Annotated in this window: 197 protein-coding genes, 7 tRNA genes and 7 pseudogenes (2 of these 211 cut by a window edge); 71 read left to right on the plus strand and 140 right to left on the minus strand. The window is 70.4% G+C overall.

Annotation, left to right across the window (positions count from 1 at the left end):
• Positions 1-299, plus strand: partial view of a TauD/TfdA dioxygenase family protein gene (locus ACIRD8_RS18355; RefSeq protein ID WP_403992182.1) — the final stretch only. Its footprint begins 637 nt before the window's first position; only the last 299 of its 936 coding nucleotides appear in the window; its start codon lies beyond the left edge, outside the window; it ends in the stop codon at positions 297-299.
• Between the two features lie 31 nt (positions 300-330).
• On the opposite strand, the gene ACIRD8_RS18360 is transcribed toward ACIRD8_RS18355, so the two are convergent.
• Positions 331-1,764 (minus strand): RsmB/NOP family class I SAM-dependent RNA methyltransferase, encoded by a 1,434-nt coding sequence (locus ACIRD8_RS18360; protein WP_403992185.1) that lies wholly within the window; start codon positions 1,762-1,764, stop codon positions 331-333.
• Positions 1,765-1,843: 79 nt separating this feature from the next.
• Positions 1,844-2,776, minus strand: a complete 933-nt coding sequence (fmt, locus tag ACIRD8_RS18365; protein WP_403992188.1) for a methionyl-tRNA formyltransferase — start codon at positions 2,774-2,776, stop codon at positions 1,844-1,846.
• Between the two features lie 252 nt (positions 2,777-3,028).
• Here fmt and ACIRD8_RS18370 point away from each other — a divergent pair, with 252 nt between their 5' ends.
• Positions 3,029-3,538 carry a hypothetical protein gene (locus tag ACIRD8_RS18370; protein WP_403992191.1) on the plus strand — a complete coding sequence of 170 codons (510 nt, stop codon included), beginning with the start codon at positions 3,029-3,031 and terminating at the stop codon, positions 3,536-3,538.
• 52 nt (positions 3,539-3,590) lie between these two features.
• Here the strand turns inward: ACIRD8_RS18370 and ACIRD8_RS18375 are convergent, their stop codons facing one another.
• The 14 genes from ACIRD8_RS18375 to pyrR all read right to left on the minus strand — a co-directional run bounded on the left by ACIRD8_RS18375 (position 3,591) and on the right by pyrR (position 20,297).
• Positions 3,591-5,735 carry a primosomal protein N' gene (locus ACIRD8_RS18375; RefSeq protein ID WP_403992194.1) on the minus strand — a complete coding sequence of 715 codons (2,145 nt, stop codon included), beginning with the start codon at positions 5,733-5,735 and terminating at the stop codon, positions 3,591-3,593.
• A 122-nt stretch (positions 5,736-5,857) separates the two neighbouring features.
• A complete protein-coding gene (metK, locus tag ACIRD8_RS18380; RefSeq protein WP_403992197.1) occupies positions 5,858-7,066 on the minus strand; it encodes a methionine adenosyltransferase in 1,209 nt (402 codons plus the stop codon).
• A 240-nt stretch (positions 7,067-7,306) separates the two neighbouring features.
• Positions 7,307-8,509: a bifunctional phosphopantothenoylcysteine decarboxylase/phosphopantothenate--cysteine ligase CoaBC gene (gene coaBC / locus ACIRD8_RS18385; protein ID WP_403992200.1), complete on the minus strand. Its 1,203-nt coding sequence runs from the start codon at positions 8,507-8,509 to the stop codon at positions 7,307-7,309.
• A gap of 172 nt (positions 8,510-8,681) precedes the next feature.
• Complete coding sequence (gene rpoZ / locus ACIRD8_RS18390) at positions 8,682-8,954, minus strand: DNA-directed RNA polymerase subunit omega (protein WP_003970369.1); 273 nt, start codon at positions 8,952-8,954, stop codon at positions 8,682-8,684.
• Positions 8,955-9,053: 99 nt separating this feature from the next.
• Entirely contained in the window at positions 9,054-9,671 is a 618-nt protein-coding gene (gene gmk, locus ACIRD8_RS18395) for a guanylate kinase (protein ID WP_403992203.1), read from the minus strand.
• A 38-nt stretch (positions 9,672-9,709) separates the two neighbouring features.
• Positions 9,710-10,033, minus strand: a complete 324-nt coding sequence (locus ACIRD8_RS18400; RefSeq protein ID WP_018524251.1) for an integration host factor — start codon at positions 10,031-10,033, stop codon at positions 9,710-9,712.
• Positions 10,034-10,276: 243 nt separating this feature from the next.
• Entirely contained in the window at positions 10,277-11,116 is an 840-nt protein-coding gene (gene pyrF, locus ACIRD8_RS18405; protein ID WP_403992207.1) for an orotidine-5'-phosphate decarboxylase, read from the minus strand.
• Entirely contained in the window at positions 11,113-12,222 is a 1,110-nt protein-coding gene (locus ACIRD8_RS18410; protein WP_403992210.1) for a quinone-dependent dihydroorotate dehydrogenase, read from the minus strand. Before ACIRD8_RS18410 ends, pyrF begins: the two co-directional genes overlap by 4 nt.
• A gap of 55 nt (positions 12,223-12,277) precedes the next feature.
• Positions 12,278-15,586 carry a carbamoyl-phosphate synthase large subunit gene (carB, locus tag ACIRD8_RS18415; protein WP_403992213.1) on the minus strand — a complete coding sequence of 1,103 codons (3,309 nt, stop codon included), beginning with the start codon at positions 15,584-15,586 and terminating at the stop codon, positions 12,278-12,280.
• Positions 15,579-16,721: a glutamine-hydrolyzing carbamoyl-phosphate synthase small subunit gene (gene carA, locus ACIRD8_RS18420; protein WP_403992216.1), complete on the minus strand. Its 1,143-nt coding sequence runs from the start codon at positions 16,719-16,721 to the stop codon at positions 15,579-15,581. Before carA ends, carB begins: the two co-directional genes overlap by 8 nt.
• Positions 16,718-17,320, minus strand: a complete 603-nt coding sequence (locus ACIRD8_RS18425; protein ID WP_403992219.1) for a hypothetical protein — start codon at positions 17,318-17,320, stop codon at positions 16,718-16,720. Before ACIRD8_RS18425 ends, carA begins: the two co-directional genes overlap by 4 nt.
• Positions 17,317-18,603 carry a dihydroorotase gene (locus ACIRD8_RS18430; protein ID WP_403992222.1) on the minus strand — a complete coding sequence of 429 codons (1,287 nt, stop codon included), beginning with the start codon at positions 18,601-18,603 and terminating at the stop codon, positions 17,317-17,319. The genes ACIRD8_RS18425 and ACIRD8_RS18430 overlap by 4 nt, the downstream gene beginning before the upstream one ends.
• Positions 18,604-18,605: 2 nt before the next feature.
• Positions 18,606-19,622 (minus strand): aspartate carbamoyltransferase catalytic subunit, encoded by a 1,017-nt coding sequence (locus ACIRD8_RS18435; protein ID WP_403992224.1) that lies wholly within the window; start codon positions 19,620-19,622, stop codon positions 18,606-18,608.
• 90 nt (positions 19,623-19,712) lie between these two features.
• The gene (gene pyrR / locus ACIRD8_RS18440; protein ID WP_403992227.1) at positions 19,713-20,297 is read right to left on the minus strand and encodes a bifunctional pyr operon transcriptional regulator/uracil phosphoribosyltransferase PyrR; all 585 of its coding nucleotides are present in this window, start codon (positions 20,295-20,297) and stop codon (positions 19,713-19,715) included.
• Positions 20,298-20,518: 221 nt separating this feature from the next.
• Here pyrR and bldD point away from each other — a divergent pair, with 221 nt between their 5' ends.
• Positions 20,519-21,019 (plus strand): transcriptional regulator BldD, encoded by a 501-nt coding sequence (gene bldD / locus ACIRD8_RS18445; RefSeq protein WP_014157378.1) that lies wholly within the window; start codon positions 20,519-20,521, stop codon positions 21,017-21,019.
• Positions 21,020-21,170: 151 nt separating this feature from the next.
• Here the strand turns inward: bldD and nusB are convergent, their stop codons facing one another.
• The 13 genes from nusB to ACIRD8_RS18510 all read right to left on the minus strand — a co-directional run bounded on the left by nusB (position 21,171) and on the right by ACIRD8_RS18510 (position 34,365).
• The gene (gene nusB / locus ACIRD8_RS18450; protein ID WP_073751719.1) at positions 21,171-21,602 is read right to left on the minus strand and encodes a transcription antitermination factor NusB; all 432 of its coding nucleotides are present in this window, start codon (positions 21,600-21,602) and stop codon (positions 21,171-21,173) included.
• A 2-nt stretch (positions 21,603-21,604) separates the two neighbouring features.
• On the minus strand, positions 21,605-22,171 hold the full coding sequence (efp, locus tag ACIRD8_RS18455) for an elongation factor P (RefSeq protein WP_014044814.1): 567 nt from the start codon (positions 22,169-22,171) through the stop codon (positions 21,605-21,607).
• A 74-nt stretch (positions 22,172-22,245) separates the two neighbouring features.
• Positions 22,246-23,352 carry a M24 family metallopeptidase gene (locus tag ACIRD8_RS18460; protein ID WP_403992230.1) on the minus strand — a complete coding sequence of 369 codons (1,107 nt, stop codon included), beginning with the start codon at positions 23,350-23,352 and terminating at the stop codon, positions 22,246-22,248.
• Positions 23,353-23,421: 69 nt separating this feature from the next.
• Positions 23,422-24,237: a Pro-rich N-terminal domain-containing protein gene (locus ACIRD8_RS18465; RefSeq protein ID WP_403992233.1), complete on the minus strand. Its 816-nt coding sequence runs from the start codon at positions 24,235-24,237 to the stop codon at positions 23,422-23,424.
• Positions 24,238-24,357: 120 nt separating this feature from the next.
• On the minus strand, positions 24,358-24,801 hold the full coding sequence (gene aroQ / locus ACIRD8_RS18470) for a type II 3-dehydroquinate dehydratase (RefSeq protein ID WP_099176866.1): 444 nt from the start codon (positions 24,799-24,801) through the stop codon (positions 24,358-24,360).
• Positions 24,798-26,444, minus strand: a complete 1,647-nt coding sequence (aroB, locus tag ACIRD8_RS18475) for a 3-dehydroquinate synthase (RefSeq protein WP_403992236.1) — start codon at positions 26,442-26,444, stop codon at positions 24,798-24,800. Before aroB ends, aroQ begins: the two co-directional genes overlap by 4 nt.
• Positions 26,441-27,625, minus strand: coding sequence for a chorismate synthase (gene aroC / locus ACIRD8_RS18480; RefSeq protein WP_403992239.1), 1,185 nt, complete (start codon positions 27,623-27,625; stop codon positions 26,441-26,443). Before aroC ends, aroB begins: the two co-directional genes overlap by 4 nt.
• Positions 27,626-27,773: 148 nt before the next feature.
• The gene (locus ACIRD8_RS18485) at positions 27,774-28,613 is read right to left on the minus strand and encodes a shikimate dehydrogenase (protein WP_403992242.1); all 840 of its coding nucleotides are present in this window, start codon (positions 28,611-28,613) and stop codon (positions 27,774-27,776) included.
• Positions 28,603-30,360 (minus strand): endolytic transglycosylase MltG, encoded by a 1,758-nt coding sequence (mltG, locus tag ACIRD8_RS18490; protein ID WP_403992245.1) that lies wholly within the window; start codon positions 30,358-30,360, stop codon positions 28,603-28,605. The genes ACIRD8_RS18485 and mltG overlap by 11 nt, the downstream gene beginning before the upstream one ends.
• A 100-nt stretch (positions 30,361-30,460) precedes the next feature.
• Positions 30,461-30,934 carry a Holliday junction resolvase RuvX gene (gene ruvX, locus ACIRD8_RS18495; RefSeq protein ID WP_403992824.1) on the minus strand — a complete coding sequence of 158 codons (474 nt, stop codon included), beginning with the start codon at positions 30,932-30,934 and terminating at the stop codon, positions 30,461-30,463.
• An 8-nt stretch (positions 30,935-30,942) separates the two neighbouring features.
• Positions 30,943-33,612: an alanine--tRNA ligase gene (gene alaS / locus ACIRD8_RS18500; protein WP_403992248.1), complete on the minus strand. Its 2,670-nt coding sequence runs from the start codon at positions 33,610-33,612 to the stop codon at positions 30,943-30,945.
• Positions 33,612-33,908, minus strand: coding sequence for a DUF6167 family protein (locus ACIRD8_RS18505; RefSeq protein ID WP_403992251.1), 297 nt, complete (start codon positions 33,906-33,908; stop codon positions 33,612-33,614). Before ACIRD8_RS18505 ends, alaS begins: the two co-directional genes overlap by 1 nt.
• Before the next feature lie 7 nt (positions 33,909-33,915).
• A complete protein-coding gene (locus ACIRD8_RS18510; protein ID WP_403992254.1) occupies positions 33,916-34,365 on the minus strand; it encodes a DUF948 domain-containing protein in 450 nt (149 codons plus the stop codon).
• 239 nt (positions 34,366-34,604) lie between these two features.
• Here ACIRD8_RS18510 and ACIRD8_RS18515 point away from each other — a divergent pair, with 239 nt between their 5' ends.
• Positions 34,605-36,824 carry an ATP-binding protein gene (locus ACIRD8_RS18515; RefSeq protein WP_403992257.1) on the plus strand — a complete coding sequence of 740 codons (2,220 nt, stop codon included), beginning with the start codon at positions 34,605-34,607 and terminating at the stop codon, positions 36,822-36,824.
• Positions 36,825-36,838: 14 nt separating this feature from the next.
• On the opposite strand, the gene rpsD is transcribed toward ACIRD8_RS18515, so the two are convergent.
• Positions 36,839-37,453, minus strand: coding sequence for a 30S ribosomal protein S4 (gene rpsD, locus ACIRD8_RS18520; protein ID WP_099176856.1), 615 nt, complete (start codon positions 37,451-37,453; stop codon positions 36,839-36,841).
• A gap of 188 nt (positions 37,454-37,641) precedes the next feature.
• On the opposite strand from rpsD, the gene ACIRD8_RS18525 reads away from it, so the two are divergent.
• Positions 37,642-38,343: a DUF2470 domain-containing protein gene (locus ACIRD8_RS18525; RefSeq protein WP_403992260.1), complete on the plus strand. Its 702-nt coding sequence runs from the start codon at positions 37,642-37,644 to the stop codon at positions 38,341-38,343.
• A 22-nt stretch (positions 38,344-38,365) separates the two neighbouring features.
• Here the strand turns inward: ACIRD8_RS18525 and ACIRD8_RS18530 are convergent, their stop codons facing one another.
• From ACIRD8_RS18530 to ACIRD8_RS18545, 4 genes are all read right to left on the minus strand, one after another.
• Positions 38,366-39,736 carry a replication-associated recombination protein A gene (locus ACIRD8_RS18530; RefSeq protein WP_403992263.1) on the minus strand — a complete coding sequence of 457 codons (1,371 nt, stop codon included), beginning with the start codon at positions 39,734-39,736 and terminating at the stop codon, positions 38,366-38,368.
• 41 nt (positions 39,737-39,777) lie between these two features.
• The gene (locus tag ACIRD8_RS18535; protein WP_360364458.1) at positions 39,778-40,413 is read right to left on the minus strand and encodes a vitamin K epoxide reductase family protein; all 636 of its coding nucleotides are present in this window, start codon (positions 40,411-40,413) and stop codon (positions 39,778-39,780) included.
• 352 nt (positions 40,414-40,765) lie between these two features.
• Positions 40,766-42,028, minus strand: a complete 1,263-nt coding sequence (gene hisS, locus ACIRD8_RS18540; RefSeq protein WP_403992267.1) for a histidine--tRNA ligase — start codon at positions 42,026-42,028, stop codon at positions 40,766-40,768.
• Between the two features lie 15 nt (positions 42,029-42,043).
• Positions 42,044-42,730, minus strand: coding sequence for an MBL fold metallo-hydrolase (locus ACIRD8_RS18545; protein WP_403992270.1), 687 nt, complete (start codon positions 42,728-42,730; stop codon positions 42,044-42,046).
• Positions 42,731-42,878: 148 nt separating this feature from the next.
• On the opposite strand from ACIRD8_RS18545, the gene ACIRD8_RS18550 reads away from it, so the two are divergent.
• Both ACIRD8_RS18550 and ACIRD8_RS18555 read left to right on the plus strand, forming a co-directional pair.
• On the plus strand, positions 42,879-43,676 hold the full coding sequence (locus ACIRD8_RS18550) for a peptidylprolyl isomerase (RefSeq protein WP_403992273.1): 798 nt from the start codon (positions 42,879-42,881) through the stop codon (positions 43,674-43,676).
• A gap of 189 nt (positions 43,677-43,865) precedes the next feature.
• Complete coding sequence (locus ACIRD8_RS18555) at positions 43,866-45,095, plus strand: DUF349 domain-containing protein (protein ID WP_403992276.1); 1,230 nt, start codon at positions 43,866-43,868, stop codon at positions 45,093-45,095.
• Between the two features lie 136 nt (positions 45,096-45,231).
• Here ACIRD8_RS18555 and ACIRD8_RS18560 read toward each other — a convergent pair whose 3' ends face one another.
• The 15 genes from ACIRD8_RS18560 to pgsA all read right to left on the minus strand — a co-directional run bounded on the left by ACIRD8_RS18560 (position 45,232) and on the right by pgsA (position 60,649).
• Positions 45,232-47,940, minus strand: coding sequence for a RelA/SpoT family protein (locus tag ACIRD8_RS18560; RefSeq protein WP_403992279.1), 2,709 nt, complete (start codon positions 47,938-47,940; stop codon positions 45,232-45,234).
• A 168-nt stretch (positions 47,941-48,108) separates the two neighbouring features.
• Positions 48,109-48,666 carry an adenine phosphoribosyltransferase gene (locus ACIRD8_RS18565; protein WP_403992282.1) on the minus strand — a complete coding sequence of 186 codons (558 nt, stop codon included), beginning with the start codon at positions 48,664-48,666 and terminating at the stop codon, positions 48,109-48,111.
• Positions 48,663-49,790 carry a protein translocase subunit SecF gene (gene secF, locus ACIRD8_RS18570; RefSeq protein ID WP_403992285.1) on the minus strand — a complete coding sequence of 376 codons (1,128 nt, stop codon included), beginning with the start codon at positions 49,788-49,790 and terminating at the stop codon, positions 48,663-48,665. Before secF ends, ACIRD8_RS18565 begins: the two co-directional genes overlap by 4 nt.
• A gap of 1 nt (position 49,791) precedes the next feature.
• On the minus strand, positions 49,792-51,555 hold the full coding sequence (gene secD, locus ACIRD8_RS18575; RefSeq protein ID WP_403992288.1) for a protein translocase subunit SecD: 1,764 nt from the start codon (positions 51,553-51,555) through the stop codon (positions 49,792-49,794).
• A gap of 147 nt (positions 51,556-51,702) precedes the next feature.
• Positions 51,703-52,206: a preprotein translocase subunit YajC gene (yajC, locus tag ACIRD8_RS18580; protein WP_403992291.1), complete on the minus strand. Its 504-nt coding sequence runs from the start codon at positions 52,204-52,206 to the stop codon at positions 51,703-51,705.
• Positions 52,207-52,374: 168 nt separating this feature from the next.
• Positions 52,375-53,460 carry a Holliday junction branch migration DNA helicase RuvB gene (gene ruvB, locus ACIRD8_RS18585; RefSeq protein WP_403992294.1) on the minus strand — a complete coding sequence of 362 codons (1,086 nt, stop codon included), beginning with the start codon at positions 53,458-53,460 and terminating at the stop codon, positions 52,375-52,377.
• 81 nt (positions 53,461-53,541) lie between these two features.
• Positions 53,542-54,168: a Holliday junction branch migration protein RuvA gene (ruvA, locus tag ACIRD8_RS18590; RefSeq protein WP_403992297.1), complete on the minus strand. Its 627-nt coding sequence runs from the start codon at positions 54,166-54,168 to the stop codon at positions 53,542-53,544.
• On the minus strand, positions 54,165-54,698 hold the full coding sequence (gene ruvC / locus ACIRD8_RS18595; RefSeq protein ID WP_403992300.1) for a crossover junction endodeoxyribonuclease RuvC: 534 nt from the start codon (positions 54,696-54,698) through the stop codon (positions 54,165-54,167). The genes ruvA and ruvC overlap by 4 nt, the downstream gene beginning before the upstream one ends.
• 121 nt (positions 54,699-54,819) lie before the next feature.
• On the minus strand, positions 54,820-55,572 hold the full coding sequence (locus ACIRD8_RS18600; RefSeq protein ID WP_031097698.1) for a YebC/PmpR family DNA-binding transcriptional regulator: 753 nt from the start codon (positions 55,570-55,572) through the stop codon (positions 54,820-54,822).
• 61 nt (positions 55,573-55,633) lie between these two features.
• A complete protein-coding gene (gene pdxT, locus ACIRD8_RS18605; protein WP_403992304.1) occupies positions 55,634-56,227 on the minus strand; it encodes a pyridoxal 5'-phosphate synthase glutaminase subunit PdxT in 594 nt (197 codons plus the stop codon).
• Positions 56,228-56,233: 6 nt separating this feature from the next.
• Complete coding sequence (gene pdxS / locus ACIRD8_RS18610) at positions 56,234-57,154, minus strand: pyridoxal 5'-phosphate synthase lyase subunit PdxS (protein WP_031097695.1); 921 nt, start codon at positions 57,152-57,154, stop codon at positions 56,234-56,236.
• Between the two features lie 137 nt (positions 57,155-57,291).
• Complete coding sequence (locus ACIRD8_RS18615; protein ID WP_403992306.1) at positions 57,292-57,837, minus strand: hypothetical protein; 546 nt, start codon at positions 57,835-57,837, stop codon at positions 57,292-57,294.
• Positions 57,838-57,900: 63 nt separating this feature from the next.
• Positions 57,901-59,061, minus strand: a complete 1,161-nt coding sequence (locus ACIRD8_RS18620) for a glycosyltransferase family 4 protein (RefSeq protein ID WP_403992309.1) — start codon at positions 59,059-59,061, stop codon at positions 57,901-57,903.
• Positions 59,058-59,981, minus strand: a complete 924-nt coding sequence (locus ACIRD8_RS18625; RefSeq protein ID WP_403992312.1) for a phosphatidylinositol mannoside acyltransferase — start codon at positions 59,979-59,981, stop codon at positions 59,058-59,060. Before ACIRD8_RS18625 ends, ACIRD8_RS18620 begins: the two co-directional genes overlap by 4 nt.
• Complete coding sequence (gene pgsA / locus ACIRD8_RS18630) at positions 59,978-60,649, minus strand: phosphatidylinositol phosphate synthase (RefSeq protein ID WP_403992315.1); 672 nt, start codon at positions 60,647-60,649, stop codon at positions 59,978-59,980. The genes ACIRD8_RS18625 and pgsA overlap by 4 nt, the downstream gene beginning before the upstream one ends.
• Before the next feature lie 265 nt (positions 60,650-60,914).
• Between pgsA and ACIRD8_RS18635 the strand changes: the two genes are divergently transcribed.
• Both ACIRD8_RS18635 and ACIRD8_RS18640 read left to right on the plus strand, forming a co-directional pair.
• Positions 60,915-63,140 carry an elongation factor G-like protein EF-G2 gene (locus ACIRD8_RS18635; RefSeq protein WP_403992318.1) on the plus strand — a complete coding sequence of 742 codons (2,226 nt, stop codon included), beginning with the start codon at positions 60,915-60,917 and terminating at the stop codon, positions 63,138-63,140.
• A gap of 157 nt (positions 63,141-63,297) precedes the next feature.
• Positions 63,298-64,968 (plus strand): hypothetical protein, encoded by a 1,671-nt coding sequence (locus ACIRD8_RS18640; RefSeq protein WP_403992321.1) that lies wholly within the window; start codon positions 63,298-63,300, stop codon positions 64,966-64,968.
• 24 nt (positions 64,969-64,992) lie between these two features.
• Here ACIRD8_RS18640 and ACIRD8_RS18645 read toward each other — a convergent pair whose 3' ends face one another.
• Positions 64,993-65,565 carry an HIT family protein gene (locus ACIRD8_RS18645; RefSeq protein WP_403992324.1) on the minus strand — a complete coding sequence of 191 codons (573 nt, stop codon included), beginning with the start codon at positions 65,563-65,565 and terminating at the stop codon, positions 64,993-64,995.
• A gap of 66 nt (positions 65,566-65,631) precedes the next feature.
• Between ACIRD8_RS18645 and ACIRD8_RS18650 the strand changes: the two genes are divergently transcribed.
• Positions 65,632-66,309 (plus strand): potassium channel family protein, encoded by a 678-nt coding sequence (locus ACIRD8_RS18650; protein WP_403992326.1) that lies wholly within the window; start codon positions 65,632-65,634, stop codon positions 66,307-66,309.
• A 99-nt stretch (positions 66,310-66,408) separates the two neighbouring features.
• On the opposite strand, the gene thrS is transcribed toward ACIRD8_RS18650, so the two are convergent.
• From thrS to ACIRD8_RS18665, 3 genes are all read right to left on the minus strand, one after another.
• Positions 66,409-68,385 carry a threonine--tRNA ligase gene (gene thrS / locus ACIRD8_RS18655; protein WP_403992329.1) on the minus strand — a complete coding sequence of 659 codons (1,977 nt, stop codon included), beginning with the start codon at positions 68,383-68,385 and terminating at the stop codon, positions 66,409-66,411.
• A gap of 112 nt (positions 68,386-68,497) precedes the next feature.
• Positions 68,498-69,739, minus strand: a complete 1,242-nt coding sequence (locus ACIRD8_RS18660) for a hypothetical protein (RefSeq protein ID WP_403992332.1) — start codon at positions 69,737-69,739, stop codon at positions 68,498-68,500.
• Positions 69,739-70,338, minus strand: a complete 600-nt coding sequence (locus tag ACIRD8_RS18665) for a DUF4365 domain-containing protein (protein WP_403992335.1) — start codon at positions 70,336-70,338, stop codon at positions 69,739-69,741. Before ACIRD8_RS18665 ends, ACIRD8_RS18660 begins: the two co-directional genes overlap by 1 nt.
• A 194-nt stretch (positions 70,339-70,532) precedes the next feature.
• Between ACIRD8_RS18665 and ACIRD8_RS18670 the strand changes: the two genes are divergently transcribed.
• Positions 70,533-71,258, plus strand: coding sequence for a 3'-5' exonuclease (locus tag ACIRD8_RS18670; protein ID WP_403992338.1), 726 nt, complete (start codon positions 70,533-70,535; stop codon positions 71,256-71,258).
• A gap of 61 nt (positions 71,259-71,319) precedes the next feature.
• Here the strand turns inward: ACIRD8_RS18670 and ACIRD8_RS18675 are convergent.
• A tRNA-Val gene (locus ACIRD8_RS18675) sits at positions 71,320-71,391 on the minus strand.
• A gap of 114 nt (positions 71,392-71,505) precedes the next feature.
• On the opposite strand from ACIRD8_RS18675, the gene ACIRD8_RS18680 reads away from it, so the two are divergent.
• Positions 71,506-73,917: an SCO7613 C-terminal domain-containing membrane protein gene (locus tag ACIRD8_RS18680; RefSeq protein WP_403992341.1), complete on the plus strand. Its 2,412-nt coding sequence runs from the start codon at positions 71,506-71,508 to the stop codon at positions 73,915-73,917.
• A gap of 10 nt (positions 73,918-73,927) precedes the next feature.
• Here ACIRD8_RS18680 and ACIRD8_RS18685 read toward each other — a convergent pair whose 3' ends face one another.
• The 7 genes from ACIRD8_RS18685 to ACIRD8_RS18715 all read right to left on the minus strand — a co-directional run bounded on the left by ACIRD8_RS18685 (position 73,928) and on the right by ACIRD8_RS18715 (position 81,271).
• Complete coding sequence (locus ACIRD8_RS18685) at positions 73,928-76,675, minus strand: Tat pathway signal sequence domain protein (protein WP_403992344.1); 2,748 nt, start codon at positions 76,673-76,675, stop codon at positions 73,928-73,930.
• A 54-nt stretch (positions 76,676-76,729) separates the two neighbouring features.
• Complete coding sequence (locus tag ACIRD8_RS18690; RefSeq protein WP_403992828.1) at positions 76,730-77,278, minus strand: hypothetical protein; 549 nt, start codon at positions 77,276-77,278, stop codon at positions 76,730-76,732.
• 46 nt (positions 77,279-77,324) lie between these two features.
• Complete coding sequence (locus ACIRD8_RS18695; protein ID WP_403992347.1) at positions 77,325-78,185, minus strand: carbohydrate ABC transporter permease; 861 nt, start codon at positions 78,183-78,185, stop codon at positions 77,325-77,327.
• Positions 78,182-79,174 carry a carbohydrate ABC transporter permease gene (locus ACIRD8_RS18700; RefSeq protein ID WP_403992832.1) on the minus strand — a complete coding sequence of 331 codons (993 nt, stop codon included), beginning with the start codon at positions 79,172-79,174 and terminating at the stop codon, positions 78,182-78,184. The genes ACIRD8_RS18695 and ACIRD8_RS18700 overlap by 4 nt, the downstream gene beginning before the upstream one ends.
• A 10-nt stretch (positions 79,175-79,184) precedes the next feature.
• Positions 79,185-80,471, minus strand: coding sequence for an ABC transporter substrate-binding protein (locus tag ACIRD8_RS18705; RefSeq protein WP_403992350.1), 1,287 nt, complete (start codon positions 80,469-80,471; stop codon positions 79,185-79,187).
• A gap of 209 nt (positions 80,472-80,680) precedes the next feature.
• Positions 80,681-80,752: transfer RNA gene (locus ACIRD8_RS18710), tRNA-Val, on the minus strand.
• Between the two features lie 63 nt (positions 80,753-80,815).
• On the minus strand, positions 80,816-81,271 hold the full coding sequence (locus tag ACIRD8_RS18715) for a TIGR02611 family protein (protein ID WP_403992353.1): 456 nt from the start codon (positions 81,269-81,271) through the stop codon (positions 80,816-80,818).
• A 190-nt stretch (positions 81,272-81,461) separates the two neighbouring features.
• Here ACIRD8_RS18715 and ACIRD8_RS18720 point away from each other — a divergent pair, with 190 nt between their 5' ends.
• A complete protein-coding gene (locus tag ACIRD8_RS18720; protein ID WP_003959770.1) occupies positions 81,462-81,875 on the plus strand; it encodes an SsgA family sporulation/cell division regulator in 414 nt (137 codons plus the stop codon).
• A gap of 396 nt (positions 81,876-82,271) precedes the next feature.
• Entirely contained in the window at positions 82,272-82,829 is a 558-nt protein-coding gene (locus tag ACIRD8_RS18725; RefSeq protein ID WP_403992354.1) for a CGNR zinc finger domain-containing protein, read from the plus strand.
• Between the two features lie 102 nt (positions 82,830-82,931).
• On the opposite strand, the gene ACIRD8_RS18730 is transcribed toward ACIRD8_RS18725, so the two are convergent.
• The 3 genes from ACIRD8_RS18730 to ACIRD8_RS18740 form a co-directional block, all read right to left on the minus strand.
• Complete coding sequence (locus ACIRD8_RS18730) at positions 82,932-83,087, minus strand: hypothetical protein (protein WP_164493806.1); 156 nt, start codon at positions 83,085-83,087, stop codon at positions 82,932-82,934.
• A gap of 169 nt (positions 83,088-83,256) precedes the next feature.
• Positions 83,257-84,276, minus strand: coding sequence for a LacI family DNA-binding transcriptional regulator (locus ACIRD8_RS18735; RefSeq protein ID WP_403992357.1), 1,020 nt, complete (start codon positions 84,274-84,276; stop codon positions 83,257-83,259).
• 275 nt (positions 84,277-84,551) lie between these two features.
• Entirely contained in the window at positions 84,552-85,025 is a 474-nt protein-coding gene (locus tag ACIRD8_RS18740; protein WP_403992360.1) for a hypothetical protein, read from the minus strand.
• A 154-nt stretch (positions 85,026-85,179) separates the two neighbouring features.
• Here ACIRD8_RS18740 and ACIRD8_RS18745 point away from each other — a divergent pair, with 154 nt between their 5' ends.
• Complete coding sequence (locus ACIRD8_RS18745) at positions 85,180-85,695, plus strand: DsbA family protein (RefSeq protein ID WP_403992363.1); 516 nt, start codon at positions 85,180-85,182, stop codon at positions 85,693-85,695.
• A 16-nt stretch (positions 85,696-85,711) separates the two neighbouring features.
• Here ACIRD8_RS18745 and ACIRD8_RS18750 read toward each other — a convergent pair whose 3' ends face one another.
• From ACIRD8_RS18750 to ACIRD8_RS18760, 3 genes are all read right to left on the minus strand, one after another.
• The gene (locus ACIRD8_RS18750; protein WP_403992366.1) at positions 85,712-86,548 is read right to left on the minus strand and encodes a GNAT family N-acetyltransferase; all 837 of its coding nucleotides are present in this window, start codon (positions 86,546-86,548) and stop codon (positions 85,712-85,714) included.
• Positions 86,549-86,626: 78 nt separating this feature from the next.
• Positions 86,627-87,448 (minus strand): aminotransferase class IV, encoded by an 822-nt coding sequence (locus tag ACIRD8_RS18755; protein ID WP_403992369.1) that lies wholly within the window; start codon positions 87,446-87,448, stop codon positions 86,627-86,629.
• Positions 87,445-88,497, minus strand: a complete 1,053-nt coding sequence (locus ACIRD8_RS18760) for a chorismate-binding protein (RefSeq protein WP_403992372.1) — start codon at positions 88,495-88,497, stop codon at positions 87,445-87,447. The genes ACIRD8_RS18755 and ACIRD8_RS18760 overlap by 4 nt, the downstream gene beginning before the upstream one ends.
• A gap of 145 nt (positions 88,498-88,642) precedes the next feature.
• Here ACIRD8_RS18760 and ACIRD8_RS18765 point away from each other — a divergent pair.
• The 5 genes from ACIRD8_RS18765 to ACIRD8_RS18785 all read left to right on the plus strand — a co-directional run bounded on the left by ACIRD8_RS18765 (position 88,643) and on the right by ACIRD8_RS18785 (position 89,088).
• Positions 88,643-88,715: transfer RNA gene (locus ACIRD8_RS18765), tRNA-Gly, on the plus strand.
• A gap of 37 nt (positions 88,716-88,752) precedes the next feature.
• Positions 88,753-88,826: transfer RNA gene (locus tag ACIRD8_RS18770), tRNA-Cys, on the plus strand.
• A 1-nt stretch (position 88,827) separates the two neighbouring features.
• Positions 88,828-88,899, plus strand: a tRNA-Val gene (locus ACIRD8_RS18775).
• 19 nt (positions 88,900-88,918) lie between these two features.
• A tRNA-Val gene (locus ACIRD8_RS18780) sits at positions 88,919-88,990 on the plus strand.
• Between the two features lie 23 nt (positions 88,991-89,013).
• Positions 89,014-89,088 (plus strand) — tRNA-Val (locus tag ACIRD8_RS18785).
• A 151-nt stretch (positions 89,089-89,239) separates the two neighbouring features.
• Here ACIRD8_RS18785 and ACIRD8_RS18790 read toward each other — a convergent pair.
• The 7 genes from ACIRD8_RS18790 to ACIRD8_RS18820 form a co-directional block, all read right to left on the minus strand.
• Positions 89,240-90,589, minus strand: coding sequence for an OFA family MFS transporter (locus ACIRD8_RS18790; protein WP_403992375.1), 1,350 nt, complete (start codon positions 90,587-90,589; stop codon positions 89,240-89,242).
• A gap of 129 nt (positions 90,590-90,718) precedes the next feature.
• Positions 90,719-91,027, minus strand: coding sequence for a zf-TFIIB domain-containing protein (locus tag ACIRD8_RS18795; protein WP_403992378.1), 309 nt, complete (start codon positions 91,025-91,027; stop codon positions 90,719-90,721).
• 64 nt (positions 91,028-91,091) lie between these two features.
• Positions 91,092-92,060 carry a phosphotransferase family protein gene (locus tag ACIRD8_RS18800; protein WP_403992381.1) on the minus strand — a complete coding sequence of 323 codons (969 nt, stop codon included), beginning with the start codon at positions 92,058-92,060 and terminating at the stop codon, positions 91,092-91,094.
• Between the two features lie 280 nt (positions 92,061-92,340).
• A complete protein-coding gene (locus ACIRD8_RS18805) occupies positions 92,341-92,547 on the minus strand; it encodes a hypothetical protein (protein WP_403992384.1) in 207 nt (68 codons plus the stop codon).
• A gap of 240 nt (positions 92,548-92,787) precedes the next feature.
• Entirely contained in the window at positions 92,788-94,656 is a 1,869-nt protein-coding gene (locus ACIRD8_RS18810; RefSeq protein ID WP_403992386.1) for an OPT/YSL family transporter, read from the minus strand.
• Positions 94,577-95,374 (minus strand): IclR family transcriptional regulator, encoded by a 798-nt coding sequence (locus ACIRD8_RS18815; RefSeq protein WP_403992389.1) that lies wholly within the window; start codon positions 95,372-95,374, stop codon positions 94,577-94,579. The genes ACIRD8_RS18810 and ACIRD8_RS18815 overlap by 80 nt, the downstream gene beginning before the upstream one ends.
• 256 nt (positions 95,375-95,630) lie before the next feature.
• Positions 95,631-95,882 (minus strand): hypothetical protein, encoded by a 252-nt coding sequence (locus ACIRD8_RS18820; RefSeq protein ID WP_403992392.1) that lies wholly within the window; start codon positions 95,880-95,882, stop codon positions 95,631-95,633.
• Positions 95,883-96,087: 205 nt separating this feature from the next.
• Here ACIRD8_RS18820 and ACIRD8_RS18825 point away from each other — a divergent pair, with 205 nt between their 5' ends.
• Complete coding sequence (locus ACIRD8_RS18825; protein WP_403992395.1) at positions 96,088-97,434, plus strand: protein kinase; 1,347 nt, start codon at positions 96,088-96,090, stop codon at positions 97,432-97,434.
• On the opposite strand, the gene ACIRD8_RS18830 is transcribed toward ACIRD8_RS18825, so the two are convergent.
• The 8 genes from ACIRD8_RS18830 to ACIRD8_RS18865 form a co-directional block, all read right to left on the minus strand.
• Positions 97,413-98,231, minus strand: coding sequence for a TrmH family RNA methyltransferase (locus ACIRD8_RS18830; RefSeq protein ID WP_403992398.1), 819 nt, complete (start codon positions 98,229-98,231; stop codon positions 97,413-97,415). The two genes, ACIRD8_RS18825 and ACIRD8_RS18830, sit on opposite strands and share 22 nt — an antisense overlap.
• 96 nt (positions 98,232-98,327) lie before the next feature.
• The gene (gene cobA / locus ACIRD8_RS18835) at positions 98,328-99,581 is read right to left on the minus strand and encodes a uroporphyrinogen-III C-methyltransferase (RefSeq protein WP_403992401.1); all 1,254 of its coding nucleotides are present in this window, start codon (positions 99,579-99,581) and stop codon (positions 98,328-98,330) included.
• A gap of 263 nt (positions 99,582-99,844) precedes the next feature.
• Entirely contained in the window at positions 99,845-103,120 is a 3,276-nt protein-coding gene (gene cobT, locus ACIRD8_RS18840; protein ID WP_403992404.1) for a nicotinate-nucleotide--dimethylbenzimidazole phosphoribosyltransferase, read from the minus strand.
• A 332-nt stretch (positions 103,121-103,452) separates the two neighbouring features.
• Entirely contained in the window at positions 103,453-104,667 is a 1,215-nt protein-coding gene (gene cbiE, locus ACIRD8_RS18845) for a precorrin-6y C5,15-methyltransferase (decarboxylating) subunit CbiE (RefSeq protein ID WP_403992407.1), read from the minus strand.
• Between the two features lie 120 nt (positions 104,668-104,787).
• The gene (locus ACIRD8_RS18850) at positions 104,788-105,426 is read right to left on the minus strand and encodes a GNAT family N-acetyltransferase (RefSeq protein WP_403992409.1); all 639 of its coding nucleotides are present in this window, start codon (positions 105,424-105,426) and stop codon (positions 104,788-104,790) included.
• Between the two features lie 142 nt (positions 105,427-105,568).
• On the minus strand, positions 105,569-106,435 hold the full coding sequence (locus tag ACIRD8_RS18855) for a MetQ/NlpA family ABC transporter substrate-binding protein (RefSeq protein WP_403992412.1): 867 nt from the start codon (positions 106,433-106,435) through the stop codon (positions 105,569-105,571).
• Between the two features lie 67 nt (positions 106,436-106,502).
• Entirely contained in the window at positions 106,503-107,174 is a 672-nt protein-coding gene (locus ACIRD8_RS18860) for a methionine ABC transporter permease (protein WP_403992415.1), read from the minus strand.
• The gene (locus ACIRD8_RS18865) at positions 107,171-108,241 is read right to left on the minus strand and encodes a methionine ABC transporter ATP-binding protein (protein WP_403992418.1); all 1,071 of its coding nucleotides are present in this window, start codon (positions 108,239-108,241) and stop codon (positions 107,171-107,173) included. The genes ACIRD8_RS18860 and ACIRD8_RS18865 overlap by 4 nt, the downstream gene beginning before the upstream one ends.
• A gap of 585 nt (positions 108,242-108,826) precedes the next feature.
• On the opposite strand from ACIRD8_RS18865, the gene ACIRD8_RS18870 reads away from it, so the two are divergent.
• Positions 108,827-109,186 (plus strand): hypothetical protein, encoded by a 360-nt coding sequence (locus tag ACIRD8_RS18870; protein WP_403992421.1) that lies wholly within the window; start codon positions 108,827-108,829, stop codon positions 109,184-109,186.
• Between the two features lie 2 nt (positions 109,187-109,188).
• Positions 109,189-109,650 carry a hypothetical protein gene (locus ACIRD8_RS18875; RefSeq protein WP_403992424.1) on the plus strand — a complete coding sequence of 154 codons (462 nt, stop codon included), beginning with the start codon at positions 109,189-109,191 and terminating at the stop codon, positions 109,648-109,650.
• 42 nt (positions 109,651-109,692) lie between these two features.
• On the opposite strand, the gene ACIRD8_RS18880 is transcribed toward ACIRD8_RS18875, so the two are convergent.
• The 3 genes from ACIRD8_RS18880 to ACIRD8_RS18890 all read right to left on the minus strand — a co-directional run bounded on the left by ACIRD8_RS18880 (position 109,693) and on the right by ACIRD8_RS18890 (position 112,070).
• Positions 109,693-110,196 carry a GNAT family N-acetyltransferase gene (locus ACIRD8_RS18880; RefSeq protein WP_403992426.1) on the minus strand — a complete coding sequence of 168 codons (504 nt, stop codon included), beginning with the start codon at positions 110,194-110,196 and terminating at the stop codon, positions 109,693-109,695.
• A gap of 37 nt (positions 110,197-110,233) precedes the next feature.
• The gene (locus ACIRD8_RS18885; protein ID WP_403992429.1) at positions 110,234-110,803 is read right to left on the minus strand and encodes a sigma-70 family RNA polymerase sigma factor; all 570 of its coding nucleotides are present in this window, start codon (positions 110,801-110,803) and stop codon (positions 110,234-110,236) included.
• 94 nt (positions 110,804-110,897) lie between these two features.
• Positions 110,898-112,070 (minus strand): glycerophosphodiester phosphodiesterase, encoded by a 1,173-nt coding sequence (locus ACIRD8_RS18890; RefSeq protein ID WP_403992432.1) that lies wholly within the window; start codon positions 112,068-112,070, stop codon positions 110,898-110,900.
• A gap of 232 nt (positions 112,071-112,302) precedes the next feature.
• Here ACIRD8_RS18890 and ACIRD8_RS18895 point away from each other — a divergent pair, with 232 nt between their 5' ends.
• Positions 112,303-112,974 (plus strand): lysophospholipid acyltransferase family protein, encoded by a 672-nt coding sequence (locus ACIRD8_RS18895; RefSeq protein ID WP_403992435.1) that lies wholly within the window; start codon positions 112,303-112,305, stop codon positions 112,972-112,974.
• Positions 112,975-113,110: 136 nt separating this feature from the next.
• On the opposite strand, the gene ACIRD8_RS18900 is transcribed toward ACIRD8_RS18895, so the two are convergent.
• Both ACIRD8_RS18900 and ACIRD8_RS18905 read right to left on the minus strand, forming a co-directional pair.
• A complete protein-coding gene (locus ACIRD8_RS18900; protein WP_403992438.1) occupies positions 113,111-114,658 on the minus strand; it encodes an MFS transporter in 1,548 nt (515 codons plus the stop codon).
• Positions 114,655-115,206: a TetR/AcrR family transcriptional regulator gene (locus ACIRD8_RS18905; RefSeq protein WP_403992441.1), complete on the minus strand. Its 552-nt coding sequence runs from the start codon at positions 115,204-115,206 to the stop codon at positions 114,655-114,657. The genes ACIRD8_RS18900 and ACIRD8_RS18905 overlap by 4 nt, the downstream gene beginning before the upstream one ends.
• Positions 115,207-115,315: 109 nt before the next feature.
• Here ACIRD8_RS18905 and ACIRD8_RS18910 point away from each other — a divergent pair, with 109 nt between their 5' ends.
• Positions 115,316-115,816, plus strand: a complete 501-nt coding sequence (locus tag ACIRD8_RS18910) for a hypothetical protein (RefSeq protein ID WP_403992444.1) — start codon at positions 115,316-115,318, stop codon at positions 115,814-115,816.
• Positions 115,817-115,831: 15 nt separating this feature from the next.
• On the opposite strand, the gene ACIRD8_RS18915 is transcribed toward ACIRD8_RS18910, so the two are convergent.
• Positions 115,832-116,797 carry an aldo/keto reductase gene (locus ACIRD8_RS18915; RefSeq protein ID WP_403992447.1) on the minus strand — a complete coding sequence of 322 codons (966 nt, stop codon included), beginning with the start codon at positions 116,795-116,797 and terminating at the stop codon, positions 115,832-115,834.
• Between the two features lie 64 nt (positions 116,798-116,861).
• Positions 116,862-118,295 (minus strand): argininosuccinate lyase, encoded by a 1,434-nt coding sequence (gene argH / locus ACIRD8_RS18920; RefSeq protein WP_403992449.1) that lies wholly within the window; start codon positions 118,293-118,295, stop codon positions 116,862-116,864.
• 232 nt (positions 118,296-118,527) lie between these two features.
• Here argH (ACIRD8_RS18920) and ACIRD8_RS18925 point away from each other — a divergent pair, with 232 nt between their 5' ends.
• Both ACIRD8_RS18925 and ACIRD8_RS18930 read left to right on the plus strand, forming a co-directional pair.
• Entirely contained in the window at positions 118,528-119,127 is a 600-nt protein-coding gene (locus ACIRD8_RS18925) for a pyridoxamine 5'-phosphate oxidase family protein (RefSeq protein WP_403992452.1), read from the plus strand.
• Positions 119,128-119,191: 64 nt separating this feature from the next.
• A complete protein-coding gene (locus ACIRD8_RS18930) occupies positions 119,192-119,893 on the plus strand; it encodes a L,D-transpeptidase (protein WP_403992455.1) in 702 nt (233 codons plus the stop codon).
• On the opposite strand, the gene ACIRD8_RS18935 is transcribed toward ACIRD8_RS18930, so the two are convergent.
• The 5 genes from ACIRD8_RS18935 to argC form a co-directional block, all read right to left on the minus strand.
• A complete protein-coding gene (locus tag ACIRD8_RS18935) occupies positions 119,887-120,432 on the minus strand; it encodes an arginine repressor (RefSeq protein WP_099176785.1) in 546 nt (181 codons plus the stop codon). The genes ACIRD8_RS18930 and ACIRD8_RS18935 overlap by 7 nt on opposite strands.
• Positions 120,433-120,442: 10 nt before the next feature.
• Positions 120,443-121,642 carry an acetylornithine transaminase gene (locus ACIRD8_RS18940; protein ID WP_403992458.1) on the minus strand — a complete coding sequence of 400 codons (1,200 nt, stop codon included), beginning with the start codon at positions 121,640-121,642 and terminating at the stop codon, positions 120,443-120,445.
• Positions 121,639-122,565, minus strand: a complete 927-nt coding sequence (gene argB, locus ACIRD8_RS18945; RefSeq protein ID WP_124279674.1) for an acetylglutamate kinase — start codon at positions 122,563-122,565, stop codon at positions 121,639-121,641. Before argB ends, ACIRD8_RS18940 begins: the two co-directional genes overlap by 4 nt.
• The gene (argJ, locus tag ACIRD8_RS18950) at positions 122,562-123,716 is read right to left on the minus strand and encodes a bifunctional glutamate N-acetyltransferase/amino-acid acetyltransferase ArgJ (protein ID WP_403992461.1); all 1,155 of its coding nucleotides are present in this window, start codon (positions 123,714-123,716) and stop codon (positions 122,562-122,564) included. The genes argB and argJ overlap by 4 nt, the downstream gene beginning before the upstream one ends.
• A gap of 88 nt (positions 123,717-123,804) precedes the next feature.
• On the minus strand, positions 123,805-124,833 hold the full coding sequence (argC, locus tag ACIRD8_RS18955) for an N-acetyl-gamma-glutamyl-phosphate reductase (protein WP_403992464.1): 1,029 nt from the start codon (positions 124,831-124,833) through the stop codon (positions 123,805-123,807).
• A 142-nt stretch (positions 124,834-124,975) separates the two neighbouring features.
• Between argC and ACIRD8_RS18960 the strand changes: the two genes are divergently transcribed.
• Both ACIRD8_RS18960 and ACIRD8_RS18965 read left to right on the plus strand, forming a co-directional pair.
• A complete protein-coding gene (locus ACIRD8_RS18960; protein WP_403992467.1) occupies positions 124,976-126,397 on the plus strand; it encodes a hypothetical protein in 1,422 nt (473 codons plus the stop codon).
• Between the two features lie 139 nt (positions 126,398-126,536).
• The gene (locus tag ACIRD8_RS18965; protein WP_403992470.1) at positions 126,537-127,169 is read left to right on the plus strand and encodes an SRPBCC family protein; all 633 of its coding nucleotides are present in this window, start codon (positions 126,537-126,539) and stop codon (positions 127,167-127,169) included.
• 96 nt (positions 127,170-127,265) lie between these two features.
• Here the strand turns inward: ACIRD8_RS18965 and ACIRD8_RS18970 are convergent, their stop codons facing one another.
• Positions 127,266-127,685, minus strand: a complete 420-nt coding sequence (locus tag ACIRD8_RS18970) for a DUF5997 family protein (RefSeq protein ID WP_403992473.1) — start codon at positions 127,683-127,685, stop codon at positions 127,266-127,268.
• A 37-nt stretch (positions 127,686-127,722) separates the two neighbouring features.
• Between ACIRD8_RS18970 and ACIRD8_RS18975 the strand changes: the two genes are divergently transcribed.
• The 5 genes from ACIRD8_RS18975 to ACIRD8_RS18995 all read left to right on the plus strand — a co-directional run bounded on the left by ACIRD8_RS18975 (position 127,723) and on the right by ACIRD8_RS18995 (position 132,733).
• Entirely contained in the window at positions 127,723-128,499 is a 777-nt protein-coding gene (locus ACIRD8_RS18975) for a LysR family substrate-binding domain-containing protein (RefSeq protein ID WP_403992476.1), read from the plus strand.
• A gap of 141 nt (positions 128,500-128,640) precedes the next feature.
• Entirely contained in the window at positions 128,641-129,600 is a 960-nt protein-coding gene (locus ACIRD8_RS18980) for an alpha/beta hydrolase (protein WP_403992479.1), read from the plus strand.
• Complete coding sequence (locus ACIRD8_RS18985) at positions 129,593-130,777, plus strand: acyltransferase (protein WP_403992482.1); 1,185 nt, start codon at positions 129,593-129,595, stop codon at positions 130,775-130,777. Before ACIRD8_RS18980 ends, ACIRD8_RS18985 begins: the two co-directional genes overlap by 8 nt.
• Positions 130,770-132,068 (plus strand): sensor histidine kinase, encoded by a 1,299-nt coding sequence (locus tag ACIRD8_RS18990; protein ID WP_403992485.1) that lies wholly within the window; start codon positions 130,770-130,772, stop codon positions 132,066-132,068. The genes ACIRD8_RS18985 and ACIRD8_RS18990 overlap by 8 nt, the downstream gene beginning before the upstream one ends.
• Positions 132,065-132,733: a response regulator gene (locus tag ACIRD8_RS18995; protein WP_403992487.1), complete on the plus strand. Its 669-nt coding sequence runs from the start codon at positions 132,065-132,067 to the stop codon at positions 132,731-132,733. Before ACIRD8_RS18990 ends, ACIRD8_RS18995 begins: the two co-directional genes overlap by 4 nt.
• Here the strand turns inward: ACIRD8_RS18995 and ACIRD8_RS19000 are convergent.
• The 4 genes from ACIRD8_RS19000 to ACIRD8_RS19015 all read right to left on the minus strand — a co-directional run bounded on the left by ACIRD8_RS19000 (position 132,727) and on the right by ACIRD8_RS19015 (position 136,524).
• The gene (locus ACIRD8_RS19000; RefSeq protein WP_403992490.1) at positions 132,727-133,890 is read right to left on the minus strand and encodes a serine hydrolase domain-containing protein; all 1,164 of its coding nucleotides are present in this window, start codon (positions 133,888-133,890) and stop codon (positions 132,727-132,729) included. The two genes, ACIRD8_RS18995 and ACIRD8_RS19000, sit on opposite strands and share 7 nt — an antisense overlap.
• Positions 133,891-133,984: 94 nt before the next feature.
• Positions 133,985-134,560: a histidine phosphatase family protein gene (locus tag ACIRD8_RS19005; protein WP_403992493.1), complete on the minus strand. Its 576-nt coding sequence runs from the start codon at positions 134,558-134,560 to the stop codon at positions 133,985-133,987.
• A 69-nt stretch (positions 134,561-134,629) separates the two neighbouring features.
• On the minus strand, positions 134,630-135,067 hold the full coding sequence (locus tag ACIRD8_RS19010) for a GNAT family N-acetyltransferase (RefSeq protein WP_403992496.1): 438 nt from the start codon (positions 135,065-135,067) through the stop codon (positions 134,630-134,632).
• Positions 135,064-136,524 carry a PLP-dependent aminotransferase family protein gene (locus ACIRD8_RS19015; protein WP_403992499.1) on the minus strand — a complete coding sequence of 487 codons (1,461 nt, stop codon included), beginning with the start codon at positions 136,522-136,524 and terminating at the stop codon, positions 135,064-135,066. The genes ACIRD8_RS19010 and ACIRD8_RS19015 overlap by 4 nt, the downstream gene beginning before the upstream one ends.
• Here ACIRD8_RS19015 and ACIRD8_RS19020 point away from each other — a divergent pair.
• Both ACIRD8_RS19020 and ACIRD8_RS19025 read left to right on the plus strand, forming a co-directional pair.
• Positions 136,523-137,494: a DMT family transporter gene (locus ACIRD8_RS19020; protein ID WP_403992502.1), complete on the plus strand. Its 972-nt coding sequence runs from the start codon at positions 136,523-136,525 to the stop codon at positions 137,492-137,494. The two genes, ACIRD8_RS19015 and ACIRD8_RS19020, sit on opposite strands and share 2 nt — an antisense overlap.
• A gap of 42 nt (positions 137,495-137,536) precedes the next feature.
• Positions 137,537-137,740, plus strand: a complete 204-nt coding sequence (locus ACIRD8_RS19025) for a DUF1918 domain-containing protein (protein WP_403992505.1) — start codon at positions 137,537-137,539, stop codon at positions 137,738-137,740.
• Between the two features lie 56 nt (positions 137,741-137,796).
• Here ACIRD8_RS19025 and ACIRD8_RS19030 read toward each other — a convergent pair whose 3' ends face one another.
• A complete protein-coding gene (locus ACIRD8_RS19030) occupies positions 137,797-139,053 on the minus strand; it encodes a glycoside hydrolase family 10 protein (protein WP_403992508.1) in 1,257 nt (418 codons plus the stop codon).
• Positions 139,054-139,249: 196 nt separating this feature from the next.
• On the opposite strand from ACIRD8_RS19030, the gene ACIRD8_RS19035 reads away from it, so the two are divergent.
• The 11 genes and pseudogenes from ACIRD8_RS19035 to ACIRD8_RS19085 all read left to right on the plus strand — a co-directional run bounded on the left by ACIRD8_RS19035 (position 139,250) and on the right by ACIRD8_RS19085 (position 157,319).
• On the plus strand, positions 139,250-140,110 hold the full coding sequence (locus ACIRD8_RS19035) for a 3-hydroxybutyryl-CoA dehydrogenase (RefSeq protein ID WP_403992510.1): 861 nt from the start codon (positions 139,250-139,252) through the stop codon (positions 140,108-140,110).
• Positions 140,111-140,733: 623 nt separating this feature from the next.
• The gene (locus ACIRD8_RS19040; protein ID WP_399475083.1) at positions 140,734-141,672 is read left to right on the plus strand and encodes a restriction endonuclease; all 939 of its coding nucleotides are present in this window, start codon (positions 140,734-140,736) and stop codon (positions 141,670-141,672) included.
• Positions 141,673-141,918: 246 nt separating this feature from the next.
• A complete protein-coding gene (locus ACIRD8_RS19045; RefSeq protein WP_403992513.1) occupies positions 141,919-143,106 on the plus strand; it encodes a serine/threonine-protein kinase in 1,188 nt (395 codons plus the stop codon).
• 569 nt (positions 143,107-143,675) lie between these two features.
• Positions 143,676-145,076, plus strand: a pseudogene (locus ACIRD8_RS19050) (SNF2-related protein); the annotation flags it as partial.
• Between the two features lie 650 nt (positions 145,077-145,726).
• Positions 145,727-150,265 (plus strand): condensation domain-containing protein, encoded by a 4,539-nt coding sequence (locus tag ACIRD8_RS19055; RefSeq protein ID WP_403992516.1) that lies wholly within the window; start codon positions 145,727-145,729, stop codon positions 150,263-150,265.
• Positions 150,262-151,302 carry a cysteine synthase family protein gene (locus ACIRD8_RS19060; protein WP_403992519.1) on the plus strand — a complete coding sequence of 347 codons (1,041 nt, stop codon included), beginning with the start codon at positions 150,262-150,264 and terminating at the stop codon, positions 151,300-151,302. Before ACIRD8_RS19055 ends, ACIRD8_RS19060 begins: the two co-directional genes overlap by 4 nt.
• Positions 151,299-154,022, plus strand: coding sequence for an argininosuccinate lyase (argH, locus tag ACIRD8_RS19065; protein WP_403992522.1), 2,724 nt, complete (start codon positions 151,299-151,301; stop codon positions 154,020-154,022). Before ACIRD8_RS19060 ends, argH (ACIRD8_RS19065) begins: the two co-directional genes overlap by 4 nt.
• Before the next feature lie 101 nt (positions 154,023-154,123).
• Entirely contained in the window at positions 154,124-154,858 is a 735-nt protein-coding gene (locus ACIRD8_RS19070) for a lysostaphin resistance A-like protein (protein WP_403992525.1), read from the plus strand.
• A 198-nt stretch (positions 154,859-155,056) separates the two neighbouring features.
• Entirely contained in the window at positions 155,057-155,815 is a 759-nt protein-coding gene (locus ACIRD8_RS19075; RefSeq protein ID WP_403992528.1) for a thioesterase II family protein, read from the plus strand.
• 21 nt (positions 155,816-155,836) lie between these two features.
• Positions 155,837-156,601, plus strand: a complete 765-nt coding sequence (locus ACIRD8_RS19080) for an ABC transporter ATP-binding protein (protein WP_403992531.1) — start codon at positions 155,837-155,839, stop codon at positions 156,599-156,601.
• Positions 156,582-157,319, plus strand: coding sequence for an ABC transporter permease (locus ACIRD8_RS19085; protein WP_403992534.1), 738 nt, complete (start codon positions 156,582-156,584; stop codon positions 157,317-157,319). Before ACIRD8_RS19080 ends, ACIRD8_RS19085 begins: the two co-directional genes overlap by 20 nt.
• Positions 157,320-157,416: 97 nt before the next feature.
• Here the strand turns inward: ACIRD8_RS19085 and ACIRD8_RS19090 are convergent, their stop codons facing one another.
• On the minus strand, positions 157,417-157,782 hold the full coding sequence (locus ACIRD8_RS19090; RefSeq protein WP_403992537.1) for a hypothetical protein: 366 nt from the start codon (positions 157,780-157,782) through the stop codon (positions 157,417-157,419).
• Between the two features lie 565 nt (positions 157,783-158,347).
• Here ACIRD8_RS19090 and ACIRD8_RS19095 point away from each other — a divergent pair.
• From ACIRD8_RS19095 to ACIRD8_RS19105, 3 genes and pseudogenes are all read left to right on the plus strand, one after another.
• Positions 158,348-158,788 carry a hypothetical protein gene (locus ACIRD8_RS19095; protein ID WP_403992540.1) on the plus strand — a complete coding sequence of 147 codons (441 nt, stop codon included), beginning with the start codon at positions 158,348-158,350 and terminating at the stop codon, positions 158,786-158,788.
• Positions 158,789-158,935: 147 nt separating this feature from the next.
• Entirely contained in the window at positions 158,936-159,478 is a 543-nt protein-coding gene (locus tag ACIRD8_RS19100) for a hypothetical protein (protein WP_403992543.1), read from the plus strand.
• A gap of 175 nt (positions 159,479-159,653) precedes the next feature.
• Positions 159,654-160,492, plus strand: a pseudogene (locus ACIRD8_RS19105) (hypothetical protein).
• Here ACIRD8_RS19105 and ACIRD8_RS19110 read toward each other — a convergent pair.
• From ACIRD8_RS19110 to ACIRD8_RS19165, 12 genes and pseudogenes are all read right to left on the minus strand, one after another.
• Positions 160,489-161,289 carry an aldo/keto reductase gene (locus ACIRD8_RS19110; RefSeq protein ID WP_403992546.1) on the minus strand — a complete coding sequence of 267 codons (801 nt, stop codon included), beginning with the start codon at positions 161,287-161,289 and terminating at the stop codon, positions 160,489-160,491. The pseudogene ACIRD8_RS19105 and the gene ACIRD8_RS19110 overlap by 4 nt on opposite strands.
• Positions 161,199-162,408: pseudogene (locus tag ACIRD8_RS19115) on the minus strand (JmjC domain-containing protein). Before ACIRD8_RS19115 ends, ACIRD8_RS19110 begins: the two are co-directional and overlap by 91 nt.
• Before the next feature lie 9 nt (positions 162,409-162,417).
• Positions 162,418-162,591 carry a hypothetical protein gene (locus ACIRD8_RS19120; protein WP_403992549.1) on the minus strand — a complete coding sequence of 58 codons (174 nt, stop codon included), beginning with the start codon at positions 162,589-162,591 and terminating at the stop codon, positions 162,418-162,420.
• A gap of 361 nt (positions 162,592-162,952) precedes the next feature.
• Positions 162,953-163,354, minus strand: a complete 402-nt coding sequence (locus ACIRD8_RS19125) for a hypothetical protein (RefSeq protein ID WP_403992552.1) — start codon at positions 163,352-163,354, stop codon at positions 162,953-162,955.
• Positions 163,355-163,459: 105 nt separating this feature from the next.
• Positions 163,460-165,223, minus strand: coding sequence for a relaxase/mobilization nuclease domain-containing protein (locus ACIRD8_RS19130; protein ID WP_403992555.1), 1,764 nt, complete (start codon positions 165,221-165,223; stop codon positions 163,460-163,462).
• Positions 165,223-165,888, minus strand: coding sequence for a plasmid mobilization protein (locus ACIRD8_RS19135; protein WP_403992557.1), 666 nt, complete (start codon positions 165,886-165,888; stop codon positions 165,223-165,225). Before ACIRD8_RS19135 ends, ACIRD8_RS19130 begins: the two co-directional genes overlap by 1 nt.
• Positions 165,885-166,109 carry a hypothetical protein gene (locus tag ACIRD8_RS19140; protein ID WP_403992560.1) on the minus strand — a complete coding sequence of 75 codons (225 nt, stop codon included), beginning with the start codon at positions 166,107-166,109 and terminating at the stop codon, positions 165,885-165,887. The genes ACIRD8_RS19135 and ACIRD8_RS19140 overlap by 4 nt, the downstream gene beginning before the upstream one ends.
• Positions 166,110-166,198: 89 nt before the next feature.
• A complete protein-coding gene (locus ACIRD8_RS19145) occupies positions 166,199-167,266 on the minus strand; it encodes a DUF2637 domain-containing protein (protein WP_403992563.1) in 1,068 nt (355 codons plus the stop codon).
• Complete coding sequence (locus ACIRD8_RS19150; protein ID WP_403992566.1) at positions 167,263-167,829, minus strand: WhiB family transcriptional regulator; 567 nt, start codon at positions 167,827-167,829, stop codon at positions 167,263-167,265. Before ACIRD8_RS19150 ends, ACIRD8_RS19145 begins: the two co-directional genes overlap by 4 nt.
• 116 nt (positions 167,830-167,945) lie before the next feature.
• Positions 167,946-168,653 carry an ATP-binding protein gene (locus ACIRD8_RS19155; RefSeq protein WP_129856963.1) on the minus strand — a complete coding sequence of 236 codons (708 nt, stop codon included), beginning with the start codon at positions 168,651-168,653 and terminating at the stop codon, positions 167,946-167,948.
• The gene (locus ACIRD8_RS19160) at positions 168,653-169,672 is read right to left on the minus strand and encodes a hypothetical protein (RefSeq protein WP_403992569.1); all 1,020 of its coding nucleotides are present in this window, start codon (positions 169,670-169,672) and stop codon (positions 168,653-168,655) included. Before ACIRD8_RS19160 ends, ACIRD8_RS19155 begins: the two co-directional genes overlap by 1 nt.
• Before the next feature lies 1 nt (position 169,673).
• Positions 169,674-169,922: a transcriptional regulator gene (locus ACIRD8_RS19165; RefSeq protein WP_347359804.1), complete on the minus strand. Its 249-nt coding sequence runs from the start codon at positions 169,920-169,922 to the stop codon at positions 169,674-169,676.
• Positions 169,923-170,439: 517 nt separating this feature from the next.
• Between ACIRD8_RS19165 and ACIRD8_RS19170 the strand changes: the two genes are divergently transcribed.
• Positions 170,440-170,886 carry a Secondary metabolite protein gene (locus ACIRD8_RS19170; protein WP_299534052.1) on the plus strand — a complete coding sequence of 149 codons (447 nt, stop codon included), beginning with the start codon at positions 170,440-170,442 and terminating at the stop codon, positions 170,884-170,886.
• Positions 170,887-170,928: 42 nt separating this feature from the next.
• Here ACIRD8_RS19170 and ACIRD8_RS19175 read toward each other — a convergent pair whose 3' ends face one another.
• The gene (locus ACIRD8_RS19175; RefSeq protein ID WP_403992573.1) at positions 170,929-171,771 is read right to left on the minus strand and encodes a helix-turn-helix domain-containing protein; all 843 of its coding nucleotides are present in this window, start codon (positions 171,769-171,771) and stop codon (positions 170,929-170,931) included.
• A 343-nt stretch (positions 171,772-172,114) separates the two neighbouring features.
• Here ACIRD8_RS19175 and ACIRD8_RS19180 point away from each other — a divergent pair, with 343 nt between their 5' ends.
• The 5 genes from ACIRD8_RS19180 (at position 172,115) to ACIRD8_RS19200 (ending at position 176,132) form a co-directional block, all read left to right on the plus strand.
• The gene (locus tag ACIRD8_RS19180; protein ID WP_403992576.1) at positions 172,115-172,657 is read left to right on the plus strand and encodes a regulator component; all 543 of its coding nucleotides are present in this window, start codon (positions 172,115-172,117) and stop codon (positions 172,655-172,657) included.
• Positions 172,658-172,677: 20 nt separating this feature from the next.
• Positions 172,678-173,814 carry an MAB_1171c family putative transporter gene (locus ACIRD8_RS19185; protein ID WP_403992579.1) on the plus strand — a complete coding sequence of 379 codons (1,137 nt, stop codon included), beginning with the start codon at positions 172,678-172,680 and terminating at the stop codon, positions 173,812-173,814.
• A 19-nt stretch (positions 173,815-173,833) separates the two neighbouring features.
• The gene (locus ACIRD8_RS19190) at positions 173,834-175,015 is read left to right on the plus strand and encodes a cytochrome P450 (RefSeq protein WP_403992582.1); all 1,182 of its coding nucleotides are present in this window, start codon (positions 173,834-173,836) and stop codon (positions 175,013-175,015) included.
• A gap of 66 nt (positions 175,016-175,081) precedes the next feature.
• The gene (locus ACIRD8_RS19195; protein WP_403992585.1) at positions 175,082-175,621 is read left to right on the plus strand and encodes a winged helix-turn-helix domain-containing protein; all 540 of its coding nucleotides are present in this window, start codon (positions 175,082-175,084) and stop codon (positions 175,619-175,621) included.
• 112 nt (positions 175,622-175,733) lie between these two features.
• Complete coding sequence (locus ACIRD8_RS19200) at positions 175,734-176,132, plus strand: transposase (protein WP_403992588.1); 399 nt, start codon at positions 175,734-175,736, stop codon at positions 176,130-176,132.
• A 3-nt stretch (positions 176,133-176,135) separates the two neighbouring features.
• Here ACIRD8_RS19200 and ACIRD8_RS19205 read toward each other — a convergent pair whose 3' ends face one another.
• From ACIRD8_RS19205 to ACIRD8_RS19275, 15 genes are all read right to left on the minus strand, one after another.
• Entirely contained in the window at positions 176,136-176,630 is a 495-nt protein-coding gene (locus ACIRD8_RS19205) for a hypothetical protein (protein WP_403992591.1), read from the minus strand.
• A gap of 248 nt (positions 176,631-176,878) precedes the next feature.
• Positions 176,879-177,124 carry a DUF2283 domain-containing protein gene (locus tag ACIRD8_RS19210; RefSeq protein ID WP_403992594.1) on the minus strand — a complete coding sequence of 82 codons (246 nt, stop codon included), beginning with the start codon at positions 177,122-177,124 and terminating at the stop codon, positions 176,879-176,881.
• Positions 177,125-177,126: 2 nt separating this feature from the next.
• Positions 177,127-184,089, minus strand: coding sequence for a polymorphic toxin-type HINT domain-containing protein (locus ACIRD8_RS19215; protein ID WP_403992596.1), 6,963 nt, complete (start codon positions 184,087-184,089; stop codon positions 177,127-177,129).
• 120 nt (positions 184,090-184,209) lie between these two features.
• Entirely contained in the window at positions 184,210-187,848 is a 3,639-nt protein-coding gene (locus tag ACIRD8_RS19220; protein WP_403992599.1) for a LamG domain-containing protein, read from the minus strand.
• A 1,076-nt stretch (positions 187,849-188,924) separates the two neighbouring features.
• A complete protein-coding gene (locus ACIRD8_RS19225; protein WP_403992602.1) occupies positions 188,925-189,782 on the minus strand; it encodes a class I SAM-dependent methyltransferase in 858 nt (285 codons plus the stop codon).
• A gap of 24 nt (positions 189,783-189,806) precedes the next feature.
• The gene (locus tag ACIRD8_RS19230) at positions 189,807-190,316 is read right to left on the minus strand and encodes a topology modulation protein (RefSeq protein WP_403992605.1); all 510 of its coding nucleotides are present in this window, start codon (positions 190,314-190,316) and stop codon (positions 189,807-189,809) included.
• 187 nt (positions 190,317-190,503) lie between these two features.
• Positions 190,504-191,640, minus strand: a complete 1,137-nt coding sequence (locus ACIRD8_RS19235) for a hypothetical protein (protein WP_403992608.1) — start codon at positions 191,638-191,640, stop codon at positions 190,504-190,506.
• 90 nt (positions 191,641-191,730) lie between these two features.
• Complete coding sequence (fxlM, locus tag ACIRD8_RS19240) at positions 191,731-193,800, minus strand: methyltransferase, FxLD system (RefSeq protein ID WP_403992611.1); 2,070 nt, start codon at positions 193,798-193,800, stop codon at positions 191,731-191,733.
• A gap of 21 nt (positions 193,801-193,821) precedes the next feature.
• Positions 193,822-195,087, minus strand: a complete 1,266-nt coding sequence (locus ACIRD8_RS19245; protein WP_403992614.1) for a lanthionine synthetase C family protein — start codon at positions 195,085-195,087, stop codon at positions 193,822-193,824.
• On the minus strand, positions 195,084-198,179 hold the full coding sequence (locus ACIRD8_RS19250; protein ID WP_403992617.1) for a lantibiotic dehydratase: 3,096 nt from the start codon (positions 198,177-198,179) through the stop codon (positions 195,084-195,086). The genes ACIRD8_RS19245 and ACIRD8_RS19250 overlap by 4 nt, the downstream gene beginning before the upstream one ends.
• A gap of 109 nt (positions 198,180-198,288) precedes the next feature.
• Positions 198,289-198,468 (minus strand): FxLD family lanthipeptide, encoded by a 180-nt coding sequence (locus tag ACIRD8_RS19255; RefSeq protein WP_028444064.1) that lies wholly within the window; start codon positions 198,466-198,468, stop codon positions 198,289-198,291.
• Positions 198,469-198,656: 188 nt separating this feature from the next.
• Positions 198,657-199,310: a hypothetical protein gene (locus tag ACIRD8_RS19260; protein WP_403992620.1), complete on the minus strand. Its 654-nt coding sequence runs from the start codon at positions 199,308-199,310 to the stop codon at positions 198,657-198,659.
• Complete coding sequence (locus ACIRD8_RS19265) at positions 199,307-199,510, minus strand: DUF5999 family protein (RefSeq protein WP_403992623.1); 204 nt, start codon at positions 199,508-199,510, stop codon at positions 199,307-199,309. The genes ACIRD8_RS19260 and ACIRD8_RS19265 overlap by 4 nt, the downstream gene beginning before the upstream one ends.
• Before the next feature lie 44 nt (positions 199,511-199,554).
• Positions 199,555-199,782: a DUF6302 family protein gene (locus ACIRD8_RS19270; RefSeq protein ID WP_403992626.1), complete on the minus strand. Its 228-nt coding sequence runs from the start codon at positions 199,780-199,782 to the stop codon at positions 199,555-199,557.
• Positions 199,783-200,016: 234 nt separating this feature from the next.
• Positions 200,017-200,598, minus strand: coding sequence for a hypothetical protein (locus ACIRD8_RS19275; protein ID WP_403992629.1), 582 nt, complete (start codon positions 200,596-200,598; stop codon positions 200,017-200,019).
• 317 nt (positions 200,599-200,915) lie between these two features.
• Between ACIRD8_RS19275 and ACIRD8_RS19280 the strand changes: the two are divergent.
• The 4 genes and pseudogenes from ACIRD8_RS19280 to ACIRD8_RS19295 form a co-directional block, all read left to right on the plus strand.
• Positions 200,916-201,134, plus strand: a pseudogene (locus ACIRD8_RS19280) (helix-turn-helix domain-containing protein); the annotation flags it as partial.
• Positions 201,135-201,269: 135 nt separating this feature from the next.
• Entirely contained in the window at positions 201,270-202,343 is a 1,074-nt protein-coding gene (locus ACIRD8_RS19285) for a DNA-binding protein (protein ID WP_403992861.1), read from the plus strand.
• A gap of 29 nt (positions 202,344-202,372) precedes the next feature.
• Positions 202,373-203,559, plus strand: a pseudogene (locus ACIRD8_RS19290) (dihydrofolate reductase family protein).
• A gap of 80 nt (positions 203,560-203,639) precedes the next feature.
• Positions 203,640-203,834 (plus strand): annotated as a pseudogene (locus ACIRD8_RS19295) (transposase family protein); the annotation flags it as partial.
• Positions 203,835-204,018: 184 nt separating this feature from the next.
• On the opposite strand, the gene ACIRD8_RS19300 reads toward ACIRD8_RS19295, so the two are convergent.
• Positions 204,019-206,598: a DUF262 domain-containing protein gene (locus ACIRD8_RS19300; protein ID WP_403992632.1), complete on the minus strand. Its 2,580-nt coding sequence runs from the start codon at positions 206,596-206,598 to the stop codon at positions 204,019-204,021.
• Between the two features lie 882 nt (positions 206,599-207,480).
• On the opposite strand from ACIRD8_RS19300, the gene ACIRD8_RS19305 reads away from it, so the two are divergent.
• From ACIRD8_RS19305 to ACIRD8_RS19350, 10 genes and pseudogenes are all read left to right on the plus strand, one after another.
• The gene (locus ACIRD8_RS19305) at positions 207,481-208,479 is read left to right on the plus strand and encodes a hypothetical protein (RefSeq protein WP_403992635.1); all 999 of its coding nucleotides are present in this window, start codon (positions 207,481-207,483) and stop codon (positions 208,477-208,479) included.
• A gap of 233 nt (positions 208,480-208,712) precedes the next feature.
• Positions 208,713-209,093, plus strand: coding sequence for a hypothetical protein (locus ACIRD8_RS19310; protein ID WP_403992638.1), 381 nt, complete (start codon positions 208,713-208,715; stop codon positions 209,091-209,093).
• A complete protein-coding gene (locus tag ACIRD8_RS19315) occupies positions 209,087-210,364 on the plus strand; it encodes a HesA/MoeB/ThiF family protein (protein ID WP_403992641.1) in 1,278 nt (425 codons plus the stop codon). The genes ACIRD8_RS19310 and ACIRD8_RS19315 overlap by 7 nt, the downstream gene beginning before the upstream one ends.
• Positions 210,340-210,846, plus strand: coding sequence for a Mov34/MPN/PAD-1 family protein (locus ACIRD8_RS19320; RefSeq protein WP_403992644.1), 507 nt, complete (start codon positions 210,340-210,342; stop codon positions 210,844-210,846). Before ACIRD8_RS19315 ends, ACIRD8_RS19320 begins: the two co-directional genes overlap by 25 nt.
• Positions 210,847-210,907: 61 nt before the next feature.
• Positions 210,908-212,383 carry an SAVED domain-containing protein gene (locus ACIRD8_RS19325; protein ID WP_403992647.1) on the plus strand — a complete coding sequence of 492 codons (1,476 nt, stop codon included), beginning with the start codon at positions 210,908-210,910 and terminating at the stop codon, positions 212,381-212,383.
• Between the two features lie 513 nt (positions 212,384-212,896).
• The gene (locus tag ACIRD8_RS19330; RefSeq protein ID WP_403992650.1) at positions 212,897-213,157 is read left to right on the plus strand and encodes a helix-turn-helix transcriptional regulator; all 261 of its coding nucleotides are present in this window, start codon (positions 212,897-212,899) and stop codon (positions 213,155-213,157) included.
• 139 nt (positions 213,158-213,296) lie between these two features.
• On the plus strand, positions 213,297-214,568 hold the full coding sequence (locus ACIRD8_RS19335; protein WP_403992653.1) for a tyrosine-type recombinase/integrase: 1,272 nt from the start codon (positions 213,297-213,299) through the stop codon (positions 214,566-214,568).
• Between the two features lie 89 nt (positions 214,569-214,657).
• Positions 214,658-214,780: pseudogene (locus ACIRD8_RS19340) on the plus strand (3-hydroxyacyl-CoA dehydrogenase family protein); the annotation flags it as partial.
• Positions 214,781-214,852: 72 nt separating this feature from the next.
• Positions 214,853-215,299, plus strand: coding sequence for a hypothetical protein (locus ACIRD8_RS19345; RefSeq protein ID WP_403992656.1), 447 nt, complete (start codon positions 214,853-214,855; stop codon positions 215,297-215,299).
• 136 nt (positions 215,300-215,435) lie between these two features.
• Positions 215,436-216,614, plus strand: coding sequence for a cytochrome P450 (locus ACIRD8_RS19350; RefSeq protein WP_403992659.1), 1,179 nt, complete (start codon positions 215,436-215,438; stop codon positions 216,612-216,614).
• A 146-nt stretch (positions 216,615-216,760) separates the two neighbouring features.
• Here ACIRD8_RS19350 and ACIRD8_RS19355 read toward each other — a convergent pair whose 3' ends face one another.
• The 9 genes from ACIRD8_RS19355 to infC all read right to left on the minus strand — a co-directional run bounded on the left by ACIRD8_RS19355 (position 216,761) and on the right by infC (position 226,783).
• Positions 216,761-217,291: an NUDIX domain-containing protein gene (locus ACIRD8_RS19355; protein ID WP_403992662.1), complete on the minus strand. Its 531-nt coding sequence runs from the start codon at positions 217,289-217,291 to the stop codon at positions 216,761-216,763.
• Positions 217,292-217,378: 87 nt separating this feature from the next.
• Complete coding sequence (locus ACIRD8_RS19360) at positions 217,379-218,719, minus strand: transcriptional regulator (protein ID WP_403992665.1); 1,341 nt, start codon at positions 218,717-218,719, stop codon at positions 217,379-217,381.
• Between the two features lie 556 nt (positions 218,720-219,275).
• Positions 219,276-221,786, minus strand: a complete 2,511-nt coding sequence (gene pheT, locus ACIRD8_RS19365; protein ID WP_403992668.1) for a phenylalanine--tRNA ligase subunit beta — start codon at positions 221,784-221,786, stop codon at positions 219,276-219,278.
• Positions 221,786-222,913: a phenylalanine--tRNA ligase subunit alpha gene (gene pheS, locus ACIRD8_RS19370; protein ID WP_124279656.1), complete on the minus strand. Its 1,128-nt coding sequence runs from the start codon at positions 222,911-222,913 to the stop codon at positions 221,786-221,788. The genes pheT and pheS overlap by 1 nt, the downstream gene beginning before the upstream one ends.
• 114 nt (positions 222,914-223,027) lie before the next feature.
• On the minus strand, positions 223,028-224,182 hold the full coding sequence (locus ACIRD8_RS19375; protein ID WP_403992671.1) for an ATP-binding protein: 1,155 nt from the start codon (positions 224,180-224,182) through the stop codon (positions 223,028-223,030).
• Positions 224,183-224,313: 131 nt separating this feature from the next.
• Positions 224,314-225,147, minus strand: coding sequence for a TrmH family RNA methyltransferase (locus ACIRD8_RS19380; protein ID WP_403992674.1), 834 nt, complete (start codon positions 225,145-225,147; stop codon positions 224,314-224,316).
• 160 nt (positions 225,148-225,307) lie between these two features.
• Positions 225,308-225,691 (minus strand): 50S ribosomal protein L20, encoded by a 384-nt coding sequence (gene rplT, locus ACIRD8_RS19385; protein WP_003970214.1) that lies wholly within the window; start codon positions 225,689-225,691, stop codon positions 225,308-225,310.
• A 114-nt stretch (positions 225,692-225,805) separates the two neighbouring features.
• Positions 225,806-226,000, minus strand: a complete 195-nt coding sequence (gene rpmI / locus ACIRD8_RS19390) for a 50S ribosomal protein L35 (RefSeq protein ID WP_099176763.1) — start codon at positions 225,998-226,000, stop codon at positions 225,806-225,808.
• Positions 226,001-226,120: 120 nt separating this feature from the next.
• Positions 226,121-226,783: a translation initiation factor IF-3 gene (gene infC, locus ACIRD8_RS19395; protein WP_099176762.1), complete on the minus strand. Its 663-nt coding sequence runs from the start codon at positions 226,781-226,783 to the stop codon at positions 226,121-226,123.
• 389 nt (positions 226,784-227,172) lie between these two features.
• Between infC and ACIRD8_RS19400 the strand changes: the two genes are divergently transcribed.
• Complete coding sequence (locus ACIRD8_RS19400; RefSeq protein WP_362889221.1) at positions 227,173-227,538, plus strand: DUF1844 domain-containing protein; 366 nt, start codon at positions 227,173-227,175, stop codon at positions 227,536-227,538.
• Between the two features lie 56 nt (positions 227,539-227,594).
• Here ACIRD8_RS19400 and ACIRD8_RS19405 read toward each other — a convergent pair whose 3' ends face one another.
• Positions 227,595-228,322 carry the 3' portion of an SseB family protein gene (locus ACIRD8_RS19405; RefSeq protein WP_403992678.1) on the minus strand. It continues 49 nt past the right edge of the window, so only the last 728 of its 777 coding nucleotides appear in the window; its start codon lies off the right edge, out of view; the stop codon is at positions 227,595-227,597.

Below are 228,322 nucleotides of genomic sequence, written 5' to 3' on the forward strand. Positions count from 1 at the left end.
TCCCGCCGGTCGAGCACCCGGTGGTGCGGACGCACCCCGCCACCGGACGCCGGATGCTCTTCGTCAACACCTCGTTCACCACCCGGATCGTGGGCTGGGACCAGGAGGAGAGCGACCGTATGCTGCGCCTGCTGTTCCAGCAGGCGCACGTGCCCGAGTACCAGGTGCGTTTCACCTGGCGCGCGGGGGACGTCGCGTTCTGGGACAACCGGGCGACACAGCACTACGCGGTGAACGACTACGCCCCGCACCGCAGGGTGGCCGAGCGGGTCGCCGTCGCGGGTGACCGCCCGTACTGACGGACGGCCACGCGCGTGCTGCGGCGCCGGGTCAGCCCGTGCGGCGCAGCAGGGCCAGGTACATGGCGTCGGTGCCGTGCAGGTGCGGCCAGAGCTGGATGTCGGGCCCGTCGCCCAGCGCGGGGACCCCGGGCAGGAGCGGGCGGGCGTCGACCCACTCGGCCTCGAACGGTTCCCCGCCGCGCCCCTTGAGCACGTCCTCGACGACGACCCTGGTCTCCGCGAGGTGCGGCGAGCAGGTCGCGTAACCGACGACCCCGCCGACCCGTACGGCCTTCAACGCCTCGCGCAGCAGGCCGCGTTGCAGGGGGGCGAAGCCCTCCAGGTCCTCCGCGCGGCGCCGCCAGCGGGACTCCGGACGCCGGCGCAGCGCACCGAGTCCGGAGCAGGGCACGTCCATGAGCACCCGGTCGAAGGAACCGGGCCGCCACGGCGGCCGGGTGCCGTCGGCGGTGATCACCTGGTACGGCCCCGGGTTGCCGGCCAGCGTGCGCTCGACGAGCCGGGCGCGGTGCGGCTGCTTCTCCGCGGCGAGCAGGGTCGCGCCGCGTCCGGCGGCGAGCGCGGCCAGCAGCGCGGCCTTGCCGCCCGGGCCGGCACAGCCGTCCAGCCACCGGGTGTCGCCGCCCTCGACCGGGGCGTTGGCGAGCGCGGCGGCGACGAGCTGGCTGCCCTCGTCCTGCACACCGGCGCTGCCGTCCCGTACGGCGGCCAGCGCACCGGGCTCGCCGCCCTCGGCCATCCGTACGGCATAGGGCGACCAGCGGCCGGGGAGGCCGCTCTCCTCGCCGAGGGCGTCCAGCAGCTCCTCGGTGGTGGAGCGTCCGGGGCGGGCCGCCAGCGTCACCTCGGGCCGCTCGTTGTCGGCCTCCAGCAGGTCCTCGATCCCGGCGCGCCCGCCGCCCAGGGCGTCCCAGAGGGCGGAGACGATCCAGCGGGGGTGCGAGTGCACGACGGAGAGGTGTTCCTCGGCGTCGTCCTCGTACGCCGGTGCGACCCGCTCCACCCAGCCGTCGAGGTCGTGCGCGGTGACCTTGCGCAGCACCGCGTTGACGAACTTGGCGCGGCCCTCGCCGAGCACCACCCGGGCCAGCTCCACACTGGCGGAGACGGCCGCGTGGGTCGGGATGCGGGTGCCGAGCAGCTGGTGGACGCCCATGTTGAGCACGTCGAGCACCGGCGGGTCGACCTCGCGCAGCGGCCGGTCGATGCAGGCGGCGACGATCGCGTCGTAGGTGCCCTGGCGGCGCAGCGTCCCGTAGACCAGCTCGGTCGCCAGCGCCGCGTCCCTGCCCTCGAAGTCGCCCTTGGCGCGTGCCTTCTTCAGCAGCGGGGGGAGGACGAGGTTGGCGTAGGCGTCGCGCTCGTCGACGGCCCTGAGCACCTCGAAGGCGAGGAACCGGACCGGGTCCTTCTTGGGACGCCGGTGCGGTGTGGCGGGACGGCGACGCTGCTGGTCGTTCACGTGAAAGGTGCTCCGCTGATGGTGAGGGGACGAACCCGTCCAGCGTACGTCGCCGGGGCCCGCCCCCTGCCCCGAGGCCTCAGAGCCCCAGCAGCTCTCCGTGGACGATGCGGACGCCACGGGCCCAGTCCGCGGCCCTCATCGGCTTCTTGCCCTGCGGCTGGACCCAGAGGAGCTCCACGGCGTGCGAGCCGGTCCCCACGTACACGTTGTTCTTGCCCGCGGACAGCTCGCCCGGGGCGAGCTCGGTACGGTCCAGGACGGGCACGGCCTGGACCAGCTTGAGGCGTTCCCCGCGGAAGAGGGTCCACGCCCCCGGGGCGGGGGTGCAGCCGCGCACCACTCGGTCGACCCGGAGGGCGGGATCCGACCACCGCACCTGGGCGTCCTCGACGGTGATCTTGGGGGCGAGGGTGACGCCCTCGGCGGGCTGCGGGACGGCGTGCAGGGTGCCGTCCTCGATGCCGTCCATGGTCGCCGCGAGCAGCCCGGCGCCCGCGAAGGCGAGCCGGGTGAGCAGATCACCGCTGGTGTCGGTGGGCCGGACCTCCTCGGTCAGGACGCCGTAGACCGGTCCCGAGTCCAGCCCTTCCTCGATCAGGAAGGTGGAGGCCCCGGTCACCTCGTCGCCGGCCATGACCGAGTGCTGCACGGGGGCGGCCCCGCGCCAGGCGGGCAGGAGCGAGAAGTGCAGGTTGACCCAGCCCCTGGCCGGCACGTCCAGCGCGCTCTTGGGCAGCAGCGCCCCGTAGGCGACGACGGGGCAGCAGTCCGGTGCGATCTCCCGCAGCCGCGCCAGGAAGTCCTCGTCACGCGGCCTGGTGGGCTTGAGCACCTCGATGCCCGCCTCCTCGGCGCGTTCGGCCACGGGGCTGGCGACGAGCCGGCGCCCCCGCCCGGCCGGTGCGTCGGGGCGGGTCACCACGGCGGCCACCTCGTGGCGGTCGGAGGCGATCAGGGCGTCCAGAGCGGGAACGGCGACCTCGGGGGTGCCTGCGAAGACGAGCTTCATGGGTGGCGGACTGCCTCTCGGGCCGGAACGTACGTGGCGAGCAGCACACCAGTCTAGGGTCTTCCGTCCGCGTCGCCCCGCGAGCCCGTGGCCGGGGGGCGTACGCGTATTCCGGGCGCCCCGCGCATACGCACATACGCCCCTGTTGCGTGACCACATGGCCGGGTGACGCGTTGGTCAAGTGAGATTGACCGAAGTGGGCCGCCGCCGCGCGGTCCGATCCCTTTCAACGCCGGTTCGAGAGGCTTGTTCATGGCCGACCACGCAACCCACGACGCCCAAGCGCGTGCCAGTCTGCACCTGTTGGTGCGGGACATCGAGCGGGTCCGGCGCCAGGTGGACGCGCTGCGCACCCTCACCGCGCAGCTGGGCAACGTCTACCGTCCGCGCCGCTCCGGCCCGTCCGCCGGCTTCGTCGTCTACGGCAGGGCGCCGGCCCCGACAGTCCGGCTCGCCCAGGAGCTGCGGGACAGCGTCGAGACGCTGGTCACCGCGGCGGTGGACTTCGACCGCTCGCTGGGCTTCTCGTGGGACGCCGTGGGCTCCGCGCTCGGGGTCACCAAGCAGGCGGTGCACCGCCGCTACGGCGCACGCCGCGCGACCCCGCAGCCGGGACCGGCGGAGGCGGCTCCCGAGAACGTGAACCGTGCGGTGACCTCGGCCCCGGGCTCCTCCGCGCTGCCGGCCGTACCCGCAGCCCGCTCCATGCCGCCGCAGTCCTCGGAGCGACCCGGCGCCTTCCCCGGCCCGCGCAACGGCTGACGGACGCCCGGCGGCGGGCCCGAGCGGCCGTGTCGCCCCGCGCCCGGCCGCGTCAGCCGATGTCCGGGGGATCGATCCTGATCCGTACGGGCTCTCCGGCGCCCCGGGCCGTCCGCGCCGCCTGTGCCGCCTTCAGGGCGGCCGCCAGCGCAGCTCCTCGCCCCGGCGGGACCCTGACCAGCGCCCGCTCCCATGTCTCACCGGGCGGTGCGTCCCCTTGTCGGCGGGGCCTGCCCGGAGTGGCTCCCGGCACCGGCACCGGGCCGAGCACCTCCGCCTCGGGCGGCAGCTCCGCACCGGCGAGAAAGGCGGCCAGGGCCTCCGGCGGGCCGGTGACCGAGGCCATCCGGGACACCGGCGGGAAGCCGAGCTCGGCGCGTTCCGCGAGTTCGCGGCGGGCGTGGCCGACGGGGTCCCAGCGGACCAGGGCCTGAACGGGCCGTAGGGTCGGCTCGGCCACGATCACCACGGTGCCGCCCTCCGGCTGCCCCCGCACCAGTGCGGCGGCGGCCGTCCAGCGGCGCAGCGCCTCCTCGCCGGCCCGCAGGTCGGGGCGGCCGACCATCGCCCAGCCGTCCAGCAGCAGCGCCGCCGCGTAACCGCCCTCGGCCACCGGCTCCGCGCCGGGAGTGCTGACGACGAGCGCGGGCTGGTCCGGCACGGAGTCCAGCACATGGTCCCGCCCCGACGTCCGCACCGGGACGGCGGGAAACGCCCGCCCCAGCTCCTCCGCGGTCCTGCGGGCGCCGACGATCTGCGCCCGCAGCCGGACGCCGCCGCAGGCCGGGCAGCTCCACGCCGGCTCGGCCCGCCCGCACCAGGCGCAGTCGAGGTCCTGCTGGTCCGGTGCCTGGAGCGGTCCCGCGCAGTGCCGGCACCGCGCGGGTTCACGGCAGCGCTCGCAGGCCAGCCGGGGCGCGTAACCCCGGCGGGGCACCTGGACGAGCACGGGGCCGGTGCGCAGTCCGTCCCGGACTGTCTGCCAGGCCAGGCTGGGCAGCCGGGCCGAGCGGGCCGCGCCGTCCCGCGCGAGCTCCCCGTCGCCGACCGTACGCACGAGGGGGGCCGCGATCCGCAGCTGGTCCCGCTCCGCCCGCAGCGGCAGGGCCCAGCCACTCTCGACCAGCTGGGCGGCTTCCACCGTGCAGCTCGTGCCGCCGAGCAGGAACGCGCTGCGGCCGTGCGCCGCCCGCAGCTCCAGGACCTCCCTGACGTGCGGGAAGGGGGCGTTGTCGTCGCTGTGGCTGGAGTCCCCGTCGTCCCAGAGGGCCACCAGGCCCAGATCGGCGACCGGGGCGAACATCGCGGCCCTGGTCCCGACCACCGCGCGCACGGAGCCGCGCCGGACCGCCAGCCACTGCCGGTAGCGCTTCTCCGGACCGGAGTCGGCCGTCAGCAGCGCATGGCGCCCCTCCCCCAGCACCGCCGTGAGCGCGGCGTCGACCCGCCCGGCGCTCCGCCCGTCCGGTACGACGACGAGCGCGCCCCGGCCCGAGGCCAGGGTCGCGGCCATGGCGCGGGCGATCTCCTCGGGCCAGTGCGGTCCGGGCAGCGCCGTCCACACGGCCCGGGGTGCCCCGCCCTCGGCCAGGGCGCGCAGGAAGCCGGGCCCCTGGGCGTACCGCTCCCAGGTCCCGGGTGCGGGGGCGGGCGGCGGTGGCAGCGGCTCGGGCGAGGGCTTGCCCTCGGCGCGGCCGTTCCTCGGCGGCACGGCCAGCTGCAGTACATCGGCGAGGCTGCCGGCGTACCGGTCGGCGACGGCCCGCGAGAGCTCCAGCAGCTCCGGGCCGAGCACCGGCTCGGGCGAGACGACATAGGCGAGGGCCGCCAGGGCTCCCTGGTAGTCCGAGGAGGCCCGCCGCTCGATCAGGAAGCCGTCGATCAGGCCGCCGCCCTCGCGCCGCCCACCACGGACCTGACGCCCTCCGGCCCCGAACCGCACCCGGACCCGGACGCCGGGCTGCGCCTCGGCGTCGAGCTCCTCGGGGACGGCGTAGTCGAAGTACTGGTCGAGGTGGAGCGCGCCCTTGTTCACCAGGACACGGGCGACCGGCAGCTCCTCGGCGAGCGCGGCGCCCCGCCAGGTCCGGGGCTTGGCACGCGGCACCTTCGCCCGGCGCACCGACTCCCGGATGAGCGCAAGCTGCTCCGGTGCCCCGGACCCGGGCTCGTCGGACCGCTCGTCGTCGCTGCTCACAGCCACATTCCTACCAGACGCCACTGACATGCCCCGGGGGCCGGGAAGGACCGCACACGCCGGGGCCCGGACACCTCGTCGTACGGTGTCCGGGCCCCGGCGTGAAGCACGAGCAAGCGGTGCTAGATCCCCGCCGCCGCGCGCAGCGCGTCCACGCGGTCGGTGCGCTCCCAGGTGAAGTCGGGGAGCTCACGGCCGAAGTGGCCGTACGCCGCGGTCTGGGCGTAGATCGGGCGGAGCAGGTCGAGGTCGCGGATGATCGCGGCCGGACGGAGGTCGAAGACCTCGCCGATCGCGTTCTCGATCTTCTCCGTGTCGACGGCGGCGGTGCCGAACGTCTCGACGAAGAGCCCCACCGGCTCGGCCTTGCCGATCGCGTAGGCGACCTGGACCTCGCAGCGGGTGGCGAGCCCGGCGGCCACCACGTTCTTGGCGACCCAGCGCATGGCGTAGGCGGCCGAGCGGTCGACCTTGGACGGGTCCTTGCCGGAGAAGGCACCGCCGCCGTGGCGGGCCATGCCGCCGTAGGTGTCGATGATGATCTTGCGTCCGGTGAGGCCGGCGTCGCCCATCGGGCCGCCGATCTCGAAGCGTCCGGTCGGGTTGACCAGCAGGCGGTAGCCCTCGGTGTCCAGCTTGATGCCGTCCTCGATGAGCTGGTTCAGCACGTGCTCGACGACGAACTCACGGATGTCGGGCGCGAGCAGCGAGTCCAGGTCGATGTCGGAGGCGTGCTGCGAGGAGACGACGACCGTGTCGAGGCGGACGGCCTTGTCGCCGTCGTACTCGATGGTGACCTGGGTCTTGCCGTCGGGGCGCAGGTACGGGATGGTGCCGTTCTTGCGGACCTCGGAGAGCCGGCGCGAGAGCCGGTGCGCGAGGTAGATCGGCAGGGGCATCAGCTCGGGCGTCTCGTCGCAGGCGTAGCCGAACATCAGCCCCTGGTCGCCGGCGCCCTGCTTGTCGAGCTCGTCCTCATCGCCCTCGACCCGCTTCTCGTACGCGGTGTCGACACCCTGGGCGATGTCCGGGGACTGCGCCCCGATGGACACCGAGACGCCGCAGGAGGCTCCGTCGAAGCCCTTCTTGGAGGAGTCGTAGCCGATCTCCAGCACCTTGTTGCGCACGAGGTTGGGGATGTCGGCGTAGGCCTTGGTCGTGACCTCACCCGCGACATGCACCAGACCGGTGGTGATCAAGGTCTCGACGGCGACGCGCGAGGAGGGGTCCTCGCGCAGGAGGGCGTCGAGAATCGTGTCGCTGATCTGGTCAGCGATCTTGTCGGGGTGGCCCTCGGTAACGGACTCCGAGGTGAAGAGACGGCGGGACACATCGCTCCCTGGGGTTGCAGCGGCTGCTGGCTGATCATTGATGGAACTCCGGGAGCTGCGCCCGGCACATTCCGTCCAACAGTTTATCGGTCGGTTCCGGTGATCGGGGCACGTGTCTCGCCCCTTGGGAGGTCTGTGACCTGCGGCACTGTTGACGGCGGTACGACAATCACTCCTTCCGGGTATGAGATATGGCCCGATGTCATGAGTTCCTCCCCGCCGGAACGGGGTTCTCGCAATCTAGCCGAAGCGCGCCGCCACCAGGTCCCACACCGTGTCGGCGAGTGCTTCCTTGGGCCCGTACGGCACAGGGGTCTCGCCACCGTCGGACCCGAGCACGACGGCTTCGTTCTCCTCGGACCCGAAGGTCTTGCGCTCCCCCACCTCGTTCACGACGAGGAGATCACAGCCCTTGCGGCGGAGCTTCTCGCGGCCGTTGGCGAGGACGTCGTCGGTCTCGGCGGCGAATCCGACGACGAGCTGCCCCTCCCGGGCCCGGTCCGAGGCGACCTCGGCGAGGATGTCGGGGTTGCGGACGAGCGTGATGGGGGCCGGCTCCTGGCCGTCCTTCTTCTTGATCTTCCCCGTCGCGTACGCGGCGGGCCGGAAGTCGGCGACCGCCGCGGCCATCACCACGACGTCGGCGTCGGCCGCCGCCTTCAGCACGGCCTCGCGCAGCTGTACGGCGGTCCCGGCGCGCACGACGTCCGCGCCCGCGGGGTCGGGGAGGCCCGTGTTGGCCTCGATCAGCGTGACCCGGGCGCCGCGGGCGACGGCGGTGCGGGCCAGCGCGTAGCCCTGCTTGCCGGAGGAGCGGTTGCCCAGGTAGCGGACCGGGTCCAGCGGTTCGCGGGTGCCGCCCGCGCTGATCACCACGTGCCGCCCCGCGAGGTCGGGGGCGCCGGGGCCCCGGGTCAGGACGCGGCGGCAGACCTCGAAGATCTCCCCCGGGTCGGGCAGCCGGCCCTTGCCGGTGTCCACACCGGTGAGCCTGCCGACGGCGGGCTCGATGACGACGGCGCCGCGACGGCGCAGGGTGGCGACGTTCTCCTGGGTGGCGGGGTGCTCCCACATCTCGGTGTGCATCGCGGGTGCGAAGACGACCGGACAGCGTGCGGTGAGCAGGGTGTTGGTGAGGAGGTCGTCGGCGAGGCCGTGGGCGGCCTTGGCGAGCATGTCGGCGGTGGCCGGGGCGACCACGACGAGGTCGGCGCCCTGGCCGATGCGGACGTGCGGCACCTCGTGCACGCTGTCCCAGACCTCGGTCGACACGGGGTTCCCGGAGAGGGCCGACCAGGTGGCCGCCCCGACGAAGTTCAGCGACGCGTCGGTCGGGACGACCCGTACGTCGTGGCCGGACTCGGTCAGCCTGCGCAGCAGCTCGCACGCCTTGTACGCGGCGATGCCTCCGCTGACCCCCAGGACGACCTTGGGCTTCTCCACTGCGTCTCCCCGCACTCGTGTCCCTGCGCACTCGCGTGCGGCTCATGACGTACGCCCTCCATGCTGCCTCACCGTCCGGGACGCGGTCCGGCGGGTCCGGTGCCGGACACACCGCAGGCCCGGCGGAAACGACCGCCGGGCCTGGGGTGAAGGTGCGTTTCGTGCCGCCTGCTTACTGCGCGGGGCCCTCGATGGCCTCGGAGGTCAGCAGGCCCGCGTTGATCTCGCGGAGCGCGATCGAGAGCGGCTTCTCGTGCACGTGGGTGTCGACGAGCGGACCGACGTACTCGAGGAGGCCTTCGCCGAGCTGCGAGTAGTACGCGTTGATCTGACGCGCCCGCTTGGCGGCGTAGATCACAAGGCTGTACTTCGAGTCGGTGGCCTCGAGGAGCTCATCAATCGGCGGGTTGATGATGCCCTCGGGCGTGGTGATGGAAGAGGACACTCTCTGCCTTCCGAAGGGGATAGAGATCAAAGAGATCTTTGATCGTGCTGGTTCCGCAGTGGTGATGCTCTGCGTCCGTGGAGCGGTCGGGACCTGAGGTCAGTCGTCGGTACCACGGAGGCCGGAAGCCTGCAGCATCAACGTTAGCAGCTCGCGTGCCACGTCCTCGACCGAGGTGTTGACGAGGGTCGTGTCGAACTCGGCCTCGGCGGCCAGCTCGACCTTCGCCGCCGCGAGGCGGCGCTCGATCACCTCCTGCGACTCCGTCCCGCGGCCGGTGAGCCGGCGCACCAGCTCGTCCCAGCCGGGCGGGGCCAGGAAGACGAGCTGGGCCTCGGGCATCGACTGGCGGACCAGCCGGGCGCCCTGGAGGTCGATCTCCAGCAGCACCGGCTCACCCGCCTCGAGGCGGTCGAGCACGGCCCTGCGGGGTGTGCCGTACCGGTTGCCGGCGAACTCGGCCCACTCCAGCAGCTCGCCGTTGGCGATCAGCTTGTCGAACTCCTCGTTGTCCACGAAGAAGTAGTGCACACCGTTGCGCTCCCCGGGGCGCGGCTTGCGTGTCGTGGCCGACACGGAGAGCCAGACCTCGGGGTGAACCGTGCGCATATGAGCGACGACCGTGCTCTTGCCGACCCCTGAGGGGCCGGAGAGCACGGTCAGCCGCGGACGTACGTCCGGGGGTACGGGGGACGTCCCCCGGGATGTTGCAGCCATGGGGCGATTATCCAGGTTCTCAGGAGTGCCTGAGAACGTCAGGCGGCGCTGCCGCCGAACTCACGCTCCAAGGATGCGATCTGGTTGGAGCCAAGACCCCGGACCCGGCGGCTCTCGGAGATGCCGAGACGCTCCATGATCTGCTTGGCGCGGACCTTGCCCACGCCCGGCAGGGACTCGAGAAGGGCGGAGACCTTCATCTTGCCGATGACGTCGTTCTCCTGGCCCGACTTGATGACCTCATGGAGGGAGGCGCCGGAGTGCTTGAGTCGATTCTTGACCTCGGCCCGCTCCCGGCGAGCCGCGGCGGCCTTTTCGAGCGCGGCTGCGCGCTGTTCAGGGGTAAGGGGCGGAAGAGCCACGCCTACGTCACCTCGGATGTCGATCTGTCGGATACGGACCGGTGAGGAACTGGTAGCCCCACACCTGGTGAGCAACGAACAACGTGTACTCGTTGGCTCTCGACGGAGACTAGCGGGCATGGCCGCCTGAGTCAGCGAGAACAGACGAAAAGTCCTGGTCAGCATGAGCCGACCCGGACATTCCGCTCATAACAACCCGGAATTTTGGTCAGGATTCCGTCAACAGGCAGTTACGTGGCATGGTCAGCTTTCCGGGACGGCCGTACGGACCTCGTCCGCGAACCGTCCGGCGGCTTCGCGCAGCCCTGACGCGTCCGGTCCGTGGCGCAGCACGCCCCTGCTCACGCTGGGCACGACATTGCGCACCGCGGCGCCGAAGACGCGGGGAAGATCCGCCGGCGTCGCGCCCTGGGCGCCGATGCCGGGGGCGAGCAGCGGACCGTTGACCGACAGGTCCACGCCGGCGTCCCCGAGCGTGGCACCGACCACCGCGCCGACGGAGCCGAGCGGCGTCACGCCCGCGTTCTCGGCGGCCATGTGGTCGAGCATCACCTGGGCCAGCGGCCGTCCGTCCGCCGCGGTGGCGCGCTGGACCTCCGCGCCCTCCGGGTTGGAGGTGAGGGCGAGCACGAAGACGCCCGCTCCGGAGACCGCGGCGGCGTCGAGCGCGGGCCGCAGCGAGCCGAAGCCGAGGTAGGGCGAGACGGTGACCGCGTCGGAGAAGAGCGGCGAGTCCTTGTCGAGGTAGGTGGCCGCGTAGGCCTCCATCGTGGAGCCGATGTCGCCGCGCTTGGCGTCCATCAGCACGAGGGCACCGGCCGCGCGGGCCTCCTCCACGGCCTTCTCCAGGACTGCGATGCCGCGGGATCCGAAGCGCTCGAAGAACGCGGACTGCGGCTTCAGGACGGCGACCCGGTCGGCCAGCGCCTCGACGACCGTACGTGTGAAGCGCTCCAGTCCGGCGACGTCGTCGTTCAGACCCCAGGAGGTGAGCAGGGAGGCGTGCGGGTCGATGCCGACGCAGAGCGGCCCGCGGGTGTCCATGGCGTGGCGCAGGCGCGCGCCGAAGGGTTCAAGGGTCACTGCATGACCTTCCGTGTCTCGGCGCCGACGGCCTCGGCGAGGGTGGCGTACGGGGATGCTGCCAGGCGGGCCGCCAGGCCCTTGTGGATCGCGCGGGCGTAGAACGGGCCCTCGTAGATGAAAGCGCTGTAGCCCTGGACGAGCGTGGCACCGGCCAGGATGCGCTGCCAGGCGTCCTCGGCGTTCTCGATGCCCCCGACGCCCACCAGGGTGATCCGGGTCCCCACACGGGCGTACAGGCGGCTCAGGACCTCCAGGGAGCGCTCCTTGAGGGGTGCTCCGGAGAGTCCCCCGGTCTCCTTGACCAGGGACACGTCGGACCTCAGGCCCAGGCCGTCGCGGGCGATGGTGGTGTTGGTGGCGATGATGCCGTCCAGACCGAGCTCAACGGCGAGGTCGGCGACCGCGTCGACGTCCTCGTCCGCGAGGTCCGGGGCGATCTTGACGAGCAGCGGGACCCGCCGGGTGGTGACGGTGCGGTCGGCGGCCTCGCGTACGGCGGTGAGCAGCGGACGGAGCGACTCGGTGGCCTGGAGGTTGCGCAGGCCGGGTGTGTTGGGCGAGGAGACGTTCACGACTAGGTAGTCGGCGTGGGCGGCGAGCCGCTCGGTGGACTTCACGTAGTCGGCGGCGGCCTCGGCCTCCGGCACGACCTTGGTCTTGCCGATGTTGACGCCGACCGTTGTCCGGAAGACGGGGTTACGGGCGGCGAGGCGCTCGGCGACGGCCGCGGAGCCCTCGTTGTTGAAGCCCATGCGGTTGATGAGCGCCCGGTCCTCGACGAGGCGGAACAGCCGCTTCTTCGGGTTGCCGGGCTGCGGCTCGCCGGTGACCGTGCCGATCTCGATGTGGTCGAAGCCGAGCATGGACATGCCGTCGATGGCGACGGCGTTCTTGTCGAAGCCGGCGGCGAGCCCGAAGGGACCGTGCATCCGCAGGCCGAGCGCCTCGGTGCGCAGCTCCTCGTGGCGGGGGGCGAGCGCGGCAGCGACGAAGGTGCGCAGCACGGGGATCCGGGCGGCGAGGCGGATCCACCGGAACGCGGCGTGGTGGGCCTGCTCGGGGTCCATCCGCTTGAAGACCAGCTGGAAGAAGAGTTTGTACATCACGGTGTCCTCATGAAGAGGGGGACACCGTTTCCGGTGTCCCCCTGCTGGGCTGCTAGTCGCGGGCCGCGATCAGATGTTCCGCGTGTTCCTGGAGGGAACGTACGCCGACGCCTCCGTGGTTGAGCGCGTCGATGCCCTGGACGGCGGCGGCGAGCGCCTGGACCGTCGTGAGGCACGGCACGGACCTGGCCACGGCCGCGGTGCGGATCTCGTAGCCGTCGAGCCGGCCGCCCGTTCCGTACGGCGTGTTGACGATGAGGTCGACCTCGCCGTCGTGGATCAGCTGGACGATGGTCTTCTCGCCGTTCGGGCCCTCGCCCTCGGAGAGCTTGCGCACGACCGTGGCGTTGATGCCGTTGCGCTTGAGGACCTCGGCGGTGCCGGAGGTGGCCATCAGCTCGAAGCCGTGGGCGACCAGCTCGCGTGCCGGGAAGATCATCGTGCGCTTGTCGCGGTTGGCGACCGAGATGAAGGCACGGCCCTTGGTGGGCAGCGGTCCGTAGGCGCCGGCCTGCGACTTGGCGTAAGCCGTGCCGAAGACGGAGTCGATGCCCATGACCTCACCGGTGGAGCGCATCTCCGGGCCGAGGACCGTGTCGACTCCGCGGCCCTGGATGTCGCGGAAGCGCGACCAGGGCATGACGGCCTCCTTGACGGAGATCGGCGCGTCCAGCGGCAGGGTGCCGCCGTCGCCGGTCTTCGGCAGCAGGCCCTCCTCGCGCAGCTCGGCGACGGTGGCGCCGAGCGAGATGCGGGCTGCGGCCTTGGCGAGCGGGACCGCGGTCGCCTTCGAGGTGAAGGGGACGGTCCGCGAGGCGCGGGGGTTGGCCTCCAGGACGTACAGGATGTCGCCGGAGAGGGCGAACTGGATGTTGATCAGTCCGCGCACGCCTACGCCCTTGGCGATGCCCTCGGTGGAGGCCCGCAGCCGCTTGATGTCGTAGCCGCCGAGGGTGATCGGGGGCAGCGCGCAGGCGGAGTCGCCGGAGTGGATGCCGGCCTCCTCGATGTGCTCCATGACGCCGCCGAGGTAGAGCTCGGTGCCGTCGTAGAGCGCGTCGACGTCGATCTCGATGGCGTCGTCGAGGAAGCGGTCGACCAGGACCGGCCGGGTGGGGCTGATCTCGGTGGACTCCTCGATGTACGAGGAGAGCCGGGTCTCGTCGTAGACGATCTCCATGCCGCGGCCACCGAGCACGTACGACGGGCGTACGAGGACGGGGTAGCCGATCTCGTCGGCGATGGCCTTGGCCTCGGCGAAGGTGGTGGCGGTGCCGTGCTTCGGGGCCGGCAGACCGGCCTCGGCGAGCACCCGGCCGAACGCGCCGCGGTCCTCGGCGGCGTGGATGGCCTCCGGGGAGGTGCCCACGACCGGGACGCCGTTGTCCTTGAGCGCCTGCGACAGGCCGAGCGGGGTCTGGCCGCCGAGCTGGACGATGACACCGGCGATCGGGCCCGCGAGCGACTCGGCGTGCACGATCTCCAGGACGTCCTCCAGCGTGAGCGGCTCGAAGTAGAGCCGGTCGGAGGTGTCGTAGTCCGTGGAGACGGTCTCCGGGTTGCAGTTGACCATCACGGTCTCGTAGCCCGCGTCGCTCAGGGCGAACGAGGCGTGGACGCAGGAGTAGTCGAACTCGATGCCCTGGCCGATGCGGTTCGGACCGGAGCCGAGGATGATCACCGCGGGCTTGGTGCGCGGCGCGACCTCGCTCTCCTCGTCGTAGGAGGAGTAGAAGTACGGCGTCCTCGCGGCGAACTCGGCGGCGCAGGTGTCGACCGTCTTGTAGACCGGGCGGATACCGAGGGCGTGCCGGACCTCGCGCACGACGTCCTCGCGCAGCCCGCGGATCTCACCGATCTGCGCGTCGGAGAAGCCGTGCCGCTTGGCCTCGGCGAGCAGCTCGGTTTCCAGGCGCTCGGCGGCGGCCAGCTCGTCGGCGATCTCCTTGATCAGGAAGAGCTGGTCGACGAACCAGGGATCGATCTTCGTGGAGTCGAAGACCTCCTCCTGGGTGGCACCGGCGCGGATCGCCTGCATCACGGTGTTGATGCGGCCGTCGGTGGGGCGGACGGCCTCGGCGAGCAGCTCGGCCTTGTCGCCGGGCTCCCCGGTGAAGGCGAACTGCGAGCCCTTCTTCTCCAGGGAGCGCAGGGCCTTCTGCAGGGCCTCGGTGAAGTTGCGGCCGATCGCCATGGCCTCGCCCACCGACTTCATGGTGGTGGTGAGGGTGGAGTCCGCGGACGGGAACTTCTCGAAGGCGAAGCGCGGGGCCTTGACCACGACGTAGTCGAGGGACGGCTCGAAGGAGGCCGGCGTCTTCTCGGTGATGTCGTTGGGGATCTCGTCGAGCGTGTAGCCGACGGCCAGCTTGGCGGCGATCTTGGCGATCGGGAAGCCGGTGGCCTTCGAGGCCAGCGCCGAGGAGCGGGAGACGCGCGGGTTCATCTCGATCACGATGATCCGGCCGTCGACCGGGTCGATGGCGAACTGGATGTTGCAGCCGCCGGTGTCGACGCCGACCTCGCGGATGATCGCGATGCCGATGTCACGCAGCCGCTGGTACTCACGGTCGGTGAGCGTCATCGAGGGGGCGACGGTGATCGAGTCACCGGTGTGGACGCCCATCGGGTCGAAGTTCTCGATGGAGCAGACGACCACGACGTTGTCGTTCTTGTCGCGCATCAGCTCCAGCTCGTACTCCTTCCAGCCGAGGATGGACTCCTCCAGGAGCACCTCGGTGGTCGGCGAGAGCGTGAGGCCCTGTCCGGCGATGCGGCGCAGCTCCTCCTCGTCGTGGGCGAAGCCGGAGCCGGCGCCGCCCATGGTGAAGGAGGGGCGGACGACCACGGGGTAGCCGCCGAGGGTGTCGACGCCCCCGATGACGTCGTCCATGGTGTGGCAGATGACGGAGCGGGCGGACTCGCCGTAACCGATCTTCGCCTTGACGGCTTCGACGACGCCCTTGAAGAGGTCGCGGTCCTCGCCCTTGTTGATGGCCTCGACGTTGGCGCCGATGAGCTCGACGCCGTACTTCTCCAGCACACCGTTGTCGTGCATGGAGATGGCGGTGTTGAGCGCGGTCTGGCCGCCCAGGGTCGGGAGCAGCGCGTCGGGGCGCTCCTTGGCGATGATCTTCTCGACGAACTCGGGGGTGATCGGCTCGACGTACGTGGCGTCGGCGATCTCCGGGTCGGTCATGATCGTCGCCGGGTTGGAGTTCACCAGGATGACGCGCAGGCCCTCGGCCTTGAGCACGCGGCAGGCCTGGGTGCCGGAGTAGTCGAACTCGGCGGCCTGCCCGATGACGATCGGACCGGAGCCGATGACCAGGACGGACTGGATATCGGAGCGCTTAGGCACGCTGGCCCTCCATCAGGGATACGAAGCGGTCGAAGAGGTACGCGGCGTCGTGCGGGCCCGCGGCTGCTTCGGGGTGGTACTGGACGCTGAAGGCCGGCTGGTCGAGCAGCTGCAGCCCTTCGACGACCTGGTCGTTCAGGCATACGTGGGAGACCTCGGCGCGGCCGAAGGCCGTGTCGGAGACCTTGTCGAGCGGGGCGTCGACAGCGAAGCCGTGGTTGTGCGCGGTGACCTCGACCTTGCCGGTCGTACGGTCCTGCACGGGCTGGTTGATGCCGCGGTGGCCGTACTTCAGCTTGTAGGTGCCGAAGCCGAGGGCGCGGCCCAGGATCTGGTTGCCGAAGCAGATGCCGAAGAGCGGGGTCTTCCGCTCCAGGACGCCCTGCATCAGGGAGACGGGGTGCTCGGCGGTGGACGGGTCGCCGGGGCCGTTGGAGAAGAAGACGCCGTCGGGCTCGACGGCGTACACCTCGTCGAGGGTGGCGGTGGCCGGCAGGACGTGCACCTCGATGCCGCGCTCGGCCATGCGGTGCGGGGTCATGCCCTTGATGCCGAGGTCGATCGCCGCCACGGTGAACTTCTTGGTGCCGACGGCGGGGACGACGTACGCCTCCTTGGTGGCGACCTCGGCCGCGAGGTCGGCGCCCTTCATCTCGGGGGCCTGGCGCACCTTGGCGAGGAGCACGCCCTCGTCCTCGATGGCGTTCCCGGAGAAGATACCGACGCGCATGGCGCCGCGCTCCCGCAGGTGGCGGGTGAGCGCACGGGTGTCGATGCCGCTGATGCCGACGACGCCCTGGCTGGTGAGCTCCTCGTCCAGCGTCCGGCGGGAGCGCCAGTTGGAGGGGGTCCGGGCGGGGTCGCGCACGACGTAGCCGGAGACCCAGATCCGCTTGGACTCGGGGTCCTCGTCGTTCACGCCGGTGTTGCCGACGTGCGGGGCGGTCATGACGACGACCTGGCGGTGGTACGAGGGGTCGGTCAGCGTCTCCTGGTAACCGGTCATGCCGGTGGAGAACACCGCCTCGCCGAAGGTCTCCCCCACGGCCCCGTAGGCGCGGCCGCGGAAGGAGCGGCCGTCCTCCAGGACGAGTACGGCGGGAGCTTTTCCGGCTCCCCGGGTGGAGATCGTCATCGTGCGGTGCCTTCCGTCGTGCTGGTGAGGTTCTTGCCGGCTGCGCCGGTGAGGTGGTCGACGGCGTCGACCCAGGCCTGGTGCTCGGCCGCGTGGTCGGAGCGGAAGCCGGAGTCGATCAGCCGGTCGCCGTGCGCCCAGGTGATGACCAGCAGGCCGCCCTCGGGCAGGACCTTGCCGGCGAGCGCCTTGTCGAGCCGGGCCCCGCGCAGTGCGGCGGCCGGTACGAAGAAGTCGGCGGCTCCGGGGCGTACGACGTCGAGGCCCTGCTCGGTGAGGGTCATCTCGACCCTGCTGCGGGTGCCGAGGCCGTGCGCCACGATCCGGTCGAGCCACTGTCCGGCGGTCGTCGAGGCGTGGTAGCGGCCGGTCAGTGTGAGGAGCTTCTCACCGTCCGCGAAGCCTTCGGGGGTGGTCGCGAGCTCGGGCAGGCCGGACTGCAAACTCCCCCGCCACTTCCATCCCTGGCGCATCAGCCAGTAGACGAACGCGATGAAGACGACCAGTCCGAGGACCCAGCTGATGCGGGCGGACCAGTCCGTCACTTCGGCCGACTTCTCTTCGGCGGCCAGCTGGTACAGGCGGTTGAGTGATGTCACGCGAGCTTCCCGTCGACGACCGTGGCACGGCCCCGCAGGAAGGTGTGGGTCACTCGGCCGGGCAGCTCGCGACCCTCGTACGGAGTGTTGCGGCTGCGGGAGGCGAAGCCCGCGGGGTCCACAGCTCCACGGTATGCCGGATCGACCAGGGTGAGGTTGGCGGGCTCACCCGCCGAGACGGGCCGGCCGTGTCCTTCGAGCCTGCCGATGGCCGCGGGGCGGACCGACATGCGGTCGGCGACGCCCGCCCAGTCGAGGAGCCCGGTGTCCACCATCGTCTGCTGGACCACGGAGAGCGCGGTCTCCAGGCCCACCATGCCCATGGCGGCGGCGGCCCACTCGCAGTCCTTGTCCTCGTGCGGGTGCGGGGCGTGGTCGGTGGCCACGCAGTCGATGGTGCCGTCGGCGAGCGCCTCGCGCAGGGCCATGACGTCGGCCTCGGTGCGCAGCGGCGGGTTCACCTTGTAGACCGGGTTGTAGGTCCGTACGAGTTCGTCGGTGAGCAGCAGGTGGTGCGGGGTGACCTCGGCGGTGACGTTCCAGCCCTTGGACTTGGCCCAGCGGACGATCTCCACGGAGCCGGCGGTCGACAGGTGGCAGATGTGCACCCGGGAGCCGACGTGGGCGGCGAGGAGGACGTCGCGGGCGATGATCGACTCCTCGGCGACGGCGGGCCAGCCGCCGAGACCGAGCTCGGCCGAGACGATGCCCTCGTTCATCTGGGCGCCCTCGGTGAGGCGGGGCTCCTGGGCGTGCTGGGCGACGACGCCGTCGAAGGCCTTCACGTACTCCAGGGCGCGGCGCATGATGACGGCGTCGTCGACGCACTTGCCGTCGTCGGAGAAGACCTTCACCCCGGCGGCGGAGTCGTGCATGGCGCCGAGCTCGGCGAGCTGCTTGCCCTCCAGGCCGACGGTGACGGCGCCGACGGGCTGCACGTCGCAGTAGCCGGACTCCTTGCCGAGCCGCCAGACCTGCTCGACGACGCCGGCGGTGTCGGCGACGGGGAAGGTGTTGGCCATGGCGTGGACGGCGGTGAAGCCGCCGACCGCGGCCGCCTTGGTGCCGGTGAGGACGGTCTCGGAGTCCTCGCGGCCGGGCTCGCGCAGGTGGGTGTGCAGGTCGACGAGGCCGGGCAGCAGGATCTGCCCCGCCGCCTCGATCACGGTGGCGTCGCCGGCCTCGATGCCGGTGCCGGTCTCCACGATCGTCTCGCCGTCGATGAGGACGTCCTGCGGCTCGCCGCCGAGGACCTTCGCACCGCGGATCAGGATCTTGCTCATGGTTACTTGTTCTCCTCGGTACGGGCGGAGGCGGACGGCAGGGCGGTCTCGGAACCGCCCAGCAGCAGGTACAGGACGGCCATGCGGGTGGAGACGCCGTTCGCGACCTGTTCGACGGCGGTGCAGCGGTCGGAGTCCGCGACCTCGGCCGTGATCTCCATGCCGCGGACCATCGGGCCGGGGTGCATCACGATGGCGTGCTCCGGCATCTTGGCCATGCGCTCACCGTCCAGGCCGTAGCGGCGGGAGTACTCGCGCTCGGTCGGGAAGTAGGCGGCGTTCATCCGCTCGCGCTGCACACGCAGCATCATGACCGCGTCGGACTTCGGCAGCACGTCGTCGAGGCGGTAGCTGACGTCGCAGGGCCACTGCTCGACGCCCACGGGCACCAGGGTGGGCGGGGCCACCAGGGTGACGTGCGCACCGAGCGTGTGCAGCAGGTGCACGTTGGAGCGGGCCACGCGGCTGTGCAGGATGTCGCCGACGACCGTGATCCGGCGGCCTTCGAGGTCACGGCCGATCCCCTCGTCGGGCCCGACCAGCCTGCGGCGCATCGTGAACGCGTCCAGCAGGGCCTGGGTGGGGTGCTCGTGCGTGCCGTCGCCGGCGTTGACGACGGCGCTGTCGATCCAGCCCGAGGTCGCGAGGCGGTACGGGGCTCCGGAGGCGCCGTGCCGGATGACGACGGCGTCGGCGCCCATGGCCTCCAGGGTCAGGGCGGTGTCCTTGAGCGACTCGCCCTTGGAGACGGACGAGCCCTTCGCGGAGAAGTTGATGACGTCGGCGGAGAGGCGCTTGGCGGCGGCCTCGAACGAGATCCGCGTCCGGGTCGAGTCCTCGAAGAAAAGGTTGACGACCGTTCGTCCACGCAGGGTGGGAAGCTTCTTGATCGGCCGGTCGGCGACCCTGGCCATCTCCTCGGCGGTGTCGAGGATCAGGACGGCGTCGTCGCGGGTGAGGTCTGCGGCCGAGATGAGGTGACGGGGGGTCCGGGGGTTGTCCCCGGGAGGGCGCAGCATCTGGGAGTCTCCGTGAAGGGTGGAGGGATCAGGCAGGCGGGCGTGCGGAAGCAGCCGTGCGGCCGGTGGGGCGCACGGGACGGGACTCGGCTACTGCTCGCCTGCCGGGACGGTCTGCTTGACACCGAGCAGCACGGCGTCGCGGCCGTCCTCCTCGGCGAGCTGGACCTTGACCGTCTCCCGCAGCGACGTGGGGAGGTTCTTGCCGACGTAGTCGGCCCGGATCGGGAGTTCGCGGTGGCCCCGGTCGACGAGGACCGCGAGCTGTACGGCACGGGGCCGGCCGATGTCGCCGAGCGCGTCGAGCGCGGCGCGGATCGTGCGCCCGGAGAAGAGCACGTCGTCGACGAGCACGACGAGGCGCCCTTCGATGCCCTCACCGGGGATCTCCGTGCGTGCGAGGGCACGCGCGGGGCGCATCCGCAGATCGTCGCGGTACATCGTGATGTCGAGTGACCCGACCGGCGTCTTCCGGCCGGTGATCTCTTCGAGCTTTCCGGCGAGCCGACGGGCGAGGAAGACCCCGCGTGTCGGGATGCCGAGCAGCACCACGTCGTCGGCGCCCCTGGCGCGTTCGACGATCTCGTGGGCGATCCGGGTCAGTACCCGGGCGATGTCGGGAGCCTCGAGAACGGGGCGTGCCGCATTGCCGGTGTCGTCATGCTGTGCGTCCATAAGAAACGGACCTCCTTCTCCGCCTCACTGGACGGACGTTAAAGGACGTCGAAATTGCGTCATCCACGTTACCAGGGCTTGTGCGAGGCTCTGGACCCGCCCCCGGGAGGCCGCAGTCCGGACCTCTCGGCTTGACGCAGCCAAGTAACGCTGCGTAACCTCACAGTGAGTTACCAGCCACGCGGCCCAGCCGCAGAATGTCCCAGCGTCCGGGGAGCCTTATGTCCAGCGAATACGCAAAGCAGCTCGGGGCCAAGCTCCGCGCCATCCGCACCCAGCAGGGCCTCTCCCTCCACGGCGTGGAGGAGAAGTCGCAGGGCCGCTGGAAGGCCGTCGTGGTCGGTTCCTACGAGCGCGGCGACCGCGCCGTGACCGTTCAGCGCCTTGCCGAGCTGGCCGACTTCTACGGCGTCCCGGTGCAGGAGCTCCTGCCCGGCACGACCCCCGGCGGTGCCGCCGAGCCGCCGCCGAAGCTCGTCCTCGACCTCGAGCGCCTGGCCCACGTTCCGCCGGAGAAGGCCGGACCGCTGCAGCGTTACGCCGCGACGATCCAGAGCCAGCGCGGCGACTACAACGGCAAGGTGCTCTCCATCCGCCAGGACGACCTGCGCACCCTGGCCGTGATCTACGACCAGTCGCCGTCCGTGCTCACGGAGCAGCTGATCAGCTGGGGCGTGCTGGACGCCGACGCGCGTCGCGCGGTCGCCCACGACGAGGGCTGACCGGCCCGCCCGGACAACGTGACGCCGGACCGGCGGGGCCCTCGGGCTCTGCCGGTCCGGCGTTTTCCGTGTCCCGGCCGGGCAGGTACGCCGAAGGGCCCACGGTCGCGCGCGACCGTGGGCCCTTCGTTCGGCTCGATGCCGCCGGGGGCTACTGCTCCCGGCGGAGATTCGGCTTGAGGTCCTTGAACCGGGCCAGCAGGCCGTTCACGAAGGTCGGGGAGTCGTCCGTGGAGAACTCCTTGGCGAGCTGGACCGCCTCGTCGATCACCACGGCGTCCGGCGTCGAGTCCATCCAGATCAGCTCGTACGCCCCGAGCCGCAGGATGCTCCGGTCGACGACCGGCATGCGGTCGATCTCCCAGTCCACGGCGTAGGTGACGATGAGGTCGTCGATGCGGTCCGCGTACTGCGCGTACCCCTCGACCAGCTCCATCGTGAATTCACCGACCGGCGGCTGACGGTCGTCGGTCCGCGAGAGCCGTACCCAGTCCGCGAGGACCGTCTGCACGGACTCACCGCGCTGGTCGGCCTCGAAAAGGATCTGGAAGGCGCGCTTGCGGGCCTTGTTCCGGGCAGCCACGGTTAGCTGTTCACCCGGCCGAGGTAGTCGCCCGTACGGGTGTCGACCTTGATCTTCTCGCCGGTGGTGATGAAGAGCGGGACACCGATCTCGTAACCGGTCTCCAGGGTGGCGGGCTTGGAGCCACCGGTGGAGCGGTCGCCCTGGACGCCCGGGTCGGTGTGCTGGATGGTCAGCTCGACCGCGGCGGGCAGCTCGACGTAGAGCACCTCGCCCTCGTGCTGGGCGACGGAGGCGGTGAAGCCCTCGATCAGGAAGTTGGCGGCATCGCCGACGGCCTTGCGGTCGACCATCAGCTGGTCGTACGTGTCCATGTCCATGAAGACGAAGTACTCGCCGTCCATGTACGAGAACTGCATGTCGCGGCGGTCGATGGTGGCCGTTTCGACCTTCACGCCGGCGTTGAACGTCTTGTCGACGACCTTGCCGGAGAGCACGTTCTTGAGCTTGGTGCGCACGAAGGCGGGGCCCTTGCCGGGCTTGACGTGCTGGAACTCGACGACGGACCAGAGCTGGCCTCCGTCGAGCTTGAGCACCAGGCCGTTCTTGAGGTCGTTCGTGGAAGCCACGGTTGCGGAATCTCCTGGACTGAAGCTGGTGGACGACAAAGGATGCGCGCCGGAGCCCTCCGTGAGGAGTTCCCCTAGAGCGCGAGCAGCTCCTTGGTCGTAATGGTGAGTAGCTCGGGTCCGCCGTCCGCCTCGGGGCGCACGACGAGCGTGTCATCGATCCGGACACCGCCCCGGCCCGGGAGGTGGACCCCCGGTTCGACGGTGACCGGCACGCAAGCGTCCAGTTTACCCATGGCTGCCGGTGCCAACTGCGGGTCCTCGTCGATTTCGAGTCCCACCCCGTGCCCGGTGCTGGGCTGGAGGCAGTCCGAGTGACCCGCCGAGTCCAGGAGATGGCGGGCCGCGCGGTCCACGTCACCGTAGGCGGCACCGGGTACGAGAGCCTCCCGTCCGGCCCTCTGAGCGGCGAAAACAAGGTCGTAGAGCTCGATCTGCCAGTCCGCGGGGCTGGTCCCGATGACGAAGGTCCGGCCGATCTCGCAGCGGTAGCCGCGGTAGTTCGCCCCCAGGCAGACGGAGAGGAAATCACCTTCCTCGACCCTGCGGTCGGTGGGCCGGTGGCGGCCGAGACCGGAGTGGGGGCCCGTGCCCACGGAGGTGGCGAAGGCCGGGCCGTCGGCACCGTGGTCCACCAGCCGGCGCTCCAGCTCCAGTGCGAGATGGCGTTCGGTGCGGCCCACCAGGATGGATTCGAGGAGCTCCCCGAGCGCCTGGTCGGTGATCTCGGCGGCGATCCGCAGACAGGCGATCTCCTCCTCGTCCTTCACCAGACGCAGCTGCTCCACCGTGGTGCCGAGGTCGCCCAGGCGCAGGCGTGGGGCGACGGAACTCATGGCGCGGTGGCGGGCGACCGTCAGGTCGTGCTCCTCGACCGACAGGGAGTCGACGCCCAGGCCGCCGACTAGACCGGCGGCCGCGACGACCGGGTCGCTGTCGGCATCGGGCAGGACGGTCAGCCGCAGCGCCTCGTCGGGGCGCCCGTGGGCGGGATCCCCGGTCGGCGCGCGGGGGCTGAGCAGGACGTCCTCGCCGGGGCCGAGCAGCAGCACGGCGCCGGGTGGGGCCCCGCCCGCTAGATAGCGGACGTTGGCGGGGCGGGAGACCAGGGCGGCCGCGGATCCGGCGGCGGCGTACCGGTCACGCAGCAGCCCGCGTCGGACGGCGTACACCTCTGACATGTTTCCGAGCCTACGAGCGCGCGCCCGGCCCCGCCCGGTCAGCGCACCCGACCGGGAACCGCGCGGCCGCTACCAGGCGGGCGGGCTGGCTATGGAGCGCGCCAGGACGTCGTCGAGGACCCGGGCGGTCGTCTCGACGTCGTAGGTGGAGTTGTCGATGATCGGCAGGCCGGAGCCGTACCAGCCGGCCATGCGGCCGTGGATCCGGGCGACCTCCTCGTCGGAGAGCCTGCGGTTCCCGCTGCGTGCCGCGTTGCGCTCCAGGACGACCTCCAGGCCGGGCAGGAGGACCACGGGCAGCAGTCCGGGGCCCACATGGCGCTTCCAGCCGCCCAGGCCGACAACGGGCCGGTCGGGGAAGACGGCGTCGTCGAGGATGCAGGAGATGCCGTTGGCCAGGAAGTTACGGGCGGCGAAGCCGCAGGTGCGCCTGGCCAGGCGGTACTGCGCTTCGGAGTGGTCGTTCCAGCCGGCCTGCGGGTCGGCGAAGCCGGAGCAGACCCACTCGCGGACGTCGTCCAGGGAGACGTGCGCGGTGGGGACCCGGCGGCGGCCCGCCCAGAGCTTGGCGACCGTCGTCTTGCCGGCTCCGGCGGGCCCGATCAGCAGCACGGCCAGGGTCGCGGCGCCGGTGCCCGGCTCCGCGGGCGGCGCGGGCAGCGGGACGGGCCCGCCGGGCGGCAGCTGGATGTGCCCGGTGGTCTCCCGGGAGGGCGGAACGGGGGCGTGCTGGGGCGCGGGCGCCTGGGGCTGCGTCCCCGGTGCCATGGGAGGGGGCGGCGGCCCCGCTTGTCCGGGGTGGCCTGAGTGCTGGGCCTGGTGCGTCCACGGCCCGTTACCGGGACCCTGGGGCGGCGGCAGCGGGGCCCCCACTGCGTGCTGCATCCGGTGCCACTCCGTCTCGTACAGGCAACTGGCGCTGGTCGACGGCAACCGTACCTCCCCCGGCCGCCACGCTGTGAACGGGCGGGGGAGGCACGAAGTGCCCGGTGTCAGCTCCGCGTGTCAGTCCGTCAGTTCGTCGGCCAGGGCCCGCAGGGCGAGCCGGTAGGAGCCGATCCCGAAGCCTGCCACGGTCCCGGTGGCCACCGGGGCGACCACCGAGGTGTGGCGGAATTCCTCCCGTGCGTACGGATTCGAGATGTGCACCTCGATGAGCGGGGCGGTGCGCTGGGCTGCCGCATCGCGCATTCCGTACGAATAGTGCGTGAACGCACCGGGGTTGAGAACGACCGGAATCGAACCGTCCGCCGCCTCGTGGAGCCAGCGGATCAGCTCGCCCTCGTCGTTGGTCTCCCGGACGTCGACGTCGAAGCCGAGTTCCTTGCCGAGGGCCTGGCAGGTGTCGACCAGACCGGCGTAGGACGTCGCCCCGTACACGTCGGGCTCCCGGGAGCCGAGGCGTCCGAGGTTCGGGCCGTTGAGCACGAGGACCCTGCGGGTCGTCACGCCGAGACCTCCCCGTAGGCGGCGAGCAGGACGGACGGGTCGGGGCCCTCCAGCACGGTGGGCTTGCCGATGCCGTCCAGGACGATGAAGCGCAGCAGGTCGCCGCGGGACTTCTTGTCGACCTTCATGTTCTCCAGGAGCTTGGGCCACTGGTCACCGCGGTAGGTGAGCGGCAGCCCGACGGACTCCAGGACGGCGCGGTGCCGGTCGGCGGTGGCGTCGTCGAGGCGTCCGGCGAGCCGGCCCAGCTCGGCGGCGAAGACCATGCCGACCGAGACGGCCGCGCCGTGGCGCCACTTGTAGCGCTCGTTCTTCTCGATGGCGTGGGCCAGGGTGTGGCCGTAGTTGAGGATCTCCCTCAGGCCGGACTCCTTGAGGTCGCTGGAGACGACCTCCGCCTTGACCCGGATGGCGCGCTCGATCAGCTCGGCGGTGTGCGGTCCGGCGGGCGTACGGGCGCCCTGGGGGTCGGCCTCGACCAGGTCCAGGATCACCGGGTCGGCGATGAAGCCGGCCTTGATGATCTCGGCCATGCCGGAGACGTAGTCGTTGACCGGCAGCGAGTCCAGCGCGGCAAGGTCGCAGAGCACCCCGGCCGGCGGGTGGAAGGCGCCCACGAGGTTCTTGCCCTCGGCGGTGTTGATGCCGGTCTTGCCGCCGACCGCCGCGTCGACCATGCCGAGCACGGTCGTCGGTACGGCGATCCAGCGGACCCCGCGCAGCCAGGAAGCGGCGACGAAGCCGGCGACGTCGGTGGTGGCGCCGCCCCCGACGCCGACGATGACGTCGGTGCGGGTGAAGCCCGTCTGGCCCAGCGCCTTCCAGCAGTAGGCGGCGACCTCGACGGTCTTGGCCTCCTCGGCGTTCGGCAGCTGGATCGCGATGGCCTCGTAGCCCTGGGCGGCGAGGTCTGCGCGAACCGCCTCGCCGGTCCCGGCGAGCGCCTCGGGGTGCAGGACGGCGACCCGCTTGACGCGGTCGCCGATGAGGTTCGGCAGTTCGCCGAGCAGCTGGCGGCCGACGAGCACCTCGTACGGGTCGGTGCCTGCCGTGCCGGCGATCTGGATGCGCGTGGTGCCCTGCTCGGTCATCGTTGAGTTCTCCTGGTCGGACGGTACGGGCCCGCCTGTACGTTCCGGCAGTTCCAGTGCCTCGATGATCGCCTGGGCGACCTCTTCGGGGGCGCGTTCGTCGGTGGCGACGGTGACGGCGGCCACCTCTTCGTAGAGGGGGCGCCTGGCGTCCATGAGCTCGCGCCACTGCCGCCGCGGGTTGACGGCGAGGAGGGGGCGGGCGGTGTTCAGCCCGACCCTGCGGACGGCCTCGTCCACGTCCATGGAGAGATAGACGACCGGGCGGCCCCCGAGCAGGGCACGGGTCTCCGCGTCGAGGACGGCGCCGCCGCCGAGGGCGAGGACACCGGTGTGCTGGGCGATCGCGTCGCGCACCGCCTGCCGTTCCAGAGCGCGGAACCGCTCCTCGCCGTCGTCGAAGAAGATCTCCGAGATCGCCTTGCCCGCGGTGGCGACGACGTCCGCGTCGGTGTCGCGGTAGGCGGTGCCCAGCCGGTCGGCGAGCAGTTCACCCACCGTGGACTTGCCCACCCCCATGGGGCCGACCAGGACGATCAGCGGGCCGCTCACCGGATCTGGAGGTGGGCGAGGTACGACTGCACGTTGCGGTGGGTCTCGGCGACGCTGTCCCCGCCGAACTTCTCCGCAACCGCGTCAGCCAGCACCAGCGCGACCATCGCCTCGGCGACGATCCCGGCGGCCGGGACGGCGCACACGTCGGAACGCTGGTGGTGGGCCTTGGCCGCCTCGCCGGTCACGACGTCGACCGTGGCGAGCGCGCGGGGCACGGTGGCGATGGGCTTCATCGCGGCGCGGACCCGGAGCAGCTCACCGGTGGTCAGCCCGCCCTCGGTGCCGCCGGAACGGCCGGAGGTGCGCCTGATCCCTTCGGCGGTGGCCACGATCTCGTCGTGCGCCTTGGAGCCGGGCACCCGGGCGAGGTCGAAGCCGTCGCCGACCTCGACGCCCTTGATGGCCTGGATGCCCATCAGCGCGGCGGCGAGGCGGGCGTCGAGCCTGCGGTCCCAGTGGACGTGGGAGCCGAGGCCGACGGGGACGCCGTAGGCGAGCACCTCGACGACTCCCCCGAGGGTGTCGCCGTCCTTGTGGGCCTGGTCGATCTCCGCGACCATCTCCTTCGACGCGTCGGCGTCGAGGCAGCGCACGGGGTCGGCGTCGAGCCGCTCGACGTCGGAGGGCTTGGGGTAGACGCCGTAGGGCGCCTTGGCCGCAGCCAGCTCCACGACGTGGGAGACGATCTCGATGCCCGCGGTCTCCTTGAGGTAGGAGCGGGCGACGGCGCCGAGGGCGACACGGGCCGCGGTCTCCCGGGCGCTGGCGCGCTCCAGGACCGGCCGGGCCTCGTCGAAGCCGTACTTCTGCATCCCGGCCAGGTCGGCGTGGCCGGGCCTGGGGCGGGTCAGCGGGGCGTTACGGGCCTGTGCGGCCAGCACGTCGGGGTCGACCGGGTCGGCCGACATGACCTGCTCCCACTTGGGCCACTCGGTGTTGCCCACCATGACGGCGACGGGCGAGCCCATGGTCAGGCCGTGCCGGACGCCGCCGAGGAAGGTGACCTCGTCCCGCTCGAACTTCATCCGGGCGCCGCGCCCGTAACCGAGCCGTCGCCTGGCGAGCGCGTCCGCCACCATCTCCGTGGTGACGGGGATACCGGCGGGAAGACCCTCCAGCGTCGCCACCAGTGCGGGGCCGTGCGACTCTCCGGCGGTCAGCCAGCGCAACCTGCTCAACGGTGCTCCTCATGCTCGCGCCTGTAACTGCAACGGCGCGACCGGGTGCGCGGCCCTGGCCCGCCGCCCCCGATCCTCCCACGACCGGAAGCGCCCCCCTGCCGCCGGTCCAGCAGACGGACGGTCGTGGGGCTGTTTCCGGGCGGGTCTACCGGCGTTCCCGTGCCGCGAGGGCCTGCTCGCCCGCCGCGCGCATGACCGCGAGGGGCGCGTCGCGTCCGGTCATCTGCTCGACCTGGAGACCTGCCTGGTGGACGAGGAGGTCGAGGCCTCCGACGACCGGCCCCCCGGCCGCAGACCAGCGTGAGGCCAGGGGCGTCGGCCAGGGCTCGTACAGCACGTCGAAGAGCGTGCCGGGGGTGGCGGGGACGGCGTCCGCGAGGGCGTCCGTGGTGCCGGCCGGTGTCGTGGCGATCACCAGGGGCGCGTTCAGTCCCTCGGCGGCCGTGGCCCAGTCGGCGGTCCGCACGTCGACGCCGAGGCGCTCGCCCCAGCCGCGCATCTCGTCGGCCCGGGCCTCGCTGCGCACGTAGGCGGTGACCGGGCCCGTACAGATCACGGAGAGCGCGGCCAGCGCCGAGGACGCCGTGGCGCCGGCGCCCAGGACGGCGGCGGACTCGGCCTTCTCGACCCCGCGTTCGTGCAGGGCGGCGACCATGCCGGGGATGTCGGTGTTGTCGCCGACGCGTCGGCCGTCCTCGGTGAAGACCACGGTGTTGACGGCCTCGACCGACGCCGCCGTGTCGCTGATGCCGTCCAGCAGCGGGATGATCGCGCGCTTGAGCGGCATGGTCAGCGAGAGCCCCGCCCAGGACCGGTCCAGCCCCTCGACGAAGCCGGGCAGCGCCGCCTCGTCGACGTCGAAGCGGTCGTACGACCAGTTCTCCAGGCCGAGCTCCGCGTATGCGGCGCGGTGCAGGGCCGGGGAGAGGGAGTGGGCGATGGGCGAGCCGAGGACTGCGGCCCGGCGGGCCTCATTACCGGGCATCGAACTTGTCCTTGAGTTTCAGGAAGTCGTCATAGGTCTTGGCGAACTCGGTCTTGTGCTGCCCGTCGGTGGCCACGAAGTAGAGCCATCCGTCCGCGGTCGGATTCAGCGCGGCGGCCAGTGCGTCGGTGCCGGGGTTGCCGATGGGACCGGGCGTGAGGCCCCGCTGGGTGTACGTGTTGTACGGATCCTTGTTCTTTTGGATCTCGTCCACCCGGATGTCGATCTCGCTCTGCTTCTTGAGATAATTGAACGTCGAGTCGAACTGAAGCAGCTGATTCGTCTCGGTATTCGTGGGCTTGAGACGGTTGTAGATGACTTCGCTCATCTTCCGGAAGTCATCGTGTGTCTTACCCTCCGCCTGGACGAGGCTCGCGACGGTCAGCACCTGCCAAGGGCCGTCGAGGTCGTACTTCTTGGCAGTCGCTTCCAGGTCGAGTTTTCGGTACTCGGCGTTGGCCCGGCTGACCATCTTCTTCAGAGCGACCTCGGGTTTCGTTCCCTTGGCGACCGAATAGGTGGCGGGATAGAGGAAGCCCTCCAGCGGATCCTTTATGGCCGGATCATTGTCCGCCCAGTCAGGCAGACCGAGGCTCCCCGCATTCTTCTCCGCGACCCCCTCGGTCGTCCCGGCCTTGAGGTCCAGCCTTTTGTCGAGCGCCTCGTACACAGCGGCGTTGCGCATGCCGGGGGGGACGACCAGGCCGTTCTGGCTCTTCGGGTCGAGCATCAGGCCCATGGCGCTCTCGCCGGACATCTCCTTCTTCAGGATGTACACGCCGGCCTGGATGGACTTCCCTTTGTATTTCCCGTTCTGGGCCGAGATGAAGGCGTCGACCGACTTCACGACGCCGGCTTTCTTCAGGGTGTTCGCGATCTCGTACCCGAGGGCACCCTCGGGGATCTCCACCTCCACCGAGCCCGTGCCGTCGCCCGCGTAGTCGGGCGCCTCGCCGAACTGGCTCTGGTAGTACGAGTAGCCGAAGTAGGCCACCCCACCGAGACCACCGACGAGGACCGCCGCGACACCCAGGCAGGCGCAGCCGTTGCGGCTCTTCTTCTTGCCCTTGCCACGGCGCTCGCCGCCGCCCCTGCGGGACTCACGCGGGTCGTCGTCGTACTCGTCCTCCTCGTCCCGGGGACGGGAGCGGGAGTCACGGTCGCCGGCCGGTGCGTCGGCACCCGTGAAGAAGGGATGCGTCTCCTCCTCCGGCACCTCCGGGTCCCAGTCCGGGCTCTGCCGCTGCATGGGCTCCTCGCGGCGCCCCGGAGGCTGCGGCGGGGGGTAGGCCTCGGGGGTGCCGTAGGGGTCGGCCTGCTCGCCGTAGCCGGGGTTGTTGTCGTACCGGGGCTGCTGGGCCCCGTACGGCATCGCCGCCTGCTGGCCGGTGTCCCAGCCGCCGTCGTACTGCGGCTGCTGGTGGGGCTGCTGGGCGTAAGGATCCTGCTGGCCGTACGGGTCCTGCTGGGCGTGCTGCGGCTGCTGGGCGTAGGGGTCCTGCTGGGCATACGGGTCCTGCGGCGCTCCGTACGGCTGCTGCTGGTGCTGCTGCTGGTACGGGTCCTGCTGGTACGCGTCCTGCTGGTAGCCCTGCTGGGCGTACGGGTCCTGCTGGTAGGGCTGCTGCTGGCCTTCGTACTGGCCCTGGCCGTGGGCGGCCTGCCGGCCTGCCCATCCCTGGTCCCCGTACAAGGGGTCCTCGGGATGCCACGGTTCGGAGCCGGGGCCCCGGCCATACTCAGTCATCGATCCCCTTGAGCCGCGAGACGACGCTCCGTCTCTTCGCTTTGCTGTGCGGTGTCTGTTCGAACACCGGCGCATCGCGCGGAACGTTACCGTATCGCGATCAGACAACCACTTCGACGCCCTCGCCCGGGGGAGCGCCTGACGCCCGTTCGGACTCCAGAGCGTTCTGGAGGATCACCACAGCGGCAGCCTGGTCGATGACAGACCGGCCCTTCTTGGACTTCACGCCCGAAGCGCGCAGCCCCTGAGTGGCCGTCACTGTGGTCATCCTCTCGTCCAGAAGACGTACAGGAATCGGTGCGATGGCGCGGGCGAGCACCTGCGCGAAGGCGCGGACCTTCGCGGCCGCCGGGCCCTCGCCGCCGCCCAGCGAACGGGGCAGGCCGACGATGACCTCGATCGGCTCGTACTCCTCGACGATCAGGCCGAGCCGCCGGTGGGCGGCCGGGACGTCGCGTCCCGGCACGGTCTCCACCGGCGTGGCCAGGATCCCGTCGGGGTCGCACGAGGCGACCCCGATCCGGGCGTCGCCGACGTCGATGGCGAGTCGGCGTCCACGGCGCATCTGCGACATGTCCGGCGTCACGCCGTCTCGGTGACGAGGCGTTCGACAGCGGCGACGGCGTCACCGATGGCGTCCGGGTTCTGGCCGCCGCCCTGGGCGACGTCCGGCTTGCCGCCGCCACCGCCACCGAGGGTCTTGGCGGCGGCGCGCACCAGCTCACCGGCCTTGAGGCCGCGCTCGCGGGCCGCCTCGTTGGTGGCGATGACCGTCAGCGGGCGGCCGTTGGCCGTGGTGAACAGGGCCACGACGGCCGGCCGGCCGCCCTGGATGCGCCCGCGCACGTCGAGGACCAGCTTGCGCAGGTCGTCGGCCGAGGTGCCGTCCGGGACCTGCCCGGTGACCAGGGCCACGCCGCGTACGTCCTTGGCCGACTCCACGAGCCCGGCGGCGGCCTGGAGGACCTTCTCCGCGCGGAACTTCTCGATCTCCTTCTCGGCGTCCTTCAGCTTGCCGAGCATGCCGGAGATCTTGTCGGGGAGCTCCTCGGGGCGGCCCTTGAGCAGCTCCTGGAGCTGGGCGACGACCGTGTGCTCCTTGGCGAGGAAGTTGTACGCGTCCACACCGACCAGGGCCTCGATACGGCGTACGCCCGAACCGATGGAGGACTCGCCGAGCAGCTTCACCAGGCCCAGCTGGGAGGTGTTGTGCACGTGCGTTCCGCCGCACAGCTCCTTGGAGAAGTCGCCGATGGTGACGACCCGGACCCGCTCGCCGTACTTCTCGCCGAACTCCGCGATGGCGCCCTGCTTCTTGGCGTCGTCGATGGACATGACCTCGGCCTGGACGTCGAGCTCCCGCGAGAGGACCTCGTTGATCTTCTGCTCGACGTCGGTGAGGACCGTGCCGGGTACGGCGGCGGGCGAGCCGAAGTCGAAGCGGAAGCGCCCGGGCGAGTTCTCCGAACCGGCCTGGGCGGCCGTCGGGCCGAGCGCGTCGCGCAGCGCCTGGTGCGTGAGGTGCGTGGCGCTGTGGGCGCGGGCGATGGCGCGGCGGCGGGTGTTGTCGATGGCGGCGTAGGCGGAGGCGCCGACCGTCACCTCGCCGACCTGGACCGAGCCCTTGTGGACCGAGACGCCCGGGACGGGCTGCTGCACGTCGCGGACCTGGATGACGGCACCGCTGTCGAGCCTGATCCGGCCCTGGTCGGCGAGCTGGCCGCCGCCCTCGGCATAGAAGGGGGTGCGGTCGAGGACGACCTCGACCTCGTCGCCCTCGGTGGCGGCGGGCGAGGGCACGCCGTCGACGAGCAGGCCGACGATCTTCGACTCGCCCTCGGTGCTGGCGTAGCCGGTGAACTCGGTGACGCCGGAGTTGTCGGCGACCTCGCGGTAGGCGGACAGGTCGGCGTGCCCGGTCTTCTTGGCCTTGGCGTCGGCCTTGGCGCGCTCCCGCTGCTCCTTCATCAGGCGGCGGAAGCCGTCCTCGTCGACGGAGAGGCCCTGTTCGGCGGCCATCTCCAGCGTGAGGTCGATCGGGAAGCCCCAGGTGTCGTGGAGCAGGAACGCCTTGTCGCCGGCGAGGACCTTGCCGCCGGCGGCCTTGGTCTCGGTGACGGCGGTGTCGAGGATGTTCGTGCCGCCCTTGAGGGCCTTGAGGAAGGCGGCTTCCTCGGCGAGGGCGACGGTCTCGATGCGCTTGCGGTCGGTGATCAGCTCCGGGTACTGCTGCCCCATGGTGTCGACGACGACGTCGACGAGCTCACGGACGACCGGGCCGGTGGCGCCCATGAGCCGCATGTTGCGGATGGCGCGGCGCATGATGCGGCGCAGGACGTAGCCACGGCCCTCGTTGCCGGGGGTGACTCCGTCGCCGATGAGCATCACCGACGTACGGATGTGGTCGGCGACGACCCGGAGGGAGACGTCGGAGCCCTGCTCGGCGCCGTAGCGCACGCCGGTGAGCTCGGTGGCCTTGTCCATGACGACGCGCAGGGTGTCGGTCTCGTACATGTTCTGTACGCCCTGCAGGATCATGGCGAGGCGTTCGAGGCCGAGGCCCGTGTCGATGTTCTGCGACGGCAGGTCACCGAGGATCGGGAAGTCCTCCTTGCCGTCGCCGGCACCCCGCTCGTACTGCATGAAGACGAGGTTCCAGATCTCCACGTACCGCTCGTCGTTGACGGCGGGGCCGCCCTCGACGCCGAACTCCGGGCCGCGGTCGTAGTTGATCTCGGAACACGGGCCGCAGGGGCCGGGGACGCCCATGGACCAGAAGTTGTCCTTCTTGCCCAGGCGCTGGATGCGCTCGGCCGGGACGCCGATCTTCTCGCGCCAGATCTGCTCGGCCTCGTCGTCGTCCAGGTAGACGGTGATCCAGAGGCGCTCCGGGTCGAGGCCGAAGCCGCCGTCCGCGACGGAGTCGGTGAGGGCCTCCCAGGCGAACTGGATGGCCCCTTCCTTGAAGTAGTCGCCGAAGGAGAAGTTGCCGCACATCTGGAAGAACGTGCCGTGCCGGGTGGTCTTGCCGACCTCTTCGATGTCCGGCGTACGCACGCACTTCTGCACGCTGGTGACGCGCGGGGCGGGCGGCTTGACCTCGCCGAGGAAGTAGGGCTTGAAGGGAACCATGCCCGCGGGGACCAGCAGCAGAGTCGGGTCGTCCGCGATGAGCGACGCCGAAGGCACGACGGTGTGACCGCGCTCCTCGAAGAAGCTCAGCCAGCGGCGGCGAATTTCAGCCGACTCCATTAGTGGTCCTCATTCCGGTTGTTCGAGTTGTAGGGGAGTGATCGGTAGGTGACGAGTTCGGGGTCGTCGGCCGCCTCGATGCCGAGCGCCCCGCCCAGTTCGGCCTCGCGCCTGACCATGCCCTCACGGACGTCGAGGGCGAAGTCCTTCAGCTTGTGACCTGCCTCGATCGCCTTGTCGGCGGCCTGCGCCGCGAGGCTCTCGGGGGTCAGCTGCCGGATCTTACGGTTGACCTTGGTGGTGGCCCAGACACCGGCGGCTGCGCCGGCGGTGAACCAGAACGTACGGCGGAACATCGCTGGTTCAGTCCTTCTGTCCACGGGAGCTGCGGCCGTTCCGCTTCCTGTCGCGGGCGGACGGCACGGTACGGCCGACGATCACGGTGCGGCGGGAGGCCCGACGGGCCGGTTCCGGCTCCGCGGCGGTGCGGCGGCCGATCGCCTGCCGCACCCCGTAGCCGAACGCGGCCACCTTCACGAGCGGGCCGCCGAACGTCGACGCGACGGTGGTGGAGAGCGCGGAGGCGTTGGAGGTGACCTCCTGGACGTCGCTCGCGATCGCGTCGACCTTGTCCAGCTGGGTCTGCGCGGAGCGCAGCGTGGCGGAGGCGTCGGCAAGCAGCGGAACCGCCTGCTCCGTCACGTCCGCCACCAGGGCGGTGGTCGCCCTGAGCGTCTGGGCCAGTCTCACCAGTACCACGGCGAGGAAGGAAACCAGGATCGCCCAGAAGACAGCCACCAGGATGCCGGCCACCTCTCCACCGGACACAGTGCACCGCTCTCTGCTCGTCGCCCGCATCGGCCGGAACCTCTCCCGGCCGGTATCTGCCTGTCACGGCTCGGCCGGTGCGTGCTGCCACCACTGCCGATCGTCGTTCCCCGAGCCTATCGCGCCGGGCGTCGCACCCCGTACCGCATTACGGGCGGGCGGTGCGGGTCCCGGGGGCGGGGAGATTGTACGGAGAGCTTATGTGCCAGTACTCTGCGTGTTTCATGCGACGCCCTCAGCGCCCCTCCCCCACGCCCGACGACGCGGAGTCCGCCCCCGTGCGCGGAAATCTCCCGGCGGAGCTGAACACCTTCGTGGGACGCGACGACGAACTGGCCGAAATCGAGCCTCTCCTGCGGGAGTCGAGGCTCGTCACCGTGGCCGGGGTGGCCGGGGTCGGCAAGACCCGCTTCGTGTCCAGAGTGGCCGCCCTGATGGAGAAACGGTACTGCGACGGTGTCTGGATCGCCGAGTTGTCGGCCGCCCAGGACCCGGAGCTGCTCGAACACGCGCTGGTGGACGCCCTGGGTCTCACCGACCACACGGGCAGGCCACCACGCGCCGTCCTGGTCGAGCACTGCGCGGGGCGCCGGCTCCTGCTCGTGATCGACGGCTTCGAGCACCTCGCCGACGCGTGCGCAGGACTCGTACGGGAGCTGCTCCGCCGGGCGCCCCGCCTCCAGGTTCTGGCCGCCGGGCGCCGCCCCCTGCGGGTCGACGGCGAACTCACGTACCCACTGCTGCCGATGAACGACGACGACGCGATGGAACTCTTCGCCCGGCGCGCCGCCGCGGTGCGCCCCGGTTTCCGGCTGACGGACGCCGACCGTGGGACCGCGAGGGAGCTCTGCCGCCGCCTCGACGGCATCCCGCTGGCCCTGGAGCTGGCCGCGGGGCGGCTGCGGGCCCTGACGATGGAGCAGGTGCTGCACCGTCTCGACGACCGTTTCCGGCTGCTGACCGGGGGCAGCCCGAGCGCCCTCCCCCGCCACCAGACGCTGCGTACGGCCATCGGCTGGAGCCATGAGCTGTGCGCCCCCGAGCAGCGGCTGCTGTGGGCGCGGCTCTCGGTGTTCGCCGGGCAGTTCGACCTGGAGGCCGTCGAGTACATCTGCAGCGGCGACGGTCTGCCGGCCGACTCCGTACTGGACGTGCTGGACGAACTGCTGGCCCAGTCCGTGGTGCTGCGCGAGGACTCGGCCGTCGGCAGCCGCTACAGGTTGCTGGACACCGTGCGGGAGTACGGCGCCGAGTGGCTGCGGGCGGCCGGGGACGCCGAGCGGCTGCGCCGCAGGCACCGGGACTGGTATCTGGGGCTCGCCACGTGGTGCGAGCTGGACTGGTTCAGCCCCAGGCAGGCGGAGGCCGCCGCCCGGGTGGACAGCGAACTGCCCAATCTCCGCCGTGCGATGGAGTGCTCGATGGAGAGTCCGGACGAGGTCCATCTCGCCCAGTACCTGGCGGGCACGCTCTGGTTCTACTGGGTGGGCTGCGGGCGGCTCTCGGAGGGGCGCCACTGGCTGGACCACGTCCTGGAGGCGGAGTCCCCCTACGACCACTCACGGCTGAAGGCCCTGTGGGTGCTCGGATACGTCTCCGTGCTGCAGGGGGATCCGGTCGGCGCGGTGTCGGCCCTGCAGGAGTGCCGCGAGGAGGGCGAGCGCTCGGGGGACGCCACCGCCGTGGCCTACGCCGTGCACCGCACGGGCTGCCTCTCGATCGTCACGGACGACCCGGTCCGCGCGGAGGAGCTGCTGCGCGAGGCGCTCGCGCGCTACCGGGAGACGGGCGAGCTGAACAGCAATGTGCTGATGGCCCAGGTCGAACTGGGCATGGCCGTGGCGTTCCGCGGGGACCTCGACGAGGCCGCGGCCATCTGCGACGAGGTCCGCGAGATCTGTGAGGACCACGGCGAGCGGTGGGCTCTGGCCTACGCGCTGTACGTCCTGGGCTTCGCCGCGCTGCGGTCCGGGGAGAGCGGGCGGGCGCGCCGGATGCTCGGGGAGTCCCTGTCCATCGCGCACGCCTTCCACGATCTGCTGGGTACGGCGCTCTCGCTGGAGCTGCTGGCCCTCATCACGGCGGTGGAGGGCGAGCCCGCGGAGGCGGCGGTGCTCCAGGGTGCGGCGGACCGGATCTGGCCCTCGGTGGGGCTGCCGCTGTTCGGCTCCGTGCACTACGGGAAGCCGCGGGCCGAGTGCGAGGAGCGGGCGAGGGCGGAGCTCGGCGACGCGCGGTACGACGCCGAACGGCGCTCGGGCCGCCGGCTGGACGCGAGGGCGGCGGTGGCACGGGCGCTCAGGGACGGCGCCGGTGACACCAGGACGGCCCCGGAGAGCGACGGTACGGTCCCGGAGGGCATGCCCGGGGCGGATCCGGCCGGGGGAACGCGAAGGCCCGCCGCCTCCCGTACGACAGGGAGGGGCGGGCCCGAGCTCGGTTGAGAGCTACGCCTGGATCAGCGGGCGTAGTACTCGACGACGAGCTGCTCGTCGCAGATGACCGGGATTTCCTTGCGGTTCGGGTCACGGTCCAGGCGGAAGGCCAGGGCCTTCAGGTTCACCTGGAGGTAGCGCGGGGTCTCGCCGTCCGTGTCGTAGCCACCCTCACGGGCGACCTGGAAGGGGACCTTGGCGCGGCTGCGCTCGCGGACCTGCACGACGTCGTCGGGGCGCACGCGGAAGGACGGCTTGTCGACCTTGCCACCGTTGACCTCGATGTGGCCGTGGACGACCATCTGACGGGCCTGGTAGATGGTGCGGGCGATGCCCGAACGCAGGACCAGGGCGTCGAGACGGCGCTCGAGCTCGACGACCAGCGCCTCGCCCGTCTTGCCCTCGGCCTTACGGGCGCGGTCGTAGGCGCGCGCCATCTGGCGCTCGCTGATGTCGTACTGCGCACGCAGACGCTGCTTCTCGAGCAGACGGACCTTGTAGTCCGAGTTCTGCTTGCGACCACGGCCGTGCTCGCCCGGCGGGTAGGGGCGGGCTTCGAAGTACTTGACAGCCTTCGGCGTCAGGGCGATGCCGAGGGCACGCGACTTCTTGACCTTGGGACGCGACTGGTTAGGCACGTTCTCCAGACCTCCGTTGTAGGTTAGGTTAGGCTTACCTTACTCAAGGAGATCGCATGTCTCGCCCTGGGAACACCACACACGTCACGGACAGCACAGACAGCGGCAGCACACCAGAAGGTGCTGCTACGACGGAAGGCCGATCTGATCGTGGTCAGCCGCGTCCCAGCGGGCTTGAAAACACTCGGATGCCGTCAGCAGCCGAGCGCACACGAACTCTCGTACAGAGTACCTGCTCCGCGGTGCTGCTCGTACCGGGGCTGTCGGTCATCCACCCGGACCAGCTGATGCCCGACTCCAGGAGCATCGGTCCCGAGGGGGATCTGTTCCTCGGCTTCCCCGTGGACTCCCCGGTCGTACGGGCCGCGACGCGCGCCCAGGGCGACGAGCTGACCGCCGTGCTGGAGATCACGGATGTCGCTCCGGTCTCCGTCCCGCACCGCATCCGCGGCCGCGCCCGGATCGCCGGCTGGCTCACCGCCGTGCCGGGGCTCGCGCAGCCCGGCCGGATGATGCTCCGGCTGGAGACCGGGGAGGCGTCGGTCGACGACCTGTGGGGGTTCGAGGAGGTGGAGCCGGAGGCCTTCCGGGACGCCGTCGCCGACCCGCTCGTCACGCACGAGGCCGAGCTGCTCCAGCATCTGCACGCCGCCCACGGCGAGCAGATGGCCACCCTCTCCGCACTGCTCGGCGACCGGTCCGAGTGCGGCTGCGAGGATCACGGGCTCGACGCCGTCCCGGTGGCGCTCGACCGCTTCGGCCTGCGGGTGCGGTTCGTCGAGAACCGGGGTGCCTGCTTCGACGCCCGGTTCGAGTTCCCCGACCCCGTACGCGACATCACCGAGCTGCGCCGCGCGATGCACACCCTCTTCGAGGCGGCCGCCTGCTGAGCGGCGGGCGTCACCGGGCCTCCTAGGACGCCGGGCCGCCCTGCTCCCCGCGGCCGAGCCGCTCACGGACCCGGTCCGCCACATCGGCGTACCGCGCCTCCGCGCCGTACCGCGTGGGTTCGTAGTAACGCCTGCCGCGGACGGCTTCCGGGGCGTACTCCTGGGCGGCGATGCCGCCGGGCACGTCGTGCGGATAGACATAGCCCTGGGCGTGGCCCAGCTTGGCCGCGCCCTTGTAGTGGCCGTCGCGCAGATGGGCCGGGACCGGGCCGGCGAGGCCCCGGCGCACGTCTTCCTGCGCGGCGGAGATCGCCAGTGTCGCCGCGTTGGACTTGGGGGCGAGCGCCAGCGCGATCGTGGCGTGGCTGAGAGTGAGCGCCGCCTCGGGGAAACCGATCATGGCCACGGCCTGCGCCGCCGCCACCGCCGTGGGCAGCGCCGTCGGATCGGCGAGCCCGATGTCCTCACTGGCGGAGATCATCAGCCGCCGGGCGATGAAGCGCGGGTCCTCCCCCGCCTCGATCATCCGGGCCAGGTAGTGCAGGGCGGCGTCCACGTCGGACCCGCGGATCGACTTGATCAGGGCGCTCGCCACGTCGTAGTGCTGGTCGCCGTCGCGGTCGTACTTCACGGCGGCGCGGTCGACGGTCTCCTCGAGCGTCTCCAGCGTGATCTCCGGCTCGTGCTTGGCGAGGGCCGCTCCCGCGGCCGCCTCCAGCGCGGTCAGCGCCCGCCGGGCGTCGCCGCCGGCGATCCGCAGCAGGTGCGCCTCGGCCGCCTCGGGCAGCGTGACCGCACCGCCCAGGCCGCGCTCGTCGGTGAGGGCCCGACGCAGGAGCGCGCGCAGGTCCTCGTCGGTCAGCGGCTCCAGGGTGAGGAGCAGGGAGCGCGAGAGCAGCGGGGAGATGATCGAGAAGTACGGATTCTCCGTGGTGGCCGCGATCAGCGTGACCCAGCGGTTCTCCACGGCGGGGAGCAGCGAGTCCTGCTGGGCCTTGGAGAAGCGGTGGATCTCGTCGAGGAAGAGGACGGTCTCCTTGCCGAAGCCGCCGGTGGCACGGCGGGCGCCCTCGATGACGGCCCGGACCTCCTTGACGCCCGCGGTGATCGCGGAGAGCTCGACGAAGCGCTTGTTGGTGGCCTTGCTGACCACGTACGCCAGGGTCGTCTTCCCGGTGCCGGGCGGGCCCCAGAGGATCACCGACGAGGGGCCCGCGGGCCCTCCGCTCCCCTCACCGACGAGGCGGCGCAGCGGCGAGCCCTGCTTGAGCAGATGCTGTTGGCCGACGACCTCGTCCAGCGTACGAGGACGCATCCGGACAGCGAGGGGGCTGCTGGACGGGTCCTTCTCCTGGCGGTCTTCGGCTGCTGCGGTAAAGAGGTCGGGCTCCACGTCCAGAAGCCTATGTCACCCCACTGACAGGGCCTCCGGCGTCAGCTGGTCCAGAAGTCCCACCAGCGGGTCAGGATCAGCATGCCGATGATCCCGATCCAGAGGACCGGCGGCACCCAGTGGAACTCGGTGAGGGTGTTCCGCAGCCAGGCGGGGGCGGGCAGGATGCCGTGCTTGATGTTGTGCGTGGTGACGTAGCAGAACATGAAGATCGTGGCGACCCAGGCCAGGCAGCACCAGAGGCAGAGCGAGTTGATGTTGTACAGCGACTGGTACTGGAGCCAGGTGCAGAAGCCGACGCCGAACAGGGTGCCCGCGTTGAGCCCCAGCCAGTACCAGGCGCGGAAGCGCGCACCGGCGAGGAGCGCCATGCCGATGCCGATGACCACCGAGTAGGTGGCGATGCCGAGCATCGGGTTGGGGAAGCCGAAGGCGGACGCCTGCTCGCTCTTCATGATGTTGCCGCACGCGACCACCGGGTTCAGGCTGCAGCCCGGGGTGAAGCTCGGGTCCTCCAGCAGCTTGAACTTGTCGATCGTGATCACCCAGGCGGCGAGCAGCCCGGCCGCGCCGGTGATCACCAGCAGCAGTGCGAGCGCGCGGCTCCCGCCGTAGGTCTTCACGCCGTTGTCCTCGTCCTGCCGGGAGGAGGGGTGGTCTACCGCTGCCATCGTCATATCGCCGTTTCCATCACTGAGTAGCCAGCCGGGCACGGGCCATTGTGCCGCACCGCCGACACGGCCATCCGTTCGATGAACATAAAGATGTGCTCGAAAGAGGGGCGGGAGAAGGGTCCTTCAGGGCCACCGGGGCCGCGACGGCGGCACGTACGTGTGCTCGGCGCCGGTCCGGCCGCCGCGGACCGCCGCGGGCGCTCCCGGATCGGCACCGCCCGGCAGGATGAATCGGCTCCCGCCGAGTTGACGGCACGGGGTCCTGCGCCTGCTCGCCTTCCGGTGGCACGGCCGGCGCCGAACGCACGTGTGCCCGCCCGGGCGGACCGGGCGGGCACCGCGGAGCGCGGGTGGGTCAGGCCAGCTTGGCCCGCACCGTGTCCACGAGGGCGTCGAGCGCGACCGGCTCCTGCTCGCCCGACTCCATGTCCTTGAGCTGGACCGCGCCCTCGGAGAGGTCACGCTCGCCGGCCACGATCGTGAATCGGGCGCCGGAGCGGTTCGCGCTCTTCATCGCGCCCTTGAGGCCCCGGCCGCCGAACGCGAAGTCCGTGGCGACCCCGGCCTTCCGCAACTCCGTGACCAGACCGAAGAGCACCCGCCGCGCCTCGTCGCCGAGCGGTACGGCGTACACGCTGGTGGTGGCGGGGACGTCGAGCTCGACGCCCTCCGCCTCCAGGGCGAGCACCGTACGGTCCACGCCGAGCGCCCAGCCGACGGACGGCAGTGCGGGGCCGCCGATCATCTCGGACAGCCCGTCGTACCGGCCGCCGCCGCCCACCGCGGACTGGGAGCCCAGACCGTCGTGGACGAACTCGAAGGTCGTGCGGGTGTAGTAGTCGAGGCCGCGGACCAGCTTCTCGTCGTCCTCGTACACCACACCGGCCGCCGTCAGCAGGTCGCGGACCTCCTCGTGGTACGCCTTGCAGGCGTCGCAGAGGAAGTCGCGCAGCATCGGGGCACCGGTCAGCTGCTTCTGGACGTCGGCCCGCTTGTCGTCGAGGACCCGGAGCGGGTTGATCTCGATGCGGCGGCGGGTGTCGTCGTCCAGGTCGAGGTCGCGCAGGAACGTCTGGAGCGCCTCCCGGTAGACGGGGCGGCACTCCTTGTCGCCCAGCGAGTTCAGCAGGATGCGGAACTGGCGGAGGCCGAGCGACCGGTAGGCCTGGTCGGCCAGGATGATCAACTCGGCGTCCAGCACCGGGTCCTCGGTGCCGATGGCCTCCGCGCCGACCTGCGAGAAGTGCCTGTAACGGCCCTTCTGCGGACGCTCGTAGCGGTAGTACGAACCGGAGTACCAGAGCTTGACGGGGAGGTTGCCGGCCTTGTGGAGGTTGGCCTCCAGGGCGGCGCGCAGCACGGACGCGGTGCCCTCGGGGCGCAGCGCGAGCTTGTCGCCGCCCTTGGTCTCGAAGGCGTACATCTCCTTGGACACGATGTCGGTGGACTCACCCACACCGCGCGCGAAGAGGGCGACGTCCTCGAAGCCGGGCGTCTCGACGTAGCCGTAGCCGGAGTTCTTCAGGGGCGCGGAGATCGCCTCGCGCACCGCGAGGTACTTCGCGGAGTCCGGCGGGATCAGGTCGTAGGTGCCCTTGGGGGCCTGGAAGGTGCTCACGGTGTTTCTCTCTCGTCACATTCCTCGGCGGGGCGCGGCCAGACCGTTCAGGTACGGGTTGGAGGCGCGCTCGCGGCCGATGGTCGTCTGGGGGCCGTGGCCGGACAGCACCACGGTCGAGTCGTCGAGCGGCAGGCACACGCGGGCCAGCGACTCGAGCAGCTCGGCGTGGTCGCCGCCGGGCAGGTCGGTGCGTCCGACGGAGCCGGCGAAGAGCAGGTCGCCCGAGAAGAGGACCTGCGGGACATCCGCGGCCTCGGGCATCCTGAACGTCACCGACCCCTTCGTATGGCCGGGCGCGTGCGCGACGCCGAACTCCAGGCCCGCCAGCTCCAGCCGGGCGCCGTCGGTCAGCTCCTTGACGTCGTCCGGCTCGCCGATGGTCAGCTCGCCCATGAGCGGCATCCCGATGGAGCGGCCGAGCGCCTTCTCCGGGTCGCTCATCATGAAGCGGTCCTCGGGGTGGATCCAGGCGGGGACGTCATGGGCGCCGCACACCGGGACGACCGAGGCGACGTGGTCGATGTGGCCGTGGGTGAGGACGACGGCGACGGGCTTCAGCCGATGCTTCTTCAGTGCGTCCTCGACGCCCTGGGCGGCCTGGTGGCCCGGGTCGATGATCACGCACTCCTCACCGGCGGCGGGGGCGACCAGGTAGCAATTGGTCCCCCAGGCCCCGGCGGGGAACCCGGCAATGAGCACGTTCGTCCTTAGTGTTCGTCCGACGAGGAGGGCCGCGGAGGAGGAATGCGGCCGTTCAGAGACTACCGGCGCTCCTCATTCCACAGCTAACCCATATACCGTACGGGCATTCCAGGACCGATCACACGACGTACAAGGAGACCATCCGGTGGTCAGCAGCGATCAGCGGCGGCGGCAGCTCGCCCGGGAGAAGTTCGAGCGGCAGCAGCAGCGCCGGGAGGAAGCGCGCCGGAGGACCAGGCGTCTCACGGTGATCATCGCGTCGTCGGTGGCCGTGGTGGCGGTCATCGGTGCGGGCGCGTACGTCTCGCTCGACGGCGACGACTCGAAGAGCTCGAAGAGTTCGACGGAGGCGGCCGCGAGCGCCGACCCGTCGGCATCGCCCTCGGAGAGCGAGAGCAAGGCTCCCGAGCCCGCGATGAAGATCGACAAGAAGGCGAAGTACACGATGTCGCTCAGCACGAGCCAGGGTGACATCGGCATCGCGATGGACGCGGCGAAGACCCCGCACACCACGAACTCCTTCAAGGCCCTCGCGGACAAGGGGTACTTCGACGACACGAAGTGCCACCGGCTTACCACGGAGGGTATTTTCGTCCTGCAGTGCGGTGACCCGAAGGGCGACGGCACGGGCGGCCCCGGCTACACCATCCCGGACGAGAATCTGACGGCGCTGGGCAAGGCGGGCGACGCCGGCTCGGTGACGTACCCGGCGGGCACCGTCGCGATGGCGAACACCGGCCAGCCGGGCACCGGCGGCAGCCAGTTCTTCCTGGTCTACAAGGACACCGAACTGCCGCCCAGCTACACGCCGTTCGGGACCATGGACGACGCGGGTCTGAAGGCGGTCAAGAAGGTCGCCGAGGCGGGCGTCGCCGGTGGGGCGGGCGACGGTGCTCCGAAGAAGGCCGTCACGGTCGAGAAGGTGACCGTCGACAAGGCCTGACGGTACGCACGGCCGCCCGGCGCGGGGTCCATGGACCGCACCGGAGAATTTCAGCCGCGCTGAGTGCGGACAGCCGGGTGGCCGGTCGCCTAGATTGGCGTTGTGCAGGGCGGGCGCGGCCCGCCCCAGGAAACTGTGGACGATGCACGGGGGGCGAACCCCCTCGATGCATCAGGTGGAGGAGGCGCTGTGAGCAGCGACCCGTGGGGCCGTGTCGACGAGACGGGCACCGTGTACGTGCGTACAGCCGAGGGCGAGCAGGTCGTCGGATCGTGGCAGGCCGGTTCCCCCGAGGAGGCTCTGGCCTATTTCGAGCGCAAGTACGAGGGCCTGGTGGTCGAGATCGGCCTGCTCGAGCGGCGGGTGAAGACCACCGACCTGTCGGCGAAGGACGCCACGGCGGCGATCGAGCACCTGCGCCAGCAGGTGGACGAACACCACGCCGTCGGCGATCTCGCCGCGCTCGGCAAGCGGCTGGACACGCTCGTCGCGACGGTCGACTCACGCCGTGAGGAGCGCAAGGTCCAGAAGGCGAAGCAGACCGACGAGGCCCGTCAGGCCAAGGAGGCGCTCGTCGTCGAGGCCGAGGAGCTGGCGCAGAGCGAGCAGTGGCGGTCGGCGGGCGAGCGTCTGAGGGCGCTCGTCGACACGTGGAAGGGGCTGCCCCGTCTGGACCGCAAGTCCGACGACGAGCTGTGGCACCGCTTCTCGCATGCCCGTTCCGCCTTCTCCAAGCGCCGTAAGGCCCACTTCGCGGCACTGGACGCCCAGCGCGAGGAGGCCCGCAAGGTCAAGGAGAGGCTGGTCGCCGAGGCCGAGTCGCTCTCCGGCTCGACCGACTGGGGTGCGACGGCCGCGCGTTACCGCGACCTGATGACCGAGTGGAAGGCCGCGGGCCGCGCCCAGCGCGAGTCCGAGGACGAGCTGTGGAACCGCTTCCGCGGGGCCCAGGACGTGTTCTTCGCGGCCCGGAGCGGCGTCTTCGCCGAGCGGGACGCGGAGCAGGGCGAGAACCTCAAGCTCAAGGAGGAGCTCGCCGCCGAGGCCGAGAAGCTGGTGCCGGTGAAGGACCTGAAGGCGGCCAGGGCCGCGTTCCGTTCCATCAACGAGCGCTGGGAGGCCATCGGCCACGTCCCGCGTGACGCCCGCCCGAAGGTCGAGGGCCGGGTGCAGGCGGTGGAGCGGGCGCTCCAGGAGGCCGAGGAGTCCGAGTGGCGCCGGACGAACCCTGAGGCGCGGGCACGCGCCGCGGGTCTGACCGGCCAGCTCCAGGCTGCCGTCGACAAGCTGCGCACGCAGATCGACACGGCACGCGCCTCGGGCAACAACGCCAGGGCCGACAAGCTCTCGCGCGAGCTGGAAGGCCGGCAGGCGCTGCTGGACCAGGCGCTGAAGGGCCTGGAGGAGTTCGGCGGCTGAGCCGGGTTTCCCGGTCCACGTGAGGGGCTCCCGTACGCGATGCGTACGGGAGCCCTTTTCGCGTGTGACGCGTCACCCCGTGCCGGCCGCCGGCGACCAGGGGCCGGAGCCCGGTCGCCGGCGGGGAGGGCTGTCCCTAAGGGCGTCGGGCCGAGGTGACGCGGTAGACGTCGTAGACGCCCTCCACGCCGCGTACGGCCTTCAGGACGTGTCCCAGGTGCTTGGGGTCGCCCATCTCGAAGGTGAAGCGCGAGGTGGCCACCCGGTCCCGGGAGGTCTGCACCGCGGCCGACAGGATGTTGACGTGCTGGTCGGACAGGACGCGGGTGACGTCCGAGAGCAGCCGCGAGCGGTCCAGCGCCTCGACCTGGATGGCGACGAGGAAGACCGAGGACTGGGTGGGCGCCCACTCGACGTCGAGGATCCGCTCGGGCTGCTGCGAGAGCGAGTCGACGTTGACGCAGTCCGCGCGGTGCACGGAGACCCCGCTGCCCCGGGTGACGAACCCGATGATCGGGTCGCCGGGTACGGGCGTACAACAGCGGGCCAGCTTGACCCAGACGTCCTCGACGCCCTTGACGACCACGCCCGGATCCGCCTTGGCCCGGCGCTTGCTGCGGCCGTGCGAGGGCGGCGAGCTCTCCGCCAGGTCCTCGTTGGCCGCGTCCTCGCCGCCGAGCGCCTGGACGAGCTTCTGCACGACACCGGCCGCCGCGACATGGCCCTCGCCGATCGCCGCGTACAGCGACGAGATGTCGGGGTAGCGCATCTCGTGGGCGAGGGTGACCAGGGAGTCGCCGGTCAGGATCCGCTGGATCGGCAGGTTCTGCTTGCGCATGGCCCGCGCGATGGCGTCCTTGCCCTGCTCGATCGCCTCGTCGCGCCGCTCCTTGGAGAACCAGGCGCGGATCTTGTTGCGCGCCCGGGGCGACTTGACGAACTGGAGCCAGTCCCGGGAGGGCCCGGCGCCGGCCGCCTTGGAGGTGAAGACCTCCACCAGGTCACCGTTGTCGAGCGTCGACTCCAGCGGTACGAGCCGCCCGTTGACCCGTGCCCCTATGGTCCGGTGGCCGACCTCCGTGTGGACGGCGTACGCGAAGTCGACCGGCGTCGCACCGGCGGGCAGCGCTATCACGTCGCCCTTCGGCGTGAAGACGAAGACCTCGTTGCGGGACAGGTCGAAGCGCAGGGACTCCAGGAACTCGCTGGGGTCCTCGGTCTCCTTCTGCCAGTCCAGGAGCTGGCGCAGCCACGCCATGTCGTTGACGGTGTCCTGGCCGCGTCCGCCGCCCGTGTTCTTCGGGATGTCGGTGCGGACCTTGGAGGCGCCCGCGACGGCTTCCTGCTTGTACTTCCAGTGCGCGGCGATGCCGTACTCCGCGCGGCGGTGCATGTCGAACGTACGGATCTGGAGTTCGACGGGCTTGCCGCTGGGACCGATCACCGTGGTGTGCAGCGACTGGTACATGTTGAACTTGGGCATCGCGATGTAGTCCTTGAACCGCCCGGGCACCGGATTCCACCGGGCGTGGACGGTGCCGAGCGCCGCGTAGCAGTCGCGGACGGTGTCGACGAGGACGCGGATGCCCACCAAGTCGTAGATCTCGGCGAAGTCGCGGCCCCGCACGATCATCTTCTGGTAGACGCTGTAGTAGTGCTTCGGCCGCCCGGTGACGGTGGCCTTGATCCGGGCGGCGCGCAGGTCGGCCTGGACCTCGTCGGTCACTATGGCGAGGTACTCGTCGCGCTTGGGCGCGCGCTCGGCGACGAGGCGGACGATCTCGTCGTACATCTTGGGGTAGAGGATCGCGAAGGCGAGGTCCTCCAGCTCCCACTTGATGGTGTTCATGCCGAGGCGGTGGGCCAGCGGCGCGTAGATCTCGAGGGTCTCGCGGGCCTTCTTCTCCTGCTTCTCCCGCTTGAGGTAGCGCATGGTGCGCATGTTGTGCAGCCGGTCGGCGAGCTTGATGACGAGGACCCTGGGGTCCTTGGCCATGGCGACGACCATCTTGCGTACGGTCTCGGCCTGGGCGGCCTCGCCGAACTTGACCTTGTCGAGCTTGGTGACCCCGTCGACGAGCAGCGCGACCTGGTCGCCGAAGTCCTTGCGGAGGGTGTCCAGGCCGTACTCGGTGTCCTCGACGGTGTCGTGGAGCAGCCCGGCCATCAGCGTCGCCGGGTCCATGCCGAGCTCGGCAAGGATCGTGGTGACCGCGAGGGGGTGCGTGATGTACGGGTCGCCGCTCTTGCGCTTCTGGCCGCGGTGCCAGCGCTCGGCGACCTGGTAGGCCTTCTCGATCTGGCGCAGGGTGGCGGACTCGATCTTCGGGTCGTTGCCGCGGACCGTACGCAGGAGGGGTTCGAGGACCGGGTTGTACGGGCTTGAGCGCTGCACGCCCAGACGGGCGAGGCGGGCCCTGACCCGGTTGGAGGAGCCACCGGAGCGCGAGGTCGGGGCCGGCGGGGTGGCGGCCGGACGGACCGGGGGCTTCGCTGCGTGATCCGGTGCCTTCGCCGCGGGAGCGGGAGCCGGTGCCTTCGCGGCGGGATCCGGTGCCGGGGGCTTCGGCGCCGTGGTGCCGGTGGCGGGCGCCGCCGGCTTCGTCCCGGAGGGCGGCGCGGCCTTCGTCCCGGGAGGGGGCGTCGGCTTCGTCCCCGGGGGCGGGGTCGGCTTCGCCGGTGCGGCGGGCGTCCGGTGGGCCGGTGCCTGGGCCGGGCCCTGCGTGTCCCCGCCCGCGGGTCCGGGCGTGCCCGCTCCGTCGGGCTGCGCCTTCCCGGGCGTGGCGGAGGCCGCCGCGGGCCTTTCGGGCTGCGGGGCGGCGACTGGCTGGGCCTCGTCTGGCAAGAGCGCTCCTCGTGCGGATCCGGGCTACCGGAAAGCCCATGGTATCGACCTCCGGGCAGGTCCTCGCCCGGGGAGTGTGGAACCCCTCACAACGCGGGACGGGTACCCGGATGTTCCCGGGTACCCGTCCTGTACGTCCCTACGCGCGCCGCGACGACGCGGTGCAGGTCAGAGGGTGATGAGCGCCTCCAGCGGGGCCTCGCGCAGCCCCGCCTCCAGCCGGGCGCGGCCGGCGAGGAAGCCGAGCTCCATGAGCACCGACACCCCCGCGACCTGGGCCCCGGCCCGCCGGATGAGCTCCAGCGAGGCCTCGGCGGTGCCGCCGGTGGCCAGGACGTCGTCGATGACCATGACGCGGTCGTCGGCGGACAGGTCCTCGGCGTGGATCTCGATCTCCGCCGTGCCGTACTCCAGCTCGTAGGACTGCCCCAGCGTGGCACCGGGCAGCTTCCCTGCCTTGCGCACGGGTACGAACCCGATCCCGGACCGGACCGCGACGGGCGCGGCCAGGATGAAGCCGCGCGCCTCCAGGCCGACGATCTTGGTGGCCCCGTGCCGTACGCACAGCTCCACGAAGAAGTCGGTGAGCGCGGTGAAGGCGACCGGGTCCGCGAGGAGCGGGGTGATGTCCTTGAACAGCACTCCGGGCTTCGGGTAGTCCGGTACGTCACGGATCCGGCTGAGCAGGAGCTCCCGGGTGGCGTCGGTGACGCTGAGGCTGGTCATCGACGGTTCCTCGGGGTCCGGCCGTGGCCTCCGGGCTGCCGGCGCTGACCGACGACGGCCCCGGCGGTCCGGGCGTCCTCATCGGACTCGTCCGACTCGTCGGGCTCGGGGGCCCGGTCGTCACGCTCGTCCTCGACGGACTCGCCCTTGGCCGCCGCGGCGGCGCGCTTGGCGAGGATCCGCTTCTTCAGTGCCTTTATCTGCGGCTCGCGTTCCTTGAGGTCGGCGACCAGCGGGGTGGCGATGAAGATCGAGGAGTACGCACCGGCCGCGAGACCGACGAAGAGCGACAGCGAGATGTCGTTCAGCATGCCCGCGCCGAGGACACCGCCACCGATGAACAGCAGACCGGCGACCGGCAGCAGCGCGACGACGGTGGTGTTGATGGAACGCACCAGCGTGCCGTTGATGGAACGGTTGGCGATCTCGCTGTAGGTCCAGCGGGTCTGCTTGGTGATCCCCTTCGTGCCCTCCTTGAGGCTGTCGAAGACGACGACCGTGTCGTAGAGGGAGTAACCCAGGATGGTCAGCAGACCGATCACGGTGCCGGGGGTGACCTCGAAGCCGACGAGGGCGTAGACGCCGACGGTGATGGTGATGTCGTGGATCAGCGCGACGAGCGCCGCGACCGCCATCCGCCACTCGAAGGCGATGGCCAGGTAGACCACCACGAGGACCATGAAGATCCCGAGGCCGGCCCAGGCCTTGTTGGCGATCTGCTCACCCCAGCTGGGGCCGACCAGGTCCGCGTTGATCTTCGCCTCGGGGACGCCGAGGTCCTCGGCCAGCTGGGCCTTGATCTGGTCGGCCTTCTGGGTGTCGACCTCGGTGATCTGGATGCGGAGTCCGCCGTTGCCGAGCTCCTGGACGATCGCCTCGTGGCCGGAGGCCGCGACCGCGTCCTCGTGGGCCTGGGTGACGGACACCTTGGCCTTGGTGTCGGTCGTGAAGACGGCACCGCCCTTGAACTCGATGCCCATGTTCAGGCCGCTGACCGCCAGGCCGAGGATGGCCGTGATGGTGATCAGGATCGAGACGCCGTACCAGATCTTGCGCTTGCCGATGAAGTCGTAACCGACCTCGCCACGGTAGAGCCGGGCGCCGAGATTGCCGAGTCGCGACATCTCACGCCTCCTTCGGGTGGTCGGTACGGGCGTTGACGCGGCGCGAGCGGCGCAGCGGCGGCTTGGCACCGAGCCGCTTCGGGTCCAGGCCGGACCACGGGTGACCGCTGGCGAAGAACTTGGTGCGGGCCATCAGCGTCATGACGGGCTTGGTGAAGAGGAACACGACGACGACGTCGAGCAGGGTCGTGAGACCGAGCGTGAACGCGAAGCCCTGGACCTTGCCGACGGTGACGAGGAAGAGCACGGCCGCCGCGAGGAACGACACGAAGTCGGACACGAGGATGGTGCGCCGGGCCCGGGGCCAGGCGCGCTCGACGGCCGGACGGAGCGTACGGCCCTCACGGATCTCGTCCCGGATGCGTTCGAAGTACACGATGAACGAGTCCGCCGTGATCCCGATCGCCACGATGGCTCCGCAGACGGCCGGGAGGTTCAGCGCGAAGCCGATGGCCGGGCCGAGGAGCGCCATGATCGTGTAGGTCAGGATGCCCGAGGCCAGGAGGCTCAGGAGCGCGATGAACGCCAGGCCGCGGTAGTAGGCCACCAGGTAGATGACGACCAGGGCCAGTCCGATGGCACCGGCGATGAGGCCGGCCTCCAGCTGCTCGCCGCCGAGGGCGGCGGTGACGGTGGTGACCGTGTCCTCGCTGAAGGACAGCGGGAGCGCACCGTACGAGAGGACGTTGGCCAGGTCCTCGGCGGACTGCTGGTTGAAGCTTCCGGAGATCTCGGCGCTGCCGCTGAGGGTCTCGTTCACCTGGGGTGCGGAGACGACCTCACCGTCGAGGGAGATCGCGAACTGGTTCTGCGGGGACTGCTGCGCCGACAGCTTCTTGGTGATCGTCTGGAACTTCTTGGAGCCCTTGTCGGTGAACTCCATGGAGACGAGCCAGATGCCGCGCTGCTGGTCGAACTGGGCCTTCGCGTCGTCGACGTCCGTACCGGAGACCTCGGCCGGGCCGAGGAGGTACTTGGCGTCGCCCTCGGAGCTGCACGCGACCGTGGGGTCCTCGGGCTTGACGCCGTCGCCGGCCTTGGCACGGGCGGCCGCGTCGGTGCAGTCCAGCGCGGTGAACTTCTTCTCGAGCGCCGCGGTGGCGGCGTCGGGCGTCTCGGTGGCCGCGGGGGCGTCCGAGGAGTCCGCTGCACCGGAGGTGCTGGCGGACGGGGTCGGCGTCGCGTCCTGCTTCAGGGCGTCGGTGACGGCGCGGCCCTGGGTGGTGGCGCTCGCCGAGGGCGTCGTCTTCGAATCGGAGGCCGTCTCCGGGTCGCTCGCCTTCGCACTGGGCGTGGCGCTCGGCTTCCCGGTACCGCTCGCGGAGGGGCTGGCGGAGCCTTCGGGGGTCGGCTGGCCGCCGGTGACCGTGAGGACGGGCCGGAAGTAGAGCTGCGCGGTGGTGCCGACCTGCTCCCGGGCCTGCTTCGAATTCGTCCCCTTGGGGATGTTGACGATGATGTTCGATGCGCCCTGGGTCTGAACCTCGGCCTCGGAGACACCCAGACCATTGACACGGCGTTCGATGATGCTGACCGCGGTGTTCATGTTGGTCTCGTTGATCGCGTCAGGCTTGCCGGGCTGGCTCTTCGCCTTGAGCGTGATCGATGTGCCGCCGGCCAGGTCGATGCCGAGCCGGGGCGTGGTGTGACCGGACAGGAACATCCCGCCGGTCAGGGCGACCATGGCGATCAGGATCAGTGCCAGGGCACGGCCCGGCCTGCCCTGTCCACCGGATGAACCCCGGCCTTTCTTCGGTGCTGCCACCTTTTCGTTTCTCCCTGTCCAACCGCCCCGCGCCGGGTACGCGCCCGAGCGGCCACGAAGTGTTGTGGGGACCCGCCCCCGCAGAAGACCGCACGGCCCGTGAGACGCCGGACACCTGTGGGTGTCCGGCGTCTCTGGGTCGTGGAACTACTTCGCGTCGCCCTCGCCGTCGGCCTTGGCGTCCTTGACCTCGGAGCCCTTGGCCTCGGAGGCCTTGACCTCGGCCTCCTCAGGTGCGGCGTCCTCGGCCTTCTTGCCCAGGTCGATCTTCGCGTCGTCGTCGGCCGCGTCGGCTTCCGTGGGCTCACCGGCGGTGAGCGAGGAGGCGTCGTCGGGCACGACCGTGCCCTCGGCGTCCAGCTCGTCGTCGTCGCCGTGGACGATGCGGTTGTACTCCGCGTCGTCCAGGACGGCGCCGATGGCGTTCTTCGCGTAGATGGCGTGGACGCCGGGCGCGACCTCGAGGAGAACCGTGTCGTCCTGAATCTCCTTGACGGTGGCGTACATGCCCCCGATCGTCCGGACGCCGGTACCGGGCTGCATGTCGTTGCGCATCTGCGCAGCCGCCTGCTGCTTCTTCTTGGCGGACCGGGTCATCAGGAACATGGCCCCGATGAGCACGATGAAGGGGAGGAGGGTCACGAGACTCACGGGACGGAACTTCCTTCGCACGACCACGCTGGAATCACGCGGCCTGGTCTACGGGGGTGGGTACACCGACCTGTACGGGCGGCATCGGCGGAGTCTAAGCGAGTCCGCATCATTGGAACAACGTCCAGCATGGCACCGTGGTTCCCCTGCTGGCCAACCCGTCCTGTGTCACGCCCCGAACAGGCCCTGTTGTCCCTTTACGCCGTGCTGCGGAGGCACGAGCCCGAGGTGCGCCCACGCCGCGGGTGTGGCGACCCTGCCCCGCGGGGTCCTCGCGAGCAGCCCTTCCCGTACGAGGAAGGGCTCGGCGACCTCCTCGACGGTCTCGCGCTCCTCCCCCACGGCGACGGCGAGGGTGGACAGGCCGACGGGTCCTCCGCCGAAGAGCTTCAGCAGGGCCCCGAGCACGGCGCGGTCCAGCCGGTCGAGTCCCCGGGCGTCGACCTCGTACACCCGGAGGGCCGCGGCGGCGATGTCCCGGTCGATCCGGCCCTCGGCCTTGACCTGGGCGTAGTCCCGGACACGGCGCAGCAGCCGGTTGGCGATACGGGGCGTGCCCCGGGAGCGTCCGGCGATCTCGGCGGCGCCCGCCGTGTCTATGGCCACGTCGAGCAGGCCGGCGGAGCGGTGGATGACCCGCTCCAGCTCGGTGGGGGCGTAGAACTCCATGTGACCGGTGAAGCCGAATCGGTCACGCAGCGGGGGCGGCAGGAGTCCTGCCCTGGTGGTGGCGCCGACGAGGGTGAACGGCGGCAGTTCCAGCGGGATGGCGGTGGCGCCCGGGCCCTTGCCGACGATGACGTCGACCCGGAAGTCCTCCATCGCCATGTAGAGCATCTCCTCGGCCGGCCGCGACATGCGGTGGATCTCGTCGAGGAAGAGGACCTCGCCCTCCTGGAGCGAGGACAGGATCGCGGCGAGATCACCGGCGTGCTGGATCGCGGGGCCGGAGGTGATCCGGATCGGCGCGCCCATCTCCGCCGCGATGATCATGGAGAGGGTGGTCTTGCCCAGGCCGGGAGCGCCGGAGAGCAGGACGTGGTCGGCCGTGGCGCCACGGGCGCGGGCGGCCTTGAGGACCAGGTCGAGCTGTTCCCGCACCTTCTCCTGGCCGACGAACTCGTGGAGGTCCTTCGGGCGCAGGGCGGCCTCGACCGCGGTGTCCTCGCCGTCCGCCCCGGCGTCCACCAGGCGGTCGTCCAGCCTCTCGTCCGTGAGGTCGCCGGTGTCGGGTCCGGTCTCGTCCCAGTTCATCTCGTCAGTCCCGCCTAGGGTGTTTCGGTGCCGGTCCGTGCGTGTTCCGGCCGGCGTACGGGGCGCGCGGGCGCCCCCGGGTCAGCGTGCGCGGTTGAGTGTCTGCAGGGCGGCACGCAGCAGCTGCGGCACGGGCGCCTGGCCGCCGCCTGCGATCGCGGCCTCGGCCTGCGGTGCCACGGCGGTCACGGCCTCGTCGGCCTCGCGGGTGGCGTAACCGAGGCCGATCAGGGCGGCCTGCAGCTGGTCGCGCCAGGAGCTGCTGACGGGGACGCCGATGCCCTGCTGCCCGATGTGCGCGCCGACCGGTTCGCCGAGCCGGTCCTTGAGTTCGAGGAGGAGCTTCTGGGCGCCCTTCTTGCCGATGCCGGACACGGCGGTGAGCGCCTTCTCGTCACCCGTGGCGACGGCGATGCGCAGGGCGTCCGGGCGGTGGGTGGCGAGCATGGCCTGGGCGAGCCGGGGGCCCACACCGCTGGCGGTCTGGAGCAGCTCGAAGACCTGCCGCTCGTCGTCGTCCGCGAAGCCGTAGAGGGTGAGCGAGTCCTCCCGGACGACCAGGGAGGTCGCGAGTCTGGCCTCCTTGCCGATCCGCAGTCCGGCGAGGGTGTCGGGCGTGCACTGGACGGCCATGCCGATGCCGCCGACCTCGATGACGGCCGTGGCCGGGGCGAGGGCGGCCACCGGGCCGGAGACGAAGGCGATCATGCGGTACGGCCTTTCAGCGTGCGGTGGGCGGCGACGGCCTGCTGCAGTCGGTTCTGCGCGGGCGCGCGCCAGATGTGGCAGATGGCGAGGGCGAGCGCGTCGGCGGCGTCGGCGGGCTTCGGCGGCGCGTCGAGCCGCAGCAGCCGGGTCACCATGGCCCCGACCTGTGCCTTGTCGGCGCGCCCCGATCCTGTGACGGCGGCCTTGACCTCGCTGGGGGTGTGCAGGGCGACCGGGATGCCACGGCGCGAGGCGCAGAGCATGGCGACGGCGCTGGCCTGGGCGGTGCCCATCACCGTACGGACGTTGTGCTGGGCGAACACCCGCTCCACCGCGACGCATTCGGGCCGGTGCTCGTCGAGCCACCGCTCGATGCCCTGCTCGATGGCGACGAGCCGGTGGCCGAGCTCCGCGTCGGAAGGGGTGCGCACGACGCCGACGCCGACCATCGTGAGCGGCCGGCCGGCGACTCCCTCGACGACTCCCACGCCGCACCGGGTCAGCCCCGGGTCCACGCCCAACACCCGCATGAATGGGCCCCCTCCGCCGCGCTCGGTCATCTGTTCCCGCAGGCTATCGGCTACCGCTGACAATGCGACGGGCCGACGGGGTGTGTCCCGTCGGCCCGCCGGTGTGCTGCGTCGCACCGCCTCAGGCGTCGACCTTCTCCATGACCTCGTCGGAGACGTCGAAGTTGGCGAAGACGTTCTGCACGTCGTCGCTGTCCTCCAGCGCGTCGATCAGCTTGAAGATCTTGCGCGCGCCCTCTTCCTCCAGCTCGACCTGCATGGTCGGGACGAAGTTGGCCTCGGCCGAGTCGTAGTCGATGCCGGCGTCCTGCAGCGCGGTGCGGACCGCGACCATGTCGGTGGCCTCGCTGAGCACCTCGAAGGTGTCACCGAGGTCGTTGACCTCCTCGGCACCGGCGTCCAGCACGGCCCCGAGCACATCGTCCTCGGACAGCTCGCCCTTGGGGACGATCACGACGCCCTTGCGGTTGAACAGGTACGAGACCGAACCCGGGTCGGCCATCGAACCGCCGTTGCGGGTCATGGCGACACGGACGTCCGAAGCGGCACGGTTGCGGTTGTCGGTGAGGCACTCGATGAGCACCGCGACACCGTTCGGTCCGTAGCCCTCGTACATGATCGTCTCGTAGTCGGCGCCACCGGCTTCGAGACCGGCACCGCGCTTGACCGCCGAGTCGATGTTCTTGTTCGGGACCGAGCTCTTCTTGGCCTTCTGGATGGCGTCGAAGAGGGTCGGGTTGCCGGACACGTCGGCACCGCCCGTGCGGGCCGCGACCTCGATGTTCTTGATCATCTTCGCGAAGAGCTTGCCGCGCTTGGCGTCGATCACGGCCTTCTTGTGCTTCGTCGTAGCCCATTTAGAGTGGCCGGACATCTGCCTTCTCCTTCGCGTCACCAAAATCGATCCGAACCCGAGAGATCCTACCGGGATCGAATCAGCCCACGGTGCGCACCATGTCGGTGAAGAGTGCGTGCACCCGGTGGTCCCCGGTCAGCTCGGGGTGGAAAGACGTGGCCAGGGCGTTTCCCTGGCGTACGGCCACGATATGCCCGCCGTGCACCGCGAGGACCTCCGCGCGGGCGCCGACCGACTCCACCCAGGGGGCCCGGATGAAGACGCCCTCGACGGGGCCACCGGGCACGCCGTCGACCTCGACGGCGGCCTCGAAGGACTCGTTCTGCCGCCCGAAAGCGTTACGGCGCACGATCATGTCGATGCCGCCGACCGTCTCCTGGCCGGAGCGGGGATCGAGGATCTTGTCGGCCAGCAGGATCATGCCGGCGCAGGTGCCGTAGACCGGCATCCCGGCGGCCACGCGCTCGCGCAGCGGTTCCAGCATGCCGAAGAGGACGGCCAGCTTGGACATCGTGGTGGACTCGCCGCCGGGGATGACGAGCCCGTCGACCTCGGCGAGCTCCTCGGGGCGCCGGACCGGCCTGGCCACGGCGTCCGCCGAGGCCAGGGCGATCAGGTGTTCCCGTACGTCGCCCTGGAGAGCCAGCACTCCGATGACAGGGGTGTCGGTCATCGGTGCTTACCAGCCGCGGTTGGCGTAGCGCTCGCCCTCGGGCAGCGTGTCGCAGTTGATGCCGACCATGGCCTCGCCGAGGTTGCGGGAGGCGTCCGCGATGATCTTCGGGTCGTCGTAGAAGGTGGTGGCCTTCACGATGGCGGCGGCGCGCTTGGCCGGGTCACCGGACTTGAAGATGCCGGAGCCGACGAAGACGCCCTCGGCGCCGAGCTGTCGCATCAGGGCCGCGTCCGCGGGGGTGGCCACGCCGCCGGCGGAGAACAGGACGACGGGCAGCCGGCCGAGCTCGGAGACCTCCTTGACCAGCTCGTACGGGGCTCGGAGCTCCTTGGCGGCGGCGTACAGCTCGTTGTTGTCGTAGCCGCGCAGCCGGGCGATCTCGTTCTTGATCTGACGCAGGTGGCGGACGGCCTCGACGACGTTGCCCGTGCCCGCCTCACCCTTCGAGCGGATCATCGCGGCACCCTCGGCGATGCGGCGCAGGGCCTCACCCAGGTTGGTCGCGCCACAGACGAAGGGGGTGGTGAAGGCGAACTTGTCGCTGTGGTTGACCTCGTCGGCCGGGGTGAGGACCTCGGACTCGTCGATGTAGTCGACGCCGAGGGACTGGAGCACCTGGGCCTCGACGAAGTGGCCGATGCGGGACTTGGCCATGACCGGGATGGAGACGGCCTCGATGATCTCCTCGATCATGTTGGGGTCCGACATCCGGGCCACGCCGCCGTCCTTACGGATGTCGGCCGGCACCCGCTCCAGCGCCATGACGGCCACGGCGCCCGCGTCCTCGGCGATCTTCGCCTGCTCGGCGTTGACGACGTCCATGATCACGCCGCCCTTGAGCTGCTCGGCCATGCCGCGCTTGACTCGGGCGGTGCCGGTGGCCGGGGTCTCGGCGGACTGCGGGGTGCTGGGAAGCGTGGACACGGATCGACCTCACTGGAGTGGAAAGACGCTGAACGGTGCAGCCCCGAGCAAACGCTCCGCAACCGGTCCACAGCAAGGGCCAATGAACACCCCGTGGACCGTTCCGTACGCCTCCGGCTCACCGGCCCGCCCCGCTCTCAGCTGCCGGGCCGGTCCGCCAGGGCCACCGGCGGCTCGTCGTCCATCTCGAACGCGAGCGGGAACGGGGCGTGCCCCGCGAGGCGGAACAGCCGCACCGTGCGGTGCCTGCGCAGCGCCCGGGCGGCGCGCACCGAGTCGTTGTGGAAGCGGCGGGCCATCGGTACGCGGCGTACGGCGGCGGCCAGCTCCTTCGCCGCGTCCTCGCCGCCCGGGAACTCCTTCACGGCCTCCACCTGCGCCGTCTCGCCGAACACGGCCCGCAGGGCGGTGCTCAGCTCGCTCTCGGCGACCTCGCGCTGCTCCTCCTCGGCCTGCCGCGCCGCGTGCGCCGCCTCGTAGAGCACGATCGAGGCGGCGGGGTCCAGGACCCCGGCCGTGGCCAGTTCCTGGGTGACCGAGGCGCGGCGCAGCAACTGGGCGTCGAGCGCCGCCCGGGCCGCGTCGATACGGGCATGGAGCCGGTCGAGCCTGCCGGCGGTCCAGCTGAGATACAGGCCGATCGCGAAGAGCGCGACGACGGTCCAGACGAGGATTTCGATCACGGGCGGCAAGGCTACCGTCGGCCGGCGTCACCCGGCCCCGCCGGTACGTCCCAGGGCCCCCGCTCAGTCCCTGGCGAGACCGAAGCGCGCGCGGAGCCCCGAGCGTTCGTCGGTGTCCACGGCCGCCGCCCCGTCCGTCACCGTCTCGTAGACCGCGAGGATGTCCGCGCCGACCGTCGTCCAGTCGAAGCGCCGCACATGCGCGCTGCCCCGTTCCCGCAGCCCCGCACGCCGGTCCGGGTCGCCGAGGAGCCGGATCGCGGCCGTGGCCAGCGCGTCCGCGTCCTCGTTGGCGAACAGGTCACCCGCGGCCCCCTGGTCGAGCACCTGAGCGAACGCGTCCAGGTCGCTGGCGAGGACGGGGGCTCCGGCCGACAGGGCCTCGACCAGGATGATGCCGAAGCTCTCGCCGCCGGTGTTCGGCGCGACGTACACATCGACGCTCCGCAGCAGCCTGGCCTTGTCCTCGTCGCTCACCATGCCGAGGAACTCGACGCGGGAGCGCATCTCCTCGGGCAGCGAGGCGACCGCCTCCTCCTCGTCCCCGCGCCCGGCGACCAGCAGCCGGGTCTCCGGGCGGGCGGCGAGGATCGTGGGGAGCGCCTTCATCAGGACGGGCAGTCCCTTGCGGGGCTCGTCGATGCGCCCTATGAAGCCGAGGGTGTCGCCCTGCCACTCGGCCTTCGGCTCGGCCCGGGCGAAGAAGTCCACGTCGACGCCGTTCGGGATGACCACCGCGTCCCCGCCGAGGTGCTCGACCAGGGTCCGCCGGGCGTACTCGCTGACCGCGATCCGCGCGCTGATCTTCTCCAGCGCCGGCTGGAGGATCGGGTACGCCGCGATCATGGCCCTGGAGCGGGGGTTGGACGTGTGGAAGGTGGCCACGATCGGCCCCTGCGCCGCCCAGCAGGTGAGCAGGCCCAGCGAGGGCGAGGTGGGCTCGTGGATGTGGATGACGTCGAAGGTGCCGTCGTTCAGCCAGCGCCGGACACGCGCCGCGGACAGGAACCCGAAGTTCAGCCGGGCGACCGAGCCGTTGTACGGCACGGGCACGGCCCGGCCCGCGGAGACGACGTACGGCGGGAGCGGCGTCTCGTCGTCGGCGGGCGCGAGGACCGAGACGTCGTGGCCGAGGCGGATCAGATGCTCGGCCAGGTCGCGGATGTGGAACTGCACCCCGCCCGGAACGTCCCAGGAGTACGGGCAGACGATGCCGATCTTCACGGAGCTTCCCCCTGGGGGTCCAGATCGGAGATCCAGAGCCGCTGCAGCATGTGCCAGTCCTCCGGATGCTCGGCGATCCCGGTGGCGAAGGCGTCGGCCAGCGCCTGTGTCATGGAGGACGTCTTCTCGGCGCGGGTACCTGACTCCGGTTCCACGACGGGCGGATGGACCTGGGCGCCCATCACGGGCGTGCCGTCGTACCAGAGGGTGACGGGCAGCAGCAGGGCACCGGTCTGCTGGGCCAGCAGGGCGGGACCCGCCGGCATGCGCGCGGTGTCGCCGAAGAAGTCCACCTCGACCCCGGAGGCCGACAGGTCGCGGTCGGCGACGAGGCAGACCAGCCCGCCGGCGCGCAGCCGCCGGGCCAGTGTCCCGAAGGCCGCTCCGCCGTTGTGCGGCAGGACCTCCATGCCCAGGCCCTGGCGGTAGGCCACGAACCGGTCGTAGAGGGTCTCGGGCTTGAGCCGCTCGGCAACCGTCGTGAACGGCACCTTCAGGTCCGTGGTGACCCAGGCGCCGGCCAGGTCCCAGTTGCCCAGGTGCGGCAGCGCCAGGACGACGCCCTGTCCCCTGTCCAGGCCCTCGGTGAGCCGGTGGGCGTCGCGTACGTCGATGGAGGCCTTGATCCGCTCCGGACTCCAGGTCGGCAGCCGGAAGGACTCCATCCAGTAGCGCATGTACGAGCGCATGCCGGCCTTCGACAGCTCGGCGAGGCGGGCGGCGTCCGCGTCGGGCACCACCCGGGCGAGATTCGACTCCAGCCGCAGCACGGACTTCCCGCGCCGCTTCCACACCTGGTCGGCCAGGGTGCGGAAGAGCGCGGCGGCGGCGGGCTCGGGAAGCGTCTTGACCGCGCCCCAGCCGAGGCCGTAGAGCCCGTCGGTCAGCCGCCCCTTCAGGTCGGATGCGGTACCGCTCACTGCGCGGACCCGCTCCCGCCCTGGGCGGCGGCCGCGGCGGCGTCGGCCTCGGCCGACTCCCTGCGTACGGTCACCACCCGCTGGACCAGCGTCACCAGGCTGCCCGCGGCGACGATCCACAGCGCGATCGGCAGCAGGACCTGGATGCCCGGCACCCCGAAGCCGTGCAGGCCCGCGAGGCCCGCCGCGACCAGGGAGATCACGAGCCGTTCGGCGCGCTCCACCAGTCCGTTCACCGCGACCGGCAGGCCGATCGACTCGCCCCGCGCCTTCGTGTAGGAGACCACCTGGCCGCTGGCCAGGCAGAAGATCGCGACCGCGCACAGCACGTTGTCGTCACCGCTGCCCGCGTACCAGAGGGCGAACCCGGCGAAGATCGCCCCGTCCGCGACCCGGTCGAGCGTCGAGTCCAGGAACGCGCCCCACCTGCTGGAGATCCCGGCCTGCCGGGCCATGTTGCCGTCGACGAGGTCCGAGAAGACGAAGACCGTGATCACGATCGTGCCCCAGAAGAACTCCCCCATCGGGAAGAAGACCAGCGCACCTGCCATCACTCCGGCCGTACCGACGAGTGTGACCGCGTCGGGGCTGACCCCGAGGCGGAGCAGCAGAGCGGCGAACGGTGTGAGGACACGCGTAAAAAATGCACGCGCGTACTTGTTCAGCATGGCCTTCCCGAGGTTCGGTGGGCGCCGCGGCCCCTTCGGCCACCGGCTGGCCCATCGTAGTCACCAGCCGTGCCGTGCAACGGCGGGGCACCCCGTCCCACCCGAAGGCCCTCTCCTTGTGCGACGTATGGACGGCTTCCGCCACGAGTGAAAAGCTCGAATGACCGCGGGCGTCGCCGAAGCCGCCGCGACGGCTCCGCCCTGCCCGTGCACCCACTCCCCCAGCTCTTGCGGCACTGCGCCAACCGATCGGGAGGCACGCATCATGGGCGACAGGACACATACGCACACCGGAGCCGCCGGCAGGGCAGCTACGGCCGACGGGCCCGCTTCCGTACGGAACGTGGTGCTGGTCGGCCACAGCGGCTCGGGCAAGACCACCCTGGTCGAGGCGCTCGCGCTGACGGCCGGGGCGCTGAACCGGGCCGGCCGGGTCGAGGACGGCGCGACCGTCTCCGACTTCGACGAGATCGAACAGCGCCGACGGCGTTCCGTACAGCTCTCGCTGGTCCCCGTCGAATGGGACGGCTACAAGATCAACCTGCTGGACACCCCCGGCTACGCGGACTTCGTCGGGGAGCTCAGGGCCGGTCTGCGCGCGGCGGACGCGGCCCTCTTCGTCGTCTCGGCCGCCCAGGAGCCCGATGCCGTGGCGGGCACCACCCGTGCGGTCTGGGAGGAGTGCGCGGCCGTCGGGATGCCACGGGCGATCGTCGTGACCCACCTGGACACCGCGCGTACGCCGTTCGACGAGATGACCAGGATCTGCGGCCGGATCTTCGGCCACGACGACCCCGACGCCGTGCTGCCGCTGTACCTGCCGGTGCAGGGGCCCGAGGGCCCGGACGGGCACGCTCCGCTCACCGGGCTCACCGGACTGCTCACCCGGCGGGTCCTCGACTACTCCTCGGGGGTACGGCAGGAGGTCCCGCCCGCGGGTGACCAGGAAGGACCGCTCCAGGAGGCCCGTAACCGGCTCATCGAGGGGATCATCGCCGAGAGCGAGGACGAGACCCTGATGGACCACTACCTCGGGGGCGGCGAGGTCGGGCTCACGACCCTGACCGACGACCTGGAGCGCGCGGTCGCGCGCGGCTCCTTCCACCCCGTCCTCACCGCCGCGCCCGCCGCCGACGGCGCCCGCCAGGGCATCGGCACCGTGGAACTCCTGGACCTGATAACCCGCGGCTTCCCCTCCCCCGGGGAACGGACGCTGCCCGCCGTCACCACCCCGGACGGCACCCCGCGCCCCGCGCCCGTCTGCGATCCGGCGGCGCCCCTGGTCGCCGAGGTCGTGAAGACGGCATCCGATCCCTACGTGGGACGGGTCTCCCTGGTCCGGGTCTTCTCCGGCACCCTGCGCCCCGACGACACGGTGCACGTGTGCGGCCACGGCCTCACCGAACCCGGGGGCGGCAGCCGCCCCTGCCACGAGGCCGACGTACGCGTCGGCGCACTCTCCGCGCCCTTCGGCAAGCAGCAGCGCCCCCTGGACAGCTGCATCGCCGGAGACCTGGCGAGCGTCTCCAAGCTCGGCGGGGCGGAGACCGGGGACACCCTCTCGGGCAACGGCGACCCGCTGCTGATGGAGCCCTGGACCATGCCCGACCCGCTGCTCCCGCTGGCGGTCCGCGCCCACAGCAAGGCAGACGAGGACAGGCTCTCCCAGGGCCTGGCCCGTCTGGTGGCCGAGGATCCCACGATGCGTCTGGAGCAGAACCAGGACACCCACCAGGTCGTCCTGTGGTGCATGGGCGAGGCGCACGCGGAGGTCGCGCTGGAGCGCCTGCGCAGCAGGTACGGCGTACAGGTCGACGCCGAGCCCCATCGCGTACCGCTGCGCGAGACGTTCGCCTCCCGGGCCCTGGGGCGGGGCCGGCACGTCAAGCAGTCCGGTGGTCACGGCCAGTACGCCATCTGCGAGATCGAGGTCGAGCCGCTGCCCCCCGGCGCGGGCGTCGAGTTCGTCGACAAGGTGGTCGGCGGCTCGGTGCCACGGCAGTTCATCGCCTCCGTGGAGAAGGGCGTACGCGCCCAGGCGGCTCGCGGTGTCGCGGCCGGGCACCCGCTCGTCGACGTACGCGTCACCCTGCTGGACGGGAAGTCGCACTCGGTGGACTCCTCCGACGCCGCCTTCCAGACCGCGGGCGCCCTGGCGCTCCGCGAGGCAGCGGCCGACACCCGCATCCAGCTCCTCGAACCGGTCGCGGAGGTCGGCGTCCTGGTTCCGGACGACTACGTCGGGGCCGTCATGAGCGATCTCGCGGTACGGCGCGGGCGGGTCGTCGGCACCGAACAGGAATCCGGTGAGCGCACGCTCGTACGGGCCGAGGTGCCGGAGATCGAGATCGGCAGGTACACCGTCGCCCTCCGCTCCCTGACGCACGGCACCGGACGGTTCGACAGGGCGTACGCCCGGCACGAACCGATGCCTCCCCAACTCGCCGAGCGCCTCCGCGAAACGCCGGAAAACGGCATGAATGGGAGCTAGTTGACTGGAAATGGTGCCTGTCACCGGCCCGCGGCCCCATCGTCCGGGCAGCCGCCGCGCCCGGGCGATACGCTGTGGCCCCAGCTCAGAAGGTGTGCGACGTACGGTAGTTGGGAACAGCCGCAGGAGCAGACCGTGCGGGCGAGTGGGGGCGACAGTGGCCAACGACGGATTCGATTTCTCTCCCGGAGCGCAGATCCCGCTCCAGGGCTCGGGAGGACAGGCGGTGGCGACCAACGCCCTCGCCTCCGCCGCGTACCGCGACAGCGATGCGACGGAGATCCTCAAGGCCAACAGCGAGTGGCACAAGTCCGAGGTGAAACCGGGCGAGTCCAAGCTGTTCAAGTCCGACTACTTCAAGCCGAATCTGGGCGAGGCCTTCGCCCGCGCCGTCCAGGAACGCATGCTCGGCGGCGACCGCAACGCACTCATCCAGTCCTTCGGCACCGACCCGCAGACCGTCGTCGAACACTGCCTCTCCGCGACCCGGCTGCGCAAGGCACGTGACACGAAGCTGACCCTGATCACCGCCGTCTTCGGCTTCGTCTTCCTGCCCGGCCTGGTCCTCTGGGTCCTCGCCTTCCGGCTGCGCGACTTCCTCAACAAGTCCAAGGACAAGTTCTTCCAGGCGCTGGGCGGCCTCCTGCTCGTCGTGCTCGGCGGGGCCGCCGCGTTCTTCCTGATCACCATGCCGCTCACCGGCCTCCCGGCCCTCTACCTGCGCGCCGCCGCCGTCGCCCCGCTGATCGGCTGGCTGCTCGCCAAACGGATCGCGGAAGCCTCGGTCAAGGACCTGCGCGCCCGCTGGGAAGGGCTCCTCTCCGGCGGCGGCGTCAGCGCGAAGATCCCCGAGGCCGTACCCAAGAACCCCAACGAGACGGCCCGCGAGGCCCTGCGCCAGGGCCTGGAGAAGCTCTCCGCCGAGCAGCAGTCCAACGCCGTCTTCTACGCGGGCCCCAAGGGCATCCTCGGCATGGGCACCCGCTGGGGCAGCTGGCAGCTCGCCGAGGAACTCACCCCGGAGGACCCCGCCAAGGAGATCCACCAGTTCCGGAGCTGGGACGTCGTGCGCGCCATCCACGACCAGCTGAAGATGCTGGAGCGCGGCCCCCTCAACACCGGCGGCTTCCCCACGCCCTCCGTCAAGCACTGGATCGTCTCCCCCGTCGGCGAGAACGCGGACTCCGTCTCCCGCCCGGAGGGCGAGGACGTCGCCACCTTCCAGATCAAGCCCCACGAGATACAGCGCATCTGCAACCACCAGCAGTTCGGCAGCGGCAACCGCCACTACCTGGGCGTCCAGTTCACCCTCTGGGACGGCCAGTTGGTGATCACGATGCTGATCACCGTCACCGTGCTCCACGAGACCCTGCGCATCGAGGTCACCGGCCACGCGCTCGGCCCCGTCCACGGGCTGTTCCTCACCAAGCCGGAGGCACCGACCAAGACGGTCAAGAAGGCGGTCAGGTTCTGGGAGACCCGCAAGGTGGCACTCCCCGTCGTCAAGGCGAGCGAGGTCGTCAGGCTCGCCCTGCGCGCCCCCTTCACCTGGTACCCGCCGCTCCTCGACTACCTGGGCGGCAAGATCGTCCTGCCCGAACCCTTCGGCCTGCGGCACGCCTGGGCGGCCAAGCCGTGGGGCCACCGCTTCATGGCGGACGACGCCATGCGCACGGCCACCCCGGTCCTGCGCGTCGTCCACTCCGCGACGATGCGGGTCCTCAAGGAGCACGGTGTCGACACCGAGCGCTTCGACAACCGCTCCATGATCCTCAGCGGCATGGTCCAGGACGCCGCCCCGAGGAAGGCCGACGTCTACGACGCGTGAGGCTTCCCCGGGCGGAAACCCGGCTCAGACGGACAGCGGCTCGGCCGGCCACACACCGGCCAGCATCGTCCGGGTGTCCCCCAGCAGCTGCGGAAGCACCTTCGTGTGCCCGACGACCGGCATGAAGTTGGTGTCCCCGCCCCAGCGCGGCACCACGTGCTGGTGGAGGTGCGCGGCGATCCCCGCACCGGCCTCGGCGCCCTGGTTCATACCGATGTTGAAACCGTGCGCCCCGGAGGCCGCCCGCAGCGCGACCATGGCCCGCTTCGTGAAGTCGGCCAGCTCGGCGGTCTCCGGACCGTCGAGCTCCGTGTAGTCGGCCACGTGCCGGTACGGCACCACCATCAGGTGCCCGCCGTTGTACGGGTACAGATTGAGCACGGCGTAGACCCGCTCGCCCCTGGCGACGATCAGGCCGTCCTCATCGGATTTCGACGGAATCTCGCAGAACGGACAGCCGTCCCCGGCCCCCGGGCCGGTCGGCTTGCTCTCACCTTGGATATAGGCCATCCGGTGGGGCGTCCACAGGCGCTGGAACGCGTCGGGCGTCCCCACTCCGATCTGCTGTTCCGGCTCACTCGTCATGCCCGTCAGCATATTGCGTGACCCCGGCCGCGCGTGTCGCCGGGGGCGACCCGGCCGGCCCACGGCGATGCTGGCGCCATGAGCGACCGCCCCACCGCCCCCGTACCGCCCCGGCTCGCGGAGTGGGAACGCCGTACGGAGATGCCGCTCCTCGTCGCGTCCCTGGCCTATCTCGCCGGCTACACGGTGCACGTCCTCATGCCACGCTCCACCGAACCCTGGCGCGACGTCGCCCTCGTCCTGGTGGGCGTCTCCTGGCTCCTCTTCGCCGTGGACTACGGCGTACGGCTCCACCTCAGCGGCCAGGGCCCGCGCTTCGTCCGCACCCACTGGCTGGACACCCTCACCCTCCTGCTGCCACCGCTGCGCCCGCTGCGGGTGGTCCAGCTCTACACCCGGCTCCAGCTGCACCAGGAGCAGCCCCGGCTCAGCCTGCACGCCCGGGTCATGGCCTATGCGGGCACGTCCGCGCTCCTGCTGGGCTACACCGCCTCGCTGGCCGTGTACCAGCAGGAGCGCGGCGACCCGGACTCCACGATCCGTACGTTCGGGGACTCGGTGTGGTGGGCCTGCGCGACGCTCACCACGGTGGGATACGGCGACGCGGTGCCGGTGACCCTGCTGGGGCGGGTGATCGCCGCGGGGCTGATGGCGTGCGGGCTGGCGCTGCTGGGGGCGGTGACGGGGTCGTTCTCGTCGTGGCTGGTGCAGGTCTTCTCCCGGCAGGACGAGAAGAGGCCCCCGGGGAGCAGGTAGCTCTCCGGGGGCCGGCCCCCGCTTGCGCGGGGAGTGGTCAAGCTCGTTGCCAAGCTTGCGGTGATCGCGCGGGTCACCCCCGCTTGCGCGGGGACCAGATCACACCTGCACGCGACGCTCCACCACATCAACGAGCTTGGCGATCGCCTCGTCACGGGCGATGCCGTTCTCCTGCGAGCCGTCGCGGTAGCGGAAGGACACCGTGCCCGCGTTCATGTCGTCGTCACCGACGATGATCATGAACGGGACCTTGGCCTTCTGGTGGTTGCGGATCTTCTTCTGCATCCGGTCCGATGAGGCGTCCACCTCGACCCGCAGCCCCTTCTTGCGCGCCTCGGCGGCGAACTCCTGGAGGTACGGGATGTGGGTGTCGCCGATCGGGATGCCGACCGCCTGGACCGGGGCCAGCCAGACCGGGAAGGCACCCGCGTAGTGCTCCAGGAGCACGGCGAAGAAGCGCTCGATGGAACCGAACAGGGCGCGGTGGATCATGACCGGGCGCTGCTTGGTGCCGTCCGGGCCGGTGTACTCCAGGTCGAAGCGCTCCGGCAGGTTGAAGTCGAGCTGCACGGTCGACATCTGCCACGTACGGCCGATGGCGTCCTTGCACTGCACCGAGATCTTCGGCCCGTAGAACGCGGCGCCGCCCGGGTCCGGGACCAGGGGCAGACCCTGCTTCTCGGCGACCTTCTGCAGGGTCTCCGTGGCCTCTTCCCATGCCTCGTCCGAACCGACGAACTTCTCCGGGTCCTTGGTGGACAGCTCCAGGTAGAAGTCGGTCAGGCCGTAGTCGCGGAGCAGGTTCAGGACGAAGGTGAGCGTCCGGTCGAGCTCCTCCGCCATCTGCTCCTTGGTGCAGTAGATGTGCGCGTCGTCCTGCGTGAAGCCCCGCGAGCGGGTCAGGCCGTGGACGACACCCGACTTCTCGTACCGGTACACCGTGCCGAACTCGAAGAGGCGCAGCGGCAGTTCACGGTAGGAGCGGCCGCGCGCGTCGAAGATCAGGTTGTGCATCGGGCAGTTCATCGGCTTGAGGTAGTAGTCCACCCCGTCGTCGAGCTGCATGGGCGGGTACATGCCGTCGGCGTACCAGTCCAGGTGGCCGGACTTCTCGAAGAGCTTGCCCTTGGTGGCGTGCGGCGAGTAGACGAACTCGTAGCCCTCCTCCTCGTGGCGGCGCCGCGAGTAGTCCTCCATCGCCCGGCGGATGACGCCGCCCCTGGGGTGGAAGACGGCGAGGCCGGGGCCGATCTCGTCGGGGAAGGAGAAGAGGTCCAATTCGGCACCCAGGCGGCGGTGGTCGCGCTTGGCGGCCTCCTCCAGGAACGTCAGGTGCGCCTTGAGCTCGTCCTTGGTGGGCCAGGCGGTGCCGTAGATGCGCTGGAGCATGGGGTTGCGCTCACTGCCGCGCCAGTACGCCGCGGCGTTACGCATCAGCTTGAACGCGGGGATGAACCGGGTGCTGGGGAGGTGCGGGCCGCGGCAGAGGTCCTTCCAGCACAGCTCGCCGGTCTTCGCGTCGAGGTTGTCGTAGATGGTCAGCTCGCCGCCGCCCACCTCGACGTCCGCGCCGTCGTCGGAGGACGCGGAGCCCTTGATGCCGATGAGCTCCAGCTTGTACGGCTCGTCGGCGAGCTCCTCGCGGGCTTCCTCGTCGGAGACCACACGGCGCGAGAACCTCTGGCCCCGCTTCTGGATCTCCTGCATCTTCTTCTCGATGGCCTTGAGGTCCTCGGGCGTGAACGGCTTCTCGACGTCGAAGTCGTAGTAGAAGCCGTCCTTGACCGGCGGGCCGATGCCCAGCTTGGCCTCGGGGTGCAGCTCCTGCACGGCCTGCGCCATCACATGCGCGGTGGAGTGCCGCAGGATGTTCAGGCCGTCCTCGGAGGAGATCTCGACGGGCTCGACGACCTCGCCGTCCCGGAGGGCGTACGCAAGGTCCCGCAGCTCGCCGTCGACCCGGGCGGCGACGACGGTGCGCTGCCCGGGGAAGAGCTCGGCGGCCGTCGTGCCCGTCGTCACCACGTGCTCTTCCCGCTCGGAATCGCGTTGGATGATCACACGGACGTCTGACACCGGTCTCTCCTGACTGAGGGGGTGCGTCGCTTTCCTCTGGCGCGCGCAAGAGGAATCGTACCGAGCCGGGGGCCCTCGACGCGAAAGGGATACCGCGGGGATGACCCGGGCGCTACTCCTCCTCCCCCGCGCAGGCCTCCTCGAAGAAGTCGACGTTCTCCTGGAGCGCCTTCATCAGCCGGTCCCGCTCCGCCTCGTCGACCTGTACGGGCGTGACCTGGGAGGCGCCGCCGAGCCGCCGGAAGCCGCCCCGGTTCTCCAGCCGCCCCTCGACCCGCAGAGGGAGTCCGACCAGGTGGGCGTGGCCCGCGATCCGGTAGGCCTCCTCGTCGAGCTCGATCCGTACGTGCGCGACCTCGGCCCCCGCGAGGACCCGCAGCCGTACGACGCCGGGGCCGCGCGGCCCGGAGCGGCGCAGCCGCACGACGGCTCCGGTGATCCGCACGGGCACGGCGGGCTCGTCCCGCAGGAAGCGGGCTCCTGCCAGGCGGAGCGCGGGCAGGTCGCCCGGGGAGAACTCGACGGGGTCGGGGGTCGCCGGGCACCCTTCGGGGGTTCCGGCGGCGGGGGCCCAGGCGAGCGTGATCCCTGCGCCCTCCGCTCCCCGGACGAGCGCGACAATCGCCTCGGTCAGTTCCCGGCTGACGCCGGCGGCGACCGCGGCGTCGAACGCCTCCATCCCGCCGGTGGCCCGCTGGTAGTCGACGGCCTCCCGGGCCGCGTGCAGGGCGGCGTAGAGCTGTACGGCGACGGCTCGTCCCTCGGTGACGGGGACGAACGCGGTGAGGCTCCGGCCGTCGGACGCGGGTCCGACGAGGGTGCCGTCCAGGGCGCTCCGGGCCTTCCTGCGGTGCCGGGCGCCGTGGTAGCCGGCCCGGCCGCGTACGGCGAGGGATCCGGCGAGGAGGATCTGTCGGGCCGCGGTGCGCAGCTGGTCGGCGCCGGTCCAGTCGGCGGCCCCCGAGGCGGCCTCGGGGACGTCGCGCCACCAGCGGATCTCGTCGCTGGGCACGGTGAGGGCGACCAGGATGTCGCGGGCCGAGGGGGCGGCGCTGCGGGTGAGCGCGGTGAGGGCCTCGGAGAGCAGCTCCTCGCCGTCGGGGAAGGCGGTGCTGTCCGGCACGAGCAGGCTGGTGCCGCCGGCGCCGGGGCCGGGCGGGGCCCAGCGGCTGTAGCGCCCGGGCGCGCCCCCGCGCCGGTGCCAGCCGTGCCTCCGCAGCAGGGCTCCGAGGACGGCGGGGTCCACGCGTGCCGGGTCGGGCCCCTGGCCGGGTTCCGGACCGTCGGCGTACGGGTGTGCGCGGCTGCCCGCCGGGACCGTTCCTCCGGTGGGGTCGTCCGTCGACCGGTGCATCAGGGTCTCCCTCCCGCCCCGACCCGGGCCATGATGTCGCAGAGCGCGCGGTCGTCGAAGATCCGCGAGGTCGGGATCCGCACGGTGGTCCGGTTCCGGCCTGTCACCGGGTGGCCGGCCAGGTTCGTCCAGTAGCAGCAGTGCCGCAGGTCCAGCCGGTCGTGGCCGGCCCGCAGCCAGTCGTCCTGGCTGCGGGGCACGAGCATCACGACCAGGATCTTGTGCACCGACACAGGGGTGCGTGCGAGCTTCACCAGATGGGCGTTGTCGAGGGTGAAGGAGAACGCGGAGCCGGGTGGGTGCGGGGGGATCTGGTAGGTGCATTTGAGCTGCACCTTGATGGTGACTTCGTCGTCGACGGTGTGGTCGGGGGCACCGTGGCTGACGTGCCAGTCGATGCCGTTGTCGGGAAAGGGCTGCGAGAGCGAGCAGCCCGCTGCGGCTGCCACCGCGTGGAGGTAGCCCACCTGGAGGGTCTCCATGCAGGCGGTGGTGGCGAGTGTGCCGCGCAGCGGTGGTGCGTTCCGCTGCTGCGGCGGCTTTCCCCCGTGGTCCTCGGTGCGGGCGGGACTCCCTGGGGTCGGCTGCGCGAGCGCCATGGCTCCGTGCCTTCCGGGCTGTGCCGACCGGTTGCCCGGTCTCCGCTGACGGGCTGGTCAACTTCCTTTCCCGTCACTTGTGTTGTCACCGCAGGAGGCGGGCCGTAAACGGCGTATCAGGCATAGGGTGCGGGTATCACCGAACCGGGCAGAGGAATCCCGTCATCTGCCGTGCAGGCGCGAGGAGTTCGGGGATGATGCATTGGTTCGAGGGGCCGCTGGCGGCTTTTGACACCGAGACAACAGGCGTGGACGTCGAGGAGGACCGGATCGTCTCGGCCGCCCTCGTCGTCCAGGACGCGGCGGGCGGACGGCTCCGCACCACCCGCTGGCTGGTCAATCCGGGGATTCCGGTGCCGCCCGGCGCCACCGAGATCCACGGTCTGACCGACGACCATCTGCAGCGCAACGGCCGGTGGCCCGCACCGGTCGTCGAGGAGATAGCCCGGGCGCTGGCGGAGCAGTGCGCGACGGGACGGCCGCTGGTCGTGATGAACGCGCCGTTCGATCTGACGCTGCTGGACCGGGAGCTGAGGCGCCACCGCGCGTCCTCCCTGGCCGGCTACCTGCGGAACAAGCCGCTGTGCGTGCTGGATCCGCGGGTGCTGGACAAGCACCTGGACCGCTATCGCAAGGGCCGTCGCACGCTGACGGATCTGTGCGAGCTGTACGGGGTCACGCTGGACGGCGCGCACGACGCGGCGGCCGACGCGGCGGCGTCGCTCGAACTGGTGCGGGCGGTGGGGCGGCGGTTCTCCGCCCGGCTGGAGCGGCTGTCACCGGCGGAGGTGCACTCGCTGCAGGCGGTGTGGCACGCGGCTCAGGCGCGCGGGCTGCAGGCCTGGTTCGAGAAGAGCGGGACGCCGGAGGCGGTGGATCCGGCGTGGCCGTTGCGTCCGGAGCTCCCCGCGGCGGCCTGACCGGCGCCGGGTACGCGAAAGCCGGCCCGTCGATGACACTGACGGACCGGCTTTTCCCGGGTGGGCGATACTGGTTTCGAACCAGTGACCTCTTCGGTGTGAACGAAGCGCTCTCCCACTGAGCTAATCGCCCGGGAACGGGTTGAACCATACAGGGCTCGGAGCCCTGGGTTCAAACTCCTACTCAGTGGCGGACTGAGTAGCCGTACGCATGCACGAGGGTGTGGCGGCCGACACACTCCCGTACATGAGACATCTGCCGCCGCCCGCCGAGGAATTGGCCCTCCTCGATCATGAACTGGCCCGGCTGGACGCCCGCCGGCTGCAGTTGCTGAACCGCCGCGCCTGGCTGCTGAGCGTGCTGCGTGCGCCGGCCGCTCCCTCCCCTCCTCCGCCGCCGCCTGCCTTCCGGCCGAACGTCCCTGCCGCCCCGTACACCCCGGTGGCGCCGGTGCACGGTACGCAGAATGTGCTGCTGGTCCTCGGTGGTCTGCTGCTGACGGTCGCGGCGATCGCGTTCACCCTGTTCAGCTGGGGCGAGATGGGCATCGCGGGCCGTTCGGCGGTGCTGGCCGTGGTGACGGCGGGTGCGCTGGTGGCGCCCGCGCTGCTGCTGGCCCGCAGGCTGCCCTCGACCGCGGAGGCGGTGGCCGCGCTGGCCCTGGTGCTGACGGTGCTGGACGCGGTCGCCCTGCACGCGGTCGCGGCTCCGGGGACGGACGGGCTCGCGTTCTCAGCGGTGGCGTCGGCGGTGCTGGCTGCGGTGTGGACCCTGTACGGGCTGCTCCTCGGCCGGCTGCGGGTGCCGCTGCCGGCGGCGGTGGTGGCGGGGCAACTGCCGCTGGTGCTGACCGCCTGGGCGGCGGGCGCGTCCGCGGCCGGCTTCGGCTGGGCGCTCCTGGTGACGGCGGCGGCGGATGTCGTGGTGGTGTCGTGGGGCCAGGGGCTCGCGGTGCGGGTCACGGCGGCTGTCGGGGCGTCGGCGACCGGGCTGATTGCGCTGCTGATCGGTCTGGATCTGTCCGTGTCGGCCGGTGGTGCGGTCGCGGCCGTGGGCCCGGGGGCGCTGCTGCTGGCGGGTGCGGGGGTGGCGCTGGCGGGGGCCTGGCGTGCCCCGAAGGAATGGGCCGTGGCGGCGGGAGCGGTGGCGGGTCTGGCCGCGGTGGCGGCGGTGGGCGGTGTGCTGCGTACGGGGCTGCCGTGGGACTGGTCGGTCGTGGTGTATCTGGTGTGCGGTCTCGCGCTGCTGCCGGTGCCGCGCCTAGGGGCCCCGCGGCCGGTGGGCCGGGGTGTGCTGGGGGCGTCCGCCGCGGTGACGGCGGGTGCGCTGGTGTGGGCGCTGCCCCTGGTGGCCGCCGCGGTGCTGGGGCCGGTGTCCGTCCTGGCGGATGTGTGGTCCGGGGCGCCGGAGGGGTTCCGGGGCGCGCTGGGGCAGTCGGTGCCCTCGGGGTCGGCCGCGTCCCCGGTGGTGCTCGCGGTGGTGGCGGGTCTTGCGGCCGCGCTCCATGTGAGGTGGCCGCGCTTGCTCCCGGAGAAGGGGTGGCGCGTCGCCGCGGCGGTCGGCGTCGTGGTTCTGGGCTGGGGTGCGGTGCCGGCGCTGCTCGCGGTGGCGGACGTGCCGTACGCGGCGGCCGTGGCCGTGGAACTGCTGCTGGTGGCGGGGCTGCTGGCGCTCGCCGTACGGCGGGGGCCGGACGGCGTCGCGCAGGCAGCGCTGGGGTGCGGGCTCGTGGGCGCGGTGAGCGTGGGGCTGCTCGCCCTGGCCGCCGAGCCGGCCACGTACGCGGTGTTCGGGGTCCTGCTGGTGCTGTTCGCGGGTGCGGCGGCCCGGCCGGGGTCGGTCGTGGTGCGGTCGGTCCTCGCCGTCGGGGCGGTGCTGTGCGCGATCGTGGTGGCTTCGGCGGCGGGGGCGTCGCTGGGGTGGAGCGCGCCGCAGTCGGCTCCGGTGGTGCTGGTCGTCCCGGCGGTGACGGTGCTGCTCGGGGCGCGGCTGAGGGGGGCCGCGGTGGCGGTGGCGCTGGAGGCCGCCGGGGCGTTCGGGGCGCTGGTCGCCGTGGCCCTCGCGGTGACGGACGCACCGTTCCTGGCGCTGGTTCTCGGTCTGAGCGGGGTGCTGGCCTCGGCGACGGCGCTGCGGCCGGAGCGCCGTCGGGCGGCGGGGTATCCGGCGGCGGCGCTGTTCGTGGCGGCGGCGTGGGTGCGGCTGGCGGCCTCGGGGGTGACGGCTCCCGAGGCGTACACGCTGCCGGTCTCGGTGGCCGCGTTCGCCGTGGGGTACCTGCGGAGCCGCAGGGACCCGGCGGCGTCCTCCTGGGTGGCGTACGGTCCGGCGCTCTCGATGACGATGGTGCCGAGCCTGGTGGTGGCGTGGACCGATGCCGGCTGGCTGCGGCCCCTGCTGCTGGGGGCGGCGGCGCTGGTGGTCACGCTGGTGGGTGCCCGTCTCCGGCTCCAGGCGCCATTGGTGCTGGGCGGTTCGGTCCTGGCCCTGGACGGCCTGCACGAGCTGGCCCCTCATGTGGTGCAGGTGCTCGACGCGCTGCCGCGCTGGGCGCCCCCGGCGCTCGCCGGGCTGCTGCTGCTCGCGGTCGGTGCGACCTACGAGCAGCGGCTGCGCGACGCGCGCCGGGTGCGGGAGAGCCTGGGCCGGATGCGCTGACCTTCGTGCGTCAGTTCGGCATCCGGTCCCCCACGAGGGCGAGGTTCTCGATGGCGGCGAGTCCGTAGAGCGCGGTGTCGTTGGTGTAGACCCAGTTGGCCTCGGTCCCGGGGACCGTGGTGACGGGGCCGGTCACCTCCTCGGTCTTCCAGGGGGCCGATTCCTTGTATCCGTCGCTGTTGTAGAACTTCTCCCAGGCGCGGGCGGCGAGCTTCTCGTCGCCCGCGCGGACCGCGGCGTAGGCGTCGAGCCGTGAGTGCCCCTGGAAGAGGATGAGGCTGCCGAAGTCGGAGCCGTAGCGCGCCTTCTGTTCGGCCTTGGTCGCGTTGAAGTACCGGCAGTAGTCGAGGTACGCCTCCTCGAACTTCGGTACGTCGCCGCCCACGAGGTCGATGAGCTCGGCGCACAGCTCGTTCAGGCCGAAGACCGCCGAGAGGTGCGAGACGCTGACGACGGGCTCGGTGGCGACGGCGAACTTTCCGGTGTCGAGGTCGTACAGGCCGCTGCCCTGGACGAATCCGTTGGGCTGGGCGGCGATGGTCTCCATCGTTCCGAGGACGCGGGCCCTGGCCTTCGCGGCCTGCGGGCCGCCCCGCTCCCATTCGGTGAGCCAGGCGGAGACCAGCCCGCTCCAGTCCGTTCCGAAGCCGATGGACAGGGCGTGCCGGTCCGGTGTGTAGGGCTCGGTACGGATCTTGCGGAGCGGGTCGAGGGCGAGGAAGGTCTCGTCGGAGTCGACGTTTGCGCGCATCAGGTCACCGACGCGTTCGTCGGCGGTGAGGAAGTAGTAGAAGCGCCGGTAGGTGGTGTTGGCGATGCGCTGCTGTTTGGCGCTGTCGGCGTAGTGCTGGATGCCGTGGCGGGTCCCGAGACCGGCCCACTCGCCGAGGTGGTAGACGTCGACCTCGCCGGTGTGGCGGGTCATGGCCTCGGCGAAGCGGAAGATGTCGGCGCGGCCGGAGCGCAGATAGGCGTACCAGAGCCAGAGGTCGGGTGACAGCTCGGAGTTGTCCCAGGCGTAGCCGCCGACGTCGTAGCGCCACTGGTGGCGGGCGGGGTCGTAGGAGTGCATGACGTCGCCGTAGTCCCAGAAGCCGTACCAGCGCCGCATCTCGACCTGGTCCTTGTAGTACGTGAAGAGGAAGTCGAGGTGGTCCTCGATCTTCGCCTTGGCCGGGGTCGAGCGGTCGACCGGGGAGAACAGTCCGCCGAAGACCTTCGCGGCGATCAGCTGGGAGGGCGGCGCGACGAGCTGGGGAAGGGTGCGGACGGCCTCGGTCTGCTGCGCGAGGGCGGTGGCGCCGGGGGTGGAGTCATGGGCCCAGAAGAGGAGTTCGCTGGTGCGCGCGATGCCGTAGGGGGTGCCGAAGCCGGGTTCGTAGTCCTCGTAGGTGATTTCGAGGCCTTGGAGCTGTTCGGCGTACGTGTCCTGGCCCAGGCCGTCGTGGTAGAAGCGCAGGTCCATGGGTTCGGCCTCGGGCGACCAGAGCCACACGGTGACCTCGGCGGCGTCGGTGTGGGCGTCGCGGATGTCCAGCTGGGCGGGGAACTTCTCCCAGAAGTCGCGCAGGCCGAAGGCGAGTCCGCCGCTCGCCCCTCCGACGTATCCGAAGCCGGAGGCGCGCCGGCCGCCGCCCGCCGCGATCCAGCCGTGGCCCTTCCCGGTGCGCTTGCGGAGGGAGAATCCGTCGGCGGAGAGCTGGCTGAGGGTGTAGTCGCCCCAGGTGGGGATGAGGTGGAGGCGGCTGGTGACGCGCTGGTCCCAGGTGGCGGGGTCGGGGAGCTTCGTGCCCTCGAACTGGGCCGCCTGGACCGCGGCGCCGGGGTCGCGGCGCAGTCCGGTGATGCCCTTGACGGCTTCCCGGAGCATGCCGGTGCCCTCGCCGCCGATGCGGATGTGCCGGTCGTAGGCCTCGTCCCGCATCGGGACGGTGAAGCGGACGCCGAGGCCGCGGATGAAGTCGCCGCTCGCCTTCCCGGGTTCCTGGGTGCCGTCGAAGGTGATGGTGTGCACCATGCGGAACGACTCGGCGCCGGCGTAGAAGTAGAGCCGGACGGAGAACGGCAGCCAGGACCGCTTCCCTCGGCGGTGCTTGCCCTCGATCCGGACGACGGCGCGCACCGGGCCGCTCTGTTCGACCTCGGTGGCGGTGACGGCGCTCTCGAACCGTTCGTATGTCTCACGCCCCTGGTCGCCGTCCTCGATCTCGCCCTGCCGGATCAGGACGAGCCGTCCGTTCTTGGCGATCTCGGTGGAGCCACGGGTGAGGGAGGTGATGAGGGAGGAGCCGGACTTCCCTATCCGGGCGGTGATGACGCCGGTGGAGACGCTGACGGTGGATCCGGTGTTCTTGACGCTGACCTTGTGGGCGGGAGCGGTGGGCCTGCCCGGGCCGAGGACGAACTTCTTCGCGCCCGCGGCCTCGGGGCCCACGGCGTGTGCGGTCCACTTCGCGGAACCGTCGGGCCAGGTGGCGGTCGTCCATGACTGCACGGGGACGTCCTTGCCGTCCTCCGTGGTCAGGGCGAACGTCTGGTCCTTGGTGTACCGCCCCTTGGGCCAGGGCACCCCGAGCGTGGAACCGGGGGCCGCGCCGAGGCCCCCGGACTCCAGCCAGGTCAGGGTGACGGGTTCGTCGGTGTGCTCGGCCACAGGGGCCGCCGACGCGGGGGTGGCGCCGAGGGGCCAGCTGAACTGTGCGGCCGCGCCGGCCGCTGCCGCGGCCTTCAGGAGCGTTCTCCGGGGCATCCTGGACATGGGTGTGCCTCTCTCCGTGCGGATTCGGGAAAAAAGGGGTCGAGCGGAAACGCGTCAGCGGGCGGGCCGGCGCGCCCGCACCGCGGTGGCCGCTGCGGCGACGGCCCCGACGACGGGGACGGCCAGCGGCAGCACCAGGGCGCCGGACAGCACGACGACGGCCATGCCGCAGACGAGCAGGAGGGAGCCGGCCGGGTCGCGGACCGTGTCCCGGCCGGCCTCGGCCAGGAGGGTGCGCCACCGGGCGCCTGGCTCCCAGCAGGAGGCCGCGCGGACCACCGCGACCAGGAGACCGATCATGGCGAGGATGCCGACGGCGCCCACGAAGCGCCCGCCGGGCAGCCCTGCGCCGGCTGCCGCCAGGTCGAGCAGGAGCAGTCCCGCGGCGGCCCATACGGACGCGCCGACGAGCCATCCGCCGCGGGCGGCGGCCCGGGCGTCGTCCGCGAACTCCCGCAGGCCGCCGTGCTCACCGGCGAGGTAGCGGCGCAGGTGCCGGGTACCCGCGGCGAAGGCCGCGGGGAAGGTGACCAGGGGCAGGGCGGCGACGGCGATCCACACGCCGACGAGCAGACATTCGGAGAACAGGGCGAAGCGGTTCATGAGGCGTGAACGCCTGGCCGGGGTGCGGGTCTTCGTCGCCACGGTGTCAGCCCTTCAGGCCCGAGGTGGCCATGCCGTCGATCAGGTACCGCTGGAACGCCACGAAGAAGGCCAGCACCGGGAGCAGGGACACCAGGGACATGGCGACCATGCCGCCGTAGTCCGCGACCGCGTCCTGGTCGATGAACATCTTCAGCCCCATGGAGACGGTGTACTTGTCCGGCTCGTTGAGGTACAGCAGGGGGCCCATGAAGTCGTTCCAGGCGTTGATGAACGTGAAGATCGCGCTGGTGACGAGCGCCGGCCGGCAGAGCGGCATCACGATGGACCAGTAGGTCCTCAGGTGCCCGCAGCCGTCCAGCCGCGCCGCCTCGTCGAGCTCCTTGGGCAGTCCGCGCATGAACTGCACCATCAGGAAGACGAAGAAGGCGTCGGTGGCCAGGTACTTGCCGATCAGCAGCGGGGTGAATGTGTTGATCAGCTCCAGCTTCTGGAACAGGACGTACTGCGGAATGATCAGTACGTGGTACGGCAGCAGGAGGGTGCCGATCATGATGGCGAACATGATGTTGCGGCCGGCGAACCGTACCTTCGCGAAGGCGTAGGCGGTCAGTGAGCAGGACAGCACCACGCCGATCACCGAGCCGACGGCTATGTAGGCCGAGTTCAGGAAGAACGTCGAGATCGGGATGTCGGCGATGCCCTCGGTGAGCCGGGCGTAGTTGTCGCCGATCGGGTCCGCGGGGAACAGGTCCAGGCCGCCGATGATGTCGGCGCTGGGCTTGAACGACGCCCCGATCGTCCAGACCACCGGGTAGAGGACCACGGCGAGGATGACGAGCGCACCGAGGTGCCAGGCGAGCGCGCCGGGTCCCCGGCGGCGTACGGCTGTTGTCAGGAGACTCATCGGCCGCCCTCCTCGTAGTGCACCCAGCGCTTCTGGGACCAGAACAGCACGGCGGTGACCAGGCCGACGGCGAGCAGCAGCAGCCATCCCATGGCCGAGGCGAAGCCCATGCGGCTGTTCACGAAGCCTTGTTCGTACAGGTAACAGGTGTAGACGAGCGTCGCGTCGGCGGGTCCGCAGCTGCCGTTGCTGACGATGTAGGCCGAGCCGAAGATCTGGAACGAGTGGATGGTCTCCAGCAGGACGTTGAAGAACAGCACCGGCGAGATCATCGGCAGGGTGATGTGGAAGAACCTGCGCCAGGGGCCGGCTCCGTCCACCTCGGCGGCCTCGTACAGCTCGCGCGGGACCTGCTTGAGGCCGGCCAGGAAGATGACCATCGGTGCGCCGAACTGCCAGACGGTGAGGGCGATCAGCGCGTAGATGATCATCGAGGGGTCGCCGATCCAGCCGCCGACCTCGACGCCGAACACCTTCTGCGTACGGTCGACGATCGCGTCGTCCGAGAAGAGCGCACGCCAGACGATGGCCGCCGAGACGCTCGCACCGATGAGGGACGGGGCGTAGAAGGCCGCCCGGTAGAACGACTGACCCCACCGCTTCTGGGCGAGCAGCATGGCGACGGCGAGTGCGGCCGCCAGCTTGATGGGGGTGCCGATCAGCACGTACCAGGAGGTGACCTTGACGGACTGGCGCCAGCGGGGGTCGGCGAACATGTCGGTGAAGTTCTGCAGGCCGATCCAGCGAGGCGCCTCGAACAGGTTGTACTCGGTGAACGACAGGTACAGCGAGAACACCATCGGCCCGGCGATCAGGAACAGGAAGCCCGCGATCCAGGGCGACATGAACAGATAGCCGGCCAGGTTCTCGCCCCGGCCCCGCCGCTCCGGGGCGACGGGTGGCGCGTTTCCTCCGGGACCGCTCCGCTCGGCGCCGGAGCGGTCGTCCCCGGCGGCGAGAACGCCCGGGGAGGTGTGGATGTGAGTCACCACGGTCCTCTCAGTTCGAGGCGAGGGCGGTCTTCGCCTCGGAGAAGAACTGCTTCACGGAGTCCTTCGGCGAGGTCTTGCCCAGGGACAGGTCGGCGCCGATGCGCAGGAAGGCCGCCTCGATGACGTCCGCGCCGGCGGGGTGCGGGGTGATGGGCTCCAGGACACCCGCGTCTGCGATCGCGGTCTCGTACGCGGCGATGGCCTTGCTGGGGGCGTCGGCCGGCTCGTAGGCCTCGAACTGCGCGGTGGTGGCGGGCACTCCGCGGTCGTAGCCCATGATCCGGGCGACCTCGGGGTCATGGGTCATGAAGCTGATGAAGGTGGCCACCTCGGCGGGGTGCTTGGTGCGCGCCGAACCGCTCAGCATCAGCGACCCAAGGTACTGGCCGGTCTTCTTGCCGTCGGTGCTCGGGATGGGCGCGAGGCCGTAGCTGCTCTTGCCCTCCGCGCTGTAGCGGACCGAGAAGTTGTCCCAGGTGAACTCGCCGGCGGACAGGCCCTTGGCGGTCGCGGAGGCGGGCTTGATCTGCTCGACCTTGCCGGGGTCGGCGTAGAGCCCTGCCTTGACCCGATCGAGGGCCTCGGTCCAGTACGGCAGCAGTTCGGCCTCGCCGAAGCCCATGCCGTCCTCCGTGAAGAAGGCCTTGCCGTTCTGGCGGAGGATCAGGTCGTAGAGGTACATCACACCGTGCGGCCCCGCGTCACCCGCGATCCCCTGCCCGCGCTTGATCTTCTCCAGGCCGGCGAGCCAGTCGTCCCAGGTCCAGCCGATCTCGGGCGCGATGCCGGCCTTCTCGTACACCTTCTCGTCGATGACCAGGGCCATCGAGTTGCTGCCGACCGGCACGCCGAGCAGCTTGCCGTCGATCTCGGCGAACTTCTCCAGCCCGGAGCGGAAGCCGCCGAGGTCGAGGTTGCCCTTCTCCACCTGGGGGCTGAGGTCGAGGAGGACGTTCTTCGCCTCGTACTTGCGCAGGAAGGTGACGGCGTTCTGGATGACGTCCGGGGGGTTGCCGCCGGCCGCCTGGGTGTTGAACTTCTTCCAGAAGTCCGCGTACTGCTGGAAGTCCGTCTTCACCTTGATCTTCGGGTGCTTCTTCTCGAAGAGGCCGACGCACTGCTGGATCTTCTTGGCACGGTCGTCCGCGCCCCACCACGAGTGCCGGATGGTGACCGGACCGCCGGAGCCGCTGCCGCCCGAGCCGCAGCCGGCCGCGGTCAGCCCGAGACCGGCCGCGGAGAGGCCGGCCAGCTTCAGCAGCTGCCGCCGGTCCATGCCGTTGTTACGAGACATAGCTCGCCCCCACCGTTCGCATTGAATCGTTTTAGAAAGCGCTTGCTGGGTCAAAGTAAGGAGCGACAGGGGGCGCGTCAACGGTTAGGACGAAATTTCGGCGGCCGGACGACAGGCCGAACAACCGCACGGGGCGGCGGCGACGGGGACCCATGGAAACGCCGATGGCCCGGAAGCTTCTCAGAAGCTTCCGGGCCATCGGTCCGGGGTGGGCGATACTGGGTTCGAACCAGTGACCTCTTCGGTGTGAACGAAGCGCTCTCCCACTGAGCTAATCGCCCCGGCGCACCGCAAACATTACCCCATGTCAGCGGCGCCGCGGGACCACCGGGGCCACGTCCGCGTCACTGCTCGATCTTCCACGGCATCACTATGCCGAACTTCCAGACGTAGATCCCGACGAGCACCGCGATGATCACGAGCCCCACCGTGGTGAGGATGATGTTGCGCCGCCGGACCTTGGGGTCGAGGGCCCGCTGGGCGGCTTCGGTGACCTTGCGCCGGGTCCAGCGCAGGACGAGCTGCGCCCAGACGAATTCGGTCGCCCAGATCGCCATGCCGCCGAAGATCACCAGCCACCCGGGACCGGGCAGCGGAAGCATCACGATGCCCGCCCCGACCACGGCGAGGCCGACGACGAAGATCCCGACCTGCCAGCTCAGGTGGAGCACCCTCGACCCCTTGATGAACCCGGGCGCCCGCGAGCCCAGCTCACGCTCCGCCGTACGTTCGTCCCCCGTGGCGGAACCGGCGGCCACCGTCGCGGCCACCTCTTTCCGCTCGTCACTCTCCGCGTTCATGAAGCCCAACCTACCGGAACCGCGATCGTCACCGGAATGGACGCATGACCCAAAGTTACACACCGCTGTGCGAGGGACCTGAAGCATCACAAATAGGTCAGAGGGGTTTACAACGGCACCGTAGGTGGCATGTCGATTTCGCCGACGTGCGAATCCCCGAGCGCACACTGAGCGAAAGGCCCTGGCGCTTATGAACACCACGGTCAGCTGCGAGCTGCACCTGCGCCTCGTTGTGTCGAGCGAGTCCTCACTGCCTGTACCCGCGGGCCTGCGGTATGACACGGCCGACCCCTATGCCGTGCACGCCACCTTCCACACCGGAGCGGAGGAGACGGTCGAATGGGTTTTCGCCCGTGACCTCCTTGCCGAGGGGCTGCACCGGCCCACCGGCACCGGAGACGTCCGCGTCTGGCCATCACGTAGTCACGGTCAAGGCGTCGTCTGCATCGCACTGAGCTCCCCGGAGGGCGAAGCCCTGCTGGAAGCCCCGGCGAGGGCCCTGGAGTCGTTCCTCAAAAGGACCGACGCCGCGGTCCCGCCCGGAACCGAGCATCGTCACTTCGACCTCGATACGGAGCTCTCACACATCCTGGCCGAGAGCTGAGCCAGGCCGAGAACTGCGGGACGCCGTCCGACTCGGGGAGACGGCGTCGCGCGGACAACCTCATAGGGCAGACACCGGCGCCGTCGCCGCGGAACCCACCGCGGCGGCGGCGCCGCTGCGCGCACGGGCCGAACCGGGCGGGGCGAACCGGGCGGGCCGGTCGCTCGAGGCCGACGTCGCCACACCCGCATCGTTCGCCCCACGCGCCTCACCTCTCCCGCCGACAGGGCCTCCTGGGCCATCAGGAGGCCCCGCACGCGTCGGCGGCACGTCCGGCCGGGAAAAGGGACCGGCCTCCCCCGCCGAGCCCACACCGGCCCCTGGGCGCCTTCGCCGAGCCAGTAGAGTCAGCCCGCATCGGCGGGCACCGGTCCGCCGGAGGCCAGGGAGCGAAGCGTGCTGATCCCACACGACACCCGGATCGCCCTCGAAACGGTGGTCGATCTGGTGAACACCGCACCGGAGAGCGGAGCGGACGACGGGCTCGCGGAGCTCACCGCGCTCTACGCCTTCGCGGAGCGCCACCACATCAGCGGCGTCGGAACCCTCGGCGACAAGGACCTGCGCGCCGTGCAGGACGTCCGGGGCCGGTTCGCCGAGATATTCGCCGCGCCCGACGCCCGCACCGCCGCGGACCTCGTCAACAGCCTGGTGGCCGCCGCCGGCACCACCCCGCAGCTCACCGACCACGACGGCTACGACTGGCACGTCCACTACTTCGCGCCGGACGCCTCCGTCGCGGACCACCTCGCGGCCGACTGCGGCATGGCCCTGGCCTTCATCGTCGTGGCGGGCGAGCAGGAACGGCTGCGGCGCTGCGAGGCCCCGGACTGCCGGGACGCCTTCGTCGACCTGTCGCGCAACCGCTCCCGCCGCTACTGCTCCAGCCGCACCTGCGGCAACAGGCTGCACGTCGCCGCGTACCGCGCCCGGCGCCGGGAAGCCGCGCGCTGACCGTCGGCGCACGCGCCGTGCGGCCGTCCTCCGGGACGGCGCCGGGGGCGGTGGGCATCCGGGCCCGGAAGCCGCTCACGAGGGAGAGAACCTGGCGGCCGCTCACAGCAGGAAGAGATCGTGCAGGGCGGCCATCAGCAGCAGGCCGCCGACCACGGTCAGGAAAATCATCAGCGGCGGCTGGGAAAGCGCGAAGAGGCAGCCACGCGGCTCTTCGGCGGGGGGTGCGGGGGCGTCGCCCCGGGATGTGTCCACCATCTCGTAGCGATCATGACCTAGAGCGAGCCCTGTTGGCGATCAACGAACCCTTTCGCAGGGTGAGTTCACCACTCCAGGATGAACGGATTCGCTCCCGCGCCCGAAGATCATCCACGCGTTCGCCCCGGGTGCCTCCGGCGCCCGGCGCTGCCGGGCGTCGGCCCCCTGATCAGCGTGGCGCGGCGCTGGAGGCCCGTACGACGAGTTCCGGCTGGAGCACCACGCTGCGGTGCCGGTGGGCGCCGTCCTCGTCGTCCGCCTCCTCCAGGAGGAGCTCCGCCGCCATCCTGCCCATCACCACGGCGGGCTGCCGTACCGAGGTGAGGGGCACGGCGGCGGCCGCGGCGAATTCGATGTCGTCGTAACCGACGATCGCGATGTCCTGCGGCACCCGCACACCGGCGGCGTACAGCGACTGCAGGACGCCGAGCGCCAGCAGGTCGTTGGCGCAGAACACGGCGGTCGGTCTGGGCACGAGGCCGAGCAGCCTGGCCCCGGCGTCGCGGCCCGCCGCCACGTCCAGGCGGTCGGAGGGAATCTCGACGAGCGCCTCGGGGCCGAGCCCTGCCTCGGCGAGCGCCGCGAGGGCGCCCTCACGGCGGTCCCTGATCTGGTGGAGGTCGCCGGGGCCGCTCACATAGGCGACGGAGCGGTGGCCCGCCGAGACGAGGTGCCCGACGGCCAGCATGCCGCCGCGCACGTCGTCCACGGAGACCGCGCAGGTGTCGGTGGTCGCCGCCACCCGGTCGACCAGCACGTAGGGAATGCGGTGGCGGGCGAAGGCTTCGAGGTTGCCGCCGGTGGCGTCGGCCGGGGTGACGAGCACCCCGCAGACCCGCTGCTCGGCGAAGAGCCCGAGGTATTCGGCCTCCTCCTCCGGGCTCTGGCCGCTGTTGCAGACCATGACCCCGAGACCGGCCTCCCGGGCCGCGCGCTCGGCGCCGCGTGCGACATCGACGAAGAACGGGTTGCCCATGTCGAGCACCAGCAGGGCCATGATGCGGCTGCGGCCCGCCCTGAGCTGCCGGGCCGATTCGCTGCGTACGTATCCGAGTTCCTCGATCGCCGCCAGGACACGGGCCCGGGTGTCGGGGAGCACCGCCTCGGGGCGGTTGATCACATTGGAGACCGTGCCCACGGAGACTCCGGCCTGCCGGGCCACGTCCTTGATCCCTGCCACACGCGCCACTTGCCCTGCCCCACTGATGCATCCGGCAACCGCGCGTCGGCGCCGGTCCTGGTCCACGGACGAACGTACGGCGTGGTCCGTCGCGCCGCCGGCCGGGCCGCGCCCGCCGATTGAATTGTTTCAATCCGCTCGGGACGCTAACCGCATCCACCGGATACCGTCAAGATCGGGGCGACGCGACCCGAATATACCGAGGCGTGCGATGCGTTCGGGCGCCCTCTGGACCGTAGCTCGCCATGAATCGATTCATGGCCTACGCGCGGCCGAGCGGCCGGTCAGATCCCGTGCTTCTTCAGGATGGCCTCGATGTCGCTGAAGTCGTCACCGGGCGCGGCAGCCTGCTGCTTCTTCTTCGCCCTGCCCTGCGTCTGCTTCTGCGTCTGCGCGGCCGTCGCCCCGGCGCCCGAGGTCAGTGACGGTGACGAGGCCGCCGGTGCGACCGCGGCGCCGCGCTCCGCGGACCTCGCGGCCCTGCGCTCCTTGCGGGTCGAGCCGCTCCGGCGCTCCACGGCGCGCGTGGTCATGAAAAGCAGCCACGCCACGGCCAGCAGCCCGAAGCCGATCCAGACGCTCGGCTTGAAGGCGATGTCCGACACCCACTCGACGACACCGGTCATGACCAGGCCGACGGGCACCAGCGAGTAGGCGGCGATCCGGGTCGCCGTGAGGAACCGCTTTCGGTACGCGGTGATCGCGGCGATGCCCAAACCGGCCGCAGACACCGCGGAACAGATGGTCTCGGCAAGCATCGGGGCCTCCAGCGATCGGGATACGTCCCTTCCATCCTGCACCGGTCACCGCCGCGGGGGCCACGGTGCGGGACCACATCAGGGACATTTCAGGGCCGCGGTCCTCCCCAGGTCCCGATTGGGACGCGCCGGTCCGGCCTGAAAGACTGATTCCATGAGCGAATCCCCCTCCGCCGCGCCGGTCGTCCTCGACGTCTGGTGCGAGCTCGAGTGCCCCGACTGCCACCAGGCCCTCTCCGACGTCCACGCCCTGCGCGCCCGCTACGGCGACCGGCTGGAGGTCCGGCTGCGCCACTTCCCGCTGGAGAAGCACAAGCACGCGTACGCGGCGGCGCAGGCGGCCGAGGAGGCCGTGGTGCAGGGCAAGGGATGGCCGTACATCGAGGCCGTGCTGGCGCGGACCGCCGACCTCGCCCGGGCCGGCGAGCCCCTGCTGATCGAGGTGGCGAACGAACTGGGCCTGGACGCCGAGGAGTTCGACACCGCCCTGATCGACGGCCGGCATCTGCTGATCGTGGACGCCGACCAGGCCGAGGGCAAGGCGATCGGCGTCACCGGGACCCCGACGTATGTGATCGGCGACGAGCGGCTGGACGGCGGCAAGAGCCAGGAAGGGCTGCGCGCCCGCATCGAGGAGATCGCCGACCGCCTGCTCGCCGCCGAGGGCTGACCGGCACCCGGGCCGGCTACAGCGCCTTGGCCAGGTTGTACTGCGTCACCTCGTAGCCGAGCGACTCGTACAGCCGCAGTGCGGGCGTGTTGGACGCGAAGACGTGCAGCCCGAGCAGGCCGAGGCCGGCGTCGAGCGTGATGTCCTCCGCGAGGTGCATCAGCGCCCGGCCGTAGCCGCGCCCCCGGTACTCCTCGTACACCTCCACGTCGAACACGTAGCCGAGGTCGTCGCCGTCCGGCTCCTCACGCCGTGCCACCCAGACGTGGCCGACGACGGCGCCGTCGTGGACGAGGACGTGGAAGTACATCCCACGGGTCGCCCTGCCGTCCGGCAGGGTGGTGGCGTGGTCGGTCTCGGTCTTGTGCCGGGCCTGCTCCTCCGGGACGCCCCGCTCCACCCACTCCCGCGTGTAGATCCCGACGCTGGCCGCCGCCCACTCGTCGTATTCCTGCTGCGTCATGCGGCGTCCCGTGACTCCGGCCGGCAGCGCGGGGGCGGTCCGCCGGAGGGTCTTCAGCATGTTCCGGCTGCGCTCGGTGTAGCCGAGCACGGCCCCCAGGGCCCGGGCGGCGTGGTTGTCCGCCGGGGCCACCAGGCGGACCTGGGTGCAGCCCCAGCCGCGCAGCACCTCCTCGGCGGCGAGCGCGGCGATGGTCCCCCGGCCCCGCCTGCGGTGCGCCTCCTCGACGGAGAGCGAGTGGAGTATGCCCGCGGTGGGCCCGAACGACGGGTCGGTGGAGATGCCGACGGCTCCCACGGGCCGCCCGTTGTCGCACACGTCGTACGTACGCGCCCGCGCGCCGTCGGCGCCTTGCTGGACCGGCCCGGCCGGCCGGATGGTCGTGGTCATCAGGGTGTTCTATCCGCTGGAGGCGGTTGAGTCACCCCTTTTACGGTTCCGGCTTCGGAGGCCGGGCGGGGAGGCCGCTCACGGATCGAGATCGTCCGCCGCGCGCTCGTCGAAGACCCGCATCGCCTTCGCCGTCACGGGCCCCGGGGCGCCGGGCAGCTCCCGCCCGTCGACGCGGTGGACGGCCTGGATGTCGCGGAGGGTGGAGGTCAGGAAGATCTCCTCGGCCCGTTCGAGCACGTCCAGCGGGAGGTCGGTCTCCTGCGCGCCCGTCCACTCCACGGCGAGGGCCCGGGTGATTCCGGCGAGGCATCCGGAGGTGACCGGGGGCGTGTGGATCCGGCCGTCGAGGACGACGAAGACATTGGAGCCGGTGCCCTCGCAGAGCTGCCCGACCGTGTTCGGGAAGAGCGCCTCCGAGGCGCCGTGCTCATGGGCGCGCGCCAGGGCGACGACGTTCTCGGCGTACGAGGTGGTCTTGAGGCCCGTCACCGCGCCGCGTTCGTTGCGCGTCCAGGGCACGGTGATCACGGCCGTGCTGTCGGGGCGGCGTGCCGTCCCGCCCAGGGCGACGACCAGGCTGGGGCCGGCGTCGCCACGGTCGGAGCCGAGGGACGCGAGGCCGCCGGTGAAGGTGATACGGAGCCGGCCGAGCTCCACGGGATTGGCCTCGACGACGGCGGCGACCGCGCGGCGGACCTCGTCGTGGTCGGGGTCGGTCAGGCCCAGACCCCTGGCCGAGCGCGTCAGCCGGTCGAGATGCCGGGTGAGCGCGAAGGGACGGCCGCCGGAGACCCGGACCGTCTCGAAGATGCCGTCCCCCACGGTCAGCCCGTGATCGAGCACGGACAGCCGGGCGTCATCGGCGTCACACAGTCCGCCGTTGACCCAAATCCTCATGACGCGGTCCTTCCTGTCTCCTCGTAGGCGCCCGACGCTACAGCGAGCAGCCGGAATGCCTTGAGCTCGGTCTCGGCCCACTCGCGCGCCGGGTCGGATCCCCAGGTGATGCCGGCTCCGGTACCGAAGCGCAGGAGAGGAGCGGTCCCGGTGCGGTCGATCCAGAAGGTCCGTATGCCGACCGCCAGCTCCGCGGTGCCCCGGTCGGCGTCCACCCAGCCGACCGCACCGCAGTAGGGGCCGCGGGGGGCCGTCTCCAGGTCTTCGATGATCCGCAGCGCGCTGGACTTGGGCGCGCCGGTGACGGACCCGGGCGGGAAGGCCGCGGTGAGCAGCTCGGGCCACCCGGCGCCGTCGGCGAGCCGACCGCGCACGGTGGAGACGAGGTGGACGAGTCCCGGGTGCTTCTCCACTGCGCAGAGGTCGGGGACGGTGACGCTGCCGGGTGCGCAGACCCGGCCGAGGTCGTTGCGGACGAGGTCCACGATCATCACGTTCTCCGCGTGGTCCTTCTCCAGCAGGTCGTCCTCGGTGCGGCCGGTGCCCTTGATCGGGCCGGACTCGACGGTACGGCCGTCTCGGGCGAGGAAGAGCTCGGGGGAGGCGGTGGCGATCTCCACGCCGTGCTCCGGGAGCCGGATCGTTCCCGCGTACGGGGCAGGGTTGCCGCGGGCGAGCAGGGCGGTGAGCGCGTCCACGTCCGCGCCGGGGTCGGCGAGCGGCGCGGAGAGGACCCTGCAGAGGTTGGCCTGGTAGACCTCGCCCGCCGCGATGTGTTCACGGATCCGTCGTACGCCCGCCATGTAGGCCTGCTTGTCGAGCGAGGACGTCCAGTCCGCCGGGGCGGGTCCCCGCCAGGCCCCGGGCACGGGGAGGGGGACTTCCTCGGGGCGCACGGTGGCGAAGCGGGCACAGACCGGACGGCCTTCGAAATCAGCGGATACCGCCCAGAAACCGGACGATTCAAGGGCTGCGGGATCGCTGGTGACGTCCAGCAGACCGGTGGCGACGAGGCCACCGAAGCGGGCGAGGGGGGTGAGGTGGCGCACGTGACCGAGTCTAGGTCGGCACGCGGTGACCTGCGGTGGGCGGTGGGTGGCGCAGCACGCTGCGCAAACGCGTTTTTGTGCTGGCCCGGGAATCCGCTAGAGTTCAACACGTCGCCGGGACGCGCAAGCGGAACGGGAAAGACAAGCGGACGTAGCTCAGTTGGTAGAGCGCAACCTTGCCAAGGTTGAGGTCGCCAGTTCGAACCTGGTCGTCCGCTCGCAGAAGGTGGGGGATCTTCCCGAACCCCCGCCCCTGGTGGAGTGGCCGAGAGGCGAGGCAACGGCCTGCAAAGCCGTCTACACGGGTTCAAATCCCGTCTCCACCTCCAAGGACGATTAGCTCAGCGGGAGAGCACTTCCCTGACACGGAAGGGGTCACTGGTTCAATCCCAGTATCGTCCACCGGTCCGCAAGGATCCCCGCGCGATTAGCTCAGCGGGAGAGCGCTTCCCTGACACGGAAGAGGTCACTGGTTCAATCCCAGTATCGCGCACGCAGTACACGCAGGGTCACCCTGCGCGATTAGCTCAGCGGGAGAGCGCTTCCCTGACACGGAAGAGGTCACTGGTTCAATCCCAGTATCGCGCACCAGCCAGAACCCCCGGTCGTCTCGACGACCGGGGGTTCTGTCGTGGGCGGGGCGGGTCAGCCGGTGAAGAGCTGGGTCGCCTTGCGGACGAGCTCGTACAGCCCGTAGCCGAACGGCACGGCGACCCAGAGCCAGACGAACAGCATGAGCGGCTTACGACTGCTGGTGGACACGGGGGCTCCCTTCCGGTGCCTCGTGGAAGCGTGCGTGGACCGGGCGGATGCACTCGTTGGCGACGAAGCCGACGATCAGCAGCCCGATCATGATCGTCAGGGAGGTCGAGTAGAGGCTGGGGCCGCTGTGTCCCGCCCGCTCCCCCGCGTCGGCGACCCGGTTGACGATCAGCGGGCCGAGGACACCGGCCGTGGACCACGCGGTGAGCAGCCGGCCGTGGATGGCTCCCACCTGGTAGGTGCCGAAGAGGTCCTTCAGATAGGCGGGCGCGGTCGCGAACCCGCCGCCGTAGAAGGAGAGGATCACCAGCGCGCAGCAGATGAAGAGCGGCTTGGAGTCGTCGCCCAGCTGCGCGATGACGACGTACATGAGCGCGCCGACGCCGAGGTAGATCCGGTACATGTTCTTGCGGCCGATGAGGTCCGAGGTGGAGGACCACAGGAGGCGTCCGCCCATGTTGGCCAGCGAGAGCAGGGCGACGAACCCCGCCGCCGCGGAGACCGAGACCGGGGTGGCCGTGTTCGAGAAGAAGTCCTGGATCATGGGGACGGCCTTCTCGAGGATGCCGATGCCCGCGGTGACGTTCATGCAGAGGACCACCCACAGGCACCAGAACTGCGGGGTGCGCAGGGCGTTACGGGCGGACACCTGGGCGTTGGTGACGAGCCTGCGGGTCTCCTGCTTGGGTTCCCAGCCGTCGGGGAGCCAGCCCTCCGGCGGCACCCGGACGAGGAAGACGCCGAGCGCCATGAAGGCGGCGTAGACGACACCGTGGACGAGGAAGGCGGTGGCGATGCCGGAGCGGTCCGTGCCGAAGCTCTCCAGCATCCCGGTGGACCAGGGCGAGGCGATGAGGGCGCCGCCGCCGAATCCCATGATGGCGATGCCGGTCGCCATGCCCGGGCGGTCGGGGAACCACTTGATGAGGGTGGAGACCGGGGAGATGTAGCCGATGCCGAGGCCTATCCCGCCGATGAAGCCGTAGCCGAGGACGACGAGCCAGTACTGGCCGGTGGAGGCGCCGAGCGCGGCGACGAGGAAGCCGGAGGAGAAGCAGACGAGGGAGACGAACATCGCCCAGCGGGGGCCGTTGCGTTCGACGAGGGTGCCGCCGAACGCGGCGGAGAGGCCGAGCATGACGATGCCCAGCTGGAACGGGAGAGCACTGGCGGTACCCGAGAGGTCGAGGGCGGATTCGAGCGGCGGCTTGAACACGCTCCAGGCGTAGGCCTGTCCGATGGAGAGATGCACGGCGAGCGCGGCGGGCGGCACGAGCCAACGGCTCCACCCCGGGGGCGCGACAGTTCGGGACCTGTCGAGGAAGTTCATGGACCCGCACTTTAGGCACCAGCCATGGCCATGACTAGATCATGAACGGAAGTCCGTCGACCGTATGCAATGCGGGTCCGGACACCGGGACCGGACCCGCCCTGCGGCACTACCCGCCCGGAAGGCGGGTCAGGAGCTGAACAGCATCCGGCCGAAGCTCTTCTGGCGGTGGTGGCCGTAGTGACCGCCCTGGTGCGGCGCTCCCCATGCGGGGGCCTGCGCGGCGGGGTAGGCCTGCGGTGCGGGCGCGGCGGGGTAGGCCTGCGGCGCGGGCGGTGCGGGCGGCGCCTGCTGGGCCCACTGCGACTCCAGGCGGGTCAGGGACTCCAGTTCGCCGTAGTCGAGGAAGATCCCCCGGCAGCCGCTGCACTGCTCGATCTGGACACCGTTGCGGTTGTACGTGTGCATCTGGGCGTGGCACTTGGGACACTGGATCATCGGGTCGGCTCCTCAGGTCGTGACGACGTCGCCGGAATGCATGCCCGGCGGCGAACGCTTCACCCTACGACGCCTGTTCGGAGGCCAACTCGGGTGGGAGGGACGCAATTCGGGCACATGCGTCGATCATCAACTGTTCCACCTCATCCGGACTCCGTTCCTCCGCCACGGACTTGGCCAGGGCGAGGGCGGCCGTCTGCACCGTGAGGGCTCGCGCCGCGACGTCGAGCTCGGGCCACGGGTCCCCTTCGGCTCGCACGGCCGGTCCGCCGGCCGCCCGGTAGGTGTCGAGGAAGCGCAGCCAGATCCCGGTCGGCAGGAGCCCGGCCGCGTACCAGGCGGCGGGCCGTGCGAGGTCCCAGGCGGGATCACCCAGGCCCGTGTCGTCGATGTCGATCAGCAGCCAGGGGCCGTGCTCGGCGGGGTGCCGCACGAGCTGGCCGAGGTGCAGATCGCCGTGGCAGAGGTAGCCGTCCCGGTGACCGGGCACCGGATGCTCGGCGCGGGCCCAGCCGGGCAGTCCGCGCCAGGCGGTCAGCACGGGGCCGGTGGCCGGGTCGCCGGGGCGGGCCGCGCACATCCGCGCCACGGCCCGGGCGGCCTTGACCGGTCCGCGCATCGGCGGGAGCGGGTGGGGCGGCGGGGTGCGGTGCAGCCGGGCCAGCAGGGCCGCGGCCTCCTCCCAGGGGGCGGCGCCGGGGTCCGAGGGGTCGACGGGCGCGCCGTACGGCCAGAGGCTCACGGTGCGGCCCTCGGCGGTGCCGGGCGCCCCGGCGGCCGGGAGAGTCGGGAGGGGCGGCAGCAGGATGCCCGCCAGCCGGGGTGAGGCGGCCAGGGAGAGGCGGGCCGCCAGGGCGGGGGTCTCCGAGTCGGAGGCGTGGGCCTTGGCGACGACCGGGCCGCTGCGGACCACCGTGCCGTCGGGCCGGTCCGCGAGCACCTGGGGCGGTGCGCACGCGCACGCCGCCCTGCCGGCGTGGGCGCTGCCGTGCGCGAGCTCGCCCAGCGCGCGTACGACGGGGGTGATGGTCATCGGATCGGCTCCCGCGGGGGTGGTCGTCGGCCCGCGGCCGGCCCCGGCGGCGATCGTACGCGGCCGCAGGTGCCGTGGCATGCGGTGTTCGCCCGCGACGGGGCGGACGGCCCTGCGGCTCCGGCTCCGGCTCCGGCTCCGAAAAGGGTCCGGACAGCGCGATGTCCGGCCAGCTCCCCAGCTGGCCGGACAAACGCTGCCGTCCGCCGCACCCCCGTCCCCACGGGGCTGTTGGCCGGATGTCCCGGTCCGGACCGCTCTCCCGGACCCGGGGCGCCGCTCAGCGCCCCAGCATCACGCCCACGGACGACGCCTGTGTGACCACTGCGTCCCAGCCGCCGAATACGACGACCAGCAGGGCCGCCAGGGGAAGGACCATGGCTGTCGCCACCAGCGGGTGGCGCGTGCCGGACGGGCGTACGCCGAACGCGGCGTATGCCCTGCGTCCCTGCGTGCGGATGATGGTCCGCGTGGCCGTGTCCGCCATGGTTCCTCTCCTGACCTGTTCCGGAGCGGCGGGCGTCTGGCCTCGGGGGACGAGTTCCACGCCCGCCGCTTGACTTCAAGATTAGGGAGGCGGGAACCGCACGGCGTCATGCCCGCGTACCGAATGCCGGGCCTCCCGGAGGATGAGCCGAGCACCTTCGGTGTACTCCCCTGGGTGGAGATCCTGCGCTGGGCCTTGGGGTCATCCCCGAGGGATTCGCTTCGGCCGGAGGCCCCGCGGTCAGTCCTTGCCGCTCGCCATCGAGAGCAGCCGGTCGAGGACGGCGGCGTCGGCCCGGACGCCGTCGTGGGCGTGGTCGGGGGTGACCCAGGTGCGCAGCCCGCGGACGGCCGCGGCGGTGGCGAGGGAGTGCTCGCGGTCGACGTACATGTCGTCGTGGTAGACGGCGGCGACCACCGGCACCTGGTTGGCCGCCAGCTGCCCGAGGTCGTACAGGGCGGGCCAGTCGGTGCGTGCGGCGAGGATCTCCGCGGCTCCCCGGAGTGGGACGAGGGAGGGGTCCTCGTCGAACTGCCAGGGGTAGACCATCTCACCGGTGAAGCGGAGGGGACTGCCGGGGCGGGCGTCGAAGGCGGGGAACTCCTCCCGGACGCGGTGCGCCGACCAGCCGGTGGGGCTGGGCCCCTGGGCGTAGATCGGCTCGTGGAGGGCGGCGTACAGGGGGCGTTCGGCGAAGGACACCGCGGCGTCCACGCCCCGCAGGAAGGTGTCGGTGAGTTCGGGGCCGCGGGCGCCGTCGGTGAACGCGGTCTCCAGGAGGTAGTGGAGCGAGTCGAATTTGGCTGAGGTGCCGAAGGTGATGCCGAGCGTCTGGAAGCGGCGCACCGTGAGCCGCTCGCCGGTCGGCATGCGTACGTCGTGTGCCTCCAGGTGCGCGGCGACGGCGTCGGCGAGCCGCTGGTCGCCCGGGTAGCGCGCGAAGTAGCGCTCGTTGTGGGCGAGGGTGCGGGCGTAGGCCGCGCGGTAGACGTCGTCGGCGTGGCCGGTGAGGGTCGGCAGACCGCCGGTGATGTAGGCCTGGGTCAGCCCTTCGGGCGCGAGGCTGAGGTAGGTGAGGGTGGCGAAGCCGCCGAAGCTCTGCCCGAGGACGCTCCAGGGCCGGTCGTCCTGGAGGTTGCGGCGCAGCAGTTCGGCGTCACGGACGATCGAGTCGGCCCGGAAGAGGGCGAGGTGGTCGGCGGCGGCCCGGTGGTCGGCGCCGAACCGGGCGAGGGTGCGCCGGTCCACGGGGGCGGAGCGTCCGGTGCCGCGCTGGTCCATCAGGACGACGCGGTGGCCGGTGAGGGCGCGGCGGAGCCAGAGCGGCAGGCTGAGGAGGGTCCCGGCCAGGCCGACGGCGGTGCCGCCGGCGAGGATCAGCGCGCGCCGGCCGCCCCGGTCGCCGGCCTTGATGGTCTCGGCGGCGGCCGTTCCGGGCGGCCACGCGGCGTCGGCGGGCAGCAGCCGGGACCCGAAGGCCCGGTAGAGCACCCAGGCGTCCACGAGCAGCCCGATGAACGATCCGGCGAGCATCGGCCAGACCAGGTCCTGACGCCCGAAGACGTACGGGATGGCCACGGACGTGAGCAGTGCGTTGGCCGAGGCGAAGGTCGCCGCGGAGATGGCGCTCTGGGCGAGGTTCTGCCGGTGCACGGACCGCATCCGGCGCAGGAAGCCGAGCGGGATGCGGCCGATGAGCATGGCGACGAGCGCGCCCACCACCGAGGTGTTGGCGGAGATGCCCAGCTTCGACACGAGGTCGATGCCGATGACCGCGCCGACGGCTGCGAGGACCACCAGGATGACCAGGAGCACGGGTTCGAAGACCCGGGGGTGGGATTCGTTCTCCTCGGGGTGGGACCCGGACGGCGGTGGTGCGTGGTGCGGGGCGGAGGCTTGGTGCGCCACGGGGCACCCCCTTCGGTGAGCAGGACTGGGTGGACGCTGTCGCCCATCGGTGCGCGGGCAGGCCGGGGCGCACCGGCGGCGCGGGGCGCCGCGGGATCCAGCGGTTCGGGGTCGGGCCGGTTCAGCCGCCGAGTGCCGCGGTGATCTCCGCGGCTCCGGCGCGCACCAGCGGTACGAGCGTGTCGACGGCCCGGTCCACACGGTGGGAGGGGCCGATGACGGTGAGGGAGGCAGCGACGGCGCCGCCCTGCAGGACGGGGGCGGAGACGGCGGTGACGGCCTCGTCGTACTCGCCGTAACTGACGCTGTGCCCCTCGGCCCGGACCCGGGCGTAGCAGGTGAGCAGCGCGTCCAGGTCGGTGATGGTCCGGTCGTTGAACCGGGCGAGCCCGGTGGGGCCGAACATCTGCCGGACCTCGCGTTCGGGCTGGTACGCGAAGAGGGTGTGGCCGGACGCTCCCGCGTGGCCGGGCATGACCGCGCCGATGATGGCGGTGTAGCGGACGGGCCCGGTTCCGTCGACGGCGGCGGCGCAGCGGTAGCTGGAGCCGTGCGGGACGTTCAGGACGACGCTCTCGCCCGTCTCACGCAGGAGCCGGGCGAGTATCGGCCGGGCCAGCGAGGGCAGCACACCGCTGTGTTCGCCGACCCTGGCGAGCCGGGAGAGTGCGGGGCCCGGACGGTAGCGGCGACTGGTGTCGTCGCAGATCAGGAACCCGCGGGCGGTGAGGGTGGTGAGCAGCCGCTGCACGACCGCCTTGTCCCAGCCGTGGTGACGGGAGAGCTCGCTGACGCCCCACTCGGGGCGCTGCTCGGTGAAGGTGAGCAGGACGACCAGGGCCCGGTCCACGGTCTGAAGGACGCCGGGTGCCTGGGGTGCGGCATCGGCCGGGGTGGTGTCGGCGCCGTTGACCGCCATGGGCCGGCCTCCTTCGTTCCGTCTTCTTCGTTCCGTCATCGTCGGTGCGGAAATCGCAACGCCGTTGCGTTTTCTGGCGAAAGAATGCGGGTGCATCAACCATGTGTCAAGGGTCTCCAGGAGATTCGTCCCCGTGGTGCGGACCGGCCCCGGCACCGGACGCACGAAGACCCCCGGCGGGCGGTGGACGGGGTGTCCGGGTCACCGCACGACGGAGGTCTTCGGGCGCTATGGGGCGCCAGGGGCGCCCAGGCAGCTAGGGGGTCTCCGGGAGAGGGCGCTCCGTGGCGTCCTCCCGGGGGACCGGCTGTTCGACCAGGGCGAGCACCCTGGTCGCCATGAAGCGGGCGGTGCGGACAACTGATCCACTTCTGGTGACTTCACTCACTTCCACCACACCCCGGCGGACCGCTGTCTCCACCCGGCGGCCCGCTCTGGAGGCCACCACTTCGTACGTCCTGGTCGTGTCACCCGCGTCCACGACTATTTCCACACGATCACCCTTCATGGATCCAATCCCCCTTATGCGACGGTCCTTTGAGATCTCGCACGGGCCACGGATCCTGGATCTCCGGCTCCCTGACCACTCCTCAATTCTCCCACCGGGCACTGACAATCGATGGGCCGGCGAGGGCGCGGCCTCTGAGCGCGCCGCGCCACGGGTACGTAAGCTGTGCCTCGTCAGGCGGACCGGCAGCGGGGATGGGCAGACGATGGCGATGATGCGGCTCCGGCGCGAGGACCCGCGTGTCGTCGGCTCGTTCAGGCTGCACAGGCGGCTCGGCGCGGGCGGCATGGGCGTCGTCTATCTGGGCTCGGACCGCAGGGGCCAGCGGGTGGCGCTCAAGGTGATCCGCCCGGACCTGGCGGAGGATCAGGAGTTCCGCTCGCGTTTCGCGCGCGAGGTGTCCGCCGCCCGGAGGATCCGCGGCGGGTGTACGGCCCGGCTGGTGGCCGCCGATCTGGAGGCGGACCGCCCGTGGTTCGCGACGCAGTACGTGCCCGGCCCCTCGCTGCACGACAAGGTCGTCGAGGAGGGCCCGCTGTCGGCCGCCGAGGTGGCCTCGATCGGGGCGGCGCTCTCGGAGGGCCTGGTGGCGGTGCACGAGGCCGGTGTCGTCCACCGTGACCTGAAGCCGTCCAACATCCTCCTCTCCCCCAAGGGCCCCCGGATCATCGACTTCGGTATCGCGTGGGCGACCGGGGCCAGCACGCTCACCCATGTCGGTACGGCCGTCGGCTCGCCGGGGTTCCTGGCGCCCGAGCAGGTGCGCGGTGCTGCGGTGACGCCCGCGACGGACGTGTTCTCGCTGGGGGCCACCCTGGCGTACGCCGCGATGGCGGACTCGCCCTTCGGGCACGGCAGTTCCGAGGTGATGCTCTACCGCGTCGTGCACGAGGAGCCGCATCTTTTCGACGTGCACGATGCGCTGGCCCCGCTCGTACGGGCCTGTCTGGCGAAGGACCCGGAGGAGCGGCCGAGCACCCTGCAGCTCTCCATGCGGCTCAAGGAGATCGCCGCGCGTGAGGCGCAGGGGCTGCAGGAGCGCAGGCCGCCCGCGCAGCGGGGCGCGCAGGAGCTTGACCGGCCGACCGGGCGGCTGGAGGGCCCGTACACCGAGCAGTCGACCCGGCGTACGGCCGGAGGGCCCGCGCAGGAGTCGCGCGCCCCGGGCGGGCGGCGCCCGTCGTCCTCGCGCCAGGCACCTCCTCGTACGGGTGGCTCGCAGCCCCGTGCCGCGCGGGGCGGTCCGCGTTCCGGGCAGCAGCCCCACGGGCCCAAGGGCACGAACGGCAGGCAGGCCTCGCGGCCCGGGGTCCGGACGACCTCGGCGGGCAAGGGCGGGAAGCGGCGGCCGGCCAATCCACGGCTGCTGCGTCAGCGGCTCGTGGTCTTCGTCGTGGTGACGCTGCTGGTCGCCCTGGGCATCGCGGCCGCCCAGGGCTGCCAGGGCCCGGCGCGCGGGCTGGGCGGCACGCCGTCACCGACGTACGACGGGGCCGCCGTCCACCCGGGGCAGGCGGACGGGGCCCGGGGTCAGACGGCCCGCGTCGCGTAGAAGGCGACCGCGGAGGCCGCCGCGACGTTGAGCGAGTCGACCCCTGCGTCCATCGGGATGCGTACATGGGCGTCGGCCGCGGCGAGCGCCCCGGGGGTGAGGCCGTCGCCCTCCGTGCCGAAGACGAGCGCCAGCTTCTCGTGCTGCCGTGCGACGAGTTCGTCCAGGGTGATCGACCTGTCGCTCAGGCAGAGCGCGGCCGTGGTGAAGCCGGCCTCACGCAGCAGGCCGACGTCCTCGGGCCAGGACGTCAGGCGGGTCCACGGGACGTGGAAGACGGATCCCATCGAGACCTTGACCGCACGCCGGTAGAGCGGGTCGGCGCAGCGCGGGGTGAGCAGGACGGCGTCGACGCCGAGTGCGGCCGCGTTGCGGAAGGCCGCCCCGAGGTTGGCGTGGTCGACGATGTCCTCGAACAAGGCGACCCGCCGTACGTTCCCGTGTTCCGGGGACAGCAGCGCGCTGACGTCGGGGAGCGGCCTGCGCTGCATGGAGGCCAGGGCCCCGCGGTGCACGTGGTAGCCGGTGACGCGCTCGGCGAGGGCGGGCGTGACCGCGTAGACCGGTGCGGTGGCCTCCTCGATCACGTCGCGCATGACGTCGACCCACTTGGCGGAGAGCAGCATGGACCGCATCTCGTACCCGGCGTTCCCGGCACGCCGGATGACTTTCTCGCCCTCGGCGATGAAGAGACCCTCGGCGGGTTCGCGTCGGCGCCGGAGTTCGACGTCGGTCAGGCCGGTGTAGTCGCTCAGCCGGGGGTCGTCCGGGTCGTCGACGGTGATGAGTTCAGCCACGGGTGCTACTGCCTTGTCGGGGAGGGTCTGCCGCTCGGCGGGCGCGGGGTCCCGCCGGGCGGTGTGCGGGAGGGCGTGGGCCGGGGTTCCGGCCGCTCAGCCTTCGAGTGGTCCGATCCGGTCCGTGCCGACGGCAACCACGTCACCGATGACGATGACGGCCGGGGGGCGCACCTCTTCCGCGACGACGCGCTCCCCGACGTCCGCGAGGGTCGCGTCGACCCTGCGCTGGGCCGCCGTGGTGCCCTCCTGGACCAGGGCCACCGGGGTGTCCGGGGACTTCCCGTGGGCGATGAGGGCCTTGGAGATGGCGCCGATCTTGTCGACGGCCATCAGCAGGACGAGGGTGCCGCGCAGCTGCGCGAGTGCCTCCCAGTCGACCAGGGAGCGCGGGTCGTCGGGGGCCACATGGCCGCTGACCACGGTGAACTCGTGCGCGACCCCGCGGTGGGTGACGGGGATCCCGGCCGCTCCCGGCACGGAGATCGAGCTGGAGATCCCGGGGACGACCGTGCAGGCGATGCCCTCGGCGGCCAGGGCCTGGGCCTCCTCCATGCCGCGGCCGAAGACGAACGGGTCGCCGCCCTTGAGGCGGACCACGGACCTGCCGGCCCTGGCGTGGTCGATCAGCGCCTGGTTGATCGCCTCCTGCGCCATGTAGCGGCCGTACGGGATCTTCGCGGCGTCGATCACCTCGACGTGCGGCGGGAGCTCGTCGAGCAGGTCGCGGGGGCCGAGCCGGTCGGCGATGACCACGTCGGCCTCGGCGAGGAGACGCCGGCCGCGGACCGTGATCAGGTCGGGGTCGCCGGGCCCGCCGCCCACCAGGGCGACGCCGGGGGCGCGGGTGCGGTGGTGCGGGGCGGCGAGGGTGCCGTCGCGCAGCCCCTCCACGATCGCGTCGCGGACGGCGGCGGAGTGCCGGGGGTCGCGGCCCTGCGAGGTGGTGGTGAGGACCGCGACGGTGATGCCCTCGCTGCGGCCGGTGGCCGGCGTCCAGGCGGTGGCCGCCTCCGCGTCGTCGCTCCGGACGCACCAGGTGCGGGTGCGCTCGGCCTCGGCGGACGCGGCGTCGTTGGCGGCGGCGTCGGACGACGCGACGAGGGCGTACCAGGTGTCGGCGAGGTCGCCGTCCTGGTACCTGCGGCGCTCCCAGCGGATCTCACCGGTGTCGGCCATCGCCTCGACGGACGCGGTCGCGGACGGGGAGACCAGGGTGATGTCGGCACCGGCCGCGATGAGGGCGGGCAGCCGGCGCTGCGCGACCTGGCCGCCGCCGACGACGACGACGCGGCGCCCGTTCAGGCGCAGTCCGACGGGGTAGGCAGGGTGATCGTCATGCTCGGCCATGGTCGTGCGGGCTCCTCGTGCAGGTGCGGTGTGCTGCGGGCCGCTGCGGCGGTGGAGCGGCGGTGACGTGGGGTTTCGGGGTGGAGCGGGGTTCACGATACGGGGTGCGGTGGCGGAGGGGGGCGCCTGCGGCGGGCTCGTTCCCCGCCCCGGCCCTTCCCATGACCGGCGCTCCGGCCCGGACCCCGCGCCCCGGACGCCGGCGAGGCCGGGCTCGCCTCCGGCGTCCGAGGAGCTGGGGTGCGGGCCGGAACCCCCCGCTGCTACTTCTCCGTGACGCCCGCGGCGTCGAACGTCGCCACCTCGTGCATCGCACGGGCCGCGCTCTGCACGATGGGGAGGGCCAGCAGCGCGCCCGTCCCCTCGCCGAGGCGCAGGTCGAGGTCGACCAGGGGGCGCAGGCCCAGCTTGTTGAGGGCCGCGACATGGCCGGGTTCCGCGCTGCGGTGGCCCGCGATGCACGCGGCGAGCGCCTCGGGGGCGATCGCCCGGGCGACCAGTGCGGCCGCGCCTGCACTCACGCCGTCGAGGATCACCGGCGTACGGAGCGAGGCGCCGCCCAGCAGGAAGCCCGCCATGGCGGCGTGCTCCAGGCCGCCGACCGCGGCCAGGACCCCGATCGGGTCGGTCGGGTCGGGCTGGTGCAGGTCCAGGGCGCGGCGTACGACATCGACCTTGCGGGCGTGCATCTCGTCGTTGATGCCGGTGCCGCGGCCGGTCACCTCCGCGGGGTCCATGCCGGTGTAGACGCAGATCAGGGCGGCCGACGCGGTGGTGTTGGCGATGCCCATCTCACCGGTGAGCAGGCCCTTGTTGCCTGCCGCGACCAGGTCGCGGGCCGTCTCGATGCCCACCTCGATCGCCGCGAGCACCTCTTCGCGGGTGAGGGCGGGGCCGGTGGTGAAGTCGGCCGTTCCGGGGCGGACCTTCCGGGGGAGCAGGCCTGGCGTCGCGGGGAGTTCGGACGCCACACCGACGTCCACGACGCAGACCTCGGCGCCGACCTGGGCGGCGAAGGCGTTGCAGACGGCGCCGCCACCGAGGAAGTTGGCGACCATCTGGCCGGTGACCTCCTGCGGCCACGCGGTGACGCCCTGGGCGTGGACGCCGTGGTCACCGGCGAAGATCGCGACGGCGGCGGGCTCCGGGACGGGCGGCGGGCAGAGCCGGGAGAGCCCGGACAGCTGCGCGGAGATGATCTCCAGCATGCCGAGTGCGCCGGCGGGCTTCGTCATCCGCTTCTGGCGTTCCCATGCCTCACCGAGCGCCTTGGCGTCCAGCGGGCGGATGTTGGCGATCGTCTCCTGGAGGAGGTTGTGCGGCTCCTCGCCGGGCAGGGCGCGGCGGCCGTACGTCTCCTCGTGGACGACCCAGGACAGCGGGCGGCGCTTCGACCAGCCCGCCTGCATCAGTTCGGGCTCCTCGGGGAACTCGTCGACGTATCCGACGCAGAGGTAGGCGACGACTTCGAGGTGGTCGGGCAGACCGAGCGCGCGGACCATCTCGCGCTCGTCGAAGAAGCTGACCCAGCCGACGCCGAGGCCCTCGGCGCGGGCGGCGAGCCACAGGTTCTCGACGGCGAGCGCCGAGGAGTACGGGGCCATCTGCGGCTGGGTGTGCCGGCCCAGGGTGTGGCGGCCGCCGCGGGTCGGATCGGCGGTGACCACGATGTTCACAGGGGTGTCGAGGATGGCCTCGATCTTCAGTTCCTTGAACTGCTTGGCCCGGGCCTTCGGCAGCGACTTGGCGTAGGCCTCGCGCTGGCGCTGCGCGAGTTCGTGCATGGAGCGGCGCGTCTCCGCGGAGCGGATGACGACGAAGTCCCAGGGCTGCGAGTGGCCGACGCTCGGCGCAGTGTGCGCGGCCTCCAGGACACGGAGGAGGACCTCGTGCGGGATGGGGTCGCTGCGGAAGCCGTTGCGGATGTCGCGGCGTTCACGCATCACCCGCAGGACGGCTTCGCGCTCGGCGTCGTCGTAGCCGGGGGCGGGCGGGGAGGCGGGGGCCGCTTCGGCGTCCGCGTCACCTTCGGCCACGGTCACGGCTACGGCTTCGGCTTCGGCTGCGACGGCCTCGGGCCGGTCCGTCGCCTCGACGGGCGGGGCCTCCTCGGGAGCCTCCTCGGCGGGGGCCGGGGCCTCCGCCTCCAGGGGCTGGACCTCGGGAATCACGGCGTACGGGGTCCCGGTCTCCGGGGTCTCGATGATCTCGGGCCCGGTACCGGGCTCCTGCTCGGCGAGGATCTGGGGTCCGGCCTGCGGTACGACGAAGAGCTCGGGTGCCGGTTCCGGGACCGCGACGGGCTGGGGCAGGGCTTCGGGCTGCTGGACGGCCACCGGCTCCGGTGGCTCCAGGGCCTCGGGCGCCACCGGCTCCGCCACGGGCGGCGCGGGCTCCGGAGCGGGCTCGGCCGCCTGCTCGGGCTCGGCGGCGGGGGCGGCCGGCTCGGCGGGGGCGGCCACGGGGGCCTCGGCGACCGGGGTCGGGGCGAGGTGGGGAGCCGTCGGTACGGAGCCCTCCACCGGTACGAACTGTCCGACCGGCCCGGCCGGGGCGGCGGCCTCGACGGGCGGTACGACGTGTGCATCGGCGGGAGCGTCGGCCTGTACGGGCGCGGGGGCCTCCGCCAGGACCTCGGCGGGACGCTCCGCGGCAGGCTCCTCCGTCGGCTCCACGGGAGCCTCCGGCGTCACGGGAGCCTCTTGCGTCACGGCTGCCACGGGCTCCGGGGCGACCGCTTCCGCGGGCGCGACGGGCGGGGCGGGCGCGACGGGGGCGGCAGTCGCGACGGGTACGGCCGGCGCCGCTGGTTCATCGGATTCCGCGAGCTCCACGGGCGCGGCCTGCTCGGCGGGCGCCTCCGGCTCCACCACCGGCTCCGGCTCGGGTTCCACCACCGGCTCGGCGGGCGCTTCCGCCACCGGCTCGGGAGCAGCGGCCGGCTCGGCCACGGCAACCGCCTCGGGAGCGGCGACCGGATCGGCCACGGCCACCGGCTCCGGCGCCACGGCAGGCTCGGGTGCGGCGACCGGCTCCGGCGCGCCCCACGGGGACGCGCCCTGGGGCGGGATCTCGCCCAGCTGCGGGCCCGGCAGCATGGCCGCGTCCTCCGCCGGGACCTCGAAGTACTCGGGCCCTGCCGTCGGCGGGCCCGCGTGCCGCACGGGCATCGGGTTCTGCGGGCCGGCCGGCCCACGGTCCGCGAGCGAACGGACCACTCCGCCGGTCGGCGTTCCCCCGTAGGAGGGCGCCTCGGTGGACGCGGGGCCGCGGTGCAGCGGGCGCCGGGCCGGCGCTGCGGCCACCGGCACCTGCACGGGGGTGTGCGCCGGGTACTGCTCGGGCAGTCCCGCCTGCGCGGCCGGAGCGTCGCTCCACGCGCCCTGGGACGCGGGCATCAGAAGGAGGTCGTCGTCCTCGGGTGTGTGCTCGGAGGGTTCGAGGTAGGTGTAGGCGTCCGGGGCGGGGATGCCCGGCTGCTCCACCATGCCTGCGTTCTCCGGCAGTCCCTCGCCCGGGATCTGGCCGGTGTCAGTCATGCGTACCCCTCGCCCATCGTCAGTGCTCCTTCGCCCTTCGCCCGGGATGCCCGAACCACGGCACGCCGGTGCTCGTCAACAAGAACGAGCGGGCTCCCCGCGCGGCACGAAACGCGCGCGGAGGTATACATTCTCGCGGCCGTTCGCCGCCGCGACAGACAGTTCTGCCTCGGCTCGCTGTGGACTGCGCCACGTTGCGCGTCCCCCGGTTACGCCGTACCACATCGCGGACCAAAACGGTCCACTTTTCCGGACATTGACGAACGAACCGTCGAACGGCCGGGCGCGGTACAACAATCGGTCAGCCTACCTCGCGCTCCCCCGCGCACACCTCAGGGGGCGAGATCGGACCGGATCGCGGAGAGCATGAACACGACGGACCGTTCCCGTTCCGCCCAGGCGGAGGTGTCCAGTTCGACGGACTGGAGCAGCGAGCACTCGACGGCGTATCCGTTCTCCGAGAGCGCCCCGCCCAGCGCCTCCGCCTCGTCCCGGTTCGAGGCATGGGTGACGATGCGTTCCGGCCGCCGGTCGGCGACCGCCGTCACCACGGTCACCCCGCCGCCGCCGATCCGTACGACATCGGGTTCGGGCAGCCGCTCCAGTACGTGCGGGGCCTCGCCCCTGACGACCTGGACGCCCACCCGGAAGGCACGGGCGGCGGTGGCCGTGCGCGCGCAGGCGTCGGGGTCGCGGTCCACGGCGAGCACCGCCGCGCCGAAGCGGGCCGCCTCCACGGCGAGGGCGCCGCTGCCGGAGCCGATGTCCCAGACCAGATCACCGGTGCGCGGGCCGAGGCGGGCGAGCTGGGCGGCGCGCAGTCCGGGGAACTCCCCTTCGCCGGTCTCCCCCGCGCCGCCGTAGGAGGCGGGGGGCAGGGCCCAGCCCCGCACGTCCTCGGTGCGGCGGCCGGCGATCCAGGGGACGGTGCCGGTGGTCTCGGGGCCGCCGCCGATCACGATGACGACGTTGGGGTCGCGCCAGGTGTGGTCGGCCGTCTTGTCGGAGGTGAGGACGGTGACCCGCTCGCGTACGGTGCCGAGCTCCTCGCAGATCACGAAGGTGCGGTGGACGCCTTCGAGCAGCAGCGCGAGCTCGGCGGGGCCCGCGCCGGGGGACGTGAGGACGGCCACCTTGTGGTGGGCGCGGATGACGTTGACCGCGCGGCGCAGGGTGCGCGGGTGGGCGACGACGATCTGCGCGTCGTCCCACGGCATCCCGGAGCGGGCGAAGGCGGTGGCGACGGACGACACGGCGGGGACGACCTCGACCTCGAGGCCGTGTTCGGGCTTGCGCAGGGTGCGTACGACGCCGAAGAAGCCGGGGTCGCCGTCGGCCAGGACCACGGCGCTCCCGCGGTGGCCGGCGATCCTGCGGGCGGCCAGGTCGACGCTGCCGAGCCGGATCCGTTCCGCGCGCTCGGGGACTTCGGGGAGCGCGAGGTGGTGGCCGGCACCGGCGACGAGCGTGGCGGCCGAGAGCGCGGCGGTGGCCGCGCCGGTCAGGGGTGAGCCGTCCCAGCCGATCACCGTGACCCGGTCGGCCATCGTCGTCAGTCTCCAGGGGTGTGAGCAGGAGGGGAGCTCCGCCGGACGGGCGGAGCAAGGGTGAGCGTATCCGGTCCGTACCCACGCCCTGCCGGGGGCTCCCGGAACACGGGAGGGAGGTCAGTTCCAGTCGTTGTACGTGCCGTAGCCGCCCGCGTCGGCCAGCTGCTCGGCGACGCCCTCCAGGTCCTCGGGCAGGAGCCCCCACACGATGAGGTCGGTCCTGATGTCGGTCCAGCCTCCGTCCTCGGTGGCCGTCCTGGCTATGCGGGCGTTGCGCAGGACCCCCTCGCTGATGCAGCCCAGCTTCTGGGCGACCTGCTGGGAGGCCGTGTTCCCGGCGGGGGTGCGCAGCTCGATCCGTTCGAAGCCCTGGTCGCGGAAGAGCCACTCGGCGAGGGCGAGCACGGACTCGGTGGCGTATCCCTCACCGCGCGCCCAGGGGGCGGTGATGTAGCGGACCTCGGTGGCCAGGGTGCGCCGGTCGGTGTTGAGGAGCCGTACGGAACCGACGAGGCGCTGGGTGAGGAACTCGGTGACGGCGAAGACGATGCCGTTGCCCTGGGTGCGTTCGGCGGGCGCGATCCTGCGGACCCACCGCTCGGCGTCGACCTGGGTGTAGGGGTACGGGGCGTCGGTCCAGGCGGTGACCAGCTCGTCGTTCATCATCTCGATGTACGCCGGGACGTCCGCCATGTCGAAGGGGCGCAGCACCAACCTGTCCGTGCTGATGGAGATGGACGGGAAGGTCGTAGTCATGCGCAGCTCCATGCAGAAGACCGTGTAAAGGCACCAGCATGCAGCATCGGACCGTGGATGCGCATGGCCGGGTCGGCACGGCGGAGCCCCGCACACCCTGGTGCGGGTGTGCGGGGCTCGTGGAGCAAGTGGTGTCCGGGAGTCAGGACTTGGCGGGCACGCCGAAGGCGGGGACGATGGAGCCCTTGTAGGTGTCCTCGATGAACTTCTTGACCTCGTCGGAGTTCAGGAGCTTGGCGAGCTTCTGGACCCGGGGGTCGTCCTCGTTGCCGTCCTTGACGGCCAGGAAGTTGGCGTACGGGTTGCCGTCCGCCTCCTCCAGCACGAGGGAGTCCTGGGCGGGCTTCAGGCCGGCCTCGATCGCGTAGTTGCCGTTGATGACGGCGGCGTCGACGTCGCTCAGGGCGCGGGGCACGGTCGCGGCCTCGAGCTCCTTGAACTCCAGGCCCTTCTTGTCCGTGATGTCGCTGAGCTTGGCGTTGGTGCCCACGCCGTCCTTGATGGTGATCAGGCCGTTCTCGGCGAGGAGCTGGAGCGCGCGGCCCTCGTTGGTGGTGTCGTTCGGGACGGCGACGGTCTGGCCGGCCTTGATGTCCTTGACGTCCTTGATCTTCTTGGAGTAGAGACCGAGGGGCTCGAGGTGGACGTTGACGACCGGGACGATGTGGGTCTTGTTCTGCTTGTTGAAGTCGTCCAGGTAGGGCTTGTGCTGGAAGAAGTTGGCGTCGACCTGACCGTTCTCGGTGGCGGTGTTCGGCAGGACGTAGTCCGTGAACTCCTTGACCTCCAGCTTGAGGCCGGCCTTGTCCGCCAGGTTCTTCTTCACGAAGTTGAGGATGTCGGCGTGCGGCGTCGGGGACGCGGCGACGACGAGGGCCTTGGAGGTGTCCGCCTTGGCACCGGTCTCGCCCTTGGAGGCCGGGTCCGAGTCCGTACCGCAGGCGCTGAGCCCGATGGCGAGGGCGGCGGTGGCAGCGGCGGCAGCGGTGATCTTGATGTTCTTACGCACGAAGAGTGCCTCTTTCTGGTGGTGGTGCGCCCGGACAAGGAGTTCGGGCTTCAGGGGGAGGAGAAGGTCAGGAGGTGCTGCGGCCCCGGCGGGCCAGCAGGCGTCCGGCTCCGTCGCCGATCAGCTGGACCACGGTCACGATGACGATGAGCAGCGCGACGGTGATGAGCATGAACTGGTCGTCGAAGCGCTGGAATCCGTAGGTGACGGCCTTGGATCCGAGCCCTTCGCCGCCGACGGCGCCGGCCATCGCGGAGTAGCCGATGAGCACGATGACGGTGGTGGTGACGCCGGAGACCAGCGAGGGCAGGGCCTGCGGCAGCAGGACCTTGCGGACGATCGTCGGGATGGACCCGCCCATCGACTGGACGGCCTCGACGAGCCCGTGGTCGACCTCGCGTACCGCTGTCTCGACGAGCCGCGCGAAGAACGGGATCGCGCCGATGGCGAGCGGCACGATCATCGCGGACGGGCCGATGAAGGTGCCGACGACCCAGGTGGTGAAGGGGATCAGGGCGATCAGCAGGATGATGAACGGCAGGGAGCGCCCGATGTTCACGATCACGCCGACGATCTTGTTCACCACGGTGTTCTGGAGCAGTCCGCCCTTGTCCGTGAGGACGAGCAGAATGCCGAGCGGCAGCCCGCCGACGACGGTGACGAGCGTGGACCAGAGCACCATGTAGAGGGTGTCCACGGTGCCCTGCGTGAGCAGTGGCTGCATTTCGGACCAGGTCACTTCGCCACCTCCTTGGTGATCGCTGCGGGGGTCTGGGAGGGGATGTCGGTGGTGCCGGCGGGTCCGCCGTCCACGACCTCGGCCTGGAGGCCCTGTTCGCGCAGGAAGCCGATCGGTACGACGTTCTCCTCGAAGCGGCCGGGGAGCTCGATGCGCATGCGGCCGATCTGCTTGCCGCCGACGGTGTCCATCGCGGCACCGAGGATCGAGATGTCGATGTTGTACGTGCGGGAGAGCTGCGAGATCACCGGCTGGGCCGCCGCCTCACCGTGGAAGGTGACGTCGACGACGGTGGAGCCGGGCCCGGCGGCGGTGCCGCCGACGGGGAACAGCTCGTGGGCGAGCTCGGAGCCGGGGGTGGCCAGCAGTCCGCCGACGGTGCCCGACTCGACGATGCGGCCCTTCTTCATCAGCGCGGCGGAGTCGCAGACGGTCTTGACGACGTCCATCTCGTGCGTGATGAGCAGGACGGTGAGGCCGAGCTCCTGGTTGAGGTCGCGCAGCAGCTTGAGGATGGAGCGGGTGGTCTCGGGGTCCAGCGCGGAGGTCGCCTCGTCGGAGAGGAGCACCTTGGGGTCGCCCGCGAGGGCGCGGGCGATGCCGACGCGCTGCTTCTGGCCGCCGGACAGCTGGGCGGGGTAGGCCTTGGCCTTGTCGGCGAGGCCGACGAGGTCGAGGAGTTCGAGCGCCTTGCGGGTGCGCGCCTGTCCGGAGATCCCGAGGATCTCCAGGGGCAGCTCGACGTTGTCCCGGACGGTGCGCGAGTCCAGCAGGTTGAAGTGCTGGAAGACCATGCCGATGCGGTTGCGCGCCCGGCGCAGCTCCTTGCCGGCGCGGCGGCCTCGGCCGGCGAGTGCCGTGAGGTCCTGTCCGGCGACCGTCACGGTGCCCGCGGTGGGGCGTTCGAGGAGGTTGACGCAGCGGATGAGGGAGGACTTGCCGGCGCCGCTCTGTCCGATGACGCCGAAGACCTCGCCTTCGCGGACGTGCAGATCCACGCCGTCCAGGGCGGTGACCTCGCGGCCGCGTGACTGGTAGACCTTCGTGAGGCCCGAAGTGGTGATCACAGGGTTTCCGTCACTGTCGAGTGCACGGCGCGGTGTCCGCCGGGCACGGGGCATGGGTCTGATGAGACTGTTCTCGGTGGTCGACCGGTGGGAGTCGTCATGGTCCGGCCGCGGCGGAGCCGCTGGGCGCGGGGCGTGGGCGGGCCGGCTCGATCCGCTGGGTACGGACGGCACGGGCTCGGTCTCGCTTCGGGGCGCGAGGCTCAGGCGGGGACCCTCAGAAGGCGCGCATTCGACACATACAACGAGCACCGGGCGTCAGGATCGCCTCGGTCGCAGGGCTGCGGTAGCTCGTCGTGGTCATGCCCCAAGTAAAACAGACGTAACTTCCGCGCGATCCACCATGTCCGAATAGCGGACAGCCGTGGATACCGGCAGGAGCTCTCCAGGATCACCGCACGCGCGGCTGTGACCTGCGGAAACGCCAGCCCTTCCGGTACGTTCACGGGTGCCGGCGCGATCATGCTGTGGGCGCCCTGTGGCAAAGGCCACGATTCCCGTGGCCCCTCTCCGCCCGGCGGGCGTCCGCCCGGGCGTCCTGGGGCCGCACGCGGGGGCTCCGCCCGTCCGTAATACCCTCACTTCATGCTTGACGCCCTGACGGTCGCGGTCGCCGTGACCGCGCTCGCCCTCGCCGCCTGGTGCGGGATCGCCGCCTACCGGGACCAGCCCACGAAGGACTGGCACTTCATCGGCATGGCGGTCGTCTCCGTGCTGGCGCTGGCCCAGCTGCTCGTGGGAATCGTGCAGCTGGCGCGCGGTGAGCGGCCCGACCAGGGCATGACGATCTTCATCGCCTATCTGATCGGCGCCTTCGCGGCCGTGCCCGCGGCAGGCTTCCTGTCGCTGACGGAGCGGACCCGCTGGGGCTCGGTGACGGTGGCGGCCGGTGCGGTCGTGCTCGCCGTCCTCGAAGTACGGCTCTACGACATCTGGGGAAACTGACCATGAGCGACACCGACCGCACGGGGGCACCTTCGTCCCCGGCCCGGCAGCCGGACGCCCCGGGGCAGAAGCAGCAGTTCGAGCTCGGCACCGGGCCGGGGCGGGTACTGGTCTGGTTCTACGGGGTGTTCACCGTGGCCGCCGCCTCCCGCTCGATCGTCCAGATGATCCTGGACTTCGACAAGGCGCCGCTGGCGTACGTCCTGTCGGCCGTGGCCGCCGTCGTGTACGGATTCATCACCTACTCGCTGGTGCGGGGAGGGGAGAAGGCCCGCCGGGCGGCGCTCGTGTGCTGCGCCGCCGAACTGGCCGGTGTCCTGGTCGTCGGCACCTGGACGCTGGTGAAGCCGTCCGCGTTCCCGGACGCCACGGTGTGGTCGGACTTCGGCATGGGTTACCTCTTCATCCCGGTGATCCTGCCGGTCACCGGGATGATCTGGCTGCGCCACGCACGGAACGCCTGACACCGAGCGCCCGGCACCGAGCGCCTGACGCGGAACGTCCGGTCAGGCGCTGGTCACATAGGCCGGCGCGGTGGCGTCCTTCTCCAGGAGGACCAGCCGGACGCCGTCACCACCGGTGGTGTTGCCCACCCTGGCGTATCCCGCCTTGCGGTAGAGACGCAGATTGCCTTCGCTGCGCTCCCCCGTGTGCAGGCGGAACCGGGTCGCCGAACGCCCTTCCGCCAGACCGGACTCCGCCGCCCGCAGGAGCCGGCTGCCGAGGCCGTGGTTACGGAGCCGGGGGTGGACGCAGAGCTTGCCGATCCGTCCGGCGCCGTCCGCGTCGGTGAAACCCCGTACGGAGCCGACGACTTCGTCACCGAGCCGGGCCACGAACACCAGGTCGGTGGCGACTTCGTCCCGCACGGAGTCGAGGGTCTGGACGAGTGGGTCGATCCGGTAGTTGCCGTAGAGCTCCGCCTCGCTCTGGAAACAGAGGTACTGGAGTCTGAAGATCTGCTCGACGTCCTGTGCCGTCGCCGCCGAGATGGTCACGCTCATGCCCATGTGTGCATGCCTCCCGCTCACCTGTTCCGCCGGTTGTCTACCGCTCCATTCCCCGCAGTTCAGGAGCTACAACCTCCGCCGCGAGCATTCTGCGCAGACATCCAAGGCATCGGGAACGCATCGGGCCCAAACTCCCCTGTGACATACCCAACTCCCCTGCGATTTCCCGGTAGGTCGGATCGTGGGGAGCCAGCATCGCCTCGATTAACCGTGGGCAGCGTCCGGGCAGCCGGCCCACCGCGGTGCGCAGCGCACGGCGTTCGTCGGCTCCCAGCGCGATCCGTTCGGGGCAGTCGGCCCAGTCGCCCGGGGGCTCACCGGCGGTGTAGCCGCGCTCGCGCCGGCTCCTGCGACGGGCCATGCGCGCCTCCGCCCGCACGGCGGAGCGCACCCAGCGGGCGGGGTCGGCGGGCACCTGCGGGCCGGGCCGGCGCTCCAGCAGCCTCAGCCACACCGACTGCTCCAGGTCCGCGGCCTCGACCCCGGCGGCCTGTGCCTCGGCTCCCGCCTCCGCCCGCACCAGTGCGTGCAGGGCGTGCACGACCGCCCGCCAGCCGTCGCCCGCCCTCTCGGCCGGGGCCGCGGGAACATGATCAAGAAGAGTCATGCCCCGTCAACGCTCCCCGTGCGCGGCGGGTTGCCGCACACGAGGAGCTCCACCCGACCGGGGCATGCGGGCCGCGCGGCTGACGTGCCCGGGGTCAGCGCCCGGCGAAGTCCGCCGCCGCGAGCAGGGCGGTGTCCGGGTTGTCGGAGAAGACCCCGTCGATGCCCGTGGCGAAGTACGCCTTGAAGGCGCCGAACGCGTCGCCGTACGCGTTCGGGTCCGTGCCGCGCCGGAAGTCCGCGGGCAGGAACGTGTTCTCGTTGCGCATCGTGTACGGGTGCAGGACCAGGCCCCGCGCGTGCGCGTCGGCGACCAGGGTCGTGGGGGTGGTCAGCCGTCCCTGGCCGTCCTTGGGGATGATCAGGTCCAGCGTGGGGCCGATGCCCTGGGCGAAGGAGGCGATCCACTTCAGCCCGGCGGGCTTCACGAGGTCGGCGACGGTGCGCGGGTCACCGGCCTCCACGAAGTCCCAGGGCCGTTCGGCCGGACCGGACAGCAGGACGACCCTGGGCGTGGCGACGAGCTTCGAGAGCCGTCGCATCGAGTCCGGCTCGAAGGACTGGAGGAGCAGCGCGGAGTTCGCCCGGTGCCGGCCGTGGCGGCGCAGCAGCTTGGCGAGCGGCTCCTCAAGGCCGAGCCCGAGGCCCCTGAAGTACGAGGGGTGCTTGGTCTCGACGTACAGCCAGACGGGCTTGCCGCGCCTGTGGCCCTCCTTGTCCGCCCAGCGCAGGACCTCTTCGAAGGTGGGGATCTCCCAGCGGCCGTCGTACAGCGTGTTCTCCTGGCGGTTGCCGGGGATGCGCTCCTTCGCCCGGAGGGTCTTCAGCTCGGCGAGGGTGAAGTCCTCGGTGAACCAGCCGGTGAGCGAGACCCCGTCGACCTTCTTGGTGGCCTTGCGGCTCGCGAACTCGGGGTGCTCGGCGACGTCGGTGGTTGCGGTGATGTCGTTCTCGTGGCGGCAGACCAGGTGGCCGTCCTTGGTCGGCACGAGGTCCTGCTCGACGATGTGCGCGCCCATGTCCAGGGCCAGCTGGTAGGAGCCGAGGGTGTGCTCGGGGCGGTAGCCGCTGGCGCCGCGGTGGCCGATGACGGTGGGCGCGGGCAGGCCCCGGTAACCGCCGTTGCCACCGCCGCGTCCGTCCGGGGCGACACGCCCGGCTGCGTCGGCCGTGCCGGCCGCTCCGGCCGTTCCGAGGGCCGCCGTGCCGAGGACGGCCGCCCCCAGGAGTGTCCGCCGGCCCGGCCCGGTCTGCGCGCGCTCTGTCATGGCTGCTCCTCGCGTGTGATGTCTGGCACCTTCGGGCGAGGCTCGATCGTAGGCAGCTACGCCATCGGTGGGGCGGACCGTGGACGAACATGGCGGAAACACACGTCAACACTGCGTATCCGCTGGGTGAACCCGATGTGCGGAGAGGCGGTACCCGCGAGTATCGTCCTCACCTGCACAGACCCTCGCGAATTCCCGCCCCGGCCGCCCGGCCACGACACCGGAGGATGCGTTGTCCCGACTCACGGTCATCAAGGCAGTGCTCGGACCGATCCTGCGGCTGCTCTTCCGGCCACAGGTGGAGGGTGTCGAGAACATCCCCGGGGACGGTCCGGTGATCCTCGCGGGCAACCATCTGACGTTCATCGACTCGATGATCATGCCGATCTGCTGCGACCGGCCGGTGTTCTACATCGGCAAGGACGAGTACGTCACCGGCAAGGGCCTCAAGGGGCGCCTGATGGCCTGGTTCTTCACCGGCTGCGGCATGATCCCGGTGGACCGGGACGGTGGCCGCGGCGGTGTCGCGGCGCTGATGACGGGCCGCCGGGTGCTGGACGAGGGCCACGCCTTCGCCATCTACCCCGAGGGCACCCGCTCCCCCGACGGCCGTCTCTACCGGGGCCGTACGGGCATCGCGCGACTGACCCTGATGACCGGTGCGCCGGTCGTGCCGTTCGCGATGATCGGCACCGACAAGCTGCAGCCGGGCGGCGCCGGCCTGCCCCGTCCGGGGAAGGTCACGGTCCGCTTCGGTGAGCCGATGGAGTTCTCCCGCTACGAGGGCATGGACCGCGACCGCTATGTGCTGCGGGCGGTGACGGACTCCGTGATGGCCGAAGTGATGCGGCTGTCCGGTCAGGAGTACGTCGACATGTACGCCACGAAGGCCAAGGCCGCCTGAGCCGTACGGGTGGAATCACGGTGCCCGGCGCGGAAGCGCCGGGCACTCGCGCGTGAGGCACTTGTCCGCCGGACCTCCACGCGCCGGGCACCCGCTCCACGGGCACTCACTCGCCGGGCCCCCACGCGCCGGGCACTCACTCGTCGGGGATGATCCCGTCCTCCAGCCGCTGGCCGCGCAGCAGGAACCACGCCGCCACGGCCGTCGCGAGCAGGACCACCGCGCCCACCGCCGCCGACACCCGCAGCCCGTTGACGAAGGCCTCCTGGGCCGCGACGACGAGCTCGTTCGCCTGGTGCGCCGGGAGGTGCTCCGCCGTCTCCACGGCTCCGCCCAGCGACTCGTGGGCCGCCGTCGCGGCAGCGTCCGGGATGCCTTCGGGTGTTCCGAAGCCCTTGTAGACACCCGTGACGATGGACCCGAGCAGCGCGATACCGAGGGCGGCCCCGAGTTCGTACGCCGTCTCGGACACGGCGGACGCGGAGCCGGCCTGTTCCTTCGGGACGCTGGAGAGGATCACGTCGGAGGTGACGGTGAAGGCGAATCCCGCGCCGACGCCGACCACCAGGAGCAGGACGCCGATCAGCGGATAGCCGGTCTCCTTGTGGATCACCGTGACCACGGCGAGCGACACGCCGATGGCCCCGAGCCCGACGGCGACCACGGAGCGCACGGAGTAGCGGCGTGCCACCCTCCCCGCCAGCAGCCCGGCGGTCACCGCGCCGACGGCCGCGGGCAGCTCGGCGAGCCCCGCCTCCAGGGGCCCCCGCCCCTGGACCAGTTGGAGGAACTGGGAGAGGAAGAAGACGATCCCGGACAGGCCGAGGATGGTCAGCAGGTCGGCGAGGACCGCGCCTGAGAACCCCCGGTGATGGAAGAGCCGCATGTCCAGCAGCGGGGCGGGGAGCTTCAGCTGGCGGCGCACGAACCAGGTGAGCGCCAGCAGGCCTCCGACGGCCGCCACTCCGTTCTCCCAGCTCACACCGTGTGCGGCGGCCTCCTTGATGGCGTAGACGACGCCGATCATGCCGACCAGGGAGAGCCCGACACTGACCAGGTCCCAGGGGCCCGGGGCCGGGTTCTTCGATTCGGGGATCATCTTGATGCCGACGGCGACGAGGACCGCCATCACGGGAAGGTTGATCAGGAAGACCGATCCCCACCAGAAGTGCTCCAGCAGGAGCCCGCCCACGACCGGTCCGACGGCCGCGCCGGCCGAGGCCATGGCGCCCCAGATGCCGACGGCGAGGCTGCGTTCGCGTGGGTCGTGGAAGAGATTGCGGATCAGGGCGAGCGTGGACGGCATCAGGGTGGCGCCCGCTACACCGAGCAGCGCCCGGGCCACGATCATCATCTCGGGGCTCGACGCGTAGGCGTTGAGCACGGACACCGCGCCGAAGGCGGTGGCGCCGGTCAGCAGCAGCTTCTTACGGCCGATGCGGTCACCGAGGCTGCCCATGGAGACCAGCAGTCCGGCGATGACGAAGGAGTAGACGTCGCCGATCCAGAGCAGCTGGGTTCCGGTCGGTTCGAGGTCCTCGCTGAGGAACGGGGTCGCCAGGCCGAGGACGGTGGCGTCGACGGCGACCAGCAGCACGGCCAGGACGAGGACGGTGAGGGCGATCCACCGCCCCGGGTGGTGCGTATCGCCCGTGACGCCCGCCCTCGAAAAGGTGCTGCTCATTTCTCCACGCTCCGGCGTGCTCCGCCCAGGAGCAACTCGACGATCATGTACGGGAAGTCCTGCGCGGCGACCCGGCCCGTCTGCACGGACCACGCGCAGCTGCCGATCAGGCCGTACAGCGCCTCGGTCAGCCAGGCCGGGGTGAGGTCGATCCTGAGTTCGCCGCGCTCCTGGCCCCGCCGGAAGAAGGCCGAGACCCGGGCGTCGAGGCGGTTCCAGCCCTCGTTGACGTCGTCGCCCTCGAAGAGCTGGTTCTCGGTGACGAGGAACGACAGCAGTCCCGCGCTGGGTTCGACGGCCGCGATCAGCCGCCGGAGGCCGTCCTCGGCGGTGCCCTCGTCGAGCGCGGCGGAGTCCAGGGCCGCCTCGAACTCCCGGATCCCGAGGTCCTCCAGCGCTCCGACCAGGGCGTCCCGCCCGGCGAAGTGCCGGTGCAGGGTGGCGCGGCCGATGCCGGCGGCCCGGGCGACCTCGTCCATGGTCGCCGTGGATTTACGGGCCAGCAGGGCGGCGGCGCTGCGCAGCACCTGCTCACGATCAAGAGTCATGAGACGACACTAACTCACCTGAGACGTTGATGTCCCATTCCGCTCACCCGGTCGGCCCGAGCCGGGCATGGTCCGTTGGTGCCGGGCGGTCCGGGGGCACCATGGCGCCATGAAGCCGCTGCTGCTGATCGACATCGACGGTCCGCTCAACCCCTATGCGGCGCTGTCCCGCCCCACCCTCCCCGAGGGCTACACGCTCCACCGGATGCGGCCGACGGGGTGGAAGACGGGAACGGCTCTGCCCGTCCTGCTCAGCCCCGGCCACGGCGGCGAGCTGCTGGCCCTCGCCGACCGGTACGAACTCGTCTGGGCCACCACCTGGAAGGACGAGGCGAACGAGTGGGTCGGCCCGCGACTCGGGCTGCCCCCGTTGCCGTACATCGACTGGCCCGCGATGCACGCGTTCACGGTGGACGGGACGTACTGGAAGACGCGTCACGTCGTCGACTACGCGGACGGCAGGCCGTTCGCCTGGATCGACGACGAGATCACCGGTACCGACACGGCCTGGGTCGCCGCGCACCACCCGGGGCGGGCCCTGCTGCGGCGGGTCGACCCCTGGGTGGGGCTGGTGCGGGCGGACTTCGAGGCGCTCGCGGACTGGGTGTGAACGCGCGGCTCCCGCTCAGCTCCAGGGCAGCGAGGCCCGGTGACGCCAGTACGCCTCCGGCTCCTCCACCAGGGCGGACAGCCGGTCCAGCCGCTCCGGGTCCAGGTCGAGCAGCGGTGCGTGCAGATTCGCCGCCAGCTGGGTGACGGTGACCGCGCCGGACAGCACGACCCCGGCCCAGGGCTGGTGGAGCACCAGTGCCAGGGCGACGGCGTCCAGTCCGGCTTCGGTACCGATCTCCTGGACGACGGCGGGCGCCTCGGTCCCCGCGAGCCGGCCGTTGGCCATGGCCTCCTTGACGATCACGGTGAGCCCCGCGTCGTGCGCCTCGGCGAGTGCCGCTCCGGCGGAGGTGTCCAGGGCGTTGTAGGTGGCCTGGACGGTGCGGAAGAGGGGTTCGCCGTCCACGGTGACGGCGACGGCGGCCCGGATGGCGTCGCTCTGTCCGGGGCCGCTCGTGGAGAAGCCGACCGTGGTGCCTCCGGCGGCCAGCTCGGCGAGGCGGGCGTGCAGGTCCTTGTCGCTCAGCGCCGGGCTGTCGGCCGTCAGCGAGTGGATCTGGTAGAGGTCGAGCCGGTCGCCGAGCAGCCCCGTCGTCTCGGCGTACTGGCGCTCGAAGGTGGCCGGGCCGTGGTCCTTCACCTCGTGCGTCTCGGCGTCGACGCGCCAGTCGGCGGTGTAGGTGTAGCCCCATTTGCTGCCGATGACCACGTCCGTGACGTCGGGGCGGGCGGTCAGCCACTCGGCGAGGAACTCCTCGGCGCGGCCGTAGGAGCGGGCGGCGTCGAAGTAGCGCACGCCCTGGGCGTAGGCCGCGTCCAGGAGTTCATGGGTGCGGGCGCGCAGCGCGTCCACGCCGCGGTCGCCGGGCAGATCGCGGTCCCGGTGCGGGGTGATGTAGCCGGGCCTGCCGACGGCGGCCAGGCCGAGCCCGATGTGGGAGGTCGGGGTAGTCGCTCGGTTCAGGCGGGCGAAGGGCATCGCGGGCTCCTCTGGGTCGGTTCCGAACGCCTTCCCGTCAACGTAGCCCGCGATGCCTGCCGAATCAGCCGCGCGCGGTCGCCCAGGCGTGCTGCGTCACCAGGTCGGCCTTCACCTCGGCCAGCTGGGCGGCGACGGCCGCGGGGGCCGTCCCGCCGCGTCCGTTGCGGGAGGCGAGCGCGCCGGGCACGTTCAGGACGGTGCGCACCTCCGGGGTGAGGTGCTCGGAGATCTTCGCGAACTGCTCGTCGGTCAGTTGGTCGAGCTCGATGCCCTGCTGTTCGCAGACCTTCACGCACTCGCCGGCGACCTCGTGCGCCACCCGGAACGGGACGCCCTGCTTGACCAGCCATTCGGCGATGTCGGTGGCGAGCGAGAAGCCGGCCGGGGCCAGTTCCTCCATGCGCTCCCGGTGGACGGTGAGCGTGGCCATCATGCCGGTGAAGGCGGGGAGCAGGACCTCCAGCTGGTCGCAGGAGTCGAAGACCGGCTCCTTGTCCTCCTGGAGGTCGCGGTTGTACGCGAGCGGGAGGGCCTTCAGGGTCGCCATCAGACCGGTCAGGTTGCCGATGAGGCGGCCGGACTTGCCGCGGGCCAGCTCGGCGATGTCCGGGTTCTTCTTCTGCGGCATGATCGAGGAGCCGGTGGAGAACGCGTCGTGGAGGGTGACGAAGGAGAACTCCTTCGTGTTCCAGATGATGATCTCCTCGGCGATCCGGGAGAGGTTGATGCCGATCATCGCGGTGATGAAGGCGAACTCGGCGACGAAGTCCCGGGACGCGGTGCCGTCGATGGAGTTGGCGGCGGAGCCGTGCTCGAAGCCGAGGTCGGCCGCGACGGCCTCCGGGTCGAGCCCGAGGGACGACCCGGCCAGCGCGCCGGAGCCGTACGGGGACACGGCGGTCCGCTCGTCCCACTGCCGCAGCCGCTCCGCGTCCCGGATCAGGGGCTGCACATGAGCCAGGACGTGGTGGGCGAAGAGGACGGGCTGCGCGTGCTGGAGGTGCGTGCGGCCGGGCATGGCCACGTCCGGGTGTGCCTCCGCGAGTCCCACCAGCGCGTCCTGCAGCTCGGCGATCAGTCCGCCGATGATCCGGGCGTGGTCGCGCAGGTACATGCGGAAGAGCGTGGCGACCTGGTCGTTGCGGGACCGGCCGGCGCGCAGCTTGCCCCCGAGGTCCGGGCCGAGGCGCTCCAGGAGGCCGCGCTCCAGGGCGGTGTGGACGTCCTCGTCGGCGATGGTGCCGGTGAACGAACCGTCGGCGACGGCGGCTTCCAGCGCGTCGAGTCCGGCGATCATGCGGGTCAGCTCGTCCTCGGTGAGCAGCCCCGCCTTGTTGAGCACGCGCGCATGGGCACGGGAGCCCGCGATGTCGTACGGCGCGAGCCGCCAGTCGAAGTGGACGGAGGCGGACAGCTTGGCCAGCGCCTCGGCGGGGCCGTCGGCGAAACGGCCGCCCCAGAGGCGTACGTCGCTGTTACCGGTGCCGTTGCTCACTGCGGTGCTCCTCGGGAGTGCAAGGGGTGTGCTTCCGCCTCACGGCGCGATCACGAATAGCATAACTATGCGGTTCTCCGTATGCATTGTCAAAGCTGCTGGTCAGAACGGGGAGCATGCCGGCCTCCGGGCGCCGGCCCTCCCCCGGCGGCGCCCGCGGCCTCGCACGGAGGCGCATCCCGGACCGTGGAATTACCCGGCCCCGGGCAATGCGTCGCACGACAATGCGGCCATGGGAAAAACGTATGAGCGCATCGACGGCCGTCTCCGGGCCTTCATCGAGGAACAGCACATCTTCTTCACCGCGACCGCGCCCCTGGACGGGGACGGCACGGTCAATCTCTCGCCCAAGGGGGTGAGCGGGTCGTTCGCCGTCGTCGACGAGCGGACCGTGGCCTATCTCGACTTCGCCGGGAGCAACGCAGAGACCGTCGCCCATCTCCGGGAGAACGGGCGCATCACGCTGATGTGGTGCGCCTTCCAGGGCCCGCCGAACATCGTCCGGGTGCACGGCCGCGGTGAGCCGGTCTTCAGGGACGACCCGCGCTTCCCCGGGCTGCTCCGCCACTTCCCTCAGGTCGACCCGACGCCCCACGGGCTGCGCGCCGTCATCGTGGTGCGGGCCGAACTGATCCGGGACACCTGCGGTTACGGGGTGCCGTTCATGTCGTACGACGAGGACCGCTCCCTGCACGCGGGCCGCTTCCGGCGGGAGGACGACGAGAGCCTGAGCCGGTATTTCGAGAAGAAGGACTTCATCGCGACCAGCATCGACGGGCTGCCGGGGCTCCCCCTGCCGCTGCCCGCGATGCCGGCGCCGGTCACGGAGTGAGGCACTGGGCCGTACGGAGCAGGCGCGGTGGGGGCGGGAGGCGGCGCGCCGTACGGTCCGGAGCATGCGCAGATTCCTGGTGACCGTGTCGGTCCTGCTCGCCCTGGCCGGTTCGCTCGCGGCGCGGCCCGCCGACCCGGCGCCCCTTCCGGAGCGGCTGGCCGACACGGGCGGCGGTACACAACTGATCACCGCCGAGGCCCCCGGCACGGCCTCCGTCACGGGCACGGTCACCTGGTGGGACCGGCGCGGGGACGGCTGGGTGGCGGCGGGTTCGGCGCCCGCCCGCTTCGGGGCGAACGGGCTGGCCGACGGCGCCACCCGCACCCAGGGCACGAACACCACACCCACCGGGCTGTACGACCTGCCGTACGCCTTCGGGACCCGGGCGGCCCCGGCCGGGGCCCGCTACCCGTACCGCCTGGCCGGCGAGGACGCGTGGTGGTGCCAGGACAACGCGTCCCCGGCCTACAACCGCTGGGTCGAACCGCGGCCCGCCGACTGCCGCGCGGACGAGGCCGAACACCTCGTCACCTATCCCGTCCAGTACGCCCGTGCGCTCGTCATCGGCTTCAACTACCACCGGCCGGTGCGCGGCAGGGGCGCCGGGATCTTCCTCCACGTGGACGGCAAGGGCGCGACCGCCGGCTGCGTGTCCGTGCCGGCGGCCGCGATGGACCGGATCCTGGCCTGGGCCGATCCGGCCCGCCGTCCGCACATCGCGGTCGGGACGACGTCCGGCCCGACCGCGATCACCCGCTACTGAGGCCCGCGGTCGTTCTGGGCCAGCCGCAGCAGATGGTCGGCCAGCGCCTGGCCGCCGTTCGGGTCACGGCTGATCAGCATCAGCGTGTCGTCCCCCGCGATCGTGCCGAGGATCGCCTGGAGTTCGGCCTGGTCGATGGCCGACGCGAGGAACTGGGCGGCGCCCGGCGGCGTACGCAGCACCACCAGGTTGGCCGAGGCCTCCGCGGAGATGAGCAGCTCGGCGGAGAGCCTGCGCATCCGCTCCTCCTTGGCCGACCCGCCCAGCGGCGCCTGCGGGGTGCGGAAGCCACCCTCGCTCGGCACCGCGTAGATCAGCTCGCCGCCGGTGTTGCGGATCTTCACCGCGCCGAGCTCGTCCAGGTCGCGGGAGAGCGTCGCCTGGGTGACGCTCAGCCCGTCGTCGGACAGCAGCCTGGCCAGCTGGCTCTGCGAGCGCACCGGCTGACGGTTCAGGATGTCCACGATCCTGCGGTGGCGCGCGGTGCGGGTCTGCGGCACCGACTGCCCCCCGTGGTCGGTTTCCTGAGCCTCGGTCATCGTCGTCGCCTCATTCTCCGGATCGTCCGTCCCCGTAGGCCGCGTCGAGAGCTCCCGGCAGAATCCGCAGGAACGCGTCCACCTCGGCGTCACCGATGATCAGCGGCGGCATGAGCCGTACGACGTCGGGGGCGGGCGCGTTCACCAGGAGTCCGGCTCCCTGAGCCGCCTGCTGCACCTTCGGTGCGAGGGGCCCGGTGAGCACGATACCCAGCAGCAGTCCGGAGCCCCGGACGTGGGAGACCAACGGGTGACCGAGGCTCTCGACGCCGTCCCTGATCCGCTCGCCGAGCCGCTTCACGGTGTCCAGGGCCCCGTCGGCCGCGAGCGTGTCCAGCACGGCGAGACCGGCGGCGCAGGCGACGGGGTTGCCGCCGAACGTCGTGCCGTGCTGACCGGGCTTCAGCAGGTCGGCGGCGGTACCGAACGCCACGGTGGCGCCCATCGGGAGCCCGCCGCCGAGACCCTTCGCGAGGGTGACCAGGTCGGGTTCGACGCCCTGGTGGGCCTGGTGCTCGAACCACTGGCCGCAGCGGCCGATCCCGGTCTGCACCTCGTCCAGGACGAGCAGGGTGCCGGTGGCCCGGCTGATCTCCCTGGCCGCCTCCAGATAGCCCTTGGGCGGCACGACGACGCCGTTCTCGCCCTGCACGGGTTCGATGATCAGCAGCGCGGTGTCGGTCGTGACCGCGGCGCGGAGCGCCTCGACATCGCCGTACGGAACGTGCGTGACGTCGCCGGGCAGCGGCAGGAACGGGTCGCGCTTGCCGGGCTGGCCGGTCAGGGCGAGGCTGCCCATGGTCCGGCCGTGGAAGCCGCCGTCGGTGGCGACCATGTGCGTACGCCCGGTCAGTCGGCCGATCTTGAAGGCCGCCTCGTTGGCCTCGGCGCCGGAGTTGCAGAAGAAGACCTTGCCCGTACGGCCGAAGAGCGTCAGGAGCCGCTCGGCGAGCGCGATGGGGGGCTCGGCGGTGTAGAGGTTGGAGACATGGCCGAGGGAGGCGATCTGCGTGGAGACGGCCTCGACCACCGCGGGGTGGGCGTGGCCGAGCGCGTTGACGGCGATGCCGCCGACGAAGTCGAGGTACTCGTTGCCCTCCGCGTCCCACACCCGCGCGCCCGCGCCGCGCACCAGCGGCAGCTGCGGTGTGCCGTAGTTGTCCATCAGCGCGCCCTGCCAGCGCTGCGCGAACTCCTCGTTGCCGGTCATGACTCCCCCTCTGCGTCGTGCGGTGCGGCGGGTGCCGCGTCGGGCACGACCATCGTGCCGATTCCCTCATCGGTGAAGATCTCCAGCAGGATCGAGTGCTGGACCCGGCCGTCGATGACACGGGCGGTCTCGACGCCGTTGCGTACGGCGTGGAGGCAGCCCTGCATCTTGGGCACCATGCCGCTGGAGAGGTCGGGCAGCAGCTTCTCCAGCTCGGTGGCGGTGAGACGGCTGATGACGTCGTCGCTGTTGGGCCAGTCCTCGTAGAGGCCCTCGACGTCGGTGAGGACCATCAGCGTCTCGGCGTTCAGCGCGGCGGCGAGTGCGGCGGCCGCGGTGTCGGCGTTGACGTTGTAGACGTGGTTGTCCTCGGCGGAGCGGGCGATGGAGGAGATGACCGGGATCCGGCCGTCGTCCAGCAGCGCCTGGATCGCCCCGGTGTCGATGGCGGTGATCTCACCGACCCGGCCGATGTCGACCGCCGTCCCGTCGATCATCGGACGGTGCTGGGTGGCGGTGATCGTGTGGGCGTCCTCGCCGGTCATGCCGACGGCGAGCGGGCCGTGCTGGTTGAGCAGGCCGACGAGCTCGCGCTGGACCTGCCCGGCCAGCACCATCCGTACGACGTCCATCGCCTCGGGCGTGGTGACGCGGAGGCCGGCCTTGAACTCGCTGACCAAGCCCTGTTTGTCGAGCTGGGCGCTGATCTGCGGGCCCCCGCCGTGCACGACGACGGGCTTGAGGCCGGCGTGCCGCAGAAAGACGACGTCCTGGGCGAAGGCTGCCTTCAGCTCCTCGTCGATCATGGCGTTGCCGCCGAACTTGATGACGACGGTCTTGCCGTTGTGCCGGGTGAGCCAGGGCAGCGCCTCGATGAGGATCTGCGCCTTGGGCAGCGCGGTGTGCTTCCTCGCGGCACTCATGAGCTGTAGGCGCTGTTCTCGTGGACGTACTCGGCGGTCAGGTCGTTGGCCCAGATGACGGCCGACTCGTCGCCCGCCGCGAGGTCCGCGGTGATCTTGACCTCCCGGTAGCGCATGTCGACCAGGTCGCGGTCCTCGCCGACGCCGCCGTTCTTGCAGACCCAGACGTCGTTGATCGCGACGTTCAGCCGGTCGGGCTCGAAGGCGGCCTTCGTGGTGCCGATCGCGGAGAGGACACGGCCCCAGTTGGGGTCCTCACCGTGGATGGCGCACTTCAGGAGGTTGTTACGGGCGATGGACCGGCCGACCTCGACGGCGTCGTCCTCGGTCGCCGCGTTCACCACCTCGATCCGGATGTCCTTGGAGGCTCCCTCGGCGTCGCCGATGAGCTGCCGGGCGAGGTCGGCGCAGACGGTCTGGACGGCCGCGGCGAACTCGGCCTGCCCGGGGGCGATTCCGCTCGCCCCCGAGGCGAGCAGCAGCACGGTGTCATTGGTCGACATGCAGCCGTCGGAGTCGACCCGGTCGAAGGTGGTCCGGGTCGCGTCGCGCAGCGCGGCGTCGAGCGCGGGCGCCTCGACGTCGGCGTCGGTGGTGAGGACGACCAGCATGGTGGCGAGGCCGGGGGCGAGCATGCCCGCGCCCTTGGCCATGCCGCCGACGGTCCAGCCGTCGCCGCCCGCGACGGCGGTCTTGTGGACGGTGTCCGTGGTCTTGATGGCGATGGCGGCCTTCTCGCCACCGTGCTCACTCAGGGCCGCCGCGGCCTTCTCGATGCCGGGCAGGAGCTTGTCCATGGGCAGGAGCAGGCCGATCAGCCCGGTCGAGGCGACCGCGATCTCCCCGGCGCTGTGGCCGGTGAGGACCTCGGCGGCCTTCTCCGCCGTGGCATGGGTGTCCTGGAAGCCCTGCGGTCCCGTACAGGCGTTGGCGCCACCGGAGTTGAGGACGACGGCGGTCACCTCGCCGCCCTTGAGGACCTGTTCCGACCAGAGGACGGGTGCGGCCTTGACGCGGTTGGAGGTGAAGACGCCCGCGGCGGCGCGGCGGGGCCCGTTGTTGACCACGAGGGCCAGGTCGGGACTACCGCTGTCCTTGATCCCGGCGGCGATGCCCGCCGCCGTGAATCCCTTGGCTGCCGTGACACTCACTGCATCTCCTCGTTCGCTTCTCCGCCCGCGCAGCGCAGCGGCGCGGCTTTCGTCGTCCCCCGCAGCCCGGCGGCTGCGCGTGCGTCGCTCACGGTGCGACTCCGATCGTGGAAAGACCCGTGTCCTCGGGGAGTCCGAGGGCGATGTTCATGCTCTGCAGGGCGCCTCCGGCGGTGCCCTTGGCGAGGTTGTCGATGGCGCTGATCACGATGATCCGGCCGGCCGCCTCGTCGTGGGCGACCTGGATCTGCACGGCGTTGGACCCGTACACGGCGGCGGTCGCGGGCCACTGCCCCTCGGGCAGCAGGTCGACGAAGGGCTCGTCGGCGAAGGCCTTCTCGTACGCCGTACGGAGCGACTCGGCACTCACCCCGGGCTTCGCCTTCGCGCTGCACGTGGCGAGGATGCCGCGGGGCATGGGCGCGAGGGTCGGGGTGAAGGAGACGGAGACGGGCTCACCGGCCGCGGCGCCGAGGTTCTGGATCATCTCGGGGGTGTGCCGGTGGACGCCGCCGACGCCGTACGGGGTCATGTTGCCCATGACCTCGGAGCCGAGCAGGTGCGGCTTGGCCGCCTTGCCAGCGCCGGAGGTGCCGGACGCGGCGACGACGACGGCCTCGGGTTCGGCGAGGCCGGCCGCGTACGCCGGGAAGAGTGCGAGGGAGACGGCCGTCGGGTAACAGCCGGGCACGGCGATACGCTTGGTGTCTTCCAGCGCCGCGCGGGCCCCGGGCAGTTCGGGCAGACCGTAGGGCCAGGTGCCGGCGTGCGGGGACCCGTAGAACTTCTCCCAGTCGGCGGGGTCCTGGAGCCGGAAGTCGGCGCCCATGTCGACGACGAGCACCTCGTCACCGAGCTGTTCGGCGACGGCGGCGGACTGGCCGTGGGGCAGGGCCAGGAAGACGACGTCGTGTCCGGCGAGCACCTCGGCCGTGGTCGGCAGGAGGACACGGTCCGCGAGCGGCCTCAGGTGCGGCTGCAGCGCGCCGAGCCGCTCCCCCGCGTTGGAGTGGCCGGTGAGGGCCCCGATCTCGACCTGTGGGTGGGTGAGGAGCAGACGGAGCAGTTCCCCGCCGGCGTATCCGCTCGCCCCTGCCACTGCCGCACGTACCACCATCGGAATTCCTCTCATCGATGGCATGACTATACGCATCTATGCAGTTTTATGCAAAGACCGTGGCGGCTCAGGAGCCGTATATCGCGCGCCCCGCGCGCACTCCGCAGCCTACGATCACCCGGTACAGCCGGGAGGGGCGGACATGGGTGACGACGGCATGGACGGAACGGTTGCGGCGGTGCGGCTCGCGGGCGGTGCACCGCTTCGCAGCACGCTCGACGTCACCGACCCCGGCGACTGGCTCGCTCTGGACGCGGGAGTGCGGCAGGCGGCCTGGTACCGCTCGCCGTCCCTGCCGGAGTGGGAGCACGCCGCCCCTCTGCCCGTCGACCTGACGCAGCTCGGCGAATCCCGGCTCGCACTCGCCCTCTGCCACCGCGACGGGCGGATCCGCCAGGACGCGGTGCGCCTGTCGGCCCGCCACCCCGGTCTGCTGCCCTTGATCGTGGTCCGCTGCACCGACTGGGCCGGTCCGGTGCGCGGGCTTGCCCGGCAGTTGCTGCGCGAGGTCCTGGACTCGGATGCCGCCGTCGGACTGGCGCCGTTGGTCCTGCGCGTCGGCCGCCGCGGCAGGGGCGACTTCGGCGTCGAGGTGCTCGGGGAGGTCCTGCTCGGGGCATCCCAGGGGCGGCTCAGGGCCCTCTTCTCCTCCCCGGACCGCGTCGTACGGCGGTTCGCCTACCGGCTGGCCCTCGACGCCAGGCTGCTCCGTCCCGCTGAGCTCGCCCGCGCGGCCGCTCAGGACGAGGACACCTTGATCCAGGACCTGTGCGCCACGGCGGCGCTCGCAGCCCTGTCCGACGAGGCGGCGTGCGGGGAGGTGCTGCCGCCCTTGCTGACCGCGCGTAACCCGCGTACCCGTTCGGCCGGAGTGACCGCGTTGCGGCGGGCGGGGCGGCCTGAGGAGGCTGAGCCGTTCCTCGGCGACCGGTCCGCGCTGGTGCGCGCTTGCGCCCGGTATGTCGTACGGCAGCACGGAGGAGATCCGACGGCCTGGTACCGGGAGCGGTGCACCGCACCGGACCGCCCCGGCGTGCCGCCCGGTGCGGTCATCGGGCTGGCCGAATGCGGACACCGTGCGGACGCCGGGCTGCTGTGGCCGTTGCTCGCGCACCCGGCGGCCGGAGTGCGAGCGCGGGCGGTGGCCGGGCTGCGGACACTGGATTGCGCGCACGCGGAGCGCTTGCGGCCACTTCTCGACGACCCCGCCGCCGGTGTCGTGCGCGAGACCGCCGTCGCCCTGCTGCCGGCAGCGAACGAACTGCCTGCCGACTGGCTGCTGGAACGCACCGGATCCGAGCGCCCGAGGCACATCCGGCTCGCTGCTTTTCGGCTGCTTGTCGCGCGTGACGGGGTCGTGGCGCTGCAGGCGGCGGTCGGGCTGTTGGAAGACCCGGATGTGAAGCTGCGCACCTGGGCAGGACAGTCCGTCCAGCGCTGGCATCCATCGGCGGAGGAGCGGCGCACCGACGTGGACGTAGGGGCACTGCTCGACCGGGGCCGGCACCTCTTCAGTGACTACGTGCTGCTGCGGCGTAAGTGGGAAGCCGGGGTGGGCGGCTGAGTCCGCCTGGGGATCCACGCTCGGAGGCCGCCCGCCGCACCCGCTCACAGTGAGCGGGTGCGGCAGAACACCGGTTACATGGTCCCGGGGCCGACGGAGCGCGGCGCGAGCGCGGATACAGGGAAGGACGTGAGCATCCATGGGTGAGATCGTCGACGAGATCAGCCGTGTGCACCGGGAGGTCGGCACACGTCGTGTGGCGTCGGGCGAGGCGGGCACGGTGCTGTTGCGGCGCACCTTCGACTCCGGTGCCGCCGAGGTCTGGGACGCCGTGACCTCGCCGGAGCGCATCGCCCGGTGGTTCCTGCCGGTGACCGGTGAGTTCCGCGCGGGCGGTCAATACCAGCTGGAGGGGAACGCCGGCGGCGAGATCCTGGAGTGCCTGCCCCGGGAGCGGCTGCGCGTGTCCTGGCTGTTCGGACCCGACCCCGGCTTCAGCGAGGTCGAGGTGCGCCTCGCGCCGGACGGTGAGGACCGGACGGTGTTCGAGCTGGAGCACGTGTCCGTGGTGCCGGAGGAGTTCCGGAGCCAGTACGGGCCGGGGGCGGTCGGGATCGGCTGGGACCTGGCGTTCCTGGGGCTCGGATGGCATCTGGCAGGCGAAGGGCTCAGCCCGGAGGACGCCGTGGAGTGGCAGACCTCTCCCGAGGCGAAGGCCTTCGTGGCGCGGTCGGGCGAGGAGTGGGGCCGTGCGTTCGCCGCTTCGGGCGCGGACCCGGAGACCGTGACCGCCACGACGGTGGCGACGATCGAGTTCTACACGGGGGCGTAGGCCGGCTGTCACCGGCCTCGCGCGGCCCCGTCCCGCAGCCGCGCGCCCGGCCGGCCCGGCTCCGTGGCCGGCCGGCCGCACGCGGGGGCGGGCACGTCAGTCGCGGTCGGCCTGCTCGGCCCGGGCCGCGTCGCGCTCCTTGATGCGCGCCGCTTCCTTGCGGACGTCCGCCTGGGTGGCGCGCTCCTTCTGCAGCCACTCGGGGCTTTCCTGCTTCAGGGCGTCGATCTGCTCGGTGGTGAGGGGCTCCGTGACCCCGCCGCGCGCAAGACCGGCGATGGAGACGCCCAGCTTGGAGGCGACCACCGGCCGGGGGTGCGGGCCGTTGCGGCGCAGCTCCTGCAGCCACTCCGGCGGGTCGGTCTGCAGGGCGTTCAGCTCGGCGCGCGAGACGACGCCCTCCTGGAACTCGGCGGGGGTGGCTTCGAGGTACACACCCAGCTTCTTCGCCGCGGTGGCGGGCTTCATCGTCTGGGTGGTCTGGTGCGACGTCATGGTGTCCAGGGTATCGAGCATGTGCGCCGCCTCCGACCACGGCCGGTAACCTGGCGGGGTGACAGGCTCGGAAGTACCCCCTGCGTTCCGGCTCGCCTACGTCCCGGGCGTGACCCCGACCAAGTGGGTGCGGATCTGGAACGAGCGGCTGCCCGGTACCCCGCTGGCCCTCGTCGGCGTGCCCGCCGCCGAGGCCGCCGGCCTGCTGCGCGACGGCGGCGCCGACGCCGGTTTCGTGCGGCTGCCCGTCGACCGTACGGACCTCAGCGCGATCCCCCTCTACACCGAGACGACCGTGGTCGTGATCCCCAAGGACCACGCCGCGACGGCCGTCGAGGAGATGGCGGCCGAGGACCTCGCCGAGGAGATCGTGCTGCACCCCCTCGACGACACCCTCGGCTGGGAGCGCCCGCCGGGCCTGCCCGCGCTGGAGCGGCCCGCCACGACGGAGGACGCCGTGGAGCTGGTGGCGGCCGGGGTGGGGCTGCTCGTCGTCCCGCAGTCGCTGGCCCGGCTGTACCACCGCAAGGACCTCACCTACCGGCCGCTGACCGGCGCCCCCGAGTCACGGATCGCGCTGTCCTGGCCGGAGGAGAAGACGACCGACCTGGTGGAGGAGTTCATCGGGATCGTCCGCGGGCGGACCGTCAACAGCACCCGCGGGCGCCCCCCGACGCCCCCGCAGCCCAAGGCCGCGCGCGCCGCGAAGAAGAGCGGTGGCACCCCGCGCAAGCCGGCGGCGGGCAAGACCTCCCGGGGCGGCTCCGGAGGCTCCGGCGGCGCGAAGAACCCCAAGGGCGGCGCCAAGCGCGGAAAGCCCCGCCGCAGGCCGTGACGGGCAGCGGGCGCGCCGCCCCCTACCCGTAGTACTTCGGAGCTACGCGCCGGATGCGCTCCTGAGCGGGACGCCGACCACACGGCCCGCTCCCTACCTTCGGTACCGGATTCGACGAGACCCGGTACGGAAGGACTTCCCATGGTGCCCCGCCCCAGGAGCAGCCGCGCGAGGCGCGCCCTGCTCGCCGTACTCGTCACCGCGGCCGTGGCGCTGCCGGTGTCGGGCGCAGCCCGCCCCTCCGCCGTCCCGGCACCCGCCCCGGCCGCCCTCACCCCGCTGGGCGCAGCCGGGCCCGCGGAGCTGGATGCCAGGTATGCGGCCGGCCGGGAGGAGATCCGGGCCGCGCGGGACATGGCCGCCCGCCACGGCGACCGGCGCCGGGCCGCATCGCTCACCGCCATGGCCCGCCCGGGCCGCACCTTCCTGATGTTCGACGGACGCGACGGCGGGCGGGGCGTGGAGGTCCTCGGCGATCTGTCCCGGGCCCGGCGCATCGCCGTACTCGTGCCGGGGGCGGGCGTCGACCTCGATCATTACGGGCGTTCACGGCGTGGTGCCGGGGCTCTCCTGGACGAACTGGGCAGCGGGTCCGCCGTGGTCGTCTGGCTCGGCTACCGGACACCGGCCATGCTCGGCCCCGCGGCCATGACCTCGGGCCGGGCCGACGAAGCGGCTCCCGGCCTGCGGGCCTTCGTACGGGAGTTGAGCGCGGCGACGCCCTCCGCCCGGGTCTCCCTCCTGTGCCACTCCTACGGCTCGGTGGTGTGCGCCCGGGCCGCGTCCGGACTGGAGGTCGCGGACATCGTGCTGTACGGAAGTCCCGGCACCGGTGCCGGGAGCGCCGCCGACCTGCACACCCGCGCGACGGTGCGGGCGGGCGTCGGCGGGGACGACTGGATCGTCCGGGTCCCCCATGTCGCGGTCCCCCTGCCGTTCGCCACCGTCGGGTTCGGGACGGATCCGGTGTCACCGGAGTTCGGCGCGGAGGTCTTCGACGCGGGCGATGCCGGCCACAGCGCATACCTGGAGCGCGGGTCCGTCTCGCTGCGCAGCATCGCCGGGATCGTCGCGGGGACGGCCGGGGGCCGTCATGCGTGACCTCGTGCGACGCGACGGTGTACGCGCCCTCGTGCGGCGGATCGACGCGGCGACGCCCCGGGACCGCGACCGTGCGGTCGACGCGCTGCGCGCCTTCGCCATCCTGGGCGTGGTCTGCGGCCACTGGCTGGTGACCGCGCTGGTCGCCGACAGCGGCACGGTGCACGGAGCGAGTCCGCTCCAGCACATGCCCCGGCTCGCCCCGGTCTCCTGGGTGTTCCAGACCCTCGCCGTCTTCTTCCTGGTGGGCGGACAGGTGGGCGCGAAGGGGTACGCGTCCGCCCGGGCCAGGGGCGAGTCCTACGGGCGCTGGCTGCGGATCCGGATGCTGCGCCTGTTCCGCCCGGTCGCCGTCGTGACCGCCGTGTGGACCGTGGCGGCCGGCGTGATGCTGGCCTCGGGCGTGGACGAGGGGACCGTACGCGCACTGGGCAAGCTGGTCTGGTCCCCCCTGTGGTTCCTGCTGGTGTTCGCGGCGCTGACCGCGGCGACCCCGCTGGTGGCCCGGCTGCACCCGCTGTGGCCGCTCACCGTCGTGCTGTACGTCGACCTGTTCCGGCTGGGGCTCGACGGCCCCGCCGCCCTGGGCTGGATCAACGTGGCGGCGGGCTGGCTGGTCCCCTACTGCCTGGGGGCGGCCTGGGCGCGGGGCGGGCTGGACGACCGCCGCACCGGGTGGGTGCTGCTGGTGGGGGGCACGGCGGCCACGGCGGGACTGGTGCTGTTCGCCGGATATCCGGCCTCCATGGTCGGGGTGCCGGGATCCACGCTCTCCAACCTCGACCCGCCGACGCTCGCCGTCGTCACCTTCGGCCTCGCCCAGTGCGGTGCGGCCCTGCTGCTGCTCGGCCGCCTGCGGCGGGTACTCGCGCGCCCCGCGGTGTGGGCGGTGGTGGCTCTGCTGAACCTGTCCGCGATGACCGTGTTCCTGTGGCACCAGACCGCGATGATCGTGGTCACGTCGACCGCCCTGTTCCTGGGCGGCCCGCTGCCCGGTCTGCACACGGTCCCCGACGGCCCCGGGTGGGTGTTCGCCCGGCTGGCCTGGCTGCCCGTGTTCGCCCTGGTGCTGCTGGTGTGCCGGTCCGCGTTCGGTGCGTACGAGCGGCGCGGCGGCCGTTCGACGGTCGTACGGTCCGGTTCTCCCGCCCTGACTCCGGAGTCGCACCATGTCTAAGCTGAGCGCCATGACGGGGGTCGGGGTACGGACGAGGGGTGCGCTGCGCGGGCTGCCGGGGAGGCTCCGTGAGGACCTGTGGACCGCTCCCGTCGATCCCGTACCGCCCATGGGTGCGCCCGGATCGCCGGTCTGGCGGCCCGCGTTCGCGATGCTGCTGCTGCTCGGGGCGACGCTCGTCGCCGTCTGGCACGTGCCCGACCTGGTGCCCCGGGGTGCCGCCGTGCCCGAGTACGCGGTGCTCCTGGTCGTGTGCCAGGCGCTGGCTCTCCTCGCCGGCATGTGGCAGCCCCTGTACGCCTGGTGGGCCTCGCTGATCCTGATGACCGTCAGCGTGCGGATCGCCGAGTCCGCGATGACGCCCGGCGAGCTGTTCCCGTGGACCGGTCCCGAGATGGCCTTGCAGGGCGGGGCGCTGTTCCTCCTCACGCTCCGGGTCCATCCGCGCCGGGCGGTCCTCGCGCTCGCGCTGAGTCTGCTGGCAGGGCTGTTGAGCAGCGCCTTCACCACACAGGCCCACCACTACTCCCTGGACATCGGCGCGCCGGTCGTCATCACGGCCGTGGGGATCGGTGCGGCGCTGCGCGCGCTCAGGGTGGCCCGCACCCAACTGGTCGTACAGTCCGGGCTCACGGAGGAGGAGCGGTCCCGCCGCACCCTCCTGGAGGAACGCAACCGGATCGCGCGCGAGCTGCACGACGTGGTCGCCCATCACATGTCGGTGATCTCGATCCAGGCGCAGGTCGCCCCGCACCTGGTCGAGGATCCGTCGGAGGAGCTCCGGGAGAACCTCGCCGGCATACGGGAGAACGCCGTGGAGGCGCTGGCCGAGCTGCGCCGGGTGCTCGGTGTGCTGCGCTCGGAGGACGCCGCGGCGGACGGGGTGCGGCACGCCCCACAGCCCTCCCTGGACAGCCTCGGCGAGCTGATCGGCACGGTGCGGCGCACGGGCATCGGCGTCGCCGCGGAGACGACGGGCACGCCCAGGCCGCTGCCGCCGGGCGTGGGGCTGTCGGCGTACCGCATCGTGCAGGAGGCGCTCAGCAACGTGATGCGGCACGCCCCCGGCGCGCGCGCCCGGGTGGAGGTCGGCTACCACTCCGCCGCCGTCACCGTCCGGGTCACCAACACCGCCCCGGACGTGCCCGCCGCCCACACGGGCGGAGTCGGACACGGGCTGCTCGGTATGCGCGAACGCACCGCCATGCTGGGCGGCGACCTCACCCACGGCCGTACCCCCGGCGGGGGTTACGAAGTACTGGCGACGCTCCCCCTGGAGGACCCCGCATGACCATCCGCGTGCTGATCGCCGACGACCAGATGATGGTCCGCCAGGGCTTCACGGTGCTGCTGAACGCCGAGCCCGGCATCGAGGTCGTCGGTCAGGCGGTCGACGGTGCGGACGCGCTGGAGAAGGCGGCCGAACTCACCCCGGACGTCGTCCTGATGGACATACGGATGCCCCGGCTCGGCGGCATCGACGCCACCCGGCGGCTCACCGAGGCGCCCGGCGCCACCGTCCGGGTCCTCGTGCTGACCACCTTCGACCTCGACGAGTACGTCTACGAGGCGCTGCGCTCGGGCGCCTCCGGGTTCCTGCTGAAGGACGCCTCCGCCGCCGAACTCGCCCGGGCCGTCCGGGTGGTGGCGGCCGGCGACGCCCTGCTCGCCCCGAACATCACCAAGCGCCTGATCGCCGAGTTCTCCCGGGTGAGCACCGGGCCGCGCGCTCCGAGCAGGGAGCGGGTCGGCGATCTCACGGAACGCGAGACGGAGGTGCTGTCCCTCATCGCGCAGGGTCTCTCCAACGCGGAGATAGCGGTGGGCCTGGTGGTGGCGGAGCAGACCGTGAAGACCCATGTGAGCCGGATCCTGGTGAAGCTGGGGCTGCGCGACCGGACCCAGGCCGCGGTGTTCGCGTACGAGTCGGGGCTGGTGCGCCCGGCGGGTTACTGAGCTGCGGGGAGTGCGTCGTACACCGCGTCGACCAGCGCCATCTTGCGCGGGTCGTCGGCGATGTTCGGGCCCATGCGGTTCATGACGTAGCCGAGCGCGATGCCCGCCTCGGGGTCGGCGAGGCCGCAGGAGCCGCCCGCCCCGTCGTGGCCGACGGCGCGCGGGTTGGGGCCGTACGACGCGTTCGGGCCGCTCAGCCAGAGGCCGAGCCCCAGCTCCGTCTCGTGGGCGAAGCCCGCTCCCAGCACCAGGTCCCGGCAGCTGCCCTGGCCTTCACGGACCCGCTCGGCCGCCTCCTCGGAGAGGATCCGCCGGCCGTCGAGGCTGCCCCGTCCGGCGAGGATGCCGTAGAGGGCGGCGACCCCGCGGGCGGTGCCGTGTCCGTTGGCGGCGGGGATCTCGGCGGCGCGCCACTCGGGTGTGTTGGCGGCGGCGGTGCCCGTGCCGGGGTTGAGCAGCGAGGCGATGGCGACCGGCTCCATCCGGGCGAAGAGTGCGGCCTGTTCACGGGAGACGGCCTTCGGCTGGACGAGTTCGGCGACCCGGCCGGCGTCCCTCTCCGGCAGCCCCACGTGGAAGTCGATGGAGAGCGGTCCGGTGATCTCCTTGCGCAGGAACTCCCCGGGCAGCAGGCCGGTGATCCGGCGGACGACCTCGCCGACGAGGAAGCCGTACGAGATGGCGTGGTAACCGGAGCGGGTGCCCGGCTCCCACCAGGGCTCGGTGGCCGCGAGGCGGGCGGTGGTCAGCTCCCAGTCGTAGAGCTCGGCCAGGGTGTGCGGATCGCGCAGGCCCGCGACCCCGGAGCGGTGCGAGAGCAGATGGCGTACGCGTACGGATTCCTTGCCCGCGGCGGCGAACTCGGGCCAGTACGCGGCGACCGGGGCGTCCAGGTCCAGGAGGCCGCGGTCGGCGAGGACATGGGCGCAGAGCGCGGTGGGGCCCTTCGTCGTGGACCAGACGTTGACCACGGTGTCGCGCTCCCAGGGGCGGGTCCGCTCCCCGTCGGCCCAGCCGCCCCAGAGGTCCACCACGGGGTGGCCGTCGAGCAGGACGGTGACCGCCGCGCCCAGCTCGTCACGCTCGGCGAAGTTCGCGGCGAACGCGTCGCGCACCGCGGCGAACCGGTCGTCACAGTGGCCTTGGATCTGCGGCACGGGCTTCTCTCCTCGTCTCGGTCCACGCACCGTACCGACTGGTCGGACCGGCGGGAAGACGCGGTACGCGCGTTCCTTCGGCCGGGTGACCCCGTCAGTGCGGAACCGCTTCGAGGCTCAGGCTCCAGCGGCCGGGCTGTCCGGTGATCGTCACGGTGGAGAGCGGGCGGACGTCGACGTTCCAGAACGTCGACGGCGGGGCCTTCAGGGCGTACACCAGGGCCGCGCGGACGACGGCGGGTTCGGCGACGGCGACGAGCGCGCCCTCGCGGACCGGGCGGGTGTCGAGCCAGCTCCCCACCCTGGATATGAAGGCGAGCAGCGATTCGCCGCCGTGCGGGGCGGAGCGCGGATCGGCGAGCCAGGCGTCGACACCGGCCGGTTCACTGGCGGCCACCTCGGACAGGGTCAGACCCCGCCAGCGGCCCATGTCGCAGTCGCGGAGCGCCGGCTGGACGAGGGGCGCGAAGCCGAGGGCGTCGCCGGTGGCGCGGCTGCGCGGGGTGGGCGAGCAGTAGCGCAGCTCGGCGGCGCCGAGCGGCACCAGCGCGTGGGCGGCGAGCTGGACCTCGCGCCAGCCGGCGTGGTCGAGCGGCCGGTCGTCGTCGAAACGCTCGGCGAGGAGGGCGGAGCTTCGTGCTGCGGCGACGAGGGACACCCGAACACTCATGGGCGCGATCGTGGGGCCGGGCGCCGCGCCGGTCAAGAGGGCGCCCGGCCGTACGCGTCCGCCCGTGTCTCAGCCCGTCTGGAGGGCCATCCACATCTCCGGCTCGGCGAGCGGGGCGAAGCCGAGCTTCGCGTACACCCCGTGGGCGTCCTTGGTGGCGAGCAGGAAGCGACGCACGCCGAGCGGGGCCAGCTGGTCCCGGACGTTGGCGACGAGCCGGGTGCCGAGGCCGTGGCCACGGGCCGCGGGGTCTACGTACACATCGCATATCCACGCGAAGGAGGCGCGGTCGGTGATCACCCGCGCATAGCCGGCCTGTTCGCCCGAACCCGCCGCGTAGGCCCCGAAGTTGAGCGAACCCTCCATCGCCCGGTCCTGCTGCTCACGGGTGCGTCCGAGGGCCCAGTAGGCGTCCGTGGACAGCCAGTGGTGGATGCGGGCCGGGTCGAGCCGGGCGGGGTCGTCGGAGATCTCGTAGCGCTGCTCGGCACTGCCGTCGTCGGTCATCCCGGGAGGCTATCGCCCGGTGTCCGCACCTCGTCGACGGCGGCGCGCAGCCGGCGCACGCCCTCGGCGATCTCGGCGGGGCCCGAGACGGCCGCGAAGCTCAGCCTGATGTGTCCGGCGGGGGGTTCGGCACAGTGGTAGGGGCGGCCGGGGGCGACGGCGACACCGGCGCGCAGGGCGGCGGCGACCAGGGCGGGCTCCTCGGCACCCGGCCCGGGGAGCCTGAGCCAGATGCTGCCGCCGCCCGACGGCACGTGCGGCAGGGTGAGTTCGGGCAGCCGGCTGCGCACGGCGGCGACCGTCGCGGTGCGCCGGCTGCCGAGTTCGGCGGCCACGGTACGCAGATGGCGCTCCCAGGCCGGGGAGCCGACGAGTTCGAGCGCGGCCTCCTGGAGCGGGCGCGGCACGAAGAAGCTGTCGACGACCTGGATCGCGCGCAGCCGTTCAAGCACGGGGCCGCGGGCGGCCAGCGCCCCGACGCGGAGGCTGGGTGACGTGATCTTGGTGAGGGAGCGCACATGGATCACGACGCCGTCCGGGTCGTCGGTGGCCAGCGGCTCGGGCAGCGGGCCGGCGTCGTCGTGGACGAGGCGGCGGGCGAAGTCGTCCTCGACGACGAAGGCGCCCGCCTGCCGGGCGGCCCGCACGACGCGCTCACGGCGCTCGGGGGCGAGGATCACGCCGGTCGGGTTGTGGAAGAGCGGCTGGCAGACGAAGACCTTGGCCCCGGTGGCGCGGAAGGCGGCCTCCAGGAGGTCGGGCCTGACCCCGTCGGCGTCCATGGGCACGGGCACCGGCCTCAGCCCGGTGGCGCGGGCGGCGGCCAGCATGCCCGGGTAGGTGGGTGATTCGACGAGGACGGGGGCGCCGGGCGGGGCGAGGGCCCGCAGCGCGGTGGCCAGGGCGCTCTGCCCGCCCGCGGTGATCAGGACGTCGGAGCCGGTGAGCGGGGAGCCGATCTCACGGGCGAACCAGTCGCGCAGTTCGGGCAGCCCGCAGGTGGGCGGGCGGCCCCATGCGCCGGGCCGGCGGCCGGCCCGGGCCAGGGCGGCGGCGAGGGCCCGCTCGGGCTGGAGGCCCGGGTGGAGGTAGCCGCCGTTGAACTCGATGACGCCGGACGGGGGTTCGGCGAGCGTGACGAGGACGCCCGAGGCGTCGACGGTGCGCGGCACGACCTCGGGTCCACCGCTCCCGCTGAGCGAGACCTCCTGCCAGGAGGTGTCCCCCGGAGCGGGCGCGGCGGCGCGGGACTCGGCCCGGAAGGCTCCGGAGCCGGGGCGGGTGACGACGAGGCCTTCGGCGGCGAGCTGTGCGACGGCCCGGGAGACGGTCACCGGGCTGACCTTGAAACGCTCGACGAGTGCACGACTGGACGGCAGCTTCTCACCGGATGAGTAGCGGTTCAGCTCGCCCCTCAGGGAATTCGCCAGTTCAGTGACGCTGCTACGCTCATGCATGACAGCACAGAATAGCACTACCGATCAGCCGACGATAGCGGTTGATGCCGCCCGGCCGACGGTGCGCCGTGGCCCCGGAAGCGGCGTCGTGCTCGCCGGGCTCGGCGTCCTCGCCTTCTCGCTGACCTTCCCCTCGACGGTGTGGGGTCTGGAGAGTTTCGGCCCCTGGTCCCTGGTCGCGCTCCGCAGCGTGCTCGCGGCGCTGATCGCGGGGTGCGCGCTGCTGGCGGGCCGGGTTCCGGTGCCGGCGCGCCGCCACTGGGCCGGTCTGGCTGTCGTCGCGGGCGGGGTGGTGGTGGGGTTCCCGCTGCTGACCACGCTGGCCCTCCAGACCTCCACGAGCTCGCACGCGGCGGTCGTGGTGGGGCTGCTGCCGCTGACGACCGCGCTCTTCTCCGCGCTGCGCACCGGCTCCCGCCCGCCGCGCGCCTTCTGGGCCGCGGCACTGGCGGGTGCGGCCGTGGTGATCGTCTTCACGGTCCAGCAGAGCGGCGGGGCGCTCTCCGGCGGCGATCTGTATCTGTTCGGGGCGCTGCTGGTCTGCGCGGCGGGATACACCGAGGGCGGCAGGCTGGCCGGGGTGATGCCGGGCTGGCAGGTGATCGGCTGGGCCCTCGTCCTCGCCCTGCCGCTCGCGGTGGCCGGCACGGCCGTGGCGCTGCCCTTCGAACCGGTGCACCTCACGGCGCACGGAGTCGTCGGGCTGGTCTGGGTGGCCGCCGGATCGACGTTCCTCGGGCTGTACGTCTGGTACCGGGGGATGGCGGAGATCGGGGTTCCGCGGGCGAGTCAGCTCCAGCTGGCACAGCCGCTGCTCACCCTGGTCTGGTCGTTCCTCGCCCTCGGCGAGGAGGTGTCCGCCGCCGCACCGGTGGCGGCGGTGGCCGTACTGGTGTGCATCGCGGTCACCCAGCGCGCGGGAAGCCGCGGGGGGCGCCGCGCGAGGGCAGTCGCGCCCGTCGAGTCATAGACTTGTCGACATGGACCGCCACCCGTGAGGAGGTCACTCCCGATGGAGGCACACACGGGCGACCGGCTGCTGACGCACGGCAGAACCGTGGGGCAGCACGACAGGGTCGCCGAGATCGTCGAGGTGCTCGGTGACGGGGGCAGCCCCCCGTACCGTCTGCGTTTCGAGGACGGGCACGAATCGATCAGGTCCCCGGGCCCGGACAGCGTCGTCCAGCACACCGCCCCCGAGGACCGGGACAAGTAGAGCGCGCGCGGGCCGGAGGCACGAGTGGTCCCCGGCCCACGCGTCCGGCGGCCCGGTCAGCGAGGTGTGCGGGCGCGCACCTGGTAGTGGTCGGCCACGACCCGGGCCATGGCCCCGATGGGGTCGGCCTTCACCTGCTTCGCGGAGAAGAAGATGTGCCCGCCCGCCTCCGGGTGGCCCGCGGCGAGGTCCAGGTGCCGCGAGAGCTCCGCGGGGTCCTGCCAGGCGGCGGGCTGGGCGGGGTCACCGGCCTTGTAGAGCGCTTCCCCCACGTACAGGCCGACACCGGTGCCACGGACCGTCTCGGCCCACCACGGCAGCAGCTTCGCGTAGTCGGCGGCGGCGAAGCCGATGTTCCAGTAGATCTGCGGGCAGATGTAGTCGATCCAGCCCTCCTTGACCCACTTCCGGGTGTCGGCGTGCAGGTCGTCGTACGTCTGCACACCGGCCGCGGTGTCGGAGCCCAGCGGATCGGTCGAGGCATTGCGCCACACCCCGAAGGGGCTGATCCCGAAGCGGACGCCGCTCCTGACCTCCTTGATGCGTTCGGCCGTCTCCCGCACCAGCCGGTCGGTGTTGTCGCGGCGCCAGGCCGCCTTGGTCGCGAAGTCCTCGCCGTACTCCTCGTACGCCGCGTCGTCGCCGAAGACCTGGCCGGCCACCGGGTACGGGTAGAAGTAGTCGTCCCAGTGCACCGCGTCGACGGCGTAGCGGCTCACGGCATCGAGCATCGCGTCCTGGACGAACTCCCTGACCTCGGGCAGTCCCGGGTTGTAGTAGAGCTTCCCGCCGTAGGGCAGGACCCACTCCGGGTGCAGCCGCGCGGGGTGGGAGGCGACGAGACGTGAGGGGTCCGTGTGGTTGGCGACCCGGTACGGGTTGAACCACGCGTGCAGCTCCAGACCCCGGGCGTGCGCCTCGCGTACGGCCGTGCCCAGCGGGTCCCAGCCGGGGTCCTTGCCCTGGACCCCGGTGAGGCACTCGGCCCACGGCTCGTACGACGAGGGCCACAGGGCGTCGGCGGTCGGCCGGACCTGGAGCACCACGGCGTTCAGCCGCAGGGAGACCGCCCGGTCCAGGTGCGCGATCAGCTCGGCCTCCTGGGCGGCTGCGCTCAGGCCCGGTGCCGAGGGCCAGTCCAGATTGGCGACCGTGGCGATCCACACACCGCGCAGTTCGCCCGTGCCCGCTCTTCGGCGCCGGTGCGGAAAGGATCCCGGCCTGCGCGCCGCGGCGGCGTCACCCGCCGTCATCAGCGCGGCCACCGTGCTCGCCGCACCCAACACCAAGGACCTACGGCCCATACGACGCATCTGTGTACCTTTCGTCTCACTGTTCCTGTGTGTCACGTCGGCAGTGCGTGACACAGATCATGCCCACCCCCGGGCTCCCCGACCCGCAGCTCACCGGAGCCGGATCGCGGAGTAACGTCGTGGGGTCGAGGCGGGCACCGGAATCAAACGGGACTGCCGCACGAAGATCAGCGAAAGGCACGAGGTGACGGACTCTATGGCCGACATTGCACGCGTCGGAGTGGTCGGCTGTGGCCAGATGGGCGCAGGCATCGCGGAGGTGTGTGCCCGCAGCGGCCTCGATGTCATGGTGGCCGAGACCACCGGCGAGGCCCTCGAAATAGGGCGTACCCGGCTCCACAACTCTCTCTCCAAGGCCGCCGAACGCGGCAAGATCACGCCGGAGGAGCGCGACGAGACCCTCGCCCGCCTCAGCTTCACCACCGACCTCGGCGAGTTCGCGGACCGTGACCTCGTGATCGAGGCCGTCGTGGAGAACGAGCAGGTCAAGACCGAGATCTTCCAGGTGCTCGATCAGGTGGTGACGCGGCCGGACGCGATCCTCGCCTCGAACACCTCCTCCATCCCGCTGGTGAAGCTGGCCGTGGCCACCTCCCGGCCGGACCAGGTCATCGGTATCCACTTCTTCAACCCGGCCCCCGTGCAGCGGCTCGTCGAGCTGATCCCCGCGCTGACGACGTCGGACGAGACCATAAAGCGTGCCGAGGCCGTCGTGCAGAACGTGCTGGACAAGCACGCGATCCGCGCCCAGGACCGGTCTGGCTTCGTCGTCAACGCCCTGCTGATCCCGTATCTGCTCTCGGCGATCCGGATGTTCGAGTCGGGCATCGCCAGCCGCGAGGACATCGACAACGGCATGGAGATGGGCTGCGCCCACCCGATGGGCCCGCTCAAGCTCGCCGACCTGATCGGCCTGGACACCGTGGCCTCGGTCGCCGACTCGATGTACGCCGAGTACAAGGAGCCCCTGTACGCGGCTCCCCCGCTGCTCCAGCGGATGGTGGACGCGGGCCGGCTCGGCCGCAAGACGGGGTCGGGCTTCTACCCGTACGCCTGACGCCCGTCCGCGGGCCCGGCGCTCACGGCGCCGGGCCCGCTGGCGCACGTTCCCCGAGGTCAGGGCCGTGTGCGGCCCCGAAGAGCCTTGTCTGCTACTGCCGACCCGCCGTCGTGCCGGAGCGCTATCGAGCGACGGCTCGGATGCGCGGGCCCGAAGCCCTGGGCCTTTCAGCGCTGTCGCAGCCTTCCGTGCTTGTACTGCGAAAACTCCCTCGGATGTCCCTCCGACAGAGCTGAAAGTCCCTGAAAAGTCCCTGGCGACTCGGACCCGGGACCTACGCATTACGAGTCGTCCGATCTTGCTCCACGGGCATCCGCCGGCGTCCTCCAGCGCGGCAAACTTCCTGTTCAGTCCGCCTACCGGCCCCTTCGCGGACGCGGATAGACGACTGCGGATACAGCGACCATGGACACCAAGACTGACACCGCTTCGTCCGGAAGCAACTCCGGCGGCTCCGCGTAGAGACGGCGCGGTCCCGAGCTGTTCCGATGGCCCGCCAGAGCTATCAGCTTGCTGGTGGCTTAACGAACCTTGGATCAAAACCAGGCATACGGGCTGATCATCAGCCTCCTGACGGTACCGTGACATGTCGGTGACAGCGCGTGCGGAGGAGGGGGCCGGTGCGACAGGATGGTGCCCGCAAGAAGACGATCAACCCGAGTGCATACAACGCCTTGGCCTATGCACTCTGGAGGGTCATTTGGAACAAAGACGACTTTGAACGCTATGTGCGCGGCATGTTGCAGGACCATACTGAGCTCCTCGCCCGCCTCGACTTCGGCAGGACCAAGCGCGAGACGTCCGGGCAGTTGGTGAACCTTCTCAGGGCCAACGAGACCCGCTACCTCGATGCGACAGTGGCGCTCATGCTCGACATAGCGGGCATGGACCGGTTCCCGAACCTTGAACGACAGGTTGATGGCACCGAGAAGGTGGCATTGGCCGAGGCTGCCGTGGCGGAGCTGCGGCGCTGGACTGGCAAGCAGCAAGAGCTCATCAAGGAGCATGAGACCCACGCTGCGGCTATCACCGAGAGCGCCAAGCAGGCTCAGGTATTCCGAGCATTCGCGGAGGCCCACGAAGACTTGAAGCAGCGCTTCTTCGTGATGCACAGTGCCACCGACAAGCACCAGCGAGGCCGAGATTTCGAGGGCTTCATCAACGAGCTGTTTGCACTCTATGACTTGGAGCCCCGGGCGTCATACGTCATGGAGTATGAGCAAATTGATGGCGCCTTCTCCTTCGATACGGACCACTACGTTCTGGAGGCTAAGTGGTGGGCGGACCGCATTGGCCGCCGGGAGCTGGATGTCTTCAAGACCAACATTGAGCGCAAGGGCAAGAACACCCTGGGTCTCTACGTCAGTGTCAACGGCTTCACTGGCGATGCCCTGGCGGTCTACAGCTTCAGCACGCCGTTCATCACGATGGACGGCGGCGATTTCATGGCCGTGCTCGACCAGCGCATCCGCCTAGACGAATTGATGAGCCGAAAGAAGCGTCACGCCAGCGAGACCGGACATTGCCACCTGCCGGTCGCAAAGATCTACTCAGAGTAGTCCACCAACCTCACCGAGCCCCATAACGACACCCTCACCGCGGCGGGGCCTGCGCGACCAAACGGCGTTCGCGGACCTGCTTCGTAGGTACGTTGACTGCCTCCCGTCGGGCCAACTCGTCGGCCCTTGACGTCTGTGCACGTCAACGGGCAGAAACCCGCCCCGTCCCCGTGACCGCAGGGATAGGGTGACCTTCGGTGATGGTGCAACACGGTGACGCGGTCGCGAGAGGGTGACGCAGAGAACATGGCAGAGGTGCCCGCGCAGATCGGCCGCTACGTGGTCGAGCGCGAGCTGGGCTCGGGGGGTATGGGAGAGGTCTATCTGGCCTATTCGCCCGGCGGGGACCCGGTCGCGGTGAAGGTGATTCGACGGGATCGCCTCGACCAGGCCACGCGCGCCCGATTCGAGAAGGAAGCGCTCATCGCGCGAACGGTCGTGGGTACGAACCGAGTGGCACGCTTCCTCGATGCCGATCCGTACGCCGAGCAGCCCTGGATGGCCGTCGAGTACGTCCCAGGACATACGGTTCACGAGCAAGTACAGGGCCGGGGCACGCTCCCTACCCCCCTCGTCGCCAGCCTCGGCGCGCTGCTCGCCGAAGGGCTCGAAGCAGTTCATAAGGTGGGCCTGCTCCACCGCGACCTCAAACCGCAGAACGTCATGCTCAGCGAGTACGGTCCGATACTGATCGATTTCGGTCTCGGGGCCTTCGTTGACGCTGACAAGGACAACCTGACGCAGGCCGGGATGATCATCGGCACCATTCGGTGTATACCTCCCGAGCAAGCGCTCGCCCGCACCAAGCCGAAAGAGCCTGCCGATGTGTACGGGCTCGGCACAGTGCTGCTCTATGCGGCGACCGGCCACTACCCATACGAGGGCGCGGACTGGCTCGGAATCGCCACTCAGGTGGCGGACGAGGAGCAGTTCCCCAATCTGGCCGGGCTGCCTGACGCCCTCCTCCCGCTGATCACGGCGATGCTCGCGTACGCGCCGGCCGACCGTCCCATGCTGACCGAGGTGACCCGGCAGTGTGTGGCACTCGTAGAGGATGCGGGGTTGTCTGCGGCACAAGCCCGCCATGCACTGGTAAATGCAACGGCTTCCTCCGAGGACAGTGCCCGCGCGGCGCAAAACAAAGGCCCGTCCTCCTCGGTGTGGGAACGCATCGAACAATTCGCGGCCCCGGTCGGCGAGACCAGCACTGCGGACGAGGACGACAACGACAGCCCGCTCGACCGTCCTCTCTCGGCCTCAGAGGACTCCGACGCTGAGGCGCCTGCCGATCTCACGAAAGACGTCGTGCGGGAAGCTGAGAAAACTCCCGATCCGGAGCCGCCGGCCCAGGAGCCGAGGCGAGGTCGGAAGCCGGCCTCTCTGACGGTTGCCGAGGATTTGCGGAAGCGGTACGCGATGCAGTCCACGCTGTAGCTCGCCTACCAGGCGCATCGTCCGCCGGAGGCAATGTCAGTGCACTGCGGTAAAACCACGGCGAATGATTGAGTCGCCGTACCTCACCTCCGGGGTTCTCCGGAGCGCATGCGAAACAGCAGTATGAAGGAATGGAGCGGCACGTGACCAGCGTGACGGAGACCGGTGACGGTCAGGGCGCGTTCGACACGGAGGACGCTGCGGATGAAGCAGTGGACTCCGCCGTTCCCGGCCCCACCGGGGCCGCCTCCCTGACCCGCCAGGCCAAGTACGCGCCGGGCGCGCAGGTCCGGGTCCGGGACGAGCAATGGCTGGTCAAAACCGTCACGCCGGTGGGTGACGAGGACTGGATGGTCGAGGCGACCGGAGTCTCCTCCTTCGTCCGCGGGACCGACGCCGTCTTCTACGACAAGCTCGACTACATCGAGGCCCTCGACCCGAAGAAGACCCTCCTGGTCCCGGACGACTCACCGAACCACCGCAAGGCCCGCCTCTACCTGGAGGCGGTCATCCGCAAGACCGCGCTCCCGCAGACCGAGCACGGTCTCGCGCTGGCCGACAACTTCCTCATGGACCAGCAGACCCACCAGCTGCGCCCCGCCGAGCTGGCCCTGTCCAAGGAGAATCCGCAGCCGCGGGTCCTGATCGCCGACGTGGTGGGGCTGGGCAAGACCCTGGAGATCGGCATCCTGCTCGCCGAGCTCATCCGCCGCGGGCGCGGCGAGCGCATCCTGGTGGTCACTCCGGCGCACGTCCTGGAGCAGTTCCAGCGCGAGCTGTGGACCCGCTTCTCCATCCCGTTGGTCCGCCTGGACTCCACCGGTATCCAGCGCATCCAGCGGGACATCCCGGCCGGCCGCAACCCGTTCGCGTACTTCAAGCGCGCGATCATCTCCGTGGACACCTTGAAGAGCGACGTCTACGCCCACCACCTGGAGAACTCCCACTGGGACGCGGTGGTCATCGACGAGTCGCACAACCTGGTCAACCGGGGCACCAAGAACAACGACCTAGCCCGCGCCCTGGCCGAGCACACGGACGCGCTGATCCTGGCCTCCGCGACTCCGCACAACGGTGCGACGGAGTCCTTTGCCGAGCTGATCCGGATGCTGGACAAGACGGCGATCGCGAACACGTCGGAGTACGAGGTGAAGGACCTCGGCCACCTTTACATCCGGCGGACCAAGACCGACCGCGAGGTCCGTGACTCCCTCAAAGGCAAGTGGGCCGACCGCGGCCCGTCCCGGCCGGTGGTCTGTGAGGTCGGGGCGAAGGAGCGGGCGGTCCTGGAGGAGCTCGCCGCACGGTGGACACCGCGCGATCCGGCCGCTTCTTCGGTGTGCGCGGACACGATGGTGGCCTACAACCTGCTGAAGTCGTTCCTGTCCTCGCACCGGGCTTTCCAGGACTCGGTCGTGGCACGGCGGAAGGTCCTGGAGGCTCCCCTCAAGGTCAGGAGGGGGCAGGATCCGGCGGCCCGCGAGGCCGAGCGCCGGATTGAGCGCGAGGCCATCGTGGAGCTGGAGCGCCTTGCCGCCGACATCGGCGACGATGACTCCGCGAAGCTCGACGCCCTGGTGCGCGAGCTGAAGGAGATCGGTGTGGGTCCGGGGTCGGACATGCGGGTCGTGGTCTTCTCGGAGCGCATCCCCACCTTGAAGTGGCTCGCCGAGGTTGTCCCGGCCAGGCTCGGTTTCCGGGCCGGGACCAAGCTTGAGGAGTCCGTGACGGAGTCGAAGCCGTGGCTGGCCTACGGTGGCGCGGTCCAGGTCATGCATGGCGAGGCCAGCAACGAGGACGAGCAGAAGGACATCGTCTCCAAGTTCGGGTTGAAGACCGACCCGGTCCGCATCCTGTTCACCGGCGATGTCGCCTCCGAAGGCGTCAACCTACACCAGCAGTGCCACCAGTTGATTCATTACGACCTTCCGTGGTCGCTGATCCGCATCGAGCAGCGCAACGGCCGTATCGACCGTTACGGACAGAGCATGGCCCCTCAGTTCCGGGCCATGGTCCTCACCGGCGATGTGGAGTGGCGCACGGGTGAGAAGGGCGAGCCGCTGCATCTGGACGACCGCCTGGTGGGCTCCAAGCTTCTGGCCCGTGAGGAGGAGGCGCACCGGATCGAGGGCTCGGCGGAGGCCGTCACCGGTATCTACCGGGCAAAGGAGGAAGAGGACCGTCTGACGCGGGACTTGATCTCGGGGCGGACGGTCGAGGAGTCCATCAAGAAGTCCAGCGGCGGCGCGAAGGCGATGCTCGGCCGGCTGATGGGCAATGTCGGTGCCAAGAAGCCGACCGATGACGTGCCTGTCGCCACGGTGCCGAGCCTGTTCGGCGCCACAGGTTCCACGGCCGCCTACTTCAACGAGGCGTTGCGCCAGACGTACTTCCCCGACAAGCCGGAGAACGTACTCAAGCTGCGACGTGAGGACGATGGCACGATCGCTTTCGAACCGCCGCCGGACCTGGTGTACCGGCTGAAGTCGCTGCCCAAGTCGTACCTGACCGACCAGGGCATCCTGCCGACCGCCAAGAAGGAGGGCCGGCTGCGGCTCACCTTCGACAAGGGGCTCGCGGCCAAGCGTCTTGAGGTCGCCCGGGAGACCACCGAGAGCCAGTGGCCCAACGTCAGTTATGTGTCGGACGTCCATCCCGTCCTGGACTGGGTGACCGACTCGGTGAGATCGAGGCCGCCCTGGCTCGGCAGCCAGGAATCGGCCAGGCGACCGTCGCTCTCCAACGGGACACCTCGGGAGCCATGCGTCTCGCCGGGTACTACGTACCCGTCGACACGGCGGCTGGCCGTCCCCACGACCCCGTGGACATCCTGGAACGCCTCCGGGCACAGCTCCCCGATTACATGGTGCCCACCGCGCTGATGCCCCTGGAGCGACTGCCGCTGACGGAGAACGGGAAGGTCGACCGGCGCGCCCTCCCCGAGCCGTTCGCCGCACGGGCGGTGGGCAGTCCGGCACGCCACGCCACACCCCGGGAGGCGCTCCTGTGCGGGCTAGTGGCGGAACTGCTGTGCGTCGACGGCGTACGGGCCGGCGACAGCTTCTTCGACCTGGGGGGTGACAGCATCCTCGCCATCCAGCTGGCCAGCCGTGCCCGGCACGAGGGCCTGCTGCTGTCTGCCCGCGATGTCTTCCAACACGGCACGATCGCCGCCCTGGCGGCGGCCGCCACCTCCGTCGAAGCGGAGCAGGAGCCGCGCAGCGCGGCATTCGGTCCCGTACCGGCCACTCCCATCATGGAATGGCTGAGGCGGACCGGCGGCTCCATCGACGACTTCCACCAGTGCGTCCTCCTGAACACCCCACCGGATCTGAGCCCGGACGGTGCACGCGACGCTCTCCAGACCGTGCTCGACCGTCACGACATGCTCAGGGCCAGGCTCGTCCCGGGCGAGGACGGTGACGGCCCCTGGACACTGACCGTCCCGGAGCCCGGCTCCGTACGGGCGGAGGACTGCTGGAAACAGCTCGACGACGGCCCGCCGGACAGCGGCGGGGAGGATGCGGACCGGTTGGCTCGCGCGGCCCGGTCAGCGCTCGAAGGTCTGTCACCGCGAGATGGCGCGATGGTGCGCGCCGTACTGCTGGACAACGGTCCCACCCGGCCCGGACAAATGCTGCTGATCGTGCATCACCTCGTCGTCGACGGTGTGTCCTGGCGCATTCTGGTGGAGGATCTCGTCGCTGCCGCCGGGGCGCACGAGCGGGGCGAGACACCTGGGACGAGCGCGCACGGCAGCTCGTACCGAACCTGGTCCCGGAGTCTGGCCGACGAGGCCACGGCAAGGGAGCGGACCGCCGAACTCGCCCACTGGCGGGACACCCTCGGCTGCCCGGACCCGCTGTTCGGCGACCGCCCCCTCGACGCGGGCCTCGATGTACTGGGCCGCTCCCGGTCCCTGACCGTCACGCTGCCCGCCGAGCACACCGGCACCCTGCTCACGCAGGCGGCCAAGGCGTTCCACGCCGGCCCCGACGAGGTTCTCCTCACCGGGCTGGCGCTGGCCGTCGAGCGATGGCGGCGGCGCCGCGACGAGACCACGGGCACTGGACTGCTCGTGGACCTTGAGGGCCATGGCCGGGACCAGGTGGGCGACGGCGTCGACGTCTCTCGTACCGTCGGATGGTTCACCAGCCTCTACCCGGCACATCTGGATCCCCGTGTAACCGGCTGGGAGAACCTGGACAGCGACGACCCGGATCTCGGCAGGGCCCTGCATCGTGTCAAGGAGCAACTGCGAGGCATCCCCGGCAAGGGGCTGGGCTTCGGCCTGCTGCGCTACCTCAACGACAGCACCGCCAGGGAGTTGTCCACGCTGCCCGTGCCCCAGCTCTGCTTCAACTACCTGGGGCGGGCCGCCGGATCCGCGTCGGGTGCCGAAGGCTGGACACTCGATCCCTCCTTCCGGATCGAGGGCGTCGACCACGACAGCCGGCGTCCCATGGCACACGTGCTCACGGTCGATTCCCTGGTGCACGAGGCAGCTGCCGGGCCGGAACTGAACGCGACGTGGACATGGCCGGACGGGCTGCTGTCGGCCGAGGACGTACGGGAGCTCGCCGAGGACTGGCTGCAGGCACTCCGGCTGCTAGCGGCACACGCACGGCAGCCCAGCGCCGGGGGGCACTCACCCTCGGACGTACCGCTGGTAACGATAGATCAGGAGGAGCTGGAGCGCCTGGAGGTACGCATGCCCGGCCTGGCCGACATCGTTCCTCTGTCACCCCTTCAGGAAGGCATGCTCTTCCACGCCGAGTACGACAGTCACGGGCCGGATCCGTACACCGTGCAGATCAATCTGCCGCTGAGCGGACCGCTCGACCCGGGCGCGCTGCGCGCGGCGGCGGATCGACTGCTGGCCCGCCACACCGCATTGCGGGCGGCCTTCCACGAGATAGCGGAGGGCAGTGCAGTACAAGTGATCATGAATGCCGACTCCTGTCCGCTGCCCTGGACCGAGCACGACCTGTCGGAGTTGCCCGCGGACCGACGGGATTCCGAGCTCCGCCGTTTGCTTGCCGAGGACCGCGCCACGCGCTTCGGCCTGTCCAACCCGCCACTGCTGCGGTACACCTTGGTCCGGCTGGAACCCGAACGCTGGCATCTCGCCCTGACGAACCATCACATCCTGTTGGACGGCTGGTCCACACCGCTACTCGTACAGGAACTGTTTCGGATCTATGAGGGGGCGGATTCCGGGCAGGAAGCCCTGCTGCCGGCCCGCCCCTACCAGGACTATCTGCGCTGGCTCGCCGGCCAGGACAGGGATGCGGCCCGGCGAGCATGGAGTCAGGCGCTGGCCGACGTGGACAGCCCGACGCTCGTAGTTCCGGGCGGCCCGCAGGGCGGCCGGGCCTCGGCCGGACGGCTCACCACCGAACTCCCGGCCGACGTGACTGCGCGGCTCTCGGTGCGGGCGCGGGCTTTGGGAGTGACGCTGAACACAGTGGTGCAGGGTGCGTGGGGGGTGCTGTTGTCCCGGTTGACGGGGCGGGTGGATGTGGTGTTCGGGGCGACGGTGTCGGGTCGGCCCCCGGAGTTGGCGGGCGTGGAAGGGATGGTGGGTCTGTTCATCAATACGGTTCCGGTGCGGGTGCGACTGGATCCGGCGGAGTCGGTGGGCGAGCTGCTGGTCAGGCTGCAACAGGAGCAGTCGGCCCTGCTGGCCCATCATCATCTGGGACTGGTGGACATCCACCGGGCCACCGGGCAGTCGTCCCTCTTCGACACCGTCGTCGCGTTCGAGAATTACCCGTTCGACCCCGATGCGGTATCCGGCGAGGACGCTGTGCTGACCATCGGCGAGCCCGACGTGCGGGACGGCGTCCACTACCCCCTAGCGCTGCTCGTCACGCCCGGCGACCGGATGCACATCCGGATCGATCACGACGCGGGACTGATACCGTCCGAGACCGCGTGGACGCTGCAAGACCTCTTCCTCCGGCTGCTCGGCGCCTTGGCCGACGACCAAGGCCTCCATACCGACGCGCTGCCGGGGCTCCCGACGGACACCCCGTACCGCCCCATCGTCCCGCCGGTCTCCGCAGCAACGCCGGCACCAGATCAAACAGGGTCGCGCGTACTGCTGGAGCACACTCTGTGCGGTCTCTTCGCGGAAGTACTTGATATCCCCCGGGTCAGTGCCCACGACGACTTCTTCGCCCTCGGCGGCCACTCGCTGCTGGTCTCCAGGCTGGTGCGCCGTATCCGGGTCACCTTCGGCACCTCGGTGGACCTCCGGGTCGTCTACGAAGCACCCACTGCCGCCGAGCTCGCGTGTCGCTTGGAGACCGGCAACGGTTCCTCGGAGCTCGATGTCCTCCTGCCACTGCGCGAAAGCGGCGACGGTGCACCCCTGTTCTGCCTGCCGCCCGGCATCGGCATCGGCTGGTCGTACATCGGTCTCACCCAGCACATCGGCATCGCGCATCCTCTGTACGCCATCCAGTCCCGGGGGATCAGCGAACCGGATGCGCAGCCTGCCGAGATGCGGGCCTTCGTCGACGACTGCATGGCGCAGATGCGCCGCGTACAGCCGACGGGCCCGTACCACCTGATGGGCTGGTCCTTCGGGGGAGTGGCCGCCCACGCAGTCGCGGAGGAACTGCAGCGCCGGGGCGAGGAGGTCGGGCTGCTCGCCATGCTCGACTCCTACCCGTCGGCGAGCCAGCCCCGGCTGTCCGAACGCAAGGCCGAGGAGGGGGTACTGCTGGAGCTCGCGGACAAGCTTGGACACGACCTGCGCGAAATCGGTATGGTGCCGCCGCACCGCGGCGCCGTGCTGGATCTACTCACCGGGCAGGCTGGTGAATCGTCCCTCGACCGCAGCACACTGGACGCCGTCATCGATACCGGTGTGAACAATTACCGGATCCTGCGGGACTTCACTCCCGGCGTGGTCAAGGGCGACATTCTCTTCTGCACGGCGGCCCGCGACCTGTCGGAAGGCCGGTCCGCCCAGTCGTGGCGAGGCCACGTCGAGGGGCACATCGTGGAGCACCTCGTCGACAGCGGCCACATGGGCATGACGGCACCGGACGCCTTGTCCGTCGTGGGGAAGTACCTCGACAAGGCACTGTCCGGAACAGCGACCGACGGACCGGCGGGCATCGCTGGCAGCAAAAGGGGCGGACGATGACACAGACCACAACTCCCTTCCATGACATCACCGAAGCGACGCTCCTTCCGAAGATCGTCAGGTTGAGCCCGAACCTGTATGGGGCGGTGTTCACCTTGATGAAGCTCGTACCCGCCCGGTACATCCTGCGCCGTGCGCTCGAACGCGGTGAGCTGGATCCGGGCACGGTAATCGTCGAGACGACGTCGGGTACCTTCGGCCTTGCTCTGGCCATGCAGGCCGCCCTCATGGAGCGCGACCTCGTCCTCGTGAGCGATCCGGTGATCGACCGGCAGTTGCACCGCCGGCTCAATGACCTCGGCGCGACCGTGGACATCGTCGAGCATCCCGCGGAACAGGGTGGATACCAGGCCGCGAGGCTGGACCGACTCGCCGAGCTGCGGTCCCGGATCCCCCGGAGCTTCTGCCCCGAGCAGTACACCAATCCCGACAACCCCGCCTCCTACAGTTTGGTGGCGGAGCGGCTCACCGATGTGCTGGGCCAGGTGGACTGTGTGGTCGGACCGGTCGGATCGGGCGGCTCCCTGTGCGGCACGGTCCGCGCACTGCGCACGGTGGTCCCCGGCACCCGGGCCATCGGTGTGGACACGCACCGCAGCATGCTGTTCGGCCAGCAGGACGGGCCGCGTCAGCTGCGCGGTCTCGGCAACAGTCTGATGCCCGCCAATCTGGATCACCGGATATTCGACGAAGTGCACTGGTGTACGGCCGCGGAGGCGTACTCCGCCACCCGATGGGCGCATCGGAGGCATGCTCTGTTCCAGGGCCCCACCAGCGGGGCCGCCCTGGTCGCCGCCCGCTGGTGGGCCGAGCAGAACCCCGAGGCGACCTGTGTCGTCATGCTCCCGGACGAGGGATACCGCTATCTGGACACGGTCTACGACGACGAGTGGCTCGCGACCCAGGGGCTGGGCACGGCAGAGATTCCGGACAAGCCCGTCGAGGTCGCGCACCCGGCCGAGGCCGCCGGGCAGTGGAGCTGGTACCCCTGGGGCCGGCAGGATCTCGAGACCGTGATCGCGGGGGCGGGCAAGTGACCAAGGACGCGAGCGGTCGGCTGACCAGCACAATCGGGCTGCGCACCCAGCGCCTGGTCTACGGAGAGCTGACGCCGGTGGCATTGCGCGACGAGCTGTCGCTGACGACCGAGATCGACCTGGCACATGTGGTGATGCTGGCGGAGCAGGACCTGTTGGAACGGCCCGCCGCCGCCCGGCTGCTGCGGTCGATCACCGCTCTGCGCGACGAGGACTACACACCTCTACGGGAGCTGCCCGCGCCACGCGGCGTGTATCTCATGTACGAGCGGTACCTGTCGCAGACCCTGGGCGAGGAGATCGGCGGACGGCTACACACGGGCCGCTCGCGCAACGACCTGAAGGCAACCGCCACGGCGATGCGACTCAGGTTCTGGGCCCTGGACTTCCTGGCGGAGGCGGTCAGGCTCGAGGCGGTGCTGCTGTCGCGGGCCAGGGCGCACCAGGACGTGGTGATGCCGGTCCACACACACTTCCAGGCCGCCATGCCGATCACGTACGGCCACTATCTGACGGGGGTGGCTCTGGCGCTGGGGCGGGACATCACCGCCGTACAGCAGGCTGCCGACGGGCTATCGATGTGTCCGTTGGGCGCGGGTGCCGTCGCCGGGTCGGATCTACCGATCGCTCCCGCAAGGGTGGCGGACCTCCTCGGGTTCGACCGGCCGAACCCGCACGCGCTCGACGCGGTCGCGAGCCGGGATGTACTGCTGCGGCTGCTGGGCGCGGTCAGCGGTATCGGCATAACGCTCAGCAGGCTGGCCACGGATCTGCAGTTGTGGAGCACAGTCGAGTTCGGCTTCGTCCTCTTCCCCGACCGGCTGGTGGGCGGCAGTTCGGCGATGCCGCAGAAACGCAACGCGTTCCTCCTGGAACACGTCAAGGCGAAGGCAGGCCTCGCCGTGGGCGCGTGGACAGCGATGGCGAGCGCTATGAAGTCCGCACCGTTCACCAACACCATCGAGGTGGGTACGGAAGCGGTTGGTGCGGCCTGGCCCGGATTGCATGCGGTGACAGACTCGGTGCTGCTCTGCCAGGCGCTGGTGAGCGGTGCCCGTCCGGTGCCCGATCGAATGGAGCAGCGGGCGGCGGACGGCTTCGTAACCGCGACGACGGTGGCCAACCGTCTGGTACGGCACGGTGTCCCGTTCCGCTCGGCACACCACCTGGTGGGTGACGCGGTCAGGCAGGCGGTGGAGCGGGGATCCACCCGCCTCGAGGATCTGGAACTGCCGCCGGGTACGCCCGAGGAGGCTGCCCGAGATCTTCCACTGCACCAGGCGGTCGCCGCACTTGAGTACGGTGGTGGCCCCGGTGCCTTCGCGTTTTCGTTCACCGAGGCCCGAGCCGCCATGACCGGGCACAGCGCCTGGTGCCGCCGGCTGCGGGACAGACAGCGTGACGCGGCGGCGGCACTCGACGAGACGGTGCGACGCGTGATGGGGGCCGAAGAACCGATGACGGACAGAACAGCCGAAACGGTCAGTCCGTGGCTGGCTTTGGTGGAGAGCAACACCACAGGTACGGGGCGCCGGTTCTGCGCGGCCGCGCGAGACAGGGGAATGCGGCCAGTCATGCTGACCCGGCGCCCCGAGCGCTACCCGTACCTGACCCAGGACGGCATCGACGTAGTCGTTCTCGATACGACCGATGGCGCCGTAGTCCTCGCCGCCTGCCGTGAACTGGCCGACGGCGCCGGACTCGCCGGTGTCACATCAAGCTCCGAGTACTTCATCGCCACAGCGGCTGCGACAGCCGACGCCCTCGGGTTGCCCGCTCCGGACGCAGAGGCTGTGGAGCGCTGCCGGGACAAAGCCAGACAGCGTACGGTGCTCGCCGAGGCCGGAGTGGCCGTGCCGAGGTTCGCCGAGGTCAAGGACGCGGCCTCGGCATCCCGCGCGGCGACGGAGATGGGCCTGCCCGTCGTCGTCAAACCGGTGGCCGGGTCGGGCTCTATCGGCGTCCTTCTGTGCGAGACCGCCGAGAACGCCGGGCGATGGGCGGACCGACTGCTCACCGGACCGGACTCCGACGGTCACGGCCGCGTGCTCGTGGAGGAGTACGTCACAGGACCCGAGTACTCGGTCGAGACGTTCGACGATCGGGTAGTGACGGTCGTGGGCAAACATCTGGGAGCCGTCCCGCACTTCGTGGAGACCGGCCATGACGTCCCGGCCCGGGCGGACGAGCGGGAGCAGGCGCGACTCGGCGAGACAACGTTGCGCGCACTTGCTGCCCTCCGCCTCGGCTGGGGGCCGGCCCACACCGAGCTGCGTCTGTCCCGACGCGGCCCCGTGGTCATCGAGGTCAATCCTCGACTGGCAGGCGGAATGATCCCCGTAGCGATCGAACGAGCAACGGGCACCGACCTGGTGGACGCCACGATCGCCAGGGTGTGCGGGCAGCCGGCGCCGGAGACCGGGTCGGGTGCAGGGCACGGCGCGATCAGGTTCCTGGTCGCGCCACACGGGGGAACCGTCGCCGCGCTGGCTGATCCGGAACCCGCAAGGTCCGTGCCGGGCATCGTTACGGCCGACTACATCGTGGCGGCGGGCGACACAGTGACCATCAGCCATTCGTTCAGGGATCGGCTCGGTTATGCAATCGGCACCGGGCCCGACGCCGAGACCGCCGAGCGCGTAGCCGGACAAGCGCTGGCGTTGATGGACACCGAAATCACCGAGACTGCCGTGGGTCCCCGCGAGGCGGTGCGACAGTGAACGCCCCCGCTCCGAGGCAACCTCGCAATTCACCCGAGGCCACCCGGTGTAGCGCGCCGGCACGCGGAGGGGCTGCCACCGCGCTGATCGTCACAGCCGTCGTGCTGGCCAGTCTGCCCACCGTCGCACTGTGGGTACGTGAACGGCCCCTGCCACTGGTGCTGTACGTCCTGGTGCTGCTCGGTGTCACCGGGGCTGCCGTCCGGACCCGCTCCGCCCCCACCCTGCGCACCGTATTGGTCGCGGATCTCGTCCTCGTACTGGTACTGGTGTCCGGGGTGGGTATCTGGCCAGCCCCGCTCGGGCTCGCCGTGCTGATCGCCTGGCTCGTCTGGCGGCGTATCCCCTTGCTGCGCTCGTCGCCGGTCTGGCTGCGGCGCGGCAAACTGACCAGAGACCTGCCATGGCTGGTGGCCGCCACGGCGGTGGTCAGCGCGCTCGCGCTGACTGTCTGGGCCCTGGTGGCCGATCCGGCCGCAGGACGCTATCTGGAGTCGCTGCAGAGCCGGCCGGTGTTGCTGGTTCTCCTGGGCATTACCGCGTTCTCTCTTGTCAATGCGGCCTGTGAGGAGGCTGTGTACCGGGGGGTCTTCCAGACGGAACTGACCGCGGTCATGGGCACCGTACCGGCGCTCGCCGTCCAGGCGATCGGTTTCGGGCTGTTGCACATCCAGGGGTTTCCGTCTGGGGCCGCCGGTGTCGTGCTGGCCGGGATCTACGGAGTCTTCCTCGGCATCATCCGGATGCGCAGTGAGGGAATGCTTGCTCCCTACGTCGCCCACGTGTGCGCCGACGTAACGATTGGCGCGCTCTCGGTGGTGGTTCTGCGACCGTGACCGCAGAACCACCACTGGCCGGAAGAAGCCGGAAGCGGCGGGTGCGGCGGACGTGTCCCGGCCTGTGTGCTTGGCGACTCGACGAACTGAACGAAAGGGACTGGCGAAATTGCCGACGCCGCAGTACTACCGCAACCTCGTGGCCGGCCGGTTCACGGAACTCGTCCGAGAGCTGCAGACAGAACCGGAAGCTGCGCGATGACTCGAACCTCCCCATGGCTCGTCGTCCCCCAGCCGAGGCCGGAAGCGAGTCACCGCCTCGTGTGCTTTCCTCATGCCGGGGGCGGCCCGAACTTCTACCGTGGCTGGAGCCGCCTCCTTAACCCGTCGGTGGAACTCCAGATCGTCCATTATCCGGGACGGGAGAACCGGCTCACCGAGCCCCTGGTCAGCGATCCCGATGTGCTCGTGCACGACGTGGCGACAGCGCTGGCACAGACGAATTGCTCTTCTGTCAGCACCGTGTTCTTCGGGCACAGCATGGGGGCACTCCTAGCCCATGAGGTCTCCCGCGCCCTGGATACCCTGGGATTCCCCGTGATCAACCGGTTGATTCTCTCGGCCTGCACGCCCCCTGGTCCCGCCTCGCACGGCGCATCGGGGACCGAACCGACCCCCCGGTCCGACGCCGCGATTCTCGACGCCGTACGTGGCCGGGGAGGCACCCCAACGGCAGTACTCCAGGATGCGGATCTGCAGGCGATGCTGCTGCCCATCTTCCGCAATGATTACCTGCTGGTCGACTTGTGCCGCCGTCGCCCGGCGGAGCCGGTAAAGGCGGCCATTACCGCGCTCGGCGGCGACCGGGACGATGCGGCCGACCCGGCCGGGCTCTCGCGGTGGGCCCGTTATACCGCGGGCGACTTCGATGTGCGGATCTTTCCCGGCGGGCACTTCTACCTGGCTTCCCGGCAGCGCGAGCTCATGGAGCTGCTGTATGAGCGCACGCTCCGTTGACCCACCGACCGAGAGAGAACCGTGCTGACGATCGAGCATCTCACCAAGGTTTACGCCAACGGCCCGCGTGCGAACGACGATGTGACGCTGCAGGTGGGCGCGGGTGACGTGGTCGCCCTGCTCGGTCACAACGGTGCGGGTAAGACGACGCTCATCAACCAGGCTGCGGGCTTGGTGATACCCACATCGGGCAGCATCCGCGTAGCGGGGTGTGATCCCGTTGCCGACCCCGCCCGCGCGCGGCGGACCGTCTCCCTGATGCCCCAGGCGCACGCACCGCTGTCCGGAGTCACCCCGAGACAGGCCGTGGAGATGCTGGCCCGGATCAGAGGTGCCTCCAGGAAGCAGGCGTGCGGTGAGGCGGCGCGGCTCATCTCCGCGCTCGACATCAAGGAGTGGGCGGACACACCGGGAGAGAAGCTTTCAGGAGGGGCCCGCCGGCTCACGGCGTTCTGCATGACGGCGGTCCACTCGGGGCAGGTGCTGATGCTCGACGAGCCGACCAACGATGTCGACCCGGTACGCCGGCGACTGCTGTGGACACGGATCAGAGCCATCGCCGATGAGGGGCGGGCGGTTCTCGTCGTCACCCACAACATTGCGGAGGCGGAGACCTACGCGGATCGAGTCGTCCTGCTCAACGCGGGCCGCATTGTGGCGGAAGGTTCCCCGGCACAGTTGCGCGAGACCCATTCGACGGGCCTGGAGGACACCTACCGGCTACTCATCGGAGCCGAAGGGACGCACAGGGAGGGGGAGGACGACCGTGCGGCACTGGATCACTAGTTACGCACTGCTCCTGCAGTGGACGGCGTTGCGGAAGAAGTACTACCTGCCCCTCAACCTGATAGTCCAGGTCGGGCTCGCTGTCGGCATCGTGGTGGGCTTCTCCTACTTGATGCCGCAGGTGGACTCGGCGACCGCCCTCTACCTGACATCGGGTGCGCCGGTGATGGGCCTGGTCACCGTCGGCATGGTGATCGCTCCCCAGGAGATCGCGCAGTCAAAGCTGGAGGGAGCTTTTGAGTTCAACCGATCGCTGCCGGTCCCACGGTCGGCTCTTATGGCGGCCGACGCCACCGTGTCCATCGCCACTGCCTTCCCCGGCCTGGTCGCGGGACTTGTCGTCGCCCGGCTTCACTTCCATCTCGATTTCCGGGTGAGCGTGTTTGCCGCCCCGGGGTTCCTTCTGATCGCCCTCTGCGCCATCGGCGTCGGCTACGGAATCTCGTACGCTCTCTCGCCCGCCGCCACATCGCTCGTTTGCCAGGCGACCGTGTTCGTGGCGTTGATGTTCTCGCCGATCAACTTCCCCGCCGACCGCCTCCCCGAATGGCTCGCTGCCGTCCATCAGGTACTGCCGTTCCTCTACATGGCGAAGATCTCTCGGGAGACCTTGTTCTCCTCGTCGGGCGGGCCGGACGTTGTGTCGTTCGCGGTTCTTGCAGTCTGGTGCGCTCTGGGGCTCGTGTTCTCGATCCGAGTCATGTCGCGTCGCCACTGACGGGGAATGCCGCCCCGCCCGTTACACGTTCGGCTTCCCTGAGATGTGGATCTCGGGCGGTACTGGCCAGCCCCCACGTGTCAGATCCGCTGCTCGGTTACCCCGCAGTCGGTTTGGACGCTGCCTCGGCCGATCGGCGCCTGATCCGGGCCAGGCGCTGGTAGAAGGGCAATGCGGTCACGGCAATGAAGAGCGCGAATACGGTGATCGGCAGCAGCCCGAGAGGCCGAAGCAGATAGCTTGGCTGCTCCGAGATTCGCGACCAGTTGACGTAATAGTTGGCGATCACGTCCAGGGCCATGACCACAGACGCCAGAATCACGCCGACCGATCGGAGCCGTACGAGCAGAACGGCGACGAGCGGATCGAGTACGACCAGGGCGACGAAGTATGCCTGGATGAAAGGCGGCGCCGGTGAGGCATAGCTGTTGTGGCCACCGCCTGCGAGGTCCACGAGGTGCATGGTGGTTCCCCAGAGGAAGCAGATGACGTACACCGATACTACGAAGAGCGCCCGTCGTGGCAAGTGAGGAAGGCTTGGCTCATCCTCCCGGGCCAGAGGAACGTTCGATGTCTGCTGCGTCAGCTTCGCCCGGTTGCCTGGCGGCACACCACTTCACCTGTTTTCCGTAGGAGCCGACCCCAGCCTCAGATTCTTGTACCGATTATCGCAGGTGACTCAGCTCGGTTGTCGACGACATCGCGGTCTCCTGGCGCCAGGCCGACCGGGCGTCTGTCCGAGCTCCCGCGCCACTGTGCAGCGGCCGAGTCGCAAAAAATGCACTTCGACGTAGGCGATTAACTTCTCGTCGTCGGCCAGAGGAATGAAGCGGGCTGAGGCTCTGTAGAAGACTGTCCGATGCCAGAAGGGGCTGAGCCGCGGTCGCCGCATCCTCTCCAGTTGGCCGAGCCGTTTCGAGACGCGCACAGCGGTCTGTCACCTGCGCTCCCCTCTTGCCCCTCTATTGGATGACGAGAACTTTCGGGGGGCTGGGGGGCGTGTCGGGGGCGTCTGCCTTGCCGCCTGGATGATCACCGGCTTCACGTCCTTACCCGGCCGCTGGCTGCGCTGGAGGATGTTCTGCCGCGCCACCTTCACGATCATCGGCCTGACCGGCACGAAGGGGGAATGCCGCGAGACGGTGAACGTCTACGACTACCTCTCGCCCGGATCCTTCATCCTCGGCCCGCCCCAGCTCCAGGCGATCCTCGACTACCTCACCCACAGCGGCCGGTACGACCGGATCGACGGCGAAGGCCGCGTCCTGTCCGCCCGTGGGGAGCAGCGCGTGGAGGTGAGGAACAAACAACCGTGTGGTTCTTTGACGCGCTCGGTGCCGGCTTCCAGTACCCCACCGACCCGGGGCGCCTTCAGCTGTTCCGGATGGTGTTCGGGACCGTCCTCACCGCACGGTTCGTTCTGTCCCTCGGTCAGGGCGGCTGGTGCCGCTTCACCGACGGCTCGCTGAGCCTGCACCTTGCCGAGCAGCGGTTCGGTCCAGCACGAGCACGCCTCCTCGCGGCCGTGTACCGGCCAGTGCTCGTCGTCCGGATCACCGCTGCGGCCGCCTTGGCCGTCGGGCTCGTGCCCCGCCCTCGTCGTGACCGGCGCCGCGATGGAGCTGCTTTACCTCAAGAGCCCCAACGCGGTGCGCTACACCCTCCTGACCGGCGCTTGCCTGTTGCTCGCCGGAAACCTCGGCCACGGCCTGGCCGTCGAGCACGTCCCGAGCGCGGCCAACACCTGGGCGCAGTGCCTGCTCGTGCTGGTCACCACGGACATCTACTGGAACAGTGCCTGGCAGAAGCTCAACAGCGACCAGTTCCGCAGCGGTCTCTACCTGGCTCAGTGGGTTCACGTCTACGCCCAGGTCAAGAGCCAGCTGCCCCACCGGCGCTTCCAGTACGCCGTGCCCGGCCTCGTCCGCCAGCACGCGGGCAACCTGAGCGGGCGGGACGTCCGTGTGTGGCGGGCCGTTGCGGCGGTCACCATCGCGGCGGAGATAACCCTGCCGGCCGCGCTCTTGGTTCCGCAGACGATGCCGTACGCCGTCGCGGCCGGTATCACGATGCACGTCGCGTTCACCTGCCTTAAACCGCGCCAGCTCATCACGTTCTCCGGCCTCACCGTAGGAATGTACGTCGCCTTCACTCCCTGACCGGAGCGTCGAACTCGGGTGGGCGCAGTGATCAGTTCCTGAGAAGTGACGTCCTACGACCCGGCGTCGCGGCACCCTGTGTGACCGATCGACGCCTCCAGCCCGACTCCGTCCCGTGGACAAAAGGCGTCACGAATAGCCTTCTCGCCTGCTCCCCCTTGGTAGGTTCGGGCACATGACGCTGCGTTCGGTCGATCTGCGCAAAGAGCCCGTGGGAGCCATACTCGACCGTGTGGAGCGGTCGCTGGGAGTGCTCCTCGATCGAAAGACCGTGGTGCGTAAGCGCCGGTCTGTGGGGGCGCGGACGGACCGCGGCACCTGGGTACGTATCGAGCGGCGTGGGCTCGACCGGATCGGGGTCCAGGGTGGTGACGGCATCGCGTCCGCCGAGGCCCTGCGCGAGGTCGCCAAGCCGGCTTGGCTCGCCGGTGTCGGGTGGCGGGACGAGACCGAGCCGGTCGTGTGGCGGGCGGACGAGACGGAACTGCTTCCGGGAGCGCCGGTGGGCAGCGCGGTGGTGGCGGTGGATCGCAGTTGCCCGAGGAATGGTGGGGCGCACTGAACGCCTCTCTCGGAGCCCTCGCCACGCAGCACACCAACCGGATCGCGACACCGGATACGGAGACCCTCACGCAGGAGCTGGTCACAGGAACAATCCACGGCGTCTTCCCTGGCGTCGACACGACGGTGGTCAACTGGCGTCCGGCACATGCGGATTTCAACTGGGCGAATGTAACGGCGCCCGTGTTCTCCATGTTCGACTGGGAGGACTGGGGCATGGCCCCGTGCGGCCTGGACGCGGCAAGTCTGTGGGGTGCCTCGCTCGCCGTCCCAGCTCTGGCGGACCGCGTCCGCCGAGAGCGGCGTGACGATCTGGAGACCCGGGACGGCAAGTTGATGACGCTGTTCGTCGCCACGAAGATTATCGGCCCCCACGCCGCCCCGGACGACCCCCGGCTGGGGGCCGCCCGGGAGACGGCGGAGCGAGTGGTGAAGGAACTTCAGCCGGGCTAACGGCGGGCCTGGAGGAGTTGCCGGTACTCCCGAACCACCTGGTCGTCGACCTCGTACGCCAGGGCTCCGATCAGCTCCCGCAGGTGGTCGACGTTGTCCGTACCGACCGCGACCGCGTCGACCCGGGGCAGGCCGTAGGCAGAGCGGAACGCGGCCTGAGCCCTCGTGGCCGGGGAGGAACGCCGCAGGAAGATCCTCGGGTCGAACTTGTCCCAGACCGCCTCGGTCGTACTGCCGCCGAAGGGGCTCATGCCCCATACCTGCGAAGGCCGCCACCGCGTCACAAGGGCCTCGGCAGCCTCAAGGACGCCGGCACCCACGAGCAGCCCCGAACGGACCATGAGGACATCGGGACGGGGTACGTCCAGGTCCACGAGTGGTCGTGGGTCCCAGCTCGATACACCCCACTGTCCGCACAGCCCTCTCTGCGCGGCGTCGGCCAAGATTGCGCATGCCTGTGCCAGCGTCTCGGCGTCGGGGTGAGAGTGCTCCGGGTTGTGGAGGAGCACTGTGTCCGGCTCGCGCCCCAGGTCCTTGGAGGCCCGCTCGACTCCGGTACGCAGCCAGGCGGGGGCGAGGGAGTGTTCTCCCGGGAAATAACCGACCTTGGTGGAGACCGAGAATTTCTGCAGGAGATCGCCGGCCACCTCCTTCAGTACTTCGTGTGAGCTATGGCGCAGGTAGTTCGAGGCGGTGTCGAGGCGGGCTACGCCGAGGTCGGCGGCGGCTGCGAGTACGTCACGGGTGTGACCAGACCGGTATAGCCCGAGGATGACGTTTCCGTCAGTGGTTCGCACAGCCCTCCGTGATGAGCAGATCGGCGAGAACGGTGGTGTCCTCGTCAGCGCCGGCGAGGTAGATCGGGTGGCCCGACATGAGTGCCCGCAGGCCCGGTTCCGCGCGTTCGTGGAAGGTCAAGCGCTTGCCCCCGCCGCAGACCTGGGTCGTGTCACCGGAGCGGAGGATGGAGGGGGCGAACTCGGTGACGGCCACGACCCCCTCCGGCCGGCCGAAGGCGGTCACGTAGGGCATGTGGCGAGCGGGCGGGGTGTTGGACCGCAGCTCGTCCAGGTACCGCTCAGGACTGTAGTCGGCGGCAAGAGCACTCAGCTTGGCCGTCAGCACCTCATGCGAGGTTCCCTCGGCGCCCTCCAGGTCGCTGCGGAACGCCCCGTCGGCGCGGCCTACGTCGGAAAGGAAGTTTGCCCACGTGACGCCGGTCCGCTTGGTGAATCCGAACGTCACGTGCAGCGAATGACCACCGCTGCCGGAGCCGAGGCGGGTGGCGGTGTGCCAGAAGCCGCGCGGGATGTGCATGACGTCCCCGGTCCGCATGGTGCCTTTCCACAGCACGTCCTCGGAAGGCGTGCGATTGCGCTCCGCGTCGCGGTACATCGGCGCCGGCCGGGAGGGGCCGCGTACCTCCCACGACTTCTCGCCGGAGAGCTGCACGGCGATGACCTCGTGGTCGTCCCAGTGCAGGTGGAATCCGTCGGTTTCGCCGACCGCGAGGTAGGCGTTGGCGGAGGCCAGTTCGCCTGACCACCAGCCCAGTGCCCGGCAGGCGACTTCCAGCGTCAGGTCGAAGAAGTCCACGTGGTCCAGGACCACAGTGCCGCCGTCGTTGAGGATCCGCCCAAGGGCTGCCATATCGGCCTGGCTCACGGCTTGCCGGCGCCGGTTGACGTTGGTGGACAGGAACGTGGACGGAGTATTCCGTCGCCCTCGGCATAGCTACGCGACTGTGGATTGGCCAGGTGCCGACGCTTGATCAGATCGAGCAGCTTGTGCGGGGTCAGCAGACGGGAGGGTAGCTCCGGGTCCGTGAGACGGCCGCGTGCGAACGCGGTCCCCACGGAACCCGGCCCGTCCCAGCCGAGAGCCTTCTCGATGTGGGTGACGAGCCGGTGTTCCACTGGTTCCCCTTACTCCTTCGGGAGGTTCAGGTCACGGTTGTCGCCGTCGTCGCCCGCGCTGTTCTGCGAACTGGTGACGTCGGACCGCTCCGACTCGCTGCGGTCGTGCGCGGTCGCCAGTTCCTCCACAGCGATCAGTAGCGCGGGACTGGTCCCCACCTGTGTGGATGCCCTGTCTGCCATCTGAGCTCTCCTCTCGGCTCTTCCCACCCAGCTCCGGGCGAAGGTCTGATTCAACCCGCGTCCGGCACATGGCAGTAGAGCGCGATTCGGACAGACGTACGAGGCATGCGCGGCCCTGGTTCACCGGTGGTGGCGCCCTGGGGAACAGGCGCTGACGTTACTGGTGAGACCACGCTGCCCGGCCGATATGTTGGAGTGGCGCCGGACGCAAGCACCCCCTAACCGGCCTCGGCCTTGGCAACAGCCGGGCCCGCCCCGTTGGTCGCCTGATCTTCTACCGCCCGGGCGAGCTCCTTCTGCAGCGCCGAAGAGTGCCACAGAGATGTCGGTGGCACTCCTCGGCGGCTGGAACTTCGTCTGTCTAGTCCAGGTATATGCCGGTGAAGGCCCCGTCGAAGCCCAGCGCGACGAGAGCCTGCTCGACGCTTGGGTACGTCGTCCCGTCCGGGGCATCGATAAGGGCGTCGAAGTCGGCCCGGCTGATCTCGGGTTCGAGCCACTGGGTGCCGCAACGGCAGCAGACCCAGACGTTGCGGCCGTGGTTGATGAAGAGCCAGTCGCGTCGGGCATTACAGGCCGTGCACATCACCGGGATTCCACGGAGGGCCAGTTCGCGTGGGTGATTGAGGCAGCGCGTCGCGCCGGGGCCGCTGGGTGGCTGCGTCTCGTGCTCGCGTTCCGGCAGGGTACCGGCGGCGGCGGAAAGAGTCGGCGTTATCGGCTCCACGAGGCAGTGGTTTGAGATTCTGAGCACGAACGCCATCTTCCGGTCGAGGTCCTTCTGTTTTCATCCGTAACAGCCGGTGGAGCCGGTTGTCCAGTGGTTTCGTGGGGCCCGGCAGGAGGGGTGGCCTGCCGGGGAAGGTGGTCAGCGGCGCGGTGAGCGGTTGCGCGGGTCGGCTGTAGGGCGATCTGCTGTCGTGGGCGCTGTCCGGTTGCTCGTGCGGTTAGCCGAGGCCTTGGGCTCGCTGGTGCGGGCCTGCGGGCGATTCGCTTCGTCCGGGTGTGCGGGGAGCTGGGCAACACGGCGCAGGCGCCACACCAGGACGTCGTTCACGTTCTCAGCGGTGCCGAGTTCGCGCATGTCGATGGCTTGCCGCAGAAGGGCCTCGGGGTCGTGGCCGGCCTGCTCGACGTGAGCGAGCGTGGCGACCAGGGCGTCGGTCTTCGTCGGCATGCCGTCGACTCGTACGCCCTGCTCCGGCAGAACCGTGCGCAGGGTGGCCTCGTAGGTCCGGCGTTGTGCCTCGGGGAGGGCACGGCCTTGGTCGTTCAGCACTCGTATCGGCGTGGTGGCGGCCTGGCGGTAGGCGGCTCGTAGGTGCTCGGCGGCCTGGCGGGAGGCGTGGGCCTGCTGGGCGTGGCCACGTGCGGAGTGCCAGCGGGCGGCGGCGAGGGCGACCAGGACCAGGGTGGAGAGGAGCATGGCGGTGGTGCCGCCGTCCTCGCCACGGCCGAGAGCGCTGCCGGCCTGGATGATGCCCCGAGCCGCCGTGCGGATCGCCCGGGTGTCGGCGTGCTCCGCTCGGACGTGGCTGCGGGTGGCACGCTCGAAGGCCCTGGCAGCTGCACCCAGTGCGGCGCGGGTGGCGGCTGGGGAGGTCTGGGCGACCGCGTCCAGAAGTTCTCCGACGCCGACGAGCTGGGGGGCGGCTTCGTCGTCGTCGCTGTCGAGGAGGACGGCAGCACGCTCAACGATGCCGGTGGCGCTCCGTCGCTCTCGGGCGGGCTGGGACCAGTCGGGTCGGCCGTCAGCGGTCGAAGGCGTTGTCCGCTCGGCGGTACCGTCGGCCAGCCGGAGGCGGATCTTCGGAAGCGACAGGTCGGGGGCCAGCTTGGAGCCGGGGTACCAGACCGGTTCGCCGTGGCGGTTACGGTCGCCGGGCAGAGCCACGTTGTAGCCGAGCGCGTCACCGGACGGGGCGTGGCGCATCTTCACGCGCAGGCCCGCCTCGTGGAGCCGGGTGAAGAACTCCTTCTCGTCGTCCGCTCCCGCAAGGGCCTGGCGGACGGCTTCGCGGAGGGTCTCGCGGGCGGTCTCCGGGCGGCCGGTTCGTTCGGCCTTGAACTTCTCGGCGCTGGTGGGGTTCTTCGCTGCGGTGCCGTCGCCGGCGTTGAGGCGGCGCAGGCCCATCTCCTTCTCGATGCGGCGGCAGGTGGCCTGGGCCTTGTTGAAGTCGTAGTTGAGGCGGGGGTTGCGCAGGTCGCCTCGCACCAGGGTGGCGACGATGTGGATGTGGTCTTCCGCGTGGCGGACGGCGATCCATCGGCAGCCGTCGGGATCACCACCCGGGGCGATGCCGGTGGCGTGGACGATGCGTTGAGCGACGGCGTTCCACTCCTCGTCGGAGAGTCGCCGGTCGCCGGGGGCGGTCCGGACCGAGCAGTGCCAGACGTGCTTGGCGGGCGCGCGGTCGCCGGCCTGCTTGACCCGGAGGTCCAGGGCGGCGGTGAGGCGGGCGAGGGTGACTTTCGGATCAGGGTCGGCGCTGGTGTCGCGGCCGGGGTCGGGCGCGAAGCCGTCCCAGGATCCGACGAGGTGCGCGTCGGTGTGCTCCTCGCGCTTGCCGGGGCCGTAGAGGTAAACGAGGAGTCCGTGGGTGCGGGAGCCGCGTCCGATGTCGGGAACCATCACAGCCGCCTGGTCACCAGGTCGTTCGCCGCGTCGTCGAGGCGGCCGAGGAGCCGGATCAGAACGCTCAGTGCGTGTTCGAGTTCACCGGCGCGCGGACGGCTGCCGCTGTTGAGGACGTAGGCGATCTGGTTGATGTTGTTGCCAATGCGGGCAAGCGCGGTGCGCAGCGCGGCAAGTTCGTCGATGGCCGCGTCGAGCCGGTCGTTCCTGTGTACGGCGGCGGGCCCGCGGGCGACGGTCAGGCCGGCAGTGGCGAGGAAGCGGGCGACGGTGACGCCGCGCTGCGCGGCGGCAGCGTCGATCTCGGCCTTCTCGGTGTCGGAGAGGCGGGTGGTCGTCTTACGTGTGCGCTCGCTCGGGTTGCGGGTGCGGCGGCGCGGTTTGCGGTCGGGGAAGGCGGGCGTGCTCGGGCTCGGCTGCTCGCGGTGGTCGTCGCATTCAGCTTCTCCCCTGGTGACCGGCGCCCCCTGGTGCCGGTCACCAGGCTGGTCCCCGTGCGCCCTCGCTCGGGGACCAGCCAGGCTTCCCCCGCCCCCCGAGGCGGGGGCAAGTGCGTACGTCGGGCCGTAGGACCGTCGTACGCGATAGCTTGCTCCGCCAGGAGCCGTGGTGGGGTCACGCTGCTGTCCAGCGGAAGTGGCCACCGGGTCGTTGGTGTTCATCGGCTCGTCTCCGGGTCCTGCTGCTGGATTTCGCGGACGAGTTCCTCGATCCAGTCCATGGCCAGGACGAGGTGGTGCAGGGTCCAGGGCCGGTCGTGCTGCTCGCGTTGCACGATCCAGGTGGTGTCGGGGCCGGACTGAGCGCGGTGGAGGTGTCCGTGCTGGTGCAGGACGGTCAGCCAGGAGTCGACTTCGGCGGGCGTGGCCGGGTGAGTGCGCATCGGGTGCTCTCCGCTTCTGCTGTGGCGGGATGTCTCGGAGACGTGCGGAGCGGGTGACCGACTCGGTCACCCGCTCCGTGGAGGTTCGGTCAGGGCCGGGAGGAGGTGACCGGCTGGCGGTGCTGCTCGCGCAGCTGGGCCATCAGGGCGGTCAGGGTGTCGCTGGACAGCGGGATCTGTTGACCTCGGATCGCCTGGGCAACCACCTTGCGGGTGAGTTTGTCCTCGGCCCTGACCGCCGACCGGGCGATCTTCAGCAGCTCCTCGGTGTCCGGGTCAGGACGCCGGTCACCAGTCGGCTGAGCAGCCCGGTCAGTGACCGGCGGCGAGGTGACCGGCGGGGCACTGACCGCCGCCGGGCTGCTCTGGCCGTCACCGACCGGGGCAGCGCCGTCGGGGCGGTCAGCACCCGTCCGCCCCTTGTCCACCTGTCCCGGCAGGTCAGGGGCACCGTGGCTCCGGTTGGGGTGGTCGGTGACCGACTGGCCGCTGGCCGCCGGGGTCGAGTCTCCGGTCACTGACCGGGTGGCGGTGTCCTCGTTGGTCGGGGACAGCGGCAGCCGGTCGGTCAGAGCGGTGACCGACTGACCGGGCTCGACCTGACCGACCGCTGACCGCTGCTGACCGGCCCGGTCGGTCCGGGTGACCTCGATGGCTTCGCCCCGGTCAGTCTGACCGAGGTGACCGGGCTCACCGAGGTTCTGTCGGTCAGCGTCCGTGACCGGGCCCCGGGCGATGAGGATGTAGAGGTGGACCGCTCCGGCCAAGGCCAGCGGGGCGATGGTGGAGAGCACCGCGACCACCGCGTCGCCGAGCCGGAGGCCGGTGCCGGCGACCGTGTCCTGGTTGATGCGGACCGCGTGGAGCGCGTTCGCCCAGATGCTGGCGGCGGTGGCCGTGCCGAAGAGGGCCCAGACGTAGAGCCGGGCGCGCAGCGGTGCGTCCCGCAGGACCAGGAGGGCTCGGATGCCGTAGGCGATGAAGCCGTCGATCACCAGGGGGAACAGGTAGGTGAGGAAGCCTCGGATGTGGATGGCGACGGCCATCTGCTGCAGGGCGTCGTACGACAGGGCGCATCCCGCGCCCCCGAGGGCCACGACAGCCGCGCGGTCCCACCCGGATATGTGCGCCGTCTTCGGCGCGCTCGCGATGTTCATGCCGCCGTCCCGAAGTCGTCGCGGATCAGGCGCTCGCCGCTGGTCTCGGTGGGTGGGGTGTTCGTCTTGGGCTGGTTCAGGGTTCGGTTGCGCTCGGCCCGGCCGATCTCGCGGTATCGCTTCTTGGCGTGCTCCTCGGTGACCTTCAGAAGCCAGGCCAGGCGCTGCTCGCTCACCCCGTGGCGGTAGGCCGCGTACTCGACCGCGCGGCGCTCCGTATGTGTGAGGTGCACGTCGCGCCCGGCGATGGTGGCGTTGACGCGGCTGTAGTCGAGGCGGCTGGCGAGCTTGTCGTGCAGCGGCCCGCGTTCCTCTTCCGTCAGGCCGCCACGGATCCCGTCGGTGTCACCCCCTTCGAGAGCGGAGTCCAGGCAGGTGCGGCGGACCGGGCACTGGCCGCACAGGGCCTTGGCCGTGGCAATCTTGGCGGTCTCGTCGGGTTCGGGGAAGAAGACTTCGGGGTCCACCGGGTTGTACTCGGTGCTCTGGCAGATGGCATCGGCCTGCCAGGTCTGGTCGCCGAGCTGACGGTGGTGGGCGGGGCCGTTCATCGTGCTGGTCATGCGGGGTGCTCCGATCGCTCTCCGCGCGCAGGGGCGTCGGCGGAGAGGTGCGCTGGCGGTAGGCCCCCTCGGACGGCGCTGCGGGGGCGCGGTCCGGCGGGGCGGCCTGTGGGGAGTCAGGCGGCGGCGCTGTGGCGTCTGCGGTCGACGGCCTCGAACTCGACTCGGGCGGTCATTTGCGCGAGCCTGCTGGCGACGCGATCGCCGAGGTACGAGCGCAGGTCCTTGATCGCCAGGTTGGTCGTGATCAGCGTGGGGAGTTCGTAGTTGTACCGCCGGTTGATCAGCCGGTACGTCACTTCCTCGACCCACTCGCTGGCCTTGGCCGCGCCGAGGTCGTCAATGATCAGCAGCGGGCACCGGCTGACGGCCGCCAGCTCCCGCTCGCTGTCGACCCCGGGCCGGGGGCGGAGATCGGCGTAGAGATCGGCGGCGGTGGTCGCGCGCCAGCGCACGCCGACCCCGCTCTCCACGAGCGCTCGGACCGCGCCGTACGCCTGGTGTGTCTTGCCCGCGCCGACGACTCCGGCCATCAGGAGGCTGGGCCCGGTGGTGACCTGCCGCCGGGCTCCCCGGCTGGGGGCGACGGCCGCCTCGGTGACCTTACGGACCCAGTCCAGGACCATCGGGTGGTCGGCGACCGCCGACTGGTAGCGCGGGGGCATCCCGGCTAGGAGGGCGTCGAGCGGGGAGAACGGCTCGTGGTCGTCCGGGAGCGCGGCGGCGTCGGACGGGTCGATGTTGCGGGCGGCCAGGATCCGGGCCATGCGCTCCAGGGTGCCTTCGTTGCCGAGGAGCTGCGGTTCGCGGCGACGGGTGTGCATCACAGCTCCTCGGCGTAGGCGGCGGAAGCGTTGGCCGGGTTGGTCCACGCCTGGTGGGCGGGCACGTTAGGCCGGATTCCCGGCCGCGCCAAACCTCCGGGGCGAGCGTTCATCGCCTCGTTGACCATGCTGGTCAGGACGCTCGGGTGCTTGGGGTTGGCGGTGAAATTCGCCAGCCCGGCCCGGATGTGCACCGGAGCGATGCCCTCGTCCAGGAGCTTCTTGATGATCCGTCCGAGGTGCCCGATCACGTCGCTCGGGGGGCGCTGGTCGCACCCGGCTACGTACTCGCCGACGAGGTCCTTGGCGGAGATGCCGGCTGCGGGCGCTGTGCGCCCCGTAGGGAGAGAAGATCCAGGATCCAAGATCCTAGATCCAGGCGCCGAGCCTTCGGGCAGGCTTCGGGGAAGGTTCGAGAAGTCCTCGGGGAATGCCTCCTGACCTGGGGTTTCCGCTCCGGAGCGGCCAGGGAAGTCGACCAAGTGATCGGTGGCTGCCTGCCGGTTGGCCGGAGACACAATCGCGTGCCCGGAAGACGTCGAGGTGGCCTGGGCGGGCAGATCGAGGGGTCGGAGAGCGTTCAGCGAAGTCTCGGCGAGTCCTCCGGGAGTGGTGGGCGATCCCTCGGTCTGCCTTGTGCAGTTGCCCTTGCAGGGGCCGCACCGGCCGACAGCCTGGTGCTGCGGGCACGAGGGCAGGCGGGACTGACTCGGCTTGTCGATCTTCTGGTGCTCGGACCAGGTCACGATGTGGAGGTAGCGGCGGCCGTCGCAGCCGGTGTACCGGCAGATCAGGCCGGCGCTCGCGAGCTGGTGGAGATCGTCCTCGACGTGGACCGAGGTGTGCTCGGCGCGCAGGGGCCACAGGAGCCCAGCGATGATCGCGGCGTTGTCGCGGTGCCGTCCGTGGTCGTCGGCCTGGGTGAGGAGGCCGAAGAAGGTCCGCTCGGCCTCGACGCTCACTTCGGCGAGCGACTCGGAGAAGAACGCCTCCGGCTTGATGGTGCGTATCCGGGCCATGTCAGCGGCTCCGACCAGCGGCGACCAGGTCGCTGCAAGTGAGGGCGGCGCGCTGGATGTCGAAAGTGTGCGGCCGGGTCCAGTCCGCCTCCGGCCAGACCCGCAGGATCCAGCGGGCGGCGACCGTCGCCGTCGTCCGGCTCACCTCCAGGGCCTTCCCGCCCTCGTCCCGGATAGCGGCGCTCGGGTGGGGCCACGCCCGGCTCGGGTCGGTGAGGCTGACTCGGATCGTGGCCGCGCCCGGGATCATCTCTGCGAGCTGAGCAGCGAGGCGGTGCTGTCGTCGGATATCCGGGCAGGCTGGGTTGACGCTCGGCGTGGCGAGCATGTGATACTCCGTTGTTCGTAGGAACGCGGTGCGGCGGTTCTCGTGCAAAAGCCCCGCCGCCCGCGAGATGTGGATCGGCACCCCTCGGGGTGCCGGCCCGGTGCTCGGGAGTTGGTAGCTCCCGGGCGCCGGTCTCATCCACCCCTGTGCACCCTGCGGTCTTCATGACCCGCGTGTGCTCGTCTCCTTCCCCTCCCGGCTGTTCCGTCGGCCAGTGATCTCCGCCTGTGGGCACCAGGACCATAGGGCGATCCTCGGGCCAAGTCCAGCTTTTCAGACCAGCCCCCACCAGCGGTGGAACACTGCAATGGATGCTTTCACTGGACAACGTACATTGCAGTTACGTCATCCCGTCAACTGCAATGGCGAGACGCTGGTCCTGGCTGACCCTGATCACCACTGAGGTGGATATGATGGCCGCCATGACGGAGATCTGGAGATGACCGAATCGCGCGAGCGCACCTTCTCGGAGTTGCTCGACTACCTGTTCCGAGAGGTGCACCCAAAGGGCCGCGGCCCGTACACCTATGCGGAGGTCTCACAGGGCATCCGTGACACCTCTGGCGTCACCATCTCCGCGAGCGCCATCCAGCAGCTCCGAACCGGCACCAACTCAAACCCGAAGATGCAGACCATCCGTGCGCTGGCCGGTTTCTTCGGCGTGAACCCGGGCTATTTCTTCGACGAGGAGGAGGCGGAGCGCCAGCGTGCCGAGATCCAGTTGGTCGCCGCCATGCGCGACCAGGGCGTGCGCCGGGTCGCCCTGCGCGCGAACGGTCTCAGCGCTTCGAGCCTGAACATGGTGAACACCGTGATCGACCAGGCCCGACGACTGGAAGGAATGCCCGACGAGGCGGAAGCGTCGGGACTGCTCGACGACAAGTAAGGACTTGGCCGCACACAGAGCAGCGCGCACCGCTCCCGTCGATCACGTCTCGGCAGGTTCAGAGTCTGCTTCCATCAGCACGATCACCCGGAGACGGTCGCTGCGCATGGGCCGCAGGGCCATGATCCGCACGCCGACTTCTCGGCCCCGATGGTGGGGAAGTCGAAGCCTACGCAGGTCTCCGTCGGCGTGTTCGACCACCTCGCGGCGGTCCCACATCCGCCGTGCGGCCGGGGAACTCGTGAGGATGTCGCGCTCCAACTGTTGCAGTGCTTCGTGGTCCGGATGGCGGGCGCGCTCGTAGCGGATCTGGCCGAGGTAGGAGCGAGCCCAGTCCTGCTCCCAGTTCACGAGCTGCTCGCGGGCCTCCGGACTCAGAAACGCCCACCGCATCTGATTCGCCTGGTGAGCCGCCCACGGAAACCATTCCAGCAGCGGCTCGTTGTAGCCGATCACGTTCCAGGCGAGGTCCGTCACGAAGGCGGGATCGGGGGCCTGGCCGTCCAGAAACCGCTGCAGCAGCTCGTCCATCTCCGCCGCCGCATCGACCTCCGGAACCGCGGCGACCACCGGCGGATGGCCCACCGCCATCAGGTACAGGGCATCGCGCTCAGCGCGACTCAGCCCCAGCACCGACGAGAGTCGATCGAGAAAGTCAGCGGAATACTTGGCTTCCATGCCCCGCTCCAGCGCCCCGTACCAGCGTTCACTCACCCCGGTCAGCCGAGCCACGTCACGCTGCGTCAGACCCTTCGCCCTGCGGCCCGGAGAGGCCAACCCGGGGATCTCATCGGGATTCACCCGCCGCCGCCACGATCGCAGCAGCTCAGGCAGCGACTCGCCGCCACCTTCACCACCCGCGACCCGCCCGCCCCGCACGTCCATAAGGGCGAGCCTAGGACGCGCTCACCGGGTGACATGCACCATAGGGCGCCCAACCTCCCATCCAGTCGATCATGGTTCAGTCATTCAGCGTAGTCAGACATAACGGATAATCAAGTAATCAACTACTCAGAGTGCGAACCGCCTCGCGCCCGAATCACCGGCCCCCTGCGTTTCCGGCAAACGGTGAGGAGGTGCGACCGGGAAGGCTCACCCCCTCCGTCAATCACCATGCGTAATCGGAACTGCCACTTCCAGGAAGAGTGAGTTCCTGCCTTCTCTTGGCATCCTCGGGGCTTCCGTCCACCCACAAGTTGACGCACCGCCGAGGCCGAAGGGGAGCACCGTGTCCTTGCCAGAAGTCGACACGCGTCGACTGCGCGCATCGTGCGAAGAGCAGATCGACCTCCTACGTCTGCCGCACCGATTCACCACCCGCCAGTTGAGCGAGGCCATAGCCGAGCTTCGCGGGAAGCCCATCGTCCTGCAGCCGCTGAGCACGCTCGGCGCGGTCGAAGCGCCGTGCGGAATGAGAATCGAGACCCCGGACGCCGATCTCCTCTTCTACGAGGAGGGCACGTCCGTCCACCACCAGCGGCACATCCTCACGCACGAGCTGTGCCACGTGTACTGCGACCATCCGGGAAGCCTGGAGGTCAACGCGGACACGGCCCGCTCCCTGGGGGTCAACCCGACGCTGGTGATGCGTATGTCCGGGCGAACGAGTTACTCGACTGCTGATGAGCGCGAGGCGGAGATGATGGCGACGGTCGTCCGCCAACGCATCTACCGCGAACGCGAGGCCCCTCCGCACTGCCCCGAGAGGGGCCCGGACAGCTGGGAAGCTCTCTTCGCCCAACCCATCAGGAGAGGCCGCTTCCGCGTATGACGAATGCTGTCTTCCTCGGGATGGCGTTGCTGCTCGCGTCGATAGCTGGCTACTGGGTGCTCGGACGCGGAACGCCCCGTCCGACCGGTACCTGGGCCATGGGCGCGCTTCTCGGCTCCTTCGCCATGGCCTTCGCCTCCTATGCGCCGCTGTTCAGAAACGTCGCGGAGTCGATCGTGCCGCACGTCGGCCGGCTGCTGAGCAACTGCGCTTCTCTGGGTGCCGCCACAGCGGTTCTGGCCGTTTCCTTCCAGCTCAACCTCGAACCCTACGAGGCGCGGCGGCGCATCAGGGTCCGTCTCGCCCTGCTCACCGCGTCGGTCGTCACCATGACCGTGCTGTTCGCCTACGAGCAGCTGACAGCTCGTTCTCCGCAGGTCTACGCGCTCTATCTACTCCCCTACATTTCGTTCCTCGGGTTCTCCGTGGTCGACTTCCTGATGCAGGCCGTACGCCAGTCGAAGGCGACTCGGCGCGACAGCATCCGGGGCGGGTTGCGGGGGGCCGCGGCAGGCTGCGTGTTCGCTCTCGTCTACGTCGTCTACAAGCTGACACGCATCGTCGGCCTGGGTCTGGGACTGGGCGACGAAACGCACGCGCAGTGCTCATCGCTCGTGACCTCGACGTGCGCCTTCAGCGTCACCTCCCCGGCACTCGCCGTCCTGCTGATCTGCCTCGGCCTCACGTGGCCCGCTGTCCTCTACCCGATCAACCAAGCCCGCCGTCGCCGCTGGGAAACCCGGTCCTTCGAGTCGCTCCGCCCCCTCTGGCAGGACCTGTCAGCCGCGATGCCGCAGATCGTCCTATCGTCGGCCGAGGACGTCGACAGCATCTCCGACGACTCAGACTTCCGGCTGCAGCGGCGCGTCATCGAGATCAGCGACGGCATCCTCGCCCTCCGGCCGTACCGGTCGCGCAGGGTGCAGGAGAGCGCGGCGTCGAACTTCCACACCGCTACCGAGCAGGGCGCCGCCGCCGTGGAGGCGGCTGTCGTACGAGCTGCACTGGCAGACTCAAAGGCTGGCCGGTACGCAGACGAAGTCGCACCTCCGTCGGTGGACGCCGGCGCCCGCGAGGATCTACGTGCCGACACACAGTGGCTCCTCCTGGTGGCCGCCGCCTACGTCGAGCGTGTCGGCGACGACGACCGGCCATGAGTGATTGGAACCTGAAGAAATGACCAACCCAACTCAGGACCCCGGCTTCCTCCAGGACCCCTACCCCACTTACGCGGCCATGCGCTCGACATGCCCCGTACAAGCCGTAGCCAGCGGATCCGGCGGTCGCCTCAGCTACCTGGTCACCGGATACGCCGAAGCCAGGGAAGCGCTCGCCGACGCCCGGCTCTCGAAGGACACCTCCGCGTTCTTCGCGGGCAAGGAATCAAAGCGGCGCCTCCACCCCGCAGTGGCGCACAACATGCTGTCGAGCGACCCGCCCGAGCACACCCGGCTGCGCAAGCTGGTCATCAAGGCGTTCACGACCGGGGCGGTCGCGGAACTGCGCCCGTTCATCGCCAGGGTCACCGACGACCTGCTGGACCAGTGGCCTGTCGGTGAGCCCTTCGACTTCGTGACCGGCTTGGCCGTCCCGCTACCCGTCATCGTGATCTGCGAACTGCTCGGAGTAACGGACGAAGACCGGCCCGACATCCAGCGCTGGTCCGGCGAACTGTTCGCGGCCGGACAGCCAGAGGTCATCGACGCGGCCTCGCACTCCCTGGCCGACTACATGACAGACCTCATCGCCGCCAAGCGCCGACATCCCGGCAACTCGCTCCTCGACCGCCTCATCTCGGCCCGCGACGGCCACGACCGGCTCAGTGAGGAGGAACTGGTCTCCCTCGCGGTGCTCCTACTCGTGGCCGGTCACGAGACCACCACGAACTTCCTCGGCAACGCGACCCTCTCCCTGCTCCAGCACCCGGCCGAACTCGACCGCCTCCGCCAGAACCCAAACGACATCCCTACGGTGCTGGACGAACTACTTCGATTCGACTCCCCCGTCAGCACGGCCACCTTCCGGTACACCACGGAGGCCATCACGCTCGGCGGCACCGACATCCCGGCAGGCGCACCGGTGCTGGTCGCCCTCGGAGCCGCCAACCGCGACCCGGAACGGTTCCCGTCACCGGACCAGCTCGATGCGAACCGGGACGCTGCCGGCCACCTCGCCTTCGGGCACGGTATCCACCGCTGCGTCGGCGCTCCCCTGGCCAAGGCCGAGGCCGAAATCGCGCTGCGCGCGGTACTGGCACGGTTCCCAGACCTCCGGCTCGCCGTACCGCCCGACCAGCTTCAGTGGCGGCACACCCGTCTTGTGCGCGGTCTGACCTCGCTTCCCGTCCTGAGCTACTGAACTTGATCGGGTGATGTCGGGCTGTTCACCAGACAGCCTGAAGGTGGCCTCGGTAGTCCTCGTTCGGTGAGATATCCGCAGGGCGGCGGCTTGACCGACGTCGAGAGAGACGCGCGGGAGCGGGTCCGACGCCAGGCCGTGACGTGCTTCGAGGCTGGCGGGAAGAACCGGGAGATCGCTGCCATGCTGCGGGTCTCGGAACGGTCGGTGGAGCGTTGGCGACGCCAGTGGCGCGAAGCAGGCCATGCCGGAGTGGCCTCCAACGGATCACCTGGCCGACCCCGACTGTCTGACGCGCAGATGGCCAGGTTGGAGCGGGAGTTTGAGCGCGGTCCGCTGGCACACGGGTGGGCCGACCAGCGGTGGACGCTGGCCCGCGTGAAGACGGTGATCGGCCGGCTGTTCCACGTCTCGTACACCGTGGAGGGCACGTGGCGACTGCTGCGGCGCTATGGCTGGTCCTGGCAACAGCCGACCCGGCGCGCTATCGAGCGTGACGACGACGCGGTGGAGTTGTGGAAACGAGAGGTGTGGCCGCGGGTAAGAGCACCGCGGCGGCGAACAGCAGTTGGGTGGTCTTCGAGGACGAGGCCGGCCAGTCGATGACACCGCCGCGTGCCAGGACCTGGGGCCACAGGGGCAGCATCCCGGTCGTCCGCGTGCGCGGGCCAGGATCAGGCCGAGTGTCCATGGCGGGGATGACCTGCTACGGTCCCGTTTGTTCTACGCGATCCGTGAGTACCGGGGCCGCGCGGACGAAGCCAAGGGCTTCGGCTGGAAGGACTACCGCGACCTGGTAATCCGCGCCCTTACACAGCTCGGCGGCCCGATTGTGCTGGTGTGGGACAACCTACGCATGCACCTGGTTGCGCCACTGAGGGAGTTCTTCGAGGCCAACGCCTCATGGCTCACCGTATTTCAGCTGCCGACTTACGCCCCGGACCTCAACCCTCAGGAGGTCATCTGGTCCCTGGTCAAACGCGACATCGGCAACCTGGCCGCCGCCGACCTTGGCCAGGTCACCCGCGCTGTGAAGCGCAAGCTCGAGATGCTGCAGTACAGGCCGGAGGTGATCGACGGATGCCTGGCCGGCACCGGCCTGACCCTGTCGGCGTAATCATCAGAAGATACCGAAGAAGCGATCCGACCAACTGGGCCGCTGAACGTGCCAGGGCAGTCGGCTCGGCCCGTCATAGTCGCTCTCCAGCAGTTCCTCGGCAACCACGACATAACGAAGCTCGGCCAGCGCCTGGTTGACCTTGGCAAGGTCCGCGCCGTCCAGCTCGCCCTCGGTCTGGGCGTCATCCGTTCCGAGGAAGGCGCCCGGGTTGTCGGCGCAGACTAGAGCCAGCGAGCCGAACTTGCTCACGCAGACGACGATCCGGGTACCGCATACGGTTGCATCCCCGGGCACGACGACGCGCCCGTACTCGCTGGAGTCCTGGGCGTCCCGCTCGGCCGTGCAGCGAGCTGCGAAGTCACTCTCGAGCCGGGCTACCAGGACACTGAAGTGCGCTGCGGCCTCGCCGCGGTCGTAGTGCTGCGGCCACTCCAGCCACTCCGGATCATCGAGCTCGCGCAGCAGCACCAGCAGATCCGCTTCATCCTCGGTCATGCGCTCATCTTGACTCAGCAGCCGTTCACGGAGCGCTCCCGGGCACGACCACACTCACCGTTCCCGACATCACCCATTCAAGTTCAGTACCGGACGGAAACTACGGTGCCGTCTCCCCAGAACAGCGCATCCGCCCCCATCATATTAATCTCCGATGGGGGCGGCTTCCAAACTCCCGAGGGCGCCGAGCAGCGCTCTCAGAAAGAGATTCTCCAGATTCATATACCCATTCGGGACTGTGGCGCCGTTCAGACGCCCTCTATGTCGAGTCGCTCCGCTACATCAAGCAAATACTGGGGCAGCTTTGCGTTGGCACCCAAAACCTCAATACCAATGAGGCACCCGTTCTCGTCGAAGTCCAGGTTGATCATCCCCCCGACTTCGACCGGGTCGCATGGATACATGCGCGCCACCTTCGAGCGCGCTTGCTGATTGGCGAAGGATACGTATGCCGCGTTCGCCTTCTGGTCATATGTGACTCTTAGGTCAGCCATGGTCAGCGCCCTCCCTGGAGGCGGTTGATATAGGCCTGCTCCACATTGGTCATCACCGTGTTTATATTCCCATCGATGGTCTTGGCGACGAACACCTTGGAATTCGGATCGTAGTAGCCCAGCTTGTATTGATCATCATGCCTGTAAGAGAAGGGCTCCCTTGCAAGAACGGACCGAGCATCCCCTGCCGAAACCCCACGCTGCTCCAGGCGTTGCATCGCGTGGCGCGTGAAATCATCAACCTCACCAACGACGCTGCGCCGCGGAACGACCGGCTCACCCCAATTGCAGTAGCAATCAGCTGCATGAGAGGTATTTCCGCAATCGTTATGCACCAGTATCGGCGTACCTCCGGCCAGTACATAGTACGTGTGGAGCTCATCGACGGTGAAGTTGTAGGTCTTGGTGCGCTTGGTGAAGGACTTATTACCGGCGATTTCGACCGTTGCGCCGGTGTCGGTACGCAGCGTCATCCCTGGAGTCAGGTCGCCTGTTTCCACCCAGTCCTGCTCGGATGGGGACCAGAAGGGGTGCTCGCGTGTGGCCGTGAGCTCTTCGGGACCGTCCGGCGTGAGGATGGTGAGCGTGTTGAGTTGCTTCTCACCCTCACTTCGAATGAGGCGTGTCACCCGTCTTGGGCCCTGCTCTCCCGTCTCCGGGTCAGTGGCCAGGACCATGTCGCCGACTTCGATGTCTTCGATGTCTTTGGTGTCGCCGTCGGCCATGAGGACGTCGGTGCCGGCCAGGAAGCACTTCGGCGCATATTTGAATTTCCCTACCGGCAGCGCCGTCATCAGCGCCTGGAAGCCAATATTCTGGCATATCGGGCACGTGTTGATGAGGGGAACGTCGTCGACGTGGGACCAGTACTTGGGAAGCCCGCGGGAGTCCTCACCCTTGGTGTAGAAGTCGCGGATGGCGAAACATGATTCGTCGAATGAGAGGCTGCAGCGTTCCCTGAAGTAGAGCTCTACGTTTAGTTCGTAGCTGAGTTCCGGCATGTAGGTGCCGACGTTGCTCATCTGTGTGACGCCGGGGAGCTTCGACTGGTAGTCCCGGTAGACGTCCGGCGGGGGCAGGGTCGGTGCGCCGTGCCCTAGGTCTGATATGACCTTTGCGGCTCCAGGCGTGTTGCCGTAGCCGGCGGGCACGGGTCGGGTGCTGGGGAAGCCGGGTGTGCCGCGGACGCTGCCGTCGGGGTTTTTGCCCCCGTTCTCATCGCCCCTGGTGCCACCATCGGGGCGTGTCCAGCCCTTTCCGTCGTTGCAGCTGTCGCACCAGAGGCCGGAGGGGTCAGATGCGGTAACGGGGGTGTTGTTGGCGTAGCTGTATCCGTTGAGGGATTGGGGCTGTGCCGGGTCGAGGATGGGGTCGATGCTGATGAATTGCCCGATGGTGGGGTCGTATTCGCGGGCGCCGATATGGGTGAGTCCAGTGGTTTCGTCAGTGGTCTTGCCGAGGAATCCCTTGTCGTCAGGCCATGCGGTGCCGGTCGGCTTGCCGCGTTCGGCCCCGAAGGGGGTCATGTAGCGCTTGCTTACCGTTTGGGTGCTGTCGGCGCTGATGGCGAGGCTCGATGTGCCGTGGTGGTCGCCGGCAAGGTAGGTGAGCTTGTTGGTGCCGGACTCGTTGGAGCGCATGGCCACCGTTTGGTCACCGACGGCGTAGGAGCGCTGGGCCCAGGTGGTGCCGTCGGTGCGCAGGTGGAGTTCGGTGGCTCCGGTGTACAGGACGCGTTCGCCACCTGCGGTGTTGCGGATCAGCAGCTCGCCTGTGGCGTCGTAGAGGTAGTCGGTTGCCTTGCCGTTTTCGGTGAGCTTGGCGAGCTTGCCTTCCTCGGACCAGGCAAGGTCCTGAGTGGCTGAAGCACCGGGCCGTTTGGTCGTGTTGCCGGTCGTATCGGGTGCGTAGGTGCGTTCCCGGGCCGCGCAGTCGCCCTTGGTCGTCGTGCCGGTCAGGAAGTGCGGTTGGTCGGTCTTGGTGTAGCAGTAGGTGGTTTTGGTGTCGCCAGCGGCCTTGTGGGCAGTTTCCGTCGTGCGCTGGCCGGCGGTGTTGTAGGTGTAGCTGGTCCAGTACGGGGCCGGACCGGACAGGCTGCTCGCGTCGCGGGGGTCGGAGCACTTCTGCTGGCTGGGGGTCCAGGCTTCGGTGAGGCGGCGGTGGCCGTCGTAGGCGAAGCACTGGGTTTCTGCGCTGCTGGTGCCGCCGAGTGTCGTGGGGTCGGTGATGGAGGTGACGTTCCCGACCTGGTCGTAGCTGTAGTTGAGGTCCTGCAGCATGTAGGGCTGGCTGTCGGCCTTGACGTTGCTGCGGGTGAGGCGGCCGGTGCCGTCTTCGAAGGTGTTCCGGATGGATACCTTCTTGTGGTCGGCCGTGTTGGCTGTTCCCAGGAGCTGTTCCCACTGCTGGCCGAGCGGGGAATAGGTGGTGCCCAAGAGGTAGCCGGTGGAGCCGCCAACTGAGGTGACCTGACCCACGTTGTTGTAGCCGTAGTCGATGATCTCCGAGGGCAGGCCGCCTAGTGCCGGTTCCTCGACCGTCTTGACGGTGCCGTCGAGGTTGTAGGCGTTCTTGAACGACAGCGTGCTCGGTGCGCCGGCTTTCACGAACGGGTCATCGGCCGGCAGTTCTAGGCTGGCAGCCGCAGCGCGGGACAGGCTGTCGTACTCGGTGATGGTGTCGGTGTACGCCTGACCGGTCTTGCCGCCGACGTATCGGATGGATTTGTCAGGCTGACCCTTGAGCAGCGTGTCGTAGGTGTACCCGGTTCGCTGGTTGGCGTCCGTCTTGGATCCGGCCCAGGTGCCGGTGATACGGCCGAGCTCGTCGTATCCGGTCAGGATCGACTTGGCGCGCGAGTCGGTCGATTTGATGGCCTGGTCGAGGACGTCGTACTCGGTGGTGCTGGTGCCCTTGTCAGGGTCCTTTGCTCCGACTTGCCGACCAAACAGGTCATATGAGTAGACCCACTTGGCGTCGTCCGGGCCGGTGATCTGTGATTGCAGGCCGCCTCGGGTGTAGGTGGTTTTGGTCGAGGCGAAGCTGGCGCCGAGGCTGGCGCCGTACTGGGTGTCGGCCGGGGACTTGCCGGCGTACTCACGGCTTTCCACGGTGCGACCGCGGATGTCCGTGATGGCGCGGGCGGCGGTACCGCCGTCGACGGCGGTGGTGGCGGTGGAATCGCCGGTGTAGCTCGTGGTGGTCGACCACTTTTCCACGCCGAAGACGAGGAGGGTGCTCTTGATGGCCCGGCCTGCACCGTCGAAGACGGTGGCGCTTTGGTTGGGTGATTCGCCGTATTCGGCGCGGGTGTAGGTGCCGTTAGGTGTGCTGGTGGTGTCGAAGATGTTCGCGTAGGTCTCGTACGGAAGGCCGCGGGTGTCGTAGCGGGTGTCGGTCAGCAGGCGACCGCCGTTGGACGTCTCGGTCTGGCTCTGCAGCGGGCGCAGCATCGCGTCGTAGATCGCGTAGCTGGTGGCGTAGGTCTTGCCGTCCTTCTTCAGCGCCGCGGTCGAGACCCAGGACGGATCATTGTTGTCGATCGTGTATTCGAATTTTGTGTTGGGTCCGAAGGTGGCGCTCTCGCTGCCGCGGTCCCGGTTGGGCAGCCACACCTGCGTGAGCCGACCCAGGGCGTCGTAGACGTGTTCGGTCTTCTTCAGGTTCGCGTCATAGGTGCGCAGCGTCTGCCCAGTGCGCGGATCGAGGAAGCTGGTGGTTTTGAAGCCCTTGGGGTCCCCGCTGATGATCTTGGTTACGGGGCCTGACGTGACAGGTGTGTACGCGGTGGTGGTTGGCTGTCCGTCCGCGTTGGTGACCTTGAGCGGTCGGCCGAGGGCGTCGAAGTCCGCGGTTGCTGCGCTGGTGAGCGTCTGCCAGCTGGGCGTGCCGGATGCGTAGCCTTTCGCGCGGCCGGTCCAGGTGACCAGGCCCTTGGTCGGCTTCATCGAGTCCGACCAGGTGGCACCGTCATAGGCGGTCGCGGTGTCCGACAGGACGTCACCGGGGCGTTTGTTGTCGGCCGGCAGGTCGAGGGTGGTGTCGGCGACAGAGCATTCCTTGCCGACGGTGCGGGTGCGGGAGACGAGGCTGTTGATGCCGGCTTCGGTGTTGCGGGCGTACCACGTACGGGTGCAGGTTTCGTCGCCGCCCAGGCCCTTTTGGCCGTAGTCGTCGTGCGAAGTGACCATGCCCAGGTCGTCGTAGCGGCTGGTGGTCACCTGGGTGCGCCAGGTCTTGGAGGCTGTGAGGTAGGTGCTGGCGTAGGTCGAGTTGGGCCGTACCCAGCGGGCCGTGTGATCTGTCGCGTCCGGTACCGACTGGCTGGCGGTGTCCTTGTGCGTGAAGTTCGTGTACGAGGTGGAGATCGGCTGACTGCCGTTGTATGTGACCTGCTGCAGCAGCTGCCCCGAGTACTGGTCGCTGTCGGTCAGGGCCGCGAAGTCCACGTCGGTGTCCATCAGCGGCGCGGTGCTGACCGATTTGGTGCCGTCCTTGTTCTTGTCCCCGTTCATGCCCAGCATGTAGCGGGAGACCGACTTGGAGCGGGTTGTGTCCAGTGCCCCGGTGTAGGTGGTGACGTCGCGGTAACCGCGCCACTCCGACCAGGTCCGCTCGTCCTTCGGCGTGAACGGGTCATCGCTGTGATGCCAGGCAGCGCCTGCGTAGTCGTAGGCGTGCTCAATGGACTCGTTCTGGCCGGTGGGGTCGTCGACGCCGACGGCCAGGACGCGGTACTTGTGGAACCAGTCCACCGACGCATCGGTCGCGCCGTTGATGTTCCAGAACTGCGGGTAGCACGAGCGGGTGTTGGTGTCCTGCGCGGCGTCGAGGACTACGCTGCGCTTGCATTCTGGCTGCGACAGCGTGACCGTCGTTATCGATCCGGTCTCGGACGTGATCGTCTCGATGCGGTGCCGCTTGAGCGGCAGGATGTCGTCCGTGCCGTCGACCCGGTTCGGGCGCAGCTGGTAGGTGAAGGTCACCGGGTTGACAGGGATCGCCGTGGCACCGGCCTTGGCGGTCCGCTTGATCGATTCCAGGACCAAGACGTGGTCGGTGGTGTCACCGATGTCGCCTGCGTCGTAGTAGTCCTGGGTCAGCGCCCACGTGTCCACCGGGTCGAACGCCTTGCTGGTGGCGTTCCAGGAGAAGGTGCTGATGCCCGTGAGGCGCTTGCGGGAGAAGAAGGACGGGCCCGCTGCATTGCACTCGCTGTCACTGCTGCTGCAGATGGCGTCGAAGGGGACGTCGGGCCAGTTCTTGGCGGTGTCCTCGGTGAGATCTGCGCATCCGCCGACAGTGCAGCGCTCCGCGTGCGCGAGGGTCACCTTCGCGTCCGCGTCATCGGTGAACAGAGCGTCCTTGCGCAGCCCGTACTTGATCTCCTTGAGGTAGCCACCGCGGGTATAGGAGGCGTTGGCGGTGCTCGCCTTGTTCTTCGGGTAGTAGTTGGTTTCCTTCGTGTACCAGTAGGTGGAGGCGTTGCCGCTGGTGTCCTCGATGTAGTCGAGGTTCCACCGCCACGCCTGAGTGAGCGCCCGGTCGGCGAAGGCGCTGCCCTTGTCGTAGCCGGGCTCGCCCGAGTCGTCGCCGAATACGGGGACGATCCAGGTGGAGTTGGTGCGCTGGTCGGCTGCGCCGTCGAGCTTGTTCAGGCCGAAGACGTACTTGGTGCCGTCGCCTGTGATGACGGTCCAGTACTCACCGTTGTCGTCGCCGTTGTCCGCGCCGGTGGAGCGGGTCACGGTGGAGGCGTCGTCGTCTTCAAGCCGCCACTTGCCGGAGGCGTTGTCCTTGATCAGGCGGTTTGATTTACCGTTGAGGACGATGCGTGCGTTGTCGTACTTCCAGCAGTGGTCGGAGACGTCCGTGTGACCGTCCTCGTCGCAGCTGCCGTAGGTGCGCTCGATGTAGGACTCGGTCAGGGAGAAGCCCTCACCCACCGCAGAGCCTTGGTTGTTGGTGGTGGCGGTGCGCCCGTCGATACTGCCCGAGTCGTAGGACAGGGACAACGGTGGCGTGGGGCCGGCCGCGGCCGGCGGCACAGTGAAGCCGTAGTTCCACGTGAATGCGCCCGAACTGCCGCCGGCTTCCCAGGAGGATGACGGGGAGAGCTCAGTCGCGGAGTAGTTGCCCGTTCCCTTGGGTGACGCGCCGGATCCGGCTGCGGCAGCGGTCACCGCCAACACGGTGGCGTTCGGTGCCTCGGCGCTCGCAACCGACTGGGTTGAGGGGCCGCCGGGCTCCGCCTTGGCCAGGGTGACCTGGGCCGCAACCGACTGCTTGGAAGCGTTGTTGTCCGTCTTCAACGGGGTCTGCTTGCGGCACGCGGCCTTCTCCGGCGTCGTCAGTACGCAGGCGGGCAGCTGCACCAGACGCAGCCGCTCGGCCCAGTCACCGCCGAAGGCGGAGGCGAAGCCGCTGTAATCGACACTGACCTCCGCGGTGCCAGCGGAATCCGCGGTCGCGCTGAGCAGCACGCCGGTGATGCCCGCCTTGTCTGCGGCCTTCTGGCCCAGGAGCGTGACCTGGGCGGTGCCAGAAGCGGCTGCCTTTCTGCCGTTCTCAGGCGTCACTGAGACGGACGCGCCGCCGAGCTCTGCCTTGGCCTGCTTGTCATCAGCAAGCTCGATGCTCGCGGTGTCGGGCGCGGGCCAGGTAGACGTCTGTTCTTTGCGGGCACGCTCCGCCTGTGCGGCGCCGGCCTTCTTGCCCGCTGCGACCCGGTCACGAGCTTTCTTCGCTCCCAGGCCCTTGACCTCTTTGACCTTGCTCACCCTGGGCTTTGGAACATCCGGTCGGTCCGAGCCGGCTCGAACTACTCCGGCGTCCTTTGCGACCGCGCCCTGTACCTCCCCGAGAGGGGCAAGCAGGGCGAGCGCCACCACAGGAGTCACCAGTCGGCGTCCCCAACGCCGGCCACCACCCGAGCCCCGCCTTGAGGTGCCTATGCCAAACGCCATCAGAATTCCGTCCCCACCCAGTCCACAAGAAATCAAAAAGTCAGCAAGCCATCGTGCGGCCGAAGCGTCCGGCCACGGGCAGGCGGGCGGCAGCCATCGCGCCGCCGCCCACCGTCGGGGTCAGTCACCCACGTGTGTGTCGACCTGCTCGGGGCTCGCCATCGCGCCCGCCCACAGCCGCACATCGGAGATCCGAGCGGGCAGGAAGTGCTTCCAGCCACCCGCCGCGTACGCCTTGCCGACCGCGAACTCACCGCTGCCGATCTGCGCGGTGTAAGCCAGTGCATCGCCGTTCTGGCTGTAGCCGATGTAGAGGCTGATCGTGCCGTCTACCGAGTCGTGGACGCCGGTCAGGCGGGCGGTGCTGCCCACGCTCGCTGTTTCCTCGGACGTGGCAGACGAGAACGTGCCGTCGGCCTCGAGCCGTCCGAAGTGCCACAGCCCGACCGGAACCGTCGTCTCCTCCAACGTCTCCTCGTCCATCACGGTCTGCTTTCCCGTGAGTTCGAACCACAGGCCCCATGCGGAGCCGTCGGCGGTACGCTGGCCGGCGACCTGCCCGATGTAGCCAATGTCCTTGGTCAGCAGCTTCGCTCCGTCCAGAGTCACGCCAGTGGTCACCGTGAAGGAACTGCTCCCGTCGACCAGCGGCCCGGCCACGGTGGCTGCGTCATCGACACCGTCCAGGACGATCTCCTCATCGGTGACTGCCGCACCGCCCGCCAGCGTGAGGTCCCTGCCGTAAGGGGTGACAATGTCCTTGACCAAGGCGCCCTCAACGCCTCGGGTGGGGTTCCAGTCCGCGATCAGCTCCACACCGGCGAACTGTTCCGAGATGAGCAGCTTGGCGTCCTTGGCGATCTCCTCTGACGTGAGCGTGCGCTGCCACACGGTGACTTCGTCCACCACGCCGGAGAAGTAGTCGACGTAGTTGCCGCTCCACTGCGCTCGGCCGATCTGCAGGGCACCCGTTGCCGACCACGGGGTTCCGGCATCCACCTCGGATTGGAACACCCCGTTGACGTAGAGGCGGACCTTGTTGTTGGAGGCGTCGAAGCTGGCCGTCAGATGCGTCCACACCCCGGTGGGGCTGGTCTGTTTGGCGCGTGCCTTGTTCCAGGTGTAGGCGCCGTCCTTCACGGTCAGCACCCGCAGGCTCCAGTCCTTGATCCCGTCTGCGCCGTAGGAGACGTAGAACGGTCCGCTGGTGCCACCGTCTTGGCTCAGCACGGTCTGGGTACGCGTCGTGCCCGGCGTCACCCGCGCCCACGCGGAAATGGTGTACGAGGAGCGGGTCTCCACAGCGGGCCCGCTCGTCGTTGCATGGCCAGCGGTGCCGTCCAGCGCGAGGCCCTTGTCGTAGACCGGCGTGGCCAGCGGCTGTCCGCTGGCATCATGCGTGATCAGTCCGCGCCGACCCCGGTAGTCCCGCGAAGCGCCAGTACCCAGCGTGGCATCGTCCTTGCCGTCAGCAGTGGCACTGTCAAGTGCGACACCGTCGGCCTCGTCGAAGTGATAGCGCGCGATCGGCCCCTCGCCGGCGGCGACCAGGAAATCGACGGCGTTCCAGGCGCCGTAGCGACCCACATTGTCCTTGGCCCTGGCCCACAGCGTGTACGTACCCGCCTGCTGCGGTGTCAGGGGAAAGTTCGCCGTGGAGCCATTGACGGTCAGCCAGGCCGCCATGCCCGACAGCTTGTACTGGTAGGAAACAATGCCGGTGTCGCCCGTGGCGGGGGCGAGACTGAAGGTGGCTTTCTGCCCCGGGCCGCCCTTGCCCGCACAGGCGTTGGGAAGGCACTCGGTATACGGCGCGCCGATGGTGATCTTCGGAGCCTTAGGGGCGGTCGGGTCGACCTTGAAGTAGCAGTACCCGGTGGTAGAGCCGTTGGAAGGACCGGAGAGGTGGCTCCCTCCGCCGTTGTAGAAGGACTGCGTCCAGGCCCGGTAGCGGTGTACCGGCCCCTCAGTCAGGGTGGACCAACTGATGACCTGCTTCTTCCCGTCCCCCGCGTATCCCGTCGACGGCCTCGCGTCATTGGTCCCAACGTTGGTATCCGCCCACGTGCCGTCCGTGTTCTTCCGGTCGACGTCGAAGAAGATCCGCAGCTGCGCGTCATCCTCACCCCCGGCCTTGGTCTGCGTCGTTGCAGTCAGCGCAGGCGTCGGGTCGGACGCGATAGTCGGGTTCGACTCACTGGTCGAGCACACCGTGCCCGAACCTGTCACCAGGCCAATGCCACTCGGCTTGTCCGGGATACCCACGAAGGAGACCTCGAGGACGGCATCGTTCCTGAACCGCTTCCACGCCGCGGTATCCGACTCATCGTGCGCCCGGATCTCCAGCGTGAGCCGGGAGAACTTGCCTGCCGCGAAATCTTTCACGGTCGGCGTCAGGTTCTCGTTGGTCTCATCCGGATTGTCGTTGAACTCGATAGCCGCATTCGGCAATCCGGGACTGCAGAGATCACCCCGGCCCGCCGACACATGACGGTCGCCCATCAAGTCCAGCTCCTTCGGGCGCGAGGACCAGGTGGTGGAGGATGAGATGTTGTTGGTGCGCGCCAGGTCCACCCAGCGCGGATCGCACTGGAAGGCCCACGGCTCCGTCACCCGAAACGTGGCATCCAGGACATGCTTGCCCTTCAAGCTGGCGGGCGAGAACTCGTAGTACAGGCGCTGCACGTACCCGGGCCCGCACCCATAGCCGTTCCAGGACCCGCACTTGCCGGCACCCTTGCCCTGGTCGTCGTCGCCATTGCCCCAGGCATAGTCCTCATACCCATCGGAACGCAGCAGCGTCCGCTCGGATTCGCCCCAGGTCACCGACGGGTCGATGTACAGCGGATAGACCGCCGAGTCCTTGACCGCGAGCAGATCCGCATCCGGCACGATCGACAGCGTTCCCTTGCCGACCTCGACATCCATCTTGGCAACCTGATCACCCTGCCCCGGCTCGGTACCGGCGCCCGACGACGCCGTCTCGGCCGGGTCGGAAGGAGCAGCCTCATCCAGCGTGGCACGCCCCGAGGCTACCGCCGGCGAAGCCGGCTGGTCCTTACCGGCGGAGTTCCACATACGGGCAGGCGGCGCCTTGAACACCGTCCTGCCGTCGTCATCGATCGCGGCGAGGTTGCCCGATGCGCCTTCCTTGACATTCAGGCCGGTGGTCGCCAGGCCGAAGGTGAGCTTCTTCAGCTTCTCGTTCGCTGCGGCCTCAGGAGTCTTGACCACCAGTACATGCTGGAAGCTCTCCACCGTGGCAGTGACCTTCAAGTCCACATCGGGCAGCACGTTCGCGTACACGGCACTGGCACCCTCGAGCTTGGGCTCAGGCAGCGCGCCCGGCCACGTCAGCTCAAGCGAACGCCCCTGGCGCGCAATCCGTGCCAGCGGCTCCTTGTCACCACCGCTGGAGAACACGATCTGCGGCGCCGCAGCCTTCGGCGCGACCGAGCCGTCCGCACGCTTCTCCAGCGTGGCATCCGGGGCCTGCCAGCCACCGCCCGCCTTGGAAACCCGCACCGGAACCGCGGACTCCTGCAGCGTGAAGGTGTAGCCATCGGGGCTCGCAAAGACTGTCGTCTGCTCCGAACGCTGTCCAACGACCTCGACCCGCTCGCCGGACTCCTTCGCCGCGGCGAGCGCCTTCTGTCCCTCAGACAGCTCCGGTGGCTCTGCCTCCACGCCGGCTGCGGCAGCAATCGGCACATGTACGACCACCGTCGACAGCAGCGCCGTCACCGCCACGCCGATCACGCCCGAGGCGCCTCGACTCAACAGGCTTCTTCGCCGCTCGTGGACATGGCGATGCCCCCACCCGAACTCCACAGTCCCCCACCCCAGGGTCACAAAAGCTCTACAAGTCGCCGGAGTTAACGCCTGATCATCTGCGCCAGTCAAGAGGGGTAAGTCACATGAGTCAGAAGTGGCGGCAGACGGAAAGTCGCATTAGGGCAATGTGCACGATCCGCGTAGCCCGGGCGCGCCCTTGGCGACACGCTCCGTGACAGGCTTCAATGCACTGAAACCAGCCAGAACCTAGTACACCGCGATAGGGAGAGGGCCGGGCCTTACTGCTTCATGACATGCACATACTCGTGGAAGTGCGTCGCGCGCTAGGGGTAGGGTCCTGCCAACAGCCTGTCTTGGCGTAAAGGTCACGCTAAGTCTCCCGCGCTCCGCGGCCTCAGGTCGCTACGCAGAGTGCAGGGCCTCAAGCGCTTGAAAGTTTCTCCAGAGAATGGTCCCTCTCTCGCCATCCGAGACGGACAAGTCGAACCGAGCGGCGCTAGATGCTCTCGAGACGCTGCGCACACCCGGGACTCGTGCAGCAGTCCCGACAGGTCGTCGGTGTCGACCGCGACGACGTCCTGCGTGCTGGTGATGATGAAGTTCCGCGGGTTGCTGTCCTTGTAGAAGGCGCAAGGCCCCTCGGCGGTCGCTTGCAGCAGGACAAGCATCGCGTGCAGTGCCGTCTTGTTCGGCAGGTAGCCCTGCTCGTGGCGTCGCCGCAGAGCGACCCTCCGGGGGACCGAGGTAGTCGTCGAACTGCGTGCGGTCCTCGAAGTGGTGCGGGGTGTCCAGCGACGCGGAGTGCAGGTCGCCGGCCCAGGCGGCGCCGTGGGCGTGGCCGAGCAGTTCCTCCACACGCGGGAGGTCCCCGGGGCGTACGGGGCGGCCCTCGATGCGTTCGAACGTCAGGGACTGCGGTCCGGCGGTGTGGAGGGCCGGCTGCCGCAGCGGTTTGGCGTGCGCGGTGAGCCACCGGTAGTGGCGCACCGCCCCCGCCGCGCGCTCCGGTTCCGCGTAGCGTTTGGTGAACGAGGCGGGGCTCATGCCAGCTCACCTCCTTCCTTCGGCTGAGCGACGACGAAGGTGATCCGGGACCGGGTGGTCAGCGGCTGGTCGGGAAGGAACTCGTGCAGGGTCGCCGCCAAGGCCCCGGGGTTGCCGTACAAGCCGGGCGCCAGGTCACACTTGGGATTGGTGGCCAGGTACTGCGCCGTGTGGTCGTGGCCATCGAAGGTGAAGACGTGCTCCTCGTCCAGGACGGCGATCACGTCGAGTGAGGAGGCAGCCACCACGGCGAGGTTGCCGCTGTGGGCTGCGGTGTAGAGGCTCTCGTGCTGGGCGGCACGCGGATCGAGACCGGCGGAGGCGACCAGCTGGTCCATCTCCCGGTAGCTGTCAAGGCCCTTGATGACGAGCACGGCCACACCACCGGGGGCGAGGGCCCTGGCGATCTGCCCGACGACGTCCTCGGGGCGCGGTGAGTGGTAGAGGCAGAGCGCCGCGACGACGACATCGCTCGACCCCTCGGGCAGAGGGAGGTCGTGGAAGTCGCCTTCGACGAACTCCACCGTGCTGTCGGGCAGGTCCTTGGCGCGCTCGCGCGCCTTGGCGAGCAAGGAAGGGGCGGCGTCCAGGCCCGTGACGCGCTGGGGTCGGAGTTGCTCGGCGATGACGAGGCTGCTCGTGCCGCGACCGCAGCCGATGTCAGCACCACGCCGAGCCGGTCGGGCCGGGCATGGTGGGTCTGCACCAGGCTGACGATCGTCTCGGGCACCGGGTATCCGGCGGTCTTGGCGCGCATCAGGGCGCTGGTCCGCCCGGCCAGCCGCGAGGCGTGTCCGTACAACTCCGACTGCCGGGCGGGGTCCAGGAACGGGTTGGGCTCGTTCATGCCGCACCCCCTGACAGGGGGCGCGGACCGGTCAGGACTGCTCGGCGGCCACCTTCCGCAGCCAGCGGAGCGTCTGGCGCCGGTTGGCCAGCAGCACCACGTCGACGCCGGCGTCGAACTCCTCGATCTTCGCCATCACGCGGGGTCGCATCTTGCGCCGGTACGTGGCGACGTACTTGATCACGCCCCAATGGATGCGGTTGTGCACTCCGTTGCCCTTGTGCCCGGCCCCGTGCCGGAGCTGCCGGGAGAAGATCCCGTACAGGGCAGCCACGGTCGACACGTCCATCAGGATCACCGTGTTGCAGGCTTCGAGCCGTACCTGCAGCGTCGAGTTGTAGTTGCCGTCGATCACCCACCGCGGCTGCGCGACCAGCTCGCGCTGCACGTCGGTGAACTTGTCCATGGGCAACGCGTTCCACTCGTCGTCGTAGAACGCGGCGTCCAGGTGCGTCACCGGGGCGTCGAGGATCCTGCCCAGCTCGCGGGCCACGTGGGACTTGCCACTGCCTCCGCAGCCGACGATGGCGACCTTCCTCATGGTGCTCCAGCGTGGAGAGTTGAGGTGATCGGCGAGCCAAGTCGCGGGCCGTGTTGTGTCTGGCCTCTCTCCTACCTGTTCAGTTCGTCGCTCAGAGAACCCTCTACCGACGATGAGCGTCGCCACGCGCCCTGGCTCCCCTGGTGCTCGACGCCGTGCAGGGTGGGCTGCTCCGGCTGCCCAGGCATTACACCTGGACCCTGTGCGCTAGTCCCTCCTGCTGAGGGTGGGTGCGCCCGACGCTGGCGCGGATCACCTCGTCGCTGCCCCGCAACGCCTTTGTCATCCTTACGAGCCAGGGCTCGGGGAGGCTGCCGCTCCCCAGTGCGCATGCACGGACAAGCCGTCGGGCCGCCTCGACCTGGCGCGGCTCGGCGAGGCTGGTGAACCGGTGGTCAGCCAGGCACTCGCGGGCGGCATAGCCGTCGGTCGCCACGGCGGCCCGGCGGTGGAGCTCTGCAACCATCCGGTGCGCTGCGTCTTCCTGGTGCGGCTCCAGCAGGTCCAGGATCGTCAGGCCGAGGCGCGTGTCGAAGACGGTCATGCCCTGGACGGATTGGTGCTCGACGTAGTCCTCGACCAGCGTGTCGAGGAGGGGTACGGCCGGGCCGCGAAGGGCCTTTTTGCACATCACGTCGAGGCAACCGGTGACGGCGTTCTCCCAGCGTTCTCCGGGTGTGGTCATGGTGATGAGCGCTGCGGCGTCGGTGGGGGTGTGGCTGAGTGCGGCCAGGACGGCGACCTGGCGGCCGTCCAGCATGCGCTGCCCGATGCCCCGGTGTTCCTCGATGTGGGCCAGCGCCTCCGCCCAGCGGCCGGCTGTGGTCAGGGTGCGGGTGCCGTCGGCCAGGACTACCTTCCACAGCCAGGTGCGCACCTCGTGGCGGTCGCTGTCGGTGAGGGTGAGGTCGGCCGGGACGTGGACCCCCTCGAACTGAGCGCTGGTGCCTTTGGTGACGGCGTCGAAGAGGTGCAGCAGACGGTGGCGCCCGTCGTCGGCGGCGCCCGCGCGGATCTGGAGGCGGGCGAGGTTCACCACGGGTTCGAGGGCGCGGATCGCGGTCATGCCGGGCAGGGGGGTGGCGTGGAGGTAGGCGGCGGCGTGCTGGTGGCACATCTTCCGCGCGAGGTCGGGCAGCCCTAGGTCGGAGGCGATGAGGGCGGCCTGGTTGTAGACGGCCGAGGCGAGGCCCTGGTCAGCCTTTGCGGCTGCGGCGTCGGCGAGTTCGGCCAAGCCGTGCACGCGCCGGGGCAAGGGCAGGCACGCGGGTCGGAATCGGTAGATGAGCGGAAAGCGCTGGGCTATGGGTCCGTTCAGGTCCATGAGGTCCCCCGGGGATGAAGACGACGAGGAGCGGGGAAGGGCCGCGTGGTGCCCGCCGGCCGGTCGGCGGGCACCACGCAGGCGGATCAGCTACTGCCAGGTGACGCGGACGCGGTTCAGCGGGGTGCCGAGGACGAAGACACCGGGCTGCTCGTCCGCGGGCGCGTCGAGCGGCAGGATCTCGAAGGTGGCGACCCGGCCGCGGTACTCGCGGTCCCAGGCGCGGACGGCCTCGGCGACCTTGGCGGCCAGCTCGTCGCTCCCGGGGCCGTGGCCGATGACGCCGAACTCCCAGAGCTTGTCGCCCTCGGGGGTCTTCTGCTCCGAGGGACGCCGTGCGAGATAGGTGACGGCGCCCTTCTCGACGGCGGCCGTGGCCGAGGGGTAGGGGTCATCGGTCAGCACCGTTCCCTTGACGGACTGAGGGAAGAGCATCCGGATCAGCCCGGATGGCAGGACGCAGGAGACGAACAGCTCCATCCATTCCGGGGACTCCCCCGCGCGGACCGTCATCCCGGTCCACTCCTCGACGCGCGGCTGGTCAAGGACACCGGCAAGGGCGTCGGCGTCGAGCGCCAGGCCGGCCGGGGCCTGGAGGCGCACGGCGCCGTCCGTGCTGAGCGGCACGGCGCGGCGGTCGTCGTCGGCGATGCCCCGGCGCAGCGGCATGAAGGTGTTCATCTCCGAGCCGACCGAATGCCACCGGCCTTCGCGCGCCACGTAGATGATGGAGCGCGAGACGCTGCCCGTGAGTCGCTGCGGGGTGACGAGTCGGCCGCCCTCGGCGAGCTGGTCGAGCCAGGCGTGGGGGATGCCGTGCGCGCCGACGGTGGCGATGATCCGGTCGTACGGGGCGCCTTCGGCGTGGCCGAGGGCGCCGTCGCGCGTCAGGGCCTCGACGTTGGTGGCTCCAGCGGCGGCGAGGTGGGCTCGGGCGCCTTCGACCAGGTCGTCATCGACGTCGATGGTGGTGACGTGTCCGCTCGGGCCGACGAGGTGGCCGATCAGGGCGGCGTTGTAGCCGGTGCCGGCGCCGAGTTCGAGGATGTGCTCGCCCGGCTGGGCTTCGAGCTGGTCCAGCATGAGGGCGACGACGGCTGGCTGGGAGGCGCAGGAGATCGAGGTGCCCTCGGGGTCGTACTTCACGTTGACCGGGCTGTTGTCGTAGGCGTCGGCCAGCGAGGTGTCAGGGACGAACAGGTGCCGGGGCACGGTGCGCAGGGCGGCTTCGACCGCGGGGGTGCGGGCGTGGCCGTCGGCCTTGATCTGGTCGACCAGGGCGTTGCGGAGCTGTTCGGCATTGGCCCCAGGGGCGGTGAGTGTGTCGGTGTTCACCGTGCTGACGCTATGGGCCGCAAAGCCTGATTCTGTTGCTGACGCGGTGTTTTCACTCGAACTCATGATTGCCTCTCGTGCGATGTTGAACAGGGTGTGCTGGTCGGCGGACGGCAGACCGGCACGGTTGGCGTGGAAGATGGCGTGGTGCGCGATGACGGCGCGCAGTCCGCGGGTCAGGTCGCCCTGGGCGGCAAGGTAGGCGAGCGTGGTGCCGACACGCTCGAAGGCGGCGACCCAGTCGCTGTGGCCGTCCAGCGGCCCGCGCTCGCGGCACAGGCTGCGGGCTTCGGTGGTCATCAGGGTCCGCATTGCCGAGGTAAGGCGCGGGGACCCGGGCGTGCCGGTACCGGGGCGCAGTGCGGAGACCTTCGCCCACACGTCGCCCTGCTCGAACCAGTCGAGACCCGAGGCACGCATCAGGCTGCTCATCAGCAGGATGGCGGTCTCGCGCCGCCCCAGGTGCCCGTCCTTGACGGGATAGGTGAGCAGGTGGCGGCTGTCCTCGTGGAAGAGGGCGTGCGCGGCTGTCATGGCGTCCGCACCGCCGAACGCGTCGGTCTCCGGCTCGTAGTTCCCGGCCGTGCAGGACTGCGCGGTGCCGTCGGCCCCCCACTCGTCCAGCAGAGTCAGCACGGTCGGTGACGGCTGGTCGGCAACGTACCGAAGGCGCCAGGGCTGCTTGTTCATGAACCACCAGCCGCTGAGCTGCCCGTCGGCCTCGGCGGCGAGCAGAACGGGGGCGAGGCGTTCCGTGACAGCCCGTCGTCCGGTGTCCCGGTCGGGGAAGGTGATGTTGTGCTGCTGCCAGCGGTCGGGACACATCGAGAAGTCCTTCGGTCGGGTTCAGGCGGTGAGCAGGCAGGCGTCCCAGGCGGTGCGGGGCGGCTCCGCGCTGTCTGCGGTGGTCAGTCCCAGCGCGGTTCCGGCGGCACCGTCGAGGAGCCCGGCGCCCGCCGCGTCCTTCAGCAACAGGGCAGCGGCGTCGTCCGGGGCGGTGCCGGGCGGGACCAGCATGGTGAGAAGGGCGGGGATGATGGCGCGGAGCTGGAGGACGGTGGCCCGGTCGGCGTCGGCGGCGGCACGCGCCGCGATGTGGATCAGACCGGCGAAGCCGTGGCACAGGCCGCTGTCCGTGGTGACGCGAAGCTGCACGCGGTCGCTCAGCGCGTCCAGCAGGGCGGCCTCGGCCTCGGCCTGGAGGTCGCTGTCGCCGAGAGCGAGCGCGGCGAGCTGCTGGGCACGGGCCAAGCCCGCGGTGCCATAGCACCAGCTCGGCCGCCGCGGTGCCGAGGCCGCGGGCCGCCCGCTGCGCAGTTCCTCGCGGGTGATCCAGTACGGCCAGGCCGTGCCGCGCCCGGTGGGCACCTTCCACCGCTCCAGCCAGGCCAGGATGGTGCGCATCGCCTGATGGTGGCCAGTGACGGTGGTGCCGCGGCGGGCGGCAAGCGCCAGCAGCGCGAGGACCGCGCCGACGCCGTGCGCCATGCCGTGGTTGGCGTGCCCACCGGGGAAGCGGTCGTCCGGCCTGCCGGACGGCCCGGTCGGTACCCACCAGCCCGGCAGGCGTTCGCCGCTGTCGGTGACCGGGTCGGTCAGACGCACGCAGTAGTCGAGAACGGCCCGGGTCACCGGGCCCGCAGGGTCGCGGCGCAGCAGGTAGGCGCCGTACCCGGTCAGGCCCCGGATGGCGTCGAACTCGGCGAGTGCCGGAAGCTGCCCGGCTTCGATCCGGCGGTGCGCGGCGTCAAGGCGCCGCCGGGCGTCTGCCGTCACCTGCCGGTCCAGCACATCGAGGCCGCGCCGGTAGGAGTCCGGAAGCTGGTCGGCGGCGCACGCCACGGCATGGGCGAGCGCCGGGGCGCCGTAGAAGGGGTGGCTGTCCGGGCCGCTGGTGAAGGGCTCGCGGGTCGAGGCGGCCAGCCAGTCGTGGGCGCGCTGCCAGGGGGCAAGCCCGGCCGCGGCGCGTTCGATGTGCAACAGGGCGATGCCTGTCGGGCCGTAGGCGAGGTGCTGCCGGTTGGCGTCGTCAGTGGCCGCCGTCGGCGCCTGGTCGGGGTGGGCGAGCCGGTCGGCGATGGCGGCGGCCACCGCGGCTGCTGTGTGGGTCACGGTCGCCTCCCGGCGCGGGCGGTGAAGGCCAGGGCGGCGGCGCGGGCCAGGTACAGGCAGACCTCTTCCTCAGGGAAGTCCACCGCGACATGCCGCACGAAGTGGACGTGCAGTAGGGAGGTCAGCACGCCGTCCACGGCGATGCCGTCGGCGTGCGGGCCGGACAGGTGCGGCCCGTACGCGGCGAGCGCAGCGGTGCGCTCGGCCCAGGCGTCCACGATCGCGGCGCCGCCGGGCGCTGACCGAAGGGCCGCCCAGTCACCGCGCGGGTCTGCCAGCCGCACGGCGTCGGTGAACTGCGAGCGGGGTACCGGGTTCGGCGAGGTCGGCTCGATGTGGTCGATCAGCCAGCGCGCGCCGGCGTCCGGGCCGCCGAGGAGGGCGGAGGCGATGGCGAAGAAGTGCGCGGCCACGAGCGTGCGCTGCGCGGGCCGGACGGGCTGGGCGAGCTGCGCCACCGTGGCCAGGGAGTCCGCGCGGAACACGGCCTCGGCCGCGTCCCATGCCGGTCCGGAGCCCCACCGGCCCGTCTCGCGGTAGGAGGTGGGGTACCGCAGGTCTGCCAGCAGCCCCGCGGTCCGCAGTTCGTCGGCCCAGGCGCTGACCGTGTGGGTAGTGTCGGCGAAGTCGTCCGGGTCGGGCAGCGCGATCCGCAGGCGAAGGTGCTGCTGGGGGTCGCGGAAGCGGACGTACCACCAGGGAGGAGAGCCTAGGCGCCGCATCAGGTCGGGCACGTGCCGGGTCAGCAGGGCGTCTTGACGCCGCGGGTCGCCGTACAGGGCCACGAGGAGCACCGGCGAGGCGGCCGGCGTCTGGATCTGGGCTGGGGACAGCGCGCGGGCGGTGGTCGGCGAGGGCAGCGCAGGCCAGGCCAGAGGCCGGACCGCTTTGAGGGGGACCGCGATCTCGTGGGCCCGGCCCCCGCTCCAGCCGTCCGCCCCGGGAGGAGCGGCTTCCGTCAGCAGCGCCGTACCGGCGCGGTCGAGCTGCTGGCGCAGCAGGCTCCGGTGGCCGGCCTCATCGAGGTCGAGCGGCAGGCGCCGGTCGCCCTGGACGAGGTGCACGTGCTGCGGCAGGCGCCGGCGCTCCCGCCAGCCGGACAGCGCCGCGTCCCAGTCCGCCCCGGGACGATGGCGGTTGGGGAGGTCGACGGCCTCCAACCTCCAGCGGGCCGCGACCAGCACGATGCGGCCGTACCGCAGGCGGGGGAGGAACGGCATTGCTGCGGCGGCGCCCCAGTCGAACCGGGTGACCTGGGCGTTCTGTGCCCGGGACACCTCGGTGATCAACCGCGCCAGGGGCGGGGTGTGCTCGGCAAGGTTCAGTGCATGCATGCCGACGGCCTCGACGCGCAGCCCGCGGCCCGGAGCCGCCAGGTACATCCGGCGCCCGTCGCACGCCACCGCCAGATCCGTCGGCGAGAGCACTGCGGTGTCGGGGGCGCGGTGCTCTTGCAGGCTGATCACCAACGGCAGCACGCGCGGGGTTCGGGTGACGTGGGCGGTGTCGGGCAGCAGCGCGGGGAAGGAAAGCTGCGCCGCCACCGTGCCCTCGTCAGCCGTGGGTAGGTCAGCCAACTCCGCGCGCAGGCATTCGCGTTGTGTGGCCGGGAGGACGCTGAGGAAGCGTCCGGCGGTAACCCCGGCTCCGCGTGACACGCTGGTCAACTCCACGGTGAACCGCCCACGGCGGACTTCGGCGAGGCTGGCCGCGTGCAGCCGCACGCCCACCTCCAGGTGGGACGGTATCCGCGGCTCCTGCGGGCCTCGGTCCAGGGCGGCCACGATCTCGTCGGTCAGCACGACCTCGTCGCACCCGTCGAGCGCCGCGGCCTGGGCGAGGCGGAGCAGCACGTCGTCCCGCGGCGACAGGCGCCGGCGGCCTTCGCCGGTCGGCCTGCCCGGGTACCCGTCCGGGTAGCCGACGCCACTGTCTGCGACAACTTCCATAAGCGGCACCATGGTGCCGACGCCGAACCGCTCGTAGAACCGCTGGTGGTACGCGTTCCACGGCTCGGTACCGTACGGGCGGGCGCAGAGACGGGTGAGGATCGTGGCGGCGCGCTCGACCTCGCGGGCGACCAGATCGGGGAGCACCACGGTGGCGTCCAGGCACAGGTCCAGGGCGAGCGGGTGCCGGCGGAGGCCCGGCACCAGATCGCGCATCCGGGTCGCTACGGCGTCCCGGCCCTCTGTGGTGCCGCACTGCTCCAGCCCGGCGTGGACGGCGCGCAGCTCCCGGATGACGGGTGCCAGGAGACGGATATCCTCGGCACGGACCGCGTCGAGCTGGGTGACGAGGTGACCGAGCGCGTCGGTCTCGGTCGCCGGCGCGTGGAGGTTGGTGATCAGCACGCGCCGCCGCACCAGGCCCGCGAGGAGCCGCTTGACGCGCTCCGGGGCCACGGCCGGGAACTCGACCATCAGCTTCTCGGCGAGTTCCCCGATCCGGATCGGCGCGTCAGCCGCGCGGAGGATAAGCCGGACCGGCGCCGACAGCTCGACGGACGCCTCGACCGCTCGCCGCTGACGAGTCGGCCCGTCGTCCTGGTAGGGGACGACGAGACTGCCGTCGCGCTCGAAGGTGGTGTTGTTGACGACGACCGACAGCAGCGGCAGCAGCTCTCCGCTCCTTTCTAACTGCTCGATCAGCCTCCCCACCCACTCCGCACCGGCGCGGGCCATGACCACGTGGTTCTGGCCCCAGCGGGAGTGGGGCTCGGCGTCGAAGGTGGCCGTGGTGACTCCGGCGAACAGTCCGAACGGTGTGGGCCGGTGCAGCGCGCGCAGGAGGTAGCGCGCCACCGACACTCCAACGCGGCGGACTTCGCGGGTAGAAGGGGAGTTAGCACTCTCCAGGGCCTCGACTTCGGCGGCGAGAACCGGGCTGGCATGGCGGAAGGCCTGTGCGATGCCCGGGTCGTGCCAGATGCTGCGAATCCAGGCGAGGCGTCCGGTGGTGACCTCCTCCAACTCCTCGGCTCGGAAGGACCGGTCGTCGAAGTCCGGTAGGGGAAGCTGGGTCACCGACGGTCGAGCGGCTGCGCGCACCAGGGCGGTCGCGCCCGCCTTGAACGCTGGGGGTATAGCCACGTGACGTGTCCCTTCGTGCGTCTGGAGGGGCGGTCGGCGCCGACGCGCCAAGTAGCGCGACAGCACCGACCGCGGTTCATGACCTGATGACCGGGTTCAGACGGTCAGGTCAGTCGGTGAAGGTGACGCAGGCACCGCAGGAGCTGCCGCACCCGTCGTCGGTCAGAACGGTCAGCCCGGCCGCGTCGGACACCTCCAGCAGGGAGACGTTCAAGTCGAACCCGTCCGACTGGCCGCCGGCCGTCGGCTCCTGGACCTGGGTGGTGCTCTTGGTGACGATTCGCGTCATAACAACTCCAGGTGATTCGTTGGTGTGTAGGACAGGTGGTGCTTGCCAGCGCACTGAGGACCGTGGCGTAGCGACGGGGCTACGCCATGGGTTCAGGTTCTGGCCATCCCGGTCCGATGGTCGGGCCGGGAAGCTCTGGGGTGCTGCTCGACGGTCCGGTCCTTTGCCCAGGACCGTCGAGCAGCCGTCTATGCGGCGGGCACAAGATCGTCCAGGCTGACGACCTCGTAGTCCCGCAGTTCGCGTACGAGCTGAGAGGCGAGGAACCAGCCGATCTGGGGGTGGTTGTAGGGCAGGGGAGCGTCCGAGGCGGCGAGGGGCTGGATGCCGTCGGCGGTGTACTGGTACGGGGTGCCGATGACGCCGTAGAGCGGGAACCGCGTGGCCAGCAGGGCGACGTGTCCCTTGCTCCTGAGCCGGGGGCACCGCCGGGCCGCCATCCGGGCGTGCTCCAGACACACCGGCGGCTGCGCGGTCTTCACCGGCCCGGTGTGGTCGTCGCCGTCGTCGGCCGTCTCTACGAAGAGGATGCCGTCGCTAGGCTTCAGCGGGACCGTGCACACCTGGCAGCGCAGGAGCGCCATCGTGATGCGCTGGCGGAGCGGGTGCACCAGCCGCCACCTCGGGTTCCCGGTGGGCTGTCCCGCGCAGCCGAGTGACATGGAGTACCGGGCCCACAGCACGCCGCGGAGATCTCGGTCGGGCCCTGCCTCGTCCTTGTACCCGAGCCGCGGACGCCGGTCAGGACCGATGCGTACGTTCAGGTTGAGGAGGGAGTCCGCCTCTTCGCCTTCACGGGCGGTGATGTACGGAACGACCAGGTCGGCTGCGGTGATCGTCATGCCGCGCTTCCGACCGTGAGCGCGAGCGGCCGGTGGGGGGCGACGATACGGCCGTCAGGGAGGAGTTCTCCGGTGTCCTCGAAGACAAGCACTCCGTTGCACAGCAGGCTCCAGCCCTGCTCAGGGCGGTGCGCGACGGGTCGCGCGGCCTCCTTGTCGGGAGCCATGGCCGTGGGGCACGGCGGGTTGTGCGCACACATGGTGCTCGTCCTCTCGGGTGGGAAGTTGGGCCCTCTTCGGCCAGCTACGGTGCCGTGGGGGAACACGGTTCGGGCACGGCCGAAGAGGGGGACTTGTGGCACCGCCCCATGAAGGCCGCTATGGCTGCTTCGCTGTAGCCGTAGAAGCACCCCAGGGTGGTGGCAGTGCGGTCGCCCTCGAGCGTGAGTGGTCTCTCTCCCCCACTCGACAACGAAGCAGGGATCCGGGTGAGACGACCACTGCACGCGCAGGTCTCTTTAATCGCGGTCATGCCGCGCCCTGCGGGTCACCTGCAGGCACGATGCAAAGGTCGAGTCCCACCTCACGGAGCGGCAGGAAATGTGTTGCCTGGTTGGTGTATCCCTCGAACGTCAAAACGGCCCTCCGATCAGGCGGATTGGTAGACGGTGACGAGCACTGCGAACACGGTGACGACGAGGAGAACCTGAGCGCTGGCCTGTCTCCAGCCCCAGCCCTTCGCATCCATCCACCGCAACGGTCGCCTTCAAGTCGGACCGGACAGCTCCTCGGGGATCACGAGGTGAATGAATGCCTGGTACCGCTCACCCAGCTCCTTGATCACAGCGCGATACTCGTCGTCATCGGAGCTGATGTTGTGCCGGTCGAGGACGATCACGCCGTCCGCGAAGCCGCCTCGGATCAGTCGCTCGACCTCCCCCCAGCCTGGGCGCTTCCAGGGCGGCGTGTAGACGCCACAGCCGGCACCCGAGCCGGGGAGGCACGTCGTGGTCACGGGAACGGCTACGTCGTGAAACCTCGCTCCCATTGCGTAGCCACGCTGCTCAGCCTCGGTCTGGAGGGTGTTCCAGTCCTCATCCGGCCTGGCACTCCTGCTAAGCACCAAGCTGTACGCCAACACCCGGAGACGGCGATCACCGGAGCGGCGGTCGCACCTTTCGGTCGCCTCGCGACGGAACTGCTGACGGAGCCGGACGAGCTCGCCCCTGCGCGCCGGACGCTCCAGCGGGGCGGGTTCGCGGTGCCACTCCTGGGTTCGAGCAGTGTCGGTGTCCGTTCGGTCCCGGGATCCCATCAGGCTGATCCGTGGACTGGAGACGGCGATCATGTCGCCCAGGCTTCTACGTGTCTTCATGGTCGCCTTCCCCTAGATCGCGCTCAGCCCGCGCAGGGCTCATCCGACGGTTGCGCCATGCGTTCGGTCCGACCGACCACTACGTTCGCCACTGACGTGAATCAGGTCCGTGCCAGGCGCCGTTCGGATACCGTGTGATCAGCTCGTACCGACGATGAAAGCGGTACGGAGCCCCGGTGGGCAGGCCCTAGATGGAGCCTCACACGCTGGCTCCGCAGGCCCCATGGAGAGCCGCCCCTGTCGCTGACATCGACCGCGGGTGAACGAAAGTCCACGGTGGAGGAGGAAGCGTGGGGCAGCAGCCGAACGAGCTGACTCCGGACGCCGGCCCATGGCACCGCTGGGGTTACGAGCTACGCCAGTTCCGCGAGGCCCGTCTGCTGTCGCAGCAGGCTCTGGCTCGCAGGGCGTTGATCGACCGTTCACATCTCGGGCGTTTCGAGCGCGCTGAACGTCCCGTCCCGAAACATGCGGCCATCACTCTCGACGACATCCTCGATGCCGCCGGTGCATTGGTTCGTGGCTGGGACAGCGCGGAGCGCGAGGCCCCCCAGGATTGCTCTGTCCCGGTGTCCAGAGCCGGGACAGCGACTCATGGGGCCAGTACCCGGGGCCATGGGGCCAGCGCCCCGGAGACCCTGGCCATGAACGCAGTCGTGCGGGCAGGCTCGCTTGGAGACGCCACGGACACGGTCGCCGTCCCCGCCCGCATCCACGGAAGGATCCTCTTCGTGCCCGTGCCCCGCCGCGTTGTTCTCGCATCAGGGATCGCCGGCCTGGCTGCGACAGCCATGCCGGCCGCGACGCCGGCGGCTGCCACCGAACTCGCCGACATGGGGTCTCCCTTCGAGCACTTCGCGCAACTCCGCCGGGTCATGATCCAGACCGACAACCTCATCGGCCCCCGGCACGTGTTGCCCGCCTTGCAACAACACCTCGTCTCCCTCGCCACAAGACGTCGATCCGCTCGTGGCACCGACGCCGTCGAGCTTCTCGCCTTGGAGACGCGATACGAAGAGCTGGCAGGCTGGTTCGCCCAGGACATCGGCGACGAGCGCACCGCCCACGGCCACACCGCGAAAGCACTGGACGCTTCCCACATCACCGGCGACACCGATCTCACCGCGTACATCCTCGGCCGTAAGGCCCAGCTCGCTGTCGACACCGGTCATCCTGCCGACGCTCTCGGCCTCGCCGCAGCCGCCCGACGCACCGCCCGACCCGGGAGCCGCCTCGAAGTCATCGCCGTTCTGCACGAGGCCCACGCGCACGCCGTACTCGGTGAAGGCGGTGAAGCCCACAGGGCGTACGACACCGCGCTTGCTCTTCTCGTTCGCGCGGGCTCCGATGGCGTCTGGGGTTCCTGGCTCGATACGGCGTACATCAGCACCGCCCGAGCCCGCTCCCTCGCCGCACTCGGCGAGTATGAGCAGGCCGCAGCAGGCTTCGACAGCGCCCTCACAGTGCTCCCGCCCGCATATCGCCGGGACCGCGGTGTCTACCTCGCTCGCGCTGCACGTGCCCACGCGGGCACAGGCAACGTAACCCTCGCTGCCCGAATCGGCGGGCAGGCCGTCGGGATCGCCGCCGAGACCGGATCCGCGCGCATCTTCGGACAGCTCGACCGGCTCGACCAGGCACTGGCCCCCGCAACCGGCGAGGACGGCGTCGCCGAGTTCCGAGCCTCACTCGACCGAATCGTTCTGCATCCTGCCTGACTCACCCGCGCACACCGCCTGGAGATACCGTGCCCCGCCCGTACGTCCTGTTGTCCGCAGCTGTATCGATCGACGGTCACCTCGACACCCGCCCGGGCGAGGACCGGCTCCTGCTCTCCAACAAGGAGGACTTCGAGCGCGTCGACTCCGTACGAGCCAGTGTCGACGCGATCCTTGTCGGCGCCGGCACACTCCGCGCCGACAACCCCCGCCTCCTCGTCAACTCGGCGGAACGCAGGGCGTCCCGGGTCGCCGCAGGAAAGCCGGAGTACCCGCTGAAGGTCACCATCACAGGAACGGGCAACCTCGACCCCGGCTGGAAGTTCTGGCACCACGGCGGAGACAAGCTCGTCCTGGCCGTGGGCCACGAGGCCACCGCGAATGCTCGCGCCAACCTCGGCGACCTGGCTACCGTTCAGAGCGTCCCCGCCGAGGCCGTATGGCCGGCCGCGCTCGACATCCTCGGCGACGAATACGCCGTCAAGCGGCTCATGGTCGAAGGCGGTGGCACCGTTCACACACAGCTCCTCGAAGCAGCTCTTGCCGACGAACTCCAACTCGTCATCGCCCCGCTCTTGGTCGGCCAATTCGATGCGGTAAGAATGTTCGGCCCCGCGAGCTACCCTGGCGGCCCCGCCGCCCGGCTCCGGCTCCTCGAGTCCCGCCAGATCGATGACGTGGTACTCCTGAGGTACGCCCCCAAGGACACCTCGACGGAGCCCCGATGAGCATCACCTCTTCAGCCGGCGCCCCCGGCACCGGCCGCGAGCCCAACATCGCAGACCGGAACTGGCTCACCCTCGCCTGTGAGCTGGCCGCCCTCTGCCCACCTTCGGAGACCGCCTTCAGCGTGGGGGCGGTCATCGTCGCGGCCGACGGGACCGAGCTCGCCCGCGGCTACTCCCGTGAAAGCGACCCCCACGACCACGCAGAGGAAGGGGCCCTCGCCAAGCTGCCCGCCGAGGACACCCGGCTCGCCACCGCCACGATCTACAGCTCCCTGGAGCCCTGCGCCAGACGGGCATCCCGACCTCGCCCCTGCGCCCAGCTCATCCGCAACGTGGGCCTCCGCCGCGTCGTCACCGCATGGAGCGAACCCGATACGTTCGTCGTCGGCGCCGATGGCACCGAGACCCTCGAAGACGCCGGCGTCACAGTTCTTGCACTGCCTGAGTACGCAAACGCAGCACAAGCGCCGAACCGGCACCTCCTCTGATCCTCGGATTCAGAGAACCTCCAGGGTCTGGGCTTGATCTGCTTTGACGGTCATTCGAGATCGGGGTTAATTAAGCCCCCATCGTCGCCCGCGAGGGTGATCGCCGCTGCAAGCTCTCGCCGCACCAACGCGCGCTCGTCGCTCTGGTGCACCTGCGTAAGCACGACACCCCGACTCAGGTAGCCGCTGGCGTCGAGATCTCGGTCGGCACGACACACGCCTACACCACCGCGGTGATCGGCCTCCTGGCCGCGCAGGCCTCCGGCCTGCTCAAGATCCGTCCTGGCGCGTCTCCCGCAGCTTCCGAATCAGGCCCAACCGCATGACGTCAATCGCCAAGGCCGTCCTCACCCTGGAGAGGCAACGCAGGGAATGCTGAGTGATAGAGCTCCGCATCTCAGCCTGAATACTCAGCACATCAACATGCGCGCCCACCAGTCCCGGTGCCGAAGTCGGAGCTCAGGACACGTCCCGGCCGATCCAGCGGTCCCGGAACCAGGTCAGAGTCTCAGCGAGCGCGTCGCGGTTCCCGTCCTTCTCCAGCAAGGCCAACCGGAAGTTGGGACGCAAGTCCAGCTTCCCCTCCGGGATGTCGACGCCGTCCAAACCGTTGACGCGGCCGAGGAGCTCCGCGCGCAGCAGGCGGTCGGTGAAGGGCTCGCGGGTGGCGAGGTACTGGAAGACCACCTCCGCCGAACCGCCGCGTCCACCACCGGGGTAGAGCACCAGCGGCCAGATCCCGGCGCCGGGGAGACCTGCCGCACCCAGCATCAGGAAGGCGCTGGTAGTGACTTGGCCGGCCCCATAGCCGACCCAGCCGCCCAGCTCCTCCCACCGGGCGAGGAGAGTACGCACCGCGCCCACGGTCTCGGGGGTATCGTCCGCGGCGAGCTGGCGGAAGAACCGCTCGGCCCGGGTTTCCTCCTCTGGCTCCGCTCCGTCGCGCCCCGCCGCCACCGCGCCCTCCGAAGACTGCTCCTGGTCGGGATCGGCCAGCAGCAGTGCCAGGTCGGTGCTGGTCAAGCGTTGCGCGGGGTCCGCGGCCCCGGTCTGGGTGAAGTGGATACCGTCGGCGCTCAGTCGCGCCCGTACGTCCTCGCCCTCCGGCTGCGGGCCGGCCCAGCGGAAGCCGTCGGCGATCCGGCCCTCCGCGTTGAGGACGCGGTAGGCCTGCACGACGCCTGCGGTCTGGGCGAGGTGGTTGCCCACCGCCTGGGCGCCGGAGCCGATGTACGCGGCGAGGTCGCCGTACGAGGTCCAGGTGCCGTGCGGCAGGGCGGCGAGGACCTGGTGGACGAGCTGCCAGTCGCGGCTCCGCTGGGCTCGGCCCACCCCGCGCAGCGGGGACGGCCACAGCGCGAGCGCCCGCTCGGCCAACTCGTCGGCACGGGCGCCGATCTCGCGGGCGCCCCAGCGGTCGGTGGCGGCGATGCGGCGGTTCATCTCCAGGTGGCTGCTGTGCAGCAGGTCCTGCTTGCGGTCGAAGGGGTGGTTGGAGAGCTCGGAGTTCTGAGCGGTGAGGGTCAGGTTGCCCAAGGTGTGCTGGAGTCGGGCGTGCACGTCCTGTGGGGTCTCGCCGTCGATGGCGTCCTCGGCGAGAACTTGGAGCCAGTCATCGCCCGCCGACTGCGGCAGGACGTGCTCGATGGAGAGTTTCGCGGCGGCGAAGTCCACAGGCTCGGGGTGGTCGTAGCTCTCCTCCAGCCGCTGGAGGACCAGTTTGCGCTGCTCCGGCCGGCCGTACAGGTAGAAGGGCGCGGTCCTGAACTTCTCGCGCAGTTCGTCGTCGTCGGGCCAGTAGCGGTTGCTGGCGGAGAGGAGCTGACGCAGCCCGTCGGCGACGGCGACGTCCAGCGGAAGCTGGGCGGGAACCGACTGGAAGATCCGGTTGAGGTTGTTTGGCGGTACGCGACACACGGTGCGGCGTACCAAAAAGCTCTCGATGTACGACAAGGCGCGGGCCGTCTCCGCCGAGTCGGTCTCTCCACGTTCGCGACGGTCGAGCAGCAGCATCAGCGCCGGGTACGTGGCCGCGGCCTCCCAGGCGTCGAGTCGGCGAAGGTGGGCACGGACAGCCGAATCGCCCTCCTCGTCGGGGCGGACCACCTTACGGAAGTGCATGGACCGCCGGTGCAGTTCTTTCACGTACGCCTCGATGTCCGCTTCCCTGACCTCGGTCTGCTCGAAACGGTGCTGCTGAGCCGCGTACAGGTCCTGGCGGCGGACCCGGTCGTCGCCGTCAAGCACGAGCTGCAGCCACATGAGCTGTTCGAGCTCTTTGTTGCTCAGGCTTGCCTGGAGCGGCAGCCAGTACGTCTCGTAGACCAGTTCGCCACGGGTCGGCAACCGCATGAAGAGGTAGTTGCGCAGCAGGTCGGCTTGGCTGAGCTTGAGACCGGTGTTGTTGAGGGACTCGAAGATGCGGTGGACGTTGTCACCGGCCTCGGCGGTCACCGCGACCAGGGTGAGCCGGGAGGTGATCGCCTGCTCGATCCGGAGGACGTCCTGCGGGTCGGCGGGGTCCTCCGCCTCGACGAGCTTGCGGCGGAAGAAGCGGTAGGCGACAGAAACGTTGTCCCCCGCCGCCTGCCCCTCGTGGGTGCCTCGGATGTGCGCGGCGTAGTTCGGCCGGTCGGCCTGGGTGGGCAGGAGACGGAACCGGTCGTTCTCGTTCTTCCGCTTGTTGATCAGGTATTCCTCGTCAATCCGCTCGGCCTCGTCCGGCCGGCTCTGGGCGAGATGGTCCCGGATGGCGGCGAGTGCGAGGGAGATCGTGGTCAGCCGCTGCTGGCCGTCGACCACCAGCCAGCGAGGGAACGTCGCCTCGTTTTGCGGGGACGGGGCAAGCACCACGGAGCCGAGGAAGTGCGCGCTCGCATTCTCCCCGGTCTCCAGCAGGTCCACCTGATCGAGGATGTCGCTCCACAGCTGAGCCAACTGCTTCTCTGTCCAGGAGTACGTCCGCTGGTAGAGCGGCACCTGGAACTGTTGAGCCCGCCCCTGCACGAGGTCGGCGAACAGCGTCTCTTTGGCCTGCACAGTGGTACCCGCTCCCCTTGGATTCCCGCGACCCCACACCCATACGCCCCGCACAGTGGTGCCTGGAAGACCGACAATAGGGCGTGCCACCAACGCTCTTCCGCAAAACGATCGAGATCGGGCAACGAGACGTGGGAGCGGCGACGAACAGGACTCGGGCGTCGTGGTCGCGCGATAGGTAGGTCCCCGGCTCTGCGCTGGAAGGGGCGGGGGATGGTCCGTCAGCGCCCTCCCTTCTGGAAGCTCCTGGTCGGCACGGGTGATCTTGGTCGTGAACCCGTCTACCAGGAGCTTCGTCAGTTCGTACAGCCCGCCAACCACCCGTCCACACCATCAGGTTGGAAAGGGCTCACTAACGGGCGAAGAACCTGCAGTTCACCGAAGCGGTGAGATCATCAGGTGGCTCGCCAGAGGTCGTCGTCCTGGATCCGGGCGGCCTCGGTGATGCTGCCCGGCTTCAGGTACCAGCAGGTGCGGAACGTCTCATCGATGGACTCGCTGCCCATCTATTCCGCGATGTGGGTGATGGGGATTCTGCTTCCAAGGACGCTCGATGCGAAGCAACGTCGGAAGCCATACATCCGGTACGCCTTCTGTCGTCGTACCGCATTCCGGACGCAGCATCTGCATGTCCAGTCGTAACGATCGTGCCGCAGGGGCGGCCCCTTCCTCGCCCGTGTGACCTCTCCGCGCGAGGGATGTCCGGCACGCCCGCAAGCACGTCACGTCCCGCAAGAGCTTCTCCGCGGAGCGTTGTCAGTGGCGGCGTCTACGCTGGCTGACAGCTGCCCGATGCCTCCCGAACACGGACGAAGCCTGCCCCACCAGGCGGCCGAACTCGGTGTGGAAACAGGGCCGGACACGCAAGATCGAGGAGGCAGCATGCGGATCGACGAAGCGTTTGACGAGTTCCAGAGAAGTGTCAACGAGGACGTGGGCCAGACCCGGATCGCCCGGGAGCGGCGCGATCTGTTCAAGAGGGCGCTGATCAGCGAGCCCGATGTCACCGAGGCGTTCGGCTCGGGTTCGCTCCGCCGCAGCACTCAGCTCAAGCCAATCAACGACGTCGACATCATCGCCGTCTACGACACCACCCAGCACCCCGACTGGGGTACTGCCGGTCTCAGCGCCGAGGACGCCCTGGACCACGCCCGTGGCCAGGTCAACCGGCTGCTGGGCAAGACCAACGGCAGCCACGGCAACGAAGTCCGGCTGGCGCTGCCGAGGAATCACGCGGTCAAGTGCTTCCTCGACGACCCCGACGACGAGAACGGCTTCACCGTCGACGTGATGCCGGCTCTCCGCCAGGCCGACGGCACCCTCCTCATCCCCGAGAAGCTCACCCAGAACTGGGTACCCGCCGACCCGGAACACCTGATCGACCTCGTGGCCGATCGCCAGCGAGACTGGGAGCACTTCCGCCCACTGGTCCGCGTCCTGAAGCAGTGGCGCCACGACGTCGCCGTCACAGGACGGATCAAGTCGCTCGTCATCGAAGTCCTCGCTCTCGACTGCATGCCAACATCCGGTAACCGGCCCAGCGCACTGCGCGCCTTCTTCACCGCCTCGGCAGCACGCGTCAACGAGCGCGTGAAGGACCCGGCCGAGCTGTGCGGTGAGATCCAACCCGACCTCGACTACGACGGTCTGCAGGCCGCCCTTGCCGACGCCGCCGAGCTCGCCGACCGGGCGTGCGCGGCCGCCGCAGCTGGTGAGACCGATCAGGCCCTGCGACTGTGGCAGGAGATCCTCGGCGATTCCTTCCCCGCTCCCGCCGCGCCGACCAAGCCCGCGAACCCAGTGACCGGGGCCCCGGCCCTGATCACTGGCACGCCCGCGCTCATCACTCCTCGGCCGATCAAAGACGCCCCCCAGGGATGACGACCGCCCCCGGCCCTCAGCGGTCCTCTCAGCCGGCCCCAGTCACGTGGTGGGCTTGTGAGCCACACCGTTTCGAGCGGGACCAGCGCGAGATCACCACCGCCTTCCCCGACCTTGCCTACGACGGCGATGGTGCCGGGAGCTGGCACGGCACGCTGTCTCTGTGGCCGTTCAACCGGCCCCAGCCCGCACACCTCACCGATTGGACAGGAAGCACAGGGCTCCATGTAGTGATGGCCTACCGGCAGGCCTATCCCATGGTGCCGCCGTACATCTGGCCTCTCGACCCGGTTCCCGAGCCGGCCGAGTGGACGCAGTCACGCTGGCATGTCAACGGCGACCGCACCCTGTGTCTCCTGCGCGCCGACGCACTGTGGACGGGCCGCGAATCTGTCGTCGACCTGCTCTTGAAGGCCGCAGGGTGGAAAGTGGAGTACGCGCTGATGAAGCACGAGGCCATCACGCAGATGTCCGACTGCGGCATCGTCGAGGACGACCGCTTCGACCACCTCCTCACCCGGCCGCCCGCCGCTGGGCCTGCCCACGCCAGCCTGACGGCCCCGCCCGGCACAGCACCGGACCACTCGGACGCCGGGGGTGGACCCTTGTGCTGATCCTCGTCCCTCACCACGCCGCAGCCACCATCCGCCAGGCCGGCCCCTGGGGCGGGATGACGCTGCGCGGCAACCACGAGGACCTGGCCGTCATCCGGGGAGTCTCCACCCGCGACGGCGCGACCTTCCCCGTCAACACCTCGCCAGGCCAGAACCTGATCGCGGCCACCGGCGACGTACGCGCTTCCGGATACTGGTACCGCGTGGCCCCTGTACTGCACGTCTACTGGCGCCAGGTGAGCGGCCGACTGGGTACAGGGGTGCCTCTGTCCGTATTCCAGGAGCACCTCACCAGCGGCTACAAGAAGCCCGGCCCCGCCCCGTACCTGGCCCTGACCTACGCGCCCAACCTCACCGAGGCCTTCCCCGACCACGACGTGCCCGACATCGTCGCCTGGAGGGTCGGGCACGACGGCGCGTACCCCCTCAACTGTCTCGTCGAGCCGTCGACCACCGGTATCAGCCAAATCCAGGACCACTGGCCCGTCAAGGACCTCCAAACAGCACAGGTCCTGCTCGTCGGCGCTGGCAGCATCGGATCCGCCACCGCGCACGCCCTCGCCGGCTACGGCATCGGACGCCTCACCCTCGTCGACCCCGACCGGCTCTCCTGGCACAACCTCGTACGCCACACCACCAGCCGCCGCCACGTCGGCCGCCCCAAAGTCACAGCTCTCGCCGAGGAACTCACCGAGCTCCGCCCCGACACGACCGTCACTCCTTTGGTCCTTGACGTCATCGATGACGCCGACCGAATCAGACCACTGTTTTCTCAAAGCGACCTTGTCCTCTGCACGGCCGACGGCGTTGCCGCCCGCCGTGTCACCGGACACCTCGCCCGCCGCGCAGGAATCCCCGCCGTCATGGCCTGCGTCCTGCAGGACGGCGCCCTGGGCGAAATCCTGCGGCTGAGACCCTGGCCCCAGCACGGATGCCTCACCTGCAGGCGCCAGACACTCGCCGAGCACGGCGGCATCGACCCCGAACCCGTTCTTGACGCCGGATACGGAACCGGCACCCGACACCGGCCGATGACCGCTGTCGGCCCCGACCTCCACCTCGTCGCCCATCTCGCAGCCAAGACCGCCATCGCCACTCTCCTGGAACGCCGCGGGCACCCCGACCAGCGACTGCCCGGCGAACACGGCCTCATCAGCCTGCGCCGACAGCCCGACTGCGCACCACCTTTCGACCTCGGACGAACCGGCGAAACCCGATGGCTCCCCGCCACACCACCACGCCCCGGATGCCCCACCTGCGAATCCCCATGAACCCGCGCCCCGTCATCGCTGTACACCTCACTCAGGAGGCTCTTCGCGTCATCACTGACGAACTTCGAACCGCCGACAGAAGCAGGGAAACCGGAGGCATCCTGCTGGGACACCACGTCCACAACACGGTGACCGTCCAGCACGCCGGAACACCTGGGCCCGAAGCGGTTCAAACTCCCACCTACTTCCTTCGCGACCTCGCCCACGCCCAGACCCTGGCCGACCATGCCTACGCCCAGGACCACAGCGTCTGGATCGGCGAGTGGCACACCCACCCCACCAGCCGCCCCGTCCCCAGCTCCCGTGACGCAGCTACCTACCGCCAACTCCTCAACGACCCCGAACTCGCCTTCCACAGCTTCATCGCCGTCATCCTCGGCTCTCGAGGACCGCACTGGGACATCACTGCCTGGACCTGCCACAACAACACGATCGCCCAGGTCTCCGTGCATGGCCTGCCGCCTCAGCCGCGTTATTGGTAACGGCCGAAGGCAACGCGACTTTCACAGCAGTCTCCACGCCCCGCGCCCCCGGAGAGTGACCATGGAACCCCTGCCCGCGCCGAGCCCCACCAGTGTCAGAATCACCGGCGACCACTACCAGTGGCTCATCGCCTGGACCGGCTGCCTCACCCTCCTGCGCGAGAACGCCATTCACACCGCCAACGCCGTCATCTCCGTCGGCGTCGAAGCCGATGACGCGGGCAACCTCGACGACGTGGTCCTGCGGCGTCGCACCCAGCCCCACACATACGCCCAGGTCAAATACACCGTCAGCAGCACCACACCCGTCAATGAGGACTACCTCACCAAGCCGAGCCCCACCGGCGGCCCATCGATCCTGAAGAAGATCGCCACGACGTGGCGCACTCTCACCGCCGATGGCATCGACGCCGACCTTGTGATCATCACCAACCGGGCCCCGGACCCCAATGACCCCCTCATCGCTGTGCGGGACGCCCGCACTCAGCTCCTCCTGCCCAAGGCGGCTCATGGAACCGCACGCGCGAAAACCGGCCAGGCACGAACCCGCTGGGCCCAGAACGCCGGCCTGAGCGAGAGCGAACTCCGCGATCTCCTCTCCCGCCTGCGCTTCGACCTGTCCCGAGAACTACAGCACGTACGGGATCAGTTGCAGCTCCTGATGGCCGTCTGCGGTCTGCGAAACGACAGCCACGCGGTCGACGAGGGCGCCAACTGGGTTGCCCAGCAGGTCCGCGACGGCCACCGCACTCTCACCCTCGAGATGGTCAAGGCAGCCGTCGAAGGTCTTGACCTCAAGAGGGGGCCCGCTTACGCGATCCTGTCGATCGCCACCCTCAAACCCGACCCGATCGCCGCCGAAGCCGACCACACCATCAACTGGATCGACCGGTTCGAAACTGATTCCGAATACACCAAACGCCGCCCGCTCGCACCGGCCACCTGGGCACAGCTCCAGGACGACATCGAGGCAGCCCCCGCCCGCCTGCCCGGCCGCACCAACATCTCCGTGTCAGGAAGCTTCCGTCTCGCCCCCGCGTTCCTGACTGGCACAGCCTTCCGTATGGTCACCGGAGCTGATCTCGCCGTTCTCCAGCGCGGAGACCTGTGGTCCACTCGTGACACCTACGACACCGAATGCGACCCCGCCGTCAAGGAATACGACATCGGCCAAGGCGAAGAACTCGCCGTCGGCATCAACGTCACGGTCAAGGAACAACACTTCACCCAGGACGTCCTCGAATACCTCGAAGGACAGAACATCCCCGCATCCAGACTTCTCGTCCTCACACCACCAGCCGGACCCAAGGACCGCTCGGTCCTCGATAGCCCCGCCGCCAACGCCCTCACTGTCGGAGTCCGCGATGCCCTGCGCCGTCCCAGCCACGCAACTTCCCGGATCCACCTCTTCCTCGCCTGCCCCATGGGACTCGCCCTCCTCCTCGGCCACCGCTGGAACCGGCTGCGCCCCACCGTGGTGTACGAAGACGTCAGCACGGCACAGGTATATGAGCCAGCCTTCTTCGTTCAAGCCTGACTGCACGACGGGGCAGCAAAGCGGCACCAGCTCCACTGCCGGACGCCTGGGTGTTGATCATCAGTAGTTACGGCAGTTCATGACGTCGTCGGGGCTCGGTGTCCTCGCCGCTTCTGACACGGAGACGTGCACGCTGTCCTGGCAGCTGTTCCTGCCTGATAGCTGGGACGGGCCGAAGCTGCCGAGAGGCGGGCCCGGTGCCGAGGCTCCGATCAATAGCATCACCGGTCGAAGTAGCAGCTCACGCTGGACATGCACGACGAACTCGGGGCGGGCAGCCTGCGGCACACGGTACTGATCGCGGACACCGGTTACGGGCCGAACGCCGACGGCGTTCGCCGGGATCCAGACGCAACGGCGCTGGGCGGGACTTTGCTCGGCGCCTGGGCACGGTATGTGAACGTTGCCGAACCAGAAATGCGAGACCCTCGTCTATCACGCCAGCGCGGTTCGCCCAAATCGCGACTCATCAGGGACTCTTGCAAACGTCGATTCGACAGGCAGGAGCACACCATGGACGAGAGTAAGGCCCGCATGCCCGAAATAGCATTCCTCACGTTGCACAAGGCAGCGGTCTATCTCGGTATCTCTCCCAACACCCTTTACGTCTGGCGCCATCGCCGACAAGGGCCGCCCAGCTTCCAGATGGGCCGACGCGTGATGTACAGGATTTCCGCGCTCGACGAGTGGGTGGACCGGCAGGAAAGGGCGGACTCGCGATCGAACCCTGCCTTGAATCCACTGAACCGCAAGCCGCTGCGTCGCACATCGTGACGTCCACGGCAGCACAGAGCATCGACTCCAAACCGACATCAATTCCGACTGCCACAGCGGGATATGACCTGTCGCGAAGAAGCGTTCCCAACACCGTCAAGCACCCGGAACGCATCATTCGCACAGGTAGGAGGCCCACATGGCGGGCTACATCGAGGATCGCTGGCTCAAGAAGAGGCCGGACAAGGCGACCGGCAAGCGAGATCGTACTTCCATTTGGGGGAAGGGGAAGCGGTACCGAGTCAAGGGAATTCCTGGTATCCAGGACAGGTCCTTCGACACCAGCGAGGACGCCAAGCGCTGGCTCGCTGAGGCTCAGACGGACTCCAGCAGGGGCGACTTCGTCGACCCGCGGAATGGTGCCATCTTGCTCACCGATTACATCGTCGACCACTGGTGGCCCAGTCGAACGGATGAGCCGTCAACTGCGGGCCCCATGCGGAGCCGGATCTGGAACCACCTGATTCCCCTGCTCGGTTCGTATCCTCTGCGTGAGATCGACGCCTCGGCCCTTCGCCGGTTCAGGGCCGACTTGCTCTCTCGAGTCGAGGAGTCTTCCGCCGAGATCATATGGATACACCTCACCACCATCCTGAATGCCGCTGTTGATGACAAGCGCCTGCTGAAGAGTCCCATCGCTGCCCACCGATCGATCAAGCGGCCCAAGCCTGTCGACAAGAAGGCGAAGGCGTGGTCTCGAACCACAGTCGACGCGGTGCGGGAGGGTCTACAGGAGCGGTACCGGATCGCCGTGGACCTCGGGCTCGCACTCGGAGTTCGCCAAGGCGAGGCGCTCGGCCTCGCGGAAGAGGACTTCGACTTCAGGGCGGAGGTGGTCCACATACGGCGCCAACTCCGCTGGGATGGGAAAGGGCGGCCGTACTTCTGCCTCCCCAAGGGCCGCAAGACCCGTGATGTTCCCCTTCCGCCGAACCTCGCCCGCCGCGTTCGGCTCCACTTCCAGCTCTTCCCGCCGGTCGAGTGCACCCTGCCGTGGCGTAATCCTGAGACGCCGGCGACCGAGTTGGAAGAGCGTCAGCGCAAGCCGATCACCGTTCGACTCGTGCTGAGCACCTCCCACGGGCTTCGGATCAATCCCGGGACTTGGAACGAGCGCAGCTGGAAGCCCGCTCTCGTAGCCGCAGGGGTTCTGCGCCAGGTCGGCGAGAAGGCGGAGAGTTACGGTTCCCGCGTCCGCCTCCACCCCGTCTACGAGCGCTCACGGCCGGACATGTTCCACGTCCTGCGCCACACCTTCGCGAGTGTGCAGTTGGAGGCCGGCGAGTCCATCGTGAGCGTGGCGACCTGGCTGGGGCACTCCTCCCCGAAGGTCACGCTCGACTACTACGCTCACTTCATGCCGGGCGCAGGCAAGCGCGGACTGGCCGCGATGGATACGTGGCTCGTGTGATGCGGGATCGAAAGTCCCCGAGAAGTCCCTGGCGCCGTCAAAGCCGCCACACAACCGAAGAAACCGCAGGTCACAGGGCTACGCGCAACGCCGCCCAGTTGTACGCCGAGTACAAGGAGCCGCTGTACGCCGCTCCCCCGCTGCTCCAGCGCATGGTCGACGCGGGCCGGCTCGGCCGCAAGACGGGCTCGGGCTTCTACCCGTACGACTGACCGCCCGCCCGCGGGCCCGGCGCTCACACCGCCGGGCCCGCCGGGGCACGTTCCGTAGCGGAGGATGGCCCTGTGGATGCTCTTTTCGATCAACCCGAAGTCCGTCGGGTCTCGCAAGGCAAGTACCCCTTGTGGGACGAGGCTCTCGTGGTCCTCAACCAGGACTTGGCCGTGACTCTTCCTGAGCAGGGACCTCTGCAGCTGCTGGCCCAGCCTTCCTACGAGGCGGGCGAGCCCGAGTACGTCTACGTTGCCCTGGCCAACGGCGAGTGGCACGGCAGTCATCTGTACCCGAAGACGGCGGAAGACTCTGCTCATGCCTTGGCGATCGTCGCCGACGCCGCGCAGGAAACCGTCGCTGAGCGTCTGTGGCAGGCGTGGCCCCTGTGTGTCGAACACAACCTGGGCATGCATACGCGCGACGTGGAGGGGCTGCTCTCCTGGTGGTGCGCCGGTGGGCGGCCGGGGGGCGGGCCGGGCCACATCTGTGCGGCCGTGGGCGCGCTCGACACCTTCTGAGCGCCATGATGTGCCCGACGTCGTAAGCCGACTGTCGTGCGGCCACTCACGGATCGGCTGCTCCAGGTCACGTGACCCGTCCGTTGCTGCGTGTCGCAGATGATGGCCTGCCATCCACGGTTGGAGCCCTGACACCATGAACGACGCCGCCGAAGACAGCCGGTCCGCCCGCGACCCCTATCCGGCGTACGCGGTCATGCGCGCCGAATGCCCTGTGCAGGCTGTGGCATCCGGATCCGGCGGACGCCACAGCTACCTGGTCACCGGTTATGCGGAAGCCCGGCAGGTTCTCGGTGACGAGCGGCTTTCCAAGGACACCGCCGCCTTCTTCGCCGGCAAGGACTCGAAGCGCCGGCTGCATCCCGCCGTCGCGCACAACATGCTGGCCGGCGACCCACCCCGGCACACCCGGCTCCGCAAGCTGGTCACCGGTGCGTTCACGAGCGGCGCTGTCGACGGACTCCGGCCGTTCATCACCCGGCTGACCGATGAGCTGCTGGACCGGTGGGCCGTCGGCGGGCCGGTCGACCTCGTCGCCGGCCTCGCCGTCCCGCTTCCGGTCATGGTGATCTGCGAACTGCTCGGCGTGCCGGAGACCGACCGGCCGAAGGTTCAGCACTGGTCCGCCGAACTGTTCGCCGCGGGAGAGCCCGGCCGCACCGACGCCGCCTCGTACGCCGTCGCCGAATACATGACCGGCCTCATCGCGTCGAAGCGCCTGCACCCGGGCGATTCGCTCCTGGACCGCCTTGTCTTCGGTCGCGACGGCGAGGACCGCCTCACCGAGGAGGAGCTGGTCTCCCTGGCCGTGCTGCTGCTCGTCGCCGGCCACGAGACCACCACCCACTTCCTCGGCAACGCCGCCCTGGCCCTGCTGCGGCACCCGGCCGAGCTCGCACGTCTGCGCAGCGACCCGGAGGCCATCCCGCAGGCGCTGGACGAGCTGCTCCGCTTCGACGCACCGGTCAGTACCTCCACCTTCCGGTTCACCACGGAAGCCATCACCCTGGGCGATACCGAGATCCCTGCCGGCGTCCCGGTGCTGGTCGCCCTCGGAGCCGCCAACCGCGACCCGGAACGCTTCCCGGCACCGGACCTGCTCGACCTGGACCGGAACGCGACCGGTCATCTCAGTTTCGGCCACGGCATCCACCGCTGCGTCGGCGCACCCCTCGCGAAGGCCGAAGCCCACATCGCCCTGCACGCGATCCTGACCCGCTTCCCCGACATCCGGCTCGCCGTATCGGCGGACCGGTTGGATTGGCGGCGGACCCGGCTCGTTCGCGGGCTGGAGTCTCTTCCCGTCCTTCTCTGACAGGTCACGATGCCCAGCGGATGGTCGACGCGGGCCGGCTCGGCCGCAGGACGGGTTCGGGGTTCTACCCGTACGAGTGAACCGCTTCCGCCGGTGCGGCGGACGGCCGGAGCCTCCGGGCCGGCCCGCCGCACCGGCACGCTCCGTCAGCCCAGCTGCATGTGATGGAGCATCAGCAGCCCGGCCGCCATGTTGGCCGCCGGTATCTCACCGCGCGCGACCATGTCCGGCACGAGCTTGAGCGGGACCCACTCGCGGCGTGAGGACTCGAAGTCGTCCGCGGGGTGACCGGTGTACGTCGCCTCCCGCGACCAGAAGAGGTGGTGCCGGGCGTCGACGAGGCCGTTGGCCGGTTCCACGGTCATCAGCGGGCGCAGCTCGCCGGGGCGCCATCCGGTCTCCTCCTCCATCTCCCGGGCCGCCGCGGCGGCGATGTCCTCGCCGTCCTCGACCACGCCCGCGGCCAGCTCCCAGCCCCAGCTGTCGGTGATGAACCGGTGCCGCCACAGGAGCAGGACCTCGTTGGCCTCGTTGACGACGGTCGCCGCGGCGACGGCCCTGAGCCGGATGAGGAAGTGGTCCAGGTGCCGGCCGTCGGGGAGCACGACGTCCGCCAGGTTGACCTGGAACCAGCGATTCTCATACACGGTCTGTTCGTTTAAGTTCGTCCACTGCACAGTTCTGCCACCTTCCGACTGGTCGATGGCAACATCGGAGCAGGGTCCGCCCCGCAGGGGAACGCGTGCAGGCTCCCGGGACGAAGCTCACAGGGGCACGCGCAGCGCCCCGTCGATGAGGCCGGCCGCCGCCGCGGCATCGGCGCTGCCGCTCGCGGCCAGAAGCTTGCGTACGGAGCGCAGCCGGTCCCGGAGGCGCTGGGATTCCATGCCCCGGGCGCGTTCCGCCATTTCCGAGGCCGTGCCGGCCGCTCTGTCCGCCTCCCCCTGGAGCAGTTCGAGATGGGTGAGCATGGCGAGCCGGTGCACGGTCCCGCGATCGTGCGCCGGGGAGCGTACGGCCGCCGCCGCGTGCTCCCGGGCGCCGGCGAGATCGCCGAGGCACAGCAGCGCCTCCGCCACCTGGACGTTGACGAGGCCGGGCTGGACGTATCCCGTCTCGTCCGGCTCGCCCCCGCTCCGGATTCGGCCCGACTCGGCCTCGGCGCGGCGGATGCACTCCAGGGCGCTGCGGTGGTCGCCGAGCTGGGCGTAAGCCTTCGCCTGCATGGCGTGCAGATCGGTGGCGAGCGCCGGGGTGATGTGCGGGCCCGCCGCCCGCAGTGCCGCCTCGGCGAAGGCGACGGACCGGCGGAATTCGGCCAGGTACAGGGACTGGTTCACGAGCAGCGCGATCACATAGCCGCCCAGCCCCCGGTCCCCGCTGGCCTTGGCCAGGCGCAGCGCCTGGTGGAAGTAGCGCTGGGCCAGTCCGTGGGCGTCGGAGTCGTAGGCGCAGATGCCCGCGACGGCCACCAGCCCGGCGGTCGCGCGGTGGAGCTGGCGGCCCGTGGCGTCGCTGTAGCCGCCGCGCAGCAGCGGCGCGGTCTCGGCGTTGAGGAAGCCGACGATGCGGGACCTGGTCGCGATGCCGCCGGCCTTCCGGTACATCTGCTCGTAGTGCGCGCGGGCCGCGCGGAGCATCGCTATGTCCGCCATGCTCACGCGGCACGGGCCGGGGCGGGACACATCGGCGTCCTCGGGAGGGTTCTCCCACTCCCAGACCGGCATCACGGCTGTCGTGCCCGTGACGGCGGGCGCGGTGGTGAGGTGCGGTCGCTGCTGTTCGTCGGAGCGCCACAGGGCCGTCGCGTGCTCGACGAAGCCGGACAGCCCGGCTCCCTGGGCCGCCGGGTGCATCCCGGGGATCCCCATGCCGATGTCGTCGAGCGTGACGGGCCGGTCCAGCCGGGCGGCGAGGACCTCACAGATCAGGTCGGGGACCTGTCCGCGCGGGCGCTGGCCCTTGAGCCAGCGGGCTACCGCCGTGTGCTCGTAGCGCAGGCACAGCCCGCGGGCACGGCCGGCCTGGTTGACATGGCCGGCCAGTCCGGCACGGGACACACCCGCCTCGTCGATCAGGGATTCGAGCAGGACGTTGGGCTCCATTGCCCCCCCATGTACGCGTCGCAATGAGCTTAGACCGTCCGGCACATGGTGGGTGGAAGAAGGAGCGGGGCTGGGTGCGTGCAGCTGCAAGGCGGAGGATTGAGGCAACGCGGAGCGTTGTTGATTGACGACAACGCCGCTGGGGGTCCCCCCTGCTCGAGCGAAGCCGAGAGCTCGGGGGAGTGCGTGCCCAGCCCCGCGACGCCACCCACCATGTGCCGGACGGTCCAAGTGGAGCACGATTCACACGGGGTGTGAACGGAATGCCCGAACCATCCTGCTGTGCGCTCTGCCGCGCCGGGGCGCCGCTCGCTTGAATGAGTCCCTCGCAAGAGGCGGCCGGGTCGTCGGCTCCCCCTCGTAACAGTTCGACGACCCGCCCCGCGCCGTTCGTTCTGCCGGCCTGCCCGACACTCCGTGGCAGGGCGGGCGGCGCCGGACCGCACAGCCCACTGCCCCGATGACAGTAGGGTGCGTTGCGGTCCCCGGGCCGTCCGGCGAGAACAGAAGGGGCGTATCCGGTGGCCGGATACGCCCCTTCTCACTGCCGTGGGCCCTACGCGCCGCGCAGCACCGCGCCGGTGCGCTCGGTCGCCAGGGCGACCGCGGTGTCGCGGGCCGCGGAGGCCTCCTCCACGGTCAGCGTGCGGTCCGGGGCACGGAACCGCAGCGCGTACGCCAGGGACTTGTTGCCCTCACCGATCTGCTCGCCGGTGAAGACGTCGAACAGCCGCAGCGATTCGAGCAGGTCGCCGGCGCCTTCGCTGAGCGCCTTCTCCACCTCTTCGGAGGGCACGTCCGAGGCGACGACGAGCGCGACGTCCTGGGTCGCCACCGGGAAGGTGGAGATCCGGGGTGCCTGGAGCGCACCGTCGACGGCCCGCTCCAGGACGTCGATCTCGACCTCCATGGCGCAGGTCCGCTCGGGGAGGTGGAGCTCCTTGACGACCCGCGGGTGGAGTTCGCCCGCGTGTCCGAAGAGGGTCTCCTCGCCGTCGACCGTGACGTACAGCGCGGCGCAGCGGCCGGGGTGCCACGGTGCGTGCCGGTCGGCGCGGACCGTCACCTCGACGCCCGCCTCCCGGGCGATGGAACGCGCCGCCTCGACGGAGTCCGCCCAGTCGGCGGGGCGGCCCTTGCCCCACCAGCCGGCCTGCTCGCGGGCGCCCGCGAGGACCACGGCGGCGCGGCGCGGCTGACGCGGGAGCGCCGCGTCCAGCCCGGCGATCTCCTCGTCGGTGGGCCGGCGGTCGACGGGCAGCCGTACGGCCTTGGTCTCCTCGCCGGTGGGCCTGAAGACCAGCCCGGTCTCGAAGAGCGCCAGGTCGTGGCTGCCCCGGCCGTCGTTGCGCCGCAGTGCGCCGAGCAGACCCGGCAGCAGCGTGGTGCGCAGCGCGGGCTCCTCGTCGGAGAGCGGGTTGACGAGGGTGACCGTACGGCGGCGGGCGTCGTCCTTCTCCAGCCCGAGCTGGTCGAGGACGGCGTCGCCGATGAACGGGTAGCTGAGCGCCTCTACGTAACCGGCGCCGGCGAGCGCCCGGCCGATGCGGCGGTGCAGCCGCTGGCGGTCGGTGAGCCCGCGGCCGGACGGCGGCGTCGGCAGGGTCGACGGGAGGTTCTCGTACCCCTCCAGCCGGATCACCTCTTCGGCCAGGTCGTTCGGCTCGGCAAGGTCGGGGCGCCAGGACGGCACCGTGACGATCAGCTCGTCCTGCCCGTAGACGTCGCAGCCGACCTGCTGGAGGCGGCGTACGACGGTCTCGCGGCCGTACGCGACACCGGCCACCCGGTCGGGGTGGTTCGCGGGCATCGCGATGGTGCGGGGCGCGGACGGGGCGGTGATCTCCGTGACGCCGGCCTCGGCCGTGCCGCCCGCGAGGAGGACCAGCAGGTCGACCGTGCGCTGTGCGGCAGCGGCGGCGGCCTGCGGGTCGACGCCGCGCTCGAAGCGCTTGGACGCCTCGGAGCTCAGCTTGTGGCGGCGCGCGGTCCGGGCGATGGAGATCGCGTCGAAGTGCGCGGCCTCGATGACGACCTCGGTGGTCCCGGTGTCCTCGGCGTGGTCGGCGATCTCGGTGTCGGCGCCGCCCATGACGCCCGCGAGGCCGATCGGCCCGCGGTCGTCGGTGATGACGAGGTCCTGGGAGTCCAGGACGCGCTTGGCACCGTCGAGCGTGGTGAGCTTCTCGCCCTGCTGGGCACGGCGCACCCCGATCGTCCCCGCGACACGGGAACGGTCGTAGGCGTGCAGCGGCTGGCCGAGCTCCAGCATCACGTAGTTGGTGATGTCGACGGCGAGCGAGACGGTGCGCATCCCGGCCTTCTGCAGCCTGCGCTGCATCCAGATCGGGGAGCGTGCCTCGGGCCGCAGCCCGGTGACCGTACGCGCGGTGAAGTTGCTGCATCCGAACGGGTCGGACACCTTCACCGGGTAGCCGTGCGCGTTGGGCGGCGGCACGTCCAGGAGCGCCGGGTCGCGCAGCGGCAGCCCGTACGCGATGGCGGTCTCGCGGGCGACGCCGCGCATCGAGAGGCAGTAGCCGCGGTCCGGGGTGACGGCGATGTCGAGGACCTCGTCGACGAGCTCCAGGAGCTCGATCGCGTCGGTGCCGGGCTCGAACTCGGGCGGCAGCACGATGATGCCGTGCGTGCCGTCGTCGCCCATGCCGAGCTCGTCGGTCGAGCAGATCATGCCGTGCGAGGTCTTGCCGTACGTCTTGCGCGCGGCGATCGCGAAGTCGCCGGGCAGCACGGCGCCCGGGAGGACCACGACGACCTTGTCGCCGACGGAGAAGTTACGGGCGCCGCAGACGATCTCCTGCGGTTCGCCGGTGCCGTTGGCGGTGCCGACGTCGACCGTGCAGAAGCGGATGGGCTTCTTGAAGCCCTCCAGCTCCTCGATGGTCAGGACCTGTCCGACGACCAGCGGGCCCTTGAGGCCGGCGCCGGTCTGCTCGACGGTCTCGACCTCGAGGCCGACGGAGACGAGCTTGGCCTGTACGTCACGGCCGGTCTCCGTCGCCGGCAGGTCGACGTATTCCCGCAGCCAGGAAAGCGGGACGCGCATCAGATCTCCATCCCGAACGGCCGGGTGAACCGGACGTCGCCCTCGACCATGTCTCGCATGTCCTCGACGTTGTGGCGGAACATCAGCATCCGCTCGATGCCGAACCCGAAGGCGAATCCGCTGTACTTCTCGGGGTCGACGCCGCAGGCGACGAGCACCTTGGGGTTGACCATGCCGCAGCCGCCGAGCTCGATCCAGCCCTCGCTGCCGCAGGTGCGGCAGGGGCGGTCCGGGTTGCCGACGGACTCGCCGCGGCAGACGTAGCAGACCATGTCCATCTCTGCGGACGGCTCGGTGAACGGGAAGAAGTTCGGCCGGAGCCGGGTCTTCATGTCCGGGCCGAAGAGCGCCTGGACCATGTGGTCGAGGGTGCCCTTGAGGTCGGCCATGGTGAGGCCCTCGTCGACGGCGAGCAGCTCGATCTGGTGGAAGACCGGGGTGTGCGTGGCGTCGAGCTCGTCGGTGCGGTAGACCCGGCCGGGGCAGACCACGTAGACGGGGGGCTTACGGCTGAGGAGCGAGCGCGCCTGGACCGGCGAGGTGTGCGTACGCAGCACGACACCGGACTCGTCGCTCTTCGCGCCGTCGGCGCCCTGGACGAAGAAGGTGTCCTGCATCTGGCGCGCCGGGTGGTCGGGCACGAAGTTCAGGGCGTCGAAGTTGAACCACTCCGCCTCGACCTCGGGGCCCTCGGCGATCTCGTAGCCCATGGCGACGAAGACGTCGGCGACGCGCTCCATGATCGTCGTCAGGGGGTGGCGGGCGCCGGCCGGGACGCGGTCGTAGGGCAGTGTGACGTCCACCGCCTCCTCGACGAGCACCCGGGCGTCACGCTCGGCCTCCAGCTCGGCCTGGCGGGCGGCCAGCGCCTTGGAGACGGCGCCGCGGGCCTGGCCCACGCGCTTGCCCGCCTCGGCCTTGGCCTGCGGGGGCAGGGCGCCGATCTCCCGGTTGGCGAGCGACAGGGGCGAGGTTCCACCGGTGTGCGCGGTCTTCGCCTGGGCGAGCGCGTCGAGGTCGCCGGCGGCGGCGAAGGCGGCGAACGCCTCGTCCCGCATGCGCTCGATCTCTTCCGGTTTCAGTGCCTCGACCTCGACTGGGTCGTACGACTTGTTCGGTGCCGACATCTCTTCCCGTGCTTCCGATTGGCTGGTGGCGACCCTGGTTCGACGACTGAGGACGCAAAGGTGCCAAAAGTCGAGTCTACGGGCCGCCGGGAGGCGAAGAAGCCCGTGGGCCGCCTAGGCCAGGTAGGCCGGCGTGCTCACGGGCAGGATAAATCGGAACTCGGCGCCGCCGCCGGGTCCACGGTCGACGGTGATCGTGCCGCCGTGCGCCTCGACGATGCCCTTGACGATGTACAGGCCCAGGCCGGTCCCGCCGCGCTTGCTCCCCCGCCAGAAGCGGGTGAAGACGCGGCCCATCGACTCCTCGGGGATGCCGGGACCCTCGTCGCTCACGGTGACTGCCGTTCCGCTCTCGTCGTCCTTGCCCGGTGCGGGTGCAGGGGCGATCTCAATGGTGACGGTTCCCTCGCCGTGGCGCACCGCGTTTTCCAGCAGGTTGCCCAGGACCTGGTCGACCTTGTCCGGGTCCGCCCACAGACCGGGCAGCGGCTGTCCGGTCCGGACGAGGAACCGGTCGGGCGCCTGGCCCGCCGCGACGAGGGCCTGGACGTGGCGTTCGACGGCCGCGGAGATGTCCACGGGCTGGCGGCGCAGCTCCAGTCGGCCGGAGTCGATGCGGGAGATGTCGAGCAGCTCGGCGATGAGCCGGGTGACGCGGTTGGCGTCGGCGTCGACGGTCTCCAGCATCAGCCGCTTCTGGTCGTCGGTGAACCGCTCCCACTTGGCCAGCAGCGTGGCGGTGAAGCCCTTCACCGAGGTCAGCGGGGAGCGCAGCTCATGGGCGACGGTGGCGATCAGCTCGGCGTGGCTGAGCTCGGTGCGCCGGCGCGCCTCGGTGCCGCGCAGTGAGACGACGAGCCGGCGGACCGGGCCGGTCGGGCTCTCGCGTACGTACCGGGCGGAGACCAGGACCTCACGGCCGCCGGGGAGCAGCAGGTTGCGCTCGGGCTGGCCGACCCGGGTGGCGAGCCCGCCGTACGGATCGGTCAGGTCCCACCAGCGCCGCCCCTTGAGGTCCTCCAGCGGCAGTGCCTCGTCCAGGGAGCGGCCGAGCGCGTCGGCCGCGGGGGTGGCGGTGATCCGGGCGGCGGCCGTGTTGAAGCAGACGACCTTGCCGTCCCCGTCGGCGACGACGAGACCGTCGGGCAGGTCGTCCGGGCCGATGCCCGTCGCGGGGTCCCCGAGGACCGGGCTCGCGCCGGCTCCGTCGGAGAGGGCGCGCACGGCGGCCGTGTATGCCGCTCGCGGCCTGCTCATGCCGACAGCCATCTTCCCGTACCCCACCTCTCGAACCGGTGCAGTGGGCCCCCGAGTTCGTCACCCTACTAGGCGTCAGCGGCCGGGCGACACCCTCAGGGGCGGGCCCGGCGGGGAGTGACGCGTATCGGTCGGTGGAGGGGTCAGCGTGCCGGGCGCTGGGCGCGCGCCGAGGCGTAGAGGCAGACGGCGGCGGCGGTGGCGAGGTTGAGGCTCTCGGCCTTGCCGTGGATCGGGACCCGGACCACGGCGTCGGCCAGGGCGCGCGTCTCCTCGGGGAGGCCCCACGCCTCGTTGCCGAAGACCCAGGCGGTGGGCCCGCCCATGGTGCCCGCGTCGAGCTCGTCGTCGAGGTCGTCCTCGCCCGCGCCGTCGGCCGCCAGGATGCGTACCCCGGCGTCCCGGAGCCCCTGCACGGCCTGCTCGACGGGTACGCCGACGGCCACCGGCAGGTGGAAGAGCGAGCCGACGGAGGCGCGGACCGACTTGGGGTTGTAGAGGTCCACGGAGGCGTCGGTGAGCACGACCGCGTCCGCGCCGGCGGCGTCCGCGCAGCGCAGCACGGTGCCGGCGTTGCCGGGGTCGCGTACATGGGCGAGGACCGCGACCAGGGTGGGCTTCGCCGCGAGGATGTCCTCGAAGGGCGAGTCCAGGAACCGGCAGACGCCGATCAGGCCCTGGGGCGTGACGGTCTGGGAGACGTCGGCGAGCACGTCGGCGTCGGCGAGGTGCACCCGGGCGCCCGCGCCGCGGGCCGCGTCGATGATGCCGGCGTACCGGTCGGCGGCCTCGACGGTGGCGAAGAGCTCGGTCAGGGTGGGTTCGCCGTCACCGCCGCGGTGCGCGGCGGCCTCCCGTACGGCCTGCGGCCCCTCGGCGATGAATCTGCGCTCCTTGCCGCGGAAGTTACGCCTGGCCAGCCGGCGTGCGGCGGCGATCCGCGGCGACCGTGCGGAGATCAGTTCGGGGGTGCCCATGGTCGGCGGCGAGCCTCTCTGCGTAAGTCAGCTTCTCTGCGTACGTTTCTCTGCGTACGGCTGACTGCGTACGCGACACGTGCTGCAACGCACCGGACCCGCAGACGGCACACGCCTGCGGGTCCGGCTCAAACGCTGAACGTCGGAAGAACTGCCTGGATCAGGCGGCCTTCGGGGCGTTGACGTCGCTCGGGAGGGCCTTCTGGGCGACCTCGACGAGGGCGGCGAACGCGTTGGCGTCGTTGACCGCGAGCTCGGCCAGGATCTTGCGGTCCACCTCGATGTTGGCGGCCTTCAGACCCTGGATGAGGCGGTTGTACGTCATGCCGTTCTGGCGGGCGGCCGCGTTGATGCGCTGGATCCAGAGCTGACGGAAGTCGCCCTTGCGCTTCTTGCGGTCGTTGTAGTTGTAGACCAGGGAGTGGGTGACCTGCTCCTTGGCCTTGCGGTACAGACGCGAACGCTGACCGCGGTAACCGCTGGCGGCCTCGAGGATCGCCCGGCGCTTCTTGTGGGCGTTTACCGCCCGCTTGACGCGTGCCACTTTTAACTCCTTGCAGCGGGGTCGGGTGGTCGCAGTGAGGACTCACCCGGCCCGGAAACGAATTGGTCCCGGTCGGATCGAGGTCGCGCCCCCGGGTTCACCGGAGGCGGCGCCTCACTTGCCGAGAAGCTTCTTGACCTTCTTGGCGTCGGCCGGAGCCACGACGACCGTGCCGGTCAGCGAACGGGTCTTCTTCGAGGACTTGTGCTCGAGCAGGTGGCGCTTGCCGGCCTTCTCGCGCAGCACCTTGCCGGAGCCCGTGATCTTGAAGCGCTTGCTGGCACCGCTGTGCGTCTTGTTCTTCGGCATCGCGCCGTTATCTCCTCGTCAGTGGCGCCCCTCTCGGTGCGGGCACCGGACTGCAGGGGCGTCAGATCTTTGGGTGGTTTCCGAGGGACCCGGGGGCGCCTGGATGGCGACCCCCGGAGGTCACGCCTCGGAAGGTGTCTCGGCCGGAGCCTCGGCCGCTGCGGCCGGGGCCTCAGCGGTGTCACCCTCGGACTCGGCGTCGGGGGTGTATCCCTGACGCTCCGCCTTGCGGGCGGCCTGGGCCTCGCGGGCCTCGGCCATGGCTTCGGTCTTCTTCTTGTGCGGGCCCAGAACCATGATCATGTTCCGGCCGTCCTGCTTCGGGTTCGACTCGATGAAGCCGAGGTCCTCGACGTCCGAAGCGAGACGCTGGAGCAGTCGGAAGCCCAGCTCGGGGCGGGACTGCTCACGGCCGCGGAACATGATCGTGATCTTGACCTTGTCCCCCTGCTTGAGGAACCGGACGACGTGACCCTTCTTGGTGTCGTAGTCGTGCGGGTCGATCTTCGGCCGGAGCTTCATTTCCTTGATGACCGTGTGCGCCTGGTTCTTGCGCGCCTCACGGGCCTTCATGGCCGACTCGTACTTGAACTTCCCGTAGTCCATGAGCTTGCACACGGGGGGACGGGCTGTCGCCGCCACCTCGACCAGGTCGAGGTCGTACTCCTGTGCGAGCTCCAGGGCCTTGGCAAGCGGAACAATCCCGACCTGCTCGCCGCTGGGACCGACAAGTCGCACCTCGGGAACGCGAATCCGGTCGTTGATGCGGGGCTCGGCGCTGATGGATCCTCCTCGGTAGCACCACGCGACCGCCTGGCGGACAGCCGCGTAACGTCTTCTTTTGAGACCAACCGAGCCGGGAAAAGCACAAACGCCCCGGACGGGACACAGGCGGGGCTCCAGGAACTACCGGAACACCGCCGCGTGCTACCGCGGGGCGTGCATCGGGCGGCCCCATCGTCCGTACGGAACGATGGCTGCCACCTGACCGGTGACCCGCCGTCCCTGAGGACGGTCAGGTGGGAGATCGGAGCCTCCACTTGTGGGCCGAGCACATATGTGTCCGGCCGGTCGTTACACAAGGTTAGCAGCTCCCCGGGGCTACGGCGAACCCGCTGCCCGGACGGCTCCCGCAGGAGGAGCCGCGCCGACGTGGCCTTATCGTGTGGGGCATGAGCGACGCGACCACTCCCAGCACCGAGAACCCCGGCTTCGACGACATGGCCCGTGACATCGCGGAGGTTCCCGCGGTCGAGGTGATCGTCACCGTCGCCGTCAATCTGATGAGCGCGGCGGCCGTGAAGCTCGGCCTGACCGAGGAGGGCGAGCAGCACAAGGACCTGGACGAGGCGCGCAAGCTGGTCCAGGCGCTGGCGGGGCTGCTCGACGCGAGCGCCACCGAGATCAGCACCTTCCACGCCTCGCCGCTGCGGGACGGTCTGAAGTCGCTCCAGCTGGCGTTCCGTGAGGCCTCGCTCGTACCGGACGAGCCGGGCAAGGGCCCGGGCGAGAAGTACACCGGTCCCGTCTACGGCTAGTCACCCCGCACCCGCTTCGAGCCCGCCGCCTGTGCCAGGCGGCGGGCTCCTGCGTGTCAGCGGCTGAACAGCGGTTCGCCCGGGGCCTCGGCGTCGGCGGGCAGCAGCGCCAGGTCGATCCCGCGCACCAGCCGGGCGCGCAGCACCTCGCTGGCGGACAGCGCGTCGGCGACCCGGCGGGCGGCCTCGGCGACCACCGCGTCCGGGGTGAGGACCAGGGCGAGGGTTCCGTCGGCCCGGCCGGGGCCGAGGTGGGCCCGCAGCACCGCGGGCTCGGCGGCGACCGCGTCCCGTACGGCGGTAACGACGGCGGGGTCGTCGAGCGGGTCCGCGCTGGTGCGGTTCTCGGCCAGGGCCAGCAGAGCGGGGCCGGTCAGCTCGAAGGCGACGGGCCCGGCGAGGTCGAGCACCACCGTGTCCGCCTTCTCGTGCGCGGCGGCCTGCAGCGCCTGGTGCAGGGGTACGGCGACGGGGCGCGCCTGCGGATCCCAGCGGGCCAGCGAGGCGGTGGAGGTGAAGGCGGGCAGGGCACGCCGGTCGCCGGCCTGGAGGGTCGGCACGGCCATGTCACTGGTCTTCTCGCGGCGCAGCCCGCCCCCCCGTCGCCCGCCACCACCCTTCTCAGGAGCTTCGCGCCCCTCCTCACTGTCCTCCTCGACCTCGCCGAGTACGGCGACGACCGGGACGAGCAGCCGGGCGTCGCGCAGTGCCGCGAGGACGGGTCCGACGGCCGTCCGGTCCTCGGCCCAGGCGGCGAGGGCCGCCGTCAGTTCGGGCGAGGCGG

Origin of the sequence: Streptomyces sp. NPDC102451, assembly GCF_044765485.1 — a bacterium.
Classification (GTDB): domain Bacteria; phylum Actinomycetota; class Actinomycetes; order Streptomycetales; family Streptomycetaceae; genus Streptomyces.

What these genes read in the sequence shown, in the direction of transcription:
- fmt (WP_403992188.1), bottom strand. Translation starts at nt 2,776, where the DNA reads ATGAAGCTCGTCTTCGCAGGCACCCCCGAGGTCGCCGTTCCCGCTCTG.
- ACIRD8_RS18370 (WP_403992191.1), top strand. Translation starts at nt 3,029, where the DNA reads ATGGCCGACCACGCAACCCACGACGCCCAAGCGCGTGCCAGTCTGCAC.
- gmk (WP_403992203.1), bottom strand. Translation starts at nt 9,671, where the DNA reads ATGGCTGCAACATCCCGGGGGACGTCCCCCGTACCCCCGGACGTACGT.
- ACIRD8_RS18410 (WP_403992210.1), bottom strand. Translation starts at nt 12,222, where the DNA reads ATGTACAAACTCTTCTTCCAGCTGGTCTTCAAGCGGATGGACCCCGAG.
- carA (WP_403992216.1), bottom strand. Translation starts at nt 16,721, where the DNA reads ATGACGATCTCCACCCGGGGAGCCGGAAAAGCTCCCGCCGTACTCGTC.
- ACIRD8_RS18430 (WP_403992222.1), bottom strand. Translation starts at nt 18,603, where the DNA reads ATGAGCAAGATCCTGATCCGCGGTGCGAAGGTCCTCGGCGGCGAGCCG.
- ACIRD8_RS18435 (WP_403992224.1), bottom strand. Translation starts at nt 19,622, where the DNA reads ATGCTGCGCCCTCCCGGGGACAACCCCCGGACCCCCCGTCACCTCATC.
- pyrR (WP_403992227.1), bottom strand. Translation starts at nt 20,297, where the DNA reads ATGGACGCACAGCATGACGACACCGGCAATGCGGCACGCCCCGTTCTC.
- bldD (WP_014157378.1), top strand. Translation starts at nt 20,519, where the DNA reads ATGTCCAGCGAATACGCAAAGCAGCTCGGGGCCAAGCTCCGCGCCATC.
- ACIRD8_RS18460 (WP_403992230.1), bottom strand. Translation starts at nt 23,352, where the DNA reads ATGTCAGAGGTGTACGCCGTCCGACGCGGGCTGCTGCGTGACCGGTAC.
- ACIRD8_RS18465 (WP_403992233.1), bottom strand. Translation starts at nt 24,237, where the DNA reads ATGCAGCACGCAGTGGGGGCCCCGCTGCCGCCGCCCCAGGGTCCCGGT.
- ACIRD8_RS18485 (WP_403992242.1), bottom strand. Translation starts at nt 28,613, where the DNA reads ATGCCCGGTAATGAGGCCCGCCGGGCCGCAGTCCTCGGCTCGCCCATC.
- mltG (WP_403992245.1), bottom strand. Translation starts at nt 30,360, where the DNA reads ATGACTGAGTATGGCCGGGGCCCCGGCTCCGAACCGTGGCATCCCGAG.
- ruvX (WP_403992824.1), bottom strand. Translation starts at nt 30,934, where the DNA reads ATGTCGCAGATGCGCCGTGGACGCCGACTCGCCATCGACGTCGGCGAC.
- alaS (WP_403992248.1), bottom strand. Translation starts at nt 33,612, where the DNA reads ATGGAGTCGGCTGAAATTCGCCGCCGCTGGCTGAGCTTCTTCGAGGAG.
- ACIRD8_RS18505 (WP_403992251.1), bottom strand. Translation starts at nt 33,908, where the DNA reads ATGTTCCGCCGTACGTTCTGGTTCACCGCCGGCGCAGCCGCCGGTGTC.
- ACIRD8_RS18515 (WP_403992257.1), top strand. Translation starts at nt 34,605, where the DNA reads ATGCGACGCCCTCAGCGCCCCTCCCCCACGCCCGACGACGCGGAGTCC.
- ACIRD8_RS18525 (WP_403992260.1), top strand. Translation starts at nt 37,642, where the DNA reads ATGCCGTCAGCAGCCGAGCGCACACGAACTCTCGTACAGAGTACCTGC.
- ACIRD8_RS18535 (WP_360364458.1), bottom strand. Translation starts at nt 40,413, where the DNA reads ATGACGATGGCAGCGGTAGACCACCCCTCCTCCCGGCAGGACGAGGAC.
- ACIRD8_RS18565 (WP_403992282.1), bottom strand. Translation starts at nt 48,666, where the DNA reads ATGACCAGCCTCAGCGTCACCGACGCCACCCGGGAGCTCCTGCTCAGC.
- secF (WP_403992285.1), bottom strand. Translation starts at nt 49,790, where the DNA reads ATGTCGCGACTCGGCAATCTCGGCGCCCGGCTCTACCGTGGCGAGGTC.
- ruvB (WP_403992294.1), bottom strand. Translation starts at nt 53,460, where the DNA reads ATGAACTGGGACGAGACCGGACCCGACACCGGCGACCTCACGGACGAG.
- ruvA (WP_403992297.1), bottom strand. Translation starts at nt 54,168, where the DNA reads ATGATCGCCTTCGTCTCCGGCCCGGTGGCCGCCCTCGCCCCGGCCACG.
- ruvC (WP_403992300.1), bottom strand. Translation starts at nt 54,698, where the DNA reads ATGCGGGTGTTGGGCGTGGACCCGGGGCTGACCCGGTGCGGCGTGGGA.
- ACIRD8_RS18600 (WP_031097698.1), bottom strand. Translation starts at nt 55,572, where the DNA reads ATGTCCGGCCACTCTAAATGGGCTACGACGAAGCACAAGAAGGCCGTG.
- pdxT (WP_403992304.1), bottom strand. Translation starts at nt 56,227, where the DNA reads ATGACCGACACCCCTGTCATCGGAGTGCTGGCTCTCCAGGGCGACGTA.
- pgsA (WP_403992315.1), bottom strand. Translation starts at nt 60,649, where the DNA reads ATGCTGAACAAGTACGCGCGTGCATTTTTTACGCGTGTCCTCACACCG.
- ACIRD8_RS18635 (WP_403992318.1), top strand. Translation starts at nt 60,915, where the DNA reads ATGGGCGACAGGACACATACGCACACCGGAGCCGCCGGCAGGGCAGCT.
- ACIRD8_RS18645 (WP_403992324.1), bottom strand. Translation starts at nt 65,565, where the DNA reads ATGCTGACGGGCATGACGAGTGAGCCGGAACAGCAGATCGGAGTGGGG.
- ACIRD8_RS18650 (WP_403992326.1), top strand. Translation starts at nt 65,632, where the DNA reads ATGAGCGACCGCCCCACCGCCCCCGTACCGCCCCGGCTCGCGGAGTGG.
- ACIRD8_RS18660 (WP_403992332.1), bottom strand. Translation starts at nt 69,739, where the DNA reads ATGCACCGGTCGACGGACGACCCCACCGGAGGAACGGTCCCGGCGGGC.
- ACIRD8_RS18665 (WP_403992335.1), bottom strand. Translation starts at nt 70,338, where the DNA reads ATGGCGCTCGCGCAGCCGACCCCAGGGAGTCCCGCCCGCACCGAGGAC.
- ACIRD8_RS18670 (WP_403992338.1), top strand. Translation starts at nt 70,533, where the DNA reads ATGATGCATTGGTTCGAGGGGCCGCTGGCGGCTTTTGACACCGAGACA.
- ACIRD8_RS18680 (WP_403992341.1), top strand. Translation starts at nt 71,506, where the DNA reads ATGAGACATCTGCCGCCGCCCGCCGAGGAATTGGCCCTCCTCGATCAT.
- ACIRD8_RS18685 (WP_403992344.1), bottom strand. Translation starts at nt 76,675, where the DNA reads ATGTCCAGGATGCCCCGGAGAACGCTCCTGAAGGCCGCGGCAGCGGCC.
- ACIRD8_RS18690 (WP_403992828.1), bottom strand. Translation starts at nt 77,278, where the DNA reads ATGAACCGCTTCGCCCTGTTCTCCGAATGTCTGCTCGTCGGCGTGTGG.
- ACIRD8_RS18695 (WP_403992347.1), bottom strand. Translation starts at nt 78,185, where the DNA reads ATGAGTCTCCTGACAACAGCCGTACGCCGCCGGGGACCCGGCGCGCTC.
- ACIRD8_RS18705 (WP_403992350.1), bottom strand. Translation starts at nt 80,471, where the DNA reads ATGTCTCGTAACAACGGCATGGACCGGCGGCAGCTGCTGAAGCTGGCC.
- ACIRD8_RS18715 (WP_403992353.1), bottom strand. Translation starts at nt 81,271, where the DNA reads ATGAACGCGGAGAGTGACGAGCGGAAAGAGGTGGCCGCGACGGTGGCC.
- ACIRD8_RS18720 (WP_003959770.1), top strand. Translation starts at nt 81,462, where the DNA reads ATGAACACCACGGTCAGCTGCGAGCTGCACCTGCGCCTCGTTGTGTCG.
- ACIRD8_RS18730 (WP_164493806.1), bottom strand. Translation starts at nt 83,087, where the DNA reads ATGGTGGACACATCCCGGGGCGACGCCCCCGCACCCCCCGCCGAAGAG.
- ACIRD8_RS18740 (WP_403992360.1), bottom strand. Translation starts at nt 85,025, where the DNA reads ATGCTTGCCGAGACCATCTGTTCCGCGGTGTCTGCGGCCGGTTTGGGC.
- ACIRD8_RS18745 (WP_403992363.1), top strand. Translation starts at nt 85,180, where the DNA reads ATGAGCGAATCCCCCTCCGCCGCGCCGGTCGTCCTCGACGTCTGGTGC.
- ACIRD8_RS18750 (WP_403992366.1), bottom strand. Translation starts at nt 86,548, where the DNA reads ATGACCACGACCATCCGGCCGGCCGGGCCGGTCCAGCAAGGCGCCGAC.
- ACIRD8_RS18755 (WP_403992369.1), bottom strand. Translation starts at nt 87,448, where the DNA reads ATGAGGATTTGGGTCAACGGCGGACTGTGTGACGCCGATGACGCCCGG.
- ACIRD8_RS18790 (WP_403992375.1), bottom strand. Translation starts at nt 90,589, where the DNA reads ATGAACTTCCTCGACAGGTCCCGAACTGTCGCGCCCCCGGGGTGGAGC.
- ACIRD8_RS18795 (WP_403992378.1), bottom strand. Translation starts at nt 91,027, where the DNA reads ATGATCCAGTGTCCCAAGTGCCACGCCCAGATGCACACGTACAACCGC.
- ACIRD8_RS18800 (WP_403992381.1), bottom strand. Translation starts at nt 92,060, where the DNA reads ATGACCATCACCCCCGTCGTACGCGCGCTGGGCGAGCTCGCGCACGGC.
- ACIRD8_RS18805 (WP_403992384.1), bottom strand. Translation starts at nt 92,547, where the DNA reads ATGGCGGACACGGCCACGCGGACCATCATCCGCACGCAGGGACGCAGG.
- ACIRD8_RS18815 (WP_403992389.1), bottom strand. Translation starts at nt 95,374, where the DNA reads ATGGCGGTCAACGGCGCCGACACCACCCCGGCCGATGCCGCACCCCAG.
- ACIRD8_RS18820 (WP_403992392.1), bottom strand. Translation starts at nt 95,882, where the DNA reads ATGAAGGGTGATCGTGTGGAAATAGTCGTGGACGCGGGTGACACGACC.
- ACIRD8_RS18825 (WP_403992395.1), top strand. Translation starts at nt 96,088, where the DNA reads ATGGCGATGATGCGGCTCCGGCGCGAGGACCCGCGTGTCGTCGGCTCG.
- cobA (WP_403992401.1), bottom strand. Translation starts at nt 99,581, where the DNA reads ATGGCCGAGCATGACGATCACCCTGCCTACCCCGTCGGACTGCGCCTG.
- cobT (WP_403992404.1), bottom strand. Translation starts at nt 103,120, where the DNA reads ATGACTGACACCGGCCAGATCCCGGGCGAGGGACTGCCGGAGAACGCA.
- cbiE (WP_403992407.1), bottom strand. Translation starts at nt 104,667, where the DNA reads ATGGCCGACCGGGTCACGGTGATCGGCTGGGACGGCTCACCCCTGACC.
- ACIRD8_RS18850 (WP_403992409.1), bottom strand. Translation starts at nt 105,426, where the DNA reads ATGACTACGACCTTCCCGTCCATCTCCATCAGCACGGACAGGTTGGTG.
- ACIRD8_RS18870 (WP_403992421.1), top strand. Translation starts at nt 108,827, where the DNA reads ATGCTTGACGCCCTGACGGTCGCGGTCGCCGTGACCGCGCTCGCCCTC.
- ACIRD8_RS18875 (WP_403992424.1), top strand. Translation starts at nt 109,189, where the DNA reads ATGAGCGACACCGACCGCACGGGGGCACCTTCGTCCCCGGCCCGGCAG.
- ACIRD8_RS18880 (WP_403992426.1), bottom strand. Translation starts at nt 110,196, where the DNA reads ATGGGCATGAGCGTGACCATCTCGGCGGCGACGGCACAGGACGTCGAG.
- ACIRD8_RS18885 (WP_403992429.1), bottom strand. Translation starts at nt 110,803, where the DNA reads ATGACTCTTCTTGATCATGTTCCCGCGGCCCCGGCCGAGAGGGCGGGC.
- ACIRD8_RS18890 (WP_403992432.1), bottom strand. Translation starts at nt 112,070, where the DNA reads ATGACAGAGCGCGCGCAGACCGGGCCGGGCCGGCGGACACTCCTGGGG.
- ACIRD8_RS18900 (WP_403992438.1), bottom strand. Translation starts at nt 114,658, where the DNA reads ATGAGCAGCACCTTTTCGAGGGCGGGCGTCACGGGCGATACGCACCAC.
- ACIRD8_RS18905 (WP_403992441.1), bottom strand. Translation starts at nt 115,206, where the DNA reads ATGACTCTTGATCGTGAGCAGGTGCTGCGCAGCGCCGCCGCCCTGCTG.
- ACIRD8_RS18910 (WP_403992444.1), top strand. Translation starts at nt 115,316, where the DNA reads ATGAAGCCGCTGCTGCTGATCGACATCGACGGTCCGCTCAACCCCTAT.
- ACIRD8_RS18915 (WP_403992447.1), bottom strand. Translation starts at nt 116,797, where the DNA reads ATGCCCTTCGCCCGCCTGAACCGAGCGACTACCCCGACCTCCCACATC.
- ACIRD8_RS18925 (WP_403992452.1), top strand. Translation starts at nt 118,528, where the DNA reads ATGGGAAAAACGTATGAGCGCATCGACGGCCGTCTCCGGGCCTTCATC.
- ACIRD8_RS18930 (WP_403992455.1), top strand. Translation starts at nt 119,192, where the DNA reads ATGCGCAGATTCCTGGTGACCGTGTCGGTCCTGCTCGCCCTGGCCGGT.
- ACIRD8_RS18935 (WP_099176785.1), bottom strand. Translation starts at nt 120,432, where the DNA reads ATGACCGAGGCTCAGGAAACCGACCACGGGGGGCAGTCGGTGCCGCAG.
- ACIRD8_RS18940 (WP_403992458.1), bottom strand. Translation starts at nt 121,642, where the DNA reads ATGACCGGCAACGAGGAGTTCGCGCAGCGCTGGCAGGGCGCGCTGATG.
- argB (WP_124279674.1), bottom strand. Translation starts at nt 122,565, where the DNA reads ATGAGTGCCGCGAGGAAGCACACCGCGCTGCCCAAGGCGCAGATCCTC.
- argC (WP_403992464.1), bottom strand. Translation starts at nt 124,833, where the DNA reads ATGGTGGTACGTGCGGCAGTGGCAGGGGCGAGCGGATACGCCGGCGGG.
- ACIRD8_RS18960 (WP_403992467.1), top strand. Translation starts at nt 124,976, where the DNA reads ATGGGTGACGACGGCATGGACGGAACGGTTGCGGCGGTGCGGCTCGCG.
- ACIRD8_RS18965 (WP_403992470.1), top strand. Translation starts at nt 126,537, where the DNA reads ATGGGTGAGATCGTCGACGAGATCAGCCGTGTGCACCGGGAGGTCGGC.
- ACIRD8_RS18970 (WP_403992473.1), bottom strand. Translation starts at nt 127,685, where the DNA reads ATGCTCGATACCCTGGACACCATGACGTCGCACCAGACCACCCAGACG.
- ACIRD8_RS18980 (WP_403992479.1), top strand. Translation starts at nt 128,641, where the DNA reads ATGGTGCCCCGCCCCAGGAGCAGCCGCGCGAGGCGCGCCCTGCTCGCC.
- ACIRD8_RS18985 (WP_403992482.1), top strand. Translation starts at nt 129,593, where the DNA reads ATGCGTGACCTCGTGCGACGCGACGGTGTACGCGCCCTCGTGCGGCGG.
- ACIRD8_RS18990 (WP_403992485.1), top strand. Translation starts at nt 130,770, where the DNA reads ATGTCTAAGCTGAGCGCCATGACGGGGGTCGGGGTACGGACGAGGGGT.
- ACIRD8_RS18995 (WP_403992487.1), top strand. Translation starts at nt 132,065, where the DNA reads ATGACCATCCGCGTGCTGATCGCCGACGACCAGATGATGGTCCGCCAG.
- ACIRD8_RS19005 (WP_403992493.1), bottom strand. Translation starts at nt 134,560, where the DNA reads ATGAGTGTTCGGGTGTCCCTCGTCGCCGCAGCACGAAGCTCCGCCCTC.
- ACIRD8_RS19010 (WP_403992496.1), bottom strand. Translation starts at nt 135,067, where the DNA reads ATGACCGACGACGGCAGTGCCGAGCAGCGCTACGAGATCTCCGACGAC.
- ACIRD8_RS19020 (WP_403992502.1), top strand. Translation starts at nt 136,523, where the DNA reads ATGACAGCACAGAATAGCACTACCGATCAGCCGACGATAGCGGTTGAT.
- ACIRD8_RS19015 (WP_403992499.1), bottom strand. Translation starts at nt 136,524, where the DNA reads ATGCATGAGCGTAGCAGCGTCACTGAACTGGCGAATTCCCTGAGGGGC.
- ACIRD8_RS19025 (WP_403992505.1), top strand. Translation starts at nt 137,537, where the DNA reads ATGGAGGCACACACGGGCGACCGGCTGCTGACGCACGGCAGAACCGTG.
- ACIRD8_RS19030 (WP_403992508.1), bottom strand. Translation starts at nt 139,053, where the DNA reads ATGCGTCGTATGGGCCGTAGGTCCTTGGTGTTGGGTGCGGCGAGCACG.
- ACIRD8_RS19035 (WP_403992510.1), top strand. Translation starts at nt 139,250, where the DNA reads ATGGCCGACATTGCACGCGTCGGAGTGGTCGGCTGTGGCCAGATGGGC.
- ACIRD8_RS19045 (WP_403992513.1), top strand. Translation starts at nt 141,919, where the DNA reads ATGGCAGAGGTGCCCGCGCAGATCGGCCGCTACGTGGTCGAGCGCGAG.
- ACIRD8_RS19060 (WP_403992519.1), top strand. Translation starts at nt 150,262, where the DNA reads ATGACACAGACCACAACTCCCTTCCATGACATCACCGAAGCGACGCTC.
- ACIRD8_RS19075 (WP_403992528.1), top strand. Translation starts at nt 155,057, where the DNA reads ATGACTCGAACCTCCCCATGGCTCGTCGTCCCCCAGCCGAGGCCGGAA.
- ACIRD8_RS19090 (WP_403992537.1), bottom strand. Translation starts at nt 157,782, where the DNA reads ATGCACCTCGTGGACCTCGCAGGCGGTGGCCACAACAGCTATGCCTCA.
- ACIRD8_RS19095 (WP_403992540.1), top strand. Translation starts at nt 158,348, where the DNA reads ATGATCACCGGCTTCACGTCCTTACCCGGCCGCTGGCTGCGCTGGAGG.
- ACIRD8_RS19100 (WP_403992543.1), top strand. Translation starts at nt 158,936, where the DNA reads ATGGAGCTGCTTTACCTCAAGAGCCCCAACGCGGTGCGCTACACCCTC.
- ACIRD8_RS19120 (WP_403992549.1), bottom strand. Translation starts at nt 162,591, where the DNA reads ATGGCAGACAGGGCATCCACACAGGTGGGGACCAGTCCCGCGCTACTG.
- ACIRD8_RS19125 (WP_403992552.1), bottom strand. Translation starts at nt 163,354, where the DNA reads ATGGCGTTCGTGCTCAGAATCTCAAACCACTGCCTCGTGGAGCCGATA.
- ACIRD8_RS19130 (WP_403992555.1), bottom strand. Translation starts at nt 165,223, where the DNA reads ATGGTTCCCGACATCGGACGCGGCTCCCGCACCCACGGACTCCTCGTT.
- ACIRD8_RS19135 (WP_403992557.1), bottom strand. Translation starts at nt 165,888, where the DNA reads ATGAACACCAACGACCCGGTGGCCACTTCCGCTGGACAGCAGCGTGAC.
- ACIRD8_RS19140 (WP_403992560.1), bottom strand. Translation starts at nt 166,109, where the DNA reads ATGCGCACTCACCCGGCCACGCCCGCCGAAGTCGACTCCTGGCTGACC.
- ACIRD8_RS19145 (WP_403992563.1), bottom strand. Translation starts at nt 167,266, where the DNA reads ATGAACATCGCGAGCGCGCCGAAGACGGCGCACATATCCGGGTGGGAC.
- ACIRD8_RS19150 (WP_403992566.1), bottom strand. Translation starts at nt 167,829, where the DNA reads ATGACCAGCACGATGAACGGCCCCGCCCACCACCGTCAGCTCGGCGAC.
- ACIRD8_RS19155 (WP_129856963.1), bottom strand. Translation starts at nt 168,653, where the DNA reads ATGCACACCCGTCGCCGCGAACCGCAGCTCCTCGGCAACGAAGGCACC.
- ACIRD8_RS19160 (WP_403992569.1), bottom strand. Translation starts at nt 169,672, where the DNA reads ATGGCCCGGATACGCACCATCAAGCCGGAGGCGTTCTTCTCCGAGTCG.
- ACIRD8_RS19165 (WP_347359804.1), bottom strand. Translation starts at nt 169,922, where the DNA reads ATGATCCCGGGCGCGGCCACGATCCGAGTCAGCCTCACCGACCCGAGC.
- ACIRD8_RS19170 (WP_299534052.1), top strand. Translation starts at nt 170,440, where the DNA reads ATGACCGAATCGCGCGAGCGCACCTTCTCGGAGTTGCTCGACTACCTG.
- ACIRD8_RS19175 (WP_403992573.1), bottom strand. Translation starts at nt 171,771, where the DNA reads ATGGACGTGCGGGGCGGGCGGGTCGCGGGTGGTGAAGGTGGCGGCGAG.
- ACIRD8_RS19185 (WP_403992579.1), top strand. Translation starts at nt 172,678, where the DNA reads ATGGCGTTGCTGCTCGCGTCGATAGCTGGCTACTGGGTGCTCGGACGC.
- ACIRD8_RS19190 (WP_403992582.1), top strand. Translation starts at nt 173,834, where the DNA reads ATGACCAACCCAACTCAGGACCCCGGCTTCCTCCAGGACCCCTACCCC.
- ACIRD8_RS19205 (WP_403992591.1), bottom strand. Translation starts at nt 176,630, where the DNA reads ATGACCGAGGATGAAGCGGATCTGCTGGTGCTGCTGCGCGAGCTCGAT.
- ACIRD8_RS19210 (WP_403992594.1), bottom strand. Translation starts at nt 177,124, where the DNA reads ATGGCTGACCTAAGAGTCACATATGACCAGAAGGCGAACGCGGCATAC.
- ACIRD8_RS19215 (WP_403992596.1), bottom strand. Translation starts at nt 184,089, where the DNA reads ATGGCGTTTGGCATAGGCACCTCAAGGCGGGGCTCGGGTGGTGGCCGG.
- ACIRD8_RS19230 (WP_403992605.1), bottom strand. Translation starts at nt 190,316, where the DNA reads ATGAGGAAGGTCGCCATCGTCGGCTGCGGAGGCAGTGGCAAGTCCCAC.
- ACIRD8_RS19235 (WP_403992608.1), bottom strand. Translation starts at nt 191,640, where the DNA reads ATGGACCTGAACGGACCCATAGCCCAGCGCTTTCCGCTCATCTACCGA.
- fxlM (WP_403992611.1), bottom strand. Translation starts at nt 193,800, where the DNA reads ATGTGTCCCGACCGCTGGCAGCAGCACAACATCACCTTCCCCGACCGG.
- ACIRD8_RS19255 (WP_028444064.1), bottom strand. Translation starts at nt 198,468, where the DNA reads ATGACGCGAATCGTCACCAAGAGCACCACCCAGGTCCAGGAGCCGACG.
- ACIRD8_RS19260 (WP_403992620.1), bottom strand. Translation starts at nt 199,310, where the DNA reads ATGACGATCACCGCAGCCGACCTGGTCGTTCCGTACATCACCGCCCGT.
- ACIRD8_RS19265 (WP_403992623.1), bottom strand. Translation starts at nt 199,510, where the DNA reads ATGTGTGCGCACAACCCGCCGTGCCCCACGGCCATGGCTCCCGACAAG.
- ACIRD8_RS19270 (WP_403992626.1), bottom strand. Translation starts at nt 199,782, where the DNA reads ATGACCGCGATTAAAGAGACCTGCGCGTGCAGTGGTCGTCTCACCCGG.
- ACIRD8_RS19275 (WP_403992629.1), bottom strand. Translation starts at nt 200,598, where the DNA reads ATGATCGCCGTCTCCAGTCCACGGATCAGCCTGATGGGATCCCGGGAC.
- ACIRD8_RS19285 (WP_403992861.1), top strand. Translation starts at nt 201,270, where the DNA reads ATGAACGCAGTCGTGCGGGCAGGCTCGCTTGGAGACGCCACGGACACG.
- ACIRD8_RS19305 (WP_403992635.1), top strand. Translation starts at nt 207,481, where the DNA reads ATGCGGATCGACGAAGCGTTTGACGAGTTCCAGAGAAGTGTCAACGAG.
- ACIRD8_RS19310 (WP_403992638.1), top strand. Translation starts at nt 208,713, where the DNA reads ATGGCCTACCGGCAGGCCTATCCCATGGTGCCGCCGTACATCTGGCCT.
- ACIRD8_RS19320 (WP_403992644.1), top strand. Translation starts at nt 210,340, where the DNA reads ATGCCCCACCTGCGAATCCCCATGAACCCGCGCCCCGTCATCGCTGTA.
- ACIRD8_RS19325 (WP_403992647.1), top strand. Translation starts at nt 210,908, where the DNA reads ATGGAACCCCTGCCCGCGCCGAGCCCCACCAGTGTCAGAATCACCGGC.
- ACIRD8_RS19330 (WP_403992650.1), top strand. Translation starts at nt 212,897, where the DNA reads ATGGACGAGAGTAAGGCCCGCATGCCCGAAATAGCATTCCTCACGTTG.
- ACIRD8_RS19335 (WP_403992653.1), top strand. Translation starts at nt 213,297, where the DNA reads ATGGCGGGCTACATCGAGGATCGCTGGCTCAAGAAGAGGCCGGACAAG.
- ACIRD8_RS19350 (WP_403992659.1), top strand. Translation starts at nt 215,436, where the DNA reads ATGAACGACGCCGCCGAAGACAGCCGGTCCGCCCGCGACCCCTATCCG.
- ACIRD8_RS19360 (WP_403992665.1), bottom strand. Translation starts at nt 218,719, where the DNA reads ATGGAGCCCAACGTCCTGCTCGAATCCCTGATCGACGAGGCGGGTGTG.
- pheT (WP_403992668.1), bottom strand. Translation starts at nt 221,786, where the DNA reads ATGCGCGTCCCGCTTTCCTGGCTGCGGGAATACGTCGACCTGCCGGCG.
- pheS (WP_124279656.1), bottom strand. Translation starts at nt 222,913, where the DNA reads ATGTCGGCACCGAACAAGTCGTACGACCCAGTCGAGGTCGAGGCACTG.
- ACIRD8_RS19375 (WP_403992671.1), bottom strand. Translation starts at nt 224,182, where the DNA reads ATGGCTGTCGGCATGAGCAGGCCGCGAGCGGCATACACGGCCGCCGTG.
- ACIRD8_RS19380 (WP_403992674.1), bottom strand. Translation starts at nt 225,147, where the DNA reads ATGGGCACCCCCGAACTGATCTCCGCACGGTCGCCGCGGATCGCCGCC.
- rpmI (WP_099176763.1), bottom strand. Translation starts at nt 226,000, where the DNA reads ATGCCGAAGAACAAGACGCACAGCGGTGCCAGCAAGCGCTTCAAGATC.
- ACIRD8_RS19400 (WP_362889221.1), top strand. Translation starts at nt 227,173, where the DNA reads ATGAGCGACGCGACCACTCCCAGCACCGAGAACCCCGGCTTCGACGAC.